This window comes from Mesobacillus boroniphilus (assembly GCF_018424685.1).
Lineage (GTDB): Bacteria > Bacillota > Bacilli > Bacillales > Cytobacillaceae > Mesobacillus > Mesobacillus boroniphilus_A.
In genome coordinates, this window is sequence record NZ_QTKX01000002.1 from 1 (window position 1) to 230,686 (window position 230,686).

General features: G+C 43.2%; 217 protein-coding genes, 3 tRNA genes, 1 rRNA gene, 1 pseudogene and 1 riboswitch (1 of these 223 cut by a window edge). Of the genes and pseudogenes, 155 read left to right on the plus strand and 67 right to left on the minus strand.

The window, feature by feature from the left end; all coding sequences use genetic code 11:
• From DYI25_RS13100 to dnaA, 9 genes are all read right to left on the minus strand, one after another.
• Nucleotides 1–85: ribosomal RNA gene (locus DYI25_RS13100) — 16S ribosomal RNA — on the minus strand; the annotation flags it as partial.
• Nucleotides 86–432: 347 nt separating this feature from the next.
• Nucleotides 433–1,518 carry an HD-GYP domain-containing protein gene (locus DYI25_RS13105; protein WP_213369630.1) on the minus strand — a complete coding sequence of 362 codons (1,086 nt, stop codon included), beginning with the start codon at nucleotides 1,516–1,518 and terminating at the stop codon, nucleotides 433–435.
• 93 nt (nucleotides 1,519–1,611) lie between these two features.
• On the minus strand, nucleotides 1,612–4,164 hold the full coding sequence (gene gyrA / locus DYI25_RS13110) for a DNA gyrase subunit A (protein ID WP_213369632.1): 2,553 nt from the start codon (nucleotides 4,162–4,164) through the stop codon (nucleotides 1,612–1,614).
• A gap of 243 nt (nucleotides 4,165–4,407) precedes the next feature.
• Entirely contained in the window at nucleotides 4,408–6,315 is a 1,908-nt protein-coding gene (gyrB, locus tag DYI25_RS13115) for a DNA topoisomerase (ATP-hydrolyzing) subunit B (protein WP_425374513.1), read from the minus strand.
• A 130-nt stretch (nucleotides 6,316–6,445) separates the two neighbouring features.
• Nucleotides 6,446–6,694 carry an extracellular matrix regulator RemB gene (gene remB, locus DYI25_RS13120; RefSeq protein WP_213369634.1) on the minus strand — a complete coding sequence of 83 codons (249 nt, stop codon included), beginning with the start codon at nucleotides 6,692–6,694 and terminating at the stop codon, nucleotides 6,446–6,448.
• A gap of 10 nt (nucleotides 6,695–6,704) precedes the next feature.
• A complete protein-coding gene (gene recF / locus DYI25_RS13125) occupies nucleotides 6,705–7,823 on the minus strand; it encodes a DNA replication/repair protein RecF (protein ID WP_213369636.1) in 1,119 nt (372 codons plus the stop codon).
• A 19-nt stretch (nucleotides 7,824–7,842) separates the two neighbouring features.
• The gene (yaaA, locus tag DYI25_RS13130) at nucleotides 7,843–8,058 is read right to left on the minus strand and encodes a S4 domain-containing protein YaaA (RefSeq protein WP_213369638.1); all 216 of its coding nucleotides are present in this window, start codon (nucleotides 8,056–8,058) and stop codon (nucleotides 7,843–7,845) included.
• A 272-nt stretch (nucleotides 8,059–8,330) separates the two neighbouring features.
• Nucleotides 8,331–9,467, minus strand: coding sequence for a DNA polymerase III subunit beta (dnaN, locus tag DYI25_RS13135; RefSeq protein WP_213369640.1), 1,137 nt, complete (start codon nucleotides 9,465–9,467; stop codon nucleotides 8,331–8,333).
• Between the two features lie 181 nt (nucleotides 9,468–9,648).
• Complete coding sequence (gene dnaA, locus DYI25_RS13140) at nucleotides 9,649–10,995, minus strand: chromosomal replication initiator protein DnaA (RefSeq protein ID WP_213369642.1); 1,347 nt, start codon at nucleotides 10,993–10,995, stop codon at nucleotides 9,649–9,651.
• An 865-nt stretch (nucleotides 10,996–11,860) separates the two neighbouring features.
• Here dnaA and rpmH point away from each other — a divergent pair.
• The 8 genes from rpmH (at nucleotide 11,861) to noc (ending at nucleotide 19,949) form a co-directional block, all read left to right on the plus strand.
• Entirely contained in the window at nucleotides 11,861–11,995 is a 135-nt protein-coding gene (gene rpmH / locus DYI25_RS13145) for a 50S ribosomal protein L34 (protein ID WP_013059930.1), read from the plus strand.
• 185 nt (nucleotides 11,996–12,180) lie between these two features.
• Entirely contained in the window at nucleotides 12,181–12,543 is a 363-nt protein-coding gene (rnpA, locus tag DYI25_RS13150; RefSeq protein ID WP_213369644.1) for a ribonuclease P protein component, read from the plus strand.
• A gap of 160 nt (nucleotides 12,544–12,703) precedes the next feature.
• On the plus strand, nucleotides 12,704–13,477 hold the full coding sequence (gene spoIIIJ / locus DYI25_RS13155; RefSeq protein WP_213369646.1) for a YidC family membrane integrase SpoIIIJ: 774 nt from the start codon (nucleotides 12,704–12,706) through the stop codon (nucleotides 13,475–13,477).
• A complete protein-coding gene (gene jag / locus DYI25_RS13160; protein WP_213369648.1) occupies nucleotides 13,474–14,094 on the plus strand; it encodes an RNA-binding cell elongation regulator Jag/EloR in 621 nt (206 codons plus the stop codon). Before spoIIIJ ends, jag begins: the two co-directional genes overlap by 4 nt.
• Before the next feature lie 604 nt (nucleotides 14,095–14,698).
• A complete protein-coding gene (gene mnmE, locus DYI25_RS13165) occupies nucleotides 14,699–16,084 on the plus strand; it encodes a tRNA uridine-5-carboxymethylaminomethyl(34) synthesis GTPase MnmE (protein ID WP_213369650.1) in 1,386 nt (461 codons plus the stop codon).
• A gap of 124 nt (nucleotides 16,085–16,208) precedes the next feature.
• Nucleotides 16,209–18,089 carry a tRNA uridine-5-carboxymethylaminomethyl(34) synthesis enzyme MnmG gene (mnmG, locus tag DYI25_RS13170; protein WP_213369652.1) on the plus strand — a complete coding sequence of 627 codons (1,881 nt, stop codon included), beginning with the start codon at nucleotides 16,209–16,211 and terminating at the stop codon, nucleotides 18,087–18,089.
• A gap of 49 nt (nucleotides 18,090–18,138) precedes the next feature.
• Nucleotides 18,139–18,855 (plus strand): 16S rRNA (guanine(527)-N(7))-methyltransferase RsmG, encoded by a 717-nt coding sequence (rsmG, locus tag DYI25_RS13175; RefSeq protein ID WP_213369654.1) that lies wholly within the window; start codon nucleotides 18,139–18,141, stop codon nucleotides 18,853–18,855.
• Between the two features lie 200 nt (nucleotides 18,856–19,055).
• Nucleotides 19,056–19,949 (plus strand): nucleoid occlusion protein, encoded by an 894-nt coding sequence (gene noc, locus DYI25_RS13180; RefSeq protein ID WP_213371165.1) that lies wholly within the window; start codon nucleotides 19,056–19,058, stop codon nucleotides 19,947–19,949.
• A 332-nt stretch (nucleotides 19,950–20,281) separates the two neighbouring features.
• Here the strand turns inward: noc and DYI25_RS13185 are convergent, their stop codons facing one another.
• A complete protein-coding gene (locus DYI25_RS13185; protein WP_213369656.1) occupies nucleotides 20,282–20,461 on the minus strand; it encodes a hypothetical protein in 180 nt (59 codons plus the stop codon).
• Nucleotides 20,462–20,546: 85 nt separating this feature from the next.
• Here DYI25_RS13185 and DYI25_RS13190 point away from each other — a divergent pair, with 85 nt between their 5' ends.
• The 3 genes from DYI25_RS13190 to DYI25_RS13200 all read left to right on the plus strand — a co-directional run bounded on the left by DYI25_RS13190 (nucleotide 20,547) and on the right by DYI25_RS13200 (nucleotide 23,110).
• The gene (locus DYI25_RS13190; protein WP_102264747.1) at nucleotides 20,547–21,308 is read left to right on the plus strand and encodes a ParA family protein; all 762 of its coding nucleotides are present in this window, start codon (nucleotides 20,547–20,549) and stop codon (nucleotides 21,306–21,308) included.
• Nucleotides 21,301–22,149, plus strand: coding sequence for a ParB/RepB/Spo0J family partition protein (locus DYI25_RS13195; RefSeq protein ID WP_213369658.1), 849 nt, complete (start codon nucleotides 21,301–21,303; stop codon nucleotides 22,147–22,149). The genes DYI25_RS13190 and DYI25_RS13195 overlap by 8 nt, the downstream gene beginning before the upstream one ends.
• 250 nt (nucleotides 22,150–22,399) lie before the next feature.
• Entirely contained in the window at nucleotides 22,400–23,110 is a 711-nt protein-coding gene (locus DYI25_RS13200) for a DUF554 domain-containing protein (protein ID WP_213369660.1), read from the plus strand.
• A gap of 39 nt (nucleotides 23,111–23,149) precedes the next feature.
• Here DYI25_RS13200 and yyaC read toward each other — a convergent pair whose 3' ends face one another.
• Nucleotides 23,150–23,782 carry a spore protease YyaC gene (gene yyaC, locus DYI25_RS13205; protein WP_213369662.1) on the minus strand — a complete coding sequence of 211 codons (633 nt, stop codon included), beginning with the start codon at nucleotides 23,780–23,782 and terminating at the stop codon, nucleotides 23,150–23,152.
• Between the two features lie 411 nt (nucleotides 23,783–24,193).
• Here yyaC and DYI25_RS13210 point away from each other — a divergent pair, with 411 nt between their 5' ends.
• From DYI25_RS13210 to rlmH, 24 genes are all read left to right on the plus strand, one after another.
• Nucleotides 24,194–25,102: a mechanosensitive ion channel family protein gene (locus DYI25_RS13210; RefSeq protein ID WP_213369664.1), complete on the plus strand. Its 909-nt coding sequence runs from the start codon at nucleotides 24,194–24,196 to the stop codon at nucleotides 25,100–25,102.
• A 17-nt stretch (nucleotides 25,103–25,119) separates the two neighbouring features.
• The gene (locus DYI25_RS13215; RefSeq protein ID WP_102264742.1) at nucleotides 25,120–25,314 is read left to right on the plus strand and encodes a DUF951 domain-containing protein; all 195 of its coding nucleotides are present in this window, start codon (nucleotides 25,120–25,122) and stop codon (nucleotides 25,312–25,314) included.
• A gap of 85 nt (nucleotides 25,315–25,399) precedes the next feature.
• Nucleotides 25,400–27,400: a molybdopterin-dependent oxidoreductase gene (locus DYI25_RS13220; protein WP_213369667.1), complete on the plus strand. Its 2,001-nt coding sequence runs from the start codon at nucleotides 25,400–25,402 to the stop codon at nucleotides 27,398–27,400.
• A 712-nt stretch (nucleotides 27,401–28,112) separates the two neighbouring features.
• Nucleotides 28,113–29,213, plus strand: a complete 1,101-nt coding sequence (gene ychF, locus DYI25_RS13225; RefSeq protein ID WP_213369669.1) for a redox-regulated ATPase YchF — start codon at nucleotides 28,113–28,115, stop codon at nucleotides 29,211–29,213.
• Nucleotides 29,214–29,473: 260 nt separating this feature from the next.
• Nucleotides 29,474–29,761, plus strand: coding sequence for a 30S ribosomal protein S6 (gene rpsF, locus DYI25_RS13230; protein WP_213369671.1), 288 nt, complete (start codon nucleotides 29,474–29,476; stop codon nucleotides 29,759–29,761).
• Nucleotides 29,762–29,839: 78 nt separating this feature from the next.
• The gene (gene ssb, locus DYI25_RS13235; protein WP_213369673.1) at nucleotides 29,840–30,331 is read left to right on the plus strand and encodes a single-stranded DNA-binding protein; all 492 of its coding nucleotides are present in this window, start codon (nucleotides 29,840–29,842) and stop codon (nucleotides 30,329–30,331) included.
• A gap of 50 nt (nucleotides 30,332–30,381) precedes the next feature.
• Nucleotides 30,382–30,618, plus strand: coding sequence for a 30S ribosomal protein S18 (rpsR, locus tag DYI25_RS13240; protein ID WP_031307629.1), 237 nt, complete (start codon nucleotides 30,382–30,384; stop codon nucleotides 30,616–30,618).
• A gap of 563 nt (nucleotides 30,619–31,181) precedes the next feature.
• Nucleotides 31,182–32,123 (plus strand): YybS family protein, encoded by a 942-nt coding sequence (locus DYI25_RS13245; protein ID WP_213369676.1) that lies wholly within the window; start codon nucleotides 31,182–31,184, stop codon nucleotides 32,121–32,123.
• A gap of 30 nt (nucleotides 32,124–32,153) precedes the next feature.
• On the plus strand, nucleotides 32,154–34,127 hold the full coding sequence (locus DYI25_RS13250) for a DHH family phosphoesterase (RefSeq protein WP_213369677.1): 1,974 nt from the start codon (nucleotides 32,154–32,156) through the stop codon (nucleotides 34,125–34,127).
• Nucleotides 34,124–34,573, plus strand: a complete 450-nt coding sequence (rplI, locus tag DYI25_RS13255; RefSeq protein WP_213369678.1) for a 50S ribosomal protein L9 — start codon at nucleotides 34,124–34,126, stop codon at nucleotides 34,571–34,573. Before DYI25_RS13250 ends, rplI begins: the two co-directional genes overlap by 4 nt.
• 115 nt (nucleotides 34,574–34,688) lie before the next feature.
• The gene (dnaB, locus tag DYI25_RS13260) at nucleotides 34,689–36,053 is read left to right on the plus strand and encodes a replicative DNA helicase (protein WP_213369679.1); all 1,365 of its coding nucleotides are present in this window, start codon (nucleotides 34,689–34,691) and stop codon (nucleotides 36,051–36,053) included.
• Between the two features lie 228 nt (nucleotides 36,054–36,281).
• The gene (locus DYI25_RS13265) at nucleotides 36,282–37,571 is read left to right on the plus strand and encodes an adenylosuccinate synthase (RefSeq protein ID WP_213369680.1); all 1,290 of its coding nucleotides are present in this window, start codon (nucleotides 36,282–36,284) and stop codon (nucleotides 37,569–37,571) included.
• A gap of 433 nt (nucleotides 37,572–38,004) precedes the next feature.
• Nucleotides 38,005–38,080 (plus strand) — tRNA-Lys (locus DYI25_RS13270).
• Between the two features lie 70 nt (nucleotides 38,081–38,150).
• A tRNA-Glu gene (locus tag DYI25_RS13275) sits at nucleotides 38,151–38,222 on the plus strand.
• 297 nt (nucleotides 38,223–38,519) lie between these two features.
• Nucleotides 38,520–38,592: transfer RNA gene (locus tag DYI25_RS13280), tRNA-Phe, on the plus strand.
• Nucleotides 38,593–38,976: 384 nt separating this feature from the next.
• Nucleotides 38,977–40,455: a M23 family metallopeptidase gene (locus tag DYI25_RS13285; protein ID WP_213369681.1), complete on the plus strand. Its 1,479-nt coding sequence runs from the start codon at nucleotides 38,977–38,979 to the stop codon at nucleotides 40,453–40,455.
• A gap of 338 nt (nucleotides 40,456–40,793) precedes the next feature.
• On the plus strand, nucleotides 40,794–41,504 hold the full coding sequence (gene yycF / locus DYI25_RS13290) for a response regulator YycF (protein ID WP_213369683.1): 711 nt from the start codon (nucleotides 40,794–40,796) through the stop codon (nucleotides 41,502–41,504).
• Between the two features lie 8 nt (nucleotides 41,505–41,512).
• Nucleotides 41,513–43,333 carry a cell wall metabolism sensor histidine kinase WalK gene (walK, locus tag DYI25_RS13295; protein ID WP_213369685.1) on the plus strand — a complete coding sequence of 607 codons (1,821 nt, stop codon included), beginning with the start codon at nucleotides 41,513–41,515 and terminating at the stop codon, nucleotides 43,331–43,333.
• Nucleotides 43,330–44,643: a YycH family regulatory protein gene (locus DYI25_RS13300; RefSeq protein WP_213369687.1), complete on the plus strand. Its 1,314-nt coding sequence runs from the start codon at nucleotides 43,330–43,332 to the stop codon at nucleotides 44,641–44,643. Before walK ends, DYI25_RS13300 begins: the two co-directional genes overlap by 4 nt.
• Nucleotides 44,630–45,427: a two-component system regulatory protein YycI gene (locus tag DYI25_RS13305; protein ID WP_213369689.1), complete on the plus strand. Its 798-nt coding sequence runs from the start codon at nucleotides 44,630–44,632 to the stop codon at nucleotides 45,425–45,427. Before DYI25_RS13300 ends, DYI25_RS13305 begins: the two co-directional genes overlap by 14 nt.
• A 6-nt stretch (nucleotides 45,428–45,433) precedes the next feature.
• Nucleotides 45,434–46,228 (plus strand): MBL fold metallo-hydrolase, encoded by a 795-nt coding sequence (locus DYI25_RS13310; protein ID WP_213369691.1) that lies wholly within the window; start codon nucleotides 45,434–45,436, stop codon nucleotides 46,226–46,228.
• Nucleotides 46,229–46,404: 176 nt separating this feature from the next.
• Nucleotides 46,405–47,640: a S1C family serine protease gene (locus DYI25_RS13315; RefSeq protein ID WP_213369694.1), complete on the plus strand. Its 1,236-nt coding sequence runs from the start codon at nucleotides 46,405–46,407 to the stop codon at nucleotides 47,638–47,640.
• A 408-nt stretch (nucleotides 47,641–48,048) separates the two neighbouring features.
• On the plus strand, nucleotides 48,049–48,210 hold the full coding sequence (locus tag DYI25_RS13320) for a CxxH/CxxC protein (protein ID WP_213369696.1): 162 nt from the start codon (nucleotides 48,049–48,051) through the stop codon (nucleotides 48,208–48,210).
• Nucleotides 48,211–48,310: 100 nt separating this feature from the next.
• A complete protein-coding gene (gene rlmH / locus DYI25_RS13325) occupies nucleotides 48,311–48,790 on the plus strand; it encodes a 23S rRNA (pseudouridine(1915)-N(3))-methyltransferase RlmH (protein WP_213369698.1) in 480 nt (159 codons plus the stop codon).
• A 161-nt stretch (nucleotides 48,791–48,951) separates the two neighbouring features.
• On the opposite strand, the pseudogene DYI25_RS22460 reads toward rlmH, so the two are convergent.
• Nucleotides 48,952–49,153, minus strand: a pseudogene (locus DYI25_RS22460) (DUF3231 family protein); the annotation flags it as partial.
• 207 nt (nucleotides 49,154–49,360) lie between these two features.
• On the opposite strand from DYI25_RS22460, the gene DYI25_RS13330 reads away from it, so the two are divergent.
• The 3 genes from DYI25_RS13330 (at nucleotide 49,361) to DYI25_RS13340 (ending at nucleotide 51,509) form a co-directional block, all read left to right on the plus strand.
• Nucleotides 49,361–50,149 carry a hypothetical protein gene (locus DYI25_RS13330; protein WP_213369700.1) on the plus strand — a complete coding sequence of 263 codons (789 nt, stop codon included), beginning with the start codon at nucleotides 49,361–49,363 and terminating at the stop codon, nucleotides 50,147–50,149.
• Nucleotides 50,150–50,154: 5 nt separating this feature from the next.
• Entirely contained in the window at nucleotides 50,155–50,613 is a 459-nt protein-coding gene (locus DYI25_RS13335) for a hypothetical protein (RefSeq protein WP_213369702.1), read from the plus strand.
• Between the two features lie 329 nt (nucleotides 50,614–50,942).
• On the plus strand, nucleotides 50,943–51,509 hold the full coding sequence (locus DYI25_RS13340) for a hypothetical protein (RefSeq protein ID WP_213369704.1): 567 nt from the start codon (nucleotides 50,943–50,945) through the stop codon (nucleotides 51,507–51,509).
• Between the two features lie 326 nt (nucleotides 51,510–51,835).
• Here DYI25_RS13340 and DYI25_RS13345 read toward each other — a convergent pair whose 3' ends face one another.
• The gene (locus tag DYI25_RS13345) at nucleotides 51,836–52,834 is read right to left on the minus strand and encodes an NADP-dependent oxidoreductase (RefSeq protein ID WP_213369706.1); all 999 of its coding nucleotides are present in this window, start codon (nucleotides 52,832–52,834) and stop codon (nucleotides 51,836–51,838) included.
• A 174-nt stretch (nucleotides 52,835–53,008) separates the two neighbouring features.
• Here DYI25_RS13345 and DYI25_RS13350 point away from each other — a divergent pair, with 174 nt between their 5' ends.
• Complete coding sequence (locus DYI25_RS13350; RefSeq protein WP_213369708.1) at nucleotides 53,009–54,754, plus strand: ABC transporter substrate-binding protein; 1,746 nt, start codon at nucleotides 53,009–53,011, stop codon at nucleotides 54,752–54,754.
• Nucleotides 54,755–54,965: 211 nt separating this feature from the next.
• Here the strand turns inward: DYI25_RS13350 and DYI25_RS13355 are convergent, their stop codons facing one another.
• Both DYI25_RS13355 and DYI25_RS13360 read right to left on the minus strand, forming a co-directional pair.
• Nucleotides 54,966–55,436 carry a GNAT family N-acetyltransferase gene (locus DYI25_RS13355; RefSeq protein ID WP_249745446.1) on the minus strand — a complete coding sequence of 157 codons (471 nt, stop codon included), beginning with the start codon at nucleotides 55,434–55,436 and terminating at the stop codon, nucleotides 54,966–54,968.
• 111 nt (nucleotides 55,437–55,547) lie between these two features.
• Nucleotides 55,548–56,096 (minus strand): pyridoxamine 5'-phosphate oxidase family protein, encoded by a 549-nt coding sequence (locus DYI25_RS13360; RefSeq protein ID WP_342032517.1) that lies wholly within the window; start codon nucleotides 56,094–56,096, stop codon nucleotides 55,548–55,550.
• A gap of 109 nt (nucleotides 56,097–56,205) precedes the next feature.
• Here DYI25_RS13360 and DYI25_RS13365 point away from each other — a divergent pair, with 109 nt between their 5' ends.
• The 5 genes from DYI25_RS13365 to DYI25_RS13385 all read left to right on the plus strand — a co-directional run bounded on the left by DYI25_RS13365 (nucleotide 56,206) and on the right by DYI25_RS13385 (nucleotide 61,518).
• On the plus strand, nucleotides 56,206–57,600 hold the full coding sequence (locus tag DYI25_RS13365) for a PLP-dependent aminotransferase family protein (RefSeq protein WP_342032518.1): 1,395 nt from the start codon (nucleotides 56,206–56,208) through the stop codon (nucleotides 57,598–57,600).
• 65 nt (nucleotides 57,601–57,665) lie between these two features.
• Nucleotides 57,666–58,184 (plus strand): hypothetical protein, encoded by a 519-nt coding sequence (locus DYI25_RS13370; protein ID WP_213369710.1) that lies wholly within the window; start codon nucleotides 57,666–57,668, stop codon nucleotides 58,182–58,184.
• A gap of 131 nt (nucleotides 58,185–58,315) precedes the next feature.
• Nucleotides 58,316–59,179: a DegV family protein gene (locus DYI25_RS13375; protein WP_213369712.1), complete on the plus strand. Its 864-nt coding sequence runs from the start codon at nucleotides 58,316–58,318 to the stop codon at nucleotides 59,177–59,179.
• Between the two features lie 57 nt (nucleotides 59,180–59,236).
• Complete coding sequence (locus DYI25_RS13380; RefSeq protein WP_213369714.1) at nucleotides 59,237–59,548, plus strand: YciI family protein; 312 nt, start codon at nucleotides 59,237–59,239, stop codon at nucleotides 59,546–59,548.
• Nucleotides 59,549–60,018: 470 nt separating this feature from the next.
• Complete coding sequence (locus DYI25_RS13385; RefSeq protein ID WP_213369717.1) at nucleotides 60,019–61,518, plus strand: malate:quinone oxidoreductase; 1,500 nt, start codon at nucleotides 60,019–60,021, stop codon at nucleotides 61,516–61,518.
• Between the two features lie 124 nt (nucleotides 61,519–61,642).
• On the opposite strand, the gene DYI25_RS13390 is transcribed toward DYI25_RS13385, so the two are convergent.
• A complete protein-coding gene (locus DYI25_RS13390) occupies nucleotides 61,643–62,347 on the minus strand; it encodes a DUF421 domain-containing protein (RefSeq protein WP_213369719.1) in 705 nt (234 codons plus the stop codon).
• A 318-nt stretch (nucleotides 62,348–62,665) separates the two neighbouring features.
• A complete protein-coding gene (locus tag DYI25_RS13395; RefSeq protein ID WP_342032520.1) occupies nucleotides 62,666–63,931 on the minus strand; it encodes an MFS transporter in 1,266 nt (421 codons plus the stop codon).
• Nucleotides 63,932–64,033: 102 nt separating this feature from the next.
• On the opposite strand from DYI25_RS13395, the gene DYI25_RS13400 reads away from it, so the two are divergent.
• The gene (locus DYI25_RS13400) at nucleotides 64,034–64,396 is read left to right on the plus strand and encodes a winged helix-turn-helix transcriptional regulator (protein WP_213369722.1); all 363 of its coding nucleotides are present in this window, start codon (nucleotides 64,034–64,036) and stop codon (nucleotides 64,394–64,396) included.
• Between the two features lie 42 nt (nucleotides 64,397–64,438).
• Here the strand turns inward: DYI25_RS13400 and ahpF are convergent, their stop codons facing one another.
• The 3 genes from ahpF to DYI25_RS13415 form a co-directional block, all read right to left on the minus strand.
• Nucleotides 64,439–65,968 (minus strand): alkyl hydroperoxide reductase subunit F, encoded by a 1,530-nt coding sequence (gene ahpF, locus DYI25_RS13405; protein ID WP_213369723.1) that lies wholly within the window; start codon nucleotides 65,966–65,968, stop codon nucleotides 64,439–64,441.
• A 13-nt stretch (nucleotides 65,969–65,981) separates the two neighbouring features.
• On the minus strand, nucleotides 65,982–66,545 hold the full coding sequence (ahpC, locus tag DYI25_RS13410) for an alkyl hydroperoxide reductase subunit C (RefSeq protein WP_213369724.1): 564 nt from the start codon (nucleotides 66,543–66,545) through the stop codon (nucleotides 65,982–65,984).
• A gap of 339 nt (nucleotides 66,546–66,884) precedes the next feature.
• Nucleotides 66,885–67,379, minus strand: coding sequence for a hypothetical protein (locus tag DYI25_RS13415; RefSeq protein ID WP_213369725.1), 495 nt, complete (start codon nucleotides 67,377–67,379; stop codon nucleotides 66,885–66,887).
• A gap of 34 nt (nucleotides 67,380–67,413) precedes the next feature.
• A riboswitch (cyclic di-GMP riboswitch) is annotated at nucleotides 67,414–67,495 on the minus strand.
• 696 nt (nucleotides 67,496–68,191) lie between these two features.
• Between DYI25_RS13415 and DYI25_RS13420 the strand changes: the two genes are divergently transcribed.
• From DYI25_RS13420 to DYI25_RS13440, 5 genes are all read left to right on the plus strand, one after another.
• Complete coding sequence (locus tag DYI25_RS13420; RefSeq protein ID WP_213369726.1) at nucleotides 68,192–68,809, plus strand: ImmA/IrrE family metallo-endopeptidase; 618 nt, start codon at nucleotides 68,192–68,194, stop codon at nucleotides 68,807–68,809.
• Nucleotides 68,810–68,827: 18 nt separating this feature from the next.
• Nucleotides 68,828–69,166, plus strand: coding sequence for a helix-turn-helix domain-containing protein (locus DYI25_RS13425; protein WP_213369727.1), 339 nt, complete (start codon nucleotides 68,828–68,830; stop codon nucleotides 69,164–69,166).
• Nucleotides 69,167–69,330: 164 nt separating this feature from the next.
• Nucleotides 69,331–70,275 carry a heme-dependent oxidative N-demethylase family protein gene (locus DYI25_RS13430; protein ID WP_213369728.1) on the plus strand — a complete coding sequence of 315 codons (945 nt, stop codon included), beginning with the start codon at nucleotides 69,331–69,333 and terminating at the stop codon, nucleotides 70,273–70,275.
• An 8-nt stretch (nucleotides 70,276–70,283) separates the two neighbouring features.
• Complete coding sequence (locus DYI25_RS13435) at nucleotides 70,284–70,730, plus strand: dimethylamine monooxygenase subunit DmmA family protein (RefSeq protein WP_213369730.1); 447 nt, start codon at nucleotides 70,284–70,286, stop codon at nucleotides 70,728–70,730.
• Nucleotides 70,731–70,748: 18 nt separating this feature from the next.
• Nucleotides 70,749–71,708, plus strand: coding sequence for a PDR/VanB family oxidoreductase (locus DYI25_RS13440; protein WP_213369732.1), 960 nt, complete (start codon nucleotides 70,749–70,751; stop codon nucleotides 71,706–71,708).
• 117 nt (nucleotides 71,709–71,825) lie between these two features.
• On the opposite strand, the gene DYI25_RS13445 is transcribed toward DYI25_RS13440, so the two are convergent.
• The 4 genes from DYI25_RS13445 to DYI25_RS13460 all read right to left on the minus strand — a co-directional run bounded on the left by DYI25_RS13445 (nucleotide 71,826) and on the right by DYI25_RS13460 (nucleotide 76,449).
• Nucleotides 71,826–72,836, minus strand: a complete 1,011-nt coding sequence (locus DYI25_RS13445; RefSeq protein ID WP_213369734.1) for an NAD-dependent epimerase — start codon at nucleotides 72,834–72,836, stop codon at nucleotides 71,826–71,828.
• Nucleotides 72,833–74,170 carry a hypothetical protein gene (locus DYI25_RS13450; RefSeq protein ID WP_249745447.1) on the minus strand — a complete coding sequence of 446 codons (1,338 nt, stop codon included), beginning with the start codon at nucleotides 74,168–74,170 and terminating at the stop codon, nucleotides 72,833–72,835. Before DYI25_RS13450 ends, DYI25_RS13445 begins: the two co-directional genes overlap by 4 nt.
• Nucleotides 74,167–75,237, minus strand: coding sequence for a glycosyltransferase (locus DYI25_RS13455; protein WP_213369736.1), 1,071 nt, complete (start codon nucleotides 75,235–75,237; stop codon nucleotides 74,167–74,169). Before DYI25_RS13455 ends, DYI25_RS13450 begins: the two co-directional genes overlap by 4 nt.
• Nucleotides 75,238–75,456: 219 nt before the next feature.
• Nucleotides 75,457–76,449 (minus strand): DUF3231 family protein, encoded by a 993-nt coding sequence (locus DYI25_RS13460; protein ID WP_249745448.1) that lies wholly within the window; start codon nucleotides 76,447–76,449, stop codon nucleotides 75,457–75,459.
• A gap of 129 nt (nucleotides 76,450–76,578) precedes the next feature.
• Here DYI25_RS13460 and DYI25_RS13465 point away from each other — a divergent pair, with 129 nt between their 5' ends.
• The 5 genes from DYI25_RS13465 to DYI25_RS13485 all read left to right on the plus strand — a co-directional run bounded on the left by DYI25_RS13465 (nucleotide 76,579) and on the right by DYI25_RS13485 (nucleotide 83,251).
• Nucleotides 76,579–76,728, plus strand: a complete 150-nt coding sequence (locus DYI25_RS13465) for a hypothetical protein (protein ID WP_213369738.1) — start codon at nucleotides 76,579–76,581, stop codon at nucleotides 76,726–76,728.
• Nucleotides 76,729–76,954: 226 nt separating this feature from the next.
• On the plus strand, nucleotides 76,955–80,038 hold the full coding sequence (locus DYI25_RS13470) for an efflux RND transporter permease subunit (RefSeq protein ID WP_213369741.1): 3,084 nt from the start codon (nucleotides 76,955–76,957) through the stop codon (nucleotides 80,036–80,038).
• Nucleotides 80,039–80,336: 298 nt separating this feature from the next.
• Nucleotides 80,337–80,678, plus strand: a complete 342-nt coding sequence (locus DYI25_RS13475; protein ID WP_213369743.1) for a zinc ribbon domain-containing protein YjdM — start codon at nucleotides 80,337–80,339, stop codon at nucleotides 80,676–80,678.
• Between the two features lie 795 nt (nucleotides 80,679–81,473).
• A complete protein-coding gene (locus DYI25_RS13480) occupies nucleotides 81,474–82,646 on the plus strand; it encodes a ParM/StbA family protein (protein WP_213369746.1) in 1,173 nt (390 codons plus the stop codon).
• A gap of 14 nt (nucleotides 82,647–82,660) precedes the next feature.
• Nucleotides 82,661–83,251, plus strand: coding sequence for a hypothetical protein (locus DYI25_RS13485; RefSeq protein ID WP_213369748.1), 591 nt, complete (start codon nucleotides 82,661–82,663; stop codon nucleotides 83,249–83,251).
• Between the two features lie 54 nt (nucleotides 83,252–83,305).
• On the opposite strand, the gene pepF is transcribed toward DYI25_RS13485, so the two are convergent.
• Nucleotides 83,306–85,123 (minus strand): oligoendopeptidase F, encoded by a 1,818-nt coding sequence (gene pepF / locus DYI25_RS13490; RefSeq protein ID WP_213369750.1) that lies wholly within the window; start codon nucleotides 85,121–85,123, stop codon nucleotides 83,306–83,308.
• Between the two features lie 183 nt (nucleotides 85,124–85,306).
• On the opposite strand from pepF, the gene DYI25_RS13495 reads away from it, so the two are divergent.
• Nucleotides 85,307–86,932 (plus strand): ATP-binding protein, encoded by a 1,626-nt coding sequence (locus DYI25_RS13495; RefSeq protein ID WP_213369752.1) that lies wholly within the window; start codon nucleotides 85,307–85,309, stop codon nucleotides 86,930–86,932.
• A 62-nt stretch (nucleotides 86,933–86,994) separates the two neighbouring features.
• On the opposite strand, the gene DYI25_RS13500 is transcribed toward DYI25_RS13495, so the two are convergent.
• Entirely contained in the window at nucleotides 86,995–88,167 is a 1,173-nt protein-coding gene (locus DYI25_RS13500) for an MFS transporter (RefSeq protein WP_213369754.1), read from the minus strand.
• Nucleotides 88,168–88,528: 361 nt separating this feature from the next.
• On the opposite strand from DYI25_RS13500, the gene DYI25_RS13505 reads away from it, so the two are divergent.
• The 5 genes from DYI25_RS13505 (at nucleotide 88,529) to DYI25_RS13525 (ending at nucleotide 92,438) form a co-directional block, all read left to right on the plus strand.
• Complete coding sequence (locus DYI25_RS13505; protein WP_213369756.1) at nucleotides 88,529–89,656, plus strand: NAD(P)/FAD-dependent oxidoreductase; 1,128 nt, start codon at nucleotides 88,529–88,531, stop codon at nucleotides 89,654–89,656.
• A 387-nt stretch (nucleotides 89,657–90,043) separates the two neighbouring features.
• Nucleotides 90,044–90,892: a KPN_02809 family neutral zinc metallopeptidase gene (gene ypfJ / locus DYI25_RS13510; RefSeq protein WP_213369758.1), complete on the plus strand. Its 849-nt coding sequence runs from the start codon at nucleotides 90,044–90,046 to the stop codon at nucleotides 90,890–90,892.
• Nucleotides 90,893–91,017: 125 nt separating this feature from the next.
• A complete protein-coding gene (locus tag DYI25_RS13515) occupies nucleotides 91,018–91,515 on the plus strand; it encodes a cupin domain-containing protein (RefSeq protein WP_213369760.1) in 498 nt (165 codons plus the stop codon).
• A 178-nt stretch (nucleotides 91,516–91,693) separates the two neighbouring features.
• Nucleotides 91,694–92,041 carry a DsrE/DsrF/DrsH-like family protein gene (locus DYI25_RS13520; RefSeq protein WP_213369762.1) on the plus strand — a complete coding sequence of 116 codons (348 nt, stop codon included), beginning with the start codon at nucleotides 91,694–91,696 and terminating at the stop codon, nucleotides 92,039–92,041.
• 16 nt (nucleotides 92,042–92,057) lie between these two features.
• Entirely contained in the window at nucleotides 92,058–92,438 is a 381-nt protein-coding gene (locus tag DYI25_RS13525; RefSeq protein WP_213369764.1) for a peroxiredoxin family protein, read from the plus strand.
• A gap of 803 nt (nucleotides 92,439–93,241) precedes the next feature.
• On the opposite strand, the gene DYI25_RS13530 is transcribed toward DYI25_RS13525, so the two are convergent.
• The gene (locus DYI25_RS13530; protein ID WP_213369767.1) at nucleotides 93,242–94,498 is read right to left on the minus strand and encodes a GGDEF domain-containing protein; all 1,257 of its coding nucleotides are present in this window, start codon (nucleotides 94,496–94,498) and stop codon (nucleotides 93,242–93,244) included.
• 274 nt (nucleotides 94,499–94,772) lie between these two features.
• On the opposite strand from DYI25_RS13530, the gene DYI25_RS13535 reads away from it, so the two are divergent.
• Entirely contained in the window at nucleotides 94,773–95,648 is an 876-nt protein-coding gene (locus tag DYI25_RS13535) for an SGNH/GDSL hydrolase family protein (RefSeq protein ID WP_213369769.1), read from the plus strand.
• 36 nt (nucleotides 95,649–95,684) lie between these two features.
• Here the strand turns inward: DYI25_RS13535 and DYI25_RS13540 are convergent, their stop codons facing one another.
• From DYI25_RS13540 to DYI25_RS13550, 3 genes are read right to left on the minus strand one after another with little or no spacing between them, the layout of a single operon-like run.
• Nucleotides 95,685–96,062, minus strand: coding sequence for a VOC family protein (locus DYI25_RS13540; RefSeq protein WP_213369771.1), 378 nt, complete (start codon nucleotides 96,060–96,062; stop codon nucleotides 95,685–95,687).
• A 10-nt stretch (nucleotides 96,063–96,072) separates the two neighbouring features.
• Nucleotides 96,073–96,945: an alpha/beta fold hydrolase gene (locus DYI25_RS13545; RefSeq protein WP_213369773.1), complete on the minus strand. Its 873-nt coding sequence runs from the start codon at nucleotides 96,943–96,945 to the stop codon at nucleotides 96,073–96,075.
• Entirely contained in the window at nucleotides 96,942–97,991 is a 1,050-nt protein-coding gene (locus tag DYI25_RS13550; protein ID WP_213369775.1) for an alpha/beta fold hydrolase, read from the minus strand. The genes DYI25_RS13545 and DYI25_RS13550 overlap by 4 nt, the downstream gene beginning before the upstream one ends.
• Nucleotides 97,992–98,146: 155 nt before the next feature.
• On the opposite strand from DYI25_RS13550, the gene DYI25_RS13555 reads away from it, so the two are divergent.
• Entirely contained in the window at nucleotides 98,147–98,680 is a 534-nt protein-coding gene (locus tag DYI25_RS13555; protein ID WP_213369777.1) for a sigma-70 family RNA polymerase sigma factor, read from the plus strand.
• Nucleotides 98,658–99,641 carry a DUF4179 domain-containing protein gene (locus tag DYI25_RS13560; protein WP_213369779.1) on the plus strand — a complete coding sequence of 328 codons (984 nt, stop codon included), beginning with the start codon at nucleotides 98,658–98,660 and terminating at the stop codon, nucleotides 99,639–99,641. Before DYI25_RS13555 ends, DYI25_RS13560 begins: the two co-directional genes overlap by 23 nt.
• 19 nt (nucleotides 99,642–99,660) lie before the next feature.
• Here the strand turns inward: DYI25_RS13560 and DYI25_RS13565 are convergent, their stop codons facing one another.
• Entirely contained in the window at nucleotides 99,661–100,200 is a 540-nt protein-coding gene (locus DYI25_RS13565; protein WP_213369781.1) for a dihydrofolate reductase family protein, read from the minus strand.
• A 60-nt stretch (nucleotides 100,201–100,260) separates the two neighbouring features.
• On the opposite strand from DYI25_RS13565, the gene DYI25_RS13570 reads away from it, so the two are divergent.
• The 3 genes from DYI25_RS13570 to DYI25_RS13580 all read left to right on the plus strand — a co-directional run bounded on the left by DYI25_RS13570 (nucleotide 100,261) and on the right by DYI25_RS13580 (nucleotide 104,042).
• Entirely contained in the window at nucleotides 100,261–100,725 is a 465-nt protein-coding gene (locus DYI25_RS13570; protein ID WP_213369783.1) for an HAD family hydrolase, read from the plus strand.
• A 412-nt stretch (nucleotides 100,726–101,137) separates the two neighbouring features.
• Nucleotides 101,138–101,830 carry a response regulator transcription factor gene (locus tag DYI25_RS13575; protein ID WP_213369785.1) on the plus strand — a complete coding sequence of 231 codons (693 nt, stop codon included), beginning with the start codon at nucleotides 101,138–101,140 and terminating at the stop codon, nucleotides 101,828–101,830.
• Nucleotides 101,808–104,042 carry a HAMP domain-containing sensor histidine kinase gene (locus tag DYI25_RS13580; protein ID WP_213369786.1) on the plus strand — a complete coding sequence of 745 codons (2,235 nt, stop codon included), beginning with the start codon at nucleotides 101,808–101,810 and terminating at the stop codon, nucleotides 104,040–104,042. Before DYI25_RS13575 ends, DYI25_RS13580 begins: the two co-directional genes overlap by 23 nt.
• 32 nt (nucleotides 104,043–104,074) lie before the next feature.
• Here the strand turns inward: DYI25_RS13580 and DYI25_RS13585 are convergent, their stop codons facing one another.
• Nucleotides 104,075–104,908: a hypothetical protein gene (locus tag DYI25_RS13585; RefSeq protein WP_213369787.1), complete on the minus strand. Its 834-nt coding sequence runs from the start codon at nucleotides 104,906–104,908 to the stop codon at nucleotides 104,075–104,077.
• 197 nt (nucleotides 104,909–105,105) lie between these two features.
• Between DYI25_RS13585 and DYI25_RS13590 the strand changes: the two genes are divergently transcribed.
• A complete protein-coding gene (locus tag DYI25_RS13590; RefSeq protein WP_213369788.1) occupies nucleotides 105,106–106,311 on the plus strand; it encodes an MFS transporter in 1,206 nt (401 codons plus the stop codon).
• A 43-nt stretch (nucleotides 106,312–106,354) separates the two neighbouring features.
• On the opposite strand, the gene DYI25_RS13595 is transcribed toward DYI25_RS13590, so the two are convergent.
• Nucleotides 106,355–106,723 carry a cytochrome-c oxidase gene (locus DYI25_RS13595; protein ID WP_213369790.1) on the minus strand — a complete coding sequence of 123 codons (369 nt, stop codon included), beginning with the start codon at nucleotides 106,721–106,723 and terminating at the stop codon, nucleotides 106,355–106,357.
• Nucleotides 106,724–106,952: 229 nt separating this feature from the next.
• Between DYI25_RS13595 and DYI25_RS13600 the strand changes: the two genes are divergently transcribed.
• Both DYI25_RS13600 and pgmB read left to right on the plus strand, forming a co-directional pair.
• Nucleotides 106,953–109,244 (plus strand): glycoside hydrolase family 65 protein, encoded by a 2,292-nt coding sequence (locus tag DYI25_RS13600; RefSeq protein WP_213369792.1) that lies wholly within the window; start codon nucleotides 106,953–106,955, stop codon nucleotides 109,242–109,244.
• Between the two features lie 724 nt (nucleotides 109,245–109,968).
• Nucleotides 109,969–110,637 carry a beta-phosphoglucomutase gene (gene pgmB / locus DYI25_RS13605; protein WP_213369794.1) on the plus strand — a complete coding sequence of 223 codons (669 nt, stop codon included), beginning with the start codon at nucleotides 109,969–109,971 and terminating at the stop codon, nucleotides 110,635–110,637.
• A gap of 185 nt (nucleotides 110,638–110,822) precedes the next feature.
• On the opposite strand, the gene DYI25_RS13610 is transcribed toward pgmB, so the two are convergent.
• Nucleotides 110,823–111,884 (minus strand): hypothetical protein, encoded by a 1,062-nt coding sequence (locus DYI25_RS13610; protein ID WP_213369796.1) that lies wholly within the window; start codon nucleotides 111,882–111,884, stop codon nucleotides 110,823–110,825.
• Nucleotides 111,885–112,104: 220 nt separating this feature from the next.
• Here DYI25_RS13610 and DYI25_RS13615 point away from each other — a divergent pair, with 220 nt between their 5' ends.
• The gene (locus DYI25_RS13615) at nucleotides 112,105–113,004 is read left to right on the plus strand and encodes an NAD(P)/FAD-dependent oxidoreductase (RefSeq protein WP_213369798.1); all 900 of its coding nucleotides are present in this window, start codon (nucleotides 112,105–112,107) and stop codon (nucleotides 113,002–113,004) included.
• Nucleotides 113,005–113,111: 107 nt separating this feature from the next.
• Here the strand turns inward: DYI25_RS13615 and DYI25_RS13620 are convergent, their stop codons facing one another.
• Complete coding sequence (locus DYI25_RS13620) at nucleotides 113,112–114,647, minus strand: FAD-dependent oxidoreductase (RefSeq protein WP_213369800.1); 1,536 nt, start codon at nucleotides 114,645–114,647, stop codon at nucleotides 113,112–113,114.
• A gap of 179 nt (nucleotides 114,648–114,826) precedes the next feature.
• Between DYI25_RS13620 and DYI25_RS13625 the strand changes: the two genes are divergently transcribed.
• From DYI25_RS13625 to DYI25_RS13670, 10 genes are all read left to right on the plus strand, one after another.
• Nucleotides 114,827–116,161, plus strand: a complete 1,335-nt coding sequence (locus DYI25_RS13625) for a UDP-glucose dehydrogenase family protein (RefSeq protein ID WP_213369802.1) — start codon at nucleotides 114,827–114,829, stop codon at nucleotides 116,159–116,161.
• 707 nt (nucleotides 116,162–116,868) lie between these two features.
• A complete protein-coding gene (locus DYI25_RS13630; RefSeq protein WP_213369804.1) occupies nucleotides 116,869–117,747 on the plus strand; it encodes a branched-chain amino acid ABC transporter permease in 879 nt (292 codons plus the stop codon).
• A gap of 2 nt (nucleotides 117,748–117,749) precedes the next feature.
• Entirely contained in the window at nucleotides 117,750–118,784 is a 1,035-nt protein-coding gene (locus tag DYI25_RS13635; protein ID WP_342032521.1) for a branched-chain amino acid ABC transporter permease, read from the plus strand.
• Nucleotides 118,777–119,559 carry an ABC transporter ATP-binding protein gene (locus tag DYI25_RS13640; RefSeq protein WP_213369806.1) on the plus strand — a complete coding sequence of 261 codons (783 nt, stop codon included), beginning with the start codon at nucleotides 118,777–118,779 and terminating at the stop codon, nucleotides 119,557–119,559. Before DYI25_RS13635 ends, DYI25_RS13640 begins: the two co-directional genes overlap by 8 nt.
• A complete protein-coding gene (locus tag DYI25_RS13645) occupies nucleotides 119,556–120,293 on the plus strand; it encodes an ABC transporter ATP-binding protein (protein WP_213369809.1) in 738 nt (245 codons plus the stop codon). Before DYI25_RS13640 ends, DYI25_RS13645 begins: the two co-directional genes overlap by 4 nt.
• Before the next feature lie 68 nt (nucleotides 120,294–120,361).
• Nucleotides 120,362–121,528, plus strand: coding sequence for an ABC transporter substrate-binding protein (locus tag DYI25_RS13650; RefSeq protein ID WP_249745449.1), 1,167 nt, complete (start codon nucleotides 120,362–120,364; stop codon nucleotides 121,526–121,528).
• Between the two features lie 72 nt (nucleotides 121,529–121,600).
• Nucleotides 121,601–122,002: a hotdog fold thioesterase gene (locus DYI25_RS13655; RefSeq protein WP_249745450.1), complete on the plus strand. Its 402-nt coding sequence runs from the start codon at nucleotides 121,601–121,603 to the stop codon at nucleotides 122,000–122,002.
• Between the two features lie 128 nt (nucleotides 122,003–122,130).
• The gene (gene ybaK, locus DYI25_RS13660) at nucleotides 122,131–122,607 is read left to right on the plus strand and encodes a Cys-tRNA(Pro) deacylase (RefSeq protein WP_213369813.1); all 477 of its coding nucleotides are present in this window, start codon (nucleotides 122,131–122,133) and stop codon (nucleotides 122,605–122,607) included.
• A gap of 197 nt (nucleotides 122,608–122,804) precedes the next feature.
• Complete coding sequence (locus DYI25_RS13665; protein WP_213369815.1) at nucleotides 122,805–123,902, plus strand: PRK06851 family protein; 1,098 nt, start codon at nucleotides 122,805–122,807, stop codon at nucleotides 123,900–123,902.
• Between the two features lie 61 nt (nucleotides 123,903–123,963).
• Entirely contained in the window at nucleotides 123,964–124,476 is a 513-nt protein-coding gene (locus DYI25_RS13670; RefSeq protein WP_249745451.1) for a hypothetical protein, read from the plus strand.
• A gap of 58 nt (nucleotides 124,477–124,534) precedes the next feature.
• On the opposite strand, the gene DYI25_RS13675 is transcribed toward DYI25_RS13670, so the two are convergent.
• Nucleotides 124,535–125,896 carry a YjiH family protein gene (locus tag DYI25_RS13675; protein ID WP_249745452.1) on the minus strand — a complete coding sequence of 454 codons (1,362 nt, stop codon included), beginning with the start codon at nucleotides 125,894–125,896 and terminating at the stop codon, nucleotides 124,535–124,537.
• Nucleotides 125,897–126,134: 238 nt separating this feature from the next.
• On the opposite strand from DYI25_RS13675, the gene DYI25_RS13680 reads away from it, so the two are divergent.
• Nucleotides 126,135–126,623, plus strand: a complete 489-nt coding sequence (locus DYI25_RS13680) for a GNAT family N-acetyltransferase (protein WP_213369818.1) — start codon at nucleotides 126,135–126,137, stop codon at nucleotides 126,621–126,623.
• Nucleotides 126,624–126,713: 90 nt separating this feature from the next.
• Here the strand turns inward: DYI25_RS13680 and DYI25_RS13685 are convergent, their stop codons facing one another.
• From DYI25_RS13685 to DYI25_RS13705, 5 genes are all read right to left on the minus strand, one after another.
• Complete coding sequence (locus DYI25_RS13685) at nucleotides 126,714–128,366, minus strand: glycoside hydrolase family 13 protein (RefSeq protein WP_213369820.1); 1,653 nt, start codon at nucleotides 128,364–128,366, stop codon at nucleotides 126,714–126,716.
• 74 nt (nucleotides 128,367–128,440) lie between these two features.
• Nucleotides 128,441–129,466, minus strand: a complete 1,026-nt coding sequence (locus DYI25_RS13690) for a LacI family DNA-binding transcriptional regulator (RefSeq protein WP_213369822.1) — start codon at nucleotides 129,464–129,466, stop codon at nucleotides 128,441–128,443.
• A gap of 24 nt (nucleotides 129,467–129,490) precedes the next feature.
• Nucleotides 129,491–130,312 (minus strand): carbohydrate ABC transporter permease, encoded by an 822-nt coding sequence (locus tag DYI25_RS13695; protein ID WP_213369824.1) that lies wholly within the window; start codon nucleotides 130,310–130,312, stop codon nucleotides 129,491–129,493.
• Complete coding sequence (locus tag DYI25_RS13700) at nucleotides 130,312–131,172, minus strand: carbohydrate ABC transporter permease (protein WP_213369826.1); 861 nt, start codon at nucleotides 131,170–131,172, stop codon at nucleotides 130,312–130,314. Before DYI25_RS13700 ends, DYI25_RS13695 begins: the two co-directional genes overlap by 1 nt.
• A gap of 221 nt (nucleotides 131,173–131,393) precedes the next feature.
• A complete protein-coding gene (locus tag DYI25_RS13705) occupies nucleotides 131,394–132,701 on the minus strand; it encodes an ABC transporter substrate-binding protein (protein WP_213369827.1) in 1,308 nt (435 codons plus the stop codon).
• 430 nt (nucleotides 132,702–133,131) lie between these two features.
• On the opposite strand from DYI25_RS13705, the gene DYI25_RS13710 reads away from it, so the two are divergent.
• Both DYI25_RS13710 and DYI25_RS13715 read left to right on the plus strand, forming a co-directional pair.
• On the plus strand, nucleotides 133,132–133,992 hold the full coding sequence (locus DYI25_RS13710; protein ID WP_213369830.1) for a Cof-type HAD-IIB family hydrolase: 861 nt from the start codon (nucleotides 133,132–133,134) through the stop codon (nucleotides 133,990–133,992).
• 38 nt (nucleotides 133,993–134,030) lie between these two features.
• Nucleotides 134,031–135,128, plus strand: coding sequence for a PQQ-dependent sugar dehydrogenase (locus DYI25_RS13715; protein WP_213369832.1), 1,098 nt, complete (start codon nucleotides 134,031–134,033; stop codon nucleotides 135,126–135,128).
• Between the two features lie 234 nt (nucleotides 135,129–135,362).
• Here DYI25_RS13715 and DYI25_RS13720 read toward each other — a convergent pair whose 3' ends face one another.
• The 10 genes from DYI25_RS13720 to DYI25_RS13765 form a co-directional block, all read right to left on the minus strand.
• Nucleotides 135,363–136,022, minus strand: coding sequence for a TetR/AcrR family transcriptional regulator (locus tag DYI25_RS13720; protein ID WP_213369834.1), 660 nt, complete (start codon nucleotides 136,020–136,022; stop codon nucleotides 135,363–135,365).
• 21 nt (nucleotides 136,023–136,043) lie between these two features.
• Nucleotides 136,044–137,075 (minus strand): ABC transporter permease, encoded by a 1,032-nt coding sequence (locus tag DYI25_RS13725; protein WP_213369836.1) that lies wholly within the window; start codon nucleotides 137,073–137,075, stop codon nucleotides 136,044–136,046.
• Nucleotides 137,065–137,787 (minus strand): ABC transporter ATP-binding protein, encoded by a 723-nt coding sequence (locus DYI25_RS13730; protein ID WP_213369838.1) that lies wholly within the window; start codon nucleotides 137,785–137,787, stop codon nucleotides 137,065–137,067. Before DYI25_RS13730 ends, DYI25_RS13725 begins: the two co-directional genes overlap by 11 nt.
• 141 nt (nucleotides 137,788–137,928) lie before the next feature.
• Nucleotides 137,929–138,831 carry a FixH family protein gene (locus tag DYI25_RS13735; RefSeq protein ID WP_213369840.1) on the minus strand — a complete coding sequence of 301 codons (903 nt, stop codon included), beginning with the start codon at nucleotides 138,829–138,831 and terminating at the stop codon, nucleotides 137,929–137,931.
• Complete coding sequence (locus tag DYI25_RS13740) at nucleotides 138,828–139,502, minus strand: ABC transporter ATP-binding protein (RefSeq protein ID WP_213369842.1); 675 nt, start codon at nucleotides 139,500–139,502, stop codon at nucleotides 138,828–138,830. Before DYI25_RS13740 ends, DYI25_RS13735 begins: the two co-directional genes overlap by 4 nt.
• Nucleotides 139,499–140,296, minus strand: a complete 798-nt coding sequence (locus tag DYI25_RS13745; RefSeq protein ID WP_213369844.1) for an ABC transporter permease — start codon at nucleotides 140,294–140,296, stop codon at nucleotides 139,499–139,501. Before DYI25_RS13745 ends, DYI25_RS13740 begins: the two co-directional genes overlap by 4 nt.
• Nucleotides 140,260–141,594, minus strand: coding sequence for a nitrous oxide reductase family maturation protein NosD (nosD, locus tag DYI25_RS13750; RefSeq protein ID WP_213369846.1), 1,335 nt, complete (start codon nucleotides 141,592–141,594; stop codon nucleotides 140,260–140,262). The genes DYI25_RS13745 and nosD overlap by 37 nt, the downstream gene beginning before the upstream one ends.
• Nucleotides 141,595–141,596: 2 nt before the next feature.
• The gene (locus DYI25_RS13755) at nucleotides 141,597–142,151 is read right to left on the minus strand and encodes a hypothetical protein (protein WP_249745453.1); all 555 of its coding nucleotides are present in this window, start codon (nucleotides 142,149–142,151) and stop codon (nucleotides 141,597–141,599) included.
• Nucleotides 142,152–142,482: 331 nt separating this feature from the next.
• The gene (gene nosZ / locus DYI25_RS13760; RefSeq protein WP_213369848.1) at nucleotides 142,483–144,354 is read right to left on the minus strand and encodes a Sec-dependent nitrous-oxide reductase; all 1,872 of its coding nucleotides are present in this window, start codon (nucleotides 144,352–144,354) and stop codon (nucleotides 142,483–142,485) included.
• A gap of 20 nt (nucleotides 144,355–144,374) precedes the next feature.
• Nucleotides 144,375–144,827, minus strand: a complete 453-nt coding sequence (locus DYI25_RS13765; protein WP_213369850.1) for a cytochrome C — start codon at nucleotides 144,825–144,827, stop codon at nucleotides 144,375–144,377.
• Between the two features lie 301 nt (nucleotides 144,828–145,128).
• Between DYI25_RS13765 and DYI25_RS13770 the strand changes: the two genes are divergently transcribed.
• The gene (locus DYI25_RS13770; protein WP_213369852.1) at nucleotides 145,129–145,464 is read left to right on the plus strand and encodes a hypothetical protein; all 336 of its coding nucleotides are present in this window, start codon (nucleotides 145,129–145,131) and stop codon (nucleotides 145,462–145,464) included.
• A gap of 27 nt (nucleotides 145,465–145,491) precedes the next feature.
• On the opposite strand, the gene bshB2 is transcribed toward DYI25_RS13770, so the two are convergent.
• Nucleotides 145,492–146,160, minus strand: coding sequence for a bacillithiol biosynthesis deacetylase BshB2 (gene bshB2 / locus DYI25_RS13775; RefSeq protein ID WP_213369854.1), 669 nt, complete (start codon nucleotides 146,158–146,160; stop codon nucleotides 145,492–145,494).
• Between the two features lie 38 nt (nucleotides 146,161–146,198).
• On the minus strand, nucleotides 146,199–146,546 hold the full coding sequence (locus tag DYI25_RS13780) for a YojF family protein (protein WP_023613494.1): 348 nt from the start codon (nucleotides 146,544–146,546) through the stop codon (nucleotides 146,199–146,201).
• A gap of 318 nt (nucleotides 146,547–146,864) precedes the next feature.
• On the opposite strand from DYI25_RS13780, the gene DYI25_RS13785 reads away from it, so the two are divergent.
• Nucleotides 146,865–147,221, plus strand: coding sequence for a DUF2512 family protein (locus DYI25_RS13785; RefSeq protein WP_213369856.1), 357 nt, complete (start codon nucleotides 146,865–146,867; stop codon nucleotides 147,219–147,221).
• 54 nt (nucleotides 147,222–147,275) lie between these two features.
• Here the strand turns inward: DYI25_RS13785 and pdxK are convergent, their stop codons facing one another.
• On the minus strand, nucleotides 147,276–148,100 hold the full coding sequence (gene pdxK / locus DYI25_RS13790) for a pyridoxine/pyridoxal/pyridoxamine kinase (protein WP_213369858.1): 825 nt from the start codon (nucleotides 148,098–148,100) through the stop codon (nucleotides 147,276–147,278).
• Between the two features lie 553 nt (nucleotides 148,101–148,653).
• Here pdxK and fdhD point away from each other — a divergent pair.
• The 11 genes from fdhD to DYI25_RS13845 all read left to right on the plus strand — a co-directional run bounded on the left by fdhD (nucleotide 148,654) and on the right by DYI25_RS13845 (nucleotide 160,852).
• Nucleotides 148,654–149,574, plus strand: coding sequence for a formate dehydrogenase accessory sulfurtransferase FdhD (gene fdhD / locus DYI25_RS13795; protein ID WP_213369860.1), 921 nt, complete (start codon nucleotides 148,654–148,656; stop codon nucleotides 149,572–149,574).
• 69 nt (nucleotides 149,575–149,643) lie between these two features.
• Nucleotides 149,644–152,619: a formate dehydrogenase-N subunit alpha gene (gene fdnG, locus DYI25_RS13800; RefSeq protein WP_342032535.1), complete on the plus strand. Its 2,976-nt coding sequence runs from the start codon at nucleotides 149,644–149,646 to the stop codon at nucleotides 152,617–152,619.
• Entirely contained in the window at nucleotides 152,619–153,446 is an 828-nt protein-coding gene (locus DYI25_RS13805) for a 4Fe-4S dicluster domain-containing protein (protein WP_213369864.1), read from the plus strand. The genes fdnG and DYI25_RS13805 overlap by 1 nt, the downstream gene beginning before the upstream one ends.
• Nucleotides 153,439–154,146, plus strand: coding sequence for a formate dehydrogenase subunit gamma (locus tag DYI25_RS13810; protein ID WP_213369866.1), 708 nt, complete (start codon nucleotides 153,439–153,441; stop codon nucleotides 154,144–154,146). Before DYI25_RS13805 ends, DYI25_RS13810 begins: the two co-directional genes overlap by 8 nt.
• Before the next feature lie 87 nt (nucleotides 154,147–154,233).
• Nucleotides 154,234–155,043: a formate dehydrogenase accessory protein FdhE gene (locus DYI25_RS13815; RefSeq protein WP_213369868.1), complete on the plus strand. Its 810-nt coding sequence runs from the start codon at nucleotides 154,234–154,236 to the stop codon at nucleotides 155,041–155,043.
• A 16-nt stretch (nucleotides 155,044–155,059) separates the two neighbouring features.
• Nucleotides 155,060–155,659, plus strand: coding sequence for a molybdenum cofactor guanylyltransferase (mobA, locus tag DYI25_RS13820; protein ID WP_213369870.1), 600 nt, complete (start codon nucleotides 155,060–155,062; stop codon nucleotides 155,657–155,659).
• A 31-nt stretch (nucleotides 155,660–155,690) separates the two neighbouring features.
• Complete coding sequence (glp, locus tag DYI25_RS13825; RefSeq protein WP_213369872.1) at nucleotides 155,691–156,923, plus strand: gephyrin-like molybdotransferase Glp; 1,233 nt, start codon at nucleotides 155,691–155,693, stop codon at nucleotides 156,921–156,923.
• Between the two features lie 13 nt (nucleotides 156,924–156,936).
• Nucleotides 156,937–158,856, plus strand: coding sequence for a molybdopterin biosynthesis protein (locus tag DYI25_RS13830; RefSeq protein WP_213369874.1), 1,920 nt, complete (start codon nucleotides 156,937–156,939; stop codon nucleotides 158,854–158,856).
• 115 nt (nucleotides 158,857–158,971) lie between these two features.
• Nucleotides 158,972–159,436: a molybdenum cofactor biosynthesis protein MoaE gene (locus tag DYI25_RS13835; RefSeq protein WP_213369875.1), complete on the plus strand. Its 465-nt coding sequence runs from the start codon at nucleotides 158,972–158,974 to the stop codon at nucleotides 159,434–159,436.
• Nucleotides 159,429–159,662, plus strand: a complete 234-nt coding sequence (gene moaD, locus DYI25_RS13840; RefSeq protein WP_213369877.1) for a molybdopterin converting factor subunit 1 — start codon at nucleotides 159,429–159,431, stop codon at nucleotides 159,660–159,662. Before DYI25_RS13835 ends, moaD begins: the two co-directional genes overlap by 8 nt.
• A gap of 170 nt (nucleotides 159,663–159,832) precedes the next feature.
• Nucleotides 159,833–160,852 (plus strand): thiazole biosynthesis adenylyltransferase ThiF, encoded by a 1,020-nt coding sequence (locus DYI25_RS13845; RefSeq protein WP_213369879.1) that lies wholly within the window; start codon nucleotides 159,833–159,835, stop codon nucleotides 160,850–160,852.
• Between the two features lie 87 nt (nucleotides 160,853–160,939).
• Here DYI25_RS13845 and DYI25_RS13850 read toward each other — a convergent pair whose 3' ends face one another.
• Nucleotides 160,940–161,266 carry a general stress protein gene (locus DYI25_RS13850; protein WP_213369881.1) on the minus strand — a complete coding sequence of 109 codons (327 nt, stop codon included), beginning with the start codon at nucleotides 161,264–161,266 and terminating at the stop codon, nucleotides 160,940–160,942.
• Between the two features lie 179 nt (nucleotides 161,267–161,445).
• Here DYI25_RS13850 and DYI25_RS13855 point away from each other — a divergent pair, with 179 nt between their 5' ends.
• The 3 genes from DYI25_RS13855 (at nucleotide 161,446) to DYI25_RS13865 (ending at nucleotide 163,007) form a co-directional block, all read left to right on the plus strand.
• On the plus strand, nucleotides 161,446–162,126 hold the full coding sequence (locus DYI25_RS13855; RefSeq protein WP_213371188.1) for a uracil-DNA glycosylase: 681 nt from the start codon (nucleotides 161,446–161,448) through the stop codon (nucleotides 162,124–162,126).
• Between the two features lie 173 nt (nucleotides 162,127–162,299).
• The gene (locus tag DYI25_RS13860) at nucleotides 162,300–162,617 is read left to right on the plus strand and encodes a YwdI family protein (protein ID WP_213369883.1); all 318 of its coding nucleotides are present in this window, start codon (nucleotides 162,300–162,302) and stop codon (nucleotides 162,615–162,617) included.
• Nucleotides 162,618–162,635: 18 nt separating this feature from the next.
• Entirely contained in the window at nucleotides 162,636–163,007 is a 372-nt protein-coding gene (locus DYI25_RS13865; RefSeq protein ID WP_213369885.1) for a DUF423 domain-containing protein, read from the plus strand.
• A gap of 101 nt (nucleotides 163,008–163,108) precedes the next feature.
• Here the strand turns inward: DYI25_RS13865 and gerQ are convergent, their stop codons facing one another.
• Both gerQ and hemQ read right to left on the minus strand, forming a co-directional pair.
• A complete protein-coding gene (gerQ, locus tag DYI25_RS13870; protein WP_213369887.1) occupies nucleotides 163,109–163,648 on the minus strand; it encodes a spore coat protein GerQ in 540 nt (179 codons plus the stop codon).
• Nucleotides 163,649–163,907: 259 nt separating this feature from the next.
• Entirely contained in the window at nucleotides 163,908–164,651 is a 744-nt protein-coding gene (gene hemQ, locus DYI25_RS13875) for a hydrogen peroxide-dependent heme synthase (RefSeq protein WP_213369889.1), read from the minus strand.
• 254 nt (nucleotides 164,652–164,905) lie between these two features.
• Here hemQ and pta point away from each other — a divergent pair, with 254 nt between their 5' ends.
• Both pta and DYI25_RS13885 read left to right on the plus strand, forming a co-directional pair.
• Nucleotides 164,906–165,883 carry a phosphate acetyltransferase gene (pta, locus tag DYI25_RS13880; RefSeq protein ID WP_213369891.1) on the plus strand — a complete coding sequence of 326 codons (978 nt, stop codon included), beginning with the start codon at nucleotides 164,906–164,908 and terminating at the stop codon, nucleotides 165,881–165,883.
• Nucleotides 165,884–166,027: 144 nt separating this feature from the next.
• A complete protein-coding gene (locus tag DYI25_RS13885; protein ID WP_213369893.1) occupies nucleotides 166,028–166,873 on the plus strand; it encodes a lipoate--protein ligase family protein in 846 nt (281 codons plus the stop codon).
• A gap of 216 nt (nucleotides 166,874–167,089) precedes the next feature.
• Here DYI25_RS13885 and DYI25_RS13890 read toward each other — a convergent pair whose 3' ends face one another.
• Nucleotides 167,090–167,956, minus strand: a complete 867-nt coding sequence (locus DYI25_RS13890) for an RsfA family transcriptional regulator (RefSeq protein WP_213369895.1) — start codon at nucleotides 167,954–167,956, stop codon at nucleotides 167,090–167,092.
• A 329-nt stretch (nucleotides 167,957–168,285) separates the two neighbouring features.
• Between DYI25_RS13890 and DYI25_RS13895 the strand changes: the two genes are divergently transcribed.
• The 3 genes from DYI25_RS13895 (at nucleotide 168,286) to DYI25_RS13905 (ending at nucleotide 170,610) form a co-directional block, all read left to right on the plus strand.
• Complete coding sequence (locus tag DYI25_RS13895) at nucleotides 168,286–168,507, plus strand: DUF1450 domain-containing protein (RefSeq protein WP_082904432.1); 222 nt, start codon at nucleotides 168,286–168,288, stop codon at nucleotides 168,505–168,507.
• A gap of 252 nt (nucleotides 168,508–168,759) precedes the next feature.
• Nucleotides 168,760–170,076, plus strand: coding sequence for an HD domain-containing protein (locus DYI25_RS13900; RefSeq protein ID WP_213369897.1), 1,317 nt, complete (start codon nucleotides 168,760–168,762; stop codon nucleotides 170,074–170,076).
• 18 nt (nucleotides 170,077–170,094) lie between these two features.
• The gene (locus tag DYI25_RS13905) at nucleotides 170,095–170,610 is read left to right on the plus strand and encodes a YwgA family protein (RefSeq protein ID WP_213369899.1); all 516 of its coding nucleotides are present in this window, start codon (nucleotides 170,095–170,097) and stop codon (nucleotides 170,608–170,610) included.
• A gap of 171 nt (nucleotides 170,611–170,781) precedes the next feature.
• Here the strand turns inward: DYI25_RS13905 and DYI25_RS13910 are convergent, their stop codons facing one another.
• A complete protein-coding gene (locus DYI25_RS13910) occupies nucleotides 170,782–170,967 on the minus strand; it encodes a 2-hydroxymuconate tautomerase (RefSeq protein ID WP_213369901.1) in 186 nt (61 codons plus the stop codon).
• Nucleotides 170,968–171,171: 204 nt separating this feature from the next.
• Between DYI25_RS13910 and DYI25_RS13915 the strand changes: the two genes are divergently transcribed.
• Nucleotides 171,172–171,759: a site-2 protease family protein gene (locus tag DYI25_RS13915; protein WP_213371190.1), complete on the plus strand. Its 588-nt coding sequence runs from the start codon at nucleotides 171,172–171,174 to the stop codon at nucleotides 171,757–171,759.
• A 23-nt stretch (nucleotides 171,760–171,782) separates the two neighbouring features.
• Nucleotides 171,783–172,295: a YwhD family protein gene (locus DYI25_RS13920; RefSeq protein ID WP_213369903.1), complete on the plus strand. Its 513-nt coding sequence runs from the start codon at nucleotides 171,783–171,785 to the stop codon at nucleotides 172,293–172,295.
• A 240-nt stretch (nucleotides 172,296–172,535) separates the two neighbouring features.
• On the opposite strand, the gene DYI25_RS13925 is transcribed toward DYI25_RS13920, so the two are convergent.
• A complete protein-coding gene (locus tag DYI25_RS13925) occupies nucleotides 172,536–174,599 on the minus strand; it encodes a transglycosylase domain-containing protein (RefSeq protein ID WP_213369906.1) in 2,064 nt (687 codons plus the stop codon).
• A gap of 271 nt (nucleotides 174,600–174,870) precedes the next feature.
• Here DYI25_RS13925 and speE point away from each other — a divergent pair, with 271 nt between their 5' ends.
• The 3 genes from speE (at nucleotide 174,871) to DYI25_RS13940 (ending at nucleotide 178,115) form a co-directional block, all read left to right on the plus strand.
• Nucleotides 174,871–175,698 (plus strand): spermidine synthase, encoded by an 828-nt coding sequence (speE, locus tag DYI25_RS13930; protein WP_102264622.1) that lies wholly within the window; start codon nucleotides 174,871–174,873, stop codon nucleotides 175,696–175,698.
• A gap of 78 nt (nucleotides 175,699–175,776) precedes the next feature.
• Complete coding sequence (gene speB, locus DYI25_RS13935; protein WP_213369909.1) at nucleotides 175,777–176,649, plus strand: agmatinase; 873 nt, start codon at nucleotides 175,777–175,779, stop codon at nucleotides 176,647–176,649.
• Between the two features lie 146 nt (nucleotides 176,650–176,795).
• Nucleotides 176,796–178,115 carry a short-chain fatty acid transporter gene (locus DYI25_RS13940; RefSeq protein WP_213369912.1) on the plus strand — a complete coding sequence of 440 codons (1,320 nt, stop codon included), beginning with the start codon at nucleotides 176,796–176,798 and terminating at the stop codon, nucleotides 178,113–178,115.
• Between the two features lie 290 nt (nucleotides 178,116–178,405).
• On the opposite strand, the gene DYI25_RS13945 is transcribed toward DYI25_RS13940, so the two are convergent.
• On the minus strand, nucleotides 178,406–178,558 hold the full coding sequence (locus DYI25_RS13945) for a DUF1540 domain-containing protein (protein WP_213369913.1): 153 nt from the start codon (nucleotides 178,556–178,558) through the stop codon (nucleotides 178,406–178,408).
• Nucleotides 178,559–178,779: 221 nt separating this feature from the next.
• On the opposite strand from DYI25_RS13945, the gene DYI25_RS13950 reads away from it, so the two are divergent.
• Complete coding sequence (locus DYI25_RS13950) at nucleotides 178,780–179,223, plus strand: DUF1934 domain-containing protein (RefSeq protein WP_213369915.1); 444 nt, start codon at nucleotides 178,780–178,782, stop codon at nucleotides 179,221–179,223.
• Nucleotides 179,220–180,890, plus strand: a complete 1,671-nt coding sequence (gene argS / locus DYI25_RS13955) for an arginine--tRNA ligase (RefSeq protein WP_213369917.1) — start codon at nucleotides 179,220–179,222, stop codon at nucleotides 180,888–180,890. The genes DYI25_RS13950 and argS overlap by 4 nt, the downstream gene beginning before the upstream one ends.
• Before the next feature lie 215 nt (nucleotides 180,891–181,105).
• Here the strand turns inward: argS and uvsE are convergent, their stop codons facing one another.
• A complete protein-coding gene (gene uvsE, locus DYI25_RS13960) occupies nucleotides 181,106–182,065 on the minus strand; it encodes a UV DNA damage repair endonuclease UvsE (RefSeq protein ID WP_213369919.1) in 960 nt (319 codons plus the stop codon).
• Nucleotides 182,066–182,101: 36 nt separating this feature from the next.
• Entirely contained in the window at nucleotides 182,102–183,289 is a 1,188-nt protein-coding gene (gene cls / locus DYI25_RS13965) for a cardiolipin synthase (RefSeq protein WP_213369922.1), read from the minus strand.
• Nucleotides 183,290–183,513: 224 nt separating this feature from the next.
• Here cls and DYI25_RS13970 point away from each other — a divergent pair, with 224 nt between their 5' ends.
• The 10 genes from DYI25_RS13970 to DYI25_RS14015 all read left to right on the plus strand — a co-directional run bounded on the left by DYI25_RS13970 (nucleotide 183,514) and on the right by DYI25_RS14015 (nucleotide 198,144).
• Entirely contained in the window at nucleotides 183,514–185,625 is a 2,112-nt protein-coding gene (locus DYI25_RS13970; RefSeq protein WP_213369924.1) for a heterodisulfide reductase-related iron-sulfur binding cluster, read from the plus strand.
• 295 nt (nucleotides 185,626–185,920) lie between these two features.
• Nucleotides 185,921–187,108 carry an acetyl-CoA C-acetyltransferase gene (locus DYI25_RS13975; protein WP_213369926.1) on the plus strand — a complete coding sequence of 396 codons (1,188 nt, stop codon included), beginning with the start codon at nucleotides 185,921–185,923 and terminating at the stop codon, nucleotides 187,106–187,108.
• 65 nt (nucleotides 187,109–187,173) lie between these two features.
• Nucleotides 187,174–188,025, plus strand: coding sequence for a 3-hydroxybutyryl-CoA dehydrogenase (locus tag DYI25_RS13980; protein WP_213369929.1), 852 nt, complete (start codon nucleotides 187,174–187,176; stop codon nucleotides 188,023–188,025).
• A gap of 59 nt (nucleotides 188,026–188,084) precedes the next feature.
• Complete coding sequence (locus DYI25_RS13985; RefSeq protein WP_213369931.1) at nucleotides 188,085–189,215, plus strand: acyl-CoA dehydrogenase; 1,131 nt, start codon at nucleotides 188,085–188,087, stop codon at nucleotides 189,213–189,215.
• Nucleotides 189,216–189,967: 752 nt separating this feature from the next.
• Nucleotides 189,968–191,107, plus strand: coding sequence for an acyl-CoA dehydrogenase (locus DYI25_RS13990; RefSeq protein ID WP_213369933.1), 1,140 nt, complete (start codon nucleotides 189,968–189,970; stop codon nucleotides 191,105–191,107).
• 18 nt (nucleotides 191,108–191,125) lie between these two features.
• Nucleotides 191,126–191,779 (plus strand): TetR/AcrR family transcriptional regulator, encoded by a 654-nt coding sequence (locus tag DYI25_RS13995; protein ID WP_213371192.1) that lies wholly within the window; start codon nucleotides 191,126–191,128, stop codon nucleotides 191,777–191,779.
• A gap of 2 nt (nucleotides 191,780–191,781) precedes the next feature.
• Nucleotides 191,782–195,042: a fused isobutyryl-CoA mutase/GTPase IcmF gene (gene icmF / locus DYI25_RS14000; RefSeq protein ID WP_213371195.1), complete on the plus strand. Its 3,261-nt coding sequence runs from the start codon at nucleotides 191,782–191,784 to the stop codon at nucleotides 195,040–195,042.
• Nucleotides 195,043–195,394: 352 nt separating this feature from the next.
• Complete coding sequence (locus tag DYI25_RS14005; RefSeq protein WP_213371302.1) at nucleotides 195,395–195,601, plus strand: hypothetical protein; 207 nt, start codon at nucleotides 195,395–195,397, stop codon at nucleotides 195,599–195,601.
• Nucleotides 195,602–195,718: 117 nt separating this feature from the next.
• Nucleotides 195,719–196,279, plus strand: coding sequence for a DNA-directed RNA polymerase subunit delta (rpoE, locus tag DYI25_RS14010; RefSeq protein WP_213369935.1), 561 nt, complete (start codon nucleotides 195,719–195,721; stop codon nucleotides 196,277–196,279).
• A gap of 263 nt (nucleotides 196,280–196,542) precedes the next feature.
• The gene (locus tag DYI25_RS14015) at nucleotides 196,543–198,144 is read left to right on the plus strand and encodes a CTP synthase (protein ID WP_213369937.1); all 1,602 of its coding nucleotides are present in this window, start codon (nucleotides 196,543–196,545) and stop codon (nucleotides 198,142–198,144) included.
• Between the two features lie 430 nt (nucleotides 198,145–198,574).
• On the opposite strand, the gene DYI25_RS14020 is transcribed toward DYI25_RS14015, so the two are convergent.
• Entirely contained in the window at nucleotides 198,575–199,093 is a 519-nt protein-coding gene (locus DYI25_RS14020) for a DUF2529 domain-containing protein (protein ID WP_213369939.1), read from the minus strand.
• A gap of 199 nt (nucleotides 199,094–199,292) precedes the next feature.
• On the opposite strand from DYI25_RS14020, the gene DYI25_RS14025 reads away from it, so the two are divergent.
• The 7 genes from DYI25_RS14025 (at nucleotide 199,293) to rpmE (ending at nucleotide 206,620) form a co-directional block, all read left to right on the plus strand.
• Nucleotides 199,293–199,661 carry a response regulator gene (locus tag DYI25_RS14025; protein ID WP_041964634.1) on the plus strand — a complete coding sequence of 123 codons (369 nt, stop codon included), beginning with the start codon at nucleotides 199,293–199,295 and terminating at the stop codon, nucleotides 199,659–199,661.
• 307 nt (nucleotides 199,662–199,968) lie between these two features.
• Nucleotides 199,969–200,826, plus strand: coding sequence for a class II fructose-bisphosphate aldolase (locus tag DYI25_RS14030; protein ID WP_213369941.1), 858 nt, complete (start codon nucleotides 199,969–199,971; stop codon nucleotides 200,824–200,826).
• 99 nt (nucleotides 200,827–200,925) lie between these two features.
• Complete coding sequence (fsa, locus tag DYI25_RS14035) at nucleotides 200,926–201,573, plus strand: fructose-6-phosphate aldolase (RefSeq protein WP_192471833.1); 648 nt, start codon at nucleotides 200,926–200,928, stop codon at nucleotides 201,571–201,573.
• A 628-nt stretch (nucleotides 201,574–202,201) separates the two neighbouring features.
• Entirely contained in the window at nucleotides 202,202–203,488 is a 1,287-nt protein-coding gene (locus DYI25_RS14040) for a UDP-N-acetylglucosamine 1-carboxyvinyltransferase (RefSeq protein WP_213369943.1), read from the plus strand.
• Between the two features lie 252 nt (nucleotides 203,489–203,740).
• Nucleotides 203,741–204,703, plus strand: a complete 963-nt coding sequence (gene glpX, locus DYI25_RS14045; RefSeq protein ID WP_213369945.1) for a class II fructose-bisphosphatase — start codon at nucleotides 203,741–203,743, stop codon at nucleotides 204,701–204,703.
• A gap of 286 nt (nucleotides 204,704–204,989) precedes the next feature.
• Nucleotides 204,990–206,261: a transcription termination factor Rho gene (gene rho / locus DYI25_RS14050; RefSeq protein WP_213369947.1), complete on the plus strand. Its 1,272-nt coding sequence runs from the start codon at nucleotides 204,990–204,992 to the stop codon at nucleotides 206,259–206,261.
• Between the two features lie 143 nt (nucleotides 206,262–206,404).
• Nucleotides 206,405–206,620, plus strand: coding sequence for a 50S ribosomal protein L31 (gene rpmE, locus DYI25_RS14055; RefSeq protein ID WP_213369949.1), 216 nt, complete (start codon nucleotides 206,405–206,407; stop codon nucleotides 206,618–206,620).
• A 285-nt stretch (nucleotides 206,621–206,905) separates the two neighbouring features.
• Here the strand turns inward: rpmE and DYI25_RS14060 are convergent, their stop codons facing one another.
• Nucleotides 206,906–207,076 (minus strand): hypothetical protein, encoded by a 171-nt coding sequence (locus DYI25_RS14060; protein ID WP_213369951.1) that lies wholly within the window; start codon nucleotides 207,074–207,076, stop codon nucleotides 206,906–206,908.
• Nucleotides 207,077–207,212: 136 nt separating this feature from the next.
• Between DYI25_RS14060 and DYI25_RS14065 the strand changes: the two genes are divergently transcribed.
• The 5 genes from DYI25_RS14065 to spoIIR all read left to right on the plus strand — a co-directional run bounded on the left by DYI25_RS14065 (nucleotide 207,213) and on the right by spoIIR (nucleotide 211,772).
• On the plus strand, nucleotides 207,213–207,833 hold the full coding sequence (locus DYI25_RS14065; RefSeq protein WP_213369953.1) for a thymidine kinase: 621 nt from the start codon (nucleotides 207,213–207,215) through the stop codon (nucleotides 207,831–207,833).
• A 281-nt stretch (nucleotides 207,834–208,114) separates the two neighbouring features.
• Nucleotides 208,115–208,564 carry a hypothetical protein gene (locus DYI25_RS14070; RefSeq protein ID WP_213369955.1) on the plus strand — a complete coding sequence of 150 codons (450 nt, stop codon included), beginning with the start codon at nucleotides 208,115–208,117 and terminating at the stop codon, nucleotides 208,562–208,564.
• A 460-nt stretch (nucleotides 208,565–209,024) separates the two neighbouring features.
• On the plus strand, nucleotides 209,025–210,098 hold the full coding sequence (prfA, locus tag DYI25_RS14075) for a peptide chain release factor 1 (RefSeq protein ID WP_213369957.1): 1,074 nt from the start codon (nucleotides 209,025–209,027) through the stop codon (nucleotides 210,096–210,098).
• The gene (gene prmC, locus DYI25_RS14080) at nucleotides 210,091–210,954 is read left to right on the plus strand and encodes a peptide chain release factor N(5)-glutamine methyltransferase (protein WP_249745455.1); all 864 of its coding nucleotides are present in this window, start codon (nucleotides 210,091–210,093) and stop codon (nucleotides 210,952–210,954) included. Before prfA ends, prmC begins: the two co-directional genes overlap by 8 nt.
• Nucleotides 210,955–211,070: 116 nt before the next feature.
• Complete coding sequence (gene spoIIR / locus DYI25_RS14085) at nucleotides 211,071–211,772, plus strand: stage II sporulation protein R (RefSeq protein WP_213371199.1); 702 nt, start codon at nucleotides 211,071–211,073, stop codon at nucleotides 211,770–211,772.
• Nucleotides 211,773–212,051: 279 nt separating this feature from the next.
• Here spoIIR and DYI25_RS14090 read toward each other — a convergent pair whose 3' ends face one another.
• Both DYI25_RS14090 and DYI25_RS14095 read right to left on the minus strand, forming a co-directional pair.
• Entirely contained in the window at nucleotides 212,052–212,396 is a 345-nt protein-coding gene (locus tag DYI25_RS14090) for a cupin domain-containing protein (protein ID WP_342032523.1), read from the minus strand.
• A 10-nt stretch (nucleotides 212,397–212,406) separates the two neighbouring features.
• Nucleotides 212,407–212,784, minus strand: coding sequence for a globin (locus DYI25_RS14095; protein WP_213369960.1), 378 nt, complete (start codon nucleotides 212,782–212,784; stop codon nucleotides 212,407–212,409).
• Between the two features lie 304 nt (nucleotides 212,785–213,088).
• Between DYI25_RS14095 and DYI25_RS14100 the strand changes: the two genes are divergently transcribed.
• From DYI25_RS14100 to atpD, 21 genes are all read left to right on the plus strand, one after another.
• Nucleotides 213,089–213,472 (plus strand): KGG domain-containing protein, encoded by a 384-nt coding sequence (locus tag DYI25_RS14100; protein WP_213369962.1) that lies wholly within the window; start codon nucleotides 213,089–213,091, stop codon nucleotides 213,470–213,472.
• 151 nt (nucleotides 213,473–213,623) lie between these two features.
• Complete coding sequence (locus tag DYI25_RS14105; protein ID WP_213369963.1) at nucleotides 213,624–214,067, plus strand: GNAT family N-acetyltransferase; 444 nt, start codon at nucleotides 213,624–213,626, stop codon at nucleotides 214,065–214,067.
• Between the two features lie 142 nt (nucleotides 214,068–214,209).
• Nucleotides 214,210–215,253 (plus strand): L-threonylcarbamoyladenylate synthase, encoded by a 1,044-nt coding sequence (locus DYI25_RS14110; RefSeq protein ID WP_213369965.1) that lies wholly within the window; start codon nucleotides 214,210–214,212, stop codon nucleotides 215,251–215,253.
• 352 nt (nucleotides 215,254–215,605) lie between these two features.
• On the plus strand, nucleotides 215,606–216,160 hold the full coding sequence (locus tag DYI25_RS14115) for a manganese efflux pump MntP family protein (protein WP_213369967.1): 555 nt from the start codon (nucleotides 215,606–215,608) through the stop codon (nucleotides 216,158–216,160).
• 109 nt (nucleotides 216,161–216,269) lie between these two features.
• Nucleotides 216,270–216,707 (plus strand): low molecular weight protein arginine phosphatase, encoded by a 438-nt coding sequence (locus DYI25_RS14120; protein WP_213369969.1) that lies wholly within the window; start codon nucleotides 216,270–216,272, stop codon nucleotides 216,705–216,707.
• 42 nt (nucleotides 216,708–216,749) lie between these two features.
• Complete coding sequence (locus tag DYI25_RS14125) at nucleotides 216,750–218,045, plus strand: methyl-accepting chemotaxis protein (RefSeq protein ID WP_425374515.1); 1,296 nt, start codon at nucleotides 216,750–216,752, stop codon at nucleotides 218,043–218,045.
• Between the two features lie 350 nt (nucleotides 218,046–218,395).
• A complete protein-coding gene (rpiB, locus tag DYI25_RS14130) occupies nucleotides 218,396–218,836 on the plus strand; it encodes a ribose 5-phosphate isomerase B (protein WP_213369971.1) in 441 nt (146 codons plus the stop codon).
• A gap of 40 nt (nucleotides 218,837–218,876) precedes the next feature.
• A complete protein-coding gene (locus DYI25_RS14135; RefSeq protein WP_213371205.1) occupies nucleotides 218,877–219,458 on the plus strand; it encodes a TIGR01440 family protein in 582 nt (193 codons plus the stop codon).
• Between the two features lie 145 nt (nucleotides 219,459–219,603).
• Nucleotides 219,604–220,845: a serine hydroxymethyltransferase gene (glyA, locus tag DYI25_RS14140; RefSeq protein WP_213369973.1), complete on the plus strand. Its 1,242-nt coding sequence runs from the start codon at nucleotides 219,604–219,606 to the stop codon at nucleotides 220,843–220,845.
• Between the two features lie 178 nt (nucleotides 220,846–221,023).
• Nucleotides 221,024–221,653 carry a uracil phosphoribosyltransferase gene (gene upp, locus DYI25_RS14145; protein ID WP_041964614.1) on the plus strand — a complete coding sequence of 210 codons (630 nt, stop codon included), beginning with the start codon at nucleotides 221,024–221,026 and terminating at the stop codon, nucleotides 221,651–221,653.
• 232 nt (nucleotides 221,654–221,885) lie between these two features.
• Nucleotides 221,886–224,162 (plus strand): S8 family serine peptidase, encoded by a 2,277-nt coding sequence (locus DYI25_RS14150; protein WP_213369975.1) that lies wholly within the window; start codon nucleotides 221,886–221,888, stop codon nucleotides 224,160–224,162.
• A 359-nt stretch (nucleotides 224,163–224,521) separates the two neighbouring features.
• Nucleotides 224,522–224,743 carry an AtpZ/AtpI family protein gene (locus tag DYI25_RS14155; protein ID WP_102264588.1) on the plus strand — a complete coding sequence of 74 codons (222 nt, stop codon included), beginning with the start codon at nucleotides 224,522–224,524 and terminating at the stop codon, nucleotides 224,741–224,743.
• A gap of 6 nt (nucleotides 224,744–224,749) precedes the next feature.
• A complete protein-coding gene (locus DYI25_RS14160; protein ID WP_213369978.1) occupies nucleotides 224,750–225,121 on the plus strand; it encodes an ATP synthase subunit I in 372 nt (123 codons plus the stop codon).
• A gap of 24 nt (nucleotides 225,122–225,145) precedes the next feature.
• The gene (gene atpB, locus DYI25_RS14165; protein ID WP_213369980.1) at nucleotides 225,146–225,856 is read left to right on the plus strand and encodes a F0F1 ATP synthase subunit A; all 711 of its coding nucleotides are present in this window, start codon (nucleotides 225,146–225,148) and stop codon (nucleotides 225,854–225,856) included.
• Nucleotides 225,857–225,925: 69 nt separating this feature from the next.
• Nucleotides 225,926–226,138, plus strand: a complete 213-nt coding sequence (gene atpE / locus DYI25_RS14170) for a F0F1 ATP synthase subunit C (protein ID WP_023613579.1) — start codon at nucleotides 225,926–225,928, stop codon at nucleotides 226,136–226,138.
• Between the two features lie 19 nt (nucleotides 226,139–226,157).
• Entirely contained in the window at nucleotides 226,158–226,388 is a 231-nt protein-coding gene (locus DYI25_RS14175) for a hypothetical protein (RefSeq protein ID WP_213369982.1), read from the plus strand.
• Complete coding sequence (locus DYI25_RS14180) at nucleotides 226,382–226,900, plus strand: F0F1 ATP synthase subunit B (protein WP_213369984.1); 519 nt, start codon at nucleotides 226,382–226,384, stop codon at nucleotides 226,898–226,900. The genes DYI25_RS14175 and DYI25_RS14180 overlap by 7 nt, the downstream gene beginning before the upstream one ends.
• Nucleotides 226,897–227,433 carry a F0F1 ATP synthase subunit delta gene (locus tag DYI25_RS14185; protein WP_213369986.1) on the plus strand — a complete coding sequence of 179 codons (537 nt, stop codon included), beginning with the start codon at nucleotides 226,897–226,899 and terminating at the stop codon, nucleotides 227,431–227,433. The genes DYI25_RS14180 and DYI25_RS14185 overlap by 4 nt, the downstream gene beginning before the upstream one ends.
• A 24-nt stretch (nucleotides 227,434–227,457) precedes the next feature.
• A complete protein-coding gene (gene atpA / locus DYI25_RS14190; protein WP_213369988.1) occupies nucleotides 227,458–228,966 on the plus strand; it encodes a F0F1 ATP synthase subunit alpha in 1,509 nt (502 codons plus the stop codon).
• A 203-nt stretch (nucleotides 228,967–229,169) separates the two neighbouring features.
• The gene (locus DYI25_RS14195) at nucleotides 229,170–230,030 is read left to right on the plus strand and encodes a F0F1 ATP synthase subunit gamma (RefSeq protein WP_213369991.1); all 861 of its coding nucleotides are present in this window, start codon (nucleotides 229,170–229,172) and stop codon (nucleotides 230,028–230,030) included.
• An 87-nt stretch (nucleotides 230,031–230,117) separates the two neighbouring features.
• Nucleotides 230,118–230,686, plus strand: the 5' portion of a protein-coding gene (gene atpD, locus DYI25_RS14200) for a F0F1 ATP synthase subunit beta (protein ID WP_213369993.1). 844 nt of this gene lie beyond the right edge of the window; the window shows 569 of its 1,413 coding nt (coding positions 1–569); the start codon lies at nucleotides 230,118–230,120; its stop codon lies off the right edge, out of view.

Below are 230,686 nucleotides of genomic sequence, written 5' to 3' on the forward strand. Positions count from 1 at the left end.
GCAAGCTAATGAAGATCCGCTCGACTTGCATGTATTAGGCACGCCGCCAGCGTTCGTCCTGAGCCAGGATCAAACTCTCCAAGAAAGAGTTATGAGTTAGCTCATAAAGTTAAAACGTTGGCTCATGTTCTTCTATAATAGAAGCCATGATAATTTATTGTTTGTTGACGCTTGTTTGTTTAGTTTTCAAAGAACAATTTCTCGCTGCATCGCTCATAAGCGACTTTAATAATATAACATTTGCTAACTGTATAAGTCAATAACTTTTTTTCAAAACTATTAATTTGAAATTGTTGTCTCGTTACTGACTTTGAAGATTATATCAGGCAAATTATTTTATTGCAATACTTTTTAGCCACTTGCTCAAGAGAATATAGTTTTTAGACTGGTCTTCTATTTAAGAAAAAACAAAAGCCGGCATGGATAGCCAGCTTACTGGATGATTTCCTCGATATGCAAGTACCTGTTCTTTTCCAAAGCAAGGATATGGTCTGTCTCCAGCAATTTAACCAACGGCCTTGCCGGGTTCTTTTCTTCTACAAAAATGATTTCTGCTGCCTGTCCATCTGAAAGGCGGATTTTTGTGCCAACCGAATAATTCATAATAGCAGAACTCAATGCTTTCAGAGCGGTAATGTCGAATTCCCCAAATTGCTCCTCATTTATCATCTCGAGCACTTTAAATGGAGAGTGTTTTGGCTTATAAATCCTTTCTGATGTCATAGCATGGAAAGAATCAGCTACGGCCAGGATCTTGGCGAAAGGGTGGATCCTGTTTGCCTTTTCGCCAAATGGGTAGCCGCTGCCATCCATTCTTTCATGATGATGAAGAATCGCAATCTTTGTAGAATCCTTCAGCAATGGACTGTTTTTTACCATCTGATAGCTGTATGTAGGATGCTTTTTGATTTCATCAAATTCATCTATTGTTAAAGTTGTATTTTTATTAAGAAGTGTTGGACTGATCTTCGCCATTCCGCAATCCGATAAACATCCAGCCAGTGCAATCTGGGTTATTTCCCCTTTGCTGTAATTAAGTTTTTTGGCGATGAAGGCACTGATAATCCCTACAGCCAATGGATGATCATATAAATATTCAGTCTTGGTTGAATAATGATGAAGATTGAATATATCCGAAGAAGTCATGTCTGCCTGCTCAATCAATGGGACAATAATGGATCTCAATTTAGCAATATCTATCTGCATTCCTGATTGCCAGGAGATAAACTCTTTCTTGAAGCTCTGCCTGGCCTGTAAAAAAGAATCGATAAAAGTTTCTCCACCCTCATTAGACTTCATACCCGCTTTCTTGTCACTGACGGTCGAAGGTGCAAGAAAAGGCATTCCATTCACTAACGTTTTCTCAACATCCACTTCTTTAACAAGAAAAACTTTCAGGATTTCTATTAGATGTTCTGACAATACTGTTTTTTTGTTCATGATGGGTCTATTCGTTTTACTTAGCACATCATCAACAAGGATACAGCCCTCTTTAAGGTTGTCTACTAGTACGCGCAAGGCTTTCCACCCCAGAATTTTAATTTTCTTACAATTATTTTACTTTATTTTACCAAAAAAGAGGAACACATTTTTGTGTTCCTCTCAAAAAGTTTATTCGTTATCCTCTTCAGCTGGTGTTTCATTCATATCTGCTTCTTGACTGCCAACTTCTTCAGGATCAACTGTTGCTTCAGCATTTTCATCCGGTTCGATGTCTTCTGGCTTCTCTTCTTCCTTATCGACTTTAGCCACTGTCGCAACATATTCATTTTCTGCTTTGTTCAGGCTGATTAATTTTACCCCTTGCGTATTACGCCCTGTCATTGAGATAGAGCTTACGGGGATACGGATTAAGACACCGCCTGTTGTGATCAGCATGAGGTCTTCCTCACCAGTCACGACTTTCATCGTCACAAGGTCGCCGTTTTTATCGGTGATGTTACATGTCTTGATTCCTTTACCGCCGCGCCCTTGCCTTCTGTATTCTTCAGAAGGTGTTCTTTTGCCGTATCCGTTCTTCGTTACAACGAGGATTTCAGCACTTTCTTCAAGGACTTCCATACCGACAACCTCATCGTCATCAGACAAGGTAATACCCTTGACTCCTGTGGCAGTACGGCCCATAGAGCGAACATCGGTTTCAGGGAAACGAATCAATAAGCCGTTCTTCGTGCCGATGATCATTTCTTTGCTGCCATCCGTCATTCGGACAGAGATCAATTCATCGCCTTCACGCAGGTTCAGGGCAATCAAACCATTATTGCGGATATTCGCAAACGATGAAAGTGGTGAACGTTTTGAAATCCCTTCTTTCGTTGTGAAGAACAGGGACCAGTCATCGACGAATTCCTCAACTGGAATGATGGCGTTGACCCATTCACCCTTCTCGATTTCCAATAGGTTGATAATTGGGATTCCCTTCGCTGTACGGCTGAATTCTGGGATTTCGTACCCCTTCGAACGGTATACTTTACCCTTGTTTGTAAAGAACAGGATGGTATCGTGCGTTGAAGTGGTAATTAGATGTTCTACAAAATCGTCTTCATTCGTACCCATACCTTGAATACCGCGGCCACCGCGACGCTGTGCTCTGTATGTCGATACAGGCAGGCGCTTAACATAGCCGTTATGTGTCAGGGTGATGACGATATTTTCGCGAGGAATCAAGTCTTCATCCTCGATCATTTCTAATCCGCCCGATACGATTTCCGTACGGCGCTCATCGTTGAAGCGCTCTTTGATTTCTGTAAGTTCTTCGCGGATGATTTCAAGCACTTTTTCATTATCAGCAAGGATCGCTTTTAATTCTGAAATCAGCTGCATAAGGTTTTGGAATTCTTCTTCGATCTTTTCACGTTCCAAGCCTGTAAGCCTCTGTAGACGCATATCAAGAATGGCCTGTGCTTGCTTATCGGATAACTTGAATTGTGTCATCAATCCTTCTCTTGCTATATCCGTCGTGCGTGAGCTTCTGATCAGGCTAATGACCGCATCAAGGTTATCAAGAGCGATTCGCAGACCTTCGAGAATGTGGGCACGTGCTTCTGCCTTCCTAAGTTCAAACTCTGTGCGACGTCTAATGACGACTACCTGATGGTCAAGATAGTATTCCAGGCATTGCTTGAGGTTCAGAACCTTCGGCTGTCCATCGACTAAAGCAAGAAGGTTGATACCAAAGCTTGTCTGCAATGCAGTTTGTTTATAAAGGTTATTTAAAAGGACATTGGCATTCGCATCCTTACGAACTTCAATGACAATCCTCATACCTTTACGGTCAGATTCATCACGCAGGTCTGTAATGCCGTCAAGCCTCTTATCGCGGACTAATTCAGCGATTTTTTCAATCAGCTTGGCTTTGTTAACCTGGTAAGGAAGTTCTCTGACGATGATGACTTCCTTACCATTTGATTTCTGTTCGATTTCAACCTTCGCACGGAGAGTAATCGAACCGCGGCCAGTCTCATAAGCTTTACGGATGCCACTGCGCCCTAATATCAATCCCGCTGTCGGGAAGTCAGGTCCTGTGATGATTTCCATCAATTCCATGATTGTCATGTCAGGATCCTTGCTGATTGCCAACACGCCATCTATAACCTCGCCAAGCTGGTGAGGAGGGATATTTGTCGCCATTCCGACAGCGATACCAGAAGTACCGTTGACGAGCAGGTTCGGGAACCTTGATGGCATGACAATTGGTTCCCTTTCAGAACCGTCGTAGTTGTCCTGATAGTCAATTGTATCTTTATTGATGTCACGCAAAAGTTCCATTGAAATTTTCGACATACGTGCTTCTGTATAACGCATCGCAGCTGCTGCGTCTCCATCGACAGAACCAAAGTTACCATGTCCATCAACAAGCATATAACGGTAGTTGAAATTCTGTGCCATACGGACCATTGTGTCGTATACAGCAGAGTCACCGTGCGGGTGATACTTACCGATAACTTCACCGACGATCCTCGCCGACTTTTTGTAGGCCTTATCTGAGTGCATGCCAAGGTCATGCATAGCGTACAAAATCCTTCTATGTACCGGCTTTAAGCCGTCACGGACATCCGGAAGCGCACGTGCCACGATAACACTCATGGCATAATCCAGGAACGATGAACGCATTTCCTGGCTAATATTAATCTCTTTCACTCGAGAGTTTGGTGTCTCAGCCATTTAAGAGAAACCTCCTTTAGTAGAAAAGCGCAAGGGCTCCACTATGGGACAGCCGCTGCTGCTAAACACTAATCTAATAGTCAAAATACATACCAATATTCCAATAAGTCGGGGCAGTACACCCCGGTTAACACTATGGCCATTTCAGAAAAAGCAGGATAGAGGCCATACCTTCTATCCTGGGAAGATAATATTAAAGGCTGTTTCCACATCTAAGCAATGAAGCTTACGAAAAGAGCCTTATTAAATATCCAGGTTCTTTACATAAAGTGCATTTTGCTCGATGAAATTACGTCGAGGCTCTACCTTATCACCCATCAGGATTTCAAACGTTTCATCCGATTCGATTGCATCCTCGAGGCTTACCTGGAGCAGTGTCCTTGTTTCAGGATTCATCGTTGTCTCCCATAGCTGCTCAGGATTCATCTCACCAAGACCCTTATAGCGCTGAATGCCTGGCTTCGGCTGCTGCGGAAGTTCCGCAAGAATCTGTTCAAGCTGCTTGTCATTATAAGCATACTCGATTTTTTTCCCCTGCTGGATTTTGTATAAAGGCGGCTGGGCAATATAAATGTATCCTGCTTCAAGGATCTTTCTCATATATCGGTAGAAGAACGTCAATAATAGAGTTCTGATATGGGCACCGTCGACATCGGCATCGGTCATGATGACGATTTTTTGGTAACGAGCTTTTGAAAGATCGAAGTCTTCACCGATTCCTGTGCCGATCGCCGTAATAATTGCTCTTACCTCATTATTGGATAAAATTTTATCAAGACGTGATTTTTCAACGTTCAGGATTTTCCCGCGAAGTGGCAGGATCGCCTGGAAATGGCGGTCACGGCCCTGCTTGGCTGATCCTCCCGCAGAGTCACCCTCAACGACATATATTTCACTGATTGACGGGTCTTTTGAAGAGCAATCAGCCAGTTTGCCCGGCAAGCTGGAAATTTCAAGCGCGCTCTTTCTTCTAGTCAGCTCACGGGCCTTTTTCGCCGCAAGCCTTGCTCTTGCTGCCATGAGTCCTTTATCGACAATCTTTCTTGCGACATTCGGGTTTTCAAGCATGAATTTTTCAAAGTGGTCGGAAAAGAGTGTGTCAGTTACCGTACGGACCTCTGAATTCCCGAGCTTTGTTTTCGTCTGGCCTTCGAACTGAGGGTCAGGATGCTTGACCGACACGATTGCCGTCAAACCTTCACGAACGTCATCTCCCGAAAGATTTGAATCGCTTTCCTTGAAGATTCCGTGTTTACGGGCATAATCGTTAATCACACGAGTCAAAGCTGTTTTGAAGCCGAATTCGTGGGTACCGCCTTCATAAGTGTGTATATTGTTCGCGAATGAATAAATATTCCCTGTGAAGCTGTCATTGTATTGAAGTGCTACCTCGACAGTAATTCCTTCTTTTTCACCCTCGATATAGATTGGCTCTTCATGAAGGACTTCTCTAGTGCGGTTTAAATGCTCAACATAGGACTTAATTCCGCCCTCGTAATAATATTCATTGTTTTTGCCTTCTCCTCGCTTATCCTCAATCGTGATCTTGATTGCTCGGTTCAAGAAGGCTAGCTCACGCAGACGGTTTGCGAGTGTATCATAGTCATATTCCAAAGTCTCGGTGAAAATTTCTCCGTCTGGCTTAAAGTGGACAGTCGTTCCTGTGCGGTCAGTTTCACCAATGATTTTCAAGGGATCGCCGACAGCACCGCGTTCAAATTTCTGATAATGGACTTTGCCATCACGGTGAACAAATACTTCAAGATAAGTAGACAGGGCATTAACAACGGATGCACCAACACCGTGGAGACCTCCGGAAACCTTGTAGCCTCCGCCGCCAAATTTACCGCCGGCGTGAAGTACCGTCATGATGACCTCAACTGCTGGCCTTCCCATCTTTTCATGGATACCGACAGGGATACCGCGGCCATTATCCTGAACTGTGATACTGTTGTCCTCTTCGATGATGACATTAATCTCGTCACAGAAGCCGGCGAGTGCTTCATCTATACTATTATCAACGATTTCCCATACAAGATGGTGCAAGCCTTTTACACTCGTTGATCCGATATACATCCCTGGACGTTTGCGTACAGCTTCCAGGCCCTCAAGCACTTGTATCTGGTTTTCATCATACGCTTGTCCTTGCATGGATTGTTCCTCCATTGCCATATCGATCACCTACACTTTCATTTTCACTCAACTTTTTATAAAACTTATCTATTGGCTATTTTCGCATATATCGTTGTTTTTCGACATTTTTTGCGAACAGGCCGATCTATTAAAATTCCTGTACGGATAATTTTTGGGAGCGTTTCTTTAATGTTCCTGATGCAAGTGGGGAATAATATATATGATTTCCTGTTACCACGATTGACTTGACCGTTCCTCTGGCCAAATGGACAATCTGCTGGTCCTGGCGCGTTATGAACTCTTCCATGAACGGGGAAGAGCTGGCGCTTTCAATATCTAATATAGCTATAATATCTTTTGTCCTTACAAGGACTTCTTCACCAACATGCAAATACATCGAGTCCACCTCATTGGATTCTTGACATTTCGCCGGTTTTCACGCTATACGTGGCTGCTTCCCTTAATGTCTGATGGTCGATCCCATCCACACTTGTTGTGGTGACGAATGTTTGTACTTTGCCCTGGATGGTATTCAATAAATGGGATTGGCGATAATCATCTAACTCAGACAGGACATCATCAAGCAGCAGGATTGGATATTCCCCAATTTCTGAATTGATCAATTCGATTTCTGCCAATTTTACCGAAAGTGCCGTCGTCCGCTGCTGTCCCTGCGACCCGAATGTCTGGACATCACGGCCATTCACGAAAAATTGCAGGTCATCCCGATGCGGACCGAACATGGTGGTGCCGCGGTCAATTTCTCTTGTCTTTATTTTAGCAAATTTCTCTTCATACACTGCTATCATTTTCGACAAATCATCATCTTCTGATACGTCAGCGGAAGGTTTATAGACAATTTTCAAGTCCTCAAGCCCTCTGGAAATCCCCTGATGGATCGGCAATGCCCATTGCTCAAGGAGATGCAGGAATTCAAACCTCTTCACAATGATCCTAGCAGCCGCCTGGATAAATTGTTCAGTCAGGATATCGAGCATTGTATGATCTTTGGCCTTTTTGATCTGCAGCTGTTTCAGGTAATGGTTCCGTTGCTGCAGGATCTTATTGTACTGACTGATATCATGCAAATAAATAGCCGAAACCTGTCCTATTTCCATATCGACAAATCGCCTTCTTACTTGAGGGCTCCCCTTTACCAGATTAAGGTCCTCAGGCGCAAACATGACGACATTCATATTGCCGACATACTGACTTAGCTTCCTCTGTTCGAGATGATTGACTTTAGCCTTCTTGCCTTTTTTCGATATGACGAGCTGCATTGGCAATGATCCGTTGCTTTTTTTAATCCGTCCCTCTATTTTAGCATATTCCTCATCCCAGCGAATTAAATCTTTATCATTGGAGGTACGGTGCGATTTTGCCATGGCCAGCACGTAGATGGACTCCATGACATTCGTTTTCCCCTGTGCATTTTCCCCAAGGATGACATTGACCTTATTTTCAAAGGTCGCCTCTAATCCCTGGTAATTGCGGTAATTTCTTAATTGCAGTTCCTCTATATACATGAACAGTTCATCCTCTGGATTATTGCGTTATGCTGAACTCGCCAAAACCAGGAATAGATATCTGGTCTCCGGAACGAAGCTTCCTTCCTCTTCGCTGATCTTGTTCACCATTGATAAAAACATCATGTTCACTTAAAAACCACTTTGCCATTCCGCCCGATTGAATAACATCAGCGAGTTTCAGGAACTGGCCTAGCGTGATATATTCCGTATCAATTTTTATTTCCTCATTCACGTGTCTCACCCTTTTCTTCCAAAAGGACTTAATACTTTATTTTACTAAATTTTTTCCATAGAAACAAATTTTCTTATTAGAAAAGCACAAGCGCCTCGGTCAGACCCGACAAGCGTTGGAGGGCCGACCAGTGAAGTCGCTCTTTGACTTCATTGGGCGGACCGAAACGTCTCGAGGGGCTAGGCGCTGAAGCTAGACAACTCTGAAATGGATTTCCCCTTTTCCTTTTATGAAAAAAACCACCAGCATTAAAACTGGTGGCAATATGGATCTTAGTACGTTCTTACCGGCAGGATTAGCTGCAGGATGGAGTCGTCGTGAAGCGGTCGGATGACGAATGGTCTCATTGCGCCTGTAAAGCTGATCTGGATTTCTGTTCCTTCCAATGCTTTTAGGGCATCCATCATGTACTTCGCGCTGAATGAAATTTTTAGTTCCTCGCCATCGATTGATTGGCTTTGGATTTCTTCGACAACCGTACCGATTTCCGGAGTGTTTGACGAAACCTCGATTGCGCCGCCTTCGATTGTGGAAAACTTGACGACGTTGTTTCTTCCCTCTCTGGCAAGCAAGGATGCACGATCAATCGCATGCAGGAATTCCTTCGTGTTAACGACTACATCTGTTTTGCTCTCAGATGGGATCAATCTTCCTGTGTCAGGATAGTTTCCTTCAAGCAGCCTTGAAAAGAATAATAAATGTTTTGCCTTAAACAATACCTGGTTTTCTGTAATGACGATATCAACAGATTCTGAGCTGTCATCAAGGATTTTGCTCAATTCTGTCAAGCTTTTCCCTGGGATGACGACATTATAGCTTCCAGTGTTATCTGCTTCGAGTTTTGCTTTTCTCAATGCAAGCCTGTGGCTATCTGTTGCAATACAGATTAATTCATTGTTTTCAACCTTCCAGTTTACACCTGTCAAGATTGGGCGTGTTTCTGAGGTGGACACTGAAAAGACCGTCTGGCGGATTAAGCCTTTTAATAAGTCTGTAGGAATTTTGAATACATGCTCTTCCGAAATTTGCGGAAGGTGTGGGTATTCTTCAGCATCCAGGCCATTTAGGTTAAATTCTGATTTACCAGAACGGATAACGGTCTGCAGATTGTTATGAACTTCGATTTCTACTGAATCTGTAGGAAGCTTTTTAACGATTTCACTAAAGAAACGCGCCTGCAAAACAATGGATCCTGGCTGTTTGATTTCGACGATCTCATCCCCAGCTTCTTCTTTAGGAATGAAAGATTCGATGGAAATATCAGAATCGCTGCCTGTAAGAGTTACTCCCTCTTCATTAGCAACAATTTTAATACCTGTCAAAATGGGGATTGTTGTTCTGCTTGTCACTGCCTTCATTACGTCTTGGACGCTTTGGAGCAATGAATCGCGCTGGATAATAAATCTCATTTTTTAGCCTCCGTTTAGGAATATTTTTATCATAAAAGCATATATTAATATGTTTTAAAAAATAGTAGAAGTACTAGTAGGGCCTGTGGATTTGTGGATAAGTGGGTTTGTTCAAAGGAAACACAGCCTATCCACATGTGGACAGACTGTGCGTAACCAATGGAGAGTTATTCACACTTTCCTAAACCCTTAATTGTTCATTTATATCTTTCAGCTGCTTTTGCAGGCTCGCATCTACTGAAATCATTTTTGATATTTTTTCATGTGCATGGATGACCGTCGTATGGTCTCGGCCTCCGAATTCTTCGCCAATCTTAGGCAGAGAGAAATCTGTCAGCTCTCTTGATAAGTACATAGCTATTTGCCTAGGGTATGCTACGGATTTCGTCCTTTTCTTCGCTTTAAAATCCTCTAGCTTCACATTGAAATGCTGTCCGACAACCCTCTGGATGTCGAGAATCGTGATTACCTTTGGTTTAGAGCTCGGGATAATATCCTTTAGCGCTTCGGCTGCCAGGTCCGCATTGATATCCTTATTGATCAATGAAGAATAAGCGACGACACGGATCAAAGCTCCTTCAAGCTCACGGATGTTGGAATCGATTTGGTTCGCGATATAAAGCATAACCTCATTCGGAATATCAAGGCCTTCAGCTTTTGCCTTTTTACGGAGGATCGCTATCCTCGTCTCGAGGTCTGGGGGAGTGATGTCCGTAATCAAACCCCATTCAAAGCGGGATCTCAGCCTGTCTTCAAGTGTTGGAATTTCTTTTGGCGGACGGTCACTGGAGATGACAATCTGCTTGCTTTCCTCATGCAATGTATTGAATGTATGGAAAAATTCCTCCTGGGTTTGTTCTTTTCCCGCCAGGAACTGAATATCATCAATGAGCAGGACATCGACATTGCGGTATTTATTGCGGAAATCTCCCGCTTTATTGTCCCTGATTGAATTGATGAATTCATTCGTGAATTTTTCAGATGACAAATAAACCACTTTGGCATTCGGATTATGATCCTGGACATAGTGCCCAATTGCATGCATCAAGTGGGTTTTACCAAGTCCTACGCCCCCATATATGAATAAAGGGTTATAGGCTTTTGCCGGCGCTTCAGCAACTGCAAGCGATGCCGCATGGGCGAAGCGGTTACCTGAACCAATGACAAAAGTATCGAATGTATACTTTGGATTCAGCATGCTGACAGGCAAATCAGGAATATCGTCATCCCTCTTCACTCTTTTTGGCGGCAATGGAATGTCGAGATCTTCTTCGTTCTGATTCTGGGGAATAATAAATTTTACAGAAAGCTCTTCACCAGTGATTTCATACAATATACCGCTGATTAACTGAGAATAACGTTCCTCCAGCCAGTCACGGGCAAACTCATTCGGGGCTGTAATCGTAAGGACATCACCCTGTAAGGAATGTGCCTTTGTTGATTTAAGCCACGTATCGAAACTTGGCTTGCTGATCTTTTTCTCGATTTTAGCGAGAGCGTTGTTCCAGAGATCTGCAATGTTCTCCAACAATTATCCCTCCTTTTCTCGTCGTTTTTACGCTTTTTTCTCTATATCTGGCTGCATTTGCACTCACAATTACTTATAGATCTTTTGTCAGTCAGGTTTACAGTCTACTCGAAAAGCATAAAATCAAAGGTTATACACGTTGTACAACCCCTGGATTAATAAATATACGAAACTATTAATGTGGAAAAATATATAATAAGGAAGAAAGGAAGCTTTTCGACAATATCCACTTTCTGTGGACAAACTTTTACAACAGGCCTGAATAACCTATCCACAGCTTATCCACATTTTGTGGATAAGTATATTTTCGTCATCGAATTATTAAGAGTGAAAACACAAATATAATATCAGATAATCTAGCATGGCGCAACGCTTTTTAATACATTATCCACAATACACTATCACTGTGGAGATTAATTGTCCACAGGTACTTGAATTGTGTAAAAGCTGTCAGGAAGGCTTGTGGATAATAAAAATCATGTCGATTTTTGTCCACAGGGCGTTAGATGACGCAAAAATGACCAATAAAATATATCGATTAACATTTCTATTTATGGTGGAAAATATTCTCCTAAAAATTTTTTTGGGTTCAATAGATATCTTCTCTTTAAACTTTAAAAACGCATTTCTTATTTCTTAAATAGATCATAAAGTTCCGAAAGGGATCCGAAATGTTGAGGAATAGTTTGGAACCAAATTACGAAAAGCTAACAAATAATATATTGAAGAGCCCAGTTGGAGAATTGTATTTTAAATTTTGGTAATGCCGTCGATTTCTGATTAGGCACTTGACAATTTACACTGCCCATCTTTATAATTACAAAGACTGTCTGTAACAGCTATTCCTCAGGGAGGTGTAACATATATGAAACGCACTTATCAACCAAATAAACGTAAACACAGCAAAGTTCACGGATTCCGTGCCCGCATGAGCAGTGCAAATGGCCGTAAGGTTCTTGCTCGCCGTCGTCGCAAAGGAAGAAAAGTATTATCAGCTTAGGCCACTGAAATGTCAGTGGTCTTTTTTCTCTTTGGGCAATACTATTTTGGGAGCTTTGTATGCTGACAAAATGGCTTTAGGGGGATTTATTTTTGGCTATAATGAAAAGAATAAATTCCTCTGTCAGCCATATTAAAAGAATCCCGGTGAAAATTCAGATCCATAGAGAATAGAAGGTGTTATAGATGAAAAAAGATTTCAGAGTGAAAAAAAATAAAGAATTTCAAGAAGCTTTTAAAAAAGGAAGATCCGTTGCGAACCGGCAATTTGTTCTCTATATTTTAAAAAAACCGGAGCAGGAAAATTTCCGCATCGGACTGTCAGTCAGTAAAAAAATTGGCAATGCCGTCATGCGCAACCAAATCAAAAGATATATCCGTCAATCATTTCATGAACTGCAGGATCGGATCCATAACGGGAACGACTACATCATCATTGCCAGAAAGCCCACTGCTGAAATGGACATGCATGAAGTGAAAAAAAGCCTTGAGCATGTCTTGAAGGTTGGAAAGGTTTTGAAGAAGCCAAAACCTGGAGATAATGATTGAGGCAAAAAAATTTGCTGAAATGCAATTTTTAAAAGCGCTTCCCTATAAAAGATGTTAAAATACTTTTGATTGCATTGTGCTGACAAGGCTAAATGTACATAAATTTTGGACGAACTTTGAAAATAAATGAACGTATCGGGAAGTTAGGAGGAAATGAAGCTTGAAAAAAAGAATATTATTAATAATGGGCTTGCTTTTAGTGATGACCGTGCTGACAGGCTGCATGGAATATGACCAGCCAATCACTGAGGAAAGCAAGGGTTTCTGGAATGAATATATCGTTTATCCATTGTCCTTGTTAATCATCAAGATGGCCGAATGGCTTGGCGGGAATTTCGGATTATCTATAATCGCTGTTACTTTGCTGATCCGCCTGGTAATTTTGCCGCTTATGATCAAACAGACGAAAAGCTCCAAGGCTATGCAGGCATTGCAGCCGGAAATGGCAAAGTTAAAAGAGAAATACAGCTCTAAAGACCAAAAAACCCAACAGAAACTCCAGCAGGAAACAATGGCGCTTTTCCAGAAGCATGGTGTCAATCCGCTTGCAGGATGTTTCCCGCTGATTGTCCAGATGCCAATCCTGATTGGTTTCTACCATGCGATTTCAAGAACGAGAGAGATCGCCGAGCATAACTTCTTGTGGTTCGATCTTGGTGCACCGGATCCATACTATATTCTGCCATTAGTTGCAGGTGTTACAACTTTCATCCAGCAAAAAATGATGATGGCTGGCCAGGAAGCAAACCCGCAGATGGCAATGATGCTGTGGCTGATGCCAATCATGATTATTGTATTCGCGATCAACTTCCCAGCAGCACTTTCATTATACTGGGTAGTCGGTAACTTATTCATGATTGTTCAAACTTACTTTATTAAAGGGCCGGATCTAAAAGCTGCGGCTGCCGGCAATGCGGGAGGAGCAAAAAAGTGAAACAGGTAACTGCTACAGGACAAAATGTCGACGAAGCAGTAGAATCCGCTTTAGCTCAATTAAAGACAACCAAAGACCGCACAGAGATTGATGTAATTGATGAAGGCAAAAAGGGGATTTTCGGACTTTTCGGTACACGACCGGCTGTCGTCAAGGTGACAGTAAAAATTGATGCTGTTGAAGAAGCCGTAAATTATTTGAAGTCGGTTGGCTCGCAAATGGGGGCTCCAATCGAAGTTGATGTGAAAAAGGAAGGGAAAACAGTACTCTTTACGATGTCTGGTGAGAAAATCGCTTTGCTGATCGGAAAAAGAGGACAAACGCTGAATTCCTTGCAATTTTTGACCCAGCTCGTGATGAACCGTTATTCTGAACAGTATGCAACTGTCTTGCTTGATGCAGAGGACTATCGCCAGCGCAGGAATGATACACTCGTGCAATTAGCCGAACGCCTTGCGCAAAAAGCAGTCAGAACTGGCCAGACCGTCGCGCTTGAACCTATGCCTTCGTATGAACGCAAAGTGATTCATACTGCATTGATGTCAAACAAGAAAATCAAAACATATTCCGATGGCACTGAACCTCACAGACATATTGTGATCGCGCCGTCGAAGTAAGAATGATTTATTAAACCCGGACCAGGCGATGGTTCGGGTTTTTTTGTGCACTTTTATTACTTGTTTTTGAAGGATTTTGCGTATCTTTTGAAGTGTCGAGATTCATAATTGCTTCAGAAGGGTTGATTTATAGTATTTTTTAGGACTCACAGCGAGGATCTTTTGTTCGAAAAATAATTTTATGGCGGATTTCACAGATTTATTGGCGAAAAGTTAGTTTAATTGGCGATAATTAGCAGTTTATTGGCGAAAATCAATTTTTATTGGCGACTTGGAAATTATCATGCATTTTTCCAATTCAACATCCAGTTCTCCAGTTCAATCAACTTCCAATTCAACATTCAGTCCCACAGTTAGCTCAAATCCCAATTGAGTTTTCCACAGTCTAAATAAAAATCATTTATTTCCTCATTTGGTTTTATTGTTATTCACATGTGGATAAGTTAAAATTAAATAAGTTTATTTAATGAGTTGTGGATAAATTCTGAGTTGAAAGGATTCCTTTCTTTTTTTCACTAAAGTGATGTGGTATTCTAGTAATTTGTAGAAAACAAACTTTAATCTTTTGATATAAATAATTTTTGCGGAAATGTGGGGTGAGCAAATGGAATTTGATACGATTGCGGCGATTTCTACGCCGATGGGTGAAGGAGCGATTGCGATTGTCCGTTTAAGCGGGGATCAGGCTTTCGAAATAGCTGATGGACTTTTCAAAGGTGTTGGCAGCAAGAAGCTAAGTGAGGTAGCTTCGCATACAATTCATTACGGCCATCTGATCGATCCGAAAACTGGACAAGTTGCGGAAGAAGTAATGGTCTCTGTCATGAGAGGGCCGAAAACGTTCACGAAAGAGGATGTAGTCGAAATCAATTGCCATGGGGGTCTTGTTTCTGTAAACCGTGTGCTCCAGCTTGTTCTTAATCAGGGAGCAAGGCTGGCGGAGCCGGGGGAATTTACAAAACGGGCTTTTTTAAATGGACGGATCGACCTTTCCCAGGCTGAGGCAGTCATCGACTTGATCAGAGCGAAAACGGACCGTGCGATGAACCTGGCTCTTGGTCAGATGGAGGGACGCCTCTCAAAGCTGATCCAGAAGCTGCGTCAGGAAATTCTTGAAATTCTTGCACATGTGGAAGTGAACATCGATTATCCGGAGTATGATGATGTGGAGGAAATGACGCATAACATGCTTTTGGAGAAGGCGAAGTATGTAAAAGGGGAGCTTGAAAAGCTTCTGCAAACCTCACAGCAGGGAAAAATCCTTCGTGAAGGACTGTCAACGGTTATTGTTGGCCGCCCGAATGTCGGAAAATCTTCTTTGCTAAATAGCCTTGTGCATGAAAATAAAGCGATTGTCACCGATATTCCAGGAACAACGCGTGATGTCATTGAAGAATATGTGAATGTTCGCGGTGTTCCTTTAAGACTGCTTGATACAGCGGGAATACGGGAAACGGAAGATATCGTCGAACGCATTGGGGTTGAACGCTCTCGCCAGGTTTTGAAGGAAGCGGATTTGATCCTGCTCGTTCTGAACTATTCGGATGAGCTTTCGGAAGAGGATCGGAACATTTTCAAAGCGGTGGAAGGCATGGATGTCATTGTCATCGTCAATAAAACCGACCTGCCACAAAAAATAGATATGGATGAAGTGAAGAAGCTTACGAAAGATTATTCGCTGGTAACGACTTCATTGCTGGAAGACCAAGGTGTTGATCAGCTGGAAGAAGCAATTTCGAGCCTGTTCTTCTCAGGTGCAATTGAATCAGGAGACCTTACGTATGTTTCGAATAGCCGACATATTGCACTTCTTAATCAGGCTGTCCATTCGATTGAAGAAGCGATCAACGGTGTCGAAATGGGAACGCCAATTGATATCGTCCAGATTGATTTGACTCGATCATGGGAGCTGCTTGGTGAAATCATTGGTGAAAGCGTGCATGAAAGCTTGATTGACCAGTTATTCTCGCAGTTCTGTTTAGGGAAGTAAAAATAAAGAAGTTATTTTCGAAAAACTTTCTATAATGCTACAGCTAAATAGCGATGTAGCACTTTTGGACTATAAAGATTCTTATTACTTATAGATTTGAATGCAGCATAAAGGAGGCAGCAGGATGGGTTATGAAGCCGGAAATTTTGATGTGGTTGTTGTTGGTGCCGGACATGCGGGTGTTGAGGCGGCCCTTGCGCCGGCACGCATGGGCGCGAAAACCGCGATGATTACCATCAATCTTGATATGATTGCGTTCATGCCGTGCAACCCGTCAATCGGCGGACCTGCAAAGGGAATTGTTGTACGGGAAATAGACGCACTAGGCGGCGAAATGGGCCGCAATATAGATAAAACATACATCCAGATGAGGATGCTGAATACAGGAAAGGGGCCTGCAGTACGTGCGTTAAGGGCCCAGGCTGATAAATTCGATTATCAGAACGAGATGAAAAAGACACTGGAAAATGAAAAGAACCTTACATTGGTGCAAGGAATGGTTGAGCGTCTGATTGTTGAAGACGGCGAATGTAAAGGGGTCATTACCCAGACGGGAGCCATTTATCGCGCAAAAACAGTCGTGATCACGACAGGTACGTATATGCGCGGGGAAATCATCCTTGGCGAATTGAAATATTCAAGCGGCCCGAATAATCAGCAGCCTTCAATCAAGCTTTCAGAACATCTTGAGGAGCTTGGCTTTGATCTTGTACGTTTTAAAACGGGAACTCCGCCGCGTGTGCACAGCGACACGATTGATTATTCTAAAACAGAAATTCAGCCTGGTGATGATGTTCACCGAGCATTTTCCTATGAAACGACGAAATACATCACAGACCAGCTTCCATGCTGGCTGACGTATACAAATGAACAAACACACCAATTGATTGATGACAATCTGCACCGTTCCCCGATGTATTCAGGAATGATTAAGGGTACTGGTCCGCGCTACTGTCCATCCATCGAGGATAAGGTAGTCCGTTTCAATGACAAGCCGCGCCACCAGATCTTCCTGGAGCCGGAAGGAAGGAATACTCAGGAGGTTTATGTACAGGGACTGTCAACGAGCTTACCGGAAGAGGTCCAGCATAAAATCCTTCAGACCATACCTGGTCTTGAAAAGGTCCAAATGATGCGTGCGGGCTATGCGATTGAATATGATGCCGTAGTGCCGACGCAGCTTTGGCCAACATTAGAAACGAAACTAGTCAAAAATCTATATACTGCCGGCCAAATCAATGGTACTTCAGGCTATGAAGAGGCTGCCGGCCAGGGAATCATGGCTGGAATCAATGCCGGCAGAAGGGCTTTGGACAAAGAAGAAGTCATCCTGAGCCGTGCTGATGCCTATATTGGTGTATTGATCGATGATCTCGTGACAAAAGGAACAAATGAACCATACCGTTTATTGACATCAAGAGCGGAATACCGTCTGCTTTTGCGCCACGATAATGCGGACCTTCGCTTGACTGAAAAAGGCCACGAAATCGGCTTAATTAATGAAGAACGTTACCAGAAGTTTTTAGCGAAAAAAGAAGCAATCGAAGCGGAGAAACAACGCCTTCAATCGATCATCATTAAACCGACAGCGGAAGTTCAAGAGTTAATCCGTTCGCTTGGCGGAAGCGAATTGAAGGATGGCATCCGTGCTTCAGATCTTTTGAAGCGACCTGAGGTTTCATATCAGCATATTAAGCAGCTGGTTCCTGCAGATGGCGAACTTGATTTCGAAACAGAAGAACAGACAGAAATTCAAATCAAATATGAGGGATATATTGAGAAATCACTTCAGCAGGTTGAAAGGCTGAAAAAGATGGAAGACAAGAAAATTCCGGAAAATATTGATTACGATGCAATTTCTGGAGTGGCCACTGAGGCTCGCCAAAAATTGAAAGAAGTACGTCCGTTAACATTAGCGCAAGCATCGAGAATCTCAGGTGTGAACCCTGCAGATATCTCAATCTTGCTCGTTTATTTGGAACAAGGGCGTATTGCACGAATCTAGAAATAAATTTTGCAATAAATCCACCAGCAAGGACAGAAAGGGTTGGCTTATGAATACAGATCAATTTAAAGCTTTACTCGCTGAAAAGGGAATCGAGCTTTCCCAGAAGCAAATGGAACAATATGAAAAGTATTACCACATGCTCGTCGAGTGGAATGAAAAAATGAATTTGACTGCGATAACAGAAAAGCCTGAAGTGTACTTGAAGCATTTCTATGATTCAGTTTCTGCAGCATTTTATTTTGATTTTAATAAGCCGCTCAATTTGTGTGACGTTGGTGCCGGTGCCGGCTTCCCGAGTATCCCGATTAAAATTGCATTCCCGGAAATCAAGGTTACGATAGTCGATTCCTTAAATAAGCGAATAACATTCTTGGAGCAGCTTTCGAAAGAATTGGGACTAGAAGGAACAACATTCATCCACGATCGTGCTGAGACATTCGGCCAAAATCCTGCCTATCGTGAAAAGTATGAAGTTGTTATGGCCAGGGCTGTTGCAAGAATGTCAGTACTAAGTGAACTTTGCCTTCCGCTAGTGAAAGTTGGCGGAACATTCATCGCCATGAAGGGCAATCAGGCAGGGGAGGAACTGCAGGTTGGTGAAAAAGCAATCACGGTTCTTGGCGGGAAGCTGGAATCCTCCCATTCATTCACTTTGCCGGTGGAAGAGAGTGAACGGAATATTTTAATCATTAATAAACAAAAGCCAACACCTAAGAAGTACCCTAGAAAACCGGGAACTCCGAATAAAACGCCGATTGAATAGAGGCTTCTATCCTTCGCAGCAACTTTGGTCAAAGACCTAAGCTGCACGATTTGATAAAATTCAGTAAACCGGCCATGTACGCTTACGCTTTTTGTCCTATATTGAATAATGAATTTAGTTTATAATAGAGTCTATAGGCAGGAACTTGTCATTTTTATAGAGAATATGTAATAGGGAGTTCATAAAGGTGGTGTAGGGTGATGAAGCCTTCTTTTTCGCGCTTTTTTGGTCTTGGAGAAAAAGAAAAAGAACGGAACGAAGTGGAAGAACAGACGGTTGAGGATATTGACAACGTTGAGGATATTGACAACATAGAAAATGAAGAAATAAAGAAGATTCCGATTGACCATATTATTCCAAATAGATACCAGCCAAGAACTGTTTTTGATGATGAAAAAATTGAAGAATTGGCCCGTACCATTCATATACATGGAGTAATCCAGCCAATCGTCGTACGTGAATACGATCAGGATAGATTTGAGATTATCGCAGGTGAACGCCGCTGGCGAGCGATGAAAAAGCTTGAGTGGGCAGAGGTTCCTGCAATTGTAAAAAATTTATCTGATTCCGAAACGGCATCTGTTGCTTTGATTGAGAACCTCCAGCGTGAGGAGCTTTCACCGATTGAAGAAGCAATGGCATATGGAAAGTTACTGGAAATTCATAATCTGACACAGGAAGCCCTAGCGCAAAGATTGGGAAAAGGTCAATCAACAGTTGCGAATAAGTTGCGATTACTTAAGCTTCCACAGGAAGTGCAGGATGCGCTTTTGAATAAATTGATTACAGAGCGACACGCCCGTTCGTTAATCCCGTTAAAAAATCCTCAGTTGCAGGTGCAGGTATTGGCAGAGGTCATTGAGAAATCCCTCAATGTCAAACAAACGGAAGAACGCGTCGTCAAGCTTTTGAGTCAGAATGAAGAGAAACCAAAGCCAAAGCGGAAGGCATTCAGCAAGGACATGAGGATTGCGGTCAATACAATCCGCCAGTCGCTGACAATGGTTTCCGACAGCGGCATCAATCTCGATTCGGAAGAAGAAGAGTTTGAAGAGTTCTATCAATTCACGATTCGCATACCTAAGAAGAAATAATAGATTGCTAGTGGGGGACAGGCTGTCCCCCACTTTTTTGTTGGCAAATTTTAAACTAATCAGCAGTCGGGGAAAGGTGCTTTTTGTTTAATAGACAATCATATTACCGTTTTCTTTCTTTTGAATAAAAATTCTATCAACTGTCTGAATTCATGATAAAATAGAATACATGATTGCTTTTTTCGGCATCCCCATACTCTCTATATGGGTGGCGGGGGAAGCCTAAATCTCAGTTTGAAATTTTTATGTTACTACTTCGATAAGTGTCCAGCTCCAGCGCCTAGCCAGTTTTCTTCCCTGCTAGTGCTTCCTCGAGTATCTTGCGAGAAGCGTTAGCTTTGAGCAGCTCGAGTCGCTTGTTTAGTTTCGCCTCCTAGAAACTCCGAAACTTCAACTCCGCCGGCAGAAGCAAAATGCGCTTCTTTGTCGGAGTCTCCAGTTTCTGCGTTTCTGGACAGTCGGCTATACATATCGATTTCAGTCCTGCCAATGAAGTCAAAGAGCGACTTCACTGTCAGGCCCTCCAGTGCTTGTCGGGGCTGAACAAGGCGCTTGCGCTTTTCTAATTATTTTACGGGTTTGAAAGAAGGTGACAATGTGGGAAAAATCATCGCGATTGCTAATCAAAAAGGTGGAGTCGGCAAGACGACTACTTCAGTGAACCTCGGTGCGTGCCTGGCATACATAGGAAAAAAAGTGCTGCTTGTCGACACGGATCCTCAAGGAAACGCTACGAGCGGTGTGGGGATTGAAAAAGCGGATGTTGAGCAATGCATCTATGATGTTCTTGTTGATGATGTTGAAGCTAAAAATGTAATCCATCCAACAGCTGTAGAAAATCTATATACAATTCCAGCGACCATCCAGCTTGCTGGAGCGGAAATTGAGCTTGTGCCCACGATCTCAAGGGAGGTTCGTTTGAAGCGGGCTCTCGAGGAAGTGAAGGATCGTTTTGATTATATTATCATAGACTGTCCGCCTTCCCTTGGTCTATTGACACTGAATGCTTTGACGGCTTCAGATGCAGTCATAATCCCTGTCCAATGCGAGTATTATGCACTTGAAGGGTTAAGTCAGCTCCTAAATACCGTCCGCCTTGTACAGAAGCATTTGAATCAGGATCTGAAGATTGAGGGAGTCCTGCTGACCATGCTGGATGCACGTACGAATCTAGGTCTTCAAGTCATTGAGGAAGTGAAGAAGTACTTCCAGGATAAGGTTTACAAGACTGTCATTCCAAGGAATGTGCGACTAAGTGAAGCTCCAAGCCATGGAGAGCCAATTATCATTTATGACCCGAAGTCCCGCGGGGCGGAAGTTTATTTAGATCTTGCAAAGGAAGTGGTTGCAAATGGCTAAAGGCTTAGGTAAAGGATTGAATGCTTTCTTTAACATGGAAGCTGAAAAAGAAGAGAAGGTCCAGGAAATAAGCATCAAAGAAATAAGGCCAAATCCTTATCAACCACGAAAAGTTTTCCAGCCGGAAGCGATCGAGGAATTGAAGCTTTCAATCCTGGAACATGGAATCCTGCAGCCGATCATTGTCAGGAAAACGATAAAAGGCTATGAAATAGTAGTTGGTGAGAGGCGTTTCCGGGCAGCGAAAGAAGCAAAGCTAGAAACAGTGCCGGCAGTCGTCCGTGAGCTGAATGAACAGCAAATGATGGAGCTTGCCGTATTGGAAAATCTTCAGCGTGAAGACCTGAATCCGATTGAAGAAGGAATAGCCTATCAAACTTTGATCGAAAAGCTGAAGCTCACGCAAGAAGAATTAGCGAAAAGGCTGGGCAAAAGCAGACCGCATTTGGCAAACCATATCCGTTTGCTGTCGCTGCCTCCAAAAATTCAGCAACTCATCTCTGATGGTAAGATTTCAATGGGCCACGGGCGCGCGCTTCTAGGATTAAGGAAGAAAGACAAGCTTTCAATCCTGGTCGATAAAATCATTAAAGATGGAATGAATGTCCGCCAGCTTGAACAGCTGATCCAAGAGATGAACGAAGTTGTTCCACGTGAAACAAAAAAAGACAAAGTAACAAAAGATGTTTTCATTCGTGAACGTGAAACAACGCTTCGTGAACGCTTTGGCACCACCGTAAACATCAAACAATCCAAAAATAAAGGGAAAATTGAAATAGAGTTTTTCTCCAAAGATGATTTAGAACGGATTCTGGAACTATTAGATCAGCAAAACTCCTAAGCTATCAATTTGATGGCTTCTTTTTTTACAAAGGCTCTTTTGGTTACTTTGTTGGTTGCAGAAACAAAAGTAAAGACTGGCATCTGGGTTTTTTCGAGTTTGGATGAATCTCATTTCCAACTTTTCCTTGAAAAGAGCCCTGATGCCTTTCAGTATGCGGATGCAAAGGTATTTTGAAAAACAACAATCAATGTGAATACAGCTTTTAAATAAGCTTATTCATAACAAAATCTGAAGACGGGTGAACTATATGTTTTTACTTGGCACCATTGTAAATGGGTTACTGATTATCATCGGGACCTTGCTGGGCAGGCTATTGACGAGAATTCCTGAAAATATGAAAGCCACAGTCATGCATGGCATCGGGCTTGCTGTAATGGTGCTGGGCCTGCAAATGGGCTTTAAAAGTGCTAATTTCCTGATTGTTATTTTAAGTTTAGTGATTGGTGCTGTCCTTGGTGAAGCTTGGAAGCTTGAGGATAAGCTTAATTCAGCTGGGGACTGGCTTGAGAGAAAGCTTGGGTCAAAAGGGGAAGGGAGTATTTCGCAAGGGTTTGTGACTGCGACGCTAATTTTTGTCATTGGCGCCATGGCCATTATCGGTGCCCTGGACAGTGGAATCCGCGGTGACCACGACGTCCTCTATACAAAAGCAATCATTGACGGCTTTACGGCATTAATACTGACTACCACACTAGGTATTGGGGTTCTTTTTTCCGCGATTCCAGTCATGCTGTATCAAGGAATGATCGCGCTGTTTGCGACACAAATAGATAAGTTTATTCCGCAGGCATTGATGGATAGCTTCATCCTTGAGTTGACTGCAACCGGGGGCGTCATGATTTTCGCCATCGGCTTGAACCTGATTGGATTGACAAAAATCAGGGTTGCGAATCTTCTGCCAGGTATTCTTGTTACTGGTGTTCTAGTTACGATCTCGCATTATATGATTGGGATTTAATAGAAAAATGCCTGGATCCTCCAGGCATTTTTTAGAATCTTATTCTGCTACTGTTGGCTGCTCGGTTTCAAGATCCCAGTTGATTTTAGTCCAATCCTGTTTCTTCGGTAGTTGCTGACTGCTCTCGAAAATACCGTTTGCAATCGTTTTTGCCATTTTCAAAACGAGGTTCAGTCTTGTATTTTGCAATACAAAGAATTCCATGAATCCGCTGACATTGACGATGCCGGTGATGTGCATATTTCCGACTTCAGGCAGTTCCTTATTCACCCCGGCGCCTGGCTTGACTGGCCCATTTCCTACCTGGATGGAGCCGACGCTTTTTAGCCGGCCAAGGCAAGCGTCTATGCCGATAATAAAAGGATTGAAATGCTTTTCTTTGATTTCGATCAGTTTTGCATCCATATTCACTGCATGTATCGGATCATCGAGAGTTCCATATACATGGTAAGGAGCAACTTCCTTTTCCTGCAGCAGTGTTCCGATTAGCGGACCCAATGAATCACCGGTAGAGCGGTCAGTTCCAATACAGACAAAAACAATTGGGCGTGTGCTGAAATTAGGCAAATGGTCCAGGATTTCAGAAGCCAGCTTTTCGGCAGCCAGCTCATCTTCATGGTTGATTTTTGCCACATTGTTTCTCCGCTCGAAAAAATGGTTTTTGAGATTCATTGGATCAACTCCTTAAAAATTCGTACTATTAGTATACGGCCTTTTTTTGTAATCTATACATACCTGTAAACAGAAACATTTAAACAGGGTCTTTTGGAGCAGTGAATCTTTTTTAGAGGAATAAGTACTTATTTTTTACAGAAGGCATTATAATGGTTTGGTCTCTGTCGGAAAATGATAATTTTATATTAGGATAATAATATGTTGGTTTAGAGTGAGAGCATGCTGTAACTGTTAAGATTTACTTATGCCCTTAAATTTCAGAAACAGTCTTCTTTAACTACATTATAAAACTTGTTAAAATGATTGTGTTTGTATGAAACCTTCTAGTTTGTTACATAACGTTTAATAATGTGGCTCTGTTATACAGAGCCACTAATGTAAGCATGAATTTTTCAGGTAGGTGAAAATATGAGTAAAACAGAAGAAAGTTTGACTAGGACAGAAGAGATTTTTAATAAATTTAGCCAAAAACTAATGGATGATGCCCTTTGGTTTGCAATTGGAGAAAGTGTTTTAAAAATCATTGCGATCTTGATTATCACAGGCTTGCTCATCCGAATTGGAAAGATTGCGATCCGCAATTTCTTTAAGGTTAGGACGAGGGGGCCTCTACGGATTACGGAGCGACGTGAAGCGACATTGATGAAGTTGCTTGAAAATGTCCTTACGTATGTCGTCTATTTTATTGCCATCATGATGATTCTTTCGGCTTTGACCATCAATGTACAGGCGATGCTTGCTGGTGCCGGGATCGTCGGTTTAGCAGTCGGCTTTGGGGCGCAAAGCCTGGTTAAGGACATCATTACTGGTTTCTTCATTATTTTTGAAGACCAATTTTCGGTTGGCGATTATGTAAGAATCGGACAATTTGAAGGAACTGTGGAGGAAATTGGGCTGCGGACGACGAAGATTAAAAGCTTTACAGGGGAAATCCATATCCTTCCTAATGGCAGCATTGTAGAAGTCACCAATTTCTCACTCTTTAACAGTGTCGCTGTCCTTGACATTGGCATTGCATACGAGGGTGATCTTGAGTACGCAGAAAAAGTGCTTCAGGAATACTTGGAGACAACTACAGAAAAGTACCCAGAACTGGTCAAGACTCCTGAGCTTTTGGGTGTCCAGCAATTTGGGGCGTCTGAGGTTGTACTCCGTATTGTGGCGGAATCCCTTCCAATGAAACACTGGTATATGGGCAGACAGCTTCGCAAAGATATAAAGCGTGTCCTTGATGAGCATGGAGTTGAGATTCCATTCCCAAGAATGGTCATGTACTCTCGCCAGGAAGGCGGAGAGCAAAAAGAATTCGGTAAATAAACAAGGAGGTTTTAAAATTGGACCACGAGTTTCAACTAAATGATGTTGTTGAAATGAAAAAACCACATCCTTGCGGCACCAACAAGTGGAAAATCATCCGTCTTGGCATGGATATCCGAATCAAGTGTGAAGGCTGCGAGCACAGTGTCTTGATTCCAAGAAAAGAATTCACGCGAAAAGTTAAAAAAGTTTTATCGAAGCAGGAAGAATAATCCCTGCTTCTTTTTTTATCATGATTGTATTATCCTTAATAATAAAATTATGAACGATATAGAGAATTAGTGGGGGGATGAGGAAGTGGCAACAGTACATCATTCAGCTTGTCCGCTGAATTGCTGGGACAGCTGCGGTTTTCTTGTTACTGTCGAGGATGGGAAGGTAACGAAGGTTGAAGGTAATCCGGAGCATCCCATAACTCAAGGAAAGATTTGCGGACGGGGCAGGATGCTCGAGAACAGGGCAAATTCAGAAAATAGATTGCTTTATCCGCTAAAAAAAATCGAGGGTAGATTCCAGCAGCTTTCCTGGGAGCAGGCACTCGATGAGATTGCGGAAAAACTGGCTCATTATAAAGATAGCTTTGGAACCACTTCCGTTTTGCATAGCCATGATTACGCCAACAGTGGTTTACTCTCCAATCTTGACGGCCGCTTTTTCAATCTATTTGGCGGTGTGACTGAATTGACCGGTTCAATTTGTTGGGGAGCCGGGATTGAAGCGCAAAACTGGGATTTCGGCGATGCTTACAGCCATTCCCCGGGGGATTTGGCGAACAGTAAGCATGTCGTCATTTGGGGCAGGAATGTCGCTCGGACAAATATGCATCTTTTTCAAAACCTGCAGTCTGTGAAAAAGAATGGCACGAAGATTTATGTAATCGATCCGATTTTTAATGCTACAGCCAAGCTGGCGAACGAATACATTTCCATCAAGCCGGGTTTTGACGGGCTACTGGCAGCTGGCATAATGAAGGAACTTCTAAGTATGAAATTGCATGATGAGGAGTTTTTGGCAGCTCATACAGTTGGCTTCGAGGATTTAAAGGCATTGCTGGATAGCGTAACATTGGACTATATCAGTGAAGTGACCGAAGTTCCGATTGAGATCATCACTCATCTTGCAGAAGTATATGCTGACCGGCCAGTATCAACCATCATGGGCCTTGGGATGCAGCGTTATGAAAATGGAGGCAATACCATCAGGCTGCTAGACGCGTTAGTTGCTGTCAGCGGCAATATCGGCATTCCTGGCGGCGGCGCGAACTATGCGAACAAGCAGGTAGGGCAGAGCTTTGACTACCAAAATATGACCATGGCTGAGCGGAAAAATTCTTCACGTACTTTTACAATGATGAGGCAGGCAGAGGGAATCCTTTCAGCCGTTGATCCTGAGATAAAAATGGGAATTGTCACGTGCGGAAATCCGCTGACACAGGTACCTGATACTAATAGAGTTCGAGAGGCGTTTGAATCCCTCGAAACGCTTGTAGTGATCGACCAGTACATGACGGATACAGCAGAGCTTGCGGATTATGTTTTGCCGGCTGCCACTGCTTTTGAGGTAGAAGATGTCTACTATTCTTCCATGTACCATCATTATGTAAATCACGGTCCGAAGCTGGTTGAGCCACCAGGAGAAGCAAAGCCGGACGCCTGGATTTGGGCGGAATTAGCAAAAAGATTAGGCTTTGGCGAGGAATTTGATTTTACAAGAGAAGAATTCTTGGAAATGGGGCTCGTTTCATTGTTGAAGAAGGGTATCTCGCTCGAAAAAATTCGTGATGAGAAATTTGCCGAACTGCTAGTAGATGAGATTCCATGGGCAAATCGTAAATTCAAGACGCCAAGCGGCAAATATGAATTCACTTCATCTGCAGTTACTGACGGCCGGATCAAGCTGTCACTGCCAACCGAAACAAAATGGACCAACCCAGAACTGGCGGAAAAATATCCATATACATTGTTGACGATTCACCCGTTGCGTTCCAACCACTCGCAGCATTTCCACCTGTTCCAGCCAGAACCTTATGTGAAAGTGGAGATTGCTAATAGTGTGGCTGCTGAAAAAGGGTTGAAAGATCAGGACTATGTCCGGGTTTGGAATGATAGAGGCGAAATCCATGGTACGGTGTCGATCCTCAAGGCTGCCCACCCAGGGACCGTGAATATCGACGAAGGATTGAGCGCCCGGTTCGGCGGCTCCGCTAACCTCCTGACCTCAAGCAGGGAGTCAGACAACGGACTCGGCAGTACACTATACGATTGCCTTGTTAATATCGAAAAAGTCGAAAAAGATTGATGACTGTTCTGCCGCACTTTATTGAGAGTGCGGCGTTTCTTTTGAGGGGAACAGGGATCAACATATTTGCTCCCTAAAATGCAGGAAAACCGAAAAAGAGGTAACCAATAGAGCTTATTGGCGCCCTAAAATCCAAGAAAACCGGAAAAGAGGTCACCAATAGGGCCCGCTAATGAGAAGAAGTGGAACTATTGCTTCTGTTTATAAGATTAAAAAAGTGTGAATTTTCACTTCGATTATTGTCCAGCTCCAGCGCCTAGCCCCTCGAGACGTTTCGGTCCGCCCAATGAAGTCAAAGAACGACTTCACCGGTCGGCCCTCCAACGCTTGTCGGGGCTGACCAAGGCGCTTGCGCTTTTCTTTGTCCAGCTCCAGCGCCTAGCCCCTCGAGACGTTTCGGTCCGCCCAATGAAGTCAAAGAACGACTTCACCGGTCGGCCCTCCAACGCTTGTCGGGGCTGACCAAGGCGCTTGCGCTTTTCTTTGTCCAGCTCCAGCGCCTAGCCCCTCGAGACGTTTCGGTCCGCCCAATGAAGTCAAAGAACGACTTCACCGGTCGGCCCTCCAACGCTTGTCGGGGCTGACCAAGGCGCTTGCGCTTTTCTTCCAAGCTTGTCTTTTCCTTTCGTAATCTCTATAATTGTGAGAGGAAAAAATCGTTTAGGTGATTCTTGCTTGAATAGATACATTTTTAAATAGAGGAGTGACATGGATGGCCTTAACAGCAGGTATTGTTGGACTTCCTAACGTTGGGAAATCTACATTGTTTAATGCGATCACACAGGCTGGTGCTGAATCAGCTAACTATCCGTTCTGTACGATTGACCCGAATGTCGGAATCGTTGAGGTTCCTGACCATCGTTTAACTAAATTGACTGAGCTTGTACAACCGAAAAAGACTGTACCGACTGCATTCGAATTCACTGACATCGCTGGAATCGTTAAAGGTGCCAGCAAAGGTGAAGGGCTAGGAAACAAGTTCCTTTCCCATATTCGCCAGGTGGATGCGATCTGCCAGGTAGTCCGTTGCTTTGCAGATGACAATATCACTCACGTTGCAGGTAAAGTAGATCCTATTTCTGATATTGAGGTTATTAACCTGGAGTTGATTCTTGCTGACCTAGAGTCGGTTGAAAAAAGAATTGGCCGCGTCGAGAAATTGGCTAAGCAAAAAGATAAGGAAGCATCTATTGAGTTTCCAATTCTTGCTCGTCTGCGTGATGCATTTGAAGCTGAACAACCAGCACGAGCGGTTGAATTCACTGACGAAGAAATGAAAATCGTTAAACAACTTCATTTGCTTACAATCAAGCCAATGCTTTATGTTGCTAACGTTGGCGAAGAAGATGTCGCAGATCCAAGCGGAAATGAATATGTCCAGAAAGTCCGTGAGTTTGCACAAAAAGACAATGCGGAAGTAATCGTCATCAGTGCCAAGATTGAAGAAGAAATCGCTGAGCTTGAAGGCGAAGAAAAGCAAATGTTCCTTGAGGAACTAGGGATTGAAGAATCAGGTTTGGACCAGTTGATCCGTGCGGCATACAGTCTGCTTGGACTGGCCACATATTTCACAGCTGGCGTCCAGGAAGTCCGTGCATGGACATTCCGCCACGGTATGAAAGCACCTCAGTGTGCTGGTGTCATCCACTCTGATTTCGAGCGTGGATTCATCCGTGCAGAAACAGTCCACTACGATGACCTTCTTGCAGCCGGATCCATGGCAGCAGCCAAGGAAGCTGGAAAAGTACGTCTCGAAGGAAAAGAATATGAAGTAAAAGACGGAGACATCATCCACTTCCGTTTTAATGTCTAATAAGCTAAACCCTGCGTAATTCGCAGGGTTTTTGTATTTGTAAAAAAGGTTTAAATTTCCTAAAGTTAAAATAGACAGAAATACGAACATATGTTAGTGTTTAGTTAAAGGGATTAATCGCCTAGAATATGAAAAGCAGAATTGCTATACATAGCGTTGCCTTTGAATATATTCTGTGATATAATTTCATCTTGTGAGTAATTAATCAATTACTCCTTGCCCTGTAATGGGGCCGTTTAGACCAAAAGGAGGTGACAGTGATGAGAAAGTACGAAATTATGTACATCATCCGCCCAAACATTGAAGAGGAAGCTAAAAAGGCTCTTACTGAGCGTTTCAGCACAATCCTTACAGAAAACGGTGCGGAAGTTGCAGAAGCTAAGGAATGGGGCAAACGCCGCCTAGCTTATGAAATCAATGATTTCCGTGATGGCTACTACCAGCTTGTTAAGGTAAACGCTACTCCGGCAGCAGTTGAGGAATTCTCTCGTCTTGCTAAGATCAACGAAGATATCCTTCGCCACATCGTAATTAAAGAAGAAGAATAATTAATGATATAAATATAAACTTTCAGCGGCAGATGTTTCACATGGAACATCCATGCTGGGGGGAAGGAGTTGATTCTGATGATGAATCGTGTCATTCTTGTTGGCCGTTTGACCAAGGATCCTGAATTACGTTTCACACCGAATGGAGTTGCGGTGGCTACTTTCACTCTTGCGGTAAATCGTTCATTTACCAACCAACAGGGGGAAAGAGAAGCTGACTTCATCAACTGTGTGGTATGGCGCCGTCCGGCCGAAAACGTTGCTAACTTCTTGAAGAAGGGCAGCCTTGCAGGTGTTGATGGACGAGTTCAAACTCGCAGCTACGAAGGACAAGATGGTAAGCGTGTATACGTTACAGAAGTTCTTGCTGAGAGTGTTCAGTTCCTTGAGCCAAAAGGACAGTCTTCAGACAGAGGGGATAGCGGTTATTCCCGTCAAAATGATCAAGGTTCCCCATTCGGGAATCAGAATCAGAATCAACGACAAAACCAAGGTTATACAAAAGTAGATGAAGATCCATTTGCAGGTGGCGGCCAGATCGACATTTCAGATGATGATCTTCCATTCTAATATAACTAGGACATGAAATAGAATACACAAGGAGGGAAATGACCATGGCAATGGGTGGACGCAGAGGCGGACGTGCAAAACGCCGTAAAGTTTGCTACTTCACAGCAAACGGAATCACTAAGATCGATTACAAAGACACAGATCTTTTGAAAAAATTCATCTCTGAGCGCGGTAAGATTTTACCACGCCGTGTAACTGGAACAAGCGCTAAGTATCAGCGTAAATTGACAGTTGCAATCAAACGTTCTCGTCAAATGGCATTACTGCCATACGTTTCAGGCGAATAATGATCGGATTTTAAAAGGCAGCGGGGCATCCCGCTGCCTTTTATATTAGCTGTACGGCACTTCGTTTGCTTGTCAGTTGTTTAGAAGCTAAAATAGTTCTTATGGTTAGTGTAACTTGAATTGAAAGAGAACTATTCGTCTAGCCCCAAAACTTTCAAGGCTGACCAAGGCGCTTACGCATTTCTGTGTCTAGCTTCAGCGCCTAGCCCCTCGAGACGTTTCAGTCCTGCCAATGAAGTCAAAAAGCGACTTCACTGTCAGGCCCTCCAACGCTTGTCGGGGCTGTTCAAGGCGCTTACGCATTTCTGTGTCTAGCTTCAGCGCCTAGCCCCTCGAGACGTTTCGGTCCTGCCAATGAAGTCAAAAAGCGACTTCACTGTCAGGCCCTCCAACGCTTGTCGGGGCTGTCCAAGGCGCTTACGCATTTCTGTGTCTAGCTTCAGCGCCTAGCCCCTCGAGACGTTTCAGTCCTGCCAATGAAGTCAAAAAGCGACTTCACTGTCAGGCCCTCCAACGCTTGTCGGGGCTGTTCAAGGCGCTTACGCATTTCTGTGAGGTGGATTATGAAAAATACATATAAGCTGACAGAGGGGGCCGTCCTGTTAGCGATTTTTGCGGTTTTATTGTTGATCACTTTTTATATACCTGGCCTTGGTTTAATTGTGAATCTCTTTCTTTCTTTGCCATTCATGTTTTTCGGTGCAAAGTATGACTGGAAAAGTACTGCTGTTTTTACGCTTGCAGCCGTATTTTTATCGATGATTCTAGGGTCACTCCTGGCAATCCCGCTGGCGTTGGCATATGGGACGACTGGAGCCGTGATGGGTTACATGGTCAGGGAAGGGAAAAGCAGGTTTGCAGCATACATAGCTGGTTCCCTCGTTTTTCTTTTGAATTTAGTGGCACAATATGCATTGTCGGTCATTTTATTTAAAATTAATATTATTGATGAAATGATGGAGGTTTTTCGAGCCTCTATCGACCAGGCGATAAAATTGCTTGAACAGATGGGGCAAACACCAGATGAGAACCTCATCGAGCAATTTCAGTCAATGGTCGATATGCTTGAAGTACTTGTACCAAGCATGTTCGTCATGGCTTCATTTTTGATTGTATTCCTGCTTCAGCTTGTATCGTTCCCATTCTTGAAACGTTTCGGTATCAAGGTGCCAACCTGGCGCCCATTCAGGGATTTGAACTTGCCTAAGAGTATTTTATGGTACTATCTCATCACGATGATTGCAGCTTTGATCATGCAGCCTGAAAAAGGAACATACTGGTTCTGGGTGATTTCCAATCTTTCGTTCATACTGCAGATGCTGATGGTTCTCCAAGGGGTATCATTAGTGTTTTATGTAACACATATTAAACGGTATCCTAAAGCTGTTCCAATCATCGTCATGATTCTGATTTTCCTCCTGCCATTTGTTCTTTATATTGTCAGGATATTAGGTATAATTGATTTAGGATTTGACTTAAGAAAACGTCTTGGGGAGAAGAAGTAATCAGAAACTAACGCTTTAGGAGCTGAGCACATGCCTTCTTATTTAGAGAGGCGGCAAATACGATATCCATTGTATGGATTGATGGCCGTAATACTGGTGCTAATTGGAGTGCTGTCTTACTATAATTGGATTATAGGAGCAGCAGGCTTCATTCTCACTGGCCTGTTGATATATCTAATTTTTCAAGTAAACCATAAAATTAGGCAGGAGACGGAAGAATATATTTCCACGCTGTCTTATCGGGTGAAAAAAGTCGGCGAAGAAGCATTGATGGAAATGCCCATTGGGATCATGCTGATTAATGACGACTATTATATTGAGTGGACGAATCCTTTTATTGCTGCTTGTTTCAATGAAGACTCACTAGTAGGCAAATCGCTGTATGATGTTGCCGATGCGGTCATTCCATTGATCAAGCAAGAGGTGGAAACAGAAATCTTAACTCTTCACGACCGGAAGTTCAGAGTCATCCATAAACCTGAGGAACGGCTGCTCTACTTTTTCGATGTGACCGAACAAGCAGAAATCGAAAAAATGTACCGTGATGAGCGCACTGTTATTTCGATTATTTATCTTGATAACTATGAAGAACTGACTCAGGGAATGGATGACCAGACGAAAAGCAGCTTGAACAGTCTTGTGACTTCCATTTTAAATAAATGGGCTACCAATAATGGAGTGTTTCTCAAAAGGGTTTCTTCAGAACGATTCATCGCTGTTTTTAGTGAACATATTCTCCTGATGCTGGAAAAAGGAAAATTCACCATCCTCGATGAAGTAAGGGAAACGACGTCAAAGCAAAATGTCCCCCTAACTTTGAGTATTGGTGTTGGTACAGGCTATTCATCGCTTCCTGAGCTCGGAACACAGGCACAGTCGAGTCTAGATTTGGCTTTGGGACGCGGCGGCGACCAGGTAGCGATCAAACAGCCTAATGGCAAAGTTAAGTTTTATGGCGGCAAGACGAATCCAGTTGAAAAACGCACAAGGGTTAGGGCGCGAGTCATTTCTCATGCGTTGAAGGAATTGGTTGTCGAAAGTGACAAGGTTTTGATTATGGGACACAAGAATCCGGATATGGACGCAATTGGTTCATCAATCGGCATCCTTAAAGTAGCACAAATGAACAAGCGTGAAGGCTTTATTGTGTATAATAAAAATGAGATTGATACAGGCGTACAGCGTCTGATGGATGAGATTAAGGAAAACGATTCCCTTTACTCACGATTCATTACACCAGAACAGGCATATGAAATTGCTTCTGATGACACATTGCTAGTCGTTGTCGATACTCATAAACCATCGCTTGTGATCGATGAGCGACTGTTGAACAGGATCGAGAATGTCATTGTCATCGACCATCATCGCCGAGGCGAGGAATTCATCAAAAATCCACTGCTCGTCTATATGGAGCCTTATGCTTCATCGACGGCTGAACTTGTTACAGAATTGCTTGAATACCAGCCGAAAAACGGCAAAATCCAGATGCTTGAGGCGACTGCTTTATTGGCGGGAATCATCGTCGATACTAAAAGCTTCACCTTAAGGACAGGAGCCCGGACTTTTGATGCTGCATCATACCTGCGCAGCCATGGTGCGGATACCGTTCTAGTCCAAAAGTTTTTAAAAGAAGATATTCATACGTATATCAAAAGAGCTAAAATTATAGAGAATGTTTATTTTTACCGTGATGGCATTGTCATTTCAAAAGGCGAGGACGATGTTTATTGCGACCAGGTTCTGATTGCGCAGGCAGCAGACACACTCTTGACGATGGATGGTGTTTCAGCATCATTCGTGATCTCCAAAAGATCAGAAGACATCATTGGCATCAGCGCAAGATCTCTCGGTGAAATCAACGTCCAGGTGATCATGGAAAATCTCGAAGGTGGCGGGCATTTAACCAATGCTGCCACACAAATGTATGATATTTCTACGGATGAGGCAGAAACACTTTTACAAAATGCGATAGATGATTATTTAGAAGGGGGACAAAAAGAATGAAAGTAATCTTTTTGAAGGATGTAAAAGGAAAAGGCAAAAAAGGCGAAATCAAAAATGTGGCTGATGGCTACGCACACAATTTCCTGATCAAACAGGGTCTTGCAGTAGAAGCAAATCAGGCTGCTATGAGTTCCCTGAATGCACAACAGAAGAAAGAAGAGCAAATGGCTCAGCAGGAGCTTGAAGATGCGAAAGCTTTGAAGGAAAAGCTGGAAAAAGTTACAGTAGAATTATCTGCGAAATCTGGAGAAGATGGCCGTCTTTTCGGCTCAATCACAAGCAAGCAGATTGCTGATGAGCTGCAAAAAGCTAATGGCATCAAGCTTGATAAGAGAAAAATCGAGCTTCAGGATGCAATTCGCACACTTGGATACACAAAGGTTCCAGTCAAGCTTCATAAAGATGTCCAGGCAACTTTAAATGTCCATGTTAAAGAAGGTAAATAATTTACAGTTCCATATAGCCGTAAACATGATAAAATAATATAGTTACAGAAAATAGGTGATCGGTTCTGCTGATCACTTTTTTCAATTAGATGAGATTTTGTAAGGGGGCAGGCAGATGAGTGAATTATTCGCGGATCGACTTCCGCCACAAAACATGGAAGCGGAACAAGCCGTACTTGGTGCAATATTTTTAGAGCCATCAGCTTTAACTCTTGCTTCAGAAATTCTATTACCCGAAGATTTTTACCGTGTTGCACACCAGAAAATCTTCAACGTTATGCTGGACTTAAATGATAAAGGCAAAGCCATCGACCTGGTGACCGTCACTGAAGAATTGGCATCCTCCAAGCTGATTGAAGATGTTGGAGGCGTCAGTTATTTAAGTGAATTGGCTGCATCCGTTCCGACGGCTGCTAATATAGAGTATTATGCTAGAATCGTAGAAGAAAAATCACTGCTTAGAAGGCTGATCCGGACAGCATCAGGCATCGCTGAAGATGGCTATATGCGTGAGGATGAAGTCGAAGCATTACTTGCCGAAGCAGAAAAGAACATCATGGAGGTTGCCCAGCGCAAAGGCGGTGGAGCCTTCCATAATATAAAGGATGTCCTGGTCAGGACATACGATAATATTGAGGAAATGCACAATCGTAAAGGGGATATCACCGGCCTTGAAACTGGATTTACCGAGCTTGACCGAATAACGGCAGGCTTTCAGCGAAACGATTTAATCATCGTAGGCGCCCGTCCATCTGTAGGTAAAACGGCGTTCGCCTTGAATATCGCACAGAACGTTGCCAAAAAGACTGGAGAGAATGTCGCGATCTTTAGTTTGGAGATGGGTGCAGAACAGCTTGTCATGCGTGTCCTTTGTGCTGAAGGAAATATCGATGCCCAAAGGCTGCGTACAGGTTCTCTGACTGATGAGGACTGGGGCAAGTTGACGATGGCAATGGGAAGCCTGTCGAATACAGGAATCTTCATTGATGATACTCCGGGTGTCAAAATTACCGATATAAGGTCAAAATGCCGCCGCTTAAAGCAGGAACAAGGACTCGGCATGATCATGATTGACTACTTGCAGCTGATCCTTGGGAGCGGTCGCGCCGGTGAAAACCGTCAGCAGGAAGTATCCGAGATATCCCGTTCCCTCAAGCAACTGGCGCGTGAATTGCAGGTCCCTGTAATCGCTCTGTCCCAGCTTTCCCGTGGTGTGGAACAGCGACAGGACAAGCGCCCGATGATGTCTGATATCCGTGAATCCGGTTCAATCGAACAGGATGCCGATATCGTTGCCTTCCTTTACCGTGATGATTATTATGACAAGGAATCTGAAGACAAGAACATCATTGAAATCATCATCGCCAAGCAGCGTAACGGCCCAGTAGGAACCGTAAAGCTGGCATTCGTTAAAGAATACAATAAATTCGTCAACATTGAAAACAGGTATGACGAATCGTACGCTCCACCAGGGGCATAATGAGAATTGATCCTTATGGATTGATTCTCTTTTTTTTGCTCAATATTAACTAGGCTAAACTAACAGATTCTTTATTAAGGCTATATAGGATGTAGGGTTTCACGAACGAAATAAATGAAATATAAAAATAATGTTCGTGTTTTATTGACTTTTAGTTGTGTTTACTGGTAAACTTTATATGTTTGAAACGGAAAAAAATAACCGTATACCTTTGGAGGTGCTTTTTATATGTCATCCGTAGTAGTAGTAGGGACACAATGGGGAGACGAAGGGAAAGGGAAGATTACAGACTTCCTATCAGAAAATGCCGAAGTGATTGCCCGTTACCAGGGAGGTAACAACGCCGGACATACAATTAAGTTCAATGGTGAAACATATAAATTGCATTTAATTCCATCAGGGATTTTCTATAAAGATAAAATCAGCGTCATTGGAAACGGCATGGTTGTGGATCCAAAAGCGCTCGTGAAGGAACTTGCTTATCTTCACGACAAAGATGTTACGACTGATAATCTGCGCATCAGCAACCGCGCTCATGTCATCCTTCCGTATCACCTGAAACTTGATGAAGTGGAAGAGGCGAGCAAGGGTGCTAATAAAATCGGAACAACCAAGAAGGGGATCGGTCCTGCATACATGGACAAGGCTGCACGTACCGGAATCCGGATTGCCGATTTGTTGGATCGTGAAGTATTCGAGGAAAAGCTTACCCGCAATCTTGAAGAAAAGAATCGTCTGCTTGAACGAATTTATGAGACAGAAGGCTTTAAGCTTGAAGATATACTGGATGAGTATTTTGAATATGGGCAGCAAATCAAGGATTATGTTGTCGATACTTCCGTCGTGCTGAATGATGCTTTAGATGAAGGCCGTCGAGTGCTATTTGAAGGTGCACAGGGCGTTATGCTTGATATCGACCAGGGTACATATCCATTCGTTACATCTTCCAACCCAGTAGCTGGCGGTGTGACAATTGGTTCGGGAGTAGGGCCAACAAAAATCACCCATATCGTAGGAGTTTCAAAAGCTTATACAACTCGTGTCGGTGACGGTCCATTCCCTACAGAGTTAGATAACGAAATCGGTCACCAGATTCGTGAAGTAGGACGCGAATACGGTACGACTACAGGTCGCCCTCGCCGCGTAGGCTGGTTCGACAGCGTCGTTGTGCGTCATGCCCGCCGTGTCAGCGGAATTACCGATTTATCGCTTAATTCCATCGATGTCCTCACAGGCATAGAAACACTTAAAATTTGTGTCGCGTACCGCTACAAAGGCGAATTGGTTGAAGAATTCCCGGCCAGTCTGAAGACACTCGCTGAATGTGAGCCAGTCTACGAGGAGCTGCCAGGTTGGACTGAAGATATCACAGGCGTGAAATCACTTGATGAATTGCCAGAAAACGCAAGACACTATCTAGAGCGCATCTCACAACTGACAGGCATCCCATTGTCCATCTTCTCAGTAGGCCCGGACCGGACACAGACAAACGTCGTCCGCAGTCCGTGGAGATCATAGTTCCATATCTGTCCCCGTTCAAGTATGAGCGGGGAATTTTTTTGGGAGAATTCCCGCAGCAGTATCCAGATATTTTACAGTTCGCGGAATTTGCCTGTTTTTATAGAATCTTCATTTGTAAACCATATCAAATTAAAAGGGTTTGCTACTGAATTCGAAGTGAAATTAATGTATAAGATAAAATAGCAAAAAAAATTTCAAAAAAATATATACAAACCGTAAAATGCTATGGTAATATAAACAACGTTGTCACTAATTCGACAAAAAGTGATAAAGTTTTCAACACGAGCCATTAGCTCAGTCAGTTGCTTGCATCCTGGAGTTCGCTTCAGCGGCAACTTGCGAGAAGGACTGTAAGGTCATTCGAACATCGCAGATGCGAAACACTAAACTATTTAGGGTTCACAAAACTAAGTGTTACTTCTTTCTATACGAGCCATTAGCTCAGTCGGTAGAGCATCTGACTTTTAATCAGAGGGTCGAAGGTTCGAGTCCTTCATGGCTCACCAAGATTTTTTCGCGGTAGCGAAAATAATCCTCCTTAACCTTGCATCAGATAAAAAGGACAACTTAATATATGGCCCCTTGGTCAAGCGGTTAAGACACCGCCCTTTCACGGCGGTAACACGGGTTCGAATCCCGTAGGGGTCACTTTATTACATATTTAATCATGGCTCAGTAGCTCAGTCGGTAGAGCAGGTTGCTCACATCATCGACTCAGCATCTGCGGCAACCTGCGAGAAAGACCGGAAGGTCATTCGAGCAAAGGACCTAAGCTAATAAAAGTTTAGGGAACAACTTAATTATCATGGCTCAGTAGCTCAGTCGGTAGAGCAGGTTGCTCACATCATCGACTCAGCATCTGCGGCAACCTGCGAGAAAGACCAGAAGGTCATTCGAGCAAAGGACCTAAGCTAATAAAAGTTTAGGGAACAACTTAATTATCATGGCTCAGTAGCTCAGTCGGTAGAGCAAAGGACTGAAAATCCTTGTGTCGGCGGTTCGATTCCGTCCTGAGCCATTAAAAAAGGGAGCGTGTCATATGACATGCTCTCTTTTTTTTGTAACATTTATGTAACATAACGATAAAATTCCTATTTTTAACATGTTTGTATTGCTATTAACAATATTGTTCAATAATAATCCTTCAAAAGTAGGAGAATACCCTGATATTACTAGGTTTTCGGATTATTTTATTAGTGTTGGATAGGAAAATATTCCGATGTTAAATTCCATTTAACTTCCAAAAAACGTAATAAAATGTCAGGTATTATACATTTTTGTTACATAATGAAGACTAATCTTCTAATCGATACATTATATGGTAAAGTATAAAGGTACAATTATCAGATAATAGTTATATAGAACTAGACTAATAGTGTTTGACCGTTGTAGGAGGATCAGGATGAATAATTTAAAACATAGGCTGTCCAATCTTGCCGGCAAAACATCTAGAGAGATGAAGCCAGCAATAAAAAAGTCGATCATGGCTGCAGTAACTGTAGCTGCATTGTCTTTCGGTGCAGGAAATGCTGCACTTGCGGCGGATTCTGGCTTAACAACTGTGTATTATGTATATTTAAATAATGAATTTGTAGGTACTGTAGCAGATAAGACACAAGTAGAACAACTGGTAGAAGATAAGTTGACATCCGTCAAGGAGGAATACGCGGATCTTGATGTCGAGCTTGGTTTAGACGTATCTTTTATTCCTGAGCAGGTGTTCAGCTCAGCCACCAGTGCAAATACAGGTGAAGTATTAGAAATGCTTAAAGACGAGATGACTGTCCAAGCTGAAGCGTCAGCTCTTGTCATCGGTGATAAGCCTGTTGCCTATGTAAAAGATCAAGAAGCTGCAAATGAAGTCATTAGGACATTAATGCTGCAATACATTACTGAAGAAGAATTGGCCGAGGTGGAAAATAGAAAGAATTCTCCTAATCTACCTGTACCCGAAGTAAAAGAAAATGAAACTCGTATATTAGACGTTCACTTCACTCAAGAAGTTTCACAATCTGAAGAAAAAGTTGATCCTGAAAAAGTACTTTCTGTTGAGGAAGCAGTCCAGCTTCTTAAAAAGGGTACTCTAGAGGAACAGAAGTATCAGGTTAAAGAAGGGGATGTGTTAGGAAGCATCGCGAATTCACATAACCTGAAGCTTGCTGAATTGCTTTCTTTAAATGAAGGTCTTACTGAAGACGCTGTACTGAAACCGGGACAGGAATTAAATGTTACTGTCTTGAAGCCATTCATTGAAGTTATTGTTGATCGCCAGGTGTATACTGAGGAAGAAGTGCCTTTCGAAAGAGAAGTCATTAAAGATTCATCCATGTTCAAGGGCGATACGAAAAAGAAGCAGGAAGGCCAGGTTGGTATGAAGGGCGTTACTTCCTCGCTGACCGAACAAAATGGCAGGGTAATCAAGAAAGAAGTTATTAATGAAGTCGTGCTTGATGAACCTGTGACGGAAATCGTCATCAAAGGAACAAAAGTTGTTCCTTCACGCGGAGATGGAACCTTCGTATGGCCGACAAATGGCGGATATGTTTCCAGCCGTCAGGGATATCGCTGGAGCAGGATGCATAAAGGAATCGATATCGCAAGGCCAAGCAACTACACTATCAAGGCTGCTGATAATGGGAACGTAGTATATGCTGGTAACAAGGGTGATGGATATGGAAACAAAATCATCATCGACCACAATAACGGCTACCGCACAATGTATGCACACCTTGCATCCATCTCAGTGAACGTAGGCCAGACAGTTTCTCGCGGCTCGAGTATCGGTATCATGGGAAGAACCGGTAATTCCACTGGAATACATCTTCATTTTGAAGTATACCAAAATGGCAAGATTATCGACCCGTTGTCTAAATTACCTTAACTTATACGTAAAAGTCTCTAGTCGAACTAGGGACTTTTTTCATTAGATGCTGTTACAATGATAAATGCTAATCTCCCTGTTTTCCGACAATGTTGGGCCAGAATGATACGATGTAAAAATTAGAGACCATTTTCTTTTTTAAAGGCAAAATGGAAAAAGCTCAAGATTTCATTGTTATGGGCAGGATTGGTACAATTGGGAAGAGAAGAATAGAAGGTATATAACAGAAAAATTCAGTTTTTCACTGATTTACAGTAAAATAGATAAGATAGCATGTTTACACAGAAAAGATTTCATTAATATACGATTGTTAATTTGGCTTAAAAAGGAGAATTGGTATGGAGAAAAAAATCCTGGTAGTAGACGATGAAAAACCAATTGCAGATATTCTACAGTTCAATCTTAAAAAAGAGGGTTATGATGTTTACTGTGCGTATGATGGGAACCAGGCAGTTGAAATGGTGGAGGAAGTTCAGCCAGATTTGATTCTGCTGGATATCATGCTGCCGATGCGTGATGGCATGGAGGTATGCCGTGAGGTCCGTAAAAAATACGAGATGCCGATTATCATGCTTACTGCAAAAGACTCTGAAATCGATAAAGTGCTAGGCCTTGAACTTGGGGCGGATGACTATGTCACAAAGCCATTCAGCACAAGGGAATTGATTGCACGGGTAAAAGCAAACTTGCGCCGCCACCAGCAGAATGCAATTAAAGAAGATGAGAAAGAAGAATCGAATGAAATCACGGTTGGTTCCTTGACCATCCACCCTGACGCTTATGTTGTTTCCAAAAGAGGAGAAACAATCGAATTGACACACCGTGAATTCGAGCTTCTCCATTATCTTGCCAAACATATTGGACAAGTCATGACACGGGAGCATCTGTTGCAGACAGTCTGGGGCTATGACTATTATGGGGATGTCCGGACAGTAGACGTAACTGTAAGACGTTTGCGCGAAAAGATTGAGGATAACCCAAGCCACCCGACATGGATCGTGACAAGACGAGGAGTAGGCTATTATTTAAGAAACTCTGAGCAGGAGTAAGGACAGAGATGAAAAAGGTAGGTTTTTTTCGATCAATACACCTTAAATTTGTGCTTATATACGTCCTGCTTATTCTCGTTGCCATGCAAATTATCGGAGTTTACTTTGTCCGCAAACTTGAGACGACCCTCATGACGAATTACCAGGAATCTGTAAAATCCCGGGTGGACCTGCTAGTTTATGATATACAGGAAGAACTGGTCAAGGAGCGCGGGAAGGAAGATCCTACGAAAGAGGAAGCGATTAGGCAAATCTTAAGAGATTATAAAGCCAATGATATTTCCGAAATCCGGGTAATTGACGGGAGCAGTTTTAAAATACTCGGAACATCAAGCCTTAGCAATCAGGGGATGGTGGGACAGAGGACTCCTGACGTCAAGATCAAGCGTTCAATCATCTTTGAAGAAGATGAAGACGTCATTCAGTTGAAAGCAAACGAAAGAGTTTGGGTACTGTCAACACCTATTATGCATAATAGTGAAGCGATAGGCGCTGTCTATCTAGTAGCCAAGATTGATGATATTTTTGACCAGATGAATGATATCAATAAAATCCTGGCTACCGGAACAGCCATTGCCCTGATTTTCACAGCTATTTTAGGAGTCTTGCTGGCGCAGACGATTACCAGACCGATATCAGATATGCGCAAACAAGCACTGGCGATGACGCGCGGCAATTTTTCCAGGAAGGTAAAAGTGTATGGTTACGATGAAATCGGCCAGCTTGCGATAACTTTTAACAACCTGACGAAAAAGCTGCAGGAGGCACAGGCAACAACTGAAGGGGAGAAAAGGAAGCTTTCCTCTGTCATTTCCTATATGACCGACGGGGTCATTTCTACAGATCGGAAAGGGCGCATCATCCTAATAAATGACCCTGCTGCACAAATGCTTGGTGTTCCACGTGAAACAGTGCTGTCGCAGCCGTTAGTTTCTGTACTTGGACTGGATGAGAATTATACTTTTGATGATCTGCTCCAGGAAAAAGACTCAATTGTCCTGGATTACAGTACGAAAACCAAACCTTTCATCCTTCGTGCAAACTTTTCAGTCATACAGAAGGAAAGCGGCTTTGTAAATGGATTGATTGCTGTCCTTTATGATATTACTGAACAGGAAAAAATCGATATGGAAAGACGCGAATTCGTTGCGAATGTTTCCCATGAGCTGCGGACTCCGTTGACAACGATGCGCAGCTATCTGGAGGCGCTGGCAGAAGGAGCATGGAGGGATGAGGAAATTGCTCCAAACTTCCTTGAGACCACCCGGGGTGAAACTGAGCGGATGATCCGCCTTGTTAACGATTTGCTTCAGCTTTCAAAATTGGATAGTGTAGATTATCGCCTCTCAAAGGAATGGGTCAACTTTCCGGTCTTTTTTAACAGAATCATTGATCGTTTCGAAATGACGAAAGAACAAAACGTATCTTTTAAAAGAAATATCACGGATGATGCGATTTTCGTAGAAATAGATGAGGATAAAATCACGCAAGTACTCGATAATATCATTTCTAACGCCATGAAGTATTCCCCAGAAGGCGGTACGATTACGTTCAGAGTGAAAGAGCTGGATGACCAGATTATTGCGAGTATTTCTGATGAAGGGGTTGGCATCCCGAAAGATAACCTTGATAAAATTTTCGATCGTTTCTACCGGGTCGATAAAGCCAGGACACGTAAACTTGGCGGAACAGGACTTGGGCTAGCTATCGCCAAGGAAATGGTCAATGCCCACGGGGGAAGTATTTGGGCAGAGAGCGTGGAAGGAAAGGGAACGACTGTTCAATTCACTCTTCCTTATGACCGGAGTGCAGAGGATGATTGGTCATGACATATGAAAATATTAAAACGGTAATTTTAACACTTCTCGTTGTTCTAAGTGGTTTGTTAACCTGGAATATTTGGACGTATCAACCGGACTATGAGATTGTAAATAATCAAAAGACGGTGGAAGAAGTAAGCATTGCCACGCAGAAGGAACTAAAGAAAATTGTCAAGCCACACCAGGTGATCTACCATGTGAATGGAAAACAGTTTGGCTCGGTAGGGAATGGCTATATTGATGATCTAATCGGAGTTATTTCGAAATGGAAGTACTTCGATTTGAAAAAATATCCCGGGCGAATCAGTGAGTTTAATGAGAAAATTGCCTATGGAGACAATACTGAGATTATTTTCCCCGATGAGGTACCGATTGAACTCTACAAGAGGGTACTTAATATCGATGTAAAAGATATGCCGAAATTTGATTTCGACCGAATTATCATTAATTCCGAGACCCAGCAAAAGCAAGAGGGAATTGTTTATTTTTATTCCCAAAAAAATCAGGAAGCATATGTAAGTAATGTAAGTCCATCCTATATAAATGATTTTACGAAGAAATTTTATGACTCAGCAGGAAGGCTGACACCATATTTCCTTCATACTGTTACCGATATCAAGAAGATGTACCTGCCGACTGAAAAAGTAAAAATGGTGTTGCACACATACTATCAGAATCCACTTGATTCGGAACAGTTCAAGGAAGCCTTGTTCACAGACCCGAGCTTTGTACAGCGCAGTATAGTCGATGGAATTGAGGAATATACGGATGATGCCAGTAAAATGATCGTTGACACCGATACAAACATGATTAACTATGTGAATCCTGTCAGGAGTGGCGATTCGGTCATTGGTACCAACAATGTGCTCCAGAAGAGTATTGAGTTTGTTAATGGCCATGGTGGCTGGACGGAAGCTTATCGTTACGTTTATAAGGATGATTTTAACCAGAATGTCCTATTCCGTCTGTACAGTAAGGAAGGATATCCTGTGTTTAACCAGATCGGGATGTCCGAGATTTATCAACAGTGGAGACAATCAGAAATCAGCAGATATGTCCGTCCAGGGTTCCATTTGGAGCTGCCTTTGAATCCAGATGTCGTCACAAAGACATTGCCATCTGGATATGAAGCACTGGATCACCTCCAGCACAAGAAGGATTTTAAACCAGAATTGCTGCAAAACCTTATGCCGGGCTACTATATGACGCAGGGACCAGAAGATTCATTAATTCTGCTGGAACCAGGCTGGTTCTATTTATACGATCAGGAATGGCGACAGCTGATTTGGGAGGAGGAATTGAATAATGGATTGGAGTAGAATCAAGACAATCTTTATTCTCACCTTCCTCGTCCTGGATATTTACCTTGTATACCAGTTTATGAATACAAGGGATGCTGCCCAGTATGAAATTCCTAAAGAAGCGCCTCTGGAGGAAAAGCTGAAGAATGACGATATCACCTATGGTGAACTTCCTGATACGAAAAAGAAAGAACAGTATCTTAGTGTCAGGACGAAAGTATTTACCACTGAGGAAATGGCAAAGGTCAAGGGACAGACAGTCAGCCTTGGGGATGGGACATCAATTGAGGCCAAGCTCGAAAAACCAATTAAATTAACTAGCAAATTCCAGCCAGCGGAGCTGTCTACTTTTATAAAAGGAAATATTTTCGCTGGTGAACAGTATAAGTTCTGGAATAAAAATGATGAAGCTAGAACGATTACCTATTACCAGGAATACGACAATAAGACATTTTACTATAACAGCAATTCGAAATTAACATTCTTCTTGAATGATAATAATGAAGTGACTTCGTATAAGCAAACGTATTTGGAGATCATCGATGAACTCTCGGATGCAGAAGAATTGCTGCCGCCATTAAGGGCGCTGGAAACTCTATATAAAAAAGGTTTGCTCAAGCCGAAGAGTAAAATCACAGATTTTGAATTGGGATATTCCACTCTTGTTTCACTGACTGCATCGCATGTAGTGACACCAACGTGGAGGATTGAAGTCAATGGCAAGGAAAACCTTTTTGTACATGCATTCGAAGGTCGGGTCATCCCGTTGTATGACGGAGAAAATAAAACAACTACGGAGTGAAGAGATATGAGTTTGCATTTTAGTGTTCTCGCTAGCGGGAGTACGGGAAATGCGATCTATGTGGAGACGGAGGGCCAATCCTTTTTAGTGGATGCCGGAATGAGCGGCAAACAGATGGATGCTTTATTTAAGCAAATAGGCCGAGAAATGAAAGACCTCTCTGGGATATTAGTGACGCATGAACATAGCGATCATATAAAAGGCATAGGAATCGTTGCCCGTAAGTATAAGCTGCCAATCTATGCGAATGAAAAGACATGGAAAGCGATGGATGGCTTGATTGGGGAAGTCCCGCTGGACCAAAAGTTCAACTTTGATATGGAAACCGTGAAATCATTCGGAGGCCTCGATATTGAGTCCTTTGGAGTGTCGCATGACGCGGCAGAGCCGATGTTTTATGTATTCCATAAGGACGGCAAGAAATTGGTGCTGATCACAGACACGGGCTATGTCAGCGACAGGATGAAAGGAATCATTTCCAATGCAGACGCGTACGTGTTTGAAAGCAATCATGATGTCCAGATGCTGAGAATGGGAAGATATCCTTGGAGCGTAAAGCGACGGATCCTCAGCGATTACGGTCATGTCTCAAATGAGGATGCTGCTGTTGCGATGAGCGAAGTAGCTGGAGATAATACAAAGAGGATTTACCTTGCCCACTTGAGCCTTGATAACAATATGAAGGACCTTGCAAGGATGTCAGTCACCCAGACCCTGGAAGGCAGGGGCATCTTAGTAGGTGAACAGTTCGATTTGATAGATACAGATCCGAAGACTCCGACACCTTTGACAGTAATTTAGTGCTTTTATGGCAATAGTTTTATAGATAAAGGAGTAGGAGGCTTCTACAAGGCCCTCTACTCCTTTTTTAAAACCGCATAGGGGGCTTATGATTTAGAAATTATCGTTACTGATAGTATAATAATCTGTATAAGAATAACTAACGTATCTATTGGTCAATGAAAGGATTGGTGGACATGGGTTATTATGATCAGGATTTTCAAAGCAGGTATAAACCTCAAAACAGCAGGAAAGGCGGCTTTTTCTGGGCCAGCCTGGCAGGTGGAATCATAGGTGCGTTATTGGTGATCTTCTCGATTCCCTTATTATCTAACTTGGATGTGCTGCCATACAAAATTGAGCCGACTAATCAGGCAGCTGTAACCGACGAAGAGCCTGCGGAAGAAAATGAAGAAGGCAATACTACTAAAAAAAATGTATCTATTGATGTTTACTCTCAAATTACCGAAGCTGTCGACAAGGCTGGAGATGCAGTAGTCGGCATTACGAATATCCAGGAGAGCACGAGCTTCTGGGGACAATCTCAGGAATCGGGTGGAACAGGATCTGGAGTGGTTTATAAGAAGGATGGCGACAAAGCATATATTGTTACAAACCACCATGTTGTCGCAGATGCGTCCAATCTGGAGGTCAGCCTGAGTGACGGTACAAAAATTCCAGCAAAGATATTAGGCAGCGATATTTGGACTGACCTCGCCGTGTTGGAAGTACCTGCTGATCAAATTAAAGTCGTTGCTGAATTTGGCAACTCTGATAAGCTGAAGCCTGGTGAACCGGTTATCGCAATTGGAAATCCGCTGGGACTTACTTTTTCAGGATCTGTTACTCAAGGAATTATCTCTGGTTTAGAACGCGCTATTCCGGTCGATATCAACCAGGATGGAACACCAGACTGGCAGGCGGAAGTTCTTCAGACCGATGCGGCAATCAACCCTGGAAATAGTGGAGGAGCGTTGATCAATATTGATGGACAGGTGATTGGCATCAACTCAATGAAAATCGCGCAAAATGCTGTTGAAGGCATCGGTTTATCCATCCCGATCAATTATGCCTCGCCAATCATTGAAGATTTAGAGAAGACTGGGGAAGTACAGCGGCCATTCATGGGCGTTGAGCTAGCTTCGATAAATGAAATTTCCTCCTATCACCAGGAAAATATATTAAAGCTCCCTAATGAAATAAATTATGGTGTTGCCATTAGAGGGGTTCAGCCGAATTCACCTGCAGCAGAGGCTGGATTGATGGAATATGATGTCATTGTCGAAATGGACGGAGAAGAAATCCGAGATGTCGTTGATCTTCGAAAGCACCTTTACAATAAAAAGAAGGTCGGAGATGATATGCAGATCAAGTACTATCGAAACGGCCAGCTGGAAGAAACGACAATGAAGTTAGGCGGAGAAACATTATAGTAGTTGTGGACAAAACAGGAGGCGGAATGCTTCCTGTTTTTTTTGCTTTATAAGAAGTATAAAATTTGTATTAAGAATTGTGTCTAGCTCCAGCGCCTAACCCCTCGAGACGCTTGTCCAGTGTCGCCTCCTAGAAACTCCGAAACTTCAACTCCGCCGGCAGAAGCAAAAAGCGCTTCTTTGTCGGAGTCTCCAGCTTCTCTGTTTCTGGGCAGTCGGCTATACATTTCGATTTCTGTCCTGCCGATGAAGTCAAAGAACGACTTAACTGTCAGGCCCTCCAGCGCTTGTCGGGGTTGAGCAAGGCGCTTGCGCTTTTCGTATGTTAAAATGGTCGTTGTGGATAAATTTTATAGTGAATTTAAGCAAATGATAATCATATAAAAAGAAGCTGAAGGGATGAGTGTTATGAAGTATTGCTGCGGTGAACATGTAGAATTAGCGCTGGATGAAGCAGTTGATGAGTTTGAAACAGCCCCTCAATTAACAAAGTTAGAGTCTGTTGATAACTCAGAGTTTGTCTGTGGATACTGTGGACAACCTGCTATATATATTGTGGCGAACGAATGATCGCCTACTAAATGTGGATATCGATGTGAATATGTGGATAACTACTGTGGATAGCTTGTTTGTAAACTGTTTGTAATCTGTTTGTAAAGTGGGGGTAACTGTGAATATCTCAATCGTTACGGTTGGAAAATTAAAAGAAAAGTATCTCAAACAGGGGATCGAGGAATACTTAAAACGACTTGGAAGCTATGCGAAAGTAGAAGTCATTGAAGTACCAGATGAAAAAGCGCCAGAGGAATTAAGTGAAACAGAGATGATCCAGGTTAAGCAAAAAGAAGGCGAGCGGATCCTTGCGAAAATCGGGTCAGATGCATATGTCATTGCTCTGGCCATCAACGGGAAGCTGAAATCATCTGAAGAACTTGCAGACACTCTTGATAAACTAGCGACGTACGGAAAAAGTAAAATCGCCTTTGTCATCGGTGGGTCGCTTGGACTTAGTGATGAAGTTTTAAAGAGGGCAGATGAGCAACTAAGTTTTTCGAAGATGACCTTTCCCCATCAGCTGATGCGGCTGATTTTGGTTGAGCAGATCTATCGCGCTTTTAGGATTAATCGGGGGGAACCGTATCACAAATAGTGGTAAAGCAGAGAGTTGAAGTTGTGCTTGATAAAGAGAGGTTAAACAAACTAAATATATGACTTACAAGTAATTTATAACTTTTTAATGAGAACTTTTATTCCATAAAAAACCAACCTCTAGAATAATTAGAGGTTGGTCTAAAAAGAATAATCCCCGGATTACTGCATTTGACTTGAAATTTCTTTTCTATTTGGAGCAAGGGGTGGTTGTTCTAACCATTTATTTTTTACCATTAAATCAAACCATTTCTTTGTAACCATAAGAATGATAATTTTGTGCTGCTTGAAATAAGAATCCAATATGATACAGCATCAATTTATCAGAAAAAAGAGAGTCTGTTGAGGTTGTTACTTCTGTTTCCTAAGATTTTGGAAGATAATAACGCATTTAATTAGATGGATTGATAAATAGTATATCCACACTTAATAATTCAAATGTATGGTGCTCGTTATATTCTGTTAAAACATTAATGTTCACTTATCTCACTACATGAAGTTCGTTAACATTAAGCATAATAAAGATATCAGGGATAGTTTTAACCAAATATTGGTCAAAAGGTGTAATGATATGGATAACTATACTAATAACAATACTGCGAAACGTTATAGGGCCCATGTAAGTATTTTAGGAACAACTCAAATACATTTAAGGAATCCTTATATTATTGCTTGGTGGTCTGCAGCGTTTCCGGGATTTGGACATATGATTTTATCAAAATATCTCAGAGGTTTTACACTGTTTATTTGGGAAGTAATAATTAATCTAAAAGCAAATGTTAATCTATCAATGATTTATTCATTTCAAGGGAATATTGATATGGCAAAGGAAGTTTTGGATACAAGATGGCTTTTGATTTATATCCCAGTATACATTTTTGCTATTTGGGATAGTTATCGTACTACTGTAGATATGAATAATGTTTATATGTTAGCAGAACATGAAAACCATCCTTTTAATACATTTAGTATAGGAGCACTGGAAATTAATTATCTTGATAAAAGGAATCCCGTTTTATCTTTTTTATGGTCCCTTTTTATGCCGGGATTAGGACAACTTTACATACATAGGATTGTTACAGCCTTCTTTGTTATTATTTGGACTGTTGCTTTTTTTTATTTTTCACATGCACTTGAGGCAATATCTCTTTTGTTTCTGGGAGAAGTGCAACAAGCCACATCCATTATAAAACCTGAATGGTTACTGTTTTTCCCATCTTTATATGGTTTTGCTGTTTTCGATTCATATATAAACACAGTAGAGAACAATAAACTTTATGAAAAGGTACAAAGAAGTTTCCTAACAAAAAATTATCAAAATCCCAATTTCCAAATATTAAAAGGCCATAAAGTGGAGTGATTGCCATGCAACTTTTTTCTACATTTGAAAATCATATATATTTGGAAATGGCTATTTCAACATTAGAGAAGAAGGGAATTTTAAAAGAAAACATATTTGCTGTTCCGTTAGATAATCGACTTGAGCAAAGAAAATTGTTCGATACAATTCATCGATCGGATGGGACATCCTTAATTGATATCGGTATGGCCCTTGCAACGGCTTTTTCTGTAATTGGGGCAAGTATTGGATTCAAACTAGAATGGGGACCGATTTATTGGGGACTTATTGGTGCCTTTATTGGATTCTTAATAGGTTTTGTCATTAGGCTTTTTATAGAAAAAGTATTTAAAAAAAGAGAAAGAGTTTTAAAAGGAAAACATTCAGAGGTTATATTGATTATAGATTGTGACGAAACACAAGCAGAATTTGTTGAGAACGTTCTATTTAGACATTTTGCATTAGGGGTTGCTAAAATTAAATGAAAATAAGGTAAAACTTTATGTATGCTTTACCATAAGTACAATGGCGAACCGTACCACAAATAAAAACAAAAAGTAAAAAATAATAGTGTAGTGACTAACTAATCTTATTTTTTACACCTTGAATGAGAATTTGCGATCATTATAAACTGAAACCCTTTGCTTGATATTTACAGGCAAAGGGTTTTTTAGTGCAACAATTAATAACTCAATATTAACAAATAGTGCGAGATATAAGTCGGATTTTGTCGGTGATTTGTATATAACATTCATCTTTAGTGGAAACTTACTAAAAGATAAATAATGGCATGAACATTTTGGAGGTTTTCTTATTGAGTTACCAAGATTACTGGAAGCAAATATCCGAAAAAAATGATGATTTAAGCCAGTTAATATCCTCATACTGGAATCAATATTCAGATATGGGGAATTGGCAGTTCTGGTTGGTGTTGGCTTTCTTGTTGCTGCCATTGATCTTACTGTATTTTTTAATTGATCGAAAAAGGATATTTGAAATCTTTTTCTTTGGTTATACGGTTCATATCCTTTGGACTTATATTGACCAGGTTCTTGCAAATTATAATTATTTTATACATACATACTTTCTCTCGCCCTGGTTCCCTCCAGCCTTAAGTATGACAGCCTCGGCACTGCCAGTTGGGTTTTTGCTTGTGTATCAATATTGTACAAATCATAATAAGAATTTTTATTTCTATTCCTTGTTGCTAAGCGCTGTATTCGCGTTTGTTTTTGCGACTATTGAAGAATATATTGGTTTAGTGAAAATTGAGAGAGGAATGAATCAATTTTATATTTTTCTTATAGACATTGCCATTGTCTATACTTCTTACTGGTTTACTAAATTGATGCTTAAATTTAGAGAGAGAAAGATGAATTGAAATAGCTGAACGATATCATATCGTTCAGCGATTCATATCAATATGTCTCCTCAGGTTTAAAATCGGCAACGTCCTTTAAATAATAATCAAAAAATTGAAGGATGAGTTCATTTGCCGTTTCAATACTATAATATTTATCAATATTGTAACCGTTTTATATTTTGACTTAAAACCCCTTTTAAAAAAAGTTGAGGGAAGGGGAGCATAGGTACGTCCTCATGATTCTTTAGAAACTATTAGCCAGTACCAGCAAGGTAATCAAAATATAATAGCCAAAAGTAAATCTCATTTACTTCACATTTTAAGAGATGTGGATATTTATGACATCATATTTTTAGTAGTTGCTTACCAATATTTTGACCTGTAAATAAACCAATTAATGCTTTAGGAGCATTTTCAATTCCTTCAATCACATTTTCTCTATATTGAATTTGTCCCTGTTGTATCCAAAGTGAAATTTGCTGGATGGCTCTTTCTGATTTTTCACCAATAAAGTCATGTATCATGAATCCTTGCATGGTTATACTTTTTTTGGTCATTAGTCCTAATATTTTTGGATTAATAGTAGGGGAGCTTCCGTTATATTGAGAAATTTGACCACATAAAATGATTCTTGCTTTCTTGTTGCTAAGCTCTATAATGTCATTTAATAGACCATTTCCTACATTGTCATAATATAAATCGATTCCATTGGTGCATATCTTTTCTAATGCTTCTTTGATATTAAGGCTGGTTTTATAATTGATACACGCATCAAAGCCTAACTCATCTATTAGGTACTTGCATTTCTCATCAGAACCAACGATTCCAATTACTTTACATCCATAGATTTTAGCAATTTGTCCCACGAGGGTTCCTACGGCACCTGCAGCACCAGAAATGACAATGGTTTCTCCTTTTTTAGGTTTTCCAATCTCCAGTAATCCGTTATAGGCCGTAATACCAGGACTACCTAATACACCTAAAGCTGTTTGTGGGGGAATACTTTTATTTGTTACTTTAGAAATGTTTGTACCATCAGACACATTATAGATTTGCCATCCTAAAAATCCATACACAGTATCTCCTATAGAAAATTGTTTAGATTTACTTTCGATTACTACTCCAACCAATGTCCCTGTAATCATTTCGTTTAACTTAAATTCAGGCATATATGATTTTGATAAATCCATTCGTTCTCTCATATAAGGATCTGCAGAAAGGAAAAGGGTTTTAATCAATATCTGTCCTTGCTTTATTTCAGGTATTGGACCAGATGTGATAGTAAAATCCTTTTCATCTGGTATTTGTTCAGGTCTTCTTGCTAATGTGATGATTTTATTCAAAAAAAACTCCTCCTTAATAATCGAAATGTTCAATATATAGATTTAAAATATAAATTAAGTTTAACTTGCTTTTTTGCATTTAAAAATTGAAATTCTCGTACGGTAATTCTTCACCTTTTTAAAAAATGTGAAGGATTGTTAAGTACTTATAACATTTTGGAAGGGCGTAAAGAAATGCAATTATTTTCTATATTTAAGGAGTTAAGAGAAGGGTTCCCGGATTTAGATAATAATGAATTTGGTCAAACATCACTTAAGGAAGTTGCTGAGATTTTACATTGTACATCCCGAAATGCAAACTTAACGATTAAGAAGCTTATAAAAAAGAATTGGATATTATGGAAATCCGGAAAAGGTAGAGGGAACTATTCAGAAATATGCTTTTTATTAACGGGTGAAGAAGTAGTGTTATTAGAGGCAAAGGAACAAGTAAAGAGGGAGAATTTAAATGAAGCATTTATTCTTCTTCAAAAAGAAAAAGTTTCTAAAACGACCCAACAGCAATTTATTATTTGGCTGCAAAGTCAATTTGGATTTTATAAAAATGATCAAGGAGATATTTTGAAAATCCCGATAAAAAAGACCATCGGTTTAATTGATCCTATCAATACGGCTTGTGGGATTGAAACTCATATAGTTCGGCATATTTTTGATGGCCTTGTGGGATTCAATAGCGAAACAATGGAAGTGGAACCAGGAATTGCGCATTCTTGGGAAATTTCTGAGAACTATAAGGTTTGGACTTTTTATATACGGAAGGGGATAACCTTTCATAATGGATTAGAGTGTAATGCAGAGGATATTGCATTTACTTTTGACCGTTTAACTAGTGATATTTCTCTTTATTCCTGGATTGTAAGAGAAATTGAAGATATTAAAATAATTGACAAGCAGACCATACAATTTATACTTTCAGAGCCAAATCGTTTCTTTTTACATTTTATAAGCTCCCATGCTGCATCAATTGTTTCAAAGCAAGAGATGTTAGTGCATTCAAGGTTGGTCGGGACAGGTGCATTCAAGTTAGCGTTGTCTACTGACTTGCGAGTATCATTAGATGCAAACCCGTATCATTATAATGGCAGACCCTTTTTGGATATGGTTGAAATCATTACTATAAAATCAGATGAAAATATATATGAAAATCAGAAAAGACCGGATCAATTTCTTTTACATTACCTGACAGGTCAATCCCCTTCCTTAAAAAATCAAACCAAATGCGAAAACGGATGTAAAATCATTACTTTTAATACGAAAAAGTCAGGGCCACTCTCCAACTATTATTTTCGTAAACTAATAAAACAACTGATCGACGTAGATGAAATTTTAATACAGCTTAATAATCCTTCATACATACGTGCTGATTCATTGTGCATGAAAGAAAATAATACAAATGCTACGGACCGCAGATTAGATTATTTCACCCTTTTAAATAAATCTGGGTATAGTGGTGAAAGATTACATCTCGTTACTTCTGCTTATCATAAAGAAGATGCATTAGTACTGCAGCAGCAATTAAAAAATTTTAATATAAATATCGATATTGAAATAACAAATAGTACGATTTATGGTATGAATCAAAATAATCCCGATATGATCCTTTATGAAAATTTGTTCGATGACGATTTAGTATTCTCTCTTTTTGACACCTACATATCTTCACATAGCTATTTGAGGCAGCACATGAACAAACAAATGGTTGAAAAGATTGATCAAAAGGTACCTATTATTCTGAATGAATGGAAGTATGAAAACCAATTAGAACACCTTCTTAAGATAGAAAAAGAATTATTAGAAAAGGTTTCCTTCATGTGCTTATATAGGCGAAAATATTCAGTAGAATATGATAATAAGCTAGAAGGAGTCTTTATTAAGCCTCTTGGATGGGTTGACTTCAAGAAGTTATGGATCAAGGATTAAACCTATAAAAAAATTCATTGCATTCATGATTAAACAAGCTTATGTATAGATTCTTATCAATACAATTTTACTACTAAAGGCATTGGTGAAAAAATATTTCCCAAAGCCTCTTTTTTAAAATAAGCGCCGGAAACCTAACACAAATAGAACAAGCCACCTTTTCAAATTTGAATAGGGTGGCTTAACTTGATATTTTCCTAGTTCTATGAACTTAATCGATTTCTTTTACCATTTTAATTATTTCATTTTCAAAATTTAATTTAGAATAAAACGTATGAGCTCTTTCATTATTAGCAAACACATTTAGCGTTAATTGGTGATATCCCTTCTTCTTTGACCATTCTTCTGCTTTTTCCATAAGTTTCTTGGCTATTCCCTTTCCTTCTCCATCTTTAGAAACGGCGATGGAGGATATATAGCCTTGTTCTATTCCAGTAAAATAATCAATGTTTTTGGTCATATGTAAATAGCCTAATAAGTTCTTTTCCCAATCCTCAGCTACAAAAATTTCAGAGTCTGGACCAATGCTGGCAATAGCTTCCTTTGCGATCTTTAGTTGGCTTTCTTCCATCTTCCTGAGGTCCCTCCACTCCATAAACTCAAACTCATTAAAGCGAGCAGAAAGATCTAAAATAAAGTCCTGATCGTCCTCCATCATTTTTCTAATCCTTACATGACTCAATGTAATCCTCTCCCTTTTACCAACTCGTTACTATTAATAATTCTTCAGTCTTACCAAACATTCCTGTACGCTCACTTCTATTTAGAAATGTTTAGCATTAGGATTCTATTACTATAAATCCAGCCCCACCGTCCTCCCTGAGGAAAAAGCCAATTCCGGGTTTAATTGATTTTCTTTTGCGGTGCGCGTGCTTGGAACAAGTCGAAAAACCAATGTATGGCTCCCGAGGGAGGAGCGGTATTTTTCGACATGGGCGTGGGAGAGGCTATGGTTGTAGTAGCCTGGGACGTACTTGTCGAGCATGGATTGCATGGCTGCGGTTGCTTCGTCTAAGTCGGTGACTGCTTCGAGTCTTCCAAACAGCATGACACTGAAGTAAGCTGTATCGGTCTTGGCGGGTATTGGGCTTACCATCGTTCCGTAATCTTCAGCGACAGTGAAACAACAGTTGGGATTGGTATGAATCATATCTATTTTTCTCCCGTGTGCAGCTCCATGAAAATATACAACCTCATTGATCATCACGAAATTCAAAGGAACAACATAAGGAACATCCCCATCTGTTAACCCAAGATAACCTGTCCGGGTTTGGTTTAAAAACTGTTCAATACGCTTTTCATCCGTACATTCATGTTTTTCCTGGCGGATCTTATTCATCATTTCTTATACCCACTCTCTATAAAAATGTTAAAATCATTTTAAGAAATTTCTGTACATAAGAAAAGTGACAGAATTGAAAAGTTTAATAGGGACAGATGGAGGGTTGCCTGTGGAAATTACCCCGTTTTTACAAAAGGAGCTACCAGAGCCGTTATATCAACAGCTATATCAGTGGATTAAAAAGGAAATTGAAGAAGGCAGGCTTTTACCAGAAATGAAGATGCCATCTATTCGCCAGTTGACGCTTCATTTAAAGGTTAGCCGGAACACGGTAGAGGCTGCCTATCAGCAGTTACAATCGGAAGGCTACCTTGTCAGTGTCCCTAAAAGTGGCATATGGGTAGCAGAGATTGAAAAGCCTTTTTTTCACCAAAATGAAGAGGAGTATGCTATTAGTCTGGAAGGTAAGCCATCAAGTGCAGTACTTATTGATTTTGAATATGGAAACGTCGATAGTCAGAAATTCCCGTTAAAACAATGGAAAAAATGTCTAGCAGAAGCAGTGGATCAAGAAGGTGAATGGTTATTTGAATATAGTGATAGTTTGGGAGACTGGTCATTGCGGCGGGAGATTTCACAGTATTTACTGCAATCACGAGGTGTGCGATCATCACCAGAGCAAATTCTGATCACTCCTGGAACACAGGACTCGATGGCGCTCCTCTGCCAACTTTTAGCCCTTCGGGGAGAACCAGTGGCAATGGAAGAACCAGGTTATACTGGCGTTCGAAAGGTTTTGCAGGATCAGGGCTGCCATATTGATCCCGTGCATCTTGAGGAGGACGGGTTGTCAGTGGAACACCTTCAAAAGGGGAATGCAAAGGCCGCTTATTTAACGCCTTCTCACCAATTTCCATTTGGCATGGTTCTGCCTATTTCGAAAAGAATGCAAGTCCTAAAGTGGGCTTATCAAACAGGGGGATACATTATTGAGGATGACTATGACGGAGAGTTTCGATACCTTGGACAGCCAATTCCTTCACTGAAATCCCTAGATGAAGAAGAACGGGTTATTTATTTAGGTACATTCTCTAAATCCTTTCTTCCTTCTGCACGGTTAAGTTATATTGTGCTACCACCTTCTTTGATGGTTCGGTATTTACAAAGATTCACAGCGTATAACCAATCTGTTTCTCCTATTATTCAGAGGGCAATTGCCGTGTTCATGCAATCCGGAGAATTCGATAGGCATATTCGAAGGATGCGCAAGGTGTATCAAAAAAAGCACCAGGCTCTGTTAATGAGCATTGAAAAATATATGGGCACTCAAGTGGAAATTGTGGGAGAAAAGTCAGGTTTGCATATCTTATTGAAACTGAAAGGGATAACAGGTCCAGAGCTGATCGAAAGGAGTTTTGAGAAGGGTGTCAAAGTTTATTCGCCGGCCAGGTTTTGGCATCAGCCATCTCCCGAGAGTGACTCCTTTATCATGTTAGGATTTGGCGGCTTATCCATTGAAGAAATTGAAAACGGAGTCAGATTGCTCGCTAGCTGTCTTCCGTGAAGGCTCTGAGCTTCTTTTTTTGACTTAAAACTTAATTTTTAGGCAAAAGTTGAAGGGAGGAGCTGATGATCATAATGAAAAAGTTATCCAGGAATCAACTATTGGGGTTATTCATATTGAGCATTGGTTTTATTGCTGCAGGGGTCATTGGTCGTGTCCTTTCTTCTTATGTAACGACAATGTTGGGATTTACGATTTCTGCTTTCCTGTTTATCTATCTGGGATTGGTCCTTCGTTCAGATAAAGAGAATCCAGAAATTTTAACAACTCCTGTTCTTTGGTTTCTGAGATTCCTTTCCATCGCTTTTGGAATATTTATACTGGGTGTTTTTATTCCTTTTTGGCGTGATTTTCCAGAGTACATAAATAAGGAGTATATCGAATTGGAGGGGTATCCTACCTATGTCGACTATGAACTGGGCGGATGGTCTAGATACGAGGAGCCTGAATTACATGTAACCATAGAGGGAAAAGAACTCTATTTAGAGATTTATCCTGAAAACCCTGAAGAGCTATATGATAAATATTTTACGATTCAATATCTACCAGAGACAGAATGGATTATCAGCCTTGATATGAAGTGAATTTTAGTATATAGCTTTTATTCTTGAAAAATTACTCGAAAGATGTCAGATTTTCTATAACTTATTTGAATCTTTAAGGTTACAATAGAAGAAATAAGTAAGATGAAAAATTGCTGTCTTGGGGGATATGAATGATTAAAATTATAGCTGATTCAACATGTGATTTATCTGATGAAGTACTGAAAAAGTATGATATCAGCTTGGCACCACTAACGATAAACATTGAGGGAAAAATCTATAAAGACCGAATTGATATCCAACCGGATGAATTCTATGGAATGATGGAAGCGTTACCAGAGTTTCCAACAACTGGTATGCCTAGTCCGGCGGAGTACCTGAAAATCATGAACCAGGCTGTTGAAGCTGGCCATGATGAAATAGTATGTATTTGCATGTCCAGCGGCACGAGCGGTGCGTATCAATCAGCTGTACTGGCCAGGGATTATTTTTTTGAGGAAAACCCAGAATCGAACGTAAAAGTGCATGTAGTAGATTCAAAATGCATGAGCCATGGAAGTGGCTGGCTGATTTTGAAAAGTGCGATGATGAGGGAACAAGGAGCTTCCTTTGAAGAAATTGTTGCTTTTAATGAAAAGTATAAGACAAAGGTAAAACATTTCCTTTCCGTAGATGATCTGGATCATTTAATAAAAAGTGGCAGACTCACGAATGCAAGTGCCATAATCGGAAAAATATTAATGTTAAAGCCTATCATGTCGATGAAGGATGGAAAAGGTGCGATAGTTGGAAAGGAAAGAGGATTAAAAAGAGTACTCCAACATTACACGCAGGAGTTTATGAAAAGAAATGACCCAGAAATGACGGACTTTATCATCCTTGGTTATACATCAGATCGTAAAGTTGCCGAAAATCTTAAAGCTAAAATTCAACTGGATACAGATTACTCCGGAGACATTCATATTATGCAAATGGGAGTATCAGTTGGGACTCATGTTGGATTAGGTGCGATTTCAATGTTTTTTGTTGAGAAATGAAATAGAAACGACATAGAAGCGGTCCGGTGATTATGAAGTATGAAAGTGGGAAAATCAATGGAGCTTCAGCAGTTTATTTATGTTCTTCGTCTTTTGCCTGAGTATCTGGTGGAAAGCAACTGGACGGCTGAGACTAATGAGGTTGTCGGAAGGCATTTTGAAAGCTTGAAAATTCTTTTGGAGCAAGATACTGTCATAATGGCAGGAAGAACAACGACTATGGATGATTCTTCCTTTGGCATTGTGGTGTTTAAAGCTGAATCCGAGGTAGAAGCTGAGAAGCTCATGTTAAGTGACCCTGCGGTAGCAGGGGGAGTTATGACGGCGGAGCTTCATCCTTTTCGAGTTGCTTTATCGAATTTGCGATAGAAGTATAATATTAACGGATTGGTGTCCAGCTTCGGCTCAATAACAAAAAACAAAGGCTTCAGGTGCAAAAACCTGAAGCCTTTGTTTTTATATTCTATTCGTATAAGAAATTCACGCCACCAAGTGAAGTGATCCCTTTATAAGTTGCATAAGCGTAAACGTTGTAATAAAAACCTTTTTCAAGCTCGAATCCTTTTGTAACCGCATATAAGTATGAAAAAACCAATACCTTAACCATGTAATAATGGGTTTAAGGCATTGATTTTGTTTTTTTGCGGACCTCTGTTTGGGCTTCTCTCTTTTTTACCGTGTCAAAATAGTTTATAATTATCAGTAATTAGTAGATATTTTAAACATGAATTCTTTATAATAGATTATGTTATGGTTTTAACAAGGAACGGGAAGAGTGTGTTCCTAGGTAATATGCTTGTAGGAGCACCAACTCAAATATAGTGACAAGGAAGGGTATAATGAGCAACGTACAGAAAGTAACAGACGTTATTTTAATAGGTGCCGGAGTCATGAGTGCAACGTTGGGATCCTTACTGAAAGAGTTAACACCGGAATGGGAAATAAAAGTGTTTGAAAAACTTTCTTCGGCAGGTGAAGAGAGCTCAAATGAGTGGAATAATGCGGGTACTGGGCATGCTGCCCTTTGTGAGTTGAATTATACACCTGAAAAATCCGATGGTTCGATAGATATTAGTAAGGCAATTAACGTAAATGAACAATTTCAGATTTCAAGGCAATTTTGGTCGTATCTTGTAAAAAGCAATTTGATTCGTAATCCCCAGGACTTCATCAGGCCGCTGCCTCATATGAGTTTAGTAGAAGGGGAAAATAATGTTGAGTTTTTGAAAAATAGATTTAAAGCGCTTTCAGATATCCCTATGTTTCAGGCAATGGAATACTCCGAAGATCCTGAAAAACTGAGGGAATGGATTCCGTTAGTCATGGAAGGCCGTACATCGAAAGATCCGATAGCGGCAACCAAAATTGACTCAGGAACGGATGTTAACTTCGGTGCGTTAACTCGCATGTTGTTTGAGCATTTGGAGAGTAAGAACGTTGAGATTAACTATAGACATAGTGTAAAAGATATCAAACGTGTCAGTGATGGATCGTGGGAAGTGAAAGTGAAAAATCTTGAAAGTGGAGAAACTGAATCCCATTACGCGAAATTTGTTTTTATCGGAGGTGGGGGCGGCAGTTTGCCGTTGCTGCAAAAAACGGGTATTCCAGAATCAAAACAAATTGGTGGATTCCCGGTAAGCGGACTATTCATGGTTTGTAACAATCCTGAAGTTGTAGAGAAGCACCATGCAAAAGTGTATGGAAAAGCCAAGGTAGGGGCTCCTCCGATGTCCGTTCCGCATCTGGATACACGATTTATCGATAATATGAAGAGCTTGCTGTTTGGGCCGTTTGCAGGATTCTCACCAAAGTTCCTGAAAACAGGTTCGAATTTGGATTTGATCAATTCGGTTAAACCGAATAACGTCGTTACCATGCTCGCAGCAGGCGCCAAAGAGATGGCATTGACAAAATACCTCATCGAGCAAGTCATGTTATCACATGAAAAGCGTATGGAAGAGCTGCGAGAGTTTATTCCAAACGCCAAAAGCGAGGATTGGGGTATCGTAGTTGCAGGACAGCGTGTACAGGTCATCAAGGATACGGACACTGGCAAAGGGACACTACAGTTCGGTACAGAGGTTGTAAGCGCCTCTGATGGCTCTGTAGCCGCATTGCTAGGTGCATCTCCTGGTGCATCTACAGCCGTAAACGTCATGCTGGAAGTGTTGGAAAAATGCTTCCCTGAGGAAATGTTTAAGTGGAAAGATAAAATAGAGGAAATGGTCCCAACTTATGGAGTGTCACTAGTGGACAACCCAGAGCTGTTCCATGAGATTCATGCTTCTACAGCAAAGACGCTTGGTCTTGTTGAAAAAGAAAGGGTCTATAGTTAATTCTTTGGATCTAAAAAATAACCTTCAATCCATCTTTGGACTGAAGGTTATTTTAAATTTACCGGAAACTTAGGTTCCAAAATAATAGTATAATCTGAAACTAAATCAACTCTAATGAGACTAATCACTTATATAAAAAAACTTTAAAATTCTCTTTCTTATCCAGGGTGGCAAGCAGAACGTTTTTTACCTCTGTTTGATACAATCTTTCTAAAGTTGAAACAACCCAGCTTTCGTCCTTCTGAACTTGATGTAATACCTCGAAATGTATCTTACCTTCTTTAATGATTGTCCTGGGAAAATCGAATGGCTCTGATGCCATTTGGGTGGAGGAGGGTGTTAGTGGATCATATTTTGGATCTAAAAAAACGGATAATTTTCCGTCTGCCTCCCAAATCGCCAAAGCTACTTTCTTCACATCTTCTACTTTTTTTTCACGAAGCTCTTCCAATAAAACATCAATGGATATTTTAGCTTTATTCAATCCTTGATTAATTATTTCGCCGTTTTGGACAAGGGTAATCGGTGCGTGATTAACTAGCCTTCTAAACCATGGTAATTTAAGAATCATAAAAATCCCCGTTAGGTACAAGGCTAATAATACAGTGGTTGTGATAATCGATCCCTTTAGCCCAAGTTTTTCATCTGATAGGGGATGGGCAATAATGTTTCCTATTACCAAAGCAATAGCAAAATCCAGAGGCCTTAATTGGGAGATGGCACGTTGACCTAAGGCTCTAGTGACTATTAGCAGGAATAAAAAACCAACGACAGCTCTAAGAACCCACTGAATGCTAGTTAACGTTTCCTGTCCTTGAAAAAAATCCACTCAAGACACATCCTTTTCCCCAGAAGCTACGACTTAGTTTATCTCTCATGTCCTGCTATTAATCCGATTTATTGGATAAAAACGAGACTTACATCTAAGAATCGTACATAAATGCATACAAAAGAAAGCCTACCCATAAAGTAAGCCTTTCTTTTGTAGAATAAGAAAGTATAAAATTCAATTTGAGAATTGTCCAGATCCAGCGCCTAGCCAGTTTTCATCCCTGTGTGTGCTGCCTCGAGTATATGTGATAAGCGTTACCTTAGCGGAGCTCAATACGCTTGACGGGGCTTAACAAGGCGCTTGCGCTTTTTTTATTTAAGCTGGATTATTCTCTAGCTTTTTATTGAAAACCTCTTTTCGCGTTCCGAATGCAAACCAAAAGTAAATCGCTGCCAACAATGATCCAATGGAAGAAAGGCCACAAAGGACTAGGTATCCTGTTTGATTACCGGCTACTTGTACAATATACATCGCAAACGGACCAAGTAAACTGATGCAAATGGAATTCGCCATGAACCCAAAGCTGTTCGCTAATCCTCGGACCTCAGGTTCTACCCTTTCCATCATGATCTTTGATTCGATGGGGGTGAGGCTGAACTTTGCTGATCGGAAAATTGCAAAGGCAATGATTGCAATCCAGATGTTCTGGGTGATTCCTAATAAAAGTACTGCTGGAATCGATAGTAAATGATAGAGAGATACGGTCTTTACATCAGAAAACCGATCGGTAATCTTTGAGTTATAAGACATAAAAAATACGGTAGCCAATGTTCCACCAGCTAAAATAAAGCTTATATTTGAGGGAGATAAAGAAAACTTATGCAAAAAGAACAGGTTAATAAATGGAGCCAGAATGCCCAGACTCACTCCTCCAAGTATCTTTGACAGGCTGAAATTTATTATCGGCATGAGTGATTTAGGTTTATTTTTTACAATGGAAAATGGTGAAGTCCTTTTTATTTTTACTTTACGATGTTCTTTTAGAGATAATAATGGGACTAGGCTCAGAATCAATAGAATAGTGGGAATTGAGAGCGTAATCCGAATGCTGGATGTCTGGGATACCTGAAAAATCTCCTGGATGCTATCTGATATAATTCCGCCCAATAATGTGCCGATAAATGTAAAGAATGTACCAGTGCTAAAAGCAAATGTGAATAGATCTTTTTTTTCAACGGAGGTGGAATACTCAGTCAGCAAGGGCACAAAAGTAACAATCGATGCTGCATGACCTAGCCCTAGAACAAACCCCCAAAATGAAAGTGCAGCAGCATCAGAGACAAATAAATTTCCAATCAGAGCAAAAGAAAAAATGCTTACGCCCGCAATTACTCCTTTTTTCGAACCAGCACGGTCTGAAAAAAGTCCAGCAGGAATATAAACCAATGCTTGTGCCATGAAGTTAAGACCAATTATTTTTCCTATGGCGATCTCGTCATTGACGATGCTATATAAGAATAAGTTATACAAAATTAAGTGAACACCAAGACCCAGACAAAATATCATATTCCAAATGAGAATGGACTTTATATTTAAGGAATATGACCTGAATTGTAAAAAGAATTTAAACAGCCCCGACATTTATATCAACTCCTTCATAATATACAATTTACATATTATTCCTCGTGCTTTACGATAACAAGTAGGCACTTTTTTGTTTGTAGTGAGAGAGGAGGAATTACTATGAAAAGAAAAAAGTATAATTGTCCGGTCGAACTTACGGTTGAAGTAATGGGCGGAAAGTGGAAATCAAGAATTATGTGGCATTTGAGCAAGAATCCATATCGCTATGGGGAATTGAGAAAGCTCATTCCGGATATCACCCAAAAAATGCTAACTCAATCCTTGCGGGAACTTGAGGAAGATGGGGTGATCTCCCGTAAGGTGTATGAAGGGAAAATCCCAAAAGTCGAATATTTTTTAACGCAATATGGAGAATCGACAACACCTTTGTTGCAACTTATGAGTCAGTGGGGAAAGGATCATATGCAACGGTTAAAAGAAATGGAACGAGAGGAATCATTGATTCAAGGGGAAACAAAATAAAAGCCGCTCCACTGCCATTGAGGCAGCAAAGCGGCTTTTTAATTAGTTTCGAATCAAGTAATCAAACGCACCCAATGCTGCGGTTGCACCTGATCCCATTGATATGATGATTTGTTTGTATGCACTGTCCGTGCAGTCGCCTGCAGCAAAGACACCAGGAAGGTCTGTAGCGCCGTGGTTGTCTACAACGATCTCACCAAAGCGAGTACGTTCAAGCGTGTCGCCAAGCCATTCTGTGTTCGGCACAAGGCCGATTTGGACGAATACACCTTGTAATTCAACATGGTGTTCTTCTCCTGTTGCACGGTCAATATAGGTAATACCGTTTACTTTGTCAGTTCCGGTAATCTCACTTGTTTGTGCGTTAGTCACAACTGTGGCGTTCGGAAGGCTGTTCAGACGGTCTTGTAAAACTTGGTCAGCTTTGAGTTCTGGGTTGAACTCAATCACAGTTACATGCTTTACGATACCTGCAAGGTCGATTGCTGCTTCAACGCCAGAGTTTCCTCCACCGATAACCGCAACATCTTTTCCTTCGAACAATGGTCCATCACAGTGAGGGCAATAGGCAACGCCTTTGTTCTTGAACTCAGCTTCTCCTGGTACGTTGACATTACGCCAGCGGGCACCAGTAGAAAGGATTACTGTCTTGCTCTTAAGAACAGCACCATTTTCAAGTTCAACTTCAATAAGGTCCTTCTTTTGAAGTCGAGTAGCACGCTGAAGGTTCATGATATCAACGCCATACTCTTTTACATGCTCTTCAAGGCTTGCAACAAGTTTTGGACCTTCCGTATGCTTCACACTGATGAAATTCTCAATGCCTAGAGTATCCATTACTTGTCCGCCGAAGCGCTCAGCAACGATACCTGTACGGATTCCTTTACGTGCCGCATAGATGGCAGCACTTGAACCTGCAGGTCCTCCACCGACAACAAGAACATCGTAAGGGTCTTTGTCACTCAGTTCGGATGCATCAGGACCAGAGCCCATTTTAGCAAGAATTTCTTCCAGTGACATACGGCCGCTTCCGAATGGCTCGCCATTCAGGATTACCGTTGGAACTGCCATGATCTGCTTGCTTTCAACTTCATCCTTGAAAGCTGCGCCATCGATCATGACATGGGAAATGCCAGGGTTTAAAACGCTCATCAGGTTAAGGGCTTGTACCACATCAGGACAGTTATGGCAGCTCAGGCTGACATAAGTTTCAAAACGATATTGGTCTTTAATCGCTTTAACCTGATCAATGACTTTCTGGTCCACCTTAGGGGCTCTGCCGCTAACCTGAAGCAAAGCTAGAACTAATGAAGTGAATTCATGTCCTAAAGGAATACCTGCGAAAGTCACTCCAGTGTCTTCGCCGATGCGATTCACACTGAAGCTAGGTGTTCTTTCTAATTCGGCATGCTCCACTTTAATATGGGATGACATTGTTGCCAATTCATCTACTAAAGCCAGCATGTCTCGTGATTCATCATCCGATCCAGCGCTAACTTTAAGCAGCACATCGCCCTCCATCATTTGAAGATATTGGGCTAATTGTGCTTTTATTTCTGCATCTAATAACATGGGAGTGTACCCCTTAAATCTTTCCTACAAGATCAAGGCTTGGCTTAAGTGTTTCTCCGCCTTCTTTCCACTTAGCAGGGCAAACTTCGCCTGGGTTGTTGCGTACATATTGTGCAGCTTTTAGCTTGCTAACTACCTGGCTAGCATCACGGCCGATTCCACCTGCATTGATTTCAACAGTTTGGATTACGCCGTCTGGATCGATGATGAAAGTTCCGCGGTCTGCAAGGCCAGATTCTTCGTTCAATACATCGAAGTTGCGAGAGATCTTCTGTGAAGGGTCTCCGATCATGATGTACTCAATTTTGCCGATTGCTTCTGAGTGATCATGCCATGCTTTGTGAGTGAAATGTGTATCAGTTGATACAGAGTATACTTCTGCTCCCATTTCTTTTAATGCAGCGTATTCGTTCTGCATGTCTTCAAGCTCAGTAGGGCATACGAATGTGAAGTCTGCTGGGTAGAATACAACTACGCTCCACTTTCCCTTAAGATTTTCTTCAGAAACAGTGATGAACTCTCCGTTATGGAATGCTTGTGCTGTGAATGGTAAAACTTGAGAACCGATTAATGCCATGATTAATTTCCTCCTTAAATGGTTTGAATTATTTTGTGAAATAGTTTTACTGAAGATATTCAGTTAACTATTCAATAAACTATAATAATTCTAATTCAGTAACGATTATTATATAAATCTCATCGAGTGTCAAGCGATAAGACCTCTACTTTACACCATAATAATTATTCCCATAGATTTTCGAATTGATTCAGATGGATAAAGTCATATATTGTACGACTACCGAAAATTACCGCTTTGCCCGTTATTACAATATTAATAAAGAAAGCGGAAATATAGGAACATAAAAAAACCATGAACTAGTGTTGTTATAAGTTCATGGTATATATTCATATTAATTTATTGTAATGGAGTCCCGTTTACATATAAAGTGCTGGTACTGGAGACTAATTCTACTTTAGTAACGATATGGCCTGATTCTCCAGGAAATTCATCACCCAATGCCGGTACTGCTTCTTTAACTGTAACATCTTTAACACCATTTAAAAAGAAACCAGTAAATTGATTAGCTTTTCTGGCGCTAGAATCTAAACTTGCAGCTATTTCTGAAGTTTTTTTATGATCTACTGTGTGAGTCTTCTCACCTTTTTTCCCTTCATTGGTAGTCCATTCAACAGTTACTTCATAAGTTTCAACTGATTCATAGGTAAATAATAGTTTTTCAGCTTCTTTCTGCAATTGAGCATTATTCCATCCCAATGCCAGCTGAACATCGCCCTTACCAACAAACCCTGTTCCTGTTGCTGAGTCATACGTTACTGCTGCAAGTGATGAACTTGCGAAAATACCCATTGCCAATGCTCCTGCAGCTAATCCAACTAACACTTTTTTCATTTTTCTTATCTCCCCTTAGATTAAAAAATAATAACTAAGAGGGCCGGTTACACTAGTAGCTCCATACAGCCAAAGTGTCCAAGTAGAGGCTGTACTTCAAAGCTTCCCACTATCAGATTGGGTATGAGCTATCGATCCCAATCTTTTTTACGATGGAACGTCATAAAGTGGCCACTTCAGTTTTCCACCGCTTATAAATTGATTTTATATTAAACTAAAGTTTAAATACATAATTTTCCTTCGACAATTATTTTATGATAAAAAAAGAGTGCAAACCAATGATTTGCACTCGTATGGGAGGAAAGACAGAAGAATAAATGATAATCCTCTGCTCTAATAAGATTTTATATTAAACAATTGTATAAAAATATTTATTTTGATAGACAAATTTCTGAGGAATCCTAAAGAATTTGTCGAAAATTTAAAATATCTTATAGATGCCGGCTGTAATAAAGTATATTTAGAGATACGCTAATGAGTTCGGAGGGGATACCATTAAGAATTTTTACCAGAAAGCATACTTTCTTTTGTTTCTTCTACCGGCAATTATTTTGACGTTTCTGTATATCAAGATACCGCATGAGCTTGAAGGGAATGTCCTTTTATTTCTATGTATTATGGTCATTTTCGACAGGATCAATCTAAAAGTGTTTTCTGGATTTGGATATTCCTTCTTTCACGTCATAATGTCATTGATTATTTTCGACCGTTTCTCAGTTGTTTACGGATTTATTTACCTTCTGGTAGATAGCTTATTCGCTATCTTTATGCAAAAAAGAGGGAGTTTAAAATCTATAATAGCGTTGTTGTCGATGTACATCATTATTATCATCGTCTGTAATGAGTTTTATAATGAGTATACTGACAAAACCTATTTAGCTCGTTATCTTACATTGACCATGATGCTCTTTTTAAGCACTATTTTAAAATATAGCTATGTCTTACTTGAGACAGGGGCAGTAACAAGCAAATTGTTTTTAGACAGGTTCGGACCTATGATATTCGAGTTAATGCTTATTTTCCCTATCCTTGCATTCTTCGACCATCTGAATGTGAATTTAGTACTGATTTTATTCCTCTCATATTATACTTTTATTGGTTACATGCATAAAAAGTATATGTCGGTTGATGACATGTATATTAAGTCATTGACTAACAGAATTCACAATAAATATGAAATCAGTATTTATTTTATAAACCTGAATGATGTGAAGGGGATTTACCATCATGATCGAAAGGTGATCATCATCGATGAAAAGCTTGATTATCCGGAGCAGCTGCAGACAATTGTTCATGAATTACTTCACTTCCAAACAAATCGATTTCTTAAGTCGCCGAGGATTGCAGTTGAAATCATCATTACATTATTTGAGGCGGTTGTTAGCTGGTATTACATTATTACATACAAGCAGATATCAAAATTAGATTAGGAAGATGGGTGAGTTAAGATGACAACGCCATTAGGCCAGGAATTAAGGAGATTGAGGCGGGAAAGAGACCTGCGTTTAGAAGATGTTGCAAATGAAACGGGCATTACACTGCAGTACTTAAGCATGCTTGAAAAGGGAGCCCGGAAATCGGTTTCTTTTGAAATCATGGCGGATATTTCAAGGTTTTATGGCGTGCCACTCGACTATTTTGCTGCCTTCATAAAAGAAGAGGAATCAAAGCCTCTTTCAGATGTCGAAATCATGCTATGGCAAACGATCAATGAAAAAGTCCGTGATGAAATATATTATAAAAAAGGAAAATCGCTAAAAGATGTTTTTTCAAAAATGCTAAAGTAATAGTTTTAAAAAAGTGGCTGCCCTGGAGGTTAGCCGCTTTTTTTTTGCCAAAAGTGACTAAGTAAAAGAACTTGGAAGCAAAGCAGCGATAACTTTAGTGAATTCCAGCGTCAACTTCTGTATAGTATGAATTAAATGAAATATTCTGAAAAGAGGTGCTTCCCATGAACTCAACAGATAATCTTCTATCTTTTCCATATCCTTTTGGGGACAGGGATGTTTATCGATACTCTAACAATGCATCTCCATTAGATCCGCCGAATCCGATAGAAATAACGGATCAGTATATAGATGAAGTTACTTTGAAAAGAAAACTGCTTACGAATCATCCGGAACGATGCTATTACTCTTCCCCCCATACACTTGATGCGCAGTGGGAAGTGTTATCTTTAATCGTTCATCATCTTGTAGAATCATATCCTGATAAGTTTGAATTGATTAAACAGAATGACCAGTGGGTGTTCTCAAATCTGCTTTTTGGTGAAAAAATCACTTTTACATTTGGTGACCATGAAACATTGGAACTGGATCCCCTTGATTTTATTGGCCGGCATGTCCAAGAGGATTTAATCTTGATGATGCAGCGGGATGGGGACCTGTTTTTAGATGCAGGGCAGCTGTGTTTCCCTGCGAATTGGTCCCTTTACTTTGATGCGGGGATGTCTTTTAAGGAGATACATTCACCGATTCCAGGGTTTGATTCGCTTGATGAAAGGATCCGGCAATTTTTAATGAGAATTGAGGCAGGCAAACCATGGGGCAGGAAAAATTGGTCCCTTATGGCAGGGAACAAGCTGGATACTTCGCTTGAAACCTTTGCTGAATGGGGCCATGCTCGAAAAAAAGTGACGAAAGAAAATGTTGGCGAGCTTGTGCATCTTCGGGTGGAGGTCCAAAAATTATTCCGTCTGCCAAAAAGCAATGGGATTTTATTTACGATCCACACCCATATGCTTCCACTTGAGAAGTTCATTCAGAATAAACCGTGGCTTGAGCAATTTTCGGCGATCCTCCATGAACTTCCGGAATTCATTGCTGACTACAAAGGAATCTCTCTTTACCGGGAAGTTGTCCTGGAATATTTAGAAGAGGAATTGAAAAAAAGGTGATTCAAGATATGTTTTCTTATATGGAGGGTAAGAGGAAATTTTTATTTTGTGCAGATTCAGAAGGGGTCCGGTATTTACATATTCTTGTTCGCCAGGCAATGGATGAGAATGTGCCATTTGATTTTCATATTTTACAAGAAGAGCGAGAAGAAAGCTTTGTGAACGAATGGTTCAGCAAGCAGAAAATGGGCACTTATTTATACATTTCGGGTACTTCGGATTTTGTAAAAAGGATACAAGTCCGAGCGATGAATGCAGGATTTTCCGAACATGACATGCAAACATTTATTACCGGAACAATTAAAAAGAAACTCATTTGCTGCACTTGCCACGGTGAAAATGAAGTGTTGGATTCGACGCATGTCGTTTGCGTACACTGCGGTCAGGATCTGGAAGTGTCTGACCATTATTCACGCCGTTTGGATGCCTATTTGGGTTATGTAACGATCAAATAGAATAGGAGGAGGTTTTGATTGCATCGGAATGCTGCCATTGAAATACGCGTAAAATCAATTAAAAAAGAATCAGCGACAATTAAAAGATTTACCTTGCAGGCGGTGAATGGAGCGGAGCTGCCGCCATTCAGCGGGGGATCTCATATTACAACTTATTTGCCGAAGTCTTCGGGGACAATGGAAAGATCGTATTCAGTATTCAATTTATCTAAACCAGGTTTCATTGAAATAGCAGTTCGATTGGCAGAACCTTCAACTGGCGGGTCCGAGTACTGGCATCATAATGTTTCTGAAGGGGATGTTTTAAAAGTCAGCTATCCGAAAAATCATTTTCCCTTAAGTTTTCAAGCTAAGCATCATGTTTTTTATGCAGCTGGTATTGGCATCACGCCATTTTTATCAATGATGGCTGAGCTTACCGCAAAAAAACAATCCTTTGAGCTCCATTACGCTGCAAAATCAAAAGAGCAATGTGCATTTTTTGATTTCCTGAACCAGACCTACCCTCGACAATGCCATTTTTATTTTTCTGAAGGTGAGAATCCACAACGATTATCATCCAATCTTCTTTTGGATCATCGGGTCGGCACGCATGTTTATTTTTGCGGGCCGGAAAAAATGATTCAAGAATTCTCTAGTGCAGCCAAATGCTATGGCTATCCCGCGTTCAATGTCCATTATGAGCGTTTCGCACCACCTTCAAAGAAGGACTCGGTCCCCTTTGGGGTTACTCTGAAACAGAGCGGCAAACACCTGGAAGTGCCTGCAGAAAGCTCACTGCTAGACGCCCTTCGTCTAAATGGAATTGATGTCCCGTATTCCTGCAGAGTGGGCGGTTGTGGTACATGTGAGGTGAAGGTAGCAGAAGGAAAGATAGACCATAATGATTTATTCCTGACAGATGAACAGCGGAGCTCCAATCAGACGATGCTAAGTTGTGTTTCTCGCGGGAGGGGGAATGTGGTATTGGATATATAGAATGTCAAAAACCGCATTCACAGGATGCGGTTTTTGTATTTTCAGGCATTCAGCTTTCTTCTAAGATTGGTCCACAGTCTAGGGACAGGTTGCTGTTTATAACAATAACAATAACAATCATTGTTTCAAATGATATTCTTTATACCAATCAACAAAGGATTCTAGCCCTTTTTCTAACGCTGTAGAAGGAGAGAAGCCTACATCCCTCTGAAGGTCAGTTATATCAGCATAAGTTGTTTTTACATCTCCTGGCTGCATTGGTAAAAATACCACCTTTGCTTTTTGGCCGATTTTTTCTTCTAGAGTTTGAATGAAATCTAGGAGTTTAACTGGGTTATTGTTGCCGATATTATAAATCTTAAAAGGTGCATAGCTGGAATTGGGCTCTGGCTTTGCCCGATTCCAGCCATCCTGTTGTTTAGGTGGTTGATGGAGGAGCTTTACGATTCCTTCGACGATATCGTCAATGTAGGTAAAGTCTCTGCTCATATCACCATGATTGAATACTTTTATTGGTTTTCCCTCGATGATATCTTTCGTAAACGAATAATAGGCCATATCAGGTCTTCCCCATGGGCCGTATACTGTAAAGAATCTCAGCCCTGTTGAGGGAATATCGTATAAATGGCTATACGTATGTGCCATTAATTCATTTGCCTTTTTAGAGGCAGCATACAAGCTTACCGGGTGGTCGGCTGGATCTTTTTCAGAGAAGGGGATTTTTGTATTTGCCCCATATATGGAGCTGGAAGAGGCGTAAATCAGGTGTTCTACCGGGAATTGCCTGCACGCCTCTAAAATATTCAAAAATCCAAGCAGGTTCGAATGTACATATGAGTGTGGATGGGTTAGGCTGTATCGAACCCCAGCTTGTGCTGCTAAATTGATGACAATATCAATGGAGTTGTTTTTAAAGATGGAATGTATTCCTCCTCGATTTGCCAAATCTATTTTGTGAAAAGTGAAATTTGCGTTTGTTTCTAACAGTTTTAACCTTTCCTTTTTTAGAGCGACATCATAATATTCATTTAGGTTATCAATACCGATTACGTGATACCCCAGTGATAATAATCGTTTTGACAGATGAAACCCTATAAATCCAGCTGCACCTGTTACGACAATACTCATTTTCTTCGATCCTTTAACGGATTTCGATATTGTTCTCTAAACCAGCTCATTTTGCTCTTTCCCGCAGGGTGCTTCGAATTTTTCAATGACCGTTCTTTTTCTGCAAAGTGCTTCTCTTTTTTCTTTGGTTCTGCCTCTTCTGCTGCAGCCTCTTCAATAATTTCCTGATTATTCTCAGAGAGCGGGATGGGCTCTTTCGTCCATTTAGCATGAGTTTTAGGGTCCAATGCTCTTACCTGTTCAAGGAATGACTCCAGGAAACCTCTTTCGTAAAGATTTTGGAACAGTTCCAGAGGACGGTCCTGTACACGTGTATATGAGTAAACATGATCGACAAATTTGAATCCTTGATTGGTCAGGAAAATATGCCTTAACGGTGCATCGATTTGTTTGAATCCGGAATTTTTCATCGCAGTTAAAATGTCTAATAGTCGCTTTGTTATTTCTTCTGAAAGACTATTCTGTTTCTTTAGGTACTGGTTTAGATTAGCGCCTCTTAAATATTCCATGACAATATAATTCGGACCTGTTTCATAAACCTTTGGAATAAAGGGTAAATCCTGGCTGGATAATAAAACCTCTTTTTCTTGTTTGCAATGATCTGGTTTGCCATAAATCTTTACACATTTGTCTTCGCTTATACGATAAACCGCACCTTGATGGCCCTTGCCGATTAGTGGCTGAGATACAGCACTGTCTACCTTGACACCTTTTCCAGAACCGCCTGATGTGACAGGAATATTTCTGTAATCAAGACTGTTATTATCGAAATACTCTTCCCATGTTTTAAAGGTATCGGGCTCCATTTTTTGGACTCGGGATAAAAAAGAATCTTTTAATAGAATAATATTTAAATCTCTTAATAGTTTAAGTGGAACGGGATGTTGCCGTTTAAAGGCGTTGACGTGATCGACTACTTTTAACTCTTCATTTTCCAGGACAAAAATATGCCTTAATGGTGCATCTACCATCGTGAAATTTGCTTTTTTCATAGCGTTTAGTATAGAAAGAAGTTTTTTTGTAATCGATTCTGGGATATAGGTGCAGTTTCGCATATATTCCTTCAGTGTAGGAGCGTTAAAGTATTCCATGACCACAAAATTTTTCCCAGTTTCATATAGTCTTGGGAAAAAGGATAAATGTTGGCCTGCTTTCAGTGCTTCTGCCTCCATTTTCGCCTGCAGCTGGTCTGTATAAATTTTTACGCATTTTTCTTCAGATAACTTAAAAACAGCTCCTTGAGAGCCCATTCCAATCAGTGGATAGTTAGTTGGGTTATCAATTAGTAAGGTTTTTATGCCTTTCGTCACTTTAATTGATTGAAATTCTTTCATTTGCTTTTCCCTCCCAACAAATCATCGTAATATTTTGCCTGTAAAAGAAGTTGTTTCTCAGCATCAAAGTATTGTTCAACTTTTTGCCGTGCGGCGCTAGTATAAGATGTCCAATGTCCCCTGTTGTCCAGCATATATTCAAGTGCAGCTGCCAGTTCATCGACATTGTTCTCCTGTACGAGAACTCCTTCTTTATTATGGGTAATCAATTCAGGGATGCCTGCATGATAGGTAGAGACTACTGGAATCCCTAACGCCATGGCCTCTTTCAAGGTATTGGGTATACCTTCGACGTCTCCATTGGCGGCCTCAAGGCTTGCAGCACAGAACAAATCGGCATTCATCATATGCTGTTGTACTTGCTCTTTTGGGAGATGATTTAATAGGCGGAATGAGTCACCTAAGTTTAGTTGATTGGCTAAAGAGAGAAGTTCCTCCTCGAGTTCTCCTCTTCCAATGATGGTCAACGTGGAGTTAGGGAAGCGATCTTTAATTTTTTTGTAGGCTTGCATTAAAACATGATGGCCCTTTTTTTCTACCAATCTGCCTACGGAAAGAATATTCTGTCCTGATCCATGAACATTCGGAGCTCTGTAGTGGTATTTTTTTAAATCAACTCCTCCGTAAAGCACCTTGATTTTTTCTGGAGGACAGCCCCAGGATATCATCCTGTCAGCTAAATAATGGCAAACAGGATAGAGCTGGTCTACTTTTTCAAAGAGCATTTTCATATGTTCCAAATAGGCAACGGGCTGATCAGCAAGGGTTGCATCACGGCCTCTAATACTCGTTACCAGCGGAAGTTTAGTCTTTTCCTTGAAAGGGAGCAGCAATATGCCCAACTGGCCATGGTGAGCATGTAAAAGAGAAACATTGTTTTTCTTAATGAAGTTCTTTGGGGAATAAATTTCACTGAGATAGTGAACCTTTTCATTTAATAGAGACAGGTCAGTCATGTACTTTGGCTGACGCACCATATGAATATAATCGTAACCAGGGACTTCTCGTATCTGAGGGATATACTGGGTGGGATCAACCCTCAAGTTTAAGTGAATAACAGTTTGCAATTATACCTTCTCCTTTCGATATACTTAGCTGTTCGTACATAGTTTATGAAGAAAGGAAAAAAGGTCTTGGACATATAGGAAAAGAATTAAGAGAATACAGCGGATTTTTGTGTCTCGGGAAACTTATAAGGGGAAAGAAGTTCTATGGAATATAGGAAGTGGATTATGCAAAAAAATTGAATCAAAATAAGCAGGTTCAATTTGAACCTGCTTATTTTTTTATAGTTTTCGATCCAACGCTTGAGGAGGCTGTTCAAGCCATTTTTCAGTTATCGTCAAGAGCAATCCTTTTCCGTAAAATTTCTTCATTTGATTTGAGATTACCGTGAATTTTGTTACGATATCTGTTCTCAGGCTTGAGGTCAATGCCTGGTTGATCATGATGAAACAGAACATTCCTAAGCAGGTATTCACAAAAAACAGCATCAGCTTATCCGAAAATGGCGACTCTTTCGTATTTACTATATTATAATCCCCAGATGCTGATATAGGGATATTCTCCTTTTCGAAGACCTCTTGCAGTGAATGTAAAACTTTTTCTAACGCAACTGTACCTTTGCTAAAATGTTGTTTCACTTCCTTATCGGATGCCAGTTTGCTGAAAGTGACAAGAACCATTTTAGAAAAACTCGCCCGATGGATGACTCTGGATAAATTTGCGATTTCTGCTGCATTCACTGGCCTGGATCCGCCAAATAAGCCATTGATGTATTTCATGTTATCAACCAAATCAATAGTGTGGTCCATGGTAACCTGTGGGGATTTCAAGAATACTCCTTTTGATAGCATTAAGTTTGTTATCTCGTTTTGAATCGTAACTGTGAACTCAATTGATTCGTGGAAATAGTCCCTGATATCCTTCCTGGTACAATCAGTCAACGCACTTGGATATGTACTCAATGATAGCATCGTTAAATCGTGGCAGAAATACAAGATGAACGTATCTGAAAAGACCTTGTCAGCATCCAGCCTGACATCTTTCTCGGTAAAGCCTAAAGGGATGGTCATGTTTTCTTTAAGAAAAATCTCCTTTAAGTCATCAATGCTATTCTGTGAATAATCCAGCACTTTTTTTACAATGTTTTGAACCTCTTGATCTTCGGCAGTCTTATAAAAATATTGATAAAACCTGAGCTCCATGCTGCTTTTTAAATAGGCTGACCAAATATTCGATATTTCTGTCGAGGTTAACCCTATACTTGTCTCTCTCAATTCTCCAGTCACTCCTTTGGTCTTATTGTTCGTTTTTAAAAGAAAATTATTACAAAGTATAAAACAAATTCAGTACTCTACATATTAACCAAAGATGAGGTAAAGACTTTTCCTAAAGGAGGTATTTACATGAAGAAAATCTTTTTAATATTTTTATTGGCAATTTCAATGTTCTCAGTAACGGGCTGCGGCAATGATGCGCCTCCTGAAGAAGGGGAACAGCTTGAGGATGTTGAAGAAGAAGATGAAATTGGTGACGGCGAAATAGACGATGAATAAGAAAAGCGTAAGCACCTTGGTCAGCCCCGACAACGCTGAAGCTAGACAATAATCTTAGTGTAAAAGTTTGTACGCTTTCTAGTAAATAAAAAAGAGATTCGCTTCTTTATGAAGCGGATTTTTTTTTGTAATTTTATAAGGATACTGTACATCTAACATTGACAAATGACCGGTCAGTCAGTACCATTATAATGGTCAATAAAGTCATTTTAAGGTAGGTGCAGTAGTGAAAAATTTAGTCAATTTTGTACTTGGAAATAAACTGGCCGTATGGCTTCTAACAATTATTATCACGGTATTAGGGATATATTCTGGTACACGGATGAACATGGAGACCATCCCGAATATTTCAATCCCATACTTGATGGTAATGGATGTTTACCCTGGTGCGACTCCAGAAAAAGTAATGGAGGATGTGTCCATTCCGATTGAAAAAGCAGTGGAGGGACTGGAAGACGTTAAGTATGTCTATTCGAATTCATACTCCAATATGTCGAGTATCCAGGTAGAGTATGAGTATGGCATTGATATGGATGAGGCCAAGCGTGCTTTGCAATCGGCATTAGATATGGTGACCCTGCCGGAAGGGGCGCAGGAACCGACAATCACAGCAATCAGCATGAACATGATGCCGGTTGCCGCATTGAGTGTCAGCAGCACAACTGAGGATATCGTGGAACTGACATCTACCGTAGAAGAAATCCTTCTTCCGAAAATCGATAAAATCGATGGTGTTGCGTCCGTAACGATTACAGGGCAGCATATTGAAGAAGTGAATCTTACCTATGACGAAGCAAAAATGACACAATTCGGCTTAACTGAAAGTAAAGTGAAGGAAATGATTCAAGCCAGCAACCTGGGCGTTTCATTAGGCCTTTTTGAGTTTGAAGAAGGAGAGCAGGCCGTTGCTGTCGATGGCAAATTCACGACTACAGATGAATTGAAAAATATGCTGATTCCGGTCACGCCATCAGCAGCCAACCCATCACCTTTTGTAAAACTTAGCGAACTTGCTGAAATTGAGCTTGTTGGTAAAGTTCAATCCATATCCCGCACTAATGGTGAAGACGCGATTGCCTTGCAGATTGTCAAGGAGCAGCAAGCGAACACCGTTGATGTCGTTAATGCAGTGAAAGACTTAATAAAAGAAGAAGAGGCTAAAATTGAAGGTTTAGTCATTGAAGTATCGCTTGACCAGGGAGAACCAATCGAAGAATCTGTTTGGACAATGATAGAAAAAGCTCTATTTGGCGGATTAATCGCGATCCTGGTTATTCTTCTATTCCTGCGTGACTTCAAATCTACGATTATATCAATTGTCTCGATACCAGTTTCGATTTTTATGGCATTGCTGTTATTGAACTGGATGGACATCACGCTTAATATCATGACACTTGGCGCGATTACTGTTGCGATTGGCCGTGTTATTGATGACTCGATTGTCGTCGTGGAAAATATTTATCGTCGGCTCCATCTAAAAGAAGAGAAATTAACGGGCCGCGCCCTCGTACGTGAAGCGACAATCGAAATGTTCAAGCCAATCCTGTCGTCCACGCTCGTGACGGTTGCTGTATTTGCACCGCTGATTTTCGTAGGCGGAATGGTAGGGGAATTATTTACACCATTTGCGCTAACGATGACATTTGCACTTGGTGCTTCACTGATTGTGGCGATTACGATCGTACCAGCATTATCTCACTTTTTATTTAAAAAGAAGTTATATGGTGAAAAGACTGAAAGCAGCCATAAAGAAGTTGGAAAACTGGCTAATTGGTATAAAGGTTTCTTGAATAAGTCGCTTAACCATAAGGTCATTACTTCACTCATTGCCGTTGTTCTGTTAGCGGGAAGCCTTGCGCTCACCCCAATCATCGGCTTCAGTTTCATGGGCAGTGAAGAAGACAAGGTCATGTATCTGACCTATACGCCACAAGCAGGAGAGCTTAAGGAAGAAACAATAGAGAATGTCGGTGAAGTAGAAGAAGAGATGCTAAAACGCGACGATATTGACATAGTTCAAGTATCTATTAATGAAGAAGCCCACCAGATGACGGCTATGATGGGCGGGGGAGCAGGCGGAGCCCTGATGTACCTAATCTTTGATCCTGAAATGGAAAACTTCCCAGAAGTCCGTGAAGATATTGAAGAGTATGTATTCAATATTGGACAAAGCGGCGAATGGAAGAGCCAAAATTTCGGCGGAATGTCGATGCCTGAGAACGAAATCAGCTACACATTCTACAGCGAAGATTTAGGCAAATTAAACCAAGCCGTTAAGATGGTTGAAGGTGAAATGAAAAATATCAATGGCTTGAAAGATGTTACATCAAGTGCAGAAGATGCTTATGTAGAGTATACCTTCAAAGTTGAACAGGATGAATTGCTGCAATACGGACTGACAGCAGGACAAATTGTGATGATGCTCAATCCGAACAAATCACAAGAGGTCCTGACGACCGTCGAAAAAGATGGAGAATCACTTGATGTCATTGTCCAGCAAGAGCAAGCTGAACAGCCTGAATCAATTGAAGACATCCTTGCCACTGAAGTGCAAACAGCGATGGGGACCACCCTGCCACTGTCTGAATTAGTAACGGTTGAAGAAGGTACAACGATGAATGCTCTGGCCCGCAGCAAAGGCCAATACTATGCTTCTGTATCCGGAACTGTCATTAGTAAGGATATTTCAAAGGCAGCTGCTGAAGCTGAAAAAGCAATCGATCAATTAGATTTTCCTAAAGGAGTGGAAGTCGGAGTAGCCGGTGTCCAGGCAGATATGACGGAAACATTCACGCAGCTAGGAGTAGCAATGCTTGCTGCAATTGCAATTGTTTACTTCATACTGGTCGTTACATTCCGTGAAGGTGTCGCACCATTTGCTATTCTATTTTCACTACCATTCGCAGTCATTGGATCGTTCGTTGGGTTGCTTATTGCAGGTGAAACCATCTCTGTATCCGTTATGATGGGACTGTTGATGCTGATTGGAATCGTCGTAACGAACGCCATCGTACTTGTAGATCGAATTATTCATATGGAAAGGGAAGGACTTACGATGCGTGAAGCGGTCCTTGAAGCAGGTGCTACACGTTTACGTCCAATCCTAATGACCGCAATCGCTACGGTAGGTGCATTGGTTCCACTAGCGATAGGATCAGGCGGAGGCGGACTGATTTCCAAGGGTCTGGCGATTACCGTAATTGGTGGTTTAACCAGTTCGACATTATTAACGCTGATTATTGTACCGATTGTATATGAAGTTCTATCTAAAATGTTTAAGAAGAACCGTAAGGAAATTGTAGAAAACTAATGAAAGAGCCCTGGTGGATGACTGGTCGTCCTGTCAGGGCTTTTTTCTTTATTAATGGCTCTTTTCATCAATATTGTTGCTTTAACAAACTAAGTTTATTTAATGCCAATCCAGTTCATAAGTCCCCTCAAAAAAATCTCTGATGTCTTCAAGGATTGGAATGTAGTGACTAGTTCGAAGAGCAACAATTAATTCGAAACGGCCTTATCATATTTGCAGTATTGCTAATGCAATAGGAATGTCAGAGAAACTTGGCTATAATTAAGGTTATTATAAAAGGATTTCGGAGGCTTCGAACATGTCTAATTTGCCAAATTGCCCAATATGCAGCTCAGGATATACGTATGAGGATGGTATCCTGCTGGTTTGCCCAGAATGCGCCTACGAATGGGATCCTTCTACTGAAACCGCAAACGGGGAAGATAACAAAGTGGTCAAAGATGCGAACGGGAATGTCCTGAATGATGGAGACACGGTATCGGTAATCAAGGATTTGAAAGTAAAAGGTACATCGTCAGTGATTAAAATCGGGACTATGGCTAAAAATATCCGTCTAGTTGATGGCGACCATGATATTGAGTGTAAACTTGAAGGATTTGGAGCGATGAAGCTCAAGTCTGAATTTGTAAAGAAAATATAGAACAATTATGGCCAGGCGTTTTGCCTGGCCATAATTGTTCCGCTCGCTTCTTCCTCTTTCGCCAGGTTTCGACTTTATTTCTCCTCTCTGTATAGACGAGATAGAGTAGGGGAGGTGAGATATATTTTCTTTTAGTCTCATTAACCTGTTTTTAAGAATGGCTATTATTATAATGATTATTGTCTTTCGTATTAATCCTATATGAAACGCTTCAGGGTTCTTTTCTAGCTGATACTTATTTAACATGCATTGCATGGATAATCATCATTTGAGAAAGCAACTAAGAGTTACGAAAAGAGCCTTACTTATTTCCTTAATTTAGTTTTTTCAATATTCCCATAAATAATAATCTATCCGTTAATCCCTCAGTTCACTCTCAAGTTGTTTCAGTTACCGACATACCTTTTCGGCAATAGCCACCAAAATATTAGTTAGTAATGCAGGCAGGGGAGGGGAGATGAACGTCGATCAACTGGAATTAAATTGAAAAAATAGAGATTAAAACTTAAGTATACAAAAATGTAAACAAGTATACATATTGTAAACAATAAGTATACAATTACGTTTACATGTATACAAAATCGTATACATGTTGTTAAATCAAGATGTATACGATTTTGTGTTCGTTGTGTACAATTATGTATACAATAGGTGTGGGGTTTACAGCCTGTTTACATGTTTACATTTATATTTCTTTTTCCTTGTTTTTCTTGCAGTATCTATTATTTACCTTTACCTTTAAAATAGTAGGTAAGGATACATATTTACTTAGATTATTGAAAAGGAATGATAAAAATGACGAAATCTAGAATTGCAGCTGTTGATGTTGGTAACGATTCTATTAAAGCTATTTTTGGAGAATTTGATAATGAGTTGAACATTCCTAATATTGTAGCAAGGGACACAGAAGACCGTCCTGTAATCGGTATTGAGGAGCTTGATACGAAGGATCCTCTCGATGGCATCCATATTCGGGTCCACTCCCCTGCCCTGAAAGAGAATAATGCTATTTATCGTGTTGGCAACCTGGCGACGAAAAGCGATAATGCGACAGAACTTGATCCTGGAAGCAGCAAATCCGAGGAAGATCAGACTTTGGTTATGTTATTCGCTACCCTTGCATTAGATGCAGTCAATGAAGAAAATGCAAAGCTTTTTCCTAAAAGCAAGAATGTCATTGATGCGAACTACACACTTGGAACAGGACTACCGCTTCGTGAAGTGAAGGAAGGAAAGGACGCTGGCTACCGTTCTAAGTTAGTTGGATCCGTTCACCAGGTTGAATTCCTCGTAACGCCTAAGTACCAGGGTCTGAAAGTTAATATCAAATTTGATGAAGTAAAGGTTTACCCTGAGGGCTTCGCTGCTTATATCAATCTAGTAATGGACAACAACTTGAAAATCATCAACAAAGACCTTATAGATAGAAGGATCCTCATCCAGGATATCGGCGGCTTATCAACAGATATCGCTGTCATCAAAAACCGCAATGTTGATGATGATAAGGCACAAGGCTTCAACCTTGGTGTTTCTGAGGCATTGGAACAAATAAGAGAAGAAATCCGCAGCAAACATGGCGTGGAGTTAGACAGCCGCACTGATGTTGTAGAGATCATCACACGCAAGAATGACCGCAACCACATCATGGTTAAAGGAAGCCGTACTAGCGTCCATGATATCACTGACCGTATTCTTCTTGAACTGGCTAAAAAGCAATATCGCCTTCTCCGCAATGTATGGGCAAAAAATTCTCAGACCGAAATCTGCTATTTTGTTGGCGGCGGTGCAACAGTTCTGAAGGAATACATCAAAACATTGAATAACAATCTTGATGGCTATAACATCGAATTCTTCGAGGATGAAAAAGAGAGCATCTGGATGATGGCCAATGCTTACTATAAGCTCATCATGGATTATGTGAAAAAATCAGAAAAGAGCAAAGCTGCATCAGAGCCTGTTAAAAGCTAAAGTAAGGTGATCACATGAAAAAAACCAACCCTAATGAGATTAAGAGAGGACAAGCACTATCGTTCCGTATCCCATCTGATACACCAGACCATATCTTAAGGCATCTTCAAAAATTAAAAGAAACCGAGAGAAGAAACTTCTCTAGCAAGATTGCTGACTTTGTCCTGCAGGGTGTGGGGAATTCATATTCCAGGGAACGAGAAACCATTACCATTCCTCTCCCGCGCAATCTCAGCAAATCGCAACGGGATTGGATTAAGCATGAGCATTCAGAAGCATTGCTGGGCAATATCGTTTATCACCTGCTAACCGACCCAGTACGTGCCACGTCACTGCTTGCATCATTGAACAGTAAGTCAACTGAAATCGACGAAGCCCTATACTTGCAAGAAGAAGAATTTGAGCTTCCGCCAGTTGCAGCTAATGAAGATTTATCAGTAATAGTAGAGACTGCTTCATCGGCTGAAATTGATTCAATGGATGATGATCTTGATTCATTTGTTTGGGATTCGATCAAACAGACAGAAACAACGAAAGAAGAGGAAGAGAAGGAAGAGGATTTGGACGATCTTCTTGGAGATTTCCTTGCTAAAATGAATAAATAAGTAAAACCCATGGGAGCTTTCCATGGGTTTTTTCTACTGATTGTTTTTCTACTTCTATTGATAGGATTGCTCTAATTCGTCAATCAATGAACCTACATAAGCAACTGCTTTTCGGACTGGTTCCGGTGTCGACATATCCAATCCCGCGTGCTTCAGTAACTCAAGCGGCTTCTTGGTGCCGCCTGCGCGGATCACCTCGAGCCAGCGGTCTACGGCTGGCTGACCTTCTTCCAAAATCAACTGTGAAACGGCAGTCGATGCGGTCAAACCTGCAGAGTAAGTGTATGGATACAAGCCCATGTAGTAGTGAGGCTGGCGCATCCATGTCAGGCCGGCTCCTTCATCGATTTCAACTGTATCACCCCAGAAGCCTTTAAGGACGTCCGTTTTGATTTCAGTAAGTGTTTTTGCCGTCATGGCTTTGCCGGCTTCAGCATGGGCGTACACGCGGCGCTGGAACTCTGCCTCAAGCAGGTGGGTGACAAAGTTATGATAGTACGTTCCTAACAGCTGCAGAATGACCCAGCGGCTCATCTGGGCATCATCTTTATTTTTTTCGAGAAGATGCTGTGCGAGAAGCATCTCATTCATCGTAGAAGGAGCTTCAATGAAATACATGGAAGGACGGACATTCATGATGCGCTGGTTTTGATTCGCCAGGTAAAAATGCCCTGCATGACCGAACTCGTGAGCTAGTGTGAAGCAGCCACGCATATTGTCGGCCCATGTAATCAGGATATATGGATGTGAACCATATGGACTTGAGCAGAAAGCTCCTGTTGATTTGCCGACATTATCAGCGAGATCCACCCATCTCTCCTCAAAGCCTTTTTCAATCATGGCGGTATAATCAGGGCCCATTACTTTTAAGGACTCTGTGATCAGGTCGCGTGCTTCATCATAGGTGATGCTCGGATCAAATTCAGGATCAAAAGGAGCCTTCAGGTCACAAAACATCATTTTGTCCAGCCCCAGCACCTTCTTCTTTAACTGAGCGAAACGGCGCATATGCGGTGCCAGTTCTTTATAGATGATATCGATTTGATTATTATACATTTCCTTTGTTACCTGCTGAGGCTCCAGGAGCATATGAGTTACTGACTCATAATTTCTCAACTTTGCGAGCGTAACCTGTTTTTTAACCTCAGTTGCATAGGTTGCAGCAATTGTATTTTTATATTGTTTAAGTGTCGAGACAAAGGATTCATATGCTTTCCTCCGGACAAACGTGTCTGGTGAAAATTCATAACGGCTCTCAAATAGTGCGAAAGATACCGGCAATTCATTTTCCTCTTCGTCCTGGATTGATGAGAACTGCATATCGGCAAGTTTAGCCATACCGTAAATATTGTAAGGTGCTGAATGAACTTCTCCTAATGCTGCGAGCACTTCTTCGGTTTCAGGTGATAATTTATGTTTTTTTGTTTCCAAAAGCTCCAATAAGTTCTTTTTAAAAGGAACAAGACTCGGCTCTTCCTGAAGGAATTCATCTACTTTCCCATCTTCGAAATCCAAAATTTCAGATGAAATAAAGGATAAAGCGGCCATGGCCTTTGTTACGATATCAGCAGTCCTAGCCGACTTCGCCTGGTTAACGGGATCAGTACCGTCGGCTGATTGCTTCAAGCTTGCATATGTACGGGCCTTGACCAGCTTCATTGTTAATTCTTCCTGAGCAGTAAGGCAGTCGAGTAACACTTTAGGCCCTGTATGTAAGGTTCCTTTGAAGCCGGCGAAACTTTTAACGTGCTCTTCAATTTCTTGAATTGCAGCCTCCCAAGCTTGGTCGGATGCAAATAAATCATCAAGATTCCAGGTTAAGTCTTTAGGTACCTCCGAGCGGACAAGTCGTTTTTCGATCGTCTTATTCAAATTAATCTCCTCCTTCTGTATGTTAATATTACTACGATATTCGAAATGAATTAAGTTAAAGTTTAATTATTTAAAAGATTTTAAAAATGATTAAGAGTGATTTGCAATTAAATTCTATGGAAAAGGTGTATTCACTGGTTTATGATAATTATTAAATACGGAATTTATTTAGGTGGGAGCCAGTTGATTATAATAGATTACATCATAAATCTCTCTATGCTTTCTTTATTGGTCAGTACTCCTTTAGTAATCCGTTCCTATTTGAATTTTAAGCCACTCAAGCAGCTGCGGATTTGGGCAGGACTATATGCGGGAATTGTTTCCTCCGTGCTGGTAAGCTTATCTTTCCAGGATCAAGGATATTCATATGATATCCGTTACGCCGTTATTATTTTGGTCTTTGCTTATCTCGGCCCAGGCCCAGGCATGATTACCAGCAGCTTTGCATTGGCGTCCAGGTTATTCGTATCTGAAAACTGGTTTCCGGCAATAGTAGGCTGGTTAATAGTCATGACCGTTTTGATTGTGATTCACAAATTTACTATACAATTTAAACCAGTCAGACGATACATGATTTTACTGTGTTCTTACATAGTCACTTATATTATTACTGTACCGATCGTTTTAAACGTAATTAGAGATAATCCAGTTTTTCATCTCCAATATTTACTGTTTGTTTCAATAGGAGTTTTTTTTGGTGGAATATTAATAGAATCATATGAAAAGTTATATAGAATAATCCAAGAAAGAAAGAGGATGGAGCAGACACTGGAGGAAAGTGAATCAAAATACCGCCTCATTGCTGAGAATACATCAGATCTCATCATGGTAATGAATAAAGCGCATTCAATCAGTTACTTCTCTCCTTCTCATGAGCTGGCGTTGGGATACAAGGTTCCAGAGCTTGAAAAAATAGAAATATGTAAGTTAATTCATCCAGATGACGTAGTGAATTTCAGGGAAACAATCACAAAGATCATGAAAAACAAAGAATCACTGCCAGTAGAGTTCCGCTTCCAGCATATAAATGGTAAATGGCTGGATTTTGAGTCCCGCTGTATGCCTGTTATAGATGACTCTCAAACAATTGAGCACATTGTTATCATAAGCCGGGATATTTCTGAGCGTAAAAAAGCGGAAGAGATTCTTTTGCAATCCGAAAAGCTATCGATTGTGGGGGAATTGGCAGCAGGTGTAGCCCATGAAATACGTAATCCTCTTACTACAATAAAGGGGTTTGTCCAGCTGTATGGAAAAGAAAATAGTTCGGATGAAATTAACAACTTGCTTCTGAGTGAACTAGAAAGAATCGAAACCATCACAAGTGAAATGCTCTCTTTAGGAAAACCGCAGGCTATCCAGCTTAACCGGGCCAACTTGTGCGATTTGATCGATCATACAGTTGAATTCTTATCCCCGCAAGCCAATATGAAAAACATACAATTCAGCCGAAGTTATCTGAGCACAGATTTCTACATAACATGTGAGAAAAACCAGATTAAGCAAGTGTTCCTGAATGTTTTTAAGAATGCTATGGAGGCCATGCCGAAGGGCGGAAATATTGATATTAAACTGCAAAAAGGGATAGATGGTGAATGTATTATTTCTGTTCAAGATGAAGGTTGTGGAATTCCAGAAGAATTGCTTCCGCGCTTAGGAGAGCCATTCTACTCATTGAAGGAGAAAGGGACGGGGCTTGGATTAATGATTTGCCATAAAATCATTAAACAGCACAATGGTGCGATTTCCTATCATAGTAAGCTAAACAATGGGACCTTAGTTGAAATAAAACTCCCCTTAACGAATTAAGAAAAGGTAGAGGAACTAGGAATATAAGGAGGATGGTGAATAAGCCATCCTCCTTCTTGTTATTATTGGTCTAACGAATGAGAAGTTTTTGTTCGTGCTTGATAGAATTGGTACAAAATCAGGGCAACCATTGATAAAACAATCCCTGAAATATAAGGCATTCCAATGGCGATCGTGAACAGCCATCCGCCTAATGGGGGTCCAATTATCCTGCCGAGTGAATCAAAGGATGAAAGCAATCCAGTTGTCCCGCCATGCCCAGTTGTTGATTTCTTTGTCAGCAATGAGGAAACACTTGGGCGAATCAATCCATTCCCTATTCCAAAAATAGTGAGGAATAATGCAGCAGTACCAAATCCTTCAGTTAGGAGGATTAATCCAAAGCCTGCCGCAGAAATGATGATACCCAGCTGGATGACCATACCTTCGCCAAGCTTCTTTGTCAATCTGCCAACTAATCCACCCTGTACGATGGCTCCTGCAAGTCCCATAATCATGAAAATATATCCTAATTCTACTGAGCCCAACCCTGCTTTTTCAGCAGCAAAATAAGCAAATGTTGCCTCTAGACCAGACAAAGAAAGCGAAACGAACAATTGAAGCATGAATAGCATGGAAAGCGGTCCATTTAAAGCCTTTAGTAATGAAGCTTTCTCTTTTTGCTGATTACTGCGTTCTTCAGCTGAGAGCGACTCTTTCAAAACAAAAGTAACGAATAGGAACGTAACCAGCGAAGTCGCCCCTGCAAGGTAAAATGGTGTGCTCAGGCTGGATTGTGAAAAAACACCGCCGATTGCCGGACCGAAAATAAACCCAAGTCCAACTGCTGCACCGATGATTCCCATACCTTTTCCGCGGTCTTCCTCAGAGGTGATATCCGCGACATAAGCCATGACAGTAGGCATATTAGCTGATGACAAGAATCCACCGATGATCCTTGCCGCGAACAGCATCCAAAGCTCTGTGGAAAGCGCCATCAGGAAAAAGGAAAGGGAAAGTCCCAAAATACCGATCATGATGACAGGCTTCCTTCCTATCCTGTCGGAAATTCGGCCCCACATTGGTGCGAATAAGAACTGCATCAAGGAATAGACTGCCATCAATAAACCTAATTGGGTAGGCGTAGCCCCAATTTCTTCAGCGTAAAAAGGGATGACTGGAATGATGATTCCAAAGCCAACCATTACGAGAAACATAACTAAAAATAAAATAGGCAAAGCCTTTTTGGTATTCATCTTTATATTCACTCCATTATCTCAACGGTATCATTGCTTTTAAGTACACAATAAAAAAATTATATCAGAAACCCCAGAGGTATAGCGAAGATTACTTTTCGAGAGTGGGAACTTTCTTTCAACTTTCTAATGGCTTAGCATTTGGCTTTTTGAGTTATATAATTCAAAAGTTATATTATAGCAGGAAGATTATTTATTACTTCAAGGCCTCAGCAAAGAATTTAGTAAAACCTCTAGTACTGTGTTAAGGCTATTAAAGTTTGAATGAGAGGGAAATAGCAAAAGGGTATGTCCTTCTTTGAGTCTGTCCATAAACTTCTGTAAAATGAGATCAAGAATCTTTTACGGAAAAGGTGTAGGGATGAAAACATATATTGTCATTGGCGCAGGAATATTAGGCGCATCCACGGCTTACCACTTAGCTAAGGAAGGAAAGCGTGTAACGATCATAGACCGTGAAGAACCAGGACAAGCGACGAATGCAGCAGCTGGAATCATTTGTCCCTGGCTGACCCAGCGCAGGAATAAGGCATGGTATTTCCTCGCAAAGAATGGTGCGGCCTTTTACCCGTCACTGATTAATCAGCTAGAAGAGGACGGCGAGATGGAAACAGGTTATCAGCGAGTAGGTGCCATCAGTCTCCATCATGATCAGGGAAAACTTATGAAAATGGAAGAAAGAGCGACTAAGAGGCGAGAAGAAGCACCAGAAATAGGTGAAATCAGGCAGCTGGATCATAATGAAACAAATGAACTTTTTCCGCCGTTATCGGAAGAGTATTCTTCTGTTCATGTAAGCGGTGGGGCCCGTGTAAATGGACAGTTACTGCGAGATGCTCTCCTGAACGCTTCGCAAAAACATGGCGCTTCAATGATAAAGGGAGATGCCAAATTAGAGTACTTTAATGGAAAAGTGACAGGTGTATACGTTGGAAATACAAAATATGAAGCTGACGGCATCATCATAACTGCAGGGGCATGGGCACCTGAGTTGCTGAAACCGCTTGGATTGAAGCTCAGTATCTCTCCTCAAAAAGCCCAAATCATTCATCTGAAGCTCGAGGATACAGAGACCGGCAGCTGGCCAGTAGTCATGCCTCCGAATAACCAGTATATCCTTGCGTTCGATGGAGGGAGGGTGGTCATTGGAGCGACACATGAAGACGAGAAGGGATTTGACCGCCGCCCGACTTTTGGAGGAATGCATGAAATCATCGACAAGGGATTAACAGTCGCACCAGGTCTGTCAGATGCAACCTATATCGAAACAAAAGTAGGATTCCGTCCGGTCGCCCCAAACTTCCTTCCCATTATTGGTTCCATTCCAGGTTTTGATAACCTATTCATGGCAAATGGGTTGGGCGCTTCAGGACTGACAGTCGGACCTTATCTTGGTTCACAACTCGCCAAACTGGCAGCAGGCGAAGACATCGAACTAGACCTCGACCAGTACGATGTCTCAGGAGCAATCAGCGATAATATTTCCTAGGCAATGAAAAAGCAAGCAGGACAACCTGAAATAGGGGGTGTCCTGCTTGCTTTTTGCATATTGGTTTTTAAGTCCATAAAGGCAGGAGATTATGAAAAAGGTAAAAGGAATTGCTTTGCATTGGCAGAAAAGAGCAGAGAAATCTAAAAAGGGTAAATGAAAAGGTTCCTACTGATTTGATTTAAGCAAGAGACCTTAATTTCAGTAAATGGTTTCTGTAAAGAATCTTTAATTTGGTGATGAAAGCAACACAGATTACGAAAAGAGTATTACCAAAAAAATATTCATAGAAAGGCAAATAAATCGCTTATATGCGGGTATAACACTAAGGACATCCATAAAATCGTTTAATTATTGTTTAATATATAGCAGGAAGGAGCCAACAGCATGCAATGGAAAGGCAGAAGAGCGAGCAGCAATGTGGAAGATAGGAGAGGGATGGGCGGAGGAGGCATGCTAATGGGCGGCGGCCTTGGCGGTATTATCCTATTAGTGATCATGACTTTCCTTGGCGGAGGCGATATGGGGGACGTTGTCAACAATATGACAAATGGCGGAAACCAGTCACCTGCTCCATATGAGCAGACAGCACAGGAAGAGGAACTTGCCCAATTTGTTTCAGTGGTCCTTGCTGATACAGAGGAAGTATGGTCCGAGGTATTCGCGGAACAAGGCATGGAGTATCAAGAGCCAACACTTGTTTTGTATTCCGGCAGTGTCCAGTCAGCCTGTGGAATGGCTGGCTCGCAGGTAGGCCCTTTTTATTGTCCGGGTGACCAAAAACTCTATATTGATCTCAGTTTCTACAATGAGCTTCAAACAAAATTCCAGGCACCTGGTGATTTTGCGATGGCTTATGTGATCGCCCATGAAGTTGGTCACCATGTTCAGACTTTATTAGGAACGACCGATAAACTGAATTCACTTCGCGGTCGTCTGGACCAGACAGAATTTAATAAATATCAAGTCCGATTTGAGCTGCAAGCTGACTATTTAGCAGGAGTATGGGCTCATCATGCTCAGGGAATGGGCGTCGTGGAAGAAGGTGACCTTGAGGAAGCTATGAATGCTGCCAGTGCGGTCGGGGATGATACGATACAGAAGCGATCACAGGGCTATGTCGTTCCCGAAAGCTTCACACACGGTACGTCAGAGCAGAGGAAAAGCTGGTTCTATAAAGGCTATAAAGCTGGCAACCTTAAACAAGGTGATACGTTTAACACAAGAGAATTTTAGGTACAGATAAGCATAGACCTTTTTGGTCCATGCCATCAAGTAACATTTGTGGGTGGCACCAACTTTTTAGAGTTTAACTCCTCCTGGGAGTAACGAATTCTGATATAGGAAAGGAGCAATTCACAATGGGAACACAAATACGATCATTTTTCGCAAACGACACAGGTGATATTCCTAATAATCCGACTTTACCGGTCATTGTCTATCAAGGTGTTTTTGATGACAACTTAAGCATGGAAGACCAATTTGAGCAACATAATTGGACAGGCACATGGACTGGTGATATTTATGATTATCATCATTTCCATACAAACACCCATGAAGTACTAGGTGTAAAATCAGGCAGTGCGACAGTGCAAATTGGCGGCGATGCGGGAGAACGTTTGGAGCTTAAAGCAGGAGATGTTGTCGTCCTTCCGGCAGGAACCGGCCACAAGAAAATCGACAGCAGCCAGGATTTCGAAGTTGTGGGTGCTTACCCAAATGGAAGAAATCCAGACTTGAAGGAAGAAGATCCTGGTGTCAGAGCTCAAGCATTATCTCAAATTAAAAACGTTCCTGTTCCAGAAACAGATCCGGTGTACGGGGATGAAGGTCCACTTCTTCATAAGTGGGTAAAATAATAGACAAGAAGGCAGGCAGCAGCATGGTGAAACTACCAGACTGCTGCCTGTTTTTTTAGGTCAATTTGTTTTTCTTTATACCTATATGGGTATATAATAATAAGTGAGTTCATGGTAGTTAATCATTTGGACAAAATAATTAGTTGTATAGATAACGAAATGAAGGAAGGGAAGCCACATGGCTAATAAGAAATTTGTTTATTTCGTTTCATTGAGCTCCAATGTTCCTTATGTTTTGAAGAAAGCGCTGAAAAATGCTGAGGAAGACAACGAGGTCTCGATTTTCTTTGATTTGGATGGAGCCCGAGTTCTGGATAAACGGTATTTAAAAATTATGGAGAGAACCCACAATATTGATTTGCAGAAGTTGATGCAGCAAGCTTTAGATAAAGGGATAAAATTCTTTGGATGCCAGATGAATGTGCTAATCGCCGATGGGCTTGAGCTTATGGACGGGGCAGAGTTGTCAGGAGTCGCAACATTTTTGGAGACCGCCTATCAGGCGGATGCAGTACTAAGTTACTAATGGAGGTGAAGAGCAGATGGAAAAGAAAAAAGTAGTGGTTATGGCCTTGCATGATGAACTGGAGTCTGCGTATCCACCTTTAAATGTCGCCGTTGGAGCAGCGTCATCTGGTGCAGACGTAATCCTGGCTTTTTCCCGCAGGGGAGTCAATATTCTTGATAAACGGTATGTATCTGTTCCGTCTGAGGACCTGGAATACTTATCAAATGCGTTGAATGACTTTGGAGTATCTTCAGTGCATGACCTTCTTGGAATCGCCGTAGAAATGGGAGCACAGCTCTATGTAGTAGATCTGGATGTAAACGATCGATTCGATTTCATCCATCCCGCAGAACAGGTGCCAATCAAATGGTTACTAAACGAAGCAGCCGCAGCGGATTTATTTATGCATTTTTGAGTATACGTGTGTGGGGGGAAATTAAGACAGGTTTGAGGTGCGAAGCTAGAAAGCTGTCAAAAAACCCTCCGGATTCAGACAGGTTTGAAGTGCAAAGCAGAAAAGCTGTCAAGAAAACCCCGCTATTATGACAGGTTTGAGGTGCGAAGCAGGAAAGCTGTCAAGAAAATCCCGTTATTATGACAGGTTTGAGGTGCAAAGCAGAAAAGCTGTCAAGAAAACCCCGCTATTATGACAGGTTTGAGGTGCGAAGCAGAAAAGCTGTCAAGAAAACCCCGCTATTATGACAGGTTTGAGGTGCAAAGCAGAAAAGCTGTCAAGAAAACCCCGCTATTATGACAGGTTTGAGGTGCGAAGCAGGAAAGCTGTCAAAAAAACCCCGCTATTATGACAGGTTTGAGGTGCGAAGCAGGAAAGCTGTCAAGAAAATTACTTTATTATGACAAGTTTGAGACGCAAAGCAGGAAAGCTGTCAAGAAAACCCCGCTATTATGACAGGTTTGAGGCGCAAAGCAGAAAAGCTGTAAAAAAAACCCTGTTATTATGACAGGTTTGAGGTGCGAAGCAGGAAAGCTGTCAAAAAAACCCCGCTATTATGACAGGTTTGAGGTGCGAAGCAGGAAAGCTGTCAAGAAAATCCCGTAATCATGACAGGTTTATGGTGTAAAGCAGAAAAGCTGTCAAGAAAACCCCACTATAATGACAGGTTTGAGGTGCAAAGCAGAAAAGTTGTCTGAATAGCATGCTTCTAAACTGCCAGTGGTGGGATTGAAAAAAGACAGAGATTCAGGTTCTCTGTCTTTTTACATAACACCAATCGGAGCATGTTTTGGAAGCTCGTCCTTACAGGTGACTTTATTTTTACCGAGTTCCTTCGATTGGAGCAATAGTTGGTCAGCAAAGATATAACCTTTTTCCATCGACGTGTGATGGTTTACTTTAAAGTAATACAATCCAAAGGAAGAGGTTATTGAGACGGCATGTTTCTCGGATTGATAATCAACCTCCACTGAACTTGTCTCGATTCCATGACGGATCCTTTCCACCAGATCGATATTCTGGCTGAAGGGTTTATTTCTGAGGATCATTGTGAATTCTTCCCCGCCGCTCCGGAACACATAATCGTTTTCAGACAAGTAGGTCTTGAGTGTATTGGCAAAATGCTGGATCACCCGGTCGCCTACAGCATGATTGTAGGAATCGTTAATAAGCTTGAATTTATCGATGTCCGCTACAACAATCCCGACCCTTTCACCAGCCTGGTTTAACTCTGACATTTTTTTATCCATGTATGCGCGGTTCGGAATCCCGGTCAGGAAGTCCGTATAGGCCATTTGCTCGAACTTGTCCCGCTCGATTTTGTTCTGGATGCTTTGAGATTTTGAATGGAAGGAGCGGCTGACGAGATAGTTCAGAATGAATAATCCGACGACCATTTCCCACCGCTGTTCCTCAAGTAAAAGCAGCAGCAACCCGTTCGTGAACGCTGTTTTACCAAGATCCAGCCAGTTATTGCTTTCTTTATAAAACTTGATTGCCTGCTGCAGGCTTTTGATTTCTCCTAAAATATAAAAGGCAGTTGATAGGAATGTGTAGGAAATCAATGTCGTCGTCACAGCAAGTATGCACATCAAAATCCAGAATCCGAATGGAATAGTCTCAAATAGCGGGTACCCTAGCTGAAATAGGAAATATCCAATCGAGTAAATTAACACATGTGCGCCAATATTGTAAAACGTGTCCCAAAATTCATCTTCATCGGCGGTTTTAGAGCTTTTTCTGGAAAAATAAACGGTGAAACGGAATATGGTTTCAAAAATAAATAAGCCTAAAGGACCAGCGAAAATACCAAACGATAGACTATAGCTAATCCCGTAGTCAAATTTCAGCGTTCCGTTTTGCGCTGTGATTCTTAAATGGTTATAAAGGGTTGAAAATAACCAATAGATAAATAACGCTATTAAAAAAATATTTTTATCTATAGTAAAGGCACCTAATCCAAAAGCTACGGCAACAGCAGTAAAGAATAATGTAAGATCATATAACCTAGCTTTTAGCATAGGCAGAAATTCCCCTTTCCCAAACTCTACCACATAATTTTATCCTATATATAAATCTAGTTGCAAAATAATTTTTTGATTTGTTTAAATTTTTGTACCATTTGTTTTGTCTGCTGCATAACATAAAAGGCTATAATGGAATTAACGGTATCAGCAATATTTTTTTCTTGGAAATATTCTTATGACAGGGAATTTTAAACTGTTTGTCGAATAATTTCATAATATATATTCAGAATTTTTAATTAATAAATCCTTGCTAAGAGAGGGGTTTTATATGGATCTTATTTATGGTGGGATTTTAGTCCTTTTATTGATAGCTGCTGTAAGTTTAACGCTGTATTATCAGCGGAAAAGTCGGATCAACCAGCTTCCTCCCAATAATCCGCAGGCTTTTCTGGAAAAAGGGCTGCGCCAGGAGGGCAAGAAGCTTGTGGCTGTAGTGGGCGGTGATGCGGTGCATGGAAACATCAGCTATAATTTTGTCGATGATGCAGCCAGGAGGAGGAACTGCAAGGATTATCAGTTCATCAATGCCGGGGTGAATGGAAGTACCGCTTATGATGTTCTGCAGCGCTTGGATGATGTGATCGCTTGCCAGCCTGAATTTATAGTGATTTTAGTCGGATTGAATGATGCCGCGGCTAAAATAGCCCCAGACCTTGCAAAGAAGAACATCAATCTGGCTCAGCAATTGGAAAAACCGTCATTATTGGTATATGAAAAGAATCTTGCGTTAATTGTCTCAAGGCTGAAAGCAGAAACATCCGCTAAAATCGGCTTGTTATCGCTCCCGGTCGTCGGTGAGAACTTATTTTCAAAAGCGAATAAGGAAATTGACCAGTACAACGAGGTCATCAAAAAGACTGCCGAAATGACCAATGTTTTGTACCTTCCTTTAAACGAAAAATTGAAGGCATATCTAAAAGGAAAAGGGCATACGAGAGGACGGTCGCTGAAGAATGGAACGAAGCTTTACGAAAAAGCGATTATCGAGCATTTCGTATACGGATACAGCCTTGACCGGATATCTGCCCGGAATGGATACTTGCTGCTGACCGACGGGGTGCATTTGAACAGTACGGCGGGCATGATGGCAGCGCATCAAATCGAGCTATTCCTAAAAAAGAATGAATTGAAAGCAATCCAATAGAAAGGATACTGCGCCATCGGCAGTATCCTTCTGTTTTTATGCAACGACCTCGCTCATGAATGCATGAGTGTTATCCTCTGTATCCTTAAAAAACACCATCCATGTTTCACTATCGCCAACTTTAGCGACAACATGCGGCTCGCCAATGAAGGAAACGCCATTTGATTGAAGCTCTTCATACTTTGCCTTGATATCTCCAACCTGTAAATAGATTACGGAACTAGGATGGGCAAATTGCTCGTTTTCGGGAAGGGTTAACAGAAGACGGACACCTTCGCAGTCGAAAAACGCCATTGTATCCGTATTGAACAATAATGGCAGACCTAATTTTTCTTGATAAAAGGTCATTGCCCTTTCAATATTTTTTACTGGTATTCCAATTTGGCCGATTTTTTGGATTGGAGTTGAGTGCATTGCTTGCCTCCTAATAATGATTTTTCAAAAATCCCTTAATATCTGTGTCGATTTTTTCAAGATGTGCAGCGGATGGAAAATGTCCCATCTGGTACTTTTTCAATTCTAGTCGGTCACCTAAAAGTCCTTGTGTTTTTTGGGAAATTTTGTTTCCAGGAAAAAATACATCCTCTGTTCCCGTTATGACAAGGGTCGGGGCACTGTAATCTCTCAGTTCTTCCGCAGTCGTCAGCTTGGGCATTTCTTGTTCAAGGGTTGTGTGTTTGAAAATATTGCCGATAATGCTTTCGTCCATCCCATTCATGCTATTGGAGGACATCACATCGGCGATTCTGCGCAGGCTTCTGGCAGAACCGTTTATTTTGTAAAAAACCATCGGGAAAAGGATTTCCTTGATCATTTTAATCTTTGAGCCAAGGCTGATTCCAGCAGGTGCGACAAGAACAGCGCAATGGATTCTTTCTGGCATAAATGCGGCAATCCTGAGGATGATGCCTCCACCGTATGAGGGGCCGATGAATGCGCATTTTTCAATCTTATAATGGTCCATCAAATCCTGTGTCCACTCGGCAAAGCTGCCATCTGAGGCGGAAATCCGGTTTTCGTCACTGTATCCCGGATGTCCGATGGTGTCAGGTGCATAGACCTTATACTCTTCCAGCAAGCCTTTGAACCAGGATAAGGTAACCGGATTGATGCAATTGCCACCCTGGAAAATAAATAAGGGCTTCCCGTCTTCCTTCCCCATTATTAGGACATGTGTGCTGCCAAATCTCGTCTGGACGTATTCCCTGCCAATCAGTGAATCGAACTGGGTGAGATACTCTTCATATTGGTTAAGAATCTGCTCTTTTCCTTCCAAGCTTTTATAAATGGTTTTCATAGATTGATAACCTCTGGTTTTATATGGCTTAATTGATTGATAAGGTGCTGTTCGATCAGTTCAGTATCATCTGGGTGAAAGAGATGTGCCGATTTATCCATCCATATAAAATTTTTCTCATGGGTTGTTTTTAATGTGTTGAGATAGTCTTCTGCAAGATGGGCATGGACATGGACATCCTTCCTGCCATGGATGAAGGTGACAGGAACACCAACAGATGGTACATCTTTTCGCACATCAATCTTTGGTATATTCCGGATGAATTCGTCTGAATAGATGAGCCTGAAGCCACTGTAAAAGGTATGGAAAACATCAGTTAGACTGTAATCCCTTGAAATTAGCATATTTAGAGAAATCTTTCCGAGGCCAGGGTGCTTGATTTTGTCGTCTTTATAGACCATCGTGCTGTATTTCATCTGCCATTTTCGCAGGACACCCCATTGTTTATAGCCCTCTGTAAAAGGCGGATCGCCAACGGCTTCAAGTTCATTCAAGGCTTTGAAATCACCTCGCCGTTTTGCTTCTTTTTTTGCCCATTCGAGACCTTCCCGGTCATTTTCTACCCAGCTGATAATCTGTGACAATCCTACATACGAATGGAATTTTCCGGGATGGCTTTTTATCAGGTACATGCCGATCAGTGTTCCGAATGAATGAGCGGCAAGAAAGATTTTTTCCTGATTGAACGTTTCTCTTAAAAAGTCAGTTAGTTCCGCTGCGTCGGATACAAGTTGGTCAAAGGTCATGGATGTTTGGGGAATATCTTTGTGATAGGATTGTCCCGTCCCGCGCTGGTCCCAAAATACAACGGTAAAATGCTTAACCAGGTCTTGGGTGTTGGTAGCGACAGTATAGTTTTTGCCTCTGGAAGAGACGCCAGGCAGGGGCATGGAAGGGCCTCCGTGCAAAAACAGCAGCACCGGGTTCTTGGGTGAATGGGACTGGATGAGGATGCTCTGTTGGATTCCGCCGATTGTTATCGTTTCAATTCGGTCTATTCCGTCTTCAGGAATATGAAAATCAGGCTTACGAGAGAAAAAGCCCATAACATCACCTCGTTCGATATACTAAAAATTGTAATACTGTTTATATGTAAAAATTCCATTAATTACTATATTACTTTAGTACTAGAAAAATATCTCGAAAAAGTTGAAACTTTTTTTACCTTATTGTGCTCTAAAGAGTGAAAGGAGGTCAGGAAATGAAAGAAGCAAAGCTTGTGAAGAAAGCGGTGAAGGGGAACGCCAAAGCCTTTGAAGAGCTGCTGGTTTTACATAGTGAACGATTGTATAGGACTGCTTTTTTATATGCGGGGAACAGAGAGGATGCCCTTGATATCGTGCAGGAAACTTCCTGTAAAGCCTTCCTGGCAATCGGGCAGCTGAAAAATGAACAATATTTTTTAACCTGGCTGACAAGGATCCTAATTCATTGTGCGTACGATGTTTTGAAAAAAAGAAAAAAAGAAACGCCAGTTGAGAAACTAGTAAACCTGCCTTCGAGCAATGACCATAAGGTGGCAGAGAACCTCGATTTAATGGAGGCTATTACTCAGCTAAAAGATCAGCATCGGACGGCAATTATCCTATTTTACTATCATGATCTGACAATCAGCGAGATCGCCAGAACGATGGACATACCTGAAAATACCGTGAAAACTTATCTGCAGCGCGGCCGGAAGGAACTGAAGACTAGATTGGGGGGCGAACCGGATGGAAAAGAAAATGTTTCATGAATCGATTGACCAGATTGAGGTACCTGGAGATGATGTTTTAAACGCAATCCAGGCTGGGGTAAGGAAAGGAAGCAAGATGAGAGCTAAGCAAAAATCACGTTTTAAAGTATTAGGGGCGTCAGTTGCAGCTGCTGCAGTCCTGTTCGTTGCATCAGGCTTCATGGTGCCCTCCGTAGGGAATGTGATGGCGGATATTCCTTTCCTGGCGAAGCTTTATGAACATGACAAGGTTGCAGGAAATCTGGCCTCACAGCAACTCATCACTGAGTTGAATGAAAAGGCAACTTTTGACGGAATTGATGTGAGAGTTACCAATGCTTATTATGACGGAGCAATAATTGGCGTCACCTTTGATGTTAAGGGTGAGGTGAAGGGCGACGAGGACGAGATTTATGCATTCTATGAAATTTTCGATCGAGATCCGAATATCGAAGAAACGATGGAGCTGGTAAAGTTGATGCCTGCTGAAGGAGGCTACAAAGGACATATCCAGCTAAGCTATCCGAGAGCGGAATTGCCAGCAGAAACAACTTTGCCATTCAACATCATAGGAATTGGTGAAATCAAGGATAGCTGGAAGGACGAACAGGGGAAATGGAATTTTGACGTGCCGGTCAGCCAGCTGCCATTTGAAACGGCAGAGCTAGGACAGGTAAGTGAGTATGGTGATTATAGGATTACGTTCGAAAAGCTGATAACCGGGAATTCTTCGACAGCCATTGAATATACAATGAGTTATCCTGAAGCTGTTCAAAGAGTCATGCTCGATCTTTTTGACGACAAGGGCGAGCAAATAATTGGCGGAACCTCGGATGCAAAAATAGAGAAAAAAATCAAAAATGGAACAGTGACAGAGAAAAGAAGGAAGACCATCCCGATGGTACCGGATTCAGATTATATCGAGATTCGCCCGACGATGGAGTCAGGAGAGAAGCTTAAGTCTGTTAAAATAGACCTGTAAAAAGTTGAGGCGCTGGAAATCATCCAGCGCCATTCATTTTTGATCTGTATTTCAGTGCGGCAATCTGTCCATAACGTCCTGTGTCTGTTAATTCGAAATTCGCAGGCGGTGTGCCTTCTGGAAAAAGAGGAATCCCTTCACCAACCAATTTCGGAATGATATAAAGCTCGATTTCGTCTATCAGGTTTTTCTCAAGAAATTGTTTCACGAGTTGGCCACCGCCGACCAGCCAGACATACCCGTCGGACTGTTCCTTCAGACGCGAAACTAGTGTTTCCAGCTCTTCATCTGTAAACGTGACTTCGGGGGAGCTTTCTTGAGGATGGATAGATAAAACGTAACATGCTTTCCCGGCATAAGGGAACTCATTCGTCAGATTTAAAACCTCCTCGTAAGTTTTACGCCCCATGATAACCGTCCCAACCTGGCTGTAAAACTCACTGTAGCCATTATCGCCTTCGCCTTCCACATCATCCAGCCAGTCAACGGCGCCATCTAGCCTAGCGATATAGCCATCGAGACTCATCGCGATATAAAGTATTACATTGCTCTTTTTCATCTAACATCCTCCAAGCGGGTGTATAATAACGATATTCTACCAAATATGGGAGGCATATTCATGCTTGCTTTGAACATACCGGGCAGAGGCCAATTTACTATTCATCATCTTGTTTTGGATTTTAACGGAACCATTGCCTTCAATGGTGATTTGATTTCAGGCGTTGCTGAAAGAATCACACTTCTAAGCAAGGACATGGAGATTCATGTCACTACAGCAGATACGAATGGAACCGTAGCCAGGCAATGCAGCGGGCTGCCGGTATCGGTGCTGGTTCTTCACTCTGATGATCACACTGGTGAAAAAGGGGAGTTTATCCGCAGTCTGGACGGAGTGATCTGCATGGGCAACGGGGCGAATGATGAAGCGATGTTCGCAGAATCCGACATCGCCATTGGTGTAATCGGAAGAGAAGGATGTTCAACGTCAACACTGTTGAAGAGTGATATTACAATTCAAAATATCAATGACGCGCTGGATTTACTGTTGAAACCTACACGGATGATCGCCACGCTTCGAAAGTAGCCAGGTGAACTGGAAAAGAGCGCCCGGAATTTCCAGTTCGCCAATAAAATTTGATTTTCGTCAATAAATAAATTTTTTCGCAAATAAAATTTGAAAATCGCCAATAAAGTTGTGAACACCGCCAATAAAAAGAAAAAAGGCATGAAACTTATGTTTTTTTCAATGTAAAATCGTTTCTTCCATCCAACCCGGCTCAACCTTCAAGCGGTTGAGCCGATTTCCTCTGAAAAATATCTCAAAACACACTCGAAAATTACCTTTCCTCTCAACCTTCATAAAAATATATAATAGATTCACACACCATTTTTACCATTATTAAGAAAATCTTAAGATTTATCATCAGTGAATATTAAGGTTCACTGCCTAGAATAGAAAATATAAAAGCTGCCTGTATGGGAATGGGGTTTTAAATGTGGAACAATACAATGTGCTGGTTGTCGATGATGAAAAAGAAATACGTGATGCGATCGAGATTTATTTGAAAAATGAAGGGATTAAAGTGATCAAGGCGGCAGATGGGATCGAGGCGATCGAGAAGCTGAATGAGCAGCCTGTTCACTTGATTCTGCTCGATGTGATGATGCCGAGGCAGGACGGGATTACGACAACATTCCGAATCCGCGAGGACAAGAACATCCCAATCATCATTTTGAGCGCCAAAGCGGAGGACACCGATAAAATCCTCGGACTTCAGGTGGGTGCGGATGATTATGTGACGAAGCCATTCAATCCGCTTGAACTGATTGCCAGGGTGAAATCACAGCTCAGGAGGTATGTCACACTTGGTACATATGAAGGAAAGGCGAAAGTGATTGACCTGAACGGACTGACATTGGATCAGTCGTCAAAGGAAGTCCTAGCCCACGGCGAAGCGGTAAAACTGACGCCAATCGAGTACAAGATCCTCGAGCTGTTGATGACGAATGCCGGCAGAGTGTTTTCAATTAATGATATTTATGAGCGAGTATGGAAGGAACCAAGCTACAATGCTGAAAACACAGTAGCCGTTCATATCCGCAAAATACGAGAAAAAATAGAGATCGATCCGAAGAATCCAAGATTTTTGAAGGTGGTGTGGGGGATTGGATATAAAATCGAAAAGTAAGTATTTATTTGTGATATGGATGCTTTTGATTGCATTCGGTTTTAGCGGTCTATTTTCGGTCCTGACAAATGGCAGCCGGTTCATGCAAGGCGATTATTTTGAATCAGACGAATATAACTCGCAAATGGATCAGTTTATTGCAATGCTAAATGTGTATGAGCTTTATAAAATGCCAAAAGAAGAAATGAAAAAGCAAATCACTGTTACAGATGAGGAAATTGAAGAACATCGTATGAGATATGGCAATCTAGGTGATCAGATTTCCAATATTGGAATGCAATATAATGATCAAATACATGCGGCAATCGAATCAGGAAACAAGGCCGCTGAAAATGCTCTGGCGAAGGAAAGAGACGAAAAAATCGCAGATATAACCGAAAACTTCAACAGCGATGAACATGTACGCGCTAAAATCGTGAAAGAAAAAGAGAAGAAAATCGATGAATTTTACCAGGAGCTTGAAAAATACCGCCGTGAATTCACCAATCTTGGAGAAGCATACAAATATTACCTGACAGACAGGGCAACAGGAGAAGTCTATACGAATCTAAGCCTGTCAAAGGATGATTCAGAATCTGACTACCTGAATAAAAAAGATATGTATTATCTGCAGGATTACGCGGTTTTGCAGAAAAATTATTTATTCACAGGGTATAAGGAGAACTTCCTTCCTTATAATGATGTGGCTGAGACGATCCTGGAGAATCAAAAAGACCGAGATATGACAGGTCAAATAGGCTTATCTAAGCATGCTTCGGAAAAACATATCGCCATCATGAATTATAAAGACTATCAAAAAGGGCAAAAGCTCTTTATCGGTTATCTCTTGACAAGTATGGCTGCATTAATTTTGAGTTATTTCCTGGCAAAACGGAAACCTGCAGCAGTGTTAGGTTCATTCGAACAGCTTAAACCCTTTTATGGGAGGATACCGCTGGAGATAAGAGCAGTGCTGCTTTTAGTGACAGTTTTTTTCCTTTTGCTGTCCATGACGCTGATCAGTGAACAATTTGTCTATTACCATTCAAATGTATTCGCCTCACTTATTGAGCTGATCATCAGTCTGGTAGCTGCAGCTTCATTGCTGGCATTCGGGTGGATACAGCTAAGATTCCTTTCAGAATACCAGAGGGATTGGACAAAGCTGAGAGACGATGTGAATAACAGTCTTTTAGTTAAAAGCTACCACGCGATTCTGAATGCCTTTTTAATCAAGAGCATTGGTTTTCAGCTTCTGGTCATCCTCGGGATTGTGTTTGTAATGGGTATGTTGTTTGTTGCAGTCCTTGCAGCTGGGGGAGGAGAAATAATTGTTATTGCTTTCGTTTTTGGTGTAATAAGTCTCCCGATTTTCCTTATAATCATGAGAAAAGCAGGCTACTTGAATAAAGTATTAAAGCATACAGAAGAACTTGCTGCAGGCAATTTAGGTGCGGACATACCGGTGAAAGGGAAATCTGCGATCGCGAAGCATGCGGCAAATATCAATAACCTGAGGAATGCAGTGAAATTCTCCCACAAAGAGCAGGCGAAAAGTGAACGTCTGAAAACGGAATTAATCACGAATGTAAGCCATGATCTCAGGACACCGCTGACATCAATCATTACCTATACGGAGCTCCTGAAAACACCTGACCTGGCTCCGGAGGCCCGTGACTCGTACATCGAAATCCTCGACCGGAAATCCAAGCGCCTTAAGGTGTTGATCGATGACTTGTTCGAGGCGACAAAAATGGCGAGCGGCAACATTGAGCTCAATAAGGAGAAGGTCGACCTAAACCAGCTGCTGCAGCAGGCGCTGGCTGAGCATAACGAGGCGCTTAGCCAATCATCCCTTCAGCTGAGGGTGTCACAGCCCGACCAGCCAGTGTACGCTTTTGTTGATGGACAGAAGCTGTGGAGGGTGTTCGATAACCTGATTGGCAACATTCTCAAGTATGCGCTGGAGAACACGAGGGTATATATTTCGGTAAAAGAAGAGCAGAATCAAGTGGTGCTCACTTTTAAAAACATCACGAAATATGAATTGGGTGAGGATTTGAATGAGCTGTTCGAGCGCTTCAAACGCGGCGATCAATCTCGTCATACAGAAGGGTCCGGACTTGGCCTCGCAATTGCAAAATCAATCGTCGACCTGCATGAAGGCTCGCTCGATATCGAAGTCGATGGCGACCTGTTCAAGGTAACGGTCATTCTCGATAAAATAAGTTAATCCAATACCCCCTTTGCCAAGCAGAGGGGGTTCTACTGTTTTTGACGGATTTTTAAATACAGATATCTTGATATGAAAACCATCACAGCGTTGAATCCTAAATTCCACAGCTTGTTCAATCGTAATTTCAAGAGGCCTGCCCACTCCAGAATGATATCCATACCGATGAATCCGATGAACATCGTAAATCTTGGCAGCAATCCGTGTTTTGAGGAGTTTTTAACCAGGCAAATAGTCCGGAATAAACTATAAAGCGGAGCAATGATATAATGCTCACGCCATGAGTGATAAGCACCTCTCCCAAACCGAACCTTCCTGCCAACCGCAGCTATATATAGCAAGGTAACACCAATTACTTCAGTTGATAGGTATTGGGCAAGCACAAGAGCCCATTTTTTTTTCGCAATCAGCGCTTTGTAAAACCAATCGCTGACATAAAAATAAATGTTCATGAAAAATACAGTGTAGTAAGGCTTCCACCAATACGCTTTATATAATTTTAAATGCAGGAAGTACCGTTCAATCCCATAATAAATCAGCGTGCTGCCGAGTTTCCAGTACCGATTCTTCTGGTGCAAAGTCAGTAGGGTTGCGGAAATGGGAACATATAACGCTTGGGAAAAAATAGCTCCAAGAATTTGGTCATGGGCACGTTTTTTAAGGATATATGGTTTATATGAATATCCTTTGAACAAATTAAGGACTGGGTACTCAAATAAATATGCCATCCCTATATTGGAGAGCAGGAGGATCCATATATTCTTTTGTCGGCTACGTATCGCGAATATGAAAAAAAGCAAGATATGAACCACTGCCAGCAGCAGAAAGGGAATGGAGTTCTTTTTAACGAGCTTGTTTTTTCTCATGACCACTCCACCTTTCAAGGATGTAGTTATAATGTTCGCTTATTCTTTGAAATTATTTACTTAGAATGCTTCTGTAAACTTTTATCATGACGACTGTAAAGACACATGATAATATGGAGTAGGTGCAAAATAAAAATGTTAAAATTAACAATTATAGGGAAACTAATTGTATCGCTGCAATGATTTAGGAGGGTTATATGAAAAAGACACAGGAGATTTCAGAAAAAAAGCTGCTCGGGATTGCCGGGCTTGGCTGGATGTTCGATGCGATGGATGTAGGGATCTTGTCCTTTATCATCGCCGCATTGCAGGTCGACTGGAATTTAACGGGCAAGGAAATGGGCTGGATCGGCAGTGTGAACTCTATTGGAATGGCTGTCGGTGCTTTTGTATTTGGCTTGCTTGCTGACCGTATCGGTCGGAAAAATGTTTTTATTATTACGTTATTGCTTTTCTCTATCGGAAGCGGGATTTCCGCAATGGCAACAACTTTGTCATTCTTTTTATTGCTAAGATTTTTTATTGGAATGGGCCTTGGCGGAGAGTTGCCGGTAGCGTCTACTCTTGTTTCGGAGAGTGTGCCTGCTGAGAAGCGGGGGCGTGTCGTTGTTCTCCTCGAAAGCTTTTGGGCTGCAGGCTGGCTTGTCGCAGCATTGATCTCATACTTCGTCATCCCGAAATTCGGCTGGCAAATGGCGTTAATCCTTAGTGCCCTGCCGGCATTTTATGCGCTGTACCTTCGTATCAACCTGCCGGATTCGCCTCGGTACCTGGCAGTCGCAAAGAAGGAAAGGCTGACGATGAAAGAGAGCATCGCTGAGGTCTGGTCCAAGGAACACGTCAAGAAAACAGCGATGCTTTGGATTCTTTGGTTCAGTATCGTCTTCTCCTATTACGGTATGTTCCTCTGGCTGCCAAGCGTAATGGTCATGAAGGGCTTTACGTTGATCAAGAGCTTTCAATACGTATTGATCATGACCCTGGCCCAGCTTCCTGGATATTTCACCGCAGCGTGGCTGATTGAAAGAGCAGGCAGGAAGTTCGTGCTCGTTGTCTATTTAATAGGAACTGCCCTCAGCGCTTATTTTTTTGGAACGGCAGACTCGCTTGCATTGCTGATCACGGCTGGCATCCTTCTGTCATTCTTCAATCTTGGTGCCTGGGGCGCGTTATACGCTTATACGCCAGAACAATATCCAACAACAATCCGTGGCTCGGGAGCCGGAATGGCCGCATCGTTTGGGCGGATTGGCGGGATTATCGGACCGCTGATGGTTCCATACTTATCAGCGCAAAATCTTTCGATCACCACTATATTCACGATTTTCTGCATAGCCATCCTGATCGGTGCTGCCGCTGTCTTCTTCTGGGGTACGGAAACAAAGCAGAAAGAGCTTGCGTAATGAAAAAGTTCGCCTCTCAAAGGGCGAACTTTTTTCGTCTTCATTATGCTTTTACATATTTGAACACATTCACTAAGAAAAGTACGCCTCCGAGAACGATGACTAGAGATCCAAGGATGGCAAAGACGGTGAAAATGACACCCCCTATCAACATGGAAAAGGTGATCCCGCCCTGCATGACAGGCACCCCGATGTTATGCAGCCAGAAATGCGTAGAGGCTAGCTTGCTGTTCCCGGCTTTCGGAAAAAGATAATAAATCGTCCCGAACAGTGCCATTGATACCCAGCCAAGCAGATTTAAATGGGCATGCACCGAGGTCAGCGTGAAATCATGTGCAATCCCCATAACAATCCCTAGAATAATAGCAAAGACAAAATACACCGCAGCGACCTTGAAAAATCGTATGCTCAATCTTATTCCTCCCTCCTGAATAGTTCTTTTAGATTATATAAAATTTCTGAAAATTCATAACAAATTTCCTAACTCAATGAGGTGGGAATTTTTTCGCCAGATAATAATATTGAAATAATAATAAGTTCAACATGACACAAAAATATCACCTTTGGTTTTGTCATTTATTCGGAAATTCATGATATAATAGTGCAAACGTTTGTACAACTTCTGAAAGGGAGATTAAGCTATGAAAAGATTATTTGGGATTGATAGCTGGAAAATCGTCGAAACGGACTTGCATAAAGAGGATTTCCGCCTTGCAGAAAGCATCATGAGCCTCGGAAATGGCCACATGGGCATGCGCGGAAACTTTGAAGAAACATATACTGGAGACTTCCATCGCGGCTCATATATTGCTGGCGTCTGGTTTCCGGACAAAACGCGTGTAGGCTGGTGGAAAAATGGCTATCCGCACTATTTTGGCAAGGTCATTAACTCAACGAACTTTATCGGCATCAAAGTAATTGTTGATGGAGAGGAACTCGATCTTCACAAAGCAGAAGTTAAGGGTTACTACCGTGAGCTTGATATGCAGCATGGTGTCTTGATAAGGAAATTTACAGTAATCCAGGACGGTAAGGAAACAGAAGTGGAGGCAGTCCGGTTCCTATCGGTTGCTGATAAAGAACTGGCTGCTATTAAGTATTCAGTTACTGCTAAGAATTATAATGGAAACGTTACCTTTGTTCCTTATCTTGATGGTGACGTGCGCAATGAAGATTCTAACTATGATGAGGACTTCTGGTATGAAGTGAGCAGGGATGCCTCAGAATATAATGGCAGCCTTGTTATGAAAACGAAAGACAATCCATTCGGAACTCCGACTTTCCAGGTAGCGACAACTATGCAAGCGGTTGTCGAAGGGAATGTGGCTAAGGTCGAAGTCAATGAAAAAGAAGAATACGTTGAAAATGTAATCGAAGTTAAGGCTGAGCAGGAACAAACTGTAACCCTTTATAAATATGTCGCTGTAACGACAGACCGTGATTACGAAACTGGCGAACTAGTTTCAAAGGGCAAGGAAGTACTTGCGCGCTCTGTTGAAAAAGGTTTTGAACAGCTGTTAGAAGAGCACAGAACTGGCTGGCTGAGCCGATGGGAAATTGCGGATGTGGAAATAGCTGGCGATGACTCTGCACAGCAGGGAATCCGTTTCAATCTGTTCCAGTTGTTCTCCACTTACTATGGTGAAGATTCCCGTCTTAATATCGGGCCTAAAGGCTTCACAGGCGAAAAGTACGGCGGTGCGACTTACTGGGATACTGAAGCATACGCAATCCCGCTTTACCTTTCGACGGCAGAGTCCGAAGTTGCCCGCAATCTGTTGATATATCGCCACAACCAGCTTGATGGCGCCTACCATAATGCGAAGCAGCAGGGATTGAATGGTGCACTTTACCCAATGGTTACTTTTACTGGCGTCGAATGCCACAATGAGTGGGAAATCACGTTTGAAGAGATCCACCGTAACGGCGCAATTGCTTACGCGATTTATAACTATGTAAACTACACTGGAGATAAAGATTATCTTCATGAATACGGAATTGACGTGCTTGCTGGCATCTCTCGTTTCTGGGCAGATCGCGTCCACTTCAATAAGTCCAAAAATGTTTATATGATGCACGGTGTAACAGGACCTAACGAATACGAAAACAATGTTAACAACAACTGGTACACGAACCGTATCGCTGTCTGGACACTGCGCTACACGCTTGAAGTCATTGAATTCCTTAAGCAGAACGGCCATGAGGCGCGCCTTACAGGCCTTGAGTTCTCTGATGACGAGCTTGCGAAATGGCAGGACATTATTGAAAAAATGTACTTCCCGTTTGATGAAGAAAAAGCTGTGTTCGTCCAGCACGATACATTTCTTGATAAAGATTTGATGACAGTTGATGAACTTGCAGCAGAAGATCGTCCGATCAATCAGAACTGGTCATGGGATAAAATCCTGCGCAGCTGCTTCATCAAGCAGGCGGATGTCCTGCAAGGGTTATATTTCTTCAACCATGAATTCACGGAAGAAGAGAAGCGCCGCAACTTTGAATTCTATGAGCCAATGACAGTTCATGAATCATCCCTGTCCCCGAGCGTTCACGCAGTCCTTGCTGCAGAGCTTGGCATGGAAGAAAAAGCGTATGAAATGTACAACCGCACGGCGCGCCTTGACCTTGATAACTACAACAACGATACAGAAGACGGCCTGCACATCACAAGCATGACAGGTGCATGGCTGGCGATCGTACAGGGCTTCGCTGGCATGCGTACGGCTGAAGGCACACTATCATTTGCGCCATTCATCCCTAAAGCATGGAACCAGTACAGCTTCAACATAATCTACCGCGATCACTACATCAAGGTAGAAGTGAACCAGGAAGACGTCGTCCTCACACAGCAAGGCCCAGAACTTGCTATGAAGCTTTACGGCGAGGAAGTCACAATTCCTGCAGATGGCGAGCTTTCTGTTAAGTTGAAATAAGGTGATGAGAGACTTTTGGGGAAACCTGAAGGTCTCTCTCATTGGGAGAGGTTTTATAGACATTTCGGAGAGCTGGAAGGCTAGAAATGTCTAAGAAGAGGACTTTAATAGACATTTTGGAGATCGGGAAGGTTAGAAATGTCTAAGAAGTAGACTTTAATAGACATTTCGGAGAGCTGGAAGGCTAGAAATGTCTAAGAAGAGGACTTTAATAGACATTTTGGAGAGCTGGAAGGCTAGAAATGTCTAAGAAGAGGACTTTAATAGACATTTTGGAGATCGGGAAGGTTAGAAATGTCTAAGAAGTAGACTTTAATAGACATTTCGGAGAGCTGGAAGGCTAGAAATGTCTAAGAAGAGGACTTTAATAGACATTTTGGAGAGCTGGAAGGCTAGAAATGTCTAAGAAGAGGACTTTAATAGACATTTTGGAGATCGGGAAGGTTAGAAATGTCTAAGAAGTAGACTTTAATAGACATTTCGGAGAGCTGGAAGGCTAGAAATGTCTAAGAAGAGGACTTTAATAGACATTTTGGAGAGTTGGAAGGTTTGAAATGTCTAAGAAATAGTCTTTAATAGACATTTCGGAGAGCTGGAAGGCTAGAAATGTCTAAGAAAAGGACTTTAATAGACATTTCGGAGAGCTGGAAGGCTAGAAATGTCTAACAAATACCCAAATGTGCTTCCTGAAGGTGCATGAATCATTCATGAAAGGAGTTTGACGATGACTAGACCACTTAAAGCATTTATTTTTGACCTTGATGGCGTCATTACTGATACAGCCGAATATCATTTTTTAGCGTGGAAGGCGCTGGCTGAGGATTTGGGCATTACTTTTACCCGTGAGGATAACGAGGAACTGAAGGGCGTTTCCCGGATGGATTCCCTCGAGAAAATCTTAGCGCTGGGCGGGCGCACGGGGGATTTTACAGCCGAAGAAAAAGAAGCATTGGCAGAGAAGAAAAATGAGCACTACCTGACGCTGATCCAGAACATAACACCAGCTGATCTTTTGCCAGCGATTAAAGAGCTGATTATGGATATTAAAGCAAAGGGACTAAAGCTGGGACTGGCATCGGCAAGCAAGAACGCGTTCACCGTGATGGAGTCACTTGGAATGAAATCCGAGTTCGATATCATCGTTGACGCAAAGTCTGTCGTCAACGGCAAGCCGCACCCGGAAGTTTTCCTGCGCGCGGCTGAAATGCTTGGTGTTGAGCCTGAAGCATGCATCGGTGTTGAGGATGCTGCGGCAGGCGTACAGGCAATCAAGGCAGCTGGCATGTTTGCTGTTGCCGTAGGACCAAAGGCGAGCTTCGAGAATGCTGATATTGTTTATGCCAGCACGGCTGAGCTATCGTTGGAAAAGATAGTAGTAGTATATAATGCATAAATAGATAGAACCCGGTCGCGGATGTGCGGCCGGGTTTTTACTATTTTGGGTTGAAAGAGAGATTATCCAGGTTATGTGAGAGATTATGGGTTCCTATTGAGAGAATATTGTTTTTTATTGAGAGGTTATAGAGTTTCACCAAGAGATAATGAGAGTTTATCGAGAGATTCTTATAAAAAAAACGATCACTCTGGGAGTGACCGCTTCAATTCGTGGTAAAAAACATCTGGATCATCGACATTGAGTACAATCCTGGTTGCTTTTCGCTTCAAACCATAAATGAGATGCACATCCTGGGGCTCGTGAAGCAGGATTTCAAACAATGGCTTCTCCTGGATCAAGTCAGGAACTCTTGCGTCATAGAGCTCTGCTCCTTCTTTCCGGCTGAACTTCTCCGGACCTTCATAGTGTTTGATTTCCTTAATGTTGCTTAAGGGCACGTGCATCGACTTCGAGAATCCTGTTTGCAGCAACAAATGCTCCGTAGTGAGCAGGAACGGTGTCAGGCGGGTGGCCTGCATTTCAGCAAGGATGAACAGGATTCCGTAAATGTTCAAGAACAGCAGGATATAAGAAACAATTGGGTTCCAGCTATGCAGGAAATAGTGCAGACCAATCGATTCTAACGCAATTGCATGGATGATCATGATATAAACAGCGTTCACGCTTGTTTTTTTATGGTAGGTAAAAGCTTGCCCGTGTTCAATTTGGGATTTCTTTTTCCATGAAAAGAGTGCATAGTGAAACATCGAAAATTCAGTAACAAAAATTTTAATCGCATTATTGTTCGGAAGATTCGTTTCGACAGCTTTTCTGATGTTGAACTGGAAAAAGGAATTCTGTCCAGCTAACTTTTTATATTCCCTCAGCAGTTTTGGCAGCCTTGTGATGATGGTGTAGGCAATATATAGTTCAAACAGCAGGAATGCGCCTTCCGAAACCATTAAGAGATAGGGAAGGAAGGGATAATCGGATAAATGCTGTTGTGGGATGATGAAGTAAGCTGCGGCAAACCCAGCAAATATGACGATCCCCATATACTTAAGGGAATACCTTTTACGAATGATCAGTAAGTACGTCATGAGGGGCAAGATGATTATTAGGTCCAGCAAGGAACCGATGACGGCGCCCTCCGGGACAGGTCCGAACATGGTTGTTCGGTAAAGGATGTAATTCGTTAGCAGTATCAAAGAGGCTAAAACTGCATAAAGCAGTAATCTTGGCTTTTTCACGACTGTATTTGTCATTATTATCCACCTCACTTATATTATAGCTGAATTCATAGTGCTAAAGTAGTGATTTAGGGTTGTTCGACAAAACTAGTGTTTGTAGAAATATTGGAAAAACTTCGAATGGATTAATTAAGGAATTTGACGTAATCGATGTAAGCAATAAACCGGGATTACCACACCTTTAAAAAGGGAAACATGCTATTAGGATACTTTTAGAAAAGGACGGTGGATCGGTATGTACGACTGCCTTATAGTTGGAGGCGGGATTGCGGGGCTCCAGGCGGCGATTCAGCTTGGGCGTTACAATCATCATGTGATGGTTCTTGATGCGGGGGATGGGCGCTCGTCAATTTGTCAGAGCTACCATAATATCCTTGGCTATCCAGATGGGGTAAGCGGCCCGGAGCTAAGGGAAATAGGCCGTCAGCAGGCTGCACAATATGGTGTGGAATTCGTGATTGGCAAGGCTGATCATGCACAAAAGGCGGAAAATGGGTTCGAAGTCAATGCTGAGTGCGGTGACAAATACAAGGCGAAGACATTGCTTTTGGCCACGGGTGTCATGGACAGAATTCCACCTTTTCCAGAGCTGATGCCAACGCTTGGAATCAGTGTGTATATCTGTCCGGATTGCGATGGCCATGAAGTGAAGGACAAGTCCACAATCGTGATGGGATCAGGTAACCCAGGCGCGAACATGGCACTGACCTTGCATTATTTTACTGATAAACTCACGTATGTTAATCACGAACAAAAAGAAGTGGATGAGGAAAAAATAGCAGCAATGAAGGAAAAGGGCATAAAGTATGTTGAGGGACCGATTGAAAAGGTTCTGGCAGACGGGCCTGACTTCAGGGGAGTTGTACTCGCAAACGGTGAGGAGCTGACTTCAGAACGCGGTTTCATGGCTTTTGGAGGAAATGAAGTGAAATCTCAGCTCGCACAGCAGCTTGGCGTCGATCTTCATAAAAACAAGCATGTTTTAGTCGATCCGCGGACAAAAATGACAAATGTCGAGAACGTCTGGGCCGCAGGTGATCTTGTCGCCCATTCCGAGCAAACGACAATTGCCATGGGAGACGGTATGCAGGCCAGCATCTGGATCCATAAGACACTTTTAGCAGATAAGAGTTAGTGATTGTGGTTATTCCACGTTCGCAGGGTTTTATTCCCCGTTGTGAGCAATATAATCCCCGTTGGACAAAATGAAAGCCGCCACTCAATCTGGAGTGGCGGCTATTGTTAGTCAATATCGACTTTTTTCAGCGGCAGTTCGGCTGGGCCTTCAAGGACATCTCCTTTATAAGAGAAGCGTGAGCCGTGGCATGGGCAGTCCCATGAGCGTTCACCGTTGTTCCATTCCAGCTCGCAGCCCATATGGGTACAGGTAGTGTCGACGACGTGCAGTTGGCCATTTTCATCGCGGTAGGCACCGGCACGCTTGCCATTAACTGTAACGGTAGCACCTTCATCGTTTTCAAGTGAGGTAGTCTGGGTTGATGGGCGTTCCAGCTTTCCTTTTACGAGCATCTGGGCAACATGGGTATTGGTGGATACAAATTTCTTCAGCTCAGGGTCTGCGTTAAACCTTTGCGGATCAAACACTTCCTTGTAAGGGGTGTCCTTCTTCAGGATTTGGTCGCTTAACATGATTGCGGCATTGATGCCGTTGGACATGCCCCATTTCCTGTATCCGGTCGCGACAAAAATGTTGTCGGTGCTGGCAGAATACGGGCCTACGAATGGGACCTTATCGAAAGGAATAGGATCTTGTGCAGACCATCTGAACGGAATCTCCTTGACGCCAAACGTCTTGTTTGCGAATGCTTCTAGTGCTTCGTAATATTGGTGCGTATTCGTTTTATGGCCTACAGCATGGCTGTCACCGCCAAACAGGACGATTTTTTCACCGTTCCAATCAGTGTAACGGAGCGAGCGGGTAGGCTGCTCGGCATTGATGAACATGCCTCCTGGGAATTCCTTCTCCGTTTTTACTGCCAGCACATAGGACCGCTCTGGCTTCATCCTTGAAAAATAGAATCCTTTCAAGTCATAAAAAGGAAAGTGCGTGCTAACGATCATCTGATTGCAGCGCACCTTATGCCCGTCACGGGTTGTGACGACTGGCTCAGAGCCTTCCTCCATATCCACAGCGGTTGTGTTCTCGTAAATCTGGCCGCCCATTTCGGTAAAACGCTCAACCAGATGCTTTAAAAATTTTAGTGGATGGAACTGTGCCTGGTTCCGCATTACGATCGCAGCTTTTGCCTCGACTGGAATCGGCACCTCTGAGACATACTCACTGCCATTGACGCCAAGTTTTTCATAAGCCTTGAATTCCTTCAGCAGCATTTCCATTTCTTGTTCAGAGTTGGTATAGATGTATGCATCCTCTTCCGAAAAACCACAGTCAATCTGTTGTTCTTTTGCGATATTTTTAACAAACTGGACCGCATCATAATTGGCCTGGTAATAAAGGCGGGCTTTTTCCTCTCCAAAGTGGCTGATCAGCTCATCATAAATCAAGCCGTGCTGCGCGGTCACTTTGGCCGTAGTATGGCCAGTAGTTCCATTCAGGATGGATCCTGCTTCAATTACAGCGACTTTTACACCTGCTTTTGCCAGAAGAAAAGCAGAAGTCAAACCGGTGATCCCGCCGCCAACGACAGCGACATCGACCTTCAAATCCTCCTGAAGCTTTGGAAAAGTAGGGAGTTCAGACGTTTTAAGCCAGTATGGTTCAGGGAATTGAGGCAGTTTTGAATTGTAATTGTTCATTAACAATCCTCCTTAAAAAACTTCATAATAACTAATTTTTCCTGTTTTGATAAAAAACATGCTTTTTTCTTTTACCCGCTTAGAAAAGGAATAGACAAGTTTTTGCCAAATTGAGCGGATTGTCTAAGAATGAGGTTAGTGCGTGGTAAAATGGAAGCATCACAGAATGGAGGGCCAATATGGAGATAACAGTTGTCGGTACAGGCTATGTTGGCCTTGTTACGGGAGTATGTTTCGCAGAAGTTGGGTACAATGTGACCTGTTTTGATATAGATGTAAATAAAATCGGCAGGCTTGCCGAAGGGAGATGCCCGATTTATGAGCCAGGCCTTGAGGAGATGCTGCAAAAGAATTTGGCAGAGGGCAGGCTTCATTTTACCTCTGACTCAAAAGCAGTCTGCTCAAAGTCGGATTATATTTTTATTACTGTCGGTACGCCGGAAAATGAAGATGGGTCGGCAAATCTTGAATATTTGGAGGCTGCAGTTGCTGACATCGGTGCCAATTTGTGCAAAGATGCTGTAATTGTCATCAAAAGCACCGTGCCAGTAGGTACAAATGAACGAATTTATAAAATGCTGCAGGATATCATTCACTGCGACGTCCAGGTAAAAGTCATCTCGAATCCCGAATTCCTGCGTGAAGGATCGGGAATTCGGGATACGTTCCATGCTGACCGGATTGTCATTGGCGCAGATGATTACGAGGCTGGACGAGCGGTGGCGCGGCTGTATGAACCCTTTGAGCGGCCAGTTGTGCAGACAGATATCCGCAGTGCGGAGCTCATCAAATATGCTTCCAACGCATTTTTGGCAACGAAAATCAGCTTTATCAATGAAATCGCCAACCTTTGTGAGCACACCGGCGCCAATATCGAGGACGTGGCTAAGGGTATGGGCATGGACCAGCGGATCGGCAGCCAGTTTTTAAAAGCAGGAATTGGATATGGAGGTTCCTGCTTCCCGAAGGATACGAAGGCGCTTGAAAAAATGACAGAGGACTATGGTTACGATTTTAAAATCCTGCGGTCCGTGATCGAGGTGAACAGCAGGCAAAAGCAGCAGCTGTTTTACAAAGCGAAGGAGATGCTCGGGAGCCTCAGAGGGAAAAGAGTAGCAGTACTGGGCTCGGCATTCAAGCCGCATACCGATGATATCCGTGAAGCACCGTCAATCGAGCTGATTGCCCAGCTGATTGAAGAACAGGCCGATATTTCTGTCTATGACCCTGCTGCAACTGAAAAAGTGGAGGAGCTATTCGGCAGCCGACTATATTACGCGGAGACTGTGGACGCGGCAATTAAAGGTGCGGATATAGTCTTCATCATGACTGAGTGGCCGGAAATCACTCAATATGATTTAGCACGTTTCCGTCTATTCATGCGCGAACCAGTTATTTTTGACGGAAGGAATTGCTATAGCTTGGTCGAGGCGGAGTCAGCTGGCTTAACGTATGTTTCTGTCGGGAGGATGTCGGTTAACGTGAATTCATATATCGATTGTCTGGAACTTTAAAATTAAAGTGGCTGGGAAAACAAACGACCATTCTTTCTTCTTCATTCGGTTCATGTAAACTTAAAGACATTTGAAAGGATCACCATCTCGCTGAGGATGGTGATCCTTTCATTTAGAAAAAATTTTGCCTGTAAAATTTTTAATTATCAAAGCTTATATCGGCAAACAAAACATGTGCAATCGCAACTTTGCCTGAGATATATGAAAATGAACTGTGTACTAATATCTATTATATATAGCCTTTTCTATTTCCTCGAAAGACCAAACCTCTCCATAAAACTATTTTAAGATACAGATAATAATTTGAATATAAATAATTTTTTGAAAATTATTGACAACCTAATGTATTCACGTTAAATTTAGTGTTAAATCCAAGACGTTAAATATTGACTGCGGTAAAATAACGTTATATTTACGTTGTGTTAAATCTAAAAGGATTAGGAGGGGTGCACCTTTTTGTAATCGTTTCCATTCATGGTCTTTTGAAAGCAGAACGAAAGGAAATGCACGTATCCACTACGCTCATAGTGATTACTTTAGCGGCTTGATCGTGGTTAAATAAGCAATTCTGTCTTTTAAAGAAAGAGGGAAAGCAATTCCCTGAATCAGCTATAGATAATTTGGTGAATCATGAAAACATATAACATATATTTAGAAATGCGTATATTTTAAGTGATAAAAATTATTCATCAAGAAGGGTGGGTTCAATGAACGACTCAATTCAATTCTTAATTTCCGGTTTAACAATTGGCAGCATTTATGCCATTGTGGCACTTGGCTTTGTCACCATTTACAGTGTCACAAAAGTTATTAATCTAGCACAGGGTGAGTTTGTCATGCTCGGTGGAATGACATTCTTTTCTCTTCTTAAACTAGGAATTCCTTACTTCATTGCGTTTTTATTGACAATCGTCATAGTGATGGCGATCGGATGGCTGTTTGAATGGGCAGTTATCCGAAAAGCTAAGGGTGCTGACCCGCTCAGCTTAATCATTTTGACGATAGGCACTGCCATATTTATCCGTGGAATCGCAGGTGTTATATGGGGGAAGAACTCTGTGAAGGTTGAACCTTTTACAAATAATGAACCTCTCAATGTGCTGGGTGCTTCCATTACACCTCAAAGTGTCTGGGTTATGGTTTTTATGCTTCTTGTTGTCATGGTCCTCTACTTCTTGATTGAAAAAACGATGCTCGGGAAAGCATTCCGTGCCTGTTCTGTTAATCCGGCTGCTGCGAGGCTAATGGCCATCAGTCCGAGAAAAATGTCTTCCTTATCCTTTGCTTTGAGTGCTGGTCTTGGTGCAATCGCCGGCCTGGTCATTGCACCGATCATGTTCCCTTCCTATGATATGGGAATCATGCTTGGGATCAAAGGATTTTCGGCTAGTATATTAGGCGGTTTAGGAAGCGCTCCCGGTGCGGTTATTGGCGGCCTGTTGTTAGGTGTAATTGAATCATTAGGGGCTGGATATATCAGCTCAGGAATTAAAGATGCGATTTCCTTCGGTGTAGTCCTGATGATTTTATTGATCCGGCCTTTTGGATTGCTGGGAGAAAAGAATGTTGGGAAAGGGGGGCTGTAATCGTGCGTAAAGGTGTCCAGTCATTCAGCTGGAAAGGGATTGCAGTTTTTTCAATTTTAATCATATTGCTTCCATTCATTTTTTCATCTTCCTTCTATATCACGAAAGCTACATTTGCAGGAATCTATACGATCGTTGCCGTCGGATTGGGATTATTGATGGGGTTTGCCGGCCAGATTTCCCTTGGTCAGGCTGCATTCTATGGAATTGGAGCTTATTCAACTGCAATATTAACGACAACTTATGGTCTTAACCCATGGATGACTCTTGTTATTTCTCTGGCAGCTCCTGCCCTGCTGGCCTACTTGCTCGGCCATACGATGGCAAGGCTTCACGGCTATTATTTGGCTATGGCGACACTGGCATTTGGGATCGTGATCCATGTTCTTTTAACAGAATGGAAGTCGGTCACAAAAGGGGCTTCAGGATTTTTTGGTATCCCAAAGATTGAACTTTTCGGTTTTACATTCCGGCAGGGATTATCCTATTACTATTTAGTTTGGGCCTGTGCCTTGATTGTCATCCTCATATCTCTTAATATCATCCACTCTCGAATAGGCCGTGCCTTAAGGTCAATACATGACAGCGAAGTAGCGTCAAGTGCCATGGGAGTTGATACGGGAAAGTACAAGATGCAGGTTTTTATCATTAGCTCTATGTTTGCAGGGCTGGCAGGCTGGCTTTTTGCCCATATGTCATACAGCATCTCTCCGGGATCCTTCGGGTTGAATGGTTCAATCCTATTTTTGACGATGGTCGTTTTAGGAGGAGCTACAAGTATCTGGGGTGCTGTCTGCGGTGCGCTTTTAATTTCGGCAATCAGTATAGTTGTCCACACTGCGGGCTCCCATGTTTCGTTTATAACCAGTGATTTTGAACAAGTACTCTATGGATTTATCATGATGCTTATTGTTATTTTTCTTCCACAAGGCCTGGTTCCTGCCTTTAGTTCAAAGTTGAAAAAAATAACACAGAGTTCTGTCAGGACAAATAAAATCCCAACGATAGGAACGGTGAAGGGGGATCAAAATGTCTAGCTTGCTGCAGGTGAAAAATGTGACGAAGCGGTTTGGCGGAGTGGTCGCCAATCGTAATGTCTCGTTCACAATCGACGAAAAAGATATAACTGGATTGATTGGGCCTAACGGAGCAGGGAAGAGTACATTATTCAATATGGTTTCAGCTGTTTTTCCCCCGTCAGAAGGAGAGATTTGGTTTGAAAATCACAAAATAGATTCGCTGCCTTCCCATAAAATCGCGCCAATGGGTATTTCCCGTACATTTCAAAACTTGCAGGTGTTCAAGAAAATGACGGTCATCGAAAATGTAATGGTAGGTTTGCATACCAGGACTACCTCTAGTTTGGCAGCGGCTGCATTTCGATTCCCCCGCTCCAGAAAAGAGGAGAAATTCATTTACGAAAACGCTATGGAAGTAGTCAACTTCGTTGGCCTGGAAGACATCCTGGAAGTAGATGCAGGCAATCTGCCATTGGGAAAACTGAGATTGCTTGAATTAGCTCGTGCACTCGCGACAAAACCGAAGCTCCTGCTGTTGGATGAAATCGCTGCGGGTTTGAATCACCAGGAAACTCTCGAAATGAGTGACCTTATTTTAAAAATAAGAGATCAAGGGGTTTCAATTTTTGTCGTCGAGCATGATATGGATTTAGTCATGAAAATATGCGACAAAATCATTGTCCTTGACCAGGGCGAGAAAATCGCGGAAGGGACTCCAAAAGCGGTGCAGAACAATCAGCGTGTCATAGAAGCTTATCTTGGCGCAAGTGACGAGGAGGAGCTGACAGTATGACTTCTAGTATTTTAGAAATTAAGGACGTTTCTTATAGCTACGGCCCAATCAAGGCTTTGGACCATATTAGTTTTGAAGTGAATAAAGGTGAAATCGTCGCCTTGCTTGGAGCTAATGGAGCGGGAAAAACGACAGTGCTGAAAAATATCTCAGGCCTTCTTAAGCCAACGGCCGGTCAAATCTTTTTTGAAAATGAAGAGATCACCAGGCTAGAAGCTGAAAAAATAGTTGAAAAACGCCTGATCCTTGTTCCAGAACATAGGCAGGTATTCAGCACATTAAGTGTGATTGATAATTTGTATTTAGGTGCCTTCCATCATTACAAAAAATCTGGCAAAAAAGAAATTGAACAGGATATTGAAAAGGTTTTTGGATTGTTTCCGATTTTAAAAGAACGTAAGGATCAGCTGGGCGGAACGCTTTCAGGGGGACAGCAGCAGATGCTGGCGATAGCAAGGGCGATCATGTCCAAGCCAGAGTTGTTATTGCTGGATGAGCCTTCGCTTGGGCTGGCCCCATTAATTGTTAAAGAGGTTTTAAATTATGTAAAGCAGCTGCGTGATGAATTCGAGGTTACTGTATTGCTGATCGAACAAAATGTGAGCGCTTCCCTTAAAATTGCCGACCGTGGATATGTGATGTCACACGGCAGCATCATTAAACAGGGAGATTCTATAAACCTGCTGAATGATCCTGAAATAAAAGAAGCCTTCCTGGGCCATACCGTTTCGTAAATTATTGGATTAAACGCTTCTTCAGCGTTTGTGAGAAAAATATTTTTATAACTTGAGGGGGAATTTGTTTGAAAAAGTTGCTTGCTGGGATGATGGTAGTAGCACTGGCGGCTGGGCTGGCAGCATGCAGTTCGGAGGCAGATGGAGAAGGAAAAAAAGAAGTTTACAAGATTGGCGCGATTTATTCAAAAACAGGGCCTGGAAGTCCACTCGGGGAACCGGAGTGGAATGCGACAGAATTACTGGAAAAGCAAATTAATGACGAGGGTGGAATCAACGGCGTACCTGTAGACATTATATTGGCAGATGATGAATCAACTCCCGAAAAAGCAACAGAAGAAATGAACCGCTTGATAAACGATGAAAAGGTATTAGCTGTACTGGGGTCGACGACAAGCGGAGCGAGCTTAGCCATGAAAGGGATCGCCATGGACAGTGAAGTCCCATTGATTTCAGCGGGTGCAGCTGTAGGTATTGTTTCGCCTGCTGAGGAATCAAAATGGGTATTCAAAACTCCGCATTCAGATGCACATGCAGTTGAGCGGGTCTATATGTACCTGAAAGAAGAAGGACTGACGAATGTCGCCATTTTAGCGGATTCAAATGCATTTGGTGCCAGCGGGGTTGAGCAGCTTGAAGCATTAAAAGGTGATTATGGTATAAAAATTGTTGCAAATGAATCTTACAACACAGACGACGCAGACATGAAAACACAATTAACGAAAATCAAGAGCTCGGGCGCTGAAGCAGTCATTGTCTGGGGAACGAACCCGGGACCTGCAATTGCGGCTAAAAATATGAAAGAGCTTGGGATGAATATTCCATATATCGGCAGTCACGGAATTGCGAATCAATCATTCATCGACTTAGCAGGCGATGCTGCGGAGGGTGTGATTATCCCAACCGGCAAACTTTTATTCCCAACACAGATTCCAAACGATGATCCACAATATAAGATCATTTCAAGCTTCTATGATAGCTATAAGGATGAATATGGAGAAGAGCCAACAAACTTTGGTTCATATGGGTATGATAACATCATGCTGGTGGTCGAGGCTTTAAAATCTGGAGCAAAAGACCAGGAAGCAATTCGTGATTATCTTGAAAATAAGGTCAAAGATTATGTAGGTGCAACAGGTATCTTCACATTCAGTCCCAAGGACCATAATGGCTTGAAGGCAGATAGTATGGTTTTGGCTGAAGTAGTGGATGGAAAGTGGATGTTTAAAAAGTAATCTAAATAGCAAAAGGGCTGGCATCCGCTTTGACGAGTCAGCCTGTTTTTTGATTCTATGGAGGTGTGCGTTTTGAAGGAGACTATAATGGAAAGAGTGACGGCTGACCCATATGCCAAATTTTTAGGAATACAGATTGAGAGAGTCGAGGAGGGGGAGGCGGCAGTATCCATCCCCGTTAAGGAACATTTGCTGAATTTCCATGGTGCTGCTAACGGAGGATTGATTTTTTCCCTGGCAGACGTTGCCTTTGCGATTGCAAGCAACTCATATGGCCAAACTTCAGTAGGCATTAATGTAAGCATTAATTATATGAAAGCAGCCATGCTTGGCGATTTCCTGACAGCAACAGCACAAGAGGTATCCAGAAATTCAAAGCTGGCACTTTACAGATTGACCGTCCGAAATCAAAACAATGAAATCATTGCCGTTGCCGATGGTATGGTATACCGCAAAAAAGAGCAATTTGCCTGACAAGAAAAGCAGCCTAGAGCAAATTTAATCCTCCATCCAAGTAATAGGAGCCGGACAATTACCCGATTGCTGTTGCCCGCAAAAATAAGGTAAACTTATTTATTATAACCTCATTGGGAGGGATCGGGATGGCGAAGGTTAAAACGAACGCAATGAGGATTCTTGATACGCAAAAGGTGCTGTATGAGATCCTTACTTATGACTCGAAGGATGGCAAGATTGACGGAGTTGCCGTGGCCGGTAAAATCGGCCGTGATCCTTCACAGGTCTACAAGACGCTTGTGGCAGTCGGTGCAAGCAAGAATGTATATGTTTTTGTCATTCCAGTGGAAGCGGAGCTGGATATGAAAAAGGCTGCGAGGGAAGCTGGGGAAAAGAATGTGGAAATGCTCCCGGTCAAGGACATCCAGAAATTCACCGGCTATATTCGCGGGGGCTGTTCGCCGGTTGGCATGAAGAAGAATTATCCGACGTTTTTGGATAGCAGCGCGCAGGCGCTTGAGACCATCATTGTAAGCGCGGGGAAGATTGGCTTCCAGGTCGAGTTGGCTCCCGATCAATTGATTAGCGCTGCGGACGGAAAATATGCTCAGTTATCGAAATGAAAACACAACCTATAATGGGGTTGTGTTTTTTACATTTTAAGGGAAACGCCGATTTAGGCTTCAAGATAAATTGATTCGGCTCATAGATAAATTTAGATTTGCCATTGGGCATTCACCCAGCCCAATTGCCGTGCATATAGTAATGGGGGAAACGAAAACTTGCCGTTATGGTTAACGGCTGGAGGGAGTGCTAATAAATGTCTGGAAAGATTCTCAACTACTTTGCCGGCGGCAACACGGCTCGCGGTTTTTATAGCTTATATGATTCTAGTTTGCAGGGCTTGTCACGACTATTTATTTTAAAGGGCGGCCCAGGAACGGGGAAATCTTCGCTCATGAAAAAGATTGGCAATGAATGGCGTGAAAAAGGCTATGATGTACAATTCCTGCATTGTTCATCAGACAACAAATCAATTGATGGTATGTTGATTCCTGAATTGAATGCCGGTATCGTTGACGGAACTGCACCGCATGTCATCGAACCGAAAGCACCAGGAGCGGTAGAGGAGTACGTCAATTTGGGAGACGCATGGGATTCCGGCAAGCTTCAGGAACACAAGGGGACAATCCTGCAGCTTAGTGAAAAAATCAGTGAGGCATTTAATTCTGCCTACAGCCTTTTTGCCGAAGCTCTTAGAATCCATGACGAGTGGGAAAAAATCTATATTGAAAATATGGATTTCGAAAAGGCGAATGCGCTGACGAACAGGTTGATCGAGAGTTTATTCGGAGACAGTACATCTACAGCAGGCAGCGGCCGGATGTACGACCGATTCCTTGGTGCCGCCACTCCGGTTGGCGCGGTCGATTTCGTTCCCAACCTGACTGAGACTGTGGGCAAGAGGTATTTCATTAAAGGCCGGCCTGGTTCTGGAAAGTCCACCATGCTGAAAAAACTTGCGGCTGAAGCGGAAAGTCGGGGCTATGACGTAGAAGTTTACCATTGTGGTTTTGACCCGCACAGTCTAGATATGGTGATTGTCAGGGAACTGGATTTTGCGATTTTTGACAGCACGGCACCACATGAGTATTTTCCCGAAAGAGAAACGGATGAAATCATCGATATGTATGAAGAGCTTATTACTCCAGGTACAGATGAGAAATACGCTGCGGAAATCGAGGACGTCGGAGGCAGGTATAAATCAAAGATGAATGAAGCGATCGCTTCACTTGCCGATGCAAAAGAACTGCGAGATCAATTGGAGGCCATCTACATTGATGCTATGAATTTTGCAAAGGTTGACGAAATCACCGCCCAGATTAAAAAAGAATTTGAAGGCCTGAGTGTCAACTAGCACCAAAATGGGCTTTTAGCATACATTACATGGAAAACACATCTAGAGAGGGGACATAAGTTTGTATTACAATAACTTCCACCCATATGGAACAAATCAACAATTTGAAGACGATTATGGCTACTATGAAAATGAATTTTATCCGCAATATGACGGAAGAATTTTTCCAGGTGGAGGGCCATCGGGCTTTCCGGGACAGGGAGGAGGAATCCCAGGAGGCGGCTTTCCAGGGCAAGGTGGAGGCATTCCGGGCGGTGGATTTCCTGGAGGCGGACCAGGTGGACCAGGAGGTTTCCCTGGAGGAGGCCAGCAGGGAGGCGGAGCACCGACATCGCCGCCACCTCAATTCACTCCGCAGGAAACACAAGCATCCTTATATGCCGTTGACCCGGGCGGAATTAGAAGGTGCCTGTATCGCTATACGTATGTCTGGCTGGAGAATGGCAGAAGCTTCTGGTATTTTCCAACCTTTGTCGGCAGGAATTCTGTCGCTGGCTGGAGATGGAGACGTCGCTGGGGTTGGGTTTATTTCGGTATCGATTTAAGGCAGATCCGTTCCTTCCAATGTTTTTAAGCAAGTTAAGCATGAAAAAGAGAGCCCCTAATTACAAGGAGCTCTCTTTTACATTCTCTTAAAAAATCATATACGCAGCAAGCACGATGATTGGCAATGTTACAAGTGTACGCTGCAGGAAGATGATGAACAATTCCCCGAAGCTTACAGGAATTTTCGAACCTAGCAATAATCCGCCAACCTCTGACATGTAGATTAGCTGGGTTACGGAAACAGACGCTACAATGAACCTTGTCATCGGGCTTGCGATATCGGCACCGATAACGGAAGGAAGGAACATGTCCGCAAAACCGACAATCAATGTCTCAGATGCAGCCTTTGCCTCAGGAACCTGCATCAGCTCAAGCAGCGGAATGAACGGCATACCGAGCCATTGAAATACTGGTGTGTACTCCGCGACAATCAGCGCCAGTGTTCCAAGCGCCATGACGATTGGTGCAACACCCATCCACATATCAAGAATATTGCGGATGCCGGCAAGGAAGAAATCTTTAAAACTTTTATTGCTGCTTGCTTTTTCGACAGCTTGTGCCATACCCCAGGAGAAAGGTGTATAGCCATCTGGGATGTTCTCCTCAGAGTAGTCGTTGTTCTGCTCCACATAATACGTATCCTGCTTCCTGGAAAGAGGCGGGATTCGCGGAAGGATGACGGCTGCAACCACACCAGCCAGTGTCACAGTCAAATAGAATGGAACAAACATATGAGCCAGGTCAACCTGGGAAATGACGACAAGGCTGAAAGTGATGGAGACAACAGAGAAAGTCGTTCCGATGACAGCCGCTTCTCGTCTGGTATAATAGCCTTCTTCATACTGCTTGCTCGTCAGGAGGACCCCGATTGTGCCATCGCCAAGCCATGATGTAAGAGTATCGATGGAAGAACGGCCAGGCAATGTGAAAATCGGGCGCATGATTTTAGCCATCAAGGTGCCGAACAATTCAAGCAAACCGAAGTTCAACAATAAAGGCAGGAATAATCCCGCAAAGAGAAAAACAGAGAAAAGGATTGGCAAAAGGTCGTTGAGCAGAAGTCCGCCTGTGTTAGGTGACCAAACTGCTTCAGGTCCTAATTGAAATAAAGTCATAACTGCAAAAATAGCCCCTAAAATTCGGGCAATAAGCCAAACGGTTGGAACATCGAATAATGCTTTAAGAAAATGATTGCGATTAAGAAATTCAGGTCTAACGCTTTTAATCAATAATGTGCCAATTAAAGTCAGTACAATTATCACCGTCATGATTGCAGGCAGCGAATCGCCAAGCAAGTCCTGAAGCCATCCGGAAAGGACAGCGATCGGTATCGTGATTTCACCTTGATAGGAGATTGGTAACATAAAGAAAAATATTCCTATTAATGAGGGGATGATGAATGCTAACAAGTCCCCGGTTGATCTTGTTTTACGCAATGGTTTTTCCAAAATTATTTCACCCTTAAATTACATATTTATAAGCCAAAAATCATTTTAATTCATAACCCCTGTTTTGCCAACCTTTTTCTCGGTCCAATTCCTTCCTGTGTTATATTCTCCTAAAGCAAGCAAGCTAAACACCTATAAGCCACCTTAATATAAATTTCGATTTTTTTTAGCAGGATTCCTCCTATTTAGCGTGAATTCTTAATAGGACTATTACCTTATTTAATCAGGGAGAATACTAATGAATGTGTTTTTGGAAAAGATCGGTCCAGATAAAAAGGAAATACTGCGTAATCTTTATTCACTCTACCTACACGATTTGTCCAATTATACAAAAGGATTGCAGATTAGTGAGGATGGCAGCTTCGAATTTGATTCATTTTCACTTATATGGGAAAAAGACGGAGTCACGCCATACTTCATGATCGTCGATGAAAAGCTGGCAGGATTTGTCCTGATTCTCGAAGCACCTTTTACGACAAAAGTAGATAAAGTAATCAATGACTTTTTCATCCTCAACCCATTCCGGGGAAAAGGAGTCGCAAAAGCAGCGGTATCAGAAATATTTGCCCATAATAAAGGGAGCTATTATATATCCCAGTTGATAAAAAACCAAACAGCAGTGCACTTTTGGAAAAAAGTCTACCAACAAGAGGGGATTGCCTTTGTAGAACAGTCCGAAGTTCAGGATGGGGAAGAAGTCGTTTATCAGACCTTTGTTATTAGGTAAGACCAGTAGCTAAATGCCCGAACCTTGCTCGAAGGAGAAAAAGGATAAATAAAAGGGAGTGCCATCATAAATAGGCACTCCCTTTAAAAATTACTTCAAATATACTCTTGTTTCATATGGGTTCAGTGAGAATGATGCCCCCTGTTTTTCAACCTTATAGTTATTCAGCAGTAATTTGCTTGTTTCAAACGGGAATCCGTCGAACTCGAAGGCTGCCGGCTCGCCGGAAAGGTTTGAGATGATCAGGGCTTGCTGTTCGTCCAAAGTTCTTGTGTAAGCATAAATTTGTTGGTGATCTTCAAGAATCAGATCATATGTGCCATACGTGAACACGTCATTTGACTTCTTCATCTCAATCATTTTTTTGTAAAAATGAAGGATGGAGTCAGGATCATTTAGCTGTTCTTCAACATTGATTGTTGTATAGTTTGGATTCATCCCGAGCCATGGCTTGCCTGTTGTGAATCCGGCATTTGCTTCATCGGACCATTGCATAGGCGTGCGTGAGTTGTCACGGCTTGTTGCCCAGATAAATTCCATGATCTCTTCATGCTGCACACCGTTTTCGCGGCGGATTTTATACAGGTTCTTGATTGCTACATCATTATAATCCTCTATGGAAGGGAACTGGACATTGGTCATGCCGATCTCCTGTCCCTGATAAATGAAAGGAGTTCCCTGCATGAGAAAGTACATGGATGCCAGTGCTGTTGCACTTTCGCGCCAGTGATCCTTGTCATCACCCCATGTTGAAACGATACGGGCTTTATCATGGTTTTCAATGAATAACGCATTCCAGCCGTGCCCTTCAAGACCTTTTTGCCAGCGGGTAAAAGTTTTCTTCAATTTTGCCAAGTCGAGCGCCTTCTTTTCAGAATCCCACAAATCAAGATGCTCAAACTGGAAAACCATATTGAATTTACCTTGTTCCTCACCAACCCAAAGATCGGCTTCCTCGATGCTGACGCCATTTGCTTCGCCGACTGTCATGATGTCGTACTTTGAGAACGTTTCTTCCTTCAGCTCTTCCAGGAAGGGCTGGATCCCATCGACATTCATATGCTTGTCAAAAGAAGACACATACTGCAATCCTTCAGGATTTGGCATGTCCTTTAGGCCAGCTTCTTTTTTGATGTGGCTGATTGCGTCAACACGGAAACCGTCGATACCCTTATCAAGCCACCAGTTAATCATATTGTACAATGCTGTACGTACTTCTTTATTTTCCCAGTTCAGGTCAGGCTGTTTGCGGGAGAAAATATGCAGGAAGTACTGATCAGTCTTTTCATCGTATTCCCATGCAGAACCTCCGAAAATGCTCTCCCAGTTATTCGGCTCCTCACCGTCCTTGCCATCGCGCCAGATGTACCAGTCACGCTTCGGACTGAGCTTTGATTCACGTGACTCGATGAACCATTGGTGCTCATCGCTTGTGTGGTTAATAACAAGATCAATAATCAGCTTCATGCCTCGTTTGTGCGTTTCAGCAAGAAGCTGGTCAAAGTCTGCCATCGTTCCAAACTCATCCATGATATCCTGATAATCGCTGATATCATAACCATTATCATCATTAGGGGACTTGTACATCGGGCAGATCCAGATAACATCGATTCCCAGGTCCTTCAAGTAGTCAAGCTTTGAAATCATTCCTTGTAAATCACCGATGCCATCGCCGTTGGAATCCATGAAGCTCCTTGGATATACCTGATAGGCAACAGCCTCTTTCCACCATTTGTGTTTCATGTGAACCCTCATTTCTTTGTATGATCCTGATGTAACCCGATATTTTACATTAGTCATTTTGCGCTGTCCAAGACTTACTTATGAATCGGACTGCATGATTTTCGCTCGACCATCCTTGCCGGGATCGTAACTCTTTTTGGCAGCGCACCTGGATTTTTAATGATTTCTATTAAACAGTTAGCCGCTTCGAAACCTAACTGGAAGATGTCGATATTAACAGAAGTCAGCTGTGGCTTCATATGCTCCGCAAGCGGTACATCATTGAAGCTTATCATCGAGATTTCCTCAGGCACCTTGATATTCAGTTCCTCGGAATAACTCATAAGCTCGATAGCGGTAAAATCATCTGCCACTACCAGGGCAGTAGGCGGCTCATGGGAGGAAAGGAACCTCGTGATGCCTTCTTTTCCTTCAGACTTTAAGCATTGCTCATGGATAATATAATTTTCGTCATATGGGATGCCGGCTTCATGTAGGGCTTGTTTGAATCCCTCGAGCCGATCGATCGTAAAGACATATTCTATATTTACGCCTACAAATGCGATTTTTTTATGGCCAAGCTTGATCAAATAGTCGGTAACCTGTTTGGTGATGTAAATATTGTCATTGTCGACATAAGTTATTCGCTCAGCGTTCATGCTCGGGCGGCCTATGACAGTAAACGGAAACTTACGCTCCAGCAAGTAATTCATGATCTTATCATCCGTTTTCGAATACAAGAGGATGATGCCGTCAACTCTACGTCCCTGCACCATCGAAACGACCTGCTGGAAAATTTCCTCATCCGTGATGCCAGTCGTTAAATATACCCCAAATTGATGTTCATGGGCTTTCATGCTAATTCCCCTGATGACTTCGGGGAAAAACGGGTTTTGCAATGCCTGGGTAGCTGAGTTCGGCATTACTATACCGATTGTTTCCGTACTTTTTACCACGAGGCTACGAGCCTGGTAGTTAGGGTGATACCCCAGTTTATCCATTACTTTTCGCACACGCTTCTTCGTTTCTTCATTTATATGAGGATGATCCCCGATCACCCTTGAAACGGTCGAAGGTGACACACCGGCTGCCTTAGCTACATCTTTGATAGTGACTGCCATTGGTCATCTCTCCTATAGTATCGATTATTTTACCGAGCCTTCTGAAACTCCCTTGATGATTTGCTTTTGGAGGAAGAAGTAAATAATGATGACCGGAATGATCGCAATCGTCAGTCCTGCCAGTGCCAGATGCCATTGCTTCGTATATTCCCCAAAGAAGAAGAACATCTTAAGTGGAATTGTTTCCATTCCTTGCTGATTGATGACAAGTGAAGGAAGCAGGTAGTCATTCCAGATCCAGATGATGTTCAGGATTGCCACTGTAACGGACACAGGTTTTAGCATCGGGAAAATAATATGCCAGAATATCTGGAATCGGTTCGCACCATCGATTGTTGCTGCTTCATCAAGTGATTTCGGAATCCCGCTCAACGTTCCGTGGTAAAGGAAGATCGACAAACTGGCGCCAAAACCAAGATACATGAAAATCAGTCCGCCTCTGTTGAGCAATTCAAGCTTACCAAAAATGGACACAAGTGGAATCATAACGGATTGGAATGGAATGAGCATTGCAGCTACAAACAGCATAAAAATGATCCCGCTTGTTTTGCCTCCACGTCTTGAAAGGGCATAGGCAGCCATTGATGAAAAAATGATGATAACGGTCACAGCCAGTACCGTGATCAAGACAGAGTTGAAAAGGGTTTTAAGAAAATCTAATCGCTCGAAAGCAACCGTGTAATTCTCGAATGAAAAAACATTCGGAAGCTTTAAAGTATCTTCAAACATTTCTCGTTTCGTCTTAAAAGAGTTAACGATCATCAGGTAAAACGGGGAAAGCCAGATCAGGGCAAGGATGATGCCGAGAATTTCCAGAATGATTCTGCTCTGTTTTTTCTTTTTCATTACATCTCGACCTCCCGTTTTTTATTAATATAAACCTGTGTAAGCGAAATAGCCGCAACAATCAGGAAGAAAATGACCGCCTTTGCCTGTGCGAATGCCATCGCGTTTTCCACAAATGCCGTTTTGAAAATCTCCATTGCGACCATTTGTGTGGAATTGTATGGTCCACCGCCAGTGAGCGACAGGTTTTGGTCATAAAGCTTGAATGAGTTTGAGAGTGTCAGGAACAAGCTGACTGTGAATGCAGGCATGACCAGCGGGAAGGTCACGTGATAAAAACGCTGGAAGCTGTTTGCTCCGTCAATTTCTGCTGCTTCAAGCAATTCCTGCGGCACTCCTTCCAGGAATGAAATGTAGATTACCATGATGTAACCAGCCATCTGCCAACTCATCAAGATCGCCATTGCCCAGAAGCCTGTCGTCTCAGTGGACAGCCATCCCTCTAAAGCTTCGACGCCAATCAGTTCTCCGACGCTCGCGAATACCTTTGTAAAAATGAATTGCCAGATGAAACCTAAGATCAGTCCGCCGATCAGGTTAGGCATGAAGAAAATCGTTCTCAGAATATTATTCGTTCTGAATTTTTGCGTTACAAGCAATGCAAGTGAAAGGCCAAAGAAATTGATCAGGAACACAGAAACAATAGTGAATTTTGTTGTGAACCACAACGCATTTCTAAATTCTTCCTCATAAAAAAGCGCTTTATAATGTTCAAGGCCTACAAATGATGGGGTCTTAATCCCGTTCCAGTCTGTAAATGAGTAATAGACGCCATAAGCCAGCGGCAGAAGTACAACCATTGCCAAGGCGGTCAATGCTGGAGCAAGAAAAAGCCAGTACCAGAGATTTCGGTTGCGCATCTGAAAATCCTCCTATTCATAGTGTTGTCAGGGATGTTTAAGATAGATCGTTAATTAGGCTCCCGGACAGCTATAGAAGAATGATGAAAAAACCAGCAGCAGGGCTTTTTCATCATTCCACAAAAAGCGTGCCTGGAATGGAATTTTAATAGGGTTTCATGAAAAAAGATAGGAAACAAAACAGCCGTAGCCGTTCTGTTTCCTTCTTTAGTTAAAACCTATTACTTACGAGCTTCTGCCCATGCCTTGGTAGACTCTTCTACTAATTCGTCCCATGTCATTTCGCCGCTCACATATTTCTGGATGTTGATTCCAAGCTTTTCTTGGCCCCATCCAGTTGGGTAACCCATGAAAGTCCAAGCCAATGTTTTGCCAGCTGAAGAATATTCATAGATTTCTTTTGCAAGTGGATCAGAGATCTTGCTAGCGTCATATCCTTCATAAGCAGGAATGAATTTGAAATCTTCGATTACGGCTGTTTTACCTTCTTCAGAAGTATATAACCAGTCTAGGAATTCCTTAGCTGCTGCTACTTCTTTTTCGTCCTTGTTGCTGTTTACAGCCCAGTACATTGGTACGCCAACTGGGATTGAATCTTCTTTGTAGCCTTCAACTGGGATAGGAAGGATTCCTACGCCGCTGTTAGCCAGCTCTTCGTCGATACCAGCGATTGAACCTGATACCCAGTTACCTTGCTGGATGATTGCTGCTTTGCCAGTTGAGAACAACTCTTCAACTTGCTTAGCATAGTCAAGGCTTACAGTAGGCTGATCAGAGTATTTGTTCTGCAGGTCAAGAACCTTCTTGAATGCATCACCGTGTTCAAAAGTAACTTCCTTCGATTCGAAAGCGTTGATTACGTTCTGATCAAATTCAGGTGCAAGGAACACGTTTGAAAGGTGAAGTCCTGTTACCCAAGTTTCTTTTGCAGGAAGAGCAAATACAGATGTAAGACCAAGGTCTTTCTTCTTGCTGTCAAGTGTCTTAACAGCTTCTTCTAGAGCGCTGTAGCTAGTGATGCTCTTTGGATCGATTCCTGCTTTTTCAAAGATTGCTTTGTTATAGATGAAGCCATAGCCTTCCTGGTTGTATGGAAGTCCTAGTACTTTGTCGTCTTTTGTTACGCCTTCAAGAGTCCCGCTAAGTGCAGCTTTAGCAGCATCTGTGTCGGAAAGGTCTGCAAGCTTATCTTCCCAGTCTGCAACGTCCTGAGGTCCGCCAACGTTATAAATAGTAGGTTCATTGCCAGAAGCGAACTTAGATTTAAGTGCTGCGCCGTAATCTTCGCCACCGCCGACAGTTGTGATGTTGATGTCAACACCTTCATTTGCTTCTTCATAAGCTTTTGCAATGTCTTCGAATTGATCTTTGAATTCAACCTTGAATTGGAAAATGTCAACGGTTACTTTGTCTCCATCTTTTCCGCCTTCGCCAGAAGTCTTGTCATCGCTTGATGAACATCCTGCAAGACCTCCGCCAATCAAAAGTCCAAGGGAAAGAACTGCTGGAAATAGCTTTTTTGCTTTCATTGTTGGAATACCCCCATATACTTATATTTTTTTGCATGCAATCACATGCGCGTTCAGAAAGCGTTTGCATATTTTTGCATAAAACCTGAGATGATATTGATTTTACATAACACCTTTAAAACGCTTACATGCAGGATAAAAATAATGGAAACCCTTATATAAATGGATTCCTGTGCATTGCACCCTTATTGCCATCCTGATATGCAAACGATTGCAGCTTCGGATTCATAATAGCATATGAATTTTAGAATGACAATATGAAAGTTTATTAGAAATTTAAATTTAAAGATTGTTAATTTAAGCTGAAATGGAAGCCCTGAATCATGGCCTAAAGGTAGAGAATTAGTATATACACGTATTATTTGCTGTCGAGTGTTTGAAGGTCTATCATGGATGATAATACTGAAAAATAATTGCAGAAGGTGAAGACATGATTAAGTGTATTGCAACTGATATGGATGGGACTTTATTGACTGCTACCCAGCAGATTACTGCAGAGAATAGGGAAGCGATTATAAAAGCAAAAGAGCAGGGAGTCGAAGTCGTCGTCGCAACCGGGCGCTCCTTCCAAGAAGCAAGATTCGTTCTTGAGGAATCAGGGCTTAAACTGCCCATGATTTGTGTGAATGGAGCCGAGGTTCGTTCAGAAAATGGGGAAGTTGTTTCTTCAAGTCCTTTGAACAAGGCGGAGGCCCGGCAGGCAGCACTAAGACTTGTTGAAAACGGCGTGTATTTCGAGGTTTACACAAACAAAGGTACCTTTACTGAAGATGAGGATATGGCGATTACGATCATCGTGGATATTTTTTCAACCGCAAACCCTGAAGTGCCGATTGAAAAAATCGCTGAGGCTGCTGAGGAAAGAATGCATAAGGGGCTAATAACGAAGATAGAACATTATGACCGATTATTCGAGGACGACCAATATGAAATTTACAAGCTGCTTGCTTTTTCGCTGGATGATGACAAGCTTGAGGCTGCCAGGTCTGGTTTAAAAGAAATCTCTGGACTTGCGGTCAGTTCATCCGGCCGTGAGAATATTGAAATCACAAGTCTCGACGCCCAAAAAGGAATAGCGCTAGAAAAGTTCGTAGCATCGAGAGGGATCAGCCTGCAGGAAACGATGGCGCTTGGTGACAATTTCAATGATGTATCGATGCTGAAAAAAGTCGGCAAACCAGTCGCGATGGGCAATGCAGCTGAGGAAATTAAACAGCTATGCGGTGAAGTGACATTGTCGAATGAAGAAAGCGGCGTAGGAAAAGCGATCATAAAGGTGTTGGTAGATTGATTTATAGAAGGTTATGAAATCAAGGGAGGACTGGTGTCATGAAAAGATTCTTGTATTTGCTGTTGGCAATGCCGATGGTGATGGCAGGCTGTTCAAGCGGCGGTGATGAAATAAAGCCTGCAGGAGAAGTGAATCAAAATTCAGAAGACGAAGAAGCGATTGCCCAGGCCGACCAGCTTGAAGTTGTTGCAGAAAATCTGGAAGTGCCGTGGTCAATCAATAAAAGCGGCGAGACATTCTACTTAAGCGAACGACCGGGTTCCATTGTAAAAGTGGAGGGTGACACAACTGAGCGACAGAAGGTTTCTTTTAAAAAGGAATTGTCCCAGGCAGCAGAAGCCGGCTTTCTTGGCTTCGTCCCCGCCCCTGATTTCGAGCAGTCCAACAAGGCATTCGCTTATTATACATACGAGAATGGCACCGGCCAGTTCAATAGAATTGTCGAACTGACCTTGAACAATGATGAATGGGTGGAAGGCAAGCTGTTGCTTGATAAAATACCGAGCGGACGATTCCATCACGGCGGCAGGTTGAAAATCGGACCAGACGGAAAGCTTTATGCAACAGCAGGTGATGCGGCAACCAATCCCGAAATCGCTCAGGATTTAAGTTCGCTCGGCGGCAAAATCCTGCGAATGAATCTTGATGGGTCTGTTCCAGCGGATAATCCATTTGAGGACTCCTATGTATACAGCTATGGCCATCGGAATTCACAGGGATTGACCTGGTCGCAGGATGGAACTCTTTATGCCAGCGAGCACGGCCCATCTGCGCATGATGAAATCAATTTGATTGAAGCAGGTAAAAACTATGGGTGGCCCGTGATTACGGGTGACGACACGAAGCAGGGCATGGAAACACCAATTTTTCACTCTGGAAGTGATACATGGGCACCCTCCGGAATGGCGGTGCATGAAGGGAAGTTGTATGTCGCGACATTGAGAGGCAATGCATTGCGTGAGTTCGACCTTACTGCGAAAACAACAAGAGAAGTAGTCACCGGATTAGGACGAATCCGCGATGTCATCGTGGAAGGTGATGATCTGTATTTCATCAGCAATAATACAGACGGCCGAGGCACTCCAGGTGAAGGTGATGACAAACTTTACCGTGTAAAACTGCAGGATGTTCGTTAAAAATGGAGAAGGAGTACCTGAAATGGTGCTCCTTTTCTAATTTTGAAGGAGTACTAGATTAAGTTATTGGCAAAAATTCGATTTTATTGGCGGAGTTCACAAATTTATTGGCGAAAATTTAACTTTATTGGCGATTTTCCCAGGTTTATTGGCGAAAACTGAAATATATTGGCGAACTGGAAATTTTACTGGATTTTTCCAATTCCTAAAACAAAAAAACCGGGTATGCCCGGTTTAATTTTTGCTGCTATTCGGCCCTGCCAATCCATGCATGATGAATTGGATCGTCCGCTCTGCTTCTGCTTCATCGTCCCACTCTGCTTCCGGCAGGAGCATATATCGTGCAATCAAATAGCCAAAGATGGATGTAAACGTCATTCTTACGACACTGTAGGCTGGAATCTCAATGATTTGGCCATTTGCCTGATAATGCTCGACGATTTTCTCGAAACGTTCATATACTTTTAATGCGATATGTTCCTTAAATAATTCCTTCAATTCAGGGTGTAACGGAATTTCCTGCACCAGGATTTTAACGGTAGCAAGATTTTTAACAAGGAAATCACGGCGGTTCTTCAGCATGGCAGATAAGAAATCTTCGAAATGCTCATAATCCTGATGAAGAACCTTATTAAGATCTTTTATGATAAAAGGTGCCACAAACTTCGCCATCACTGGAGCGACAATCGCCAGCAGCAAATCCTTTTTCGTTTTATAGTGTCTGAAAATCGTACCTTCTGCAACGCCGGCTTTTTTTGCGATTTCGCTGGTTGAAGTGGCGGAATATCCTTTTTCCGCAAAGGACTCGATCGCAGATATGATAATTTTCTTCTGCTTTTCAGTCAGCTCTTCTCCGTCCATTAACTCGTCAATTTTTAAATCATGATCACTCATCGGTTGCTCCTTTCGCCGCGGTTAAACTGCGCGGTGTTTCCGCAAAGCCAAAATATTCAGGAACATGAATAAGACGGAAAATCCGGCCAGCATCAAAATATTCCCATAGATGGCATCCCATCCGTATCCTCTCACCATAATATCACGCAATGCTTCTGCGGCATAATAGAGCGGTGTTATCGGACCAAGCCAGCTCAGCCAATCAGAAATCGTATCGAGATTGATCAGACCAGAGAAGAAGAACTGCGGCACGATGATGATCCGGATGAACTGGATCATCTGGAATTCATTATTCGCAAATGCGGACAGCAGAGTGCCGAGCGTCAGCGCCGTCATCGACAGCATTAAGGTAATCAATAATACATAAATAAAGGAACCTTCCATCAGCATTCCGAGGACATAAATCGCGTACCATGCAATCAATGTAGCCTGCAGCATGGTGAAGAGTCCGAATCCAAGGATATAGCCGACGACGATTTCCCATTTCCTTAATGGGCTCGAAAGCAATTTTTCAAGCGTGCCGCTTGTTCTTTCCCTTAAAAAGGAAATCCCAGAAATGAGGAACACAAAGAAGAAGGCGAAGAATCCCAGTAATACCGGACCGAAATAATCAAACTGTCCCATATCCTCCGATCCGTGCAGATAATCCACATTCGGATCTGTTAGTCCCTGATCAGGAATCAGTGTTTTAGTTGCCTGCTGGATCCATTTCATAACAGCACCGTTAACAGATGGGTCGCTTCCTTCAAGTACGATTTTATCCAGCATACGGCCTTCAAACACGACATACCCATCAATTTCATGGGCCAGCGCATCCTCTTTAGCGCTTTTTACAGAATCATATTCTGTTATTTTTGCATCATCTATATCGAGTTTCTCTATAACTGCGTCAGGTGCATCGACCAAACCAATCTTCGGAATATAGTTTTCTCCGTTAAAAACAAGATGGAGCATCGTCAGGATAAGGAGCGGGGCCACGAGCATCATTGCAAGTGTCCTTTTGTCCCTTAGGAATTGGCGGATAATCCTGATCACTAAAGCTCTAATTCTCATGATGAACACCTCCATAGGCCAAAAATGCTTCCTCGACACTGGAAGAACCGGTCTTTTCCTTCAATTCTGCAGGAGTGCCTACCGCGATCAGACGACCATCGCGAATCAGTCCCAGCCTGTCGCATTTTTCTGCTTCGTCCATGACATGTGTTGTAACGATCAGCGTTTTTCCTTGTGCTTTCAAATCATAGAAACCCGACCAGATGCTTTGACGCAAAACAGGATCAATGCCGACAGTCGGCTCATCGAGAATCAACAGTTCTGGCTCATGCAGCAAGGCCGCAGCCAATGATAAACGGCGTTTCATGCCGCCAGAATAATTGGTTACCAGTTTGTTTAGATGATTAGATAAATCGACAAGCTGCATCACTTCTAAAATGCGTTTGTTGCGATGCGTACCCTTCAGGCCGAACAAGGAAGCAAAGAATTCAAGATTTTCCTTAGCGGATAACTCAGAATAAAGTGCGTCCGATTGCGCCATGTAGCCAATCCTTTCAATCAACTTTAAGGAGGGCATCTTTTCGCCAAAGAGGTAATTTTCTCCTTCGCTCGCCATTTCTAGTCCGACAAGCTGCCTTACAAGAGTGGTTTTTCCTGCTCCCGACGGACCAAGCAGGCCGAAGATTTCACCGCTTTCAATTTCTAGATTGATATCTTTTAAAACGTCATTCTTGCCGTAGCGTTTACCGACATTTTTTATTGAAACGATCATGAGGTTTTCACCATCCTTTTTAAAGTGAGTAATCACTCACTAAAAGAATAACTCAAAAACAATGACTTGTATAGTGAGTAATCACTCACAAATTTTAACGAAAATCGACAAAATTAAAAAAAGTCCTCAGGGTAGAGGACTTTACATAATCTTAATCTTCAAAGAGTTTACCTGGCTTACCAGCAGTTCTTCATATTTCTTTTCAGCAGTGAAGAGTATTTCCTGTTCGCCTGCTTTCGGGTTTTCCTTTTTCACTGTTTCGATTAAATCGTTCTGGACCTTTTGAGTTAGAACAATCCGTGTATATTGCTGCTTCTGAATGTTCCAAAATTTTTCTGATCCATAATCACCAATGAGCTTTTGGGCCACTTCTGAATGGTCGTATTGGCTGCGGACATTTTCAATTGCGTCTTTCACTTCTTGCTCAGTTGCCTTGTGGCCTTTCTCAAGCCCAAGCATAGCCATTGCCCTAAGCCTGATTATTTGCGTCAATAACTGATTTTTGTCCTCATTCAGCTTCTCCTGGTTATCCCAATATACAAGCGCTTCATCTAGTTTTTCACCGGAATATCTCTTTCTGTCTGCTTCGCGGTTGATTTCAATATGGAGTTTATTGATGAATTGATAAAACTTAAGGTCTTCGTCTGTAATCCATTCACCATTGATGGAGGCAACACCCTCAGCTTTTTTAACATTCAGTTTAACGACTTCTTCTTGCTTTGACCCATCATTTTCGAGTGTAAATACTGCTTCCCATTCTCCCGCCATTGAAAATTCAGCACTTCCAGAATAAATTCCATCAGACAGTTCTTCTAGCTCGACATCAATCGTTCCATGGTCCATACTGGACATCGCAAACTCAGCTACAATATTGAGATCCTTTACAGCATTGCCGTTTTCCGTCACTTCAATTTCAAAGTCAGATTCTTTGCCATTTGCAAAAACTGGTTCATTGGTGACTTTTACATTCCAATCGGGCTCCTGACTGCAGCCTGCTAACTGTGTTGCTAGCAATATGAATAGTGATACGAATAATTTTCTCATTTCTCCATGCCCCCTAATTCCTGAATGGTCAAAAAATCATCAACTGTGTATTTAGTCATTTTTCCGTTTTCTAAAAATGCTACATGCGTACAAATTTGCTTGATCTCATCTAGATGATGGGAAGAGAGCAGGATAGTTTTGCCTGACAAGGAACGAAGGACCTCTAAAATTTCCTTGCGTCCCATTGGATCAATTCCGCTTGTAGGTTCATCTAGAATCAAGATATCGGAATCCTGATACAGTGTGATGGCAAGCCCCAGCCTCTGGAGCATCCCTTTGGAATAGCCCTTAATGGCTCTGCTGCGGTCTTCCCAAAGCCCGACAGAATTTAAAATTTGCTCTATTTTTTTAGGATCAGCCTTACCGGTTCCTGCCTGTGCAAAGAATACGATATTTTCATAACCCGTCAAAGAGGGATATAGCATAAACTTTTCCGGCAAGTAGGCAATCTCATTTTTCCAGCGTTTATTACTTTTACGAGTCTTGCCATTTACCAGGATTTCGCCTTTCTTGATGGGGATCAGCCCCAGCAAACTGTTGATGAAAGTAGATTTTCCAGCTCCGTTCCTGCCTACAAGGGCACAAACTTCATTTTTCTCGATTGATAGACTGATATTATTTAGGATTTCTTTATTCCCATATGATTGTGTCAAGCCAGAAACGCTGATCATTCAAAACCCTCCTTGCGATGCAACAGTACAGAACTGATAAATGTGACAGTCATCCAGAAAATTAGACTGGCTCCGAGGAAGGCACCCGGCTGCAGCCACATGAACGATTTCAATAGACGCGACATGTGCCCAAATGAATAAATTCCCACGCCTGTCTCAAGATACATCCTTACAGCCTGTATGGGATTTAAGAAGTAGGCAATTGAAAAGAGCCTTACATTATCGTGGGTTACATCCTGGATGATCGATAGCAGGGCAAAGTCATGTAAGAAAAAGAAGTAAAACCAGATGATGACGGCAATTCCAACAATCTGCATCCTTGACCTGCTGATGCTGCCGACCAGGGCACCAATTTGAGTGAAAATCAGCATAAGTGCAGTAATGGAAAGAACAAAGGCAAGATACGTCCCAATATCAGCTTTAAAATATATTTTTAAAGGAACGAGGAATAAGAAAAACCAGATGATCACCGGTGCAAGCAGTACCAGGTGCATCCCAAGGCTCTTTTTGGCCAGGAATGTCATAAAGCTTTCCTGCCTTGTCAAAAGCATGACTAGTGTTTTTTGCTCTTTTTCCTGGAAGATAGAGAAAGCGCCCATGAAAAGGTATAAGATCGGGATAAAGTAGAGCAGTGTATCGAACAGATTGATGAGCAAGATATATAAACCCTGATCATAGGAAAGAGAAGCTGACCTTACAAGCAAAAGGACAGAGACAAATATGACTGTACCGATCGCAAGCCAAAGCCCTTTGCCTCTTATATTTTCCTTCCATTCCTTCCAAATAAAATACATAGCAGTTTTCTCCTTTTTGCGAAGATTGCCGTAATGAGGACGGCGGTTACAATTAAGAAAGGTAAGTAGGATTTTTGTTTTCGGCCGTCAACCAGAGGATACTGATCCTCAAACATGACTTTTTCTTGATCAAGCAGCCGATTCAGTTTTTCATAGATTTTAATTGCCGGGCTTTTTAGGAAAAGGTAGACAAGCTCCTGTTCCTCAATCAGCTCATAAAGGGAGGATTTATAGGCTGCAGTGCTGTCACCTACGCCATCCTGGTCGAGATCGAGCAATGGGAAGGTGCTGCCCCAATAGTTGCCGGTGCCTTCCTTGCTCCAATTATTCCGCCCCTTACCGCCAAGTGCGACAGCCGGTATCGTATTTTCTTCTATTGTATTTTCCGTAAAAACCTGTTCGTTTGAACTGGCCCATAGCTCGATTCCGATCTGGTTTTGTGAGATTCGGTTTGAACGAATCAGGTTGTCGGTAGATTGATCTATATATAACCCTCTTTGATTCATATAGAAAGTGTTGTTCTCAATTTTATTTTCGTTTGCTGATAATACCAGCAACCCAAAGGAACGGTGTCCATAATTAAAGATGAATTGGTTGTTTGCAAGCTTAAGCTGGCTGGAGTGCATGATTGCTGCTCCGCCTGTATTAAAGGTGAATATGTTGTTTTTAAATTCGTTTCGGTCTGAATACATATAATGCAGACCGTAACGTGTTTTCGTTATTTCATTGCCTATAGCCTTGTTGTCATTTGCATAATCGAAGAACATACCATCTCTTGTGCCTTCAATATAATTGTTTTTTAATAGATTTCCATTTGAATAATATACATGCAGGCCATTGCCCTGAGCGGCTATTTCTCCTTTGCCAAGACCTTTAACCCGAACATTTTCAATCGTATTGTTATGTGCTTTGCTTAAATAAACTCCATGGAAGGATTGAGTAATCCAGATATTCCGGATGATATTACCATCTGTATAGACCTTGATCGCTGCGTATTCTTCAGAGCTGTTTCGGCTCATCCCACTTTTTCTTACATCGAGGTTTGAAACAGTGACACCAGGGGCGCGAACAGAAATAACATTGCCTTTGCCATCCCCTTCAATGACAGTCCCTTTCTTGCCAACAAGGGTAAGCGGCTTATCAATCACGATATTGCCGGTATAGATTTTATTTTCAAGCTTGATCACTGCGCCGTCTTTGGCCGAATTAATGACGGCTTGCAGGTTTTCCGCTGCCGCCCCCTTTTCCGGAAAAGTAAAAGCGGAAAAGAGCAAGAGCAGCCAAAGGAATTTTTTCATGGTCAACGATCCTTCCAAAGTGGAATGAGAATGAGTATGAATGCTGCTATTACCAAATAAGAACCTAACCCAAGGTAACTGTTAGTAATGAAGTTTGCGAGTGTATTCTCACCTATAATCGGCGGAACAAATGGATCTACTTTTATCGGCGCTGTCGGGCTTAAATCTGTACCAAAGTCATGAAGCCAGCGGCGCAGATCCCATACACCAAGCAATCCGCCGATTGCAAAAATTCCGATCAGGACATAAAGAACTGTTTTTCTTCTGAGTATGGCAGTAATGAGTGTAAGTGCGGCTAATCCGCCAATTAGATACTTAAGATAGCTGAGTTCCGGGAAGTTTTCTTCACTGAAGCCTTTCATGCCAATATAGTGGTTCAATCCATTAACAATATCAATTTCGCCTTCGAGTTTGTCTGGATAGACAATGATATTCAAACCTTCGGGGTACTGTGGAGCAAAGAACTCCATGCCCCACCAGGGGAAGAATAATGATGCAGCGATAAGTCCAGCTGCTGCAGCAATCAATCCAGATGATAGAATTGAAAGTCGTTTCATCGAAATCACGCCTTTCTATTTGCCATATGGCAGAAATGCAGAATACTAAAGTATTAAGTAACTTTGAGAATTGTCCAGCTCCGCGCTTGTCGGGGCTGTCCAAGGCAATTGCGTTATTCTCACATAAAAGGAAAGTATAAAATTTTTACTTCGATAATTGTCTAGCTCCAGCGCCTAGCCCCTCGAGTCGCTTCGGTCCGCCCAATGAAGTCAAAGAGCGACTTCACCGGTCGGCCCTCCAGCGCTTGTCGGGGCTGATCAAGGCGCTGCGCTTTTCGTATAAAGGAGGAGGGTATCAGCAGTTGATGATACCCTTCATTCCTATAGCAGGTTATGGTTTTACAAGGAAGTAACCGGTCATTTCCTGGTGCAATGCTGAGCAGAAATTCGTACAGTAGATCGGGAACGTTCCTGCTTTATCTGCTGTGAATTCCACTGTATTCGTCTGTCCAGGCTGTACCTCAATGTTTAAATCGTATCCATTGATTGCGAATCCGTGGGTAATGTCTTGGTCAAAGTCGATATTTGTAAGGTGGATAAAGACTTTATCTCCTTTTTTGACTTCGATTTGGTCGGGTCTTTCAGCTTTTGCGTCAAAAATGAATTTTGAGCGCATGGCAATTCCGTAGACATGGACTTCGTTGCCTTTACGTTCGATGCGTGTTTCTTCCTGGTTATAGACGGCATCCGGATTTTTTTCATCCTTAGGATAAACAGTGATTGTTTTGATTTTATCTGCCTTGATCATTTGTGCGTAGTGCGGTTCAGGGTTGACCGGGGCAGACTGGATGACTTCCATCTTGTCACCGCGCAGGTCGATTAGCTGCATGGATTCAGGATGGGAAGGTCCTACAGATAGATAGCTGTCTTTCGCAATTTTATTTAATGCGATAAGGTATTTTCCGTCCGGTGCGACTGTATCTCCTTCAGCTGCAACAGAATGTCCAGGAGAGTACTGTACAGGAACCCGGTCCAAAGTTTCGCCTGTCTTCGGATCCCATTTTACGATTTCAGATGAGATGAACATGGTTGTGTAAGCCATACCTTGATCATCAAATTGAGTATGAAGCGGTCCAAGTGCGTTTTCAGGGTTTACTTCTTTTTCCATAACCGATTCATACTTAAGAATTGGAATCCCATTTCGCTCGCCAGCGAATTCTTTGTTTTCAATCGCTTTGAACGCTTTTTCAAAAGAGAATACAGTCATTGATGGTGCCAATTTACCAGAAGCAATAAAGTGCTTTCCATCTGGAGTGACATCGACACCGTGCGGCGATTTGGCTACAGGTACCAGGTACATGCCGCCTTTATGCTTTTCAGGGAAGATCATCTTCTGGCCAGTTACTTCGTCATACTTTCCGTCCTTGACCATTTGCTCAAGCTCTTTCCAGTTGAATAGGACGATAAAGTCGCGGTCTGCCTGGGAAGCGTTTATTTCCAGGTTCGTCGTTGCTTCTTCTGTGTTATAGGTAGTCATGACTGCCCAATCTGCAGAAACCTTTTTCCCTGCATCAGATAAATCATAAGACCATGGCGGAAGAGCGACCTGGTAGGCAATGTTCAATTTTTCCTTTTTCTCGTCAAAAGTAACTGCTGACATGACACCGCGGTACTTTTCGCTATAGTCGTCAAGCGGTGCATACTCTCTTCCAATCGGCACTGCGAAACGTGTTGGCAGGAACATATATTCAGTGTTTTCCGTAACGAATGCTGCACAGTGAGGACCGCTTGTATTTGGAACGTCAATGATATCCTTAACAGTAAACGTTTCAAGGTTCATGACTGCCGCACGGCTGTTGCCGACATCGGTCGCAAACATGTATTTACCGTCATAATCACCATTCGTCTCTGAAAATGCCGGGTGGTGGAGATCGCCCCAGGTAAAGCCGCCCATCATTTCTTTTGAGTGTTTATCAAAGCCGTAACCAGTTGCTGAGTCTGGGCTGAATACCGGTACGGTTCTGATATGCCTCATGGATGGGACACCATAAATGAACATTTGTCCTGAGTGTCCGCCCGAAGCGAATAAGTAGTACTCATCCTTTTCACCAAAAGGTACATATACTTTTTCCGCATTTGTTTTGTTTTTGCTGCTTTCCGCTATTGCTTCATTTCGGTCTCCAGGAGACAAATCAGCAAAGAAAACCGTTGCAGCAAGGAGCCCGGTAGCAAGTCCCGAGGCAATTGGAATCCATTTTTTCATCAACCTTGCACCACCCTTGTTTATTTTTTTGAGGCTTCCTCAAGAAGTTTTACTACTTCTGAAATTTCTTGTTCAGAAAGTGGATTGCCGCCAATTACACCTGACATGACTGCTGAGGTAGGCTCTTTTAAGAACTGATCGATTGACTTGCCATGCTTACCTTCAACATTTTCGAATGCCTTTGATAAATCTGGGCCAGTTGCACCGCCAGTGAGATTTAATGAAGATACAGAATGGCAGCTAAGGCAGCCCTTGGATGTTAAAATGTTTTCATCTGCGGAAACTGTTTCAGCAGCAGGCTGGTCATCCTTCTCCTCTTGTTTGTTGTCACTCTGCGGTTTAGAAGTTTCTGCTTCTTTGGAAGCGTTTTCGGTAGATTCGTCATTGCTTCCGCCGACAACATCGAATGCAATGTAACCGAGTCCAAGACCAATCAGAGCGCTAATGATAAAACTGATTAAAGCTTTTTGCATGGACTTCATTACCCCCTTTATTGAATGAATTTCACTAACATCGTACCTTGGGATAAGGAGTGAAATGTGTGATGCAGTTCACATTACAAGAGGGTAATTGTGAAAGGTATATGAACAGGATGTGTCCATTTTATGAAGTAACCTAAATCAAAGGGTCCATTACGGATGTATGAAGAGCTTGAAAATCAAAGAGAGGGGTATTAAAAAACTAGGTTGAAAAAAGGTTTTTTAATTGTTTTGCGGAATTTATTTCATAATGTATTACTAATCAAATAAACAAAAAGGCAGGAAGTGATCGTTTGTGTTAAAAAAGAAAAAGTGGTGGATTATGACCATAGCTCCACTACTATTGGTTGGCGGCCTTTTTATCTATGATGCAAATTTAGAAGTTTACACAACTAAAGCTGCGGGAACCTTGGTTTATAAAAATAAAGAATATTACACTGGCTATGAAACCTATAAGAAATTTTATTTAAATGGTGAAAGAAACTTTGAGATCGACAAGCTGATTGGTAAAACAGATAATAGTAAGTTTTTTGGATTCAAAGAGTCTGTTTGGAGTATCAAGGGTGAATCGGAAAAAGAAGTTGTTTTTGTGAAAGGTTTGATGATTGAAGGGGTATACGAAAGAAGATAAAAAATCCACCTCAAAAAGGTGGATTGATCAGGAAAATTTATATGTCCAGAAGCGTTCATTGTTGATCCATGCCATCGTTTTTGGATCCTTTTCCTTCAGTTTATCAGCCATTTCTTCAAGCATCAGCTCAGTTTGTGAGCGGTGTGCACGGATTGCATCAAGCTTGATGTCTGCGACAGCACTTATATCATGGACGATATCCGGATTGCCAAGCTCTTCGACACAGTTACGTGAGAACGCTACGCAATGGAGTTTTGGCCTGTCTGCTTCAGGGATTTTTTCAACGGCGCGCACCACTGCCGCACCTGTGGCCTCATGGTCCGGGTGGACGGAGTAGCCAGGGTAGAAGGTGATGACGAGCGAAGGATTCAATTCGGTAATCAAAGATGACATGAGATTGGACAACATATTTTCATCCTCGAACTCAACCGTCTTGTCACGGAACCCGAGCATGCGCAAATCATTAATGCCCATCGCACGCGCTGCGTCCTTCAATTCCTTTTTACGTATAGCGGGAAGGGTTTCCCGGTTCGCGAACGGCGGATTCCCCATATTCCGTCCCATCTGTCCGAGTGTCAAACAGGCATATGTGACAGGAGTTCCCATGTTTATATGGGATGCGATTGTTCCGGAAACACCGAATGCCTCATCATCAGGATGAGGGAACACGACAAGTACATGCCTTTCTTTTTCCATTTCGTAAAATCTCTCCTTTCAGCCAGTCCTTAAGTAACTTATTCAAATGGTGTTTCGCTTATTTCAAGGGCGACGGCAAGCTTTCCGTTAAAATCATGGCCGGCAAGCAGCAGCCTTCCTTTATCGTCAATTTCGAAGTGGGTGATTCCTTCAGCATAAACCCAGCCAAAAGGTATCTTCAAACCTGTCCGAAATGGACCTTCACCAGTGATCTTCGCGCGTTCATAGGTTACCTTCGCATTGCGGATGTACGCGCCTGATGAGAAGAATGACTCGTTGTTATGGGATGCGTATGCTCCATTTGTTGTTTCTAAATGAATATAGACTTCTTTGTCTTTAAAACGGTCCAGGGCTTCCTGGACTTCTGATAAAATCACCGGATCCATCTATTTTCCTCCTTCCCGGGCTTTGAAGTTTTTCGGTTTATAATAGCTGAATGAACAGCTTTCTATGAGAAATGTCCAGCTCCAGCGCTTGTCGGGCTGATCAAGGCGCTTGCGCTTTTCTTATAAAAATCGATTATATCTATATTACTAAAAAAACCTTCCAAAAGCGAAATGTATGCCTTGAAAAAGTACTGGCTGAGCACTTGCACATACACAATTAAAAGGGGATATACACAAACAGTGGCATCGAAGTTGATTTTACATAATGTGTTTAATCAGGAAGTGAAATGGAAATAGTGGAGGAAAAGGAGGGAGCCTGTGAATCACACAAAGGCATTATTAATAAAAGGCATCATGACATTTGCTGTTCTTCTTCTATTAATGGGAAGTTTTGCAGGAATCGGTGATATTCTCGTCATCACGCTCGTTCTTGGAGCGATTTCTTATCTTGCTGGTGACTTGTTTATTCTTCCGAAAACAAGCAATCTTAGCGCTTCACTATCTGACCTGGCTCTTTCATTTTTCGTGGTATGGGGTCTTGGGTTGATGTTGTTTGAGCAAACGGATGGCGTTATTTTCGCAGCTCTTTTTGCGGCCGTATTGATTGCCTCTGGTGAATGGTTCTTCCATAGTTATATGGCTGATCGAGTACTCCGTATTAATCGGAAGATATAAATGAATGTTTTCATTATAAAAAGGATGGCGGCCGCCATCCTTTTTATTTTTCATTTATTCCCCTCGGTTGCCGCCTGCGTATTTGTTGTACGCAAGGTGAGCGGTTGGGCCAACGTATTCATTCAGCCTGAAGCCGTGCTTGATGGCTTCAGTGATAAAGCCTTTAGCTACTTCCAATGCTTCAGGGACTGTTTTGCCTTTAGCCAGCTGTGCAGTGATCGCGGAAGCGAATGTGCAGCCAGCGCCGTGGGTGAAGCTTGTTTCCACCTTCTCAGATTCGAAAAGAGTGAAGTCTTTTCCATCATAAAGGAGGTCTACGGCTTTTTCGTGGTTCAGCTTGTTACCGCCCTTGATCATGACGTTCTTTGCGCCTAGATCATGGATTTTCGCTGCTGCTTCCTTCATGTCATCGATTGTGCGGATTGGACCGGTTTGTGCCAGCTGCCATGCTTCGAACAGGTTAGGAGTAACAACAGTGGCTCTTGGCAGAAGCAATTCTCTCATGGCATCTGTGTTTTCAGGCATCAAGACCTCGTCTTCCCCTTTACATACCATTACAGGGTCGATTACCACTCTGTCCAATTTGTGCTCATCAATTTTGCGTGCTGATAGCTCGATGATCTCAACCGTTCCGAGCATACCTGTCTTCATTGCATCTATTCCAACGGAAAGAACCGTTTCAAGCTGCTTTTCGACCAGCTCGACTGGCTGTGGGAATACTTCATGATGCCAGTGATTTTTAGGGTCCATAGTCACAATCGTAGTAAGAGCGGTCATTCCATAAACGCCTAGCTCCTGAAAGGTTTTAAGGTCAGCCTGGATGCCAGCGCCGCCGCTTGTATCGGAACCTGCGATTGTTAACACCTTTTTCAAACTCATGTATACTACCTCCATTTTAAGAATGGCGACTGCCTCATTGGAACAAGACATATCACCTTCAGCACTTTCTTATGATTATACCAATTCTATAGATTTAGACAAAGAATTGATTTGAGAGCAATTTATAAGGATAAAATTAACTTTTGACGAATTTGTGTCATTAGTAAGGTGACGTGATGAAAGTTACTGAGGGAAAAAATAAATTCATTTAGAGTTGTGTATGTGAAAATTGACCCACCAAAAGATTTTACGTAATTAAAAAATCTCAGTTTAAGAATTTGTTTAAGAAATAGACAATTTTCATCTATATTATTGTAACAATTAAAACGGTTACAACCATGTAATTTTCAGTACATTAAAGGTGTAGGGGTATTTTTTTCTTTTTGTATTCTGGAATGTTTTTAAAATAAGGCTGTGTGCCGAATATAGAGTTTTAACAGTTTGCAAGATTAATAACAGTCTTTCAATCCCATCGCACCACTGATGGCCGAAAGAAGTCGATAGTTGTTGCAGCGGAGCCCAGAGATGAACGACCAGATAAGGGGTGAAGAACATGATCAAGAAAGGCTGTCCTGAAGAATATCCGATAAGCCTGAGGCTGAATGGATATGAGATCGCGGTATTCCAGCTGACAAATCAGGATCTGGAAGATTGGGTATATGGATACCTTTTTTCAGAAGGTTTGATTGATGGGCCGGAGGATGTTGTCAGCGTCCATTTCAGCGAAAAAACCGGCACATTGAATGTAACATTATGTAACTCTTTTGATCCTGAGCAGATGTTTTCAAAAAAGAAGCATTATACAGCCGGCTGCGGCCGCGGAGTGACCTTCTTTTCCATGACGGATGTCAAGAAGTTCAATAAAGTGAATTCCGATGAAACCTATTCGCTGACATATTTGTTGAAAAAACGCGCGGAATTCGCTCAAAATTCGCCGCTATACCTGGAAACAGGCGGCATGCATGGCGCCTGTATCATCCTTGAGGATGGCAGTATTGAAGTCCGGGAAGATATAGGCAGACATAATGCTGTCGACAAGATCATCGGCCACGCAATCCGAAAGCGCTTGCAGCCTGACCGCCTCGTCCTTTTGACGACCGGAAGGGTTTCATATGAAATGCTCTCAAAGGCTGCAAAATTTGGTTTTGCCGTCATTGGTTCGCGCACTGCTGCTACAAAGCAGGCCATCCAGCTAGCCCGATTCCTCAACATTGAAGTCGTTGGCTACTTGCGGGGGAAAATGGCGACTGTCTATACATCTGCTGGGAGGATTAATGATGATTTAAACCCGCCGGCTGTGGAAAATAGTTCTCACATCGAGAATTGTCCAGCTCCAGCGCCTACCCCCTCGAGTCGCTTCGGTCCGCCCGATGAAGTCAAAGAACGACTTCACCGGTCACCCCTCCAGCGCTTGTCGGGGCTGACCAAGGCGCTTCCGCTTTTCTTGAAAGGGGGGAAGCCCAGCAAGTACTGAATTGACAACACCTATGGGATTAGGGATGTTCTAAGCAACTTTTGGGAAGGAGAGAGAGAAATGGTTGAAATCAACCTGAATCGCCGGCAGTTCTTGAAGCTGTCAGGAGCCACTGCGGCTACCCTGGCGGTTGTCGAGTTGGGCTTTAACGAAAAAGAGGTCCACGCTAAAACAAAAGAATTCAAGATTGCCAAAGCTACTGTAACACCAACCATTTGTGCATTCTGCGGTGTAGGATGCGGCATCTTGGTACACACAAAGGATAATACTGTGGTTTATACGGAAGGGGATCCGGATAGCCCAGTGAACGAAGGTACACTTTGCAGTAAAGGCACTACGATCAGACAAGTCTACACATCTGAAAAGCGCTTAACGAAGCCATTGTATCGTGCTCCTGGCAGCAAGAAGTGGGAAGAGAAAAGCTGGGACTGGATGTATGAAACAATTGCACAACGCACGAAGGAAACACGTGACAAATCATTCATTGAAAAAGAAAATGGCATGTTTGTCAATAAAACCGAAGCCATCGCGAGCTTAGGTGGAGCAGCTCTTGATAATGAAGAGACATATCTGCTTGCAAAAATGATGAGAGGGCTTGGCGTCGTATATCTCGAACACCAGGCACGAATATGACATAGTTCTACGGTTGCCGGTCTGGCACCTACAGTAGGACGTGGAGCAATGACTAACCATTGGAGCGATCTGCAAAATACCGATTGTGCATTGATCATGGGCGGGAATCCTGCCGAGAATCACCCAATCTCTTTCAGATGGTTGACAAAAGCGAAGGAAAAAGGCGCGAAAATTGTCTCTGTCGACCCTCGTTTCACGAGGACATCGTCAAAGGCTGACGTCTATGCTTCACTTCGTTCAGGATCAGATATTGCATTCATGGGCGGAATGATCAACTATGCATTAGAGAATAACTTGATCCACAGAGAGTATGTTGCTGAATATACGAATGCATCGTTCATTGTAAAGAAAGACTTTGAGTTTAATGATGGATTATTCAGCGGGTATGACGAAGCAACCCGTAAGTATGACAAGACAAAATGGGCTTATGAAACAGACGAAGAAGGAAATCCGAAAAAGGATAAAACCCTTACACACCCACGTTCTGTATTCCAATTAATGAGAAAGCATTATTCACGCTATGATGTCGACTCAGTTATTGCAGTAACCGGAACACCTAAAGAAGATTACCTAAAGGTCTGTGAAACTTTCTGCTCAACAAGCAAGATAGGAAAATCCGGAACGATTATGTATGCAATGGGCACAACCCAGCATACTGTTGGGACACAAAACGTCCGTGCCTTTGGAATCATCCAGTTGCTGCTTGGCAATATCGGCTTGCCTGGCGGCGGAATCAACGCAATGCGCGGGGAGTCCAATGTACAGGGTTCCACTGACTTTGCTCTTCTATATCACCTGCTTCCAGGGTATATTGGAACACCAACTGCCATCCCTGAGCATGCGACATTAGAAGGCTACAATACAAAAGAAACACCTAGCGGAGGCTACTGGAGCAATAAACCTAAGTTTCTTACTAGCTTGCTGAAGGCCTGGTACGGCCCGAATGCGACAAAGGATAACGAATTTGGGTACCAATACCTTCCAAAAGGGAACAAGAACTACTCCCATATCAATTTGTTCAACGCTATGTATAAAGGCGAACTGGAAGGTGCGTTCTTGTTTGGAACAAACCCTGTAGTCGGAGGCCCGAATGCAGGCAAAGAAAAAGAAGCGCTGTCCAAGCTTAAATGGATGGTTGCAGTTGACCTATGGGAAACTGAAACATCTGCTTTCTGGCAAGAGGAAGCTGGCAGTGACCCATCCAAGATCGACACAGAAGTATTCCTTCTGCCGGCAGCGAGCTCTTATGAGAAAGAAGGCAGCGTGTCCAACTCTTCCCGTTGGATGCAATACCGCTGGAAGGCAATTGATCCAAAAGGAGAATCCCTGGCGGATTTGGAAATCATCCATATGTTGGTCAAGACTATCAAAGGCCTTTATAAGAATGAAAGTTCACCTGCAGCTAAGCAAATCAATGCACTGTATTGGAACTTTGGTGAAGGGCACCATCCTGATATCGACCTTGTGACCAGGGAAATTAACGGCTATGATCTGACGACAGGAAAGCTTTTGAAAGGGTTTGGCGATCTTAAGGATGACGGTACAACAAGCTCTGGTAACTGGATTTATTCCGGCTTCTATCCAGAGGAAGGCAAGAATCGCGCTAAGAACCGTGACAATAAGGATACTGGCGGCGGGAACTTCCTGAACTGGGCATTTGCATGGCCTGCAAACCGCCGAATTCTTTACAATCGCGCTTCTGCTGATCCAAGCGGCAAGCCATGGAGCGACAAAAAAGCGGTCATCTGGTGGGATGAAAGCCAGAAGAAATGGGTCGGCAATGACGTTCCTGATTTCAAGCCAGTTCTGTCACCATCAGAACCGGGCGGAACCAATCCTTTCATCATGATCAACGGAGGGGTTGCAGGAGTTTACGCTCCAACATTGAATGACGGTCCGTTCCCTGAACACTATGAGCCGTTTGAAAGTCCTGTTAAAAATGCCTTCTCAAGCCAGGAAATCAACCCAGCAATTGCAATCATCGAAGGGGAATTCAACCTGAAAGGCGACAATAAGAAGTATCCAATCGTCGGTACTACTTACAGGGTATCTGAGCACTGGCAGTCCGGTTCGATGACACGTAACCAGGAATGGCTATCCGAACTGGCAGGCCATATGTATATAGAAATGAGTGAAGAATTGGCGAAGGAAAAAGGCATCAAGAACAAAGATCAAATCATTGTCAGTTCGGCCCGCGGCGAAATCAAAGCATATGCGATGGTTACCAAACGCTTCAAGCCTCACATGATGAACGGCAAGAAGGTCCATCAGGTCGGCATGCCTTGGCACTTTGGCTATAAAGGGTACGCAACAGGGGATACAGCAAACCGCTTGACACCTCATATCGGGGATGCAAACACGACAATCCCTGAATATAAGGCATTCCTCTGTGATATAAGGAGGGCTGACTAATGGCGGACTATATTAAATATGTAGATGTGACTAAGTGTGACGGATGCCGCGCATGTATGGTCGCCTGCAAAAACTGGAACGACCTTCCGGCTGAGCCGGAAGAGTTCCAGGGCAGTGTCCAATCACATGCAAATGTGACAGCGAACACATGGAACGTGCTGTCATTTATTGAGCACGAAGACTCTAAAGGCAATCTCGATTACCTTTTCCGCCATTCCTCCTGCTTCCATTGCTCGGATGCGGCTTGCGTAAAGGTATGCCCGGAAGAAGCCATGCACTATACTGACTTTGGAACTGTAAATGTAGATAGTGATAAATGCGTAGGCTGCGGTTACTGCGAACAGAACTGCCCATTCGATGTTGTCCAATTGGCAACATATAAAGACAAGAACGGCAAGGAGTACAAGAAGGCACAGAAATGCACAATGTGCGTGGACCGTATTGAAGAAGGTATGCAGCCTGCTTGTGTGACCACTTGCCACACAGACGCAATGGAATTTGGCACGAAAGAAGAAATGATCAAGAAGGCTGAAAAACGCTTGAGTGAAATCAAAGATAAGTATCCTAACGCGATGATTTACAATCCAGAAGGAGTCGGCGGTACGCATACCATTTATGTGCTTGCTGAAAAACCATCTGTGTATGGACTGCCAGAAAAACCAAAAGTTCCTACATCAGCTGTTGTCTGGAAGGACTACGCACAGCCAATCGGAAAGATGATGCTTGGAGCGACAAGCATGGCGCTTGTTGGAGCATTCGTTTCCAGCAAGTTATTCAATAAAGAAGGCAAAGGCCATGAAGAGGATGGAGGTGGCAGCCATGAGTAAAACTCAGTATTCAGGTGTGAAAGTAAAGCGATTCTCGAAAGGCTTTGTAATCGCACATGCTGTGAACGCCATTTCATTTTTTGCGCTCTATATCACGGCCTTGCCAATGTATACAGAGTGGTTTGACTGGCTTTATCCAGTACTGGGCGGACCAGAAGGAGCGCGCCTGCTCCACAGGATTTTTGCGATTGCCTTCATTACGCCTACTTTCATCTGGCTAATCATGGATCCTAAGGGCTTCCTGCGCTGGGGAAAAGAGCTTGTTACATGGAAGAAGAGAGATTTGCAGTTTTTCACTGAGTTCGTCAAAGAACTCTTTGGCTTTAAGTTCAAGCATGTAAAACAAACATTCTTCAACGCTGGTGAAAAAATAAACTCGATCATCCAGATCCTGACTGCGATCCTGATCATCGGTTCGGGCTTCCCAATGTGGTTCCCAGACCTGTTCCCGAAAGCAGTTGTCCAATGGGCGTATGTAGCTCATAACATCGGCTTCGGCCTGGCAATTGCGGTAGTGGTCGGCCATATCTACCTAAGTGTCATCCACAAAAACTCAAGACCAGGATACACTGGTGTCATTACAGGTGAGGTTCCGGCAGAGTGGGCAAAGGACCACTATACAGAATGGTATGAAGAAGAAGTCAAGAAGGGTAATTTCCCTGACCTTGATAAAGACAAGAACAAGAAAAAAGGCGCGTAGAAACCATTAATAGAGGGAATGGCTGTCCTGACCGGGCTCCATTCCCTTCAAAATTTAGAATAATAGAGTGAAAGAGGGGCTGCAGCAATGAAAAAGTCCGTTGTCTCAAAAGAGTACCAGAAATTGCAGAAGGATATTATAGAATTGCAGGAGCAATGGAAGACTTCCCTGGATCCTGACTGTGTCCGGCCAAACCTTGATAAAGCGGCAATGGAGGCGGGAGTGCCTGTCACTGCTTTAGCGGTTATTGACTTTGATATTTCCCTATTCTTACAGTGGATAGAGGATATAGGAGGGCTTTTATCGAAGTATCAACCAGAGATTGAAACTTCGATGCAATCTTTAAAAAATCTATTGGATGAAGAGACAGCTAAAAGATGGATAGATGAAGCATTTGCTTTTAACTATATTTATTTTGCAAGTTTCGCTGAGGAAAATGATTTGGATGGCTGGATTCCTCAATTCGTGGCAGAGACGGCGCTTCGTCCATACCTGCAGCTGACTGCGGCTAAGGTTCAGGATGAAATCCATCACGGTGTGCACGGTGCGGGCTGCCCAGTTTGCGGAGAACCAGTACGCCTTGCGCAGCTTGAAGGGGAAGGAAAAAAGGTTGTGCACTGCCCGCGTTGTTCCGCTCATTGGAATGACCGGCGTATAGCTTGCTCACACTGCGGAAATAACGATCACGAAACAGTGAAAATCCTGACAATCGAAGGAGAATCCGCGGCACAAATACAGATTTGTGAAGAATGCAAAGGGTATACTAAAGTAATTGATACAAGACAATATATTGTAAAGCCAACACCAGCCATGCTCGACCTGAACACAATCCACCTGGACTTTGTTGCCCAGGAGCATGGATACAAATCGGCTGGAGAAACAAAACAGACAAACTAAAAGAAGGTGCTGTGGGATGAAAGCCGGAGCGATTATTTTATCAGGCGGCAAATCTAGCAGGATGGGAAAGAATAAGGCTCTCCTGAAATTTCATGAAAAAACGAATATTGAGAGAATTAAGGATGAGTTACAGCACGTATTTGATGATATAATTCTAGTAACAAATGATCCTGAAACCTATCAGTTTTTAAATATTAAAACGGTTACAGACCAGTATCCGGGTTCCGGTCCACTAGCAGGAATCCATGCGGGACTCGAGGCATCAGACTATGAGGAAAATTTCGTTGTAGCCTGTGACATGCCTTTTGTATCCGCCGAACTTGCCTCAAGTCTTGTAAAAGCGCTAAAACACCACGATGCAGTCGTACCTGTCAGTGAAGGCAGACAGCATCCGCTTTTTGCGGCATATCAAAAACGGGTCGCGCGAGAGGCGAAGGAATCCATTGAAGACGGAAATTTAAGGATCAAGCATATGCTTGAAAAACTGCATGTCCGCTTTCTCGATGAGGCAGGTTTACAGCACTATTTCGAGGGCAGCCTTAATCGAGTATTTTTCAATATGAACCATCCAGAGGAATATGAACATGCAAAGAAGTGGGCGGAATCCGGAGAGTAGTTTTCAGGTGCTAGAAAGGAAGTAAGTCAGCATGCAATTTTTCAAAGTGAAAACGGTTGAGGAAACCTTTGCGTTAATTGATGAGAAAATTGGCAAGATCACGGAAACCGAAATCCGTCCTCTTGATGAGGCGCTTCACTACATCCTGGCAGAGGATGTCACTGCGGGTGAGAATGTACCTGGTTTTGACCGCTCGACCGTCGATGGCTATGCGGTCATCGCCCGTGACACATACGGTTCATCTGAATCGATGCCAGGCTTCTTGAATGTGGCTGGCGAGGTCCATATGGGAGAAGAAGCGGTAAAGCCAGTAGGCAGGGGCGAAGCGATATACGTACCAACAGGCGGGATGCTGCCACCGGGCAGTGACAGCGTGCTGATGATCGAGCATTGCGAGGAAATTGGCGGGCTGTTGAATACGTACAAGCAAATCGCACCGGGCGAGAATGTCATCAGAAAAGGTGAAGACATCAAAGCAGGAGAGGTCCTATTATCCGAAGGGACAAGATTGCGGCCGCAGGAGCTTGGAGCACTGGCGGCACTTGGTGTTTACGAGGTTAAAGTCTACCGAAAGCTGAAGGCTGCGTACCTTTCTTCAGGGGATGAAATTGTTCCTTTTGAAACGAAAACACTTGAAACAGGCCAAATCCGCGATATCAATTACTTGACCGTCAAGGGTCTGGTCAATGAGTGGGATATCGAACTCATTTACGGCGGAATCACACGCGATGACTATCAGGAATTCGCCCAAAGAGCCCGCGAATTGTATGAACAGGCTGACTGCTTGATTTTATCTGGAGGAAGCTCAGTCGGCACGAAGGACTATACGACTGAGGTCATTCAGTCACTTGGAGATCCAGGCGTTTTTGTCCACGGAATTTCCATCAAGCCAGGGAAGCCAACAATCCTTGCTGTCGCCGACGGAAAGCCGGTCATTGGACTGCCGGGTCATCCAGCATCCGCGATGATCATTTTTAAGCTTTTTGGCGAAAGGGTTTTCAGAAGGCTTAAGGGTGAAAGAATCGAGCGTAAGCCTGAACGCATTTTTGCCCGGATAGTGAAAAATATTGCTTCATCACCAGGAAGGTCCGATTATATCAGGGTAAGACTTGAGGAGAAGGATGGAGAATGGTGGGCCGAGCCGATCATTGGTAAGTCAGGCCTGATTACGACATTGGTAAAAAGCAATGGAATCGTCGAGATTGTTTCTGAAAAAGAAGGAATTTCACAAGGCGAATACGTTCCTGTAATTTTGACGAGATAGGGGGAGCCGCATCATGGATAAAATACGCTATAACCGAAAAATTTACCTTGAAGACAAGCCGCGCGCAAAAGCCAGGAATGAAGTGCTGGCCGCGTTTGACCTGTCTCAGGAAAAAGAATGGATCCCGGCTGCCTCAGCCCTTGGCCGCATTACTGCTGAACCTGTTTTCGCCAATGTTTCAATGCCTTTTTACCATGCATCCGCGATGGACGGTATTGCCGTGAACGCCGAGGATACGTATGAAGCACATGAACAGCGTCCGCTCCATTTGAAAATGGATGAGCAATTCGTATACGTTGATACAGGAAATGCGATTCCGCCTCAATATAATGCCGTGATCATGGTTGAGAACATCCAGGTCATTGACGATGAAACAATCGAGATCATCGAGCCGGCAACACCGTGGCAGCATATCCGCCCGATTGGGGAGGATATCGTCCAGGAGGAAATGTTGTTCACGCAGGGGCATCAATTGCGGCCTGCTGACCTCGGTGCACTCCTTGCGGCCCAGGTTACAGAGGTAGCCGTCGTCAAAAAGCCGCTTGTGACAATCATCCCGACCGGAAACGAACTAGTCAGCGCGGATTCTTCACTGTCATCAGGCAGGATTATTGAATTCAATGGAACGGTTTTTAGCAACTATGTAGAAGATTGGGGCGGAAATCCGTACCTGCACCCAATCGTGAAGGATGAGCCGGAAAAAATCAGGGAAGCACTGCTGGAAGCGGTGGAAACATCTGATATTGTCGTCATCAATGCCGGGTCATCAGCTGGTTCTAAGGATTATACAGTTCATATTCTTGAGGAGCTTGGCACTGTTTTTACCCATGGTGTCGCAACAAGGCCGGGTAAGCCAGTTATCCTTGGGAAAATTAAAGATAAGGTAGTTGTCGGTGTACCGGGCTATCCGGTTTCCGCCTATATGGCACTTGAGTGGTTTGTAAGACCGCTCGTTTGTAAATATCTAGGGATACCGGAACCAGAAAGGCCAAAGCTCGAGGTAAAGCTTGGCCGCAGGATCGTCTCCACGATGGGGGCGGAGGACTTTGTCCGAATGAATATCGGCTATGTGAATGGACAATTTGTCGCTAACCCGTTGACACGCGCGGCGGGCGTCACCATGTCACTTGTACGCGCAGATGGTTTGCTCGTCGTACCGCCGGAGGAGCTAGGATACGAACAAGGAGACATCGTCGAGGTCGAGCTATACAGACCTGTAGAAGAGATCAAGAACGCAATCGTCTTCAGCGGCAGCCATGATCTGACGATTGACCTGCTATCCTCCCAGCTCAAAAGGCAGCGAACGGACATGAAAATTGTTTCTTCCCATGTTGGCAGCATGGCCGGATTAATGGCAATCAGGAAAGGGGAAGCCCATGTAGCGGGCATTCATTTGCTAGACCCGGAGACAAAGGAATATAATGTTACCTACGTAAAGAAGTTCCTGGCCGGGCAAGACGCAGTCCTTTACCCATTTTTAAAAAGAACCCAGGGCTGGATGCTGCCAAAAGGCAATCCACATGGAATCGAGAGTGTGAGCGACATCGCTTCTAAGGGTGCGGATTATGCCAACAGACAGAAGGGCGCCGGTACACGTATATTGTTTGATTTAATGTTAAAAGAAGCGGGTTTGTCAGCAGACGAGGTGAACGGCTATGACCGGGAAATGTTCTCACACTTGAGCGTCGCCGCAGAAGTGAAAGGGAACGACAACGCAGCAGGCCTAGGTATCTTCCCGGCCGCACGCGCAATGTCACTCGATTTCATCCCGGTAGCTGACGAAAATTACGATTTACTGATGACAAAGGCATTTTTCGAAAGCGAAAAGGGTATCTGGTTAAGGTCCGTGATCCAATCACAAGCCTTTAAAGCCGAAGTCGCCAAAATCGGCGGCTACGCAGTCGTCGAGAACCCAGAGCCGGTTTATTTTTAACATATTCTTGTTGTAGATAGAGATGCTCTAACGGACAAACCGGGGGCAGAAACTGTGAAAAGTGTCCGTAAAAAACTATAATCCTGATCCGGATCAGTTTATTGAGGTGATTTTGATGAATTTTGAAATAGCGAAAGATCCAATTAACGTCCAATCTGTCATTGATAAAGTGGTCCAGCGTGAAGCGGGGGCAATCACTACTTTCATTGGCACTGTGCGTGAATTGACAAAGGGCAAAAAAACCCTATACCTTATATATGAAGCATACGAGCCGATGGCGGTCAAAAAGCTTGAGCAGATCGGCATGGAAATCCAGGAGCGCTGGAATGGAGCCGAGGTTGCGATTACGCACCGTGTCGGCAAGCTCGACATCACGGATATTGCAGTGGTAATCGCTGTATCTACGCCACACCGCAACGATGCATATGAAGCAAATCGTTATGCAATCGAGCGCATCAAGGAAATCGTTCCAATCTGGAAAAAAGAGCATTGGGAAGACGGCGAGGAATGGATTGGCAACCAACTAGAAACTGTCCCATATCCGACAGGGAAACCGGAGGAGAAGGATTTAAATGAATAAAATATTATTCTTTGCCCATCTACGAGACGAAGCAGGCCATGAATCAGTTGAAATCGAAGTTGCTGGCAAAACTGTGGCTGAGCTAAAACAAATTGTTGCTGAAAAGTACGGAGTGCAAAAGCTTGATACTTCGATGACAGCAATTAATGAAGAATTTTCATCAAACGATGAAGTGATCAAAGAGGGAGATACAATCGCCTTCATTCCGCCTGTATCTGGCGGATGATCCGTCATAGGAAATTGTGGCGCCCGTTCCGTTGACTTAATGGTCAATGGATCAGGGCGTTTATTTTACAAAGTAAGTAAATATTTATTTTATATTGAGAATTGTCTAGCTCCAGCGTTTGTCGGGGCTGACCAAGGCGCTTGCGCTTTTCGTACAAGGAGGGTTTATCCATGTCAGAAAGATATTCACGTCAAACCCTGTTTCCTCCTATTGGCAAGGCCGGGCAGGAAAAAATCCGCAGTAAGCATGTCCTGATGATTGGTGCCGGAGCGCTAGGTTCAGGCAATGCTGAGCTGCTGGTCAGAGCAGGTGTTGGCCGACTGACGATTGTGGACCGTGATTATGTTGAAGCGAGTAATTTGCAGCGACAGCAGTTATATACAGAAGAAGATGTTGCCGAGAAGCTTCCGAAGGCCGCTGCGGCGGAAAAAAGGCTCAGAGCGATCAACTCTGATGTAGAAATCAGTGCTTATATTGCCGACGCTACTCCTGAAAAATTAGCCGAGCTTGTCGATGGAGTCGATCTCATTATCGATGCAACGGATAATTTTGAAACAAGGATGGCTATTAATGATATTTCACAACAAAACAAGATTCCTTGGATTTATGGTGCCTGCGTTGGCAGCTTTGGGATGAGTTTTTCTATCATTCCTGGAAAAACTCCTTGTTTGAACTGTTTGTTAAAAACTGTTCCGCTCCAGGGGATGACATGTGATACAGGAGGCATTATCGGGCCGGCTGTGCAAATGGTCATTGCCCATCAGGGTTCGGAAGCGTTGAAAATTCTTGTTGAGGACTGGGATGCGGTGCGAACGTCATTCGTCAGCTTTGATTTATGGAGAAATCAGTACACCAGCATGAAAATGTCCAAAGCAAAGGACCCGGGATGCCTGAGTTGTGGTGAACACCCTGAATATCCTTACTTGAACGTGGAGAACATGACCAAGACGACAGTTCTGTGCGGCCGCGATACAGTCCAAATCAGACCGCCAAAGCAGCAGCAGATTAACCTCCAGGAAACGGCCGAAAAAATGAGGGATTTAGGCCATCAGGTTAAAGGAAATCCATATCTAGTATCCGTGGACATGGATGACCACAGGATGGTTATTTTCCAGGATGGACGCGCCCTTATTCATGGAACAAAGGATTTGGCCCAGGCACGAAGCATCTATCAAAGATTTTTTGGATAACACGCGCAAACCCCCTGCCCGAATCGGCAGGGGGTTTCTATATAAACGACCACTATGGATCGATTATGACATTGCGTTTATAGTGGATTATTTTTCATCAGATGCAACTAGCACGAGACGGCCTTTATCCAGCTCAACTTCGTACTGTTCTGCCTCCTGCTTGGAAAGTCCAAGGGATTCAAACTTATTGCGAAGCTCATCTCCGCGGGATTTGAACATATTTCCGATGGAATCAAAGAATCCTTGCTCCTTGAAGCCCATGCCGCCTGTTTCAGTTGCATCAGTCAAATGTTCGCTTCGATCTTCGTCATGTGCGAAAATATAAATATTTTCTTTGCCAAAACCTGCTGCTTCTAGAGAATTGATTTTTTCCGTTGCTTGGACACCGTTTTCAACTACTTCTACTTTCATCATAGTATCTTCCTCCTTTAAGTTTTTTTACCTATACTATTTTTGGGAAGCTTTTTTAGCTTTCCGCGTCTACACTATTTATATAACCGTTATGAGCTTTATTAAACATACTGGTAATTGTTCACATATAGTTTGGGGAATCGGGTAGTTTGATAGAAAAGAAAAGAAAGGAGCTGGTCACTATTGCACTTTTAAATAACGGCTGGGAGCCACTGTTGGCAGAGGAGTTTGAAAAAGCCTACTATCTGGATTTGAGAGAGTTTTTAATAGAAGAATATCGCAACAAAACAGTCTATCCGGAGAAAGATGATATTTTTAATGCTTTGAGGTTCACCGATTATGAGGATGTAAAGGTCGTGATTCTCGGACAAGATCCTTATCATGGGTATGGTCAGGCGCATGGCTTGAGCTTTTCGGTAAAACCTGGTGTGAAAATTCCGCCTTCGCTTCGCAATATCTTTAAGGAGCTGAATGCCGACCTTGGCTATGGAATTCCAGATAACGGTTATTTAAAAAAGTGGGCAGACCAGGGTGTCCTGCTTTTAAATACTATCCTTACAGTAAGGGAAGGGGAAGCCCATTCACACAGGGGAAAAGGCTGGGAACATTTTACCGATAAAGTAATTACCCTGTTGAATGAGCGCGATAAGCCGGTAATCTTCATCCTCTGGGGCAAGCCAGCCCAAAGTAAATTAAAGTTGATTGACGAAGACAAACATAAAATAATCTTGTCTGTCCATCCAAGCCCACTGTCGGCAAGAAGAGGCTTCTTCGGCAGCCAACCATTTTCTAAGGCAAACGAACTGCTGGGCGAGTTGGGAGAACAAGAGATTGACTGGCAGATTGAAAACTTGAAAGATTAACAGCCCTGGGAAACCAGAGTTTTTTTACAGGCAAAAAACGACATGTTTCACGTGAAACTAACATGTTTCTTGACTAAAGTCGAAAAAACAAGTGAATTGTTGTAGAATGGAACGGTACAACCATTACATGATTCTTAGGAAATACATATATAACCACCTATGGAGGTGAGTCGATGAATATTTCACTGCAAAAATTATTATTGAAAATGGAAGAGGAATTAATGCGGGCAAAATCTGCGGAATCAGAGGCCGTGCAGCGGGAAAGGATCCATTCGATCAAAACGCTTTGCGAGCTCGTCCTAGATGAATCACCGCAGCATAGCAGAGTGATTGCAGCTCCTGTGAAACAGGCAGCACAGCAATTTGTTCCGTCACAGCCGAGCATTCCTCAGCAGCAAATGCCGGTAAATCAGCCGTCACCCATGATTCCGCAGCCCAAGAAGCTGGAAATGGAAGATAACTCAAACGGAGACTCGCTCTTCGATTTCTAATTTTAAGAGGTGAAAGTGATGAAGTTATTTATTTTGATCGGAGCCATCAATGCTTTCCTGGCAGTTGCGCTAGGTGCATTTGGGGCACATGGACTTGAAGGAAAGGTTGAGCCGAAATACTTAGAAACCTGGAAAACAGGCGTTACATACCAGATGTTCCATGCAACCGGAATTTTGGTCATTGGAGTTCTATTAGGAAAGCTTCCGGCAAGTGCACTTCTATCCTGGTCAGGCTGGCTGATGCTGGTTGGAATCGTATTATTTTCCGGCAGCCTGTACATTTTAAGCGTCACCAAAATCAGCATCCTTGGTGCAATCACCCCACTTGGCGGATTATCCTTCCTGGCAGCCTGGGTATTGCTGATGATTGCTGCTGTGAAGTACTTGTAAAAAAGATTCAGGGCTTTTTAGAGAAGACTTCTGAAAATGCCAGGTAAGCAATAAAGATGAAAAGGAGCACACCTTATTGGCGTGCTCCTTTTAGGTTCAATTTAGCGTGGTGGATAAGCTGTCAATCCCGCTCCACCGCCGAACGGGTAATCGTACTCGATTTCTTCATCGAAAGTGACGTAATCAAGATAAATCATCGGCAACAAGACACGTTTTCCTGTTTGCGGGTCACTGAGAATCAGGTGATCCCTTCCAGCTGCTTCGATGATCCCCTGGAAAATTTTCGCGTTCCATTCAGTATTGTTTTCAAAAGTCGCGTAGACGGTAGCGAGCTTGCCTTTATTCAGGCGAAGGATATTTTCAATATAGGATGCTTCAATTGGAAGCATTCCCGGGACTTGGGCACCTGCTCCTGGCATCGCACCGCCTGGCAAGGAAACACCTGGCATTGCACCACCAGACTGGGCAGGGAATGGTGTGGCTTGTGGGAACCCAGCTTGCCCCATTTGCCCCATTTGCCCCATCTGTCCCATTTGTCCCATCTGTCCTTGGGCAGTTGCTTTTTCTTCTGTGCCGCTGTAGGGCTGATACATTTGCGGGTAGGTTCTGTAGTTATAGTATGGGTTATTATATTGAGTCATTGTGTAGCCTCCTTAAAAGTATTTTTCTTTTCCTTCAAATTCACCTTTATATATGTAAATGGTGAAGTTGAGCTTTTACAGGATGAGGTACAAGTAAAATGAATTCTCACTATTCCATACATATGAGAAAAGCATGATTTTATGACTCGAACATTTTAGACAAAAACTCTTTATTTTAATGACGGTTCTTTTCGTACATAAGAGAACATCCATAAAAAAAAATCCCCAGGCAGATGCCTGGGGATTTTAATATGTCAGTTTAAACGTTCAAGAATGCAGATACGCGGTCTTCTTCAAGAAGGTTTCCTACGAAGAATGAACCGAATTCGCCATAGCGCGCACTGACTTCGTCAAAACGCATTTCATATACAAGCTTCTTGAATTGAAGGACGTCGTCTGAGAAAAGGGTTACGCCCCACTCGTAATCATCGAAGCCTACAGAGCCTGTGATGATTTGCTTGACCTTGCCAGCATACTGGCGGCCGATCATGCCATGGCTGCGCATCATGTTGCGGCGGTCTTCCATCGGAAGCATATACCAGTTGTCTTCGCCCTGACGGCGCTTGTCCATTGGATAGAAGCAAACATGCTTTGCCTTAGGAAGCTCAGGGTAAAGGCGTGCAAGGACTTGCGGATTTTGGTATGGATCTTCGCCAGCTGGCAGGTAGTTGCTCAGCTCGACAACAGATACATAAGAATGAGCAGGAATCGTGTATTCAGCAAGTCTGGACTTGTTGAATTCTGTTTCGATTTCATTCAATTCTTCCATAGTTGGGCGCAAAATCATCATCATGAAATCTGCTTTTTGACCAACGATTGTATATAGTGCATGGCTTCCTTGCTTCTCAGCCTGTGTCTTATTCCACTTTTCCACTAGACCAAGGAACTCCTGGATAATCTCCTGACGCTCTTCTGCCGGAAGCATCTTCCAGGTTGTCCAATCTACAGTACGGAAATCATGAAGGGAATACCAGCCATCTAAAGTCTGTGCTGCTTCAGTCATTTTATATCACTCCTAAAAATCATCAATATATCATTATCATATCATAGTTTCGCCATCAGTCATGTTTATAAAACCTTGTTTGTTTATACTCTGTGGAAAAAGGATATTTTGTTAAAGATTGCAAATAGTAAAAGAGGCAGGAAAACATGCTTGAAAATTTACAATAAAAAGACTTCACGGTTGTAAACGTTAACATTCTTGAATTTTAAGGTTGGTAAAGTATGCTAGAAGTATAGATAAAAGGAGGAGTCAGCATGAGTGATTTATTTGAAGGCTTAAAAGCCAAATTAAGCGGACAGAATTTACGGATCGTGTTTCCAGAAGGCCTCGATGAACGGATTTTAGCAGCAGCTGGCAGATTGGCTGCAGACGGTGTATTAACACCTATTTTAGTAGGCAATATTGAACAAATCCAGGCGAAAGCAGCTGACATGGATGTATCTCTGGAAGCCGTTGAAATTTACGATCCCGTGAATTTCGCGATGATGGATGAGCTTGTGGCTGCATTTGTTGAGAGACGTAAAGGTAAAGCGACGGAAGAGCAAGCACGAAAAATCCTGCTTGATGAAAATTACTTCGGAACAATGCTCGTGTACTCAAACAAAGCAGACGGTCTTGTCAGCGGCGCAGCGCATTCTACTGCGGATACGGTAAGGCCTGCATTGCAGATCATCAAGACGAAGGAAGGCGTACGCAAGACTTCTGGTGTCTTCATAATGGTGCGAGAAGATGAGAAATATGTATTCGCTGACTGTGCGATCAACATCGCTCCGGACAGCCAGGACCTTGCGGAAATCGCGGTTGAGAGCGCGAAAACTGCAAGAATGTTCGACGTCGAGCCGCGAGTGGCAATGCTCAGCTTCTCGACAAAGGGTTCGGCCGTTTCTCCAGAGACCGAAAGAGTTTCAAAAGCAGTCGAAGAAGCAAAGCTTCGTGATCCGCTATTGGTTGTTGACGGAGAGTTCCAGTTCGACGCAGCATTCGTACCATCTGTTGCTGAAAAGAAAGCTCCGGATTCAGTGATCATGGGTAATGCGAATGTTTTCGTATTCCCAAGCCTTGAAGCAGGCAATATTGGTTATAAAATTGCTCAGCGCTTAGGCGGATTTGAAGCAGTAGGACCGATTTTGCAAGGCTTAAACCGCCCGGTTAACGACCTGTCCCGCGGCTGCAGCGAGGAAGATGTGTACAAGCTGGCGTTGATTACAGCAGCGCAGGCACTTAATAAATAAGATATTCCTTCATGCCGGTCGATTTTTTCGATCGGCATTTTTTAAGGATGGGGGATTAATAAATATAGTCCTGAAATTAAGCCCATGTTCCCCCTTATGCTATAATATCAACGGAAAGAAACAGAAAGAAAAGAGGAAATCACGATGGATGAGGCGCTCAATTTATTGCGTCAGGATAAATGGAGATTAATCGACCAATCGGTGCTCGGTGCACACTTTCATGCTCTTCAGTCGTTCGGGACTGATGATACATTATGTGAATCGGTCGGTACAGGCCAGTCGCCGGCTACCGCGCGAGCATGGGTGCACCATGATACAGTCGTGCTTGGAATCCAGGATACGAGGCTGCCCCATCTCCAGGAGGGTTTGAATTATCTTGAGGAGCAGGGCTACCAATATATTGTCCGTAATTCTGGCGGACTTGCCGTCGTGCTCGATGAAGGAGTCCTGAATCTATCACTTATCTTGCCTGAGAAGGAAAAAGGGATAGATATCAACCGTGGCTATGATGCTATGTGGTTATTGATCAAGGAAATGTTTGCTGGTTTTAATAAAAATATAGAGGCAAGGGAAATTTCGGCTTCATACTGTCCTGGAAGCTATGATTTGAGCATTGACGGGAAAAAGTTTGCCGGAATCTCACAGCGCCGCCTGAAAAAAGGGGTCGCCGTGCAGATTTATCTTTGTGTGACTGGGAGTGGCAGTCAGAGAGCTGAGTTGATCCGTGAGTTTTATACCCGCTCTAAAAAAGGGGAACTGACAAAATTCATCTATCCAGACGTCCAGCCAGAAGTCATGGCCTCGCTTTCCGAACTATTTGGAGTAGAAATGACGATTCAGGATGTGATGCTGCGGTTTTTGAAATTCCTGAACGCCAATAGCGATGAGCTGGTATCAGGATACCTGGACAGCCATGAGATTGAGCTGTTTGATCACTACTACAACCGGGTCATCGAGCGGAATGAGAAATTCCTTGAGCCACGGGAGTAGCCAGTTGGCTTCTGAAATCTATCACAATAAATAAAAGCCGGAAACCAATGTTTTCCGGCTTTTTGTAGGCTCTTTATGGAAACCTTTGTACTTTTTCAATCGAAAGTTACAAGTTTTAATGCTAGTCCCGATTCAAAAGTCTCCTAAGAGCTTAAGAGGGGGTTGTTGCCATGTTTCCTTCTCCAACTACCATCTATCTATTTAGCAACTATATTTCTATTCAGCCACTTTTTCAAGATTGCCGTTGCGGTCCATCTTGAACTTTGTTGCCGAACGTTCTTCTTCTTCAAACAGGGTGAGCTTTCGGGCACGGTTCATGATTTTCATCAGTGTTTCGTAATCTTCCTGCATCGTGTTCGTATTTTCTTCAAGCCTGTTAATTTTTCCTTGCAGTTCTTCGTTTTGGTTCCTTAAACTATTGATTTCGCGCTTCAATCTTTCATTCTCACTCTTATAAATATCTACCTGGAGCGATGACCCGCTTAGACTTTGCAAGTAAGCGATCACATGTCCCATGGTCATGCCGGTTGATGGAACAGTATGCCGGACTGGTGATGTCTGTGGCGTCTGGGTTACACTTGTTTGCGTCTCCTGGACAGGTATTTCCGCCATTTCGGCAGCTGCTTCAGTAGAGTAATCCTTTTGTTCCTGCTTTTTGTTCACTAAATCTTGCATTTCAGACATAAGTGCAGCGTCAATTTGCTTGTCGTCCTGTTCGAGCATTGACAGGTCGAAGGTTGGTTGAGCTTCTGGCTGTTCCACTGCCGGCAACGAACCTGTCAAACTTTCATCCAGCGTAGGCACCGGAGGATTGTAAAGCAGTTTCTTCTTGCCGCCTTGATCTTTTCCTAGGATTCTCTGTCTCTGTTTTCGCTGCTTTTTGGCAAGCTGTAATGCTTTTTCATAGTTATGCCTAACGACTGCGTTCCAACGGAATCCACAGGCGGCTGAAGTGCGGTCGAGCTTGTCGCCCACCTCTTCAAATGCGTTCAATTGTGTGCTGCCTTCCCTTACATGTCGCAGCACGGTTTCAGCTAGCAATAAATCATTTTCTTCCGTCCAGGCATCCTGGCGTGTCTTCATCCTTCTTCAACTCCCTTTTACTTTGATTAACTATAGAAACTTATAGTTCAATCTTGTCCGGAAATTGGAAAGCTTATACATCGTATAATGGAAGGATAGTAGATTTTTTGCGCAAAATACGTGTTTTTCATATAAATAGATAAGCAATAGGTCCCGTTCAACAGCTTGCATTCATTTTAAATAAGAGGTAAAATACGCTTTAGTCTAAAACGAAAAGCGGAGGCGCCTTCAGGCAAACATGCTCTAACAGAATTTCTGTAGGGAGAATGCTCATGACTTGAAAGGATGGCGCTGGAGCTTGACAGTATTTATAGAAAGGGTTGTCCTAAATGGCAAACGAATTTCGTGTTTGCGACGATTGTCAGGCCGTAAACCTTAAAACATTGATTCCAAAGCTGAAACAGCTGGATCCTGAAGCGACTGTCGACATCGGCTGCCAGTCTTATTGCGGACCAGGCAGGAAAAAAACATTCGCGTTCGTTAATAACCGGCCAGTTGCTGCACTGACTGAAGAAGAGCTGATGGAAAAAGTCCAGAAGAAACTTAAGTAAGGTTTTTTAATCTTTCATATAATGGCTTTAGTAAGCCTAAATAAATCCACCTTTAAACAACCGTTTAGAGGTGATTTTTTTTCCATGGAAACTTGCAAACTACAATCTTGTTTATAAATCCATGAAAGTTGGAATTAAAGGTAGTAGGAAAGATGGATATGCAATTTTTGTAAAAAAATGCAGAAAATCGAGATGAATTGACGAACGAAACAGGCTATAATAAAAACAAGCTAATCAGGAAGAAGGGGAACGATGGGATATTCGGAAGAAAAATTACTTGAAGAAAAAGTATTCAAAGATCCAGTACACCGCTATGTCCATGTCCGTGACCGGGTGATCTGGGATTTGATCGGCACGAAGGAGTTCCAGCGACTGAGAAGGATCAAGCAGCTCGGCACGACGTACCTAACCTTCCACGGAGCGGAACACAGCCGCTTCAATCATTCATTGGGCGTCTATGAAATCACGCGCCGGATTGTGGACAATGCGTTTGCTTCCCGTCCGGAATGGAATGAAGGAGAGCGACTGCTATCGTTATGTGCAGCCCTGCTTCATGACCTTGGCCATGGGCCGTTCTCACACTCATTCGAGAAGGTATTCGACCTTGACCATGAGGATTTCACAAGGGAAATCATCCTTGGCGATACAGAAGTGAATCAAGTGCTGTCGAGAGTGGCGCCGGACTTCCCGAAAAAAGTCGCTGAGGTCATTGAAAAAACGTATGAGAACAAGCTTGTTATCAGCCTGATTTCAAGCCAGATTGATGCTGACAGGATGGATTACCTGCAAAGGGATGCCTATTTTACCGGAGTCAGCTACGGACATTTTGATATGGAACGGATTTTGCGTGTGATGCGTCCGCGTGAGGATCAGGTTGTGATCAAGGAAAGCGGGATGCATGCTGTAGAGGATTACATAATGAGCCGCTATCAGATGTACTGGCAGGTTTATTTCCATCCAGTGACAAGGAGTGCCGAGGTCATTCTGACGAAAATCCTGCACCGTGCCAAACACCTTCATGAGCAAAACTACACCTTCAAACATAAACCGCATCATTTTTACTCAATATTTGAGGATCGTATGACACTGGAAGACTATTTAAAGCTGGATGAAGCCGTGTTCCTCTACTATTTCCAGATTTGGGAGGAAGAAGAGGACGAAATACTGAGCGACTTGTGCCGCCGCTTCAATAACCGCAATCTATTTAAATATGTCGAGTTCGACCCTGCCAAGGAATACAAGAAGCTGGCAAAGCTTTCCGTGTTATTCGAGCAAGCGGGACTGGACCCTGAATATTACCTGGTTGTCGATTCATCATCAGACCTGCCTTATGATTTTTACCGGCCAGGTGAAGAGGAAGAACGGCTTCCGATCCATCTGCTGAAGAAAAACGGAGAAATCCGCGAGCTATCGAGAGAGTCTGATATTGTCGATGCCATTTCAGGTAAAAGACGGACAGACCACAAACTATACTATCCTGGCGATTTCCTGGAGAAGGAAAAAGCACGCCCTGAAATCGAGCAGATTGCACAGATTCTTGAGCTGAACTTAGACAATGGGACCATTTGATACAGGAGTTGACGCGTTTTGTTAAAAGACCACGCTAAAATCATACATGCCATTTCAGTTTCCGGAGAGGTCATCGGCAGAAAAAAACTGCAAAAAATGATCTATATCGCAAAAAAGATGGAATTCCCTTTCCAGGAACGATTCCAGTTCCATTTTTACGGACCATATTCTGAAGAACTTACATTGCGGGTGGAAGAGCTTTGCAACATGGGCTTTTTGGACGAACTGAAGGAAAAGAAAGGCGGCTACTATCAGTACCGCTACACATTGACAGAAGCAGGCCAGGAATTCCTCGGTGAAAACAGCGTCGAGATGCCATGCCTTGGCGACTGCCTCACCGACATCAACGACCAGAATGCAAGATTCCTTGAACTCGTTTCAACTGTTTTGTATTTTGATAACTTGCCAGAAGCTGAGGTCCGTGAAAAAATCCAGGCCGTGAAAAAAAGCCAGAAATACACAGATGAAGAAATTGACGAAGCTTACGCGTATATCACGAGCTTGAAGACAAAGTCGCGGCAATTGTTGGCATAAGAAGACTTTTATTATGACTCGAGTATGGAACCTTTTATTGGGTTTTGTGCTCGATTTTTTTATGTAAATACCAGCTTGAAAAGAGAATTATGTGCGGTTAAATCGATTGAGAAGAGAATTATCGTCACATAAAAGAAAAAAGCCCAGAATCCTCTGAGCTTTTTGTCGTTCCTACTCGTCACTCAACCTCTTACCTGCAACCGCATAGTGGTTCTTCGCCATTTCCTCGATGAACACGACGACTTTCTCTTTAGGCGCGCCGGTTGTTACGCTGACAGCGTCTGTTACTTTTTCGACTAATGCCTTCTTCTGGTCTTCGCTTCGGCCTTCAATCATTTTTACTGTAACGTATGGCATGTGTATTGCCTCCTTGAAATGGTTGATATGTAAATCTAAATTGAGTTTTTCATAATTCGCTAAAATTCGCAAGTGCGGTGGAAGATTGTCTTTTTCACATTCATGAAAGAATGAGTTATACTTTAGAGAAAAGACAAAAAAGGGGAATGGAATGTGAGCTTACCCTATTCGTTAGAGGAAATTCCGTTTGTGGCTGCTGCGTTGATGATCGCTTTCGCAGTCCATGAATTCGCGCACGCCTGGGTTGCGTATAAGTTTGGCGACCCGACCGCCCAGAGACAGGGACGATTAACTTTGAATCCGATCAAGCACCTGGACCCGCTGGGAACCATCTTGATTTTCATCGCCGGATTCGGATGGGCAAGGCCGGTTCCGGTCAATCGTTTCATGTTCAAAAATCCAAAGCTTGCCGGAGTGCTCGTGTCTGTTGCCGGGCCGGTCAGCAATCTTATTTTAGTCTTCCTGGCATTTGCCATCTGGTACATATTTGTCACGCTTGGATTGGCGCCTGGGGTTCCGGATTTTTTCCTGGACTTCCTCAATATCTTTATCGGACTGAATGCGATGCTGTTCGTATTCAACCTGTTGCCGTTCCCGCCGCTTGATGGTTACCGAATCATCGAGGACCTGGCACCAGCGGACATCAGGGCGAAAATGACCCAGTATGAAGCATATGGATCGATCATTTTCTTGATCCTTGTCATCACGCCCCTTGACCAATACACAATCCAGCCGATTTTCTACTATTTGATTCCGGCTGTGACTGATGGAATATACAATCTATTTTTCTGATTCATTCTAAGGAGGTTTCCAACATGGAAGAAAAAAAGGGCAAAAATATTGGCTTCAATATTATAAAAAATGACCCGATGGACGGCCATAAGGGCTTCGGAAAAGGTGTTCTCACACTTGATAATGTCTCGCCGGTCATCATTGACGTGGATGCGGGAGAGGCAGCTGTAGAAGTTGGCGCGATGCACGCGCGCAGTGCTGTTGAGAAAGGGATCAAGTTTCTTCCTGACCGCAACGAAGTGCCTGATGCAAAGCCATATTGGGTTGTATGGGTGACGATTGACAGGAAGGAAGAAGGCCCTTACTATGCCGGTGTCACAGCCTGTGAAATGACGGTAAACCGAGAAATCCGCCGCGGCTATAAGTCGCTGCCAGAGCATGTGAACCGTCTTGATAAGTCTATCAAGCGCCATATCATTGTTGACCATATGGATGAAAAATCAAAACAAATTCTTTCTGATTTCCTGAAAAATCATGACCCAGGAATGTGGGAAAGATCTGAAGACAAGCTGAAGACGGATTTAATAGCCAATTAATATATTTGGATAATTTTCCTAATAATTTGTCTAAATTGTGACATTTAACAGCGAGTTACAATATCTGGCTTGCTCAAATTGAATAAAAAAAGTAAACTGATATCAGCGTAAAACACATTTTATGCTAGGACGAGAAAAACCCCGGGAGCTTGCTTCCGGGGTTTTTCTTTTGAAAAAGAAGAACTTTTTCTTATTATAGTGAGATAATTGTTGTTGACACAGTATGGTATAGAGGGTGCTCTACAACCCGAAAATCCGCTTGTACCAAGGCTTTTTTTCCTTTTCCTTCTTAGGCTTTTCTTCCTTATGCTCTTGATGATCCAAATGATCTGTACAGTATTCGGTAGGCTCTGTACCTGAAGCGAATAATGTCAGCCTTTTAACCGGACATCCGTCAGAAGCGAGTTTGCCACTGGCAGGGTCAACGTAGACGGCAACAGTACCTTTTGCTGCCTTGAATTTTTTAGCGGGCTCATTATCAAGTGCTTTTTCCATAAAATCCAGCCAGATATTCTTCGCATAGGATTTCTCTACTGTCAGTTCGATTGGCTTTCCTTTATCATAACCAGTCCATACTGCGGAAACGAGCTGCGGGGTATAGCCAATCATCCAGCTGTCCGTTTCGGTCGTTCCAGACTTAGCAGCGTACGGCCGTGTCATCTTTTTAATCAGCGTGCTTCCTGTCACAGAAGAATAGCCATTGAGCTTCTTATCAAAAATGCCTGTGAGCATATGGGTCATCACGGAGGCGAGTTCCGGCTTCAATACCTCAGCATTTTCAGCTTTATATTCGTATATTAATTCACCTTTATGGTTTTCGACCCTCTTAATCAGCACGGGATCTACTTTTTTGCCGCCATTCGCTAAAATACTGTAGGCATTGGCCATATCAATGACCCTGACACCGGAGGTTCCAAGGGCAAGTGATGGAACCTTGTCCATATCTGACTTGATTCCAAAACGCTTCGCCGTTTCAACGAGAGTTTCTTCCCCTAAGAACAAATGAGTTTTCACAGCGTATACATTATCCGACAACGCCAAAGCCTGCGCCATCGTAATGTCATCTTCCGCGTATTTATTGTTAAAATTGTGCGGCGTATATTCTGAACGTCCATCATCGAACATGAACGTTGTCAGCTGGCTTTTCATTGTCGACGATGGAGTAAAGCCATTTTCAAGTGCCGCATAATACAGGATTGGTTTCATTGTCGAACCTGGCTGCCTGACAGCCTGCACAGCGCGGTTGAATGGGCTCTCCTCATAATTTCTCCCGCCGACAAGTGCGACCACATGTCCATTCTTCGGATTCATCGCCACAAAACCTGCCTGGATTTCCGAATCGGATGCAATCATTTTGTTGATGGATTTTTCAGCGACTTCCTGTTGATTAAGATCAAGTGTCGTATAAACCCTCAATCCCCCAAGCGAAATGGTCCGGTCATCGAAATTCAATGAATTTCTGAGTGCATTCTGGACAGCGTCCTGGAAGTATGGAGCCTCTCCAATCCGGGAATGCTGGTGCTCACCGACAAGCTTCAGCTTTTCTATGTTCGCTTTCTGTGCGGCAAGCTCGGTGATATAACCGTTTGTCTTCATCGTATTTAAAATGGTTCGCTGACGCTGCTTTGCTTTTTCCATAGAAGCAAAAGGAGAGTAGATACTAGGACCTTTCGGGATTCCTGCCAGCATGGAAGCTTCCGCCAGGGATAAATTATTCGCGTCCTTGCCAAAATAATAACGGCTTGCTGCCTGGACCCCGTACGCACCATTGCCATAATAAATCGTATTCAGATAACCTTCTAGGATCTCATCCTTGGAATAATTCATCTCAAGGCGCAGAGTGTAAAGCGCTTCTGTCGCTTTGCGCTTCCACGTCTTGTCATGTTCGAGATAAAGGTTTCTGGCATACTGTTGGGTAATCGTGCTTGCACCCTGAACCTTGGCCATCGCCTTCAAGTCAGCAAGCGCAGCACCGGCAATACGCTTATAATCAAACCCATTGTGGGTAAAAAAGGTCTTATCCTCTATAGAAATCGTTGCATTAATTAAATGGGGTGAAATATCCTTAAGTGCCACCCAATAACGTTTCTGGCCGGAGTGACTCTCTCCAATCACCGTTCCATCATCTGAGAAAAACAAGGTCGATTGCGGCACAGCCAGCGGAGGCGGACCCTGGAGCTTCGCATAACCAATCAGAGAAAAGTAGAGTACAGTGGCCAAAGCAAGTCCTGCAAGCCCGAAAAAAATCAAAGCGCGCAAATATTTAATCGTCTTGCGAAACCGCTGGTCTGTCATCAGCTCCATAGTTCTTCCTCCTAAAAATAGATAGATATTATCAGTATGAAAAAAAACACTAAATTTTAAACATAGAATCAAAGTTAATTAAATTTTGCTTGCATTTTTGCTAGATTCAACTATACTTTTTCTGATGTTTGTATTTGTGATGTTGGGGAAACATAAAAAATAATAAGAAAGCGTCATGCTTGTACTATATAAATTTGGACAGTTCCACAGTCCATCACCTGAAATTCGCCGCATCATAACGGAAATTTTTTTGCCGAAAGGAAGGATATTAATGGGTCTTTGGTTTACAGAAAAACAAACTGAGAATTTTGGTATTACTATGAAAGTGAACAAGACGTTACATACAGAACAGACAGAATTCCAGAAGCTTGATATGGTGGAAACAGAAGAGTGGGGAAATATGCTTCTACTTGATGACATGGTCATGACATCTGTTAAAGATGAGTTCGTTTACCATGAGATGGTAGCGCATATTCCATTGTTCACTCACCCAAATCCTGAGCATGTACTAGTTGTTGGAGGCGGAGACGGTGGTGTTATCCGCGAAGTACTGAAGCACCCTAGCGTAAAAAAGGCTACTCTTGTTGATATCGATGGAAAGGTTATCGAGTATTCTAAAAAATACCTGCCAGAAATCGCAGGCAAGCTTGATGATCCTCGTGTTGATGTCCAGGTTGGAGACGGCTTCATGCATATCGCGGAAAGCGACAACCAGTATGATGTCATCATGGTTGACTCTACTGAACCAGTTGGACCGGCAGTAAACCTGTTCACAAAAGGTTTCTACGCTGGAATCTCAAAAGCATTGAAGGAAGACGGAATTTTCGTTGCGCAGTCTGACAACCCATGGTTCAAAGCCGATCTTATCCGCAATGTACAGAAGGATGTGAAGGAAATCTTCCCGATCACACGCCTTTATATTGCGAACATCCCAACATACCCAAGCGGAATGTGGGCATTCACACTTGGCTCAAAGAAGCACGATCCACTAGAAGTGAGCGAGGATCGCTTCCACGATATCGAAACAAAGTACTACACGAAAGAACTTCACAAAGCCGCTTTCGTATTGCCTAAATTCGTTGGCGACCTTGTAAAATAATTCGGATATTTATTAGGCTTCCCGGTCAATCCGGGGGCCGTTTTATTGTGAAAAAATTTGTTGAAAGAGGTGTTTGGAATGCGTTTTGATGAAGCATATTCAGGTAATGTGTTTATCGGCAGCCATTCTAATTTTGAAGAAAGCAAGGCAGTACTTTACGGCATGCCAATGGATTGGACAGTTAGCTACCGCCCGGGTTCACGTTTCGGCCCGACCCGTATACGTGAGGTATCAATCGGCCTTGAAGAGTACAGCCCGTACCTTGACCGCGAGATGGCAGACCTTAACTATTTCGATGCAGGAGATATCCCGCTCCCATTCGGCAATGCCCAGAAAAGCCTTGATTTGATCGAGGAATACGTGGACAAGCTTTTAGCTGAAGAGAAATTCCCGCTTGGAATGGGCGGTGAACACCTGGTGTCATGGCCTGTAATGAAGGCAGTCGCGAAAAAATATGAAGACCTTGCCATCATCCACTTCGATGCGCATACAGACCTGCGCGAGCACTATGAAGGCGAACCATTGTCGCATTCCACGCCAATTCGCAAGATTGCTGAGCACATTGGCCCGAAAAATGTCTACTCATTCGGAATCCGTTCTGGCATGAAGGAAGAATTCGAGTGGGCGAAGGAAGTGGGCATGCATATTTCCAAGTTTGAGGTTCTTGAGCCTCTAAAGGAAGTACTGCCTAAACTTGCTGGCCGACCGGTATATGTCACGATTGACATTGATGTCCTAGACCCGGCGCATGCACCTGGGACGGGAACAGTTGATGCAGGCGGAATCACGTCCAAGGAGTTGTTGGCGTCAATCCACGCAATCGCAAACTCTGGCGTGAACGTAGTTGGAGCAGACCTTGTAGAAGTAGCGCCAATCTACGATACATCCGAAATGACAGCAAACACAGCAAGCAAAATCATCCGTGAAATGATGCTTGGGTTTGTGAAATAAGTATTTTGAGCAATGCTCCCTTTTTAGGGGGCATTTTTTTGTGCCTTTTTTAAAACCAGAATAGTTAATATTGAAGAAGGAATATTCTGAATCATATAGAAAATATAATAATCATGTATGTAACTACTAAAAAGGAGGTAAAAAGATTGAAAACATTGGTTTCTTTTTTCAACCGCATTATGCAGCGGTACTTGCCTGATCCGTTTCTATTTGTCATCATCTTAACTTTTGTTGTATTTGGATTAGGCCTTATTTTTACCGACAGCGGTCCGTACCAGATGGTCCAGCATTGGGGCGGTGGTTTCTGGGGATTGCTGACGTTCTCGATGCAGATGGTGCTTGTGCTTGTGACAGGTCACGTTCTCGCGAGCAGCAATATTTTTAAAAGGGGCCTGGGATCTCTAGCTTCCCTTGCGAAATCTCCAGGGCAGGCGATTGTCATTGTCACAGTCGTATCCATGATTGCCAGCTTGATTAACTGGGGCTTTGGTTTGGTCATTGGAGCACTGTTTGCGAAGGAGCTAGCAAAAAAGGTTAAAAACGTGGATTATAGGCTGTTAATTGCAAGCGCTTACGCGGGGTTCATCGTATGGCATGGCGGTATTTCCGGTTCGATTCCGCTGACAATCGCGACGGAAGGCCATTTTTCGCAGGATTTGATTGGTATTATTCCGACAGACCAAACAATTTTTGCAGGCTTCAATCTTTTCATTATCCTAATCTTGCTTCTCGTATTGCCGGTTGTTAATCGCCTGATGATGCCATCAAAGGATCAAACGGTGACGGTCGACCCAGTATTGCTGGAAAATGACGTTCAGGCAGCAACAATCGAGCAGGGAGCAATGACGCCTGCCGAAAAGCTGGAAAACAGCCGGATTATCTCCTTGCTGATCGGCATTTTTGGACTTGTATTCTTATTTTACTATTTTGCTACAAACGGCTTTAAGCTGAATCTTGATATTGTCAACTTCCTGTTCTTGTTCCTCGGTATCCTGTTCCATGGCACGCCAAAGCGTTTCCTTGAGGCGGTCGTGAATGCGGTAAAAGGAGCGAGCGGAATCATCATCCAATTCCCTTTTTACGCGGGAATCATGGGGATGATGACAGCGTCTGGCCTGGCTGCAGTCATGTCAGAAGGATTCGTATCGATCTCGAATGAATTCACATTCCCATTCTTCGCCTTCCTGAGTGCTGGTTTGGTCAACTTCTTTGTTCCATCAGGCGGAGGACAGTGGGCGGTCCAGGCACCAGTCATGCTTGAAGCAGCCCAGACCCTTGGAGTATCCATCCCGAAAACAGCGATGGCCGTAGCGTGGGGCGACGCGTGGACCAACTTGATCCAGCCGTTCTGGGCATTGCCTGCACTGGCGATTGCCGGGCTTAAGGCAAAAGACATCATGGGGTACTGTGTGCTGACACTGATTGTTTCAGGTATCATCATTTCGGCAGGAATGCTGTTTTTCTAGGTTTAAAAAAAGAGGAGCGTCAAGCTTCTCTTTTTTAATTGGAAAAAATCGAGGATATTTTCCAGTTCGCGGAATTATACCTGGGTTTCGCGGAATTAAGGTGGAAATTCGAGGAATCTCACTTTCTTTCACGGAATAATCCAGGATTTTCGCGGAATCCTCAAGTTGAAAAAAAATCAGGCAGCAAAGTTAATTGTATTGAAGATAATGATGTTTTTTTGATGAGAAAACGTCATAATTTCAACTAAACATAAAAGCTGGATGGCAAACATGCCATCCAGCTCTTAAACTTACATCTTTTCAAATGTATCACAGATTGTTTCTCTTTCATTCACTGCCTGATGACCTGTATTGGCTACGACCATGATAGAGTCAGCCACACATTGATCGCCTTCTGCCCAGTATTTACAGTTTTCTACTTCGCATTTTACTTCGATTCTCATGTGGAGCACCTCCTTTAAAAGGTCTTGGTAATCAATACCCGATTTGGAGAGGGACAAACCCTATGAGTGTATCTCTAAATTCCTCAAATGATTCCTGCTACCTTGCACTTTCAAAGGAGAATATTTATACTTATAAAGTTATAATGAAGATAGAAAAGCGCTGGCGACTTGGTCATAATCGACAAAGCGCTGGAGCTGGACAAGAAAAGGGCGTGTTAACGGTGTCTAGTAAACCCGCTGATCAGATTCCTGTCAAGGTGACGGTAAAAACGGCGATTTACAGTGGCAAGGAGAAGGAAACTTTTGAATTGACCACTTTTGGCCGATACTATAAAAAGGCGAACAGCTCGTACCTCCAATATGATGAAGTGATGGAGGAAGGAGATGTCCATACGACGGTTAAAATATCAGGGGACGAAGTGCTGATTTTGCGCAGCGGCGCGATCAAGATGAGGCTTCATTTCCTGATGAATAAAAAAACTCCGGGCAATTATCAAACCCAATATGGGCTGCTGGAAACTTCGGCGCTCACAAAGCGACTTGATACTGATTTTAACGAGATAAAGCAGGAGGGCCATGTGGACTTGCTATATGATATGGCAATACAGGGCGCGAATGCAGGTACATATCATTTAATGATCAATTATAAGGAGGAAGGCAAATGAATATAGTTGAACAGGTTCAATTGAAGCTGAAGGAAGAAATCAAGCAGGCAATCATCAAAGCTGGTCTTGCTGAGGAAGCGCAAATTCCGGCTGTGATCCTTGAGACTCCTAAAGAAAAGGCGCACGGGGATTACTCTACGAATATGGCGATGCAGCTTGCGCGCGTTGCGAAGAAGGCACCTCGCCAGATTGCTGAGCAACTGATAGAGAACTTTGATAAAAGCAAGGCATCCATCGAGAAAATTGAAATCGCCGGTCCTGGCTTCATCAACTTTTACATGGATAACAGCTATTTGACGGACTTAATTCCTGCAATCCTCGAAGCAGGCGACAACTACGGGGAATCCAAAGTAGGAAATGGACAGAAGATCCAGATCGAGTTCGTATCTGCCAACCCGACTGGCGACCTTCACCTTGGCCATGCGCGAGGCGCAGCTGTAGGTGATTCATTGTGCAATGTGCTGGATAAGGCTGGCTACGACGTTTCCCGCGAATATTATATCAACGACGCTGGAAATCAGATTAACAACTTGGCACTTTCTGTTGAGGCGCGTTACTTCCAGGCGCTTGGCATGGACAAGCCGATGCCTGAGGATGGCTATCATGGTGCTGATATCATCGGTATTGGGAAAACCCTGGCTGAAGAGTTCGGCGATAAATATGTGAATGTTCCTGATCAGGAGCGCTTCGATGCTTTCCGTGAGTATGGCTTGAAATACGAAATGGAAAAGCTGAAGCAGGACCTTGAGAACTTCCGTGTTAAGTTCGACGTTTGGTACTCTGAAACTTCTCTGTATCAAAATGGGAAAATCGACGTGGCACTAGATGCACTGCGCGCCAACGGCCATATTTATGAAGAGGATGGAGCGACATGGTTCCGTTCGTCCGAGCTTGGCGATGACAAGGACCGCGTGCTGATCAAGCAGGATGGCTCTTACACGTACCTCCTTCCGGACATTGCCTACCATAAGGACAAGCTTGAGCGCGGCTTTGAAAAGCTGATCAACATCTGGGGAGCGGACCACCACGGCTACATCCCTCGTATGAAGGCGGCGATTGAGGCGCTTGGCTACGACCGTGAAGCTCTTGAAGTCGAAATCATCCAGCTTGTCCACCTGTACAAGAATGGCGAGAAGATGAAGATGAGCAAGCGTACAGGCAAGGCTGTTACCATGCGTGACCTGATTGATGAGGTAGGTCTTGATGCAGTTCGTTACTTCTTCGCGATGAGAAGCGCGGACACTCATATGGATTTCGACCTTGACCTTGCTGTATCCCAGTCCAATGAAAACCCAGTATTCTACGCCCAGTATGCGCACGCACGTATTAATAGCATCCTGCGTTCTGCTGCAGAGCAAGGTTTGATTTTTGACAGTGAGGCAGATTTCAAGCATATCCAATCCGAAAAGGAAATCGACCTGCTGAAAAAGCTTGGCGAGTTCCCGTTGGCTGTTGCCGAAGCAGCACAGAAGCGTATGCCGCACCGAATCTCTAACTACATTTTCGAATTGGCATCCGTATTCCACAGCTTCTACAACGCTGAGAAAGTATTGGATCTGGACAATAAAGAAAGAACAGTAGCCCGCCTGTCGCTTATTAAGACAGCGCAGATCACGCTGAAAAATGCACTTGCATTGATTGGGGTTTCTGCTCCGGAGAAGATGTGATTTGAAAGTATTGAGACCCAGCCGAAGATGGCTGGGTCTTTTTTAAAATTGGAAAAAATGAGCGGGATTTCCAATTAGCTATAAAAATTAGAATTTCGCTATAAAAAATAATGTTCGCTATAAAATTTTTGCTATTGAATCAATATTTTCGCTATAAAAATGATTATTCCGCTATAAATCAATTCTGGTTATAAAAACCAAAAAAAGCATCCTATTTATGTTTTCCACTCCAAAACAGCCCCGCCAATCCGTTTCACTCCTCGTATCTTAGCCAAATCCTCCACGAGCTTTAGCGCTGCCTTATCTTTCGCCTTCGCTTCGATCATGAAATCGACATCCTGGCCGATGCCTCGGAGGATTTCAATCAATGGCAGGATATATTCTGGGTCAACATAATCCGCGTGTGATCTATATGCTTTTTCAGATTTAGGTGAGGAGATATGGATTTTAGGCTTAAGCCCAGTCCGTTCCCAGGTTGCGAAGCCATCGGGGAGCAGTTTTTCCAAGGCCCCCTCATAAAGATTCGCCATGTGGTGGTGATAATCGAACATGAATGGGACATCTTCTTTTACACAAGCGGCAAGTGTTTCTTCTGCATTATAGGTTTTATCATCATTTTCAAGTGTAGTGATCTTTTTGATATGGGGTGGTAGCTTAGTGAAGTTTTCATGGAAGCGCAAAATTGTTTCTTCTTTGTTCCCATATGCCCCGCCAATATGGATGTTGATGATCGCTTCGTTTTCCAGTCCCATTGCTTCGAGCATGCCGTAATGGTATTCCATATCCAAAATCGCGTTTGCGGTTACTTCCTCCCTCGGGGAAGTAAACAAAGTGAACTGGTTCGGATGGAAACTTGTCCGCAGTTCATGCTTTTTAACCAATGCACCTATTTCCAGCCATTTATCACGAAACGGCGTGACATAATCCCACTTGACCTCCGGGTGGGTCGCAAGCGGCGCAATTGAGCTGGAAAAGCGATACAAAGGGATATCATGGGCGATATTGTAATGAATCATTCTTTCTGTATTCTCAAGGTTCTGGTAGGTCACAGAAAGCAGCTTTTCATGCCGCGCGTCTTTGGGCAGCTGTCCGTAACGAGCAAATGTAAGAGCCTTGGAGGGAGATGCGTCCCACAGGCTGATGGCGGTCGATACATAGCCCAACCGAATGATCATAGCGTCACTCCTTCGTTGCCTTGATGGCCGGCTCCTTTATAAAAAGTAGGATATTGTACTCGCGGCCTTTTCCTTCAGAGGCGAATGGGTGAAGTCATCCAAAGCAGCTTGCCTTGAGTTCAGGATGTCTTCTGCCAGGATCCGCTTAATTTTTTTAATAAAATCTACATCATAAATCAAGCAGTTCAATTCATAATTTAAGTACATGCTTCTTTTATCAAAATTGGCGGTGCCAATGTCACAAACCTCATCATCCACGAGCAGTACCTTGGAATGGTAAAAGCCTTTTAAAAACTGATACACTTCGACTCCATCCTTGATCAGAGTCCTTAAATAGGGGTATGATGCTTCTTTAACAAGGGCATGATCGGAAACGAGCGGGACAAGAACCGTAACCGAAATTCCTCTATGGACCGCCTCCCGCAATAAGTTGAATACCCTTTTGCTCGGTATGAAGTACGGTGTTCCGATGAAAATGGAGGTCTTTGCATTGCTAATCAGGTCTGACATCATTTCTTCTAGCAGGACACCTTCAGTAGGAACAAGCTGCTGTCGAATCTTACCTTTTGGAAGGGCAGGAAAATAGGCTTTGTTTTGCAGAAGGTTCACTTTTGCTGCTGCATGCCAATCCTCAAGGAATTCTGACTGCAAATCTCTGACCCCTTCACCCGTCATTTTCAGATGGTAATCGCGCCAAGGAGACAGTTTCGGATCATGATTGTTATATTCTTCGCCGATATTGTAGCCGCCGAGATAGGCAATCTTGCCGTCAATCACGGTGATCTTCCGGTGGTTCCGCACCTGAGATGAGTAAAATAAGAACGGCAATTTAGGCATTTGGGAATAGGCGAACTCAACTCCGGCAGCCTTCAGTGATTTGATTGTTTTGCGCTTCAGTCCGCTGCCTACCCAATCGACCATAAGGCGCACCTCAACCCCAGCATTCACCCGTTCTTTTAAAATCGAGAGAAACTCCTGGCTTATTTTATCATCCTGGACGATATAAAACAGAATATGAATGTGCTGTTTCGCTTTTTTTAATTCGGAAAAAAGGTCGTCGAACAGTGTAGGACCTTCGGCAAAAATGGCAAGGTTGCTCTCCCGGATTGGCAGCGAATTTGTTTTGGCACTGGCCAGATGCTTTTTCCTGCCAAGCATGAAGTCTGCATAGACCCACAGTATAAGCCCTGCTATTATTGCAATCAAAATCCATCCTATTTCCATAGCAATTCGGCTCCCTTAAAAGTATTTCTTTTATTTTTGCCGAAATTGCTTCATATATGTTAACTTCCTATAAAAGAGAAAGTGTAAACAATTTTCAGAAATGAAAGGAAATGAGTTGACTGAATGCTCATTCATTATATAATGGAGATAAAGGTATATTCAGAAAATTTGTTTGGTTAAAAATTTTCGTCCAAAAATCAGCATCGAAAGGGGTAAATGATTTTATGAACGGTTTGCTTTGGATCAATTTTATTGCGTTCTTGCTTGTAACCGCTTACGCAGTCAGCCTGTTCGTTTATGTGGTAAAGACAAGAATCGAATACATCAAGCTTGGCAAGAAATCTGAGTTTGATGATGATATCAAAGATCGCTGGAGAAGAATCCTTGTCCATGTATTTGGCCAAAAAAGGCTTTTGAAGGACAAAAAAAGCGGTGCTATCCACGTTATGTTTTTTTATGGATTCCTCCTTGTCCAGTTTGGGGCAATTGATTTTATTTGGAAGGGGATCAAGCCGGGCTCGCATTTGCCGCTAGGTCCGTTATATCCAGGCTTCACATTCTTTCAGGAACTCGTAACTCTTACCATTCTTGTAGCGGTAGTATGGGCTTTTTACCGCCGTTATGTTGAGAAGCTTGTCCGTTTGAAGCGCGGCTTTAAAAATGGACTTGTACTTCTGTTCATTGGCGGACTAATGCTTTCCGTATTGCTCGGAAACGGAATGAGCATGATCTGGCACGGCCATGAAGGAACTTGGACTGAACCGGTCGCATCTCTTATCGCGGCAGCATTCAGCGGAATTCCTGAGGCAGCTGCCATCACGGTTTTCTATATCGCATGGTGGATTCACTTGCTGTTCTTGCTGGCGTTCCTTGTGTACGTACCGCAGTCCAAGCATGCTCACTTGATCGCTGGACCAGCCAATGTTTACTTAACAAGGGTTGATTCACCAGGGAAGATTACAAAAATCGATTTTGAAGATGAAACACAGGAAACATTCGGTGCTGGAAAGATAACCGATTTCAATTATGAGCAAATGATCGACTTTTACGCATGTGTGGAATGTGGACGTTGTACGAATATGTGTCCGGCCACTGGCACAGGCAAAATGCTGTCGCCAATGGACTTGATCGTCAAGCTGCGTGACCATCTGACACTACATGGTGCCGCTGTTACATCGAAGCAGCCTTGGGTACCGACTTTCGCTTTTTCCAACACAAAGGGCAACCAAATCGCTTTAGCAGCAGCAGGCCAGGGTGCGAATGAAGCTGCAGCAGGCCTTGCATACAGTCCAAGCATGATCGGCGATATCATCACAGAAGAAGAAATCTGGGCATGTACAACTTGCCGTAACTGTGAAGACCAGTGTCCGGTTATGAACGAACACGTTGACAAAATCATCGACCTCCGTCGTTATCTAGTTTTGACTGAAGGCAAGATGGACGCTGACGCTCAGCGCGCGATGACGAATATCGAGCGCCAGGGCAACCCTTGGGGCTTGAACCGTAAGGAAAAAGAAAACTGGCGTGAGCTTCGCGACGATGTTGTCATTCCTACGGTAAAAGAAATGAAAAAGGCAGATGAAGAATTCGAATACTTATTCTGGGTTGGAGCCATGGGTGCATTTGACAACCGAAGCCAGAAGATCGCCCTTTCGTTTGCTAAGCTATTGAACGAAGCTGGCGTCAAGTTCGCGATTCTCGGAAACAAGGAAAAGAACTCCGGGGATACACCACGCCGCCTTGGTAACGAGTTCTTGTTCCAGGAGCTTGCAACAAAGAATATCGAAGAATTCGAGAAAAATGAAGTGAAGAAGATCGTGACGATCGACCCTCACGCATACAATATCTTTAAGAACGAATATCCTGATTTCGGCTTTGAAGGTGAGGTTTACCACCACACTGAACTTCTTGCGCAATTGGTGAAAGAAGGAAAGCTGGTACCGAAGCATGCAGTGAACGAAACGATCACTTTCCACGATTCCTGCTACCTTGGCCGCTATAACGAGGTGTATGACGCTCCGCGTGATATCCTCAAGGCGATTCCAGGAGTGGACCTTAAGGAAATGGAACGTAACCGTGATACAGCAATGTGCTGTGGTGCAGGCGGCGGCTTGATGTGGATGGAAGAAGAAACAGGACACAGGATCAATGTATCCCGTACAGAACAGGCACTTGCAGTGAACCCATCCGTCATCAGTTCCGGATGCCCATACTGCCTGACAATGCTGTCTGATGGGACGAAAGCGAAGGAAGTAGAAGAAAACGTCGATACACTTGACGTAGCAGAACTACTTGAAAAATCCGTTTTCGGAGAAATCAAACCGCTTGTTTCTTAATACAAATTAATACTCAAAACATGAATAGTAGAAGTTGACTCACAGTAAAAATTCGACATATGCCAGAATTTTTAGCAAAGTGTTTCAATTTCTACTATTTTTAAAGTAAAATGAATATTATGATAAAGCGCTTACATTATTCTTCAGCAAGAAACCACCTTAGAACCTCACATAAAAAAGAATACGCATATTTTTTTGAATCAGTTTCGAGCGAGCGTTCAGTCATTAAAGTCGTCTGTGTGCCAATTTATTTTTCATTTTCAAAAAATTAATAGATTGAAAGGGAGAGATGGCAATGGGAAAGACAGTCATTTTAGCAGGGGCAAGAACACCATTTGGCAAGCTTGGCGGAGCGTTGAGCGGATTTAATGCAAGCCAGCTTGGCGGAATCGCGCTGAAAGAGGCGATGGCACGCGCGGAAGTAAAGCCTGAGGAAATCGGCGAGGTCATTCTTGGCACTGTGCTTCAGGGAGGCCAGGGACAGCTCCCATCACGTCAGGCTGCAAGAGAAGCGGGAATCCCGTGGGAAGTAAAAACGGAAACAATCAATAAGGTTTGTGCATCAGGCATGCGCAGCCTGACGCTTGGTGATCAGATCATCCGCGCAGGAGACGAAGAAGTCATTGTAGCCGGCGGAATGGAGTCAATGAGCAACGCACCTTATATTCTTCCGAAAGCACGTTGGGGCTTCAGAATGGGCGATGGTCAGGTAAAAGATTTGATGATCCATGATGGATTAACTTGCAGCTTCAAAGGCGTCCATATGGGCACGTACGGTAATGAAGTGGCGAAGGAATACGAAATTAGCCGCGAAGAGCAGGATGAGTGGTCGTATCGCAGCCACCAAAGGGCGATTGAGGCGATTGAATCAGGAAAGCTTGCTGAGGAAATCGTTCCAGTTGAAGTGCCACAGCGGAAGGGCGACCCGATTTTGGTCCAGCATGATGAATCACCTAGGAAGGATACATCAGTTGAAAAGCTAGCAAAGTTAGGCCCGGTTTTCAACTCGGATGGCACGATTACTGCCGGTAACGCACCGGGCGTCAACGACGGCGCGGCGGCCCTCGTGCTGATGAGCGAAGAGCGCGCAAAGCGTGAAGGCAGGACACCACAGGCAGTCATCCTTGGGCATGCAGCCATCGCAACAGAAGCGAAGGACTTTCCGAAAACACCTGGTATTGTCATCAACGAACTGTTGAAGAAAACGGGCAAGTCACTAGCGGAAATTGATCTTTTTGAAATTAACGAAGCTTTTGCTGCAGTCGCTTTGACAAGTGGACGCATTGCGAACCTTGATCCAGAAAAGGTCAATGTGAACGGCGGTGCGGTTGCCCTTGGTCACCCTATCGGAGCCAGTGGGGCACGCATCATCCTTACTTTGATGCATGAACTGAAGCGCCGCGGCGGTGGGGTCGGCATTGCGGCGATCTGCTCGGGCGGCGGCCAGGGAGACGCTGTGATGATTGAGGTTCCGAAGCAATAAGAAAAATTGACGGGAGGGCCGGGATGCCTGCCCTCCGTTGAATTGATTTTATAGGAGGAAAACGAATGAGTGTAAAAACGATTATGGTAATTGGCGCAGGACAAATGGGTTCAGGTATCGCTCAGGTATGCGCGCAGGCAGGATACGATGTGTTTTTGAATGACCTTAAGCCAGAATTTGTTGAACGCGGTCTTTCTGGCATCAAGAAAAACCTTGGCCGTCAGGTAGACAAAGGGCGGATGACAGCTGAACAGCTTGATGAGGTCGTAGGTAGGATCACCTCTTCAACAGATTTGAATGACGCAAAGAATGCGGACCTTGTAATCGAAGCTGCAGTCGAGAACATGGACATAAAGACTAAAATCTTTGCCCAGCTTGATGAAATCGCACCTGAGCACGCGATCCTTGCTTCTAATACATCATCTTTACCAATCACTGAAATCGCTGCAGCAACAAAACGTCCGGAAAAAGTCATCGGCATGCACTTCATGAATCCGGTGCCGGTCATGAAGCTCGTTGAAATCATCCGCGGGCTGGCGACTGCTGATGAAGTCTATCAAACAATTGAAGACATCACTAAAACAGTGGAAAAAGTCCCTGTCGAAGTGAACGACTTCCCAGGCTTCGTTTCTAACCGCATCCTGATGCCGATGATCAATGAAGCGATCTACACATTGTACGAGGGAGTAGCAACGAAGGAAGCGATCGACGAAGTCATGAAGCTCGGCATGAACCACCCAATGGGACCGCTGACACTTGCAGACTTCATTGGCCTTGATACATGCCTCTACATCATGGAAACACTCCACGAAGGCTTTGGCGATGACAAATACCGCCCTTGCCCATTGTTAAGGAAATATGTAAAAGCAGGCTGGTTAGGCAAAAAATCAGGCCGTGGTTTCTACACTTACGAGTAATTATTTTTCGTGAATCCGTCCATACATAAATGATTGTCTGGACGTGGGGAGGGTTAAGAATGAATCTGAGATTTACAGAAGAACAGGAAATGATGCGCAAAATGGTGCGAGATTTCGCGCAAACCGAAATCGCTCCATTTGTTGAAAAAATGGAAGAGGGCGAGTTCCCGAGGGAGATTTTAAGGAAGATGGGCGAGCTTGGCTTGATGGGAATCCCGGTTCCCGAGGAGTATGGCGGCTCGGAGATGGATTTCATCTCCTACATCATCGCAATCCATGAAATCTCAAAGGTCAGCGCAACGGTTGGCGTCATCCTGTCTGTCCATACTTCCGTCGGAACGAATCCAATTCTTTACTTCGGAACAGAAGAGCAGAAGAAAAAGTATGTGCCTAAGCTGGCTGCAGGGGAATATCTCGGCGCATTCTGTCTGACGGAACCTAGCGCAGGGTCAGATGCTGCAAGCCTGAAAACACGAGCGGTCAAGAAAGATGGACACTATGTGTTGAACGGCTCGAAGGTATTCATCACGAACGGCGGCGAAGCAGATGTTTACATTGTTTTCGCTTCTACTAATCCGGAAGCAGGTCCTAAAGGTGTATCCGCTTTTATCGTCGAAAAAGACACACCGGGCTTCATCGTCGGCAAAGATGAACACAAAATGGGCCTCTACGGCTCCCGCACAGTACAGCTGACGTTTGAAGACATGAAGGTGCCAGAAGAGAACTTGCTTGGCCAGGAAGGCGAAGGGTTCAAAATCGCGATGAGCAACCTCGACTCCGGGCGTATCGGCATTGCCGCACAAGCTCTCGGTATTGCAGAAGCTGCATTGGAAGCGGCGACTGCCTATGCAAAAGAAAGAGTCCAGTTCGGCAAACCAATCGCTGCCCAGCAAGGCGTCGGCTTCAAGCTGGCTGACATGGCAACATCAGTCGAAGCTGCAAAACTATTAATCTATCGCGCTGCCCAGTTACGCTCAGAGGGCCAAAAATGCGGAATCGAAGCCTCCATGGCGAAGCTTTTCACATCACGCACAGCAGTAGAAGTCGCCACAGAAGCAATCCAGGTATTCGGCGGCTACGGCTATACAAAAGAATACCCAGTCGAACGCTACTTCCGCGACGCCAAAGTAACCGAGATCTACGAAGGAACTAGTGAGATCCAGAAGATTGTTATTAGCAAGCAGTTGTAGCGCTTGTATGCGATAGTTCCTTTGCGAAGCCCGGAATAGTGACAGTTTGGGCCGGGAAATCAGAAAAGCTGTCAAGAAAAGCCTGAAATAGTGACAGGTTGGTCTGGGAAAGCAGAAAAGCTGTCAAGAAAAGCCCGGAATAGTGACAGGTTAGGCAGTGGAAGCAGAAAAGCTGTCAAGAAAAGCCTGGAATCGTGACAGGTTTAGCTGTATCAGCAGGAAAGCTGTCAAGAAAAGCCTGGAATAGTGACAGGTTAGGCTGGGAAAGCAGAAAAGCTGTCAAGAAAAGCCCGGAATCGTGACAGGTTGGTCTGGGAAAGCAGAAAAGCTGTCAAGAAAAGCCCGGAATCGTGACAGGTTGGTCTGGGAAAGCAGAAAAGCTGTCAAGAAAAGCTCGGAATCGTGACAGGTTAGGCAGTGGAAGCCGAAAAGCTGTCAAGAAAAGCTCGGAATCGTGACAGGTTGGGCAGTGAAAGCCGGAAAGCTGTCAAGAAAAACTGGTAATCGTGACAGGTTTGGCTGTGGAAGCCGGAAAGCTGTCAAGAAAAGCCTGGAATCGTGACAGGTTTGGCAGTGAAAGCAGGAAAGCTGTCAAGAAAAGCCGGGAATCGTGACAGGTTAGGCAGTGGAAGCAGAAAAGCTGTCAAGATAACGATCTGCTTTCAGATTGTAACACCGAAAAAAGGTCACCAACAAGTCGAATTTAACGGCTATCTATATAAATTAAATAAACAGTAACGGAGGAAACAAAAATGAATTTTCGATTATCCGAAGAGCATGAAATGATCCGAAAAATGGTCCGCGACTTTGCGAGGAATGAAGTGGCTCCGACTGCTGCAGAGCGTGATGAAGAGGAACGCTTTGACCGCGAGATTTTTGACAAGATGGCTGAGCTTGGCCTGACTGGTATTCCATGGCCTGAAGAGTACGGCGGAATTGGCTCTGATTATCTTGCATACTGCATCGCAGTTGAGGAATTATCCCGTGTTTGTGCGTCCACAGGCGTAATGCTGTCGGCACATACATCACTTGCTGGCTGGCCAATCTTCAAGTTCGGAAACGAAGAGCAGAAGCAAAAATACTTGCGGCCAATGGCTGAAGGCAAAAGTATCGGTGCATACGGCCTGACTGAGCCAGGAAGCGGTTCGGATGCTGGTGCAATGAGAACAACTGCGAAAGAAGACGGAGACCATTATGTACTGAATGGATCAAAAATCTTCATAACAAATGGCGGTGTAGCGGATATCTATGTTGTGTTCGCATTGACTGACCCAGAAAGCAAGCATAAGGGAACAACGGCGTTCATCGTTGAAAGCGACTTCCCTGGATTCTCGGTCGGCAAGAAGGAGAAAAAACTTGGCATCCGTTCATCTCCTACTACAGAAATCATTTTTGAAGACTGCCGCGTGCCAAAGGAAAACATCCTTGGTGAAGTTGGCGAGGGATTCAAAATCGCGATGATGACGCTTGATGGCGGCCGTAATGGAATCGCTGCCCAGGCAGTTGGAATCGCACAAGGTGCACTTGATGCAGCAGTCGATTACGCAAAAGAACGCCAGCAATTCGGCAAGCCAATCGTTGCGAATCAGGGAATTGGCTTCAAGCTTGCTGATATGGCTACATCTGTTGAGGCTTCAAGACTATTAACCTACCAGGCGGCATGGCTAGAGTCTGAAGGTCTTCCATACGGCAAGGAGTCTGCGATGTCCAAATTGTTTGCCGGCGACACTGCGATGAAAGTGACAACTGAAGCTGTACAGGTATTCGGCGGCTACGGATACACGAAGGATTATCCAGTTGAACGCTTCATGCGCGACGCGAAAATCACGCAAATCTATGAAGGAACACAGGAAATCCAGCGCCTCGTTATCTCAAGGATGCTGACGAAATAACAAGGCGGGTAGATATTGATGAAAAAGCGAGAAGTGCAGGCGTCGGTAAAAGATGAGCGACTTGTGAAAAAAAGGCGCGACCAGATGATTAAAGGGGCCGTTACCCTTTTCAAGCAGAAGGGCTTCCACCGCACGACGACCAGAGAGATTGCCCGGGCTTCAGGCTTTAGCATTGGTACCCTTTATGAATATATCCGTACGAAAGAAGATGTGCTCTACCTTGTCTGTGACAGCATCTATGACGAGGTTCGCGACCGCCTTCAGGAAAATCTCGACACGAACCAGGGAACGCTCGAGAGCCTGAGGGTGGGGATCGCCAACTACTTCAAGGTTATGGATGACCTGCAGGACGAAGTGCTTGTCATGTACCAGGAGGTAAAGTCGCTGACAAAGGATGCCCTTCCATATGTGCTGAAAAAAGAAATGGAAATGGTGGCGATGTTTGAGAACGTCATCCAGCGCTGCGTCGAAAATGGCGAGCTGGATCTTGATGAAAAACATGTGAAAATCATTGCCCATGATATTTTCGTCCAGGGGCAGATGTGGGGATTCCGCCGCTGGGCGTTAAGAAAGCTATATACGCTAGAAGAGTATACAGAGCTGCAGACCGAACTGCTTTTCAAGGGGATAAAGGGGTCGGAAATGAAATTAGGAACAGGGGGAACAAAATGAGTATGCCGGAAATGTATAAGCCAAAGAACCATATTCGCTTTGTGACAGCTTCAAGTTTGTTTGACGGCCACGATGCCTCAATCAATATTATGCGTAGGATCATCCAGTCAATGGGTGGCGAGGTCATCCATCTTGGCCACAACCGTTCCGTTGAGGAGGTCGTAAATGCCGCGATCCAAGAGGATGCACAGGGGATTGCAATTTCTTCCTACCAGGGTGGTCACGTAGAATATTTCAAGTATATGTACGATCTTTTGAAGGAAAAAGGGGCATCGCATATCCGCATTTATGGCGGTGGCGGCGGCGTCATCATTCCTCGGGAAATAAAAGAACTTCATGAATACGGCATTGCCCGCATTTTTTCACCGGAAGACGGCAGGAAATATGGCCTTAACGGCATGATCGAGCAAATGATCAAGGAGTGTGATTTCCCGACAGTCACTCCAGAAGGCGTCGAGGAGATTGAAAAGCTTGAGGCCGGAGACCCGAATGCCGTTGCCAAGCTGATCACGCTTGCCGAACAGCATGTCGGTTCGGAAAAAGAAACAGCAGCCGCTGTTGAAACACTGATGGAAAAAGTAAAGACGATGTCAAAATCCGTTCCAATTGTCGGTATCACGGGTACAGGCGGAGCGGGAAAAAGCTCATTGACCGACGAATTGATCAGAAGGTTCATCAATGAGATTCCAGAAAAGAGGGTAGCAATTTTATCAGTAGACCCTACAAAACAAAAAACAGGCGGCGCACTCCTTGGCGACCGTATCCGCATGAATGCGATCTTCTCTCCACGCGTTTATATGCGAAGTCTTGCAACAAGAAAGTCGAAATCGGAACTATCGCTTGCGATCAAGGATGCGATCGATGTTGTAAAAGCAGCTGGCTTTGACTTGGTCATCGTTGAAACGAGTGGAATTGGTCAGGGTGATGCTGAAATCACCGACGTTTGCGATGTTTCAATGTATGTGATGACGAGTGAATTCGGAGCGCCGTCACAGCTTGAAAAAATCGATATGATCGATTATGCGGACCTGATCGTCATCAATAAATTTGAGCGTAAAGGCTCTGAGGACGCTAAGCGCCAGGTACAGAAGCAGTACCAGCGAAGCCATCTTCTTTGGGATAAAGAATTGGATGCAATGCCGGTATACGGAACAATTGCAAGCCAGTTTAACGACCCGGGTACGAACGCACTTTTTGCAGCATTGGTCAATAAAATCAATGAAAAAGCAGGAACGAATTGGACGACACCTTTCTCTACTGATGCAGTAGTGGAAAAACAGAATGTCATCATTCCGAATGACCGACGCTATTACCTGCGCGAAATCTCTGAAACAGTCCGGGGCTATCATAAGCATGCTGCCGAGCAGGCAAATCTCGCCCGCAGATTGTTTCAGTTGGAAGGAACAATCGAGGCGGTAAAAGAACGTGAAACGAACAGTGAAGTACTATCTTCACTTCAGGTGTTAAAGGAAGAAGTGGAGAAAAAGCTGACTCCTGAATCCAAATATATTCTCGAAAACTGGGAATCCCTCAAGGAAAAGTATAGTGCTGACCAGTTTGTGACGAAGATCCGCGATAAGGAAATAGTCACTGAGCTAAGGACTAAAAGTCTTTCAGGTTTGAGCATCCCTAAAGTGGCATTGCCGAGGTACAAGGATTACGGTGAAATTTTGCGCTGGGTATACCTTGAGAACGTACCTGGAAGCTTCCCGTATACAGCTGGCGTATTCCCGTTCAAGCGTGAAGGTGAGGATCCAAAGCGCCAGTTTGCTGGTGAAGGTACACCTGAACGGACGAACCGCCGCTTCCATTACTTGTCCAAAGACGACAATGCAAAGCGTTTGAGTACGGCTTTTGACTCCGTTACTTTATACGGTGAAGATCCTGATTACCGTCCAGACATTTACGGTAAGGTCGGCGAGAGCGGTGTCAGCGTTTGTTCACTTGATGACATGAAAAAGCTGTATGCAGGATTCGACCTTTGCCATCCATCAACATCTGTTTCGATGACAATCAACGGACCGGCACCGATTATCCTGGCAATGTTCATGAATACAGCGATTGAACAGCAGGTGGAAAAGAAGGAACAAGAGCTTGGCCGCAAGCTGAATGATGAAGAATTTGTGCAAGTGAAGGAAATGACTCTCCAGACAGTACGCGGAACTGTCCAGGCAGATATTTTAAAAGAAGACCAGGGACAGAATACTTGTATCTTCTCTACTGAATTCGCGCTAAGAATGATGGGCGACATCCAGCAATATTTTATCGACGAGAAGGTTCGAAACTATTATTCTGTTTCGATTTCCGGCTATCATATTGCCGAGGCAGGCGCGAACCCGATTTCCCAGCTGGCGTTCACGCTTTCAAATGGCTTCACGTACGTTGAATACTATTTAAGCAGAGGCATGAACATCGATGATTTTGCGCCAAATCTGAGCTTCTTCTTCTCAAACGGTCTGGATCCTGAGTACTCAGTGATTGGCCGAGTTGCCCGCCGCATCTGGGCGACTGTCATGAAGAACAAATATGGCGCAAATGAGCGCAGCCAGAAGCTGAAGTATCACATCCAGACATCTGGACGTTCACTGCACGCACAGGAAATTGACTTTAACGATATCCGTACGACACTACAGGCATTGATGGCATTGCATGATAACTGCAACTCGCTTCATACAAATGCTTATGACGAAGCGATCACAACGCCAACGGAGGAATCTGTTCGCCGCGCGATGGCCATCCAGATGATCATCACGAAGGAGCACGGATTGACAAAGAATGAGAACCCGCTCCAGGGTGCTTTCATCATTGAAGAGCTGACAGATTTAGTAGAGGAAGCAGTCCTTCAGGAATTTGAACGGATCAATGACCGCGGAGGCGTGCTAGGTGCTATGGAAACACAGTACCAGCGCGGAAAAATCCAGGATGAGTCGATGTACTATGAGATGAAGAAGCATTCAGGGGAGCTGCCGATCATCGGTGTGAACACATACCTGAATCCAAATCCTCCATCCGAGGAAGAAATCGACAAGATGGAGCTTGCGCGTGCGACGAAAGAGGAAAAAGAAACCCAGATTCGCAATCTTGAAGCCTTCCAGGGTAAAAACAAAGATCAATCCGAAGAAGCACTCAATACCCTGAAAGAAACAGCAGTCAGCGGAGGCAATATCTTTGCAGAGCTGATGGAAACTGTAAAATATGCGAGTCTTGGCCAAATTACCCGTGCACTATACGAAGTAGGCGGCCAGTTCCGCAGGAATATGTAAGGTATTGATTTTTCAAAAAAATGAAGTAAGCATAGTTTAAAAACAAAAGCGATGGTGTATAAAAGTAGGGCGTGGCATTTAGAGCTTTTTGCAATGGATCTAGATTGGGCAAGGTGGCTTGTAGGAAAACTATAAGCCATCTTGCATTTTGTTATGCTCTTTTCGTAAACTAGCATTAAGCTATTAATAATCATTAATAGCTAGGAACCAGCTTCTATTTAGAGAGCCCATTTATGAGATAAGATTTGGTTCAAAAATAACTTTTATAGAATTTTTCATATCTTTTACCAAATAATCTTATATAATCTAGATATCAGCTAATACATACGACCTACTTCAGGATGTGAAATTTGTGAGATCGGTGTTATTATCGGCAGGAGCTGTTATGGCAGCTGCAGTAATGTATTATCTTTATCAGCGTCAGCTCGGGGCCATATCATTTTTCATTCTTTCGATCATCTTTTTTTTCCTGGCTTATACCCAGCTTAAAAAAAGAAAAAACGCTGGCAACAGGAAAGAGAGAAATGAAAGCGAAAAAAGGCGAGAAAAGGACAGATAAAACTGGCATAAAGGTTTAGAATTTGTTTATAATGTAGAATATGCATTCTGGGATATTTTCCTTGTTTTCGGACGCATGGCCGGGTAAGGCCTGGAATAGAGAAAGGAAGTGCGAAGATTGAGTTTAAATCAATACTCAAAAGAAGAGCTTCAAGAAATGTCAATGATTGAAGTTGCCTATGAAATTTTAAAAGAGAAAAAGCAGGCTATTACATTCCAAGAACTTATGGCAGAGATCAATAAGGTCATGGAATTGGACAAGGCTGATGTAAATGAAAAAATGGTTCAGTTCTATACAGATATAAACATAGATGGACGTTTCATGTCCCAGGGTGAAGGCCGCTGGGGACTGCGCGTTTGGTATCCTGTTGACCAAATCGAAGAAGATAATGTCACGACAGTCAAGCCGAAGAAGAAGAAGGCTAAGAAGGCTGTCGATGAGGATGACCTTGATCTTGATGAATTCGATGAAATCGATGAGGAAGATCTTGACTTCGATGATGAAATCGACGAATTCGATGAAGATGACGACGATGATGCTCTCGATGATGACGATGATGAAGACTTCGACGAGGATCTTGAAGATACGGATGACTTCGACGACGACGATGAGTTGTTAGAAGATGAAGAGGAAGAACTTCCACTCGAAGACGAAGAGGATGAGGACGAAGAACTGTAATTAACAGCTTGACTTTTACTAGGACCGGCTGTAGAATACTTTTTGGGCTCCTTAAAAAAGGACGATTATGTAAAACAGCAACAAAACGCTCCCCATACTTTGTATGAGGGGCGTTTTTTTTATTTTGTCAAACTAGCTGAAACCCCCGATCAAATAGGTTTGCATGGTGAAAAGCAAACCAATGAAATAGTTAAAAATTTTATTAATAAATCAATTAAACAGGTACATATTGTACAAACTGTTTGATGAGGGGGATTACACAAATGGCAAAGTATATTTTTGTAACAGGCGGCGTAGTTTCGTCATTAGGTAAGGGGATCACGGCAGCATCTCTTGGAAGATTGCTGAAAAACAGGGGTATGAACGTAACGATCCAGAAATTCGATCCATACATCAACGTGGACCCTGGGACAATGAGCCCTTACCAGCACGGTGAAGTATTTGTTACAGATGACGGCGCTGAAACGGATCTGGACCTTGGCCACTACGAGCGTTTCATCGATATTAATCTTAATAAGTACTCTAATGTGACGACAGGGAAAATCTATTCGACTGTCTTGAAAAAAGAACGCCGCGGTGACTACCTGGGCGGAACAGTACAGGTTATTCCACATATTACGAATGAAATCAAAGACAAGGTTTTCCGTGCCGGGAAAGAAACGGGCGCAGATGTAGTCATCACTGAAATCGGCGGAACAGTAGGGGATATTGAATCCCTGCCCTTCCTTGAAGCAATCCGCCAAATCAAGAATGATGTTGGCCGCGACAATGTGATGTACGTCCACTGTACATTGGTCCCTTACATCAAGGCAGCCGGTGAAATGAAGACAAAACCAACACAGCATAGCGTAAAAGAACTTCGCAGCCTTGGTATCCAGCCAAACATCATCGTTCTTCGTACCGAAATGCCGATTTCACAGGACATGAAGGACAAGATCGCCCTTTTCTGTGACATCGATAAGGAAGCGGTAATTGAAGCAGCTGATGCTGATACACTATATTCCATTCCGTTGGCATTGCAGGCACAAAAGATGGACCAGCTTGTATGTGACCACTTCAAGCTTGATTGCGGAGAGGCGGACATGACAGAGTGGAATGCGCTAGTTGAAAAGGTTACACACCTTTCCGGTAAAACAAAAATTGCGCTTGTCGGTAAATATGTGGAGCTTCAAGACGCATACATTTCAGTTGTAGAATCATTGAAGCACGCAGGTTATGCATTTGACAGCGATATTGAGATCAAGTGGATTAACTCTGAAGAAGTAACAGAAGAAAATGTGGTTGAATTGCTGAATGACGTGGACGGAATCCTTGTTCCTGGTGGGTTCGGTGACCGCGGCATTGAAGGAAAGATCCTTGCAACGCAATACGCGCGTGAGAACAAAGTTCCATTCTTCGGCATTTGCCTTGGCATGCAGCTGGCAACAGTTGAATTCGCTCGCAATGTTCTCGGCTTAAAAGATGCTCACTCTGCTGAGATTTTGCCAAACACGCCATATCCAATCATCGACCTTCTTCCAGAACAGAAGGATATCGAAGACCTTGGAGGAACACTTCGCCTTGGACTATATCCATGTAAGCTTGGTGAAGATACAAAAGCATTTGCCGCTTATGGTGATGATTTGGTTTATGAGCGCCACCGCCACCGTTATGAGTTCAACAATGAATATCGTCAGGCAATGGAAAAAGAAGGATTCATCTTCTCTGGTACAAGCCCGGATGGCCGCCTGGTAGAAATCATCGAACTAAAAGATCACCCATGGTTCCTGGCATCCCAGTTCCACCCGGAATTCACATCAAGGCCGACACGCCCGCAGCCATTATTCAGGGACTTCATTGAAGCATCGATCAAGTCAAGTAAGTAATTGGTGTGGAAATAGGAAAAAGCCGGTGAAATCACCGGCTTTTTTGCGTATATGGTTTTTTAAAAAGGCTCTTTTCTCAAACTTTGTTGCTATTGATTACAAAATAGGAGTGAATGAACTATTTTTCCTCCCAAAGTAGCCTCTTGTTATGAGAAAAGAGCATGCAAACTTAATATCGAACTACAAAAGGCGTTCTATTACGTTAAAATTGGCTTTAGGATTTTAACAACAATCTTTACGAAAACAGCCTTTAAAAAGGGCTTGGCCGATGATTCTGCGTTGATACCAGTTCCCGTGGGTTTAATATTAGTTACCGCAATTAAAATACCTGTTAAAGAGTTTTAATACCGGTTGAGCAAGAGATAGTACCAGGTGACTGGGCTTTAATCTGGTTACCCTAGTGATAATACCAATTGGGCACTTAGCTCAGTTAGTACTCCTCTAAAATTTCCTCAATAGTGAACTTCAAGCCGAAGTAAATGTATAATGCGACGATGGAAGAAGGATAGCCGACTCTGTTGCCCATTTCGTCAGGAAGAAGTCCTTTTTTCAACCTTAAATCAATATGCACGTCAGCCATAGTATCCAGGCTTGCGCCATCATCACCTCGGATCGTGGAGATTGCTACAAATGGAATTCCTTTTTCCTGTAATTCACGCGCTGCTTCAACAGCCTCTTTGTCGTCTGCATATCTGCTTACAATCAGAACTCGATCAGCAGCCTCGAGCTCGACATCCTCTGTTAAAATCGCAGCAGATTGTAATGGTTCCTCGCCATAGACCGCTTCAAGTGCTACCGCCTGCATCTCCTTCGCACCAAAAATATACACAGTTCCCTCACCAGCTGCAGCTTGTGCCAGCAGGCGCGCTCCATCCTCGATCGAAAATTCTTCTTTTTCCTGAAGTCTGTTGAACAAACCTGTCAGCTGTGTCGAAAACATTTTTAACATAAAAGCACCTCCATTTTTGCCAATATTGATTATAAAGTACTACAATGGGATTGAAAAAGCATCTGTCGAAAAATAAGTTTGAAAATATGGGAGGAATTTCAAGCTTTTTAACGAATTGTGTAAATGGGGATAAGACGAAACCGTTTCCTGTACTAACTCATTTAACAATATACTACATTTATTAGGGGGAAGAGGCGGCATGAAAGAAAAAATACTAATTGTTGACGACCAGTTTGGCATCAGAATTCTACTTAATGAAGTGCTGCAAAAAGAAGGTTATCAAACGTATCAAGCTGCAAATGGCGTCCAGGCCCTGGATATCGTTAAAAAGCATCCACCGGATTTAGTTCTCTTGGACATGAAGATTCCTGGTATGGATGGAATTGAAATTTTAAAAAGGATGAAAGTGATCGACCCTGATATCCGCGTCATCATCATGACCGCTTACGGCGAACTGGATATGATTCAGGAAGCCATGGATTTGGGTGCGCTGACCCACTTCGCAAAACCATTCGATATCGACGACATCCGCGCAGCAGTGAAAAAATATTCGCAAACCGTTTCTTAATTTATACAGCTTACATAGAAATGTCCTCTCGAACTTTTCGGAGGGCATTTCCTTTTAAAAACAGAATTTACAGACTAGTTAAATTATTGGTAACGTTTGCTTTATAGCATTTTTATGACACTTGTAAAAACAGGGCTTGAACAATGGTAATTCTGATTTTCTTTTGGTATGATACTTATGAATTCCACAGGATCAATTCGTTTTGATGAATGCCTTCTCGGGTACATAATCAAAAGCAGAGAAGGAAAACCTTTAAAATGGTAGCATAGTCAAAAAGAAGATTGATCATAACGAAGGAGGAAAAAATATGCCTTTAGTTTCAATGACTGAAATGCTGAAAAAAGCGAATGCGGAAAGCTACGCTGTAGGGCAATTTAACTTAAATAACCTTGAATTTACTCAAGCGATCCTTCAGGCTGCTGAAGCTGAAAAATCGCCAGTTATCCTTGGTGTTTCTGAAGGTGCTGCACGTTACATGGGCGGCTTCAAAACAGTAGTGAAAATGGTAGAAGGATTGATGGAGGACTACAAAACAACAGTTCCTGTAGCAATTCACTTAGACCATGGTTCAAGCTTTGAGAAATGTAAAGAAGCAATTGACGCAGGATTCACATCTGTTATGATCGATGCTTCACATGGTCCTTTCGAAGAGAACATTGAAATCACTTCAAAGGTTGTAGAATACGCTCATTCAAAAGGTGTTTCTGTTGAGGCTGAATTAGGAGTAGTTGGCGGACAGGAAGATGACGTCGTTGCTGACGGAGTTATCTATGCTGATCCTAAAGAGTGTGAAGAACTTGTTCAGCGCACTGGCATCGACTGCCTGGCTCCTGCTTTGGGATCTGTTCACGGCCCTTACAAAGGCGAACCGAACCTTGGTTTCAAAGAAATGGAAGAAATCAACAAGACTGCAGGCGTACCATTAGTATTGCACGGCGGCACTGGAATCCCTACAAAAGATATCCAGAAAGCTATCTCTTTCGGTACAGCTAAAGTCAACGTTAATACTGAAAACCAAATTGCTTCAGCTAAAGTTGTGCGCCAGGTATTGGCTGAAAAGCCTAACGAGTACGATCCACGTAAATACCTTGGACCAGCTCGTGACGCAATCAAGGAAACTGTAATCGGCAAAATGCGCGAATTCGGTTCTTCCAACAAAGCGTAAAAGCAATAAAAGTTTGATATAATAAAACCGCCTTACATCAAGGCGGTTTTTATCCATTTATATATGATTGAAAATTTTGTCGACCGGAGGCGTTTACAAATGAAGTTTTTTATCGATACTGCGAATATGGAAGAAATTCGCGAGGCATACACTCTTGGGATTTTATCTGGTGTCACAACGAACCCATCGCTCGTAGCAAAAGAGAAGAATGTAAAGTTTGAAGATCGCTTGAAGGAAATCACTGAACTAGTTCCTGGTTCTGTCAGCGCAGAAGTCATCGCACTTGATGCAGAAGGCATGATTAAAGAGGGGAAAGAGCTTGCTGCCATCGCTCCAAACATCACGATCAAGGTTCCGATGACTCCAGAAGGGTTGAAGGCCGTTTCTGTATTCTCAAAAGAGGGAATCAAGACAAATGTAACATTGGTCTTCAGCGCGAACCAAGCTTTGCTCGCAGCTAGAGCGGGAGCTACATATGTTTCCCCGTTCCTTGGCCGCCTGGATGATATCGGCCATAACGGACTCGACCTGATTTCAACGATTGCCGATATCTTCACAATCCACGGAATCGACACAGAAATCATCGCCGCGTCCATCCGCCACCCACAGCACGTAACAGACGCAGCACTAAGAGGAGCACATATCGCAACCGTACCATACAAAGTCATCCAGCAAATGTTTAATCACCCACTGACCGATAAAGGGATTGAAGCATTCCTGAAAGACTGGGAATCACGCGGACAGTAATATTTCTTGTCTTATGATTTGACTTATTTTATGGCTCTGTTATCACCCAATTGATTTTTTGAGTCCTGTTGTTCGTAGTGGAAGGAGCGTAGACTCCTCCGAAAATGCTAACGCATTTCCATCGTGCGTGGGTGAATTCGACGAAGCCTATTCAAAGTCCTGCGGAATCGTCTGGACAGGTGAGACCCCGCAGGAGTGAAACGACGAGGAGGCTCACCGCCAGCCCCAAGGAAGAAATTGCTCTTTGAAAAAGCCGGCAGTTGGGCTTTTTCATAATTCTTCCCGCGGAAAGCGAAGCGCATGGAACGAAGATCAACAGCCTTGGTTAACAGAGCCATTGAAAAGTCTAGTATTTGTTCAACAGAAATATAGTTTTGGCCGACGAGGCCAAGTAAGTTTAGGAACTTTTACCCAATTTAAACTTTTTTGCATTTTATTACATGAAATTAGGAATATCGTGTAAACTAAAGGAATAGAAAACTCCCGGAATCTGAGTATTTTTAATGGAAAAATGTTCCTTATTGATTTCGGTAATTAAATCTAAGTAGAGCCTATATCGGTCTTAGCTGTAAATTGTTTGCATCTCCAGCTTGACCTTAATACATCACGGCTTAGAAGGGAGTCAAAAATGGAAAAGCTTAAGATTGCAGGCGGCTATCCTTTAAAAGGGACTGTTCGGGTCAGCGGTGCAAAAAACAGTGCAGTGGCCTTGATCCCAGCAACGATTTTAGCTGAATCGCCTGTGACCATTGAAGGTTTGCCGGATATTTCCGATGTTCATATGCTCAAGGACTTGATGGAGGAGATCGGCGGTTCTGTTGAATTCTCTAACAATGAAATGACGGTGGATCCGTCTTCCATGATTTCCATGCCTTTGCCGAATGGAAAAGTGAAAAAGCTGCGAGCTTCATACTATTTAATGGGAGCGATGCTGGGCCGTTTCAAAAAGGCTGTCATCGGACTGCCAGGCGGCTGCCATTTGGGCCCAAGGCCGATTGACCAGCATATAAAAGGTTTCGAAGCGCTTGGTGCCAGCGTGACAAACGAACAGGGCGCAATCTACTTGCGTGCCGACGAGCTTCGTGGTGCCAGGATTTATCTTGACGTCGTAAGTGTAGGAGCGACGATCAATATTATGCTCGCCGCTGTCCGTGCAAAAGGGCGTACAATCATTGAAAACGCCGCAAAAGAGCCGGAAATCATTGATGTAGCGACATTGCTCACCAATATGGGAGCGAAAATCAAGGGTGCCGGTACAGATGTGATCCGAATCGATGGTGTCGACGAGCTTCACGGCTGCCGTCACACAATCATTCCTGACCGGATCGAGGCTGGAACATATCTGATTCTTGGTGCAGCCATTGGTGATGGTGTGACGATTGATAATGTCATTCCGCAGCATATCGAGTCGCTTGTGGCCAAGCTGAAGGAAATGGGAGTCCATATCGAAGCTAGCGATGAGCAAATTTTTGTTGGACCGGCAGACAAATATAAAGCTGTGGATATCAAAACGCTCGTATACCCTGGATTCCCAACTGATCTGCAACAGCCATTTACAACGCTCCTCACGAAGGTAGAAGGATCAAGCGTCGTGACAGATACAATTTACGGCGCCCGCTTCAAGCATATTGATGAGCTTAGAAGAATGAACGCCAATATTAAAGTCGAGGGCAGATCGGCGATCATCAGCGGACCGGTCAAGCTTCAGGGAGCTAAAGTGAAGGCCAGTGACCTCCGTGCCGGAGCGGCGCTTGTCATTGCAGGACTGATGGCGGAAGGCGTCACCGAAATCACTGGTGTCGACCATATAGACCGCGGTTACAGCCATATTGTTGAAAAGCTCAATGGTCTCGGTGCCACGATTTGGCGTGAGGATATGACCTCTGAAGAGCAAGAAGAAGTAAAAAAATCATAAAAAGTATAGTACAATAGAGCTGTACAATACAAATAATGGCGCTAATGCTTATCTGGATCGCATTACAGTATAACCTATTTGACTTTCGAGCCGTCATCTGTGGCTGCATGAAAGTTTCGCTTCCTAAGCAGTTCCGTAGACATAATCGGCAACGAGGAGAGTTCTGATTTATGGAAAGGACTGATATGAAGGGATTGAAAGTTATACCTTTTCGGTGAGCATTAGCCCCTTTCATGATTAGGGGATGATCATATGGAACGTAGCTTAACAATGGAGCTTGTCCGCGTGACAGAGGCTGCTGCGCTTGCTTCAGCCCGCTGGATGGGACGCGGTAAAAAAGACGAAGCTGACGATGCTGCAACGTCGGCAATGAGAGATGTGTTTGATACCATCCCGATGAAAGGCACAGTCGTAATCGGCGAAGGGGAAATGGACGAAGCACCGATGCTGTATATCGGTGAAAAGCTTGGGACAGGCTATGGTCCGCGTTTGGATGTTGCTGTCGATCCTTTGGAGGGAACGAACATTGTAGCGTCTGGCGGCTGGAATGCTCTTGCAGTCCTTGCGGTGGCAGATAACGGTAACCTGCTTCACGCGCCTGACATGTACATGGATAAACTTGCGGTAGGTCCTGAAGCAGTAGGGATGGTCGATATTAATGCTTCCGTTCTTGATAATCTGAAGGCAGTGGCAAAAGCGAAGAACAAGGATATTGAAGATGTTGTGGCTACGGTATTGAACCGACCGCGCCATGAGCATATTATTGCCCAGCTTCGTGATGCAGGAGCAAGGATCAAATTGATCAATGATGGAGATGTAGCAGGCGCAATCAATACGGCGTTTGATTTTACAGGCGTGGATATCCTGTTCGGTTCAGGCGGAGCACCTGAGGGTGTGATTGCAGCGGTAGCTCTGAAAAGCCTCGGCGGCGAAATTCAGGGTAGATTGCTTCCGCAAAATGATGCAGAGCTCGAGCGCTGCAAAAAAATGGGCATCGATGTCAATAAAGTCCTCCTTATGGAAGATTTCGTCCGTGGCGAAGATGCAATTTTCGCAGCAACAGGCGTAACCGATGGTGAGTTACTTAAAGGAGTTCAATTCAAAGGCTCTTACGGCTCAACTCATTCGGTTGTCATGCGCGCTAAATCTGGCACAGTCCGCTTCATTGAAGGACAGCACAGCCTGAAGAAAAAGCCTCACCTAGTAATGAAATAATCATATTTTTTTAAAATGAACTGCAAACCCTTACAAACAAGCTCCCTTAACCGCATTCTTTAGGTAAAGGGAGCTATTAAATAAAATGATTGATTATTTTTCCTATTTAAGGGTAAAATGAAAATTGTTTTAAGATTAGAATGAACATAAAGCAGTTGTATACCTTCATTAATTCCTTCTTACAACCTTCAAAGGTAACTCATTTCTTCTTTTTCCATCCATACGCTGATATTCTAATACATTTTTTTATGGGGGAAATCGAAATATTTTAAGGCGTGGTGACATTATGGAAGTAAATATTTCAAGCTTGGAAAATATGAAATTGAAAGAGCTTTATGAACTGGCAAAGGAATATAAAGTCTCTTACTACAGCAAGTTGTCAAAAAAAGAACTTATTTTTGCTATTTTAAAAGCGCGTGCGGAACAGCAGGGCTATTTTTTCATGGAAGGTGTCCTGGAAATCATCCAATCTGAAGGCTTTGGTTTCCTGCGCCCGATCAATTACTCGCCAAGCTCTGAGGACATCTATATCTCGGCATCGCAGATCCGCCGTTTTGATTTAAGGAACGGGGATAAAGTATCGGGTAAAGTCCGTCCTCCTAAAGAGAATGAACGTTATTTCGGATTGCTCCAGGTAGAGGCAGTCAATGGAGATGACCCTGAATCGGCGAAGGAAAGGGTTCACTTCCCGGGTTTGACGCCGCTGTATCCTGATCGCCAGATGAAGCTGGAAACGACTCATAACAAAGTGTCGACCAGAATCATGGATGTCCTAGCACCTGTCGGCTTCGGACAGCGCGGTTTGATTGTCGCTCCGCCAAAGGCTGGTAAAACGATGCTAATCAAAGAAATTGCTAACAGCATCACTACGAATCATCCGGATGCAGAACTCATCGTTCTTTTGATCGATGAGCGTCCGGAAGAGGTAACAGATATCGAACGTTCTGTTGCCGGCGATGTTGTCAGCTCAACTTTTGACGAAGTACCTGAAAACCACATCAAGGTTGCTGAGCTTGTGCTTGAGCGTGCAATGCGCCTTGTTGAGCACAAGCGTGACGTCATCATCCTGATGGACAGCATTACTCGTCTTGCACGTGCATACAATCTTGTCATCCCGCCAAGCGGACGTACATTGTCAGGCGGTATTGACCCTGCGGCATTCCACCGTCCGAAGCGCTTTTTCGGTGCTGCACGTAATATCGAGGAAGGCGGCAGCTTGACGATCCTTGCGACTGCACTTGTTGATACAGGATCACGCATGGATGATGTCATCTATGAAGAGTTCAAGGGAACAGGAAATATGGAGCTTCACCTTGACCGCTCTCTTGCTGAAAGAAGAATCTTCCCAGCGATCGACATCCGCAGATCGGGAACTCGTAAAGAAGAACTTCTTATACCTAAAGACCATCTGGATAAACTGTGGGCAATTCGTAAATCGATGTCGGACTCGCCTGATTTCGCGGAAAAATTCCTGCGCAAGCTAAGGCTGTCCAAGTCCAACGAAGACTTTTTCGCCGTTCTTGGCGAGGAAATGAAGAGTAATAACAAACGCTCTTAATTCCAGATAATGGGCATAAAAACCGACTTGAAATATATAGTTGGACTTGTTATAATGAGGTCAGTGTGTTTTTCCAATAACGGTATATCCGTTGATTATAACTCTGTTTCGGATATGATTCAGGGCGGAAGGAGATGAAAAGAATGAAATCAGGAATTCATCCAAACTACAAAACAGTTAAGGTGACTTGTGCTTGCGGTAACGAATTTGAAACTGGTTCTGTAAAGAACGAGATTCGCGTTGAAACTTGCTCTGAGTGCCATCCTTTCTATACTGGACGTCAAAAATTCGCTGAAGCTGGCGGACGTGTTGACCGTTTCAACAAAAAATACGGCCTTAAAGGTCAAGAACAAGAGTAATAAAAGAATTAAAAAAACAGGCAAGAAGCATTGTGACTTGCCTGTTTTTTATTTTGCATTTTTCGAGTCTTTGGTCCGAAAAATCTCTCTAAATACCCAATCTATAATGAAGTGTACTTTGGGGTACATATATATATAATTTAATTTTGCGAACTTTATTTTTGTGTCTGGATTCGGCGTTATTTTTTGTTATAATGGAAAAAGCTGAAAAAAAGTGTCGAACTTTTAACCAGGCTTTTTTCGTACCTTTATGGCATCGAGAAGCCGTAAAAATACGAAAAAAGCTTACCTAGTAAGGTTAAAGTTATATGTATCAACCTTTGCTAGAAGTCCAGCTACAGCGCCTAGCCAGTTTTCATCCCTGATTAAACATCCTCGAGTATCTTGCGAGAAGCGATAGCTTTGAGCAGCTCGAGTCGCTTCGGTCCGCCCGATGAAGTCAAAGAAAGACTTCACCTGTCGGCCCTCTGCGGCACAGGAAGTGCATACCCGACAGCCACAGGACGTGGCGTTTTTGTCGGGCAGCGCTTGTCGGGGCTGAGCAAGGCGCTTTCGCTATCTAATTTGTCCAGCGAGGAAGGAGAGGCCGACCATGTACGTTATGAAACAAAGCGGTTGGATTGAATTGATCTGCGGCAGCATGTTTTCCGGTAAATCCGAAGAACTGATCCGCCGCGTGCGCAGAACTCAATTTGCCAAGCAAAAAATTGCTGTATTCAAGCCTGCGATTGATAACCGCTACAGCGAAGAATCGGTTGTATCACACAACGGAACTGCAGTTACTGCAAAGCCTATTGCCCACTCTACTGATATTTTCAAACATATCAACCCTGATATCGATGTAATTGCCATCGATGAGGTACAATTTTTTGACAATGAAATCCTACAGGTGATCCAGCATCTTGCAGACAGCGGCTACCGCGTCATCGTTGCCGGCCTTGACCAGGATTTCCGCGGCGAGCCATTCGGCCAGATGCCTGCATTGATGGCTGTTGCCGAAAATGTGACCAAGCTTCAGGCTGTGTGTGCGGTATGTGGATCGCCATCAAGCCGTACCCAGCGCTTGATCAACGGCAAGCCAGCCTCTTATGATGATCCAGTGATTCTCGTTGGTGCATCCGAATCCTACGAACCACGATGCAGACACCATCATGAAGTACCAAAATCACCGAATGAGCTTAAAATCGATAAGACGACTGAAAGCTTAACATAAATGTTTTGATCCTCCCGTGAGCGGGGGGATTTTTTTTATGGAATTTTTCCTATATATGGACGACGGCACGATTATCCGTCTTTTTGGGGCAATTATTGCTGAACATGGAAAGATCATTAGCTATCTTCGGGCAATTATCCGATTTGATTAAGAGAATAATTTTTCCAGCAGCTTATTTCTCTAAAAAAGGTCCATTTTAAAAATTTAGAATATGCATACATCTGCTTGGATGCATGGCTGATACCTCCAAAGGGCAACCTATCAACGGGAGGTGCCATAATTTGAAAAAATTACTCATGTTGCTTGTGCTTGCGATGGTTATCGTTTCAGGATGTGGCCAGGATAATACAGATTCAGTCTATGACAAGAATGAAGACCAGGCTGGCGTGGACCTTAATAGAGAAGATGACGGTGTCCGCGAAGGAGATGGCCCGAATTTCACGAGGGATCTCGATGATGGCATGACAATGACCGATCAGAACCCGAATTTGCTGAATACCGATAACGAAAACCACTATAGTTTTTCCCAGGATGTCCAAAAAGCGAAAGACGTCATTTCTGATGCAGGCTATGAGCCAGGCTCCATCTGGATCAACGGCGGCAAAATGAACGTAACCGCACAACTTCAAGGACGAGTTACCAGAAAAGACCGGGAAAATGCCCAAAAGACACTGCAGGAGAAGCTGACAAGAGCATTGCCACGCTACGATGTTAACGTTGATATTGAATAATAGTTTTTAAGCGCCACAGCATGCTCGTAAAAAAGGGCATGCTTTTTCCCGTTATACATATGTTGTGTTAGTTAGGCTGCCCAGGGCACTTGCGCTTTTCTACCTTTTTTGACAGTTTTTTTTTACTTTGATTAGTGTCTAGCTCCAGCGCCTAGCCCCTCGAGGCGCTTGTCTAGCTGCGGCTCAAAACTCCTCGAGACGCTTCGGTCCTGCCAATGAAGTCAAAGAGCGACTTCGCTGGCAGGCCCTCCAGCGCTTGGCGGGGCTGACCAAGGCGCTTGCGCTTTTATATTCACAATGGCTTTGACTGAGGGTGTCACCTATACTATAATTAGAATGTTATGCTATGTAATCATTCATATTGAATTACCAAACCTGTTGCGGAAATACACAGGTAAGAATAGAGTAAATAGAACTTTTTAATCCATTTGCAAGGATATTAAAATAGAGGTGAATGTCCGTGTTTGATCGTCTTCAAGCAGTTGAGGATCGTTATGAAAGATTGAATGAGCTATTGAGTGACCCTGAAGTTGTCAATGATTCGAAAAAGCTCCGCGAGTATTCCAAGGAGCAGTCTGACATCCAGGAAACAGTTATGGCTTATCGTGAATATAAGGAAGTTAAAGAGCAGTTGACAGATGCGAAAGCGATGCTCGAGGATAAGCTCGATGCAGAGATGCGCGAGATGGTAAAGGAAGAAATCTCTGAGCTTGAACCGCGCATTGAAGAGCTCGAAGCGCAAATCAAGATTCTTCTTATTCCTAAAGACCCTAATGATGACAAGAACGTAATCATGGAAATCCGTGGAGCTGCAGGCGGCGATGAAGCTGCTTTATTTGCCGGTGACCTTTACAGGATGTACAGCCGCTATGCTGAATCACAGGGATGGAAAACGGAGATCATCGATGCCAGCACGACTGGCGTAGGCGGTTTTAAGGAAATCATCTTCATGATCAATGGTAATGGCGCTTATTCTAAAATGAAGTTTGAAAACGGCGCGCACCGCGTCCAGCGTGTTCCGGAAACGGAATCAGGCGGCCGTATCCATACTTCAACAGCTACCGTTGCATGTCTTCCTGAAGCTGAAGAAGTTGAAATCGAGCTGCATGACAAAGACATCCGCTTTGATGCCTTTGCATCGAGCGGCGCTGGCGGACAGTCTGTTAACACGACAATGTCAGCTGTACGTCTGACGCATATTCCAACAGGAATCGTCGTATCGTGCCAGGATGAAAAATCACAGCACAAGAACAAAGATAAGGCGATGAAGGTACTTCGCGCCCGTGTCTATGACAAGTTCCAGCAGGAAGCACAGGCTGAGTATGACCAGGTCCGTAAATCAGCTGTAGGTACAGGCGATCGCTCAGAGCGGATCCGTACGTACAACTTCCCGCAAAACCGCGTGACCGACCACCGTATCGGCTTGACCATCCAAAAGCTTGACCAGATTCTTCAGGGCAAGATGGATGAAATCGTCGAAGCGCTAATTATGGAAGACCAGTCTCAAAGACTTGAGAGTGCGAACAATGACTAATGTGAAAATATTTGAAGCCCTCAACTGGGCTTCTTCTTTTTTAAAAGAACATAATCGTGAGGAGTTCGCCGGTGAGCTTTTGTTGAGGCACTATTCCGGCCTGTCCCGCACGTCAATGCTCGCTATGATGCGAGACGAACTGGATGGGGAGGTCTGGACTGAGTTCCAGGCTGCTGTAAAAAGGCATGCTGCTGGCGAGCCGATCCAATATATCATTGGCAGTGAGGAATTTTACGGCCGCCGTTTCCTTGTGAATGAACATGTGCTGATTCCTCGGCCGGAGACGGAAGAACTTGTGTATGGGACGCTTCAGCGACTGGACAGGCTTTTTCCGGAGAGTGATCAAATTGACCTTGTCGATGTCGGGACCGGCAGCGGGGCAATATCAATAACGTTGAAGCTGGAAAAACCAGTTTTGAATGTAACAGCAACCGACCTATCCGGCGATGCCCTCGAGATGGCCAGGAAAAATGCCAGCGAGCTTGGCGCAGAAATCGAATTTATCCAGGGCGACCTGCTGCAGCCGCTCATTTTACAGGAAAAAAAAGTAGATGCCGTCATCTCGAACCCGCCATATATTCCGGTTGCGGACCAGGAATGGATGTCTGATATCGTGAAGGAACATGAGCCGCATATGGCGCTTTTTGCAGGTGAGGATGGACTGGACCTGTATCGCCGGTTTATGGAAGAACTGCCGCTTGTATTGAAGGAGAAAGCCTTAGTTGGGTTTGAAATCGGCGCCGGCCAGGGAGAAGCAGTCCGTGCGCTTCTGAAAAAAACTTTTCCGCATGCCAAGGTTGAGGTTGTTTTTGATATAAATGGCAAGGACCGAATGGTGTTTGCTGAAATAGTATAGACTGAGAAGGGCCCGCTTAGTCGGGGCCTTTATTTTTTTTCAAAATTACTAGTTTAAGAATCTATCAAACTGTCCACACTGTGACTAGTAGTGAAGGGACGGTGCGAAAGATGATGATGATGAAAAAATCAGCCGCTATTTTATACATATTCTTATTATGTGCAGGTACTATTTTAAGTTTATATACACCAAAAAATGAAGTGACAGCGAAGGAAGCAATGGTAATCCCGAACGAGGCGATCCGTCTGAGGATCCTCGCCGACAGCGATCTTGAAAAGGACCAGAATATCAAACGCTTGATCCGCGACGAAGTGAACAAAGAAATCACCAAATGGGTTCAGGAACTGACTTCGATTGAAGCGGCTAGAAGTGTAATCAAATCGAAGCTTCCAGAAATCCAGGCCATTGCTGAAAATATCGTGGCATCACAAGGATCAAACGAATCGGTAAAAACCGAGTTTGACAAAGTGCAGTTTCCAACTAAGTTATATGGGCAGTTCCTCTATCCGGCAGGTGAGTACGAGGCAATCTTGATTACGATTGGTGAAGGCGAAGGCGCAAACTGGTGGTGTGTACTTTATCCGCCACTATGCTTCCTTGACTTCTCAAACGGAGAAGCAACAAGCGAAGGCTTCGACGGAAACGATGATAAAGGCGATGTAAAAGCGGACGCTGAAGACAAGTCAGCAGATGCCAAGCTTGATGATGAGAAAAAAGATAGTAAAAAAGGCAAAAAAACAGTATATGAAGGCGGCGAAGAAGAAGAAGTTGAGGTAACATTCTTCCTCGTTGAGATTTGGAATCGAATTTTCGGATAAAAACAGCCCCTACGCATACCGCAGGGGCTGTTTTTAGAAGATTTTTAATTAAATCGGGTAATATATCGATCCAGATGAGGATACTTTGTTCCCGTAGATAATTTATTCGACCACATTTTCGGATATTTCGACCACATTTTGAAATATTTTGGCGGATTTATAAATATTTCGACCACATTTTGAATTTATTCGACCACATTATCGAATAATTCGTCCAGGTGAGGATATTCTGCTCATGTTTGTGCTTATCTATCGAGAGGTTTCAAGCTCGTGCTCTTATTAAATATTCTGCGCAAATCTCTCATCCAGAATCTTGTTGAGCATCACGTAAAGTGTAACTGGCTCTGACCCGGTATTTTTATAGGCGAGTTCTTCCGTTCCGCTCACATGGACGGTTTCGTTCACTGCAGCCACTACTTCCTCACCGTCAATAGTGAAAGTACCTTCACCCTGCATCGTTAAAATGAACACTTCAGTACCTGGATGTGTGTGCTTTGGCAGCTCCTGCCCTGGCATAAAGTTCAAAAGGAATACTGTGCTCTCGCCCTTTTTGAAGACAATCCTCTTAGAAAAACGCTCTTCGCTAAATTCCTGGAATTGTTTTAATGACTGTTTTTCCATCATAAATTCCTCCTTATTGTTTGTTGATCATGATGGGTGCAATCTGACTCAATCGCTCGAACAGGGCCTTTCCACCCTCGGTTTCAATCAAACCCGTTTCCGTCAGTGTTTCATGCATCAGCTTCAGCCAAGCCTGGGCGCGCACCGGCGTGATTTCGAAGGCCATATGCCGCACTCTCATATTCGGCGGTCCAAATTCCTCGCTGTAAAGCGCACCTCCGCCGGTTAGCTGTGTGAGAAACATCCACTGTTTCCGCTTGATCTCATCCATATCGCCATCAAACAATGGGCTGAGCTCCTCATTTTCGTAAACCTTTGGATAAAAAGTATCGACGATTTTCCGGATAGATTCGTCGCCGCCAATCTTTTCGTATATTGTTTTTATTTCCATGCTGTTCCCCCTTTTTGAGAAAGGTTTTCAATTGATGATTTTATTATAAACATATAAAACAGCCAGGATAGTGACCGAAATCACTCACTTATGAATTTTTCACTATGAGAAGCTGGGAAACATTAGCTAGCTTCTCTTAAGAAATACATGGTAAAAGAGGTAAAATGCCCGTTAGAATTTCCAAAAATATTACATTACTTAAACAAGCACATTACATTCCCTTGATACTAGTTTTAGGGTGGGAGATACCGGATATTCAAAGTAGTGTAACATCAAAACTTAGATTTCAAGGAGGATGAGTAAAATGGCTAAAAACAATAATGATAAGATGTCACGTGAAGAACGAGGACGCATGGGCGGCGAAGCTACAAGCCAAAACCATGGCAGCGAATTCTATCAGGAAATCGGCCGTAAAGGCGGCGAAGCAACTTCGAACAATCACGATCAAGATTTCTATCAGGAAATTGGCCGCAAAGGCGGAGAGGCTACTGCTGAGAGCCATGACAGCGAATTCTACCAGGAAATCGGGAAAAAAGGTGGCGAATCAACATCTGAAAGCCACGACAAGAACTTCTATCAGGAGATCGGCCGCAAAGGCGGAGAAGCGACTTCTGAAAATCATGACCGAAGCTTCTATGAAGAAATCGGTGAAAAAGGCGGCAATGCCCGCAACAACAATAACAAATAAAATGGCGTAGAAAGCCAGGAATTAAAAGATGCACGGCAGCTTTCATTTAAAATGAAGGCTGCCGTGTTTTCTTTTTCTATCAAGAATTAGGTTCTACTTTTTATCTTCTATCATATCCATTTAGTAGAATCTTATTTTTGAGGTGAAAGATATGACATGGAAAATCAGAAGTGCGAATAAAGAGGATCTACCAAAGTTGGAGGCTTTTTTGACAGAGGCGGGAGTAAGCCCGGAAGGATTGAATGACTCAATCGAAAATTTTTCCCTGATGGAAAACCAGGAAGGGGAGCTTAAAGCCTGCCTCGGTGTAGAGCCAGTCGATAACGTTGGTTTGCTTCGCTCATTTGTCGTTTCCCCGCAAATTGGCCAGCCTGATTTGATGCTTCTGTTTAAACGGGCATTTCTGACAGCGAAAAATCAGGAGTTAGACGAGCTTTATCTGGTTACTAACAAGATGAGTGCGGTTTCTTTTTTTAGCGGCCTGGGATTCGAAATGGTAAACCAATCCGAGCTTCCAGAGTCTCTTTTGGAAAAAAGTCATTTAAAACAAGTTCTAACTGTGGATAACTCCGCAATTATGAAAATAATTCTGTGAATTGTGGATTAATCCACAAAGTTATCCACTGTTTCGTTAGAATTATACACAATTTGTGGATAAAAACTTGTGTTCGCATGATTCTTCTTTTATACTTTCATAGAAATAGACTAGTATAGCGAGAAGTAAAAGGTGGATGTACATGCAAACACAAATTTGGACAGTGGATAAGAATGTGGATAATTTAAAAACATATCCACAAATCATCGAAGCTGCACAAAAACTGAAGCAAAATGAAGTAGTAGCTTTTCCGACAGAAACGGTTTATGGCCTCGGTGGCAACGCAGAAAGCGATGAAGCCGTCTTGAAAATATTCGAAGCAAAAGGAAGACCTGGGGATAACCCGTTGATCATCCATATCGCTAATCGTGAACAGATTCATTCTTTTGTAAAAGAAATCCCCGATCAGGCAGCAGTTCTGATGGATGCTTTTTGGCCTGGTCCGTTGACGATTATTCTGGAAAAAAAGGATGGAGCACTTTCTGAAAAAGCAACTGCCGGATTACCCACAGTTGCAGTCAGAATGCCCGATCATCCAGTAGCACTGGCGCTTATCGAAGCCTCAGGCTTGCCGCTAGCGGCCCCGAGCGCAAACCTATCAGGAAAGCCGAGTCCCACGACTGCGAACCACGTTGCGGATGATTTGACTGGCAGGATTGCAGGGATTGTTAATGGCGGAGCGACCGGTGTCGGCCTTGAATCCACAGTTGTCGATTGCACCGGTGAGATACCGGCGATTTTAAGGCCAGGCGGCGTAACGAAGGAGCAGCTGGAAGAAGTAATCGGTCAAGTCTCCGTAGATCCGGCACTGAAGGATTCCAACCATGCGCCAAAATCCCCTGGGATGAAATATCGGCACTATGCGCCGAATGCGCCTTTCTATCTGGTTGATGGAACAAGAGAAAAAATCCAGCAGATGGTCAATGAAAAGCGGGTGGAAGGCCTGAAAGTCGGCGTGATGACAACAAAGGAAAACAAAGAGTTTTATGACGCCGATATTGTGATAGCCTGTGGTGAAAGAGCGAAACTGGAAACAGTCGCTGAAGCACTCTATGATACACTCCGAGCCTTTAACCAGGAAGACCTCGATATCATTTACGGCGAAATTTTCCCCGAACACGGCGTAGGACAGGCAATCATGAATCGGCTGTCAAAGGCATCGGGACTGCCAATAATCGAAAAATAATATTTTACAGAGAAGCGCTTCAGTTGTTGAAGTGCTTTTTATATTGAGGGTGGTTCTAGAAGTGTCAACATCGCTATTCGAGTTTTAATACCAGTTGAGATCGTTATAATACCGGTTGGACACGATTAAATACCAGTTGAAAGCGATATAATACCGGTTAGCCACAATTTAATACAAGTTGAACAGAATTTAATACAAGTTGAACAGAATTTAATACCAGTTGATGTCCCAGTATTCGAAAATTACATGATAAATACAAACGATACGTCATTTCATAAACTAGGACAATCCATACTTCTAAACCCCTTTGGACGTGCATATGCTGAATTAGCAAGTCCGAGGGGGCGAAGAAATGACAGCAATAGCCGGCGAATTATTCACACTGATGTTGATGGCATTCGCGTTAGGTATGGATGCTTTTTCCGTAGGTCTCGGAATGGGCATGTTCAGACTGACGAAAAGGCATATATTTAAAATTGGCGTCACAATTGGTTTGTTCCATGTGTGGATGCCGCTGCTGGGAATGGTTACAGGGAGATTTTTGTCCGAGCAGTTCGGGGCAATAGCTGGATATATTGGCGGACTGCTCCTGATCGTGCTGGGTGTCCAGATGATTTGGGCAAGCTTCAAGGAAGATGAGACAAGCGTGATTACCCCGGTTGGCAAGGGTTTATTTATTTTTGCCCTCAGCGTGAGCCTTGACAGTTTTTCAGTAGGACTGACACTTGGAATTTACGGCGCAAGGACGCTGCTTGTACTGATCTGTTTTGGTGTTGTGGCAATGAATCTGACGTGGGCAGGGCTCCTGGTTGGAAAAAGAGTGCAGGGGTGGCTTGGTACATACAGTGAAGCATTGGGTGGAAGCATTTTGCTTGCTTTCGGGCTCAAATTGCTATTGCCTATATAATACTTTTAACATGCACCTGCTCGTCAGGTGTTTTTTTGCTTTCTAGGAAAAATGAAATTGCTGAAAGATTATCATATAATGGAGAAAAGTTATTCACAGGAGGGAAAACATGGCGCACATCTTATTTGTCTGTACCGGAAACACATGCCGCAGCCCAATGGCAGAAGCGATTTTAAAAAGCAAGCAGTTGCCAGGAGTCGAGGTGAAATCGGCGGGAGTATATGCCCCTAATGGTGCTGAGGCTTCTGTCAACGCGAAGACTGTGCTTGAGGAAAACGATATCCGCCATGATCATCGCTCCTCGACATTAACAAGGGAAGATATCGACTGGGCAACCTTGGTCCTCTCGATGACACAGAGCCATAAAGGCTTGATTATGAACCAGTATCCACACGCTGCTGATAAAATTTTTACATTGAAAGAATTTGCTGATGAAACGGGAAACCTGGATGTGGCAGACCCTTTTGGCGGAAATGAACAAATTTATCGTGAAGCTTTTAAAGAAATTCAAAAAAGTATCGAAAGAATCGTTGATAAAATCCGATAAAAGCTTTGAGGAGTTTTAATTAATTTTTCAGGGGGATTATCAGTGGGGTCTAAACACAGCTACAAAATGGGATTACGGAAGAAATTGGTCATGCTGACGACTGTGTTGGCAATTATTACGTATTCAACAAGCGCATTTTTCATTTATTTCCTGTATCCTTACGTTCAAAATTTCATCGAGATTAATTCAGTCGTTTTTACAGCGGCGGTTCTAGGAATGGGGATTTTCTGGTCAGGCCTGCTTGCGTATATGGCTGCCGGTCTGATTGTCAAGCCGTTGCAAAAGCTCGAGCAGTCTGCAATAAAAGCGGCGCAGGGCGAAATTGGTGAGGATGCGGAAGTTTCGAAATCAGATGACGAGATTCGCTCTTTGGGACTAGCTTTCAATAATATGCTCTCAAACCTGCGTGAGATGGTCAGCCAGATTGATAGGAACTTCAAAGAAACAAATGAAAAGGTCATCCAGATTTCCGGGCAATCTGCGGCAGCATCTGAGCAGGCTTCCATTATCTCGACAACGATCAAAGAAATTGCGGCCGGGGCAGATTCTTCAGCATTATCTACACAGACGACTGCTGAGTCTGTGGATGAAGTCATCCGAATTGCCGAGAATGTCCAGGAAAAAGCCAGGACATCTGAATCAATTTCTGTGGAAATGGTTAAAGATTTGCAGGAATCGAAGAATGCGATTCATTCACTGATTTCTGGCATCGAGACACTTGCAAATGACAATCGTGAGTCACTTGGCACCGTAAAGCGACTGGAAGAGAACGCGACAAAAGTAGAGCAAATCATCCAGCTTGTTGGCGATATCGCAGCACAAACGAATTTGCTTGCTTTGAACGCATCAATTGAAGCAGCAAGGGCTGGTGAGCACGGTAAAGGTTTTGCTGTTGTCGCCGAAGAAGTCAGGAAGCTTGCTGATCAGAGTGCGGACGCGGTCCAGGGCATTTCACAACTAATCCAGAACATCCAGTCTGAAGTCCGAAATGTTGTCGGCCAGATCAGCACACAGGTTGAAACCGCGAACGGTGAAGCGAAAAAGGGAGAGAGAACAAACCAGGTTATCGACGCAATGACTTCAACGATCCATGAGATGGCAGATGTCATCCATACGATCGCCGAGCTAGTCGAAACACAAATGGAAACAATCCAGCACACATCTACCCAATCGCAGGAAATGGCCGCAATTGCAGAAGAAACCTCAGCCGGAGCGTTGAGTGTAGCATCAGCAGCCGAACAGCAGGCAGAAGTCATCGCGAATGTCGAGAACTTAGCGGTTGAATTGAAGAATCAAGCTGATAAATTAAAAGGTACCATCACGAAGTTTTCGTTATAGATTGTGAACCACAGCGGCTTTGCTGTGGTTTATTTTTTTATAAAAAGTTCCTTGGTCGATATATTTGAGAATGTGGTCGATAAAATTAAAATTCCGCTGTTATAATTCGGGATCTGGTCGATAAAATCGAAAAAGTGGTCGATATATTCAAAAATCTGCTGATATAATTCGAAAGTGGTCGATATCCTTTTCGATATAAGCCATTTTCGGGTTGTCTTTTCACTGTTATTAAGGCAATATCACCTCATTCATACAATCTGACCCGTTTTCTTTATAAATCTGAGCGAATATGAGAAAATAACGATAGATTTAATCGCCCCGCATGCGGGAATACATAGGAGGATTTTACGATGAAAGTTGCAATTGCTTCAGACCATGGCGGAGTGAATATCCGCGAAGAAATTAAGAGTTTGATGGATGAAATGAAGATCGAATATGAAGATTTCGGATGCGAATGCGGTACATCTGTTGATTATCCGGACTATGCGCTTCCTGTTGCTGAAAAAGTGGCGAACGGAGAGTTCGATAAAGGAATCCTGATTTGCGGAACTGGTATTGGAATGAGCATCGCCGCGAACAAGGTAAAAGGAATCCGCTGCGCGCTTGTGCATGACGTATTCAGCGCAAAGGCGACGCGCCAGCATAATGATACCAATGTCCTGGCTATGGGCGAACGTGTAATCGGCCCGGGGCTTGCGCGTGAAATCGCAGCAGTATGGCTGACAGAAGAATACGAAGGCGGCCGCCACGAAAACCGCGTCGGTAAAATAAAGGATTATGAAAATAAATAACATCCAGCCTTTTTTGCAAGGAGTACCAAATACCAATGTAATGGAGGCGTTACAACTGTCTATTGAACAATGGGAAGCAGAATTGAACTCCGTCCTTACTGAATTTAATGAGCAGGTCCAGCTGAAAAAAGGCCAGGTGCTGGTCGTTGGCTGCAGCACGAGTGAAATCATTGGACAGCGGATTGGCACAGCGGGTACAGATGAAGTTGCGGAAATGGTCTTCAGGCAGCTCCGTGAACTGCAGGGTAAAACGGGTATCCAGCTTGCGTTCCAGTGCTGCGAGCATTTGAACCGGGCTATTGTTGTCGAACGGGAAACGGCCGAGCAGAAGCAGCTGGAAGAAGTGACCGTGATTCCTGTGAGGAACGCGGGCGGCGCAATGGCAGCTTACGCATACAAAAACCTCAATGATGCTGTGGTCGTTGAATTCATCAAGGCTGACGCCGGCATTGATATTGGAGACACGCTGATTGGCATGCAAATGAAGCATGTCGCTGTGCCTGTGCGTGTTCAGCAAAAAAGCATCGGACATGCGCATGTTAATCTGGCGAAAACAAGGCCGAAACTGATCGGCGGCGCCAGGGCAGTATACGAGCAAACGAAGGCAAATGAGTCTTGCTGACAGGGAAAGGAATTGAAGGAAAATGCAGGCCTGATATCAGATTTACTTTTACCTTCATCCTTTCCTTTCATTATAATATCGGCTAAAATAAGAATGAATTTTCTAATAAATGAACAAGGCAATACATATAAGAGGGGGAACTTAAGTGAAGCACTTGTCACAGCAGGACAGCAAAGTTTACGCTGCAATGCAGGATGAATTGAAGCGTCAGCGCACGAAAATCGAATTGATTGCATCAGAGAACTTTGTCAGCGAAGCCGTAATGGAAGCGCAGGGGTCCGTACTTACGAATAAGTATGCAGAAGGCTATCCAGGCCGTCGTTATTATGGCGGATGCGAATACGTCGATGTTGCCGAAAACATTGCCCGCGACCGCGCGAAGGAAATTTTTGGCGCAGAGCATGTCAATGTCCAGCCGCACTCAGGCGCGCAGGCCAATATGGCCGTCTACTTCACGATTCTTGAGCAAGGGGATACTGTGCTTGGAATGAATCTTTCCCACGGGGGCCACTTGACGCACGGAAGTCCGGTTAACTTCAGCGGCATCCAGTATAACTTCGTTGAGTATGGCGTTGATGAAGATACTCATGTAATCAACTATGATGTCGTCCTGGAAAAAGCTCGCGAGCACAAGCCAAAGCTGATCGTTGCCGGTGCAAGTGCTTACCCACGGGCAATCGACTTCAAGCGTTTCCGTGAAATCGCTGATGAAGTCGGCGCATATTTGATGGTCGATATGGCCCATATCGCTGGACTGGTCGCGGCTGGCCTTCACCAGAATCCGGTGCCGTACGCTGACTTTGTTACAACGACTACTCATAAAACACTTCGCGGCCCGCGCGGCGGAATGATCCTCTGCAAAGAAGAATTCGCGAAGAAAATCGATAAATCAATTTTCCCTGGAATCCAGGGCGGCCCGCTTATGCACGTAATCGCTGCTAAAGCAGTAGCATTCGGCGAAGCACTCCAGGATTCTTTCAAAGAATACGCCCAGAATATCATATCGAATGCCAACCGCCTTGCAGAAGGTTTGAAGAACGAAGGCATCGACCTGGTATCCGGCGGCACAGACAATCATTTGCTATTGATTGACCTGCGTTCTCTTGGCTTGACCGGGAAAGTGGGAGAAAAAGTGCTAGATGATATCGGCATTACCGTCAATAAAAACACGATTCCATTCGATCCAGAAAGCCCATTTGTAACAAGCGGCATCCGTATCGGCACAGCTGCAGTAACAAGCCGCGGCTTCGGTCACGAAGAAATGGACGAAATCGCTTCGTTGATTGCCTTTACATTAAAAAATCACCAAGACGAAGCTAAGCTAGAAGAAGCTAAGAAGCGTGTCGAGGACTTAACAAGCAAGTTCGAACTATATCCTGAGAGATAAGATTTTACCCAGCGGTCCTCAATGAATGAGGACCGCTTTTTCAGGGGAAAATCATTTAGCTGAAGCGGTTGCTTGTAAAGAGGTTTTTCTGTAAAATTAAACGAAGTGTGATTCAACAGATCTTACATATAACAGACAGGTGTTCACAACTCATTTACCTTTAAAAGGAGCGATACACATGGCAAAAGTATACGTATTTGACCATCCATTGATTCAGCATAAACTTACTTATATCCGCGAAAAAAGCACAGGCACGAAGGAGTTCCGCGAGCTTGTAGATGAAGTTGCAACGCTGATGGCGTTCGAAATCACGCGTGACATGCCGCTTGAGGAAATTGAAATTGAAACACCAGTCGAAAAGACAAAATCGAAAGTACTATCAGGCAAGAAGCTTGGCATCATCCCAATCCTCCGTGCAGGTATCGGAATGGTTGACGGCATCCTGAAATTGATCCCTGCTGCAAAGGTAGGACATATCGGACTTTACCGCGATCCGGAAACATTATTGCCGGTTGAATACTATGTAAAACTACCAAGTGATGTCGAAGAGCGCGATTTTATCGTCGTTGACCCAATGCTTGCGACAGGCGGTTCTGCAGTCGAAGCGATCAACTCTCTTAAAAAGCGCGGCGCGAAGCATATCAAGTTCATGTGTTTGATTGCAGCTCCAGAGGGAGTAGAAACGGTAAAAGAAGCGCATCCTGATGTGGATATTTATATCGCTGCACTTGATGAAAAGCTTAATGACCATGGCTACATCGTACCTGGACTAGGAGACGCAGGAGATCGTTTATTTGGGACTAAATAAGATTACTGAGGCACCTCTATAAAATGGGGTGCTTTTTTCGTTTGGATTTAGAATTAGTCTAGTTCGCGGAAATAAAGCATGGTTTAGCGGAATTATGGAGCTTTTCGCGAGATTCATCACTCTTTTCGCGGAATTGCCCAGCGTCTTCTCGGAATAAATTTTCCTGACGGGTAATCTGAATACTAAACTCCTTAAAATGACACGCTATGTTAAAAAGGAGGGGCTATTTGTAATGAAAAAGCGTAATTTTTTCTTAATTGTCCTATCAATAGCAATCCTCACTGCATTCGAACCGCAAAAAATGCAGCTCCCGCCGATTCCTCAAGAGGATCCCCACACCGAAAAAATCGCTATCGTCTTAACAAAGCAACAGGTGAATGAACAAGAAATCCATCATAAGCTGAAAAACCTTAAAAACACAAAATTCCGTCGCATCTTCACGCATGCAATCAGTGGATATTCTGTTAAAGGACCTATCTCCGAGCTTCAACAGCTTGAAAAGTCTAATGACATCCAACTTTTATCCGAAGTAAACACGTACAAGGTGGAGAGTCCGGCACATCTACCAAATCGCTATAAATCGAGCACTAGTTTTATCGATAATTTTGAATTGATTGGAACGGAGGCTGTACACGGTATCCTTGATAAAAAAGGCAACCGCCTGACAGGTAAGGGCGTGACAATCGGGGTAATCGATACGGGGATAGATTATGAGCATCCTGACTTGCGGAGGAGTTTTGCCGGTGGTCATGATCTGGTTGATGGAGATGATGATCCGATGGAAACGAAGGGTGTCGGCTTTAGAAGCACCCTGCACGGAACGCATGTGGCAGGCGTCATTGCGGCGAACGGAAGAATGAGAGGGATGGCTCCCGATGCCAAAATCGTTGCCTACCGTGCGCTTGGGCCAGGAGGAAGCGGAACGACAGAGCAGGTCATAGCTGCTATTGATGAAGCTATAAAAGATAAGGTGGACATCTTGAATCTCTCGCTTGGAAATGATGTCAATGGTCCGGACCTGCCCATCAGCCTCGCGCTCAATAAAGCGGTGGATGAAGGAATCGTCGCGGTAACTTCCTCTGGTAATTCGGGTCCCAATCGTTGGACTGTAGGGTCACCAGGCACAGCTTCCAAAGCCATCTCGGTTGGCGCGTCGACTCCTCCGATGCAGGTGCCGTATCTCAACGTCCCAGGACTTTCTGAAGAAATAAGGCTGGAACTTTTACAGGGTTCGGATAATTGGAACATTACTCAAAGTGAAAATCTTGTATTTGCAGGACTGGGCACGAAAGAGGAGATGAAAGACGTAAGGGATAAGCTTGTTTTAGTCGAACGGGGTAAGCTTACTTTTACCGAAAAAGCTAAGAATGCACTTGAAGCGGGCGCTATCGGAGTGATCATCTATAACAATACGAAGGGGACATTCTTTGGAAACCTGGAAGAGAACGTGCCGATTCCAGTGGCCGCGATTAGCAAAGAAGATGGCTTGGCGCTAAAAAAACAGCTCGTTAAAAACTCAATGCTGATCCGTATCAATTTAATAGAAGAAAGAGATATTCTTGCTGACTTCAGCTCCCGCGGTCCGGTGACGGTCACATGGGAAATCAAGCCAGATATCGTTGCACCCGGCGTTGCGATCAACAGCACGATTCCCGGAGGTTACCTCCCTCTTCAGGGAACGAGCATGGCCGCGCCCCATGTAGCAGGAGCGGCAGCGCTGATTAAACAGGCTCATCCAGACTGGAGCCCGGCAGAAATCAAGGCGGCAATCATGAACACTGCCAAGGATATAACCGACCGTGATGGCAAAAGGTACCGGACATTCGAGCAGGGAGCGGGGAGGATCCAGCTGGAGGCGGCCATCAATTCGGAAAGTCTGATTGTTCCGGGCTCGCTGCAATTCGGTAAATTCCAGCTTGCCGAAAACATGCACCGTCACAGTGCAAGACTGACTGTCAAAAACACAGGATCAGCCACTAAAAATTATTCATTTCTCATACCCCAAAAAGAAAAGGGAATAGAGTGGGAGCTTCCGATGAGTTTCTCGCTGAAACCGAATGAAGCGAAAGACGTGGAGCTTGCGATGATAGCAACCCCGGCATTATTAAAAGATAAAATCCATGATGGCAGCCTTGTTATAGAGGACGGGAAAAATAAGATAAGGATTCCATACCTATACGTTTTAGAAGAACCGGATTACCCGCGGGTGATGGGCTTCGACTTTGCTCCGGCAGATAATGGGGAAGCGTATCGCTATGAAGTCTATTTGCCGGGAGGGGCAGAAGAATTTGGCATCGCTCTGTTTGATCCGGATCAATACCGCTTCGTCGGTTTCCTTGACTGGGGAAGGAAGATGAAAAAGGGAATGGTGCGGAAAGAAATACCACTGGAAAAATTGCCGGAGGAAGGAATGTACCTGGCAAAGGTATTTGCAAAGAAGAAAGGTCGAGAAAGCACGATAGACGCAATGATTTTTATAGGTAAAAATACAAGGGGCGGAGGAAGGTGATTCCTATCCGGCCCTTTTTTATTCTTATTAAACTATTCGGCTTCTCGGGCATAAGCTCAAAAAGGTAATTCGGGGTAAAATTGGAATAAATTAAAAGGAGAAAATACAGGCAAAAATAAGCTTTTATAATATAATTCTAAAATAGGGATTATGGTATATATTTTAAGTGAAAACTTTGTGAATTTTTTCACCGCTATGGATTGACATTGACAATAGCCTATTGTATGCTTACAAAGGGCATAAAATGATAAGGTTTTCAACGTTGATATGCAAGCTTTTTTAGTGAAAATATTGTTTTTTCGGAAAATGATTTTTCACCCCCTGAAGCTCCCATTCTCAAAAGTGAGGATGCGTTTTTTATGCGCCGAAACAACCGCCACCCTTTTCAAGCGATGGCACTCATGTCCGCTATACTATCTCAATTGGTAGGCTCCATTTTAATTGGCATATTTTCCGGAAGATGGCTGGACCAAAGTCTTGGTACAGAGCCACTTTTCTTGATATTCGGATTGCTGATCGGATTGGCGGCAGGTGTTTATGCCATGCTCCGCCTCATCCAACACTTCTTTTCGGGAGACTAGCCATCTATGGAAATTCAGGACTTGTTTATTCGCCAGCGCAAATACATATTCACCTTGTTGTCTTTATACGTACTCGGGTACGGCTTTACAAGCTATCAATCGGTTTTTGCCGGGTTGATCTTTGGTACAAGCCTGAGCCTTTTTAATTTATGGCTGCTTGCGAGGAAAATGAACAACTTCGGGGATTCGGTGGTGCAGGGGAAGAAGGTGCGCTCGCTCGGCTCGTTGTCGAGGCTTGCTACTGGAGCGCTTGCTGTAATCGTTGCGATGGAATATCCTGATCGCATTGACCTTGTATTTACGATTTTGGGATTAATGACAGCTTATATTGTCATTATGATAGATTTTTTTGTCCAGTCTTTTCATTTACGTAAATAGCGGGGAAGAGAGGTGAATTAACTGATGCATCATGAAGCTCCATTATTAGATTTATTTGGGCTTACTTTTAACTTAGCAAACATGCTGATGATCACAATTGCGACTGCTCTTGTATTCATCATTGCAGTTCTTTCCACTCGTAAGCTTGCGATGAAACCGACAGGAATGCAGAATTTCATGGAATGGGTTATGGATTTCGTCAAAGGAATCATCAACAGCACGATGGACTGGAAGGATGGGGGAAGATTTCACGTACTTGGCATCACATTGCTGATGTATGTGTTTGTTGCCAATATGCTGGGACTGCCGTTCTCTGTCGTTATCGACAATGAATTATGGTGGAAATCACCGACAGCTGACCCAGTCATCACAATGACTCTTGCAGTCATGGTGGTAGGGCTTTCCCATTACTATGGCGTCAAGCTTAAAGGGACTGCCGAATACGGCAAGGAATTCTTTAAGCCATTTTGGTTCATGTTCCCGATCAAGATCATTGAAGAGTTCGCGAATACGCTCACTCTTGGTCTTCGTCTTTACGGTAACATTTACGCAGGTGAGATCCTGTTGGGTCTGCTTGCAGCCGGACTCGCAACCGGGGTAGGCGGGCACTTAGCCGCAGCCGTTCCAATGCTAGTATGGCAAGGTTTCTCCGTTTTCGTCGGAGCAATCCAGGCATTTATCTTCACTATGTTAACGATGGTTTATCTCTCCCATAAAGTGAGCCATGACCATTAATATAAACCTGTTCATTTAATGGACAAAACTTAAAAACATTTTTTCATACATTAAAGGAGGAACTTTATAATGGGTCTTTTAGCAGCAGCAATCGCAATCGGTTTAGCAGCACTTGGTGCAGGTATTGGTAACGGTTTGATCGTATCACGTACAGTAGAAGGTATCGCTCGTCAGCCAGAAGCTCGCGGTATGCTTCAAACTACAATGTTCATCGGGGTTGCATTGGTTGAAGCGATTCCAATCATCGCAGTAGTTATCGCGTTCATGGTTATCGGTGGTTAATCAATTATAAGAATTTAAGATGGCGAAGATCATTCCGCGCGAACCTTCGCCATTCTATTATGTAGGCTTTGTGCCGGTTCAATCCGGCGGAAGCATACTTGAATTTGAATGTAAGCAATCGTTTGAAATAAAATGGGGCAAGCCTCAGTTCCTGGAACAGGCAGCCTTTAGCGTTGTCTATCCAGATGACGCATGTTGGACCTTTTTAATCATGGTACAACTCTTGAAGGGAGTGAATCGAGGGTGTTAACAATGAATTTTGTATTGGGAGTGGGATCTGGCCTGAATACAGGAGATATCTTATTCCAGCTCATTATGTTCCTTGTTTTGTTAGCATTGCTTAAGAAGTTCGCTTGGGGTCCATTGATGGGCATCATGAAGGAACGTGAAGAGCATATTGCTGGCGAAATCGGAGCGGCTGAAAAAAGCCGTGCTGAAGCACAGAATCTTTTAGAAGAACAGCGTGAAATGCTTAAGCAGGCACGCACAGAAGCACAGGGCCTAATTGAAAATGCAAAGAAACAGGGCGATGTACAGCGTGATGAAATCATTGCACTGGCACGCACTGAATCTGACAGAATCAAAGAATCTGCGAAGCTTGAAATCGAACAGCAGAAGGAGCAGGCTGTTGCGGCAATCCGCGAACAAGTTGCTTCATTATCTGTCTTGATTGCTTCTAAAGTAATCGAGAAGGAAATCTCTGCAGCTGACCAGGAAAAGCTCATCAATGAATACATTCAAGAGGCGGGTAATGCCCGATGAGCAACTCGACAGTAGCAAAACGCTATGCCCTGGCACTTTTTCAACTCGCTTCTGAAAAGCAGGCTCTCCCGCAGGTTGAGGAAGAGCTTCGCACAGTAAAAGAAGTTGTTGTGAACAATCCGGAATTGACTGCTTTTTTGAAGTCTCCTAAGCTTCCTAACGAGAAGAAGAAAGAGGTTTTAAAGCAAGCTTTCGGATCTGTAAGCACATATGTCCTTAATACTCTGATGATTTTGGTTGACCGCCACCGCGAAGACCAGATCGCAGACGTTGCTGACCAGTTCATTGCCCTTGCAAATAATGCAAAAGGCGTGGCTGAAGCAAAAGTTTATAGTGTCCAGCCGCTCACGGCTGAGCAGGCTGAAGCTCTTTCAGCTTCGTTCGCGCCGCAGGTTGGCAAACAGTCACTTCAAATTGAAAACATTGTAGATTCCAATTTGCTTGGAGGCGTAAAGCTTCGCATTGGAAACCGCATTTTTGACGGCAGCTTGCGTGGCAAGCTCGATCGTTTAGAACGTAAATTGCTAGGCTAAGATTCGTAGATAGGGGTGAAACTCATGAGCATCAAAGCTGAAGAAATCAGTGCGCTGATAAAATCGCAAATCGAAAATTATCAGTCGGAAATTCAAGTGAGTGATGTGGGTACAGTTATCAGTGTTGGTGACGGTATCGCCCGTGCTCATGGCCTCGACAATGTCATGGCTGGAGAACTTGTTGAATTTTCAAACGGCGTTATGGGTATGGCACAGAACCTGGAAGAAAATAACGTCGGTATTATCATCCTTGGACCTTTCACGGACATCCGCGAAGGCGACGAGGTACGCCGTACGGGCCGCATCATGGAGGTTCCTGTTGGGGAACAGCTTATCGGCCGCGTAGTAAACCCTCTTGGACAGCCAGTTGATGGCATGGGTCCAATCAACACAACTAAGACTCGTCCAATCGAGTACGCTGCACCGGGAGTTATGGACCGTAAATCTGTTCATGAGCCATTGCAGACTGGTATCAAGGCGATCGACGCTCTTGTGCCAATCGGCCGCGGACAGCGTGAATTGATCATCGGTGACCGCCAGACTGGTAAAACATCTGTAGCGATCGATACAATCCTTAACCAAAAAGGCCAGGACATGATCTGTATCTACGTTGCAATCGGACAGAAGGAGTCAACTGTACGTAACGCGGTTGAAACTCTCCGTAAGCACGGCGCGTTAGATTACTCTATCGTTGTTACAGCATCTGCTTCCCAGCCAGCTCCATTGCTATACCTTGCTCCTTACGCTGGTGTAACAATGGGTGAAGAATTCATGTACAATGGCAAGCACGTGCTTGTAGTATATGATGATCTTTCAAAACAAGCGGCAGCATACCGTGAACTTTCCTTGCTGCTTCGCCGTCCTCCAGGCCGTGAAGCTTACCCAGGGGATGTATTCTACTTGCACTCACGCTTGCTAGAGCGTGCTGCTAAGTTGAGCGACGCTAAAGGCTCAGGTTCAATCACAGCACTTCCGTTCATTGAAACGCAGGCAGGCGACGTATCTGCTTACATTCCGACGAACGTTATCTCAATCACAGACGGACAGATCTTCTTGCAGTCCGACCTATTCTTCTCTGGCGTACGTCCAGCGATCAACGCAGGTCTTTCTGTATCCCGTGTTGGTGGATCAGCTCAAATCAAAGCGATGAAGAAGGTATCTGGTACACTACGTCTTGACCTTGCTTCATACCGTGAATTGGAAGCATTCGCTCAGTTCGGTTCTGACCTTGACAAAGCAACTCAGGCAAAACTTAACCGCGGTGCCCGTACGGTAGAGGTTCTTAAACAAGATCTTAACAAGCCGCTTGCTGTTGAAAAGCAAGTAGCAATCCTATATGCACTGACTCGCGGATTCCTTGACGATATTCCATTGCAGGATATCCGCCGCTTCGAAGGTGAATTCCTTTCATGGTTAGACCACAACCATACAGAGGTGTTAGATCATATCCGTTCAACGAAGGAACTTCCTTCAGACGACGATATGGCTGCTGCAATCAACGCTTTCAAAAAGACGTTTGCAGTATCTGAGTAATTTGAAAAGCGTAAGTGCCTCGATCAGCCCCGATAAGCGCTGGAGGGCCAGCCGATAAAGTCGTTCTTTGACTTTAACGGATGGACCGAAGCGACTCGAGGGGCTAGGCGCTGAAGCTGGACATGTGAGGCAGAACCAGCTTCATGGCTGGTCCTGCCTGACCTTGGACTAACAATCTATGTAAAAGGGTGGTGAGAACCGAAATGGCATCTTTACGCGATATAAAAAACCGTATTACTTCGACTAAAAAGACGAGCCAGATTACGAAGGCAATGGAAATGGTATCCGCAGCTAAATGGAACCGTGGAGTAATGAACGCGAAAGCATTCGTTCCTTACATGGAAAAAATCCAGGAAGTGACTGCCTCCATCGCAATGGGCAGCAAGGATTCCAACCACCCAATGCTGAACAGCCGTCCAGTCAAGAAGACGGGTTATCTAGTGATTACATCTGACCGCGGACTAGCGGGGGCTTATAACAGTAACGTCCTTCGCCAGCTGTATCAGACAATCCAGCAACGCCATAAATCAAATGATGAGTTTGCGATCATCGCGATCGGGCGTGTCGGCCGTGACTTTTTCAAAAGTCGTGGCATGAACGTTGTCCTAGACATCGTCGGCATTGCAGACCAGCCGTCCTTCGCAGAAATCCAGGATATCGCCAGCAACACTGTTGGCATGTTCTCAGATGGATCATTTGATGAATTATATATTTACTACAGTCATTACGTCAGCGCGATTGCTCAAGAAGTAACCGAGAAGAAGCTGCTTCCGTTAACGGATATTGGCGGAGCTTCAACAAAGCTTACCTCTTACGAATTCGAGCCGAACGCTGAGGAGATCCTGGAAGTTCTCTTGCCGCAATACGCAGAAAGCTTGATTTACGGAGCACTGCTTGATAGTAAAGCAAGTGAACACGCTGCTCGTATGACAGCCATGAGAAACGCTACGGACAATGCGAAAGAGCTGATCAATTCCCTCAGCTTGAGCTACAACCGCGCGCGTCAGGCTGCTATTACCCAGGAAATCACCGAAATCGTCGGTGGAGCTGCAGCGCTCGAATAGATTTTCCAATGACAATCGGGGATGTGGCATTAAGCCGCATCCCATCATGATGTATATATTTCAACTAGTACGATAGGAGGGAACAAGATGAACAAAGGACGCGTTCTCCAGGTTATGGGTCCGGTTGTTGACGTTAAGTTTGAAAGCGGCAATCTTCCAGAGATCTATAACGCTTTGAAAATTGTAACCAGCGATGCGGATGTGAACATCGAACTAACTCTTGAAGTAGCCCTTCACTTAGGCGATGACACAGTTCGTACAATCGCGATGTCTTCCACAGACGGCCTTAAGCGTGGCGTGGAAGTATTAGATACAGGTGCTCCAATCTCCGTTCCGGTTGGGGACGTAACACTAGGACGTGTATTCAACGTATTGGGTGAGTCAATCGACCTTGACGCTCCAATCGCTGCTGATTCACGCCGCGATTCAATCCACAGGGAAGCTCCAACATTCGAACAGCTTTCAACTGAGGTTGAAATCCTTGAGACAGGTATCAAGGTAGTTGACCTTCTTGCTCCATATATCAAGGGTGGTAAGATCGGATTATTCGGTGGTGCCGGTGTAGGTAAAACCGTATTGATCCAGGAATTGATCAACAACATCGCTCAAGAGCACAGCGGTATCTCCGTATTCGCAGGTGTTGGTGAGCGTACTCG

Coding starts and splice junctions, on each gene's coding strand:
- mnmG (WP_213369652.1), top strand. CDS start 16,209: ATGGGTTATGAAGCCGGAAATTTTGATGTGGTTGTTGTTGGTGCCGGA.
- yyaC (WP_213369662.1), bottom strand. CDS start 23,782: ATGAATCTCAAAAACCATTTTTTCGAGCGGAGAAACAATGTGGCAAAA.
- DYI25_RS14160 (WP_213369978.1), top strand. CDS start 224,750: ATGGAAATTCAGGACTTGTTTATTCGCCAGCGCAAATACATATTCACC.
- DYI25_RS14065 (WP_213369953.1), top strand. CDS start 207,213: ATGTACGTTATGAAACAAAGCGGTTGGATTGAATTGATCTGCGGCAGC.
- DYI25_RS13400 (WP_213369722.1), top strand. CDS start 64,034: ATGAAAAGAAAAAAGTATAATTGTCCGGTCGAACTTACGGTTGAAGTA.
- DYI25_RS13530 (WP_213369767.1), bottom strand. CDS start 94,498: ATGCTAAAAGCTAGGTTATATGATCTTACATTATTCTTTACTGCTGTT.
- rpmE (WP_213369949.1), top strand. CDS start 206,405: ATGAAATCAGGAATTCATCCAAACTACAAAACAGTTAAGGTGACTTGT.
- uvsE (WP_213369919.1), bottom strand. CDS start 182,065: ATGATCATTCGGTTGGGCTATGTATCGACCGCCATCAGCCTGTGGGAC.
- DYI25_RS13465 (WP_213369738.1), top strand. CDS start 76,579: ATGAAGAAAATCTTTTTAATATTTTTATTGGCAATTTCAATGTTCTCA.
- upp (WP_041964614.1), top strand. CDS start 221,024: ATGGCAAAAGTATACGTATTTGACCATCCATTGATTCAGCATAAACTT.
- DYI25_RS13415 (WP_213369725.1), bottom strand. CDS start 67,379: ATGAAAAAAGTGTTAGTTGGATTAGCTGCAGGAGCATTGGCAATGGGT.
- DYI25_RS13370 (WP_213369710.1), top strand. CDS start 57,666: ATGATCATAATGAAAAAGTTATCCAGGAATCAACTATTGGGGTTATTC.
- DYI25_RS14040 (WP_213369943.1), top strand. CDS start 202,202: ATGGAAAAGCTTAAGATTGCAGGCGGCTATCCTTTAAAAGGGACTGTT.
- DYI25_RS13680 (WP_213369818.1), top strand. CDS start 126,135: ATGAATGTGTTTTTGGAAAAGATCGGTCCAGATAAAAAGGAAATACTG.
- atpE (WP_023613579.1), top strand. CDS start 225,926: ATGGGTCTTTTAGCAGCAGCAATCGCAATCGGTTTAGCAGCACTTGGT.
- DYI25_RS13420 (WP_213369726.1), top strand. CDS start 68,192: ATGTACATCATTATTATCATCGTCTGTAATGAGTTTTATAATGAGTAT.
- DYI25_RS13845 (WP_213369879.1), top strand. CDS start 159,833: ATGTCAGAAAGATATTCACGTCAAACCCTGTTTCCTCCTATTGGCAAG.
- DYI25_RS13990 (WP_213369933.1), top strand. CDS start 189,968: ATGAATTTTCGATTATCCGAAGAGCATGAAATGATCCGAAAAATGGTC.
- DYI25_RS13755 (WP_249745453.1), bottom strand. CDS start 142,151: ATGAAACGACTTTCAATTCTATCATCTGGATTGATTGCTGCAGCAGCT.
- DYI25_RS14150 (WP_213369975.1), top strand. CDS start 221,886: ATGAAAAAGCGTAATTTTTTCTTAATTGTCCTATCAATAGCAATCCTC.
- DYI25_RS14195 (WP_213369991.1), top strand. CDS start 229,170: ATGGCATCTTTACGCGATATAAAAAACCGTATTACTTCGACTAAAAAG.
- DYI25_RS13555 (WP_213369777.1), top strand. CDS start 98,147: ATGAAAGAAGCAAAGCTTGTGAAGAAAGCGGTGAAGGGGAACGCCAAA.
- DYI25_RS13250 (WP_213369677.1), top strand. CDS start 32,154: ATGCCTTCTTATTTAGAGAGGCGGCAAATACGATATCCATTGTATGGA.
- DYI25_RS13285 (WP_213369681.1), top strand. CDS start 38,977: ATGAATAATTTAAAACATAGGCTGTCCAATCTTGCCGGCAAAACATCT.
- ssb (WP_213369673.1), top strand. CDS start 29,840: ATGATGAATCGTGTCATTCTTGTTGGCCGTTTGACCAAGGATCCTGAA.
- DYI25_RS13910 (WP_213369901.1), bottom strand. CDS start 170,967: ATGCCATACGTTACAGTAAAAATGATTGAAGGCCGAAGCGAAGACCAG.
- DYI25_RS13995 (WP_213371192.1), top strand. CDS start 191,126: ATGAAAAAGCGAGAAGTGCAGGCGTCGGTAAAAGATGAGCGACTTGTG.
- ybaK (WP_213369813.1), top strand. CDS start 122,131: ATGGCGAAGGTTAAAACGAACGCAATGAGGATTCTTGATACGCAAAAG.
- walK (WP_213369685.1), top strand. CDS start 41,513: ATGAAAAAGGTAGGTTTTTTTCGATCAATACACCTTAAATTTGTGCTT.
- DYI25_RS13445 (WP_213369734.1), bottom strand. CDS start 72,836: ATGAGTATTGTCGTAACAGGTGCAGCTGGATTTATAGGGTTTCATCTG.
- nosD (WP_213369846.1), bottom strand. CDS start 141,594: ATGAAAAAATTCCTTTGGCTGCTCTTGCTCTTTTCCGCTTTTACTTTT.
- DYI25_RS13360 (WP_342032517.1), bottom strand. CDS start 56,096: ATGATGAATAAGATCCGCCAGGAAAAACATGAATGTACGGATGAAAAG.
- prmC (WP_249745455.1), top strand. CDS start 210,091: ATGACTAATGTGAAAATATTTGAAGCCCTCAACTGGGCTTCTTCTTTT.
- ypfJ (WP_213369758.1), top strand. CDS start 90,044: ATGCAATGGAAAGGCAGAAGAGCGAGCAGCAATGTGGAAGATAGGAGA.
- DYI25_RS13890 (WP_213369895.1), bottom strand. CDS start 167,956: ATGAAGACACGCCAGGATGCCTGGACGGAAGAAAATGATTTATTGCTA.
- glpX (WP_213369945.1), top strand. CDS start 203,741: ATGGAACGTAGCTTAACAATGGAGCTTGTCCGCGTGACAGAGGCTGCT.
- DYI25_RS13895 (WP_082904432.1), top strand. CDS start 168,286: ATGGCAAACGAATTTCGTGTTTGCGACGATTGTCAGGCCGTAAACCTT.
- ychF (WP_213369669.1), top strand. CDS start 28,113: ATGGCCTTAACAGCAGGTATTGTTGGACTTCCTAACGTTGGGAAATCT.
- DYI25_RS13815 (WP_213369868.1), top strand. CDS start 154,234: ATGAAAAAGTCCGTTGTCTCAAAAGAGTACCAGAAATTGCAGAAGGAT.
- fsa (WP_192471833.1), top strand. CDS start 200,926: ATGAAGTTTTTTATCGATACTGCGAATATGGAAGAAATTCGCGAGGCA.
- DYI25_RS13980 (WP_213369929.1), top strand. CDS start 187,174: ATGAGTGTAAAAACGATTATGGTAATTGGCGCAGGACAAATGGGTTCA.
- remB (WP_213369634.1), bottom strand. CDS start 6,694: ATGTATTTGCATGTTGGTGAAGAAGTCCTTGTAAGGACAAAAGATATT.
- bshB2 (WP_213369854.1), bottom strand. CDS start 146,160: ATGGAAAAAGAAAGGCATGTACTTGTCGTGTTCCCTCATCCTGATGAT.
- DYI25_RS13810 (WP_213369866.1), top strand. CDS start 153,439: ATGAGTAAAACTCAGTATTCAGGTGTGAAAGTAAAGCGATTCTCGAAA.
- DYI25_RS13430 (WP_213369728.1), top strand. CDS start 69,331: ATGAACTCAACAGATAATCTTCTATCTTTTCCATATCCTTTTGGGGAC.
- rpsR (WP_031307629.1), top strand. CDS start 30,382: ATGGGTGGACGCAGAGGCGGACGTGCAAAACGCCGTAAAGTTTGCTAC.
- pgmB (WP_213369794.1), top strand. CDS start 109,969: ATGACTAGACCACTTAAAGCATTTATTTTTGACCTTGATGGCGTCATT.
- speE (WP_102264622.1), top strand. CDS start 174,871: ATGGGTCTTTGGTTTACAGAAAAACAAACTGAGAATTTTGGTATTACT.
- DYI25_RS13985 (WP_213369931.1), top strand. CDS start 188,085: ATGAATCTGAGATTTACAGAAGAACAGGAAATGATGCGCAAAATGGTG.
- DYI25_RS13645 (WP_213369809.1), top strand. CDS start 119,556: ATGACTTCTAGTATTTTAGAAATTAAGGACGTTTCTTATAGCTACGGC.
- gyrB (WP_425374513.1), bottom strand. CDS start 6,315: ATGCAAGGACAAGCGTATGATGAAAACCAGATACAAGTGCTTGAGGGC.
- DYI25_RS14115 (WP_213369967.1), top strand. CDS start 215,606: ATGACAGCAATAGCCGGCGAATTATTCACACTGATGTTGATGGCATTC.
- DYI25_RS13725 (WP_213369836.1), bottom strand. CDS start 137,075: ATGAGAATTAGAGCTTTAGTGATCAGGATTATCCGCCAATTCCTAAGG.
- cls (WP_213369922.1), bottom strand. CDS start 183,289: ATGGAAATAGGATGGATTTTGATTGCAATAATAGCAGGGCTTATACTG.
- glp (WP_213369872.1), top strand. CDS start 155,691: ATGCAATTTTTCAAAGTGAAAACGGTTGAGGAAACCTTTGCGTTAATT.
- gerQ (WP_213369887.1), bottom strand. CDS start 163,648: ATGACTCAATATAATAACCCATACTATAACTACAGAACCTACCCGCAA.
- recF (WP_213369636.1), bottom strand. CDS start 7,823: ATGTATATAGAGGAACTGCAATTAAGAAATTACCGCAATTACCAGGGA.
- DYI25_RS14095 (WP_213369960.1), bottom strand. CDS start 212,784: ATGGAAATAAAAACAATATACGAAAAGATTGGCGGCGACGAATCTATC.
- DYI25_RS13425 (WP_213369727.1), top strand. CDS start 68,828: ATGACAACGCCATTAGGCCAGGAATTAAGGAGATTGAGGCGGGAAAGA.
- DYI25_RS13380 (WP_213369714.1), top strand. CDS start 59,237: ATGGAGCTTCAGCAGTTTATTTATGTTCTTCGTCTTTTGCCTGAGTAT.
- DYI25_RS13265 (WP_213369680.1), top strand. CDS start 36,282: ATGTCATCCGTAGTAGTAGTAGGGACACAATGGGGAGACGAAGGGAAA.
- icmF (WP_213371195.1), top strand. CDS start 191,782: ATGCCGGAAATGTATAAGCCAAAGAACCATATTCGCTTTGTGACAGCT.
- dnaN (WP_213369640.1), bottom strand. CDS start 9,467: ATGAGATTTATTATCCAGCGCGATTCATTGCTCCAAAGCGTCCAAGAC.
- DYI25_RS13600 (WP_213369792.1), top strand. CDS start 106,953: ATGAAAAGATTATTTGGGATTGATAGCTGGAAAATCGTCGAAACGGAC.
- DYI25_RS13480 (WP_213369746.1), top strand. CDS start 81,474: ATGACGAAATCTAGAATTGCAGCTGTTGATGTTGGTAACGATTCTATT.
- yycF (WP_213369683.1), top strand. CDS start 40,794: ATGGAGAAAAAAATCCTGGTAGTAGACGATGAAAAACCAATTGCAGAT.
- mobA (WP_213369870.1), top strand. CDS start 155,060: ATGAAAGCCGGAGCGATTATTTTATCAGGCGGCAAATCTAGCAGGATG.
- ahpC (WP_213369724.1), bottom strand. CDS start 66,545: ATGGCATTAATCGGTTCTCAAGTTTTACCATTCACAGCACAAGCATTC.
- DYI25_RS14185 (WP_213369986.1), top strand. CDS start 226,897: ATGAGCAACTCGACAGTAGCAAAACGCTATGCCCTGGCACTTTTTCAA.
- DYI25_RS13735 (WP_213369840.1), bottom strand. CDS start 138,831: ATGAGAAAATTATTCGTATCACTATTCATATTGCTAGCAACACAGTTA.
- DYI25_RS13485 (WP_213369748.1), top strand. CDS start 82,661: ATGAAAAAAACCAACCCTAATGAGATTAAGAGAGGACAAGCACTATCG.
- DYI25_RS13450 (WP_249745447.1), bottom strand. CDS start 74,170: ATGAAAGAATTTCAATCAATTAAAGTGACGAAAGGCATAAAAACCTTA.
- rplI (WP_213369678.1), top strand. CDS start 34,124: ATGAAAGTAATCTTTTTGAAGGATGTAAAAGGAAAAGGCAAAAAAGGC.
- DYI25_RS13210 (WP_213369664.1), top strand. CDS start 24,194: ATGAGTAAAACAGAAGAAAGTTTGACTAGGACAGAAGAGATTTTTAAT.
- DYI25_RS13475 (WP_213369743.1), top strand. CDS start 80,337: ATGTCTAATTTGCCAAATTGCCCAATATGCAGCTCAGGATATACGTAT.
- speB (WP_213369909.1), top strand. CDS start 175,777: ATGCGTTTTGATGAAGCATATTCAGGTAATGTGTTTATCGGCAGCCAT.
- DYI25_RS13500 (WP_213369754.1), bottom strand. CDS start 88,167: ATGAATACCAAAAAGGCTTTGCCTATTTTATTTTTAGTTATGTTTCTC.
- rpiB (WP_213369971.1), top strand. CDS start 218,396: ATGAAAGTTGCAATTGCTTCAGACCATGGCGGAGTGAATATCCGCGAA.
- DYI25_RS13835 (WP_213369875.1), top strand. CDS start 158,972: ATGAATTTTGAAATAGCGAAAGATCCAATTAACGTCCAATCTGTCATT.
- DYI25_RS13520 (WP_213369762.1), top strand. CDS start 91,694: ATGGCTAATAAGAAATTTGTTTATTTCGTTTCATTGAGCTCCAATGTT.
- dnaB (WP_213369679.1), top strand. CDS start 34,689: ATGAGTGAATTATTCGCGGATCGACTTCCGCCACAAAACATGGAAGCG.
- atpB (WP_213369980.1), top strand. CDS start 225,146: ATGCATCATGAAGCTCCATTATTAGATTTATTTGGGCTTACTTTTAAC.
- DYI25_RS13435 (WP_213369730.1), top strand. CDS start 70,284: ATGTTTTCTTATATGGAGGGTAAGAGGAAATTTTTATTTTGTGCAGAT.
- DYI25_RS13720 (WP_213369834.1), bottom strand. CDS start 136,022: ATGAGTGATCATGATTTAAAAATTGACGAGTTAATGGACGGAGAAGAG.
- DYI25_RS13805 (WP_213369864.1), top strand. CDS start 152,619: ATGGCGGACTATATTAAATATGTAGATGTGACTAAGTGTGACGGATGC.
- DYI25_RS13565 (WP_213369781.1), bottom strand. CDS start 100,200: ATGAAAAAGAGCAATGTAATACTTTATATCGCGATGAGTCTCGATGGC.
- DYI25_RS13740 (WP_213369842.1), bottom strand. CDS start 139,502: ATGATCAGCGTTTCTGGCTTGACACAATCATATGGGAATAAAGAAATC.
- spoIIR (WP_213371199.1), top strand. CDS start 211,071: ATGATGAAAAAATCAGCCGCTATTTTATACATATTCTTATTATGTGCA.
- DYI25_RS13975 (WP_213369926.1), top strand. CDS start 185,921: ATGGGAAAGACAGTCATTTTAGCAGGGGCAAGAACACCATTTGGCAAG.
- DYI25_RS13745 (WP_213369844.1), bottom strand. CDS start 140,296: ATGTATTTTATTTGGAAGGAATGGAAGGAAAATATAAGAGGCAAAGGG.
- DYI25_RS13525 (WP_213369764.1), top strand. CDS start 92,058: ATGGAAAAGAAAAAAGTAGTGGTTATGGCCTTGCATGATGAACTGGAG.
- pdxK (WP_213369858.1), bottom strand. CDS start 148,100: ATGAGTTTGAAAAAGGTGTTAACAATCGCAGGTTCCGATACAAGCGGC.
- DYI25_RS13375 (WP_213369712.1), top strand. CDS start 58,316: ATGATTAAAATTATAGCTGATTCAACATGTGATTTATCTGATGAAGTA.
- rpmH (WP_013059930.1), top strand. CDS start 11,861: ATGAAACGCACTTATCAACCAAATAAACGTAAACACAGCAAAGTTCAC.
- gyrA (WP_213369632.1), bottom strand. CDS start 4,164: ATGGCTGAGACACCAAACTCTCGAGTGAAAGAGATTAATATTAGCCAG.
- DYI25_RS13900 (WP_213369897.1), top strand. CDS start 168,760: ATGGGATATTCGGAAGAAAAATTACTTGAAGAAAAAGTATTCAAAGAT.
- DYI25_RS14100 (WP_213369962.1), top strand. CDS start 213,089: ATGGCTAAAAACAATAATGATAAGATGTCACGTGAAGAACGAGGACGC.
- DYI25_RS13630 (WP_213369804.1), top strand. CDS start 116,869: ATGAACGACTCAATTCAATTCTTAATTTCCGGTTTAACAATTGGCAGC.
- ahpF (WP_213369723.1), bottom strand. CDS start 65,968: ATGTTATTAGATGCAGAAATAAAAGCACAATTAGCCCAATATCTTCAA.
- DYI25_RS13550 (WP_213369775.1), bottom strand. CDS start 97,991: ATGGGCTTTTTCTCTCGTAAGCCTGATTTTCATATTCCTGAAGACGGA.
- DYI25_RS13685 (WP_213369820.1), bottom strand. CDS start 128,366: ATGAAACACAAATGGTGGAAAGAGGCTGTTGCCTATCAGGTATATCCA.
- DYI25_RS13710 (WP_213369830.1), top strand. CDS start 133,132: ATGATTAAGTGTATTGCAACTGATATGGATGGGACTTTATTGACTGCT.
- argS (WP_213369917.1), top strand. CDS start 179,220: ATGAATATAGTTGAACAGGTTCAATTGAAGCTGAAGGAAGAAATCAAG.
- moaD (WP_213369877.1), top strand. CDS start 159,429: ATGAATAAAATATTATTCTTTGCCCATCTACGAGACGAAGCAGGCCAT.
- DYI25_RS13200 (WP_213369660.1), top strand. CDS start 22,400: ATGTTTTTACTTGGCACCATTGTAAATGGGTTACTGATTATCATCGGG.
- rpsF (WP_213369671.1), top strand. CDS start 29,474: ATGAGAAAGTACGAAATTATGTACATCATCCGCCCAAACATTGAAGAG.
- DYI25_RS13300 (WP_213369687.1), top strand. CDS start 43,330: ATGACATATGAAAATATTAAAACGGTAATTTTAACACTTCTCGTTGTT.
- DYI25_RS13640 (WP_213369806.1), top strand. CDS start 118,777: ATGTCTAGCTTGCTGCAGGTGAAAAATGTGACGAAGCGGTTTGGCGGA.
- DYI25_RS13315 (WP_213369694.1), top strand. CDS start 46,405: ATGGGTTATTATGATCAGGATTTTCAAAGCAGGTATAAACCTCAAAAC.
- DYI25_RS13915 (WP_213371190.1), top strand. CDS start 171,172: ATGATCGCTTTCGCAGTCCATGAATTCGCGCACGCCTGGGTTGCGTAT.
- DYI25_RS13570 (WP_213369783.1), top strand. CDS start 100,261: ATGCTTGCTTTGAACATACCGGGCAGAGGCCAATTTACTATTCATCAT.
- DYI25_RS14030 (WP_213369941.1), top strand. CDS start 199,969: ATGCCTTTAGTTTCAATGACTGAAATGCTGAAAAAAGCGAATGCGGAA.
- rnpA (WP_213369644.1), top strand. CDS start 12,181: ATGAAAAAAGATTTCAGAGTGAAAAAAAATAAAGAATTTCAAGAAGCT.
- DYI25_RS14155 (WP_102264588.1), top strand. CDS start 224,522: ATGCGCCGAAACAACCGCCACCCTTTTCAAGCGATGGCACTCATGTCC.
- DYI25_RS13540 (WP_213369771.1), bottom strand. CDS start 96,062: ATGCACTCAACTCCAATCCAAAAAATCGGCCAAATTGGAATACCAGTA.
- DYI25_RS13245 (WP_213369676.1), top strand. CDS start 31,182: ATGAAAAATACATATAAGCTGACAGAGGGGGCCGTCCTGTTAGCGATT.
- DYI25_RS13970 (WP_213369924.1), top strand. CDS start 183,514: ATGAACGGTTTGCTTTGGATCAATTTTATTGCGTTCTTGCTTGTAACC.
- DYI25_RS13945 (WP_213369913.1), bottom strand. CDS start 178,558: ATGAGAATCGAAGTAAAATGCGAAGTAGAAAACTGTAAATACTGGGCA.
- DYI25_RS13690 (WP_213369822.1), bottom strand. CDS start 129,466: ATGGCAGTCACTATCAAAGATGTAGCTAAGGCAGCCGGTGTGTCACCT.
- DYI25_RS13715 (WP_213369832.1), top strand. CDS start 134,031: ATGAAAAGATTCTTGTATTTGCTGTTGGCAATGCCGATGGTGATGGCA.
- nosZ (WP_213369848.1), bottom strand. CDS start 144,354: ATGAAAAAATGGATTCCAATTGCCTCGGGACTTGCTACCGGGCTCCTT.
- DYI25_RS13695 (WP_213369824.1), bottom strand. CDS start 130,312: ATGAAAAAGAAAAAACAGAGCAGAATCATTCTGGAAATTCTCGGCATC.
- DYI25_RS13615 (WP_213369798.1), top strand. CDS start 112,105: ATGTACGACTGCCTTATAGTTGGAGGCGGGATTGCGGGGCTCCAGGCG.
- DYI25_RS13195 (WP_213369658.1), top strand. CDS start 21,301: ATGGCTAAAGGCTTAGGTAAAGGATTGAATGCTTTCTTTAACATGGAA.
- DYI25_RS13830 (WP_213369874.1), top strand. CDS start 156,937: ATGGATAAAATACGCTATAACCGAAAAATTTACCTTGAAGACAAGCCG.
- DYI25_RS14120 (WP_213369969.1), top strand. CDS start 216,270: ATGGCGCACATCTTATTTGTCTGTACCGGAAACACATGCCGCAGCCCA.
- DYI25_RS14015 (WP_213369937.1), top strand. CDS start 196,543: ATGGCAAAGTATATTTTTGTAACAGGCGGCGTAGTTTCGTCATTAGGT.
- DYI25_RS13535 (WP_213369769.1), top strand. CDS start 94,773: ATGGATCTTATTTATGGTGGGATTTTAGTCCTTTTATTGATAGCTGCT.
- DYI25_RS13545 (WP_213369773.1), bottom strand. CDS start 96,945: ATGAAAACCATTTATAAAAGCTTGGAAGGAAAAGAGCAGATTCTTAAC.
- DYI25_RS13625 (WP_213369802.1), top strand. CDS start 114,827: ATGGAGATAACAGTTGTCGGTACAGGCTATGTTGGCCTTGTTACGGGA.
- DYI25_RS14020 (WP_213369939.1), bottom strand. CDS start 199,093: ATGTTAAAAATGTTTTCGACACAGCTGACAGGTTTGTTCAACAGACTT.
- DYI25_RS13780 (WP_023613494.1), bottom strand. CDS start 146,546: ATGGATCCGGTGATTTTATCAGAAGTCCAGGAAGCCCTGGACCGTTTT.
- DYI25_RS14105 (WP_213369963.1), top strand. CDS start 213,624: ATGACATGGAAAATCAGAAGTGCGAATAAAGAGGATCTACCAAAGTTG.
- DYI25_RS13320 (WP_213369696.1), top strand. CDS start 48,049: ATGAAGTATTGCTGCGGTGAACATGTAGAATTAGCGCTGGATGAAGCA.
- rsmG (WP_213369654.1), top strand. CDS start 18,139: ATGAATACAGATCAATTTAAAGCTTTACTCGCTGAAAAGGGAATCGAG.
- DYI25_RS13335 (WP_213369702.1), top strand. CDS start 50,155: ATGCAACTTTTTTCTACATTTGAAAATCATATATATTTGGAAATGGCT.
- DYI25_RS13730 (WP_213369838.1), bottom strand. CDS start 137,787: ATGATCGTTTCAATAAAAAATGTCGGTAAACGCTACGGCAAGAATGAC.
- mnmE (WP_213369650.1), top strand. CDS start 14,699: ATGGAATTTGATACGATTGCGGCGATTTCTACGCCGATGGGTGAAGGA.
- DYI25_RS14025 (WP_041964634.1), top strand. CDS start 199,293: ATGAAAGAAAAAATACTAATTGTTGACGACCAGTTTGGCATCAGAATT.
- DYI25_RS13860 (WP_213369883.1), top strand. CDS start 162,300: ATGAATATTTCACTGCAAAAATTATTATTGAAAATGGAAGAGGAATTA.
- DYI25_RS14090 (WP_342032523.1), bottom strand. CDS start 212,396: ATGATGGAAAAACAGTCATTAAAACAATTCCAGGAATTTAGCGAAGAG.
- DYI25_RS13925 (WP_213369906.1), bottom strand. CDS start 174,599: ATGGAGCTGATGACAGACCAGCGGTTTCGCAAGACGATTAAATATTTG.
- DYI25_RS13395 (WP_342032520.1), bottom strand. CDS start 63,931: ATGTCGGGGCTGTTTAAATTCTTTTTACAATTCAGGTCATATTCCTTA.
- atpA (WP_213369988.1), top strand. CDS start 227,458: ATGAGCATCAAAGCTGAAGAAATCAGTGCGCTGATAAAATCGCAAATC.
- DYI25_RS13560 (WP_213369779.1), top strand. CDS start 98,658: ATGGAAAAGAAAATGTTTCATGAATCGATTGACCAGATTGAGGTACCT.
- fdhD (WP_213369860.1), top strand. CDS start 148,654: ATGATCAAGAAAGGCTGTCCTGAAGAATATCCGATAAGCCTGAGGCTG.
- DYI25_RS13505 (WP_213369756.1), top strand. CDS start 88,529: ATGAAAACATATATTGTCATTGGCGCAGGAATATTAGGCGCATCCACG.
- DYI25_RS13850 (WP_213369881.1), bottom strand. CDS start 161,266: ATGATGAAAGTAGAAGTAGTTGAAAACGGTGTCCAAGCAACGGAAAAA.
- DYI25_RS13310 (WP_213369691.1), top strand. CDS start 45,434: ATGAGTTTGCATTTTAGTGTTCTCGCTAGCGGGAGTACGGGAAATGCG.
- DYI25_RS13305 (WP_213369689.1), top strand. CDS start 44,630: ATGGATTGGAGTAGAATCAAGACAATCTTTATTCTCACCTTCCTCGTC.
- DYI25_RS13620 (WP_213369800.1), bottom strand. CDS start 114,647: ATGAACAATTACAATTCAAAACTGCCTCAATTCCCTGAACCATACTGG.
- DYI25_RS13330 (WP_213369700.1), top strand. CDS start 49,361: ATGGATAACTATACTAATAACAATACTGCGAAACGTTATAGGGCCCAT.
- DYI25_RS13885 (WP_213369893.1), top strand. CDS start 166,028: ATGGATGAGGCGCTCAATTTATTGCGTCAGGATAAATGGAGATTAATC.
- DYI25_RS13350 (WP_213369708.1), top strand. CDS start 53,009: ATGCAATTATTTTCTATATTTAAGGAGTTAAGAGAAGGGTTCCCGGAT.
- DYI25_RS13920 (WP_213369903.1), top strand. CDS start 171,783: ATGGAAGAAAAAAAGGGCAAAAATATTGGCTTCAATATTATAAAAAAT.
- rho (WP_213369947.1), top strand. CDS start 204,990: ATGGAAGTAAATATTTCAAGCTTGGAAAATATGAAATTGAAAGAGCTT.
- DYI25_RS14175 (WP_213369982.1), top strand. CDS start 226,158: ATGGCGAAGATCATTCCGCGCGAACCTTCGCCATTCTATTATGTAGGC.
- DYI25_RS14110 (WP_213369965.1), top strand. CDS start 214,210: ATGCAAACACAAATTTGGACAGTGGATAAGAATGTGGATAATTTAAAA.
- pta (WP_213369891.1), top strand. CDS start 164,906: ATGAGTGATTTATTTGAAGGCTTAAAAGCCAAATTAAGCGGACAGAAT.
- DYI25_RS13705 (WP_213369827.1), bottom strand. CDS start 132,701: ATGAAAGCAAAAAAGCTATTTCCAGCAGTTCTTTCCCTTGGACTTTTG.
- noc (WP_213371165.1), top strand. CDS start 19,056: ATGAAGCCTTCTTTTTCGCGCTTTTTTGGTCTTGGAGAAAAAGAAAAA.
- hemQ (WP_213369889.1), bottom strand. CDS start 164,651: ATGACTGAAGCAGCACAGACTTTAGATGGCTGGTATTCCCTTCATGAT.
- DYI25_RS13700 (WP_213369826.1), bottom strand. CDS start 131,172: ATGCGCAACCGAAATCTCTGGTACTGGCTTTTTCTTGCTCCAGCATTG.
- DYI25_RS14135 (WP_213371205.1), top strand. CDS start 218,877: ATGGAGGCGTTACAACTGTCTATTGAACAATGGGAAGCAGAATTGAAC.
- DYI25_RS13385 (WP_213369717.1), top strand. CDS start 60,019: ATGAGCAACGTACAGAAAGTAACAGACGTTATTTTAATAGGTGCCGGA.
- DYI25_RS13765 (WP_213369850.1), bottom strand. CDS start 144,827: ATGCAAAAAGCTTTAATCAGTTTTATCATTAGCGCTCTGATTGGTCTT.
- DYI25_RS13865 (WP_213369885.1), top strand. CDS start 162,636: ATGAAGTTATTTATTTTGATCGGAGCCATCAATGCTTTCCTGGCAGTT.
- DYI25_RS13585 (WP_213369787.1), bottom strand. CDS start 104,908: ATGAGAAAAAACAAGCTCGTTAAAAAGAACTCCATTCCCTTTCTGCTG.
- DYI25_RS13610 (WP_213369796.1), bottom strand. CDS start 111,884: ATGACAAATACAGTCGTGAAAAAGCCAAGATTACTGCTTTATGCAGTT.
- DYI25_RS13590 (WP_213369788.1), top strand. CDS start 105,106: ATGAAAAAGACACAGGAGATTTCAGAAAAAAAGCTGCTCGGGATTGCC.
- DYI25_RS13665 (WP_213369815.1), top strand. CDS start 122,805: ATGTCTGGAAAGATTCTCAACTACTTTGCCGGCGGCAACACGGCTCGC.
- DYI25_RS13515 (WP_213369760.1), top strand. CDS start 91,018: ATGGGAACACAAATACGATCATTTTTCGCAAACGACACAGGTGATATT.